The sequence below is a fragment of the Janthinobacterium sp. GW823-FHT01H08 genome, from assembly GCF_058797855.1.
The window spans coordinates 1,655,911-1,881,902 of the sequence record NZ_CM179504.1; the positions used below are offsets into that span (position 1 = coordinate 1,655,911).

The window sequence follows — 225,992 nt, forward strand, 5'->3', positions numbered from 1 at the left end:
CGACTGCGAGGATGAGTGGGCGACGAATCATGATCTTCTCCTAGGGGGTGTTAAATGAGCCAGTAATGTCGGCATTGTGAATGCAGTATAGAGGAAAATCATGATTGCTTACCAACACTTACATGTGCGTGCGGGGCGACGGATTGATGTAATTTCCATGCGGAAATTAACCGTAGGCGCCGCCTGTGTACAGCAAGTCGAACAGGCGCGCCATGGTGGCGATCAGCACGCCCGCGCCTAGCATCAAGGTAGCGACCAGCACCACGGCCAGGGGCCAGCCCGTGTCCGACGCGCGGCTTGATGCGGCATTGTAGCGGGCGTCCCACTTGTCGTCCGGCATCAAGCCCAGGACCAGCGCTTCCAGGAAGCCGCCCAGGGCGGACAGGGTCAGCGGCAATATCTGATAAAACCAGTCCGCCTCGGGAAACAGCTGATGCAGCAGTGCGCTGGCGGGCAGGGCGGCCAGGTGTAGCCAGCCCCAGCGGTCTTTGGCGCCGTGCAGGTAGAAGCGGTGTGCGCCCAGCGTGCCCAGCAAAAAGGCCAGCAAGGTGGTGAATGCCTTGTTCTTGTGCGACTGTTGCAAAATGGTAGCGGTGGTCATGGGACTCCAGAATTGCTCATCAGTAAAGATTGCCAGTATCGGTCATTGCCTCGCACAACGATAGCACTTTCCTGTGGCGTTTATGCAATGATTTCGCCTGAGTTCAAGCCATGGCCGGCACGATAGACGCAGACGCCTATTGCGTCTTCGGCCCTGACTGGTCATAATGTTTGATTAGCCCAAATTACACGCCCGTCATCATAACGCTTGCTGCCTGGCGGTAAAGCGCGCTATAATTTGCGGCTTTTTCCGCCTCAGCACACTTTTTGGAAATATTATGGTCGTTATTCGTTTAGCTCGTGGAGGCGCCAAGAAGCGCCCGTTCTTCAACATCGTCGCTACTGATTCGCGCAATCGCCGCGATGGTCGCTTCATTGAGCGTATCGGTTTTTACAACCCGATGGCGCAAGGTGGCGAAGTTCCACTGCGTATCACCGCAGACCGTCTGGCCTACTGGCAAGGCGTTGGCGCACAATTGTCGCCAACCGTTGCTCGCCTGGTAGCCAGCAACAACAAAGCAGCAGCTTAATTAGATCACTGGTTTGACGGTCAAGACTGCATCCGGGGTGAAAGTCCCCGATGACCTGGTACAGGTAGGCTATGTCTCCGGTGCTTATGGCATCGCTGGCGGAGTCAGGATCACTCCTTTCTCCGACGATGCGGATGCATTATTAAGCGTCAAAACCTGGTGGTTTGATAAACCGACCTTGCATGATGTTCAAGTCAGGCAAGCGAAGTTACACGGCGGCGACGTCGTGGCCCAGCTGGTGGGTGTGGTCGGGCGGGATGCCGCAGAAGCGCTGAAAGGCGTGTCTGTGCAAATTCCGCGTAGCCATTTCCCGACGCTGTCGGCCGATGAATTTTATTGGTCCGATCTGATCGGACTGACAGTCGAGAATTTGCAAGGCGAGTGCCTCGGCACAGTGCATGACATGATGAGCAATGGTCCGCAGTCGATCTTGCGCGTTACGCCCGTCGCCAGTGCCGATGAGACCGTTGAAAAGGCGCCTGAGCGCCTGATCCCGTTTGTTGGCCAGTTTGTCATTAACGTTGACAAGGCTGCCAGCAAGATCACGGTCGACTGGGGCCTCGATTATTAAACCGCCTGCGCATAACTTTGCGCCAGGCAAACGTTGCAGGATGGTGAGCGATGCAATTTGATGTCGTGACCCTGTTCCCGGAAATGTTTGCCGCGCTGACGCAGTCGGGTGTGACCCGGCGCGCCTTCGAGCAGGGGAAATGTGGCTTGTCCTTGTGGAATCCCCGTGATTTCACGACCGACAATCACCGTACCGTGGATGACCGCCCGTATGGCGGCGGCCCCGGCATGGTGATGATGGCCCGTCCCCTCGAAGCGACAATTAATGCCGCCAAGCAACGCCAGGCCGAATTGGGACTGGCGGCGCCCCGCGTGGTGTTCATGTCGCCGCAAGGCCGTCCGCTGACGCACGCGCGCGTCACGCAGCTGAAAGCCGAGCCTGGCCTGGTGATCCTGTGTGGCCGCTATGAAGCCGTGGACCAGCGTTTGCTGGACCGGTGCGTCGACGAAGAGATCAGCATGGGCGACTTCGTCCTGTCGGGCGGTGAATTGCCCGCCATGGCGCTGATGGATGCGGTGATCCGCCTGTTGCCCGGTGTCTTGAACACGGAGGCATCGGCCATCGAGGACAGCTTCGTCAATGGCTTGCTCGATTCGCCGCACTACACGCGGCCGGAAACATACGAAGGCATGGCCGTGCCGCCCGTCTTGATGGGTGGCAATCATGCCGAGATCGTCAAGTGGCGCCGCCAGCGCATGCTGGAAGCGACCGCGACAAAGCGGCCTGACCTGCTGGTCAGTGCGCGCGCCGCCGGCTTGCTCAGCAAGGCCGACGAAAAATTCTTGGCCAGCCTGTAAGCCGTCTCCGGACGGCCTGCAGGGTGGCCAGTAGTGCCGGGCATGTTGCCCATATTGTGTTACCCATCCTCTACCGGGCGGATACTTGCTATCCACAGTGCGCCGGCATGATGGTTTTCGGAGTGTTAAAAATGGACTTGATTCAACAATTAGAGCAGGAAGAAATTGCTCGTCTGGGTAAAACCATTCCTGAATTCGCACCAGGCGATACCGTTATCGTCAGCGTCAACGTAGTCGAAGGCACGCGCAAGCGCGCCCAGGCTTACGAAGGCGTCGTTATCTCCCGTCGTAACCGTGGCCTGAACTCGAACTTCATCGTTCGCAAGATCTCGTCCGGCGAAGGCGTTGAGCGTACGTTCCAACTGTACTCGCCGCTGATCGCTTCGATCGAAGTGAAACGCCGTGGTGATGTTCGCCGCGCCAAGCTGTACTATCTGCGTGAGCGTTCGGGTAAATCGGCGCGTATCAAAGAAAAATTGCCAAACCGCCGCGTTGTGGCGAAAGCAAGCGCGTAATATCAGCGTCTGCGTTGGGAAAAGGGGTACCGTATTGGTGCCCCTTTTTTTATTTAGAATTGCTAATGGGATAAGCTGCCATGGCCACCATCGCATTTGATCCAAAACAACTCGCCATCGATTCGATCGCCGGCGAGGCGGCGCTGGACGCCGTGCGCCTGACGCCGGACTGGCTGCGCCAGCGCCTGGCCGAACAGCCTGACTGGCAGCCCGAGATCACCCAGGATTTCCTCTCCGCCCGCGCCGTGCCCGTGCGCGCCGCCGTCCTCATTCCCCTGGTGCAGCGGCCGCAGGGCTTGACCATTTTGCTGACCATGCGCACGGACCACCTGAGCAGCCATGCGGGCCAGGTCAGTTTTCCCGGCGGTCGCAGCGAGCCGTTCGATGGCTCGCCCGTGGCCACGGCCTTGCGCGAAACGGAAGAAGAAGTGGGCCTGGCGCGCGAGCACGTCGAAGTGCTGGGCTGCCTGCCCGACTACCTGACGGGCACGGGCTACCAGGTCACGCCCGTGGTGGGTCTGGTGACGCCGCCGTTCGAACTGCGCGCCGACCCGTCCGAAGTGGCAGAAATCTTCGAAGTGCCGCTGGCCTTCCTCATGGATGGCCTCAACCATCAGCGCCTGTCGGTGGAATTGCCGGGCGGACGGCGCTCGTTCTACGCCATGCCGTACGAGCGCTTCTACATTTGGGGCGCCACGGCCGGCATGCTGCGCAATCTGTTTCACCTGCTGCGCGCGTAAAATGGCGCCGCGCACGTAATAAGTTTGATTCCAGCACGGCACTGCGCTATCGTAGCGGGCATTGCGGTATTGCTGAAAAAGACAAAAAGGACGTTTGATGACATTTCTCTCCATACTTTGCGCATTGCTGATCGAGCAGCTCAAACCTTTGCGCGCGGACAATCCGATCTACGCCGAAATCAAGAGCCTGGCGATGCGCATGGAGACCTGGTTCAATGCCGGCCACGCCAGCCACGGCCGCATGGGCTGGTTCCTCATGATCGGCGCGCTGATGGTGCCGACGGCGGGCGTGTACTGGATATTGCTCCACTACCAGCTGACCCTGCTGGCCTTTGCCTGGAACGTCCTCATCGTCTACCTGACCCTGGGCTTCCGTCATTACAGCCATTACTTCACCTCGATCCAGCTGGCCCTGAGCGCCGGCGACGAAGCGACCGCGCGCACCTTGCTGGCCGACTGGACCAAGCTCGACACGGTGGGCATGGAAGCGAGCGAGATCGCCCGCATCGCCGTGGAAAAAGCCCTGATCACCACGCACCGCAATGTGTTTGGCGTGTTCTTCTGGTTCCTGATGCCGCTGGGCCCTGCCTGCGCCGTGATGTACCGCGTGGCCGAATACCTGGCGCGCGCCTGGAACGAGCCCGAGCACATGCGCAATGAAGCGTTCGGCCAGTTCGCCGCGCGCGCCTTTTACTGGATCGACTGGATCCCCGTGCGCCTGACGGCCGTGGCGTTTGCCGTGGTCGGCAATTTCGAGGACGCCATCTACGCCTGGCGCAATTTCGCCCAGCGCTGGCAGGACGAGTCCATCGGCATCATCCTGACGGCCGGCGGCGGCGCCATGGGCGTACGCCTGGGCACGCCAGCGGAAACGGCCGCGCGCGTGCTCGTCACGCCCGACATGGCCGTTGACGACAGCGACAGCGAAAGCGATATCCTGCCGGGCGAAGAGCCGGGCGCGCGCGCCTTGCAGAGCACGGTGGGCCTCGTCTGGCGCGCCTTGCTGCTGTGGATGCTGTTGCTGCTGTTGATGTCGGGCGCCGTTTTCCTCGGCTGACGCGGGCGCACATGCGCCATCCATGCGCCTTGCGCGTGGAACAAGGTTAAAATAGGGGCTGGCGCGCAAGGCGTGCCGGCCCCTGTTTGCATCGCCAGGGCAGATGGAGGTAGAACCCAAGTCTTCTATAAGATATAATACTGGCTTACCGCAGCAAACGTAGTTGACTACCAGCCCGGCTTACCCGCCGGGGCCATTCACGCAATCCAGTCCCGACAAGCCACATGGCCGAGTTATCTCAAAAAACAGGGGAACTCTCAGACGAGTTCTTCATCCTTGGTCTCACCAGCAATGGCAAGCAATTCCGACCCAGCGATTGGGCCGAGCGCCTTTGCGGAGTGATGTCCTGTTTCAATCCCGACGGCGGCGGGCGCAATGCGCACCTCCAGTATTCGCCCTACGTGCGCCCGACCGTCGTCAATGGCGTCAAGTCGGTGGTGGTCAACACCAAGCTGCGCGAGATCGAGCCGATGGCGTTTCACTTCGTGCGCGAATTTGCCAAGGATAACGACCTGCAGATCGTCGAAGCCTGCTTCTTGCCGCCCCCAGAAGAAAAGTAAGACCGTTTCAATTGATTTGCCTCAAACCCGCCACGGCGGGCTGGCGTAGCGTGGACACTCTGCCTCAAACGGAGCGGCGACATGCGCATCGGCGACATCTGTACCCTGCATACCATCCATTGCCAGCGTGACACCAGCGTGCAAGACGCCGCGCTGCTGATGCGCCAGCACCACGTGGGCGACCTGATCGTGGCCGAACAGCCGAACGGCGAACGCGTCCCCATCGGCATCCTCACCGACCGCGACATCGTCATTTCCGTCATCGCCCTCGGTCTCGACCCCGCCAGCCTGCTGGTGGGCGACATCATGAGCGCGCAACTGCTCACCGCCAGCGAAGACGAAGACGTCTACGACATCATCGAACGCATGCGCGTCAACGGCATCCGCCGCCTGCCCGTGGTCAACAGCCTGGGCGCGCTTTCCGGCGTCGTCAGCATCGACGACTTGCTGGCCTTCCTGGCCCAGGAAATGGCCGAGCTGGCGCGCATCAGCAGCGGCCAGCTGGTCCACGAAAAGCGCACCAGAAAGTAAGCCCGTATTGCGCAATTCCGGTCAAGTCACGGCTTGCTGAAAATGCTACAGTCGCTGCTCGTTCAACGGGAAGCGTTCATGCACTATCTGGCCAAGGCACTCTGGTATATCGAATCGCATTATGCGGACGATCTCTCGCTCGGCGATATCGCCCACGTGGGCGGCGCTTCGCCATGTCATCTGACGCGCGCGTTCGGCCTGGCCACGGGCCACTCCGTGATGCGCTATGTGCGGGCGCGCCGGCTCAGCGAGGCGGCGCGCGCGCTGGGCCAGGGCGCGCAAGACATCCTCGCCGTCGCGCTGGAGGCCGGCTACGGTTCCCATGAAGCCTTTACGCGGGCCTTCCGCGACCAGTTCCACGTCACGCCGGAAATGGTGCGGGCCCAGCGCCACGTCGCCAACCTGGCGCTGGTGGACGCCATCAAAATGGATGTGGCGCCGGGCGTGCCTTTGGCGCCGCCCCGTTTCGAGCAAGGGCCCGCCTTGCTGGTGGCGGGCCTCGTTGAGCGGTATTGCGCGGAATCGTCTGCCGGCATTCCCGCCCTGTGGCAGCGCTTCCTGCCCCATGTGGCGCCCGGTCAGCTCGTGTATGGCGTGTGCTGCAACAATGACGACGCGGGCAATTTCGACTACCTGTGCGCCATGGCGGTGGCCGACTTTTCCCAGGCTCCCGACGGCTGGACGCGGCTGCGCATCGCCCCGCGCCGCTATGCCGTGTTTCATCACCGCGGGCATATTTCCACCATCCGCGCCACCTGGCATACGGTGTGGAACGAGTGGCTGCCGCAGTCCGGGCTGGAAGTGGCCAACGCGCCCGACTTTGAACGCTACGACCGGCAATTCGATCCCGCCAGCGGCGTCGGCGGCGTGGAAATCTGGCTTCCCCTGAAAGCATGAGCATGCCCGATACCTTGTCTGCGCCCATCCTGTTCGCCGGCACCACCGCGCTGCGCCGTCGCCTGTCGCAAATCGCCGCCGCGCTGGCGGCGGGCCTGCCCCTGTACTGGGTGCTGGGACCGCAGCCGCTGGGCCCGCTGGCCTGGTTCGCGCCGTTGCCCGTGCTGTGGCTGGCCCTGCGCGCGTCGCGCCGCGATGCGGCCTGGATGACCTTCCTGGCCACCGTGCTGGGTCTGTCATCCAACTTCAGTTATTTTCGCCTGCTCATGCCCTTGCCGGCCGTGCTGGCCGTGATCACCGTCAAGGCACTGCTGTGGCTGCTGGTAGTGCTGGCCACGCGGCGCCTCGTGCTGCGTTACCGGGCGTCGTGGACGGTGCTGGCGTACCCCGTGCTGTGGGTGGCTATCGATACCCTGATGGCGGCCTTGCTGCCCGATGGTAACTGGGGCAGCCTTGCGTATTCGCAAGCGGACAATGTTGCCATATTGCAGGTAACGGCCCTGGCCGGCGTGCCTGGCCTGCTGTTTCTGCTGTGCCTGGCGCCGTCCGCGCTGGCCTTGCTGCTGGCCGGCGGACGTGCGTATGCACCAGCGGCGGGGGCGACGTTGTTGCTGCTGGCGGCTGCGTTTGGCGGTGGCGCCTGGCGCGTGCACGGCGCACCGGCAGCAAGCGGGCCACTGGCGGGACTGGTGGCCATCGACGACTTCATCGGCCCGGCCACGCCGCCGGCACGCGCGCAAGCCGTCTGGGACCAGTACGCGCGCCACGTGGTGCAACTGGCCGGGCAGGGCGCCAGGCTGGTGCTGTTGCCGGAAAAGATAGCCGTGCTGGCGCCCGCGCAGGCGGATGCCGTGCGGCAGCGTTTCCAGGCGCTGGCGCGCGGCACGGGTGCGTGGATTACCCTGGGTATCGGCGTGCAGGATGCTGCCGGCCGGCGCAACCTGGCCTGGCTGTTCGCGCCCGATGGCGCCGCACCCGTCAGCTATCAAAAACATCACCTGGCGCCGCCCGAGCGCGATTTTCTTGCCGGCAGCGCGTATGCCGTGCAGCCGGTGGCGGGTCTGGCCATGGGCCTGGCCATCTGCAAGGACATGCATTTCGCGCCCCTGGGGCAGGCGTATGGCGCGGCCGGGGCGCAGGCGATGCTGGTGCCGGCCTGGGATTTTCAGCTGGACGGCTGGATGGGCGCGCGCATGACGGTGGTGCGCGGCGTGGAAAACGGTTATGCCGTGCTGCGCGCGGCGCGCGAGGGGGTGCTGACGGTCAGCGACGCGTATGGCCGCGTGCTGGCGGAACGGGCCAGCAGCGCCATGCCGGGCAGCACCTTGCTGGCGCCGCTGCCGGCGCACCCGTCCGTCGCCACCTGGGCTGGATGGCTGGGGCCGCTGTTCGGCTGGCTCTGCGTGACACTGGGCGTGATGCTGCTGTGTACGGGACGCCGCGCCATGCCTTCTTCTTGATGGGAAAAGTCAGATTTTGCTGCAATGCGCAAAAACGCATTGCGCAGCCCTTTTTATATTCTCCGTACGCAGGTCACATAATCGCCGCCGATTCATTCGCCATGGCCGTGCATATAATAGGCGTGATGGCGGCATATATATTGCACTGCAATAAATGGTGTTATCTGGTATTCGTGAAATGCGGCGATTGGTATTAATTGGTACTTAATTCAGCCACGAAGTCATACATATCGCCGCGGAAGTAGGAGCGGCAAAATTCCACGGCGCGGCCATCGCGCAGAAAGCCCAGCCTTTCCACCGACAAGCCCGCGTCGCCTTCCTCCGCCTGCAGCAGGCTGGCCTGCTCGCCCGTCAGCAACAGCGCGCTGAGGCGCTGCAGGGCGCGCACGGGCCGGTTGCCCGCCTGTTCCAGCGCGTCGTACATCGATACGTCGACGGCGTCGAGCGCCGGCAGGCAACTGGCGACGATGGTCGCGTATTCCAGGCACATCGGTATTTCGTCCGCATAGCGGATGCGGTGGAAGCGGTACACGGGCGCGCCCGGCGACAGCCGCAGGCGCAAGGCCTCTTCCGGCGTCACGGTGCCCTCTGCGCGCTTGAGCCACACACTGCGCGGCGTGCGTCCGCGCGCCCGCATGTCCTCGGAAAAAGAGGTCAGTTTGGCGAAGTTTTTCTCGATGCGCGTATTGATGAAATTGCCCGAGCCGGGGCGCCGCACCAGCAAGCCTTCGTTGACGAGGCCATCGATGGCCTTGCGCACGGTGATGCGCGAGACGGCCAGGTCGCTGGCCAGCTGGCGCTCGGCCGGCAGGGCTTCGTCGGGGCCGAGGATGCGCTTGTCGATCGCTTCGCGCAGCGCGCGCTGCAGTTGCTGGTACAGGGGCAGGCTACTCGTCTGCCCCAGGCCTTGCATGATGTGAGCCAGGGTTGTCATACGCTGAAGGTCTCCGTTACGGCGCGTTGCAGACGCGCTCTGTATCTGTTTTATGTCGCTGGATAATACCAAAAAAGACCGTTATAAAACCAATTTGAATTATCAGGGCGGCAATTTATGCCTGCCCTCGCTGGTATTTACCCCGCTCATACGGGCTACAAATTGATTTCGCTGAAGTGGTCTGTGTGATTCAAACAACGTTATAAAAAAAAAGTTGCAACTGGTAGTGTTCTGGTATTGGATAGTAGTATATTGGCGTTGAATTGGTTTTGTAAGTGGTTGTGCCGAAGGGTCTGCAGCATGCCGCAAGAGTAGGCGGGCTGGAAAGAAGACCTACGTTAAAAATGAAAAGGTTCCAATCCTGGAGCCTAAATCAAGGGGGAGTACATGAAACGCAATTTGACACCTGCAGCTGCCGTCGTGAAATCCGGTTCGCGTAGCCGTACGCCGATCGCTGCGGCCGTTGCCGTGATGGTCGCCGGTCTGTCCTTTTCGGCGCAGGCGCAGGAAGCGCCCGCCGAAGACGTGGCCACCGTGGTGACGGTGACCGGCGTGCGTGCCTCGCTGGAAAAATCGCTGAAGCAAAAACGTAATGCGGATTCCGTGGTGGAAGTGGTGACCGCCGAAGATATCGGCAAGATGCCGGACCGTAACGTGGCTGACGCGATCCAGCGCCTGCCAGGTGTGAATACCCAATCGTCTGCCGGTGGCGAAGGCGGCTTCGGCGAAAACGACCGCGTCAGCCTGCGCGGCACCAGCCCCAGCTTCCAGCAAACCCTGTTCAACGGCCATGCCATCAGCACGGGCGACTGGTTTGTCTTGAATCAATTTGGCGGCAACGTGGGCCGTAGCAGCAGCTTCTCTTTGCTGCCATCGGAGTTGGTGAGCTCCGTTGTCGTGCACAAGAGCGCCACCGCCGACCTGCCTGAAGGCGGCGTCTCGGGCGTGATCGACGTGATCACCCGTCGTCCGCTGGAATTCAAGAACCAGATCACGGCCGAAGGCTCGATCCAGGCTTTCCATAATGACCTGGCCGGCAAGACGGACCCGCAGTTCTCCGGCCTGGTAAACTGGAAGAATGACACGAATACCCTGGGCATCATGGTGCAGGGTTTCTCGCAAAAGTCGACCGTGCGCCGCGATGGCCAGGAAATCCTCGGCTATACGCCGATCTCCGCTACCAGCAATGCGGCCTTGGCCCATCCTGAACTGGCCGGCGTAAAAGTGCCGACCTTTATCGGCGCCAGCCTGTTCGAGCAAAAGAAAACCCGCGAAGGTGGCGCATTCGACATCGAATTCAAGCCCAGCAAGGACCTGACACTGGACGTAAACGGCTTCTATTCGCAGCTGAAGGCACCGCATCAAAACACCAACTGGCTGGCTGCACCGGCCAACTCGGTGAACAGTACCAACGATAAAGGTGTCTCGACCGGTCAGGTGCCGACCAACTACACGGTCAAGAATGGCACACTGACAGGCGCCACCTTCGCAAAAAACTCTGGCGAAGTCGACAATATCTACCGTCCTGATGCCGGCGGCGAGTCGTACTACCTCGATTTCAACTTCAAATACCGCGCCACCAAGGACCTGACCCTGACTGGCAAGCTGGGCAAGACCCATGGCGTCGGCTATGACCGCGACGATGTGTACTACCAGAACAACGTCGATGGCGGCATGGTGTATCAATTGAACGGCATGAGCCCGGCCAGTGTTTCCTATCCCGGCGGCACCACCACCAAGCCAGGCTCGACGGCATGGGCCGGCGGCGGCGAATCGCGTTCCGTGGACCAGGAAAAATATGCTCAGATCGACGCGGAGCTGCGCCTGTCTTCGGGTATCTGGGATTCCGTCAAGTTCGGCGGCCGCTTGACCGATCACAAGCGCGATGCGGAGCATCCGTTCGAAACCCGTCCGGGCGACCTGGGCTTCTCCAATCCTGGCCCCGTGTGGAATGGCACGATGTACCCGAGCGACTTCGCCAACAACCTGGGCGGCAACCTGTCGAGCAACTACTTCAAGTACGACGGTTCGGCACTGGGCGCTTGGGGCGCGGCACCGGGCAACCGCCTGTTCGACTACGTGCGTCGCCATAACTGGACCGACGAATTCAAGCTGAAGGAAAAAACCTCGGCTATCTATGCCATGGCCAACCTGACGGGCGACAACTGGAGCGGCAACTTCGGTCTGCGCGCCGTTCACACCAAGCAGTCGACCCTGGTGAACCAGGCCGGCGGCCCGATCACCGGTTCCGACTGGGGTGCGTATTCGCAGCATCTGTATGAGCGCAGCTATAACGATTTCTTGCCTAGCGCCAACATCAAGTTCGATGTGCGCAACGACCTGGTGGTGCGCGCCGCCGTGGCCCGCACCATCGCCCGTCCCGACTACAGCGCGCTTGGTGGTTCGGTATCGCTGAACGACGATGCGTTGAGCGGCAGCGGCGGCAACGTCAACCTCAATCCGGTGAAGTCGGATAACGCCGAAGTCAGCGCCGAATGGTATTTCGCACCGAAGTCGGCCTTCTCGGTGGGCTTGTTCTACATGGACCTGAAATCGGTCGTGTCGAACGGTACCGTCAACGCTACCTACTTCAACAGCAAGCGCAATGCCAACGCCGTGTACCAGATCACGTCGCCATTCAATACCAGCGGCAAGAACAAGGGCGCGGAGTTCAGCTATCAGCAACCGCTGTTCGGCGACTTCGGCATTTTGGCCAACTACACCTATGCCGATGGCAAGCTGGACAACGGTGACGAACTGGTCAACGCATCGCGCAGCACGTACAACCTGACGGCCTTCTACGAAGCCAACGCCCTCAGCGCACGCCTGGCCTACAACTACCGTTCGGCTTACAAAGCGGGCGTGGACCGTGGCGCCAGCCAGCACGTTGCCGGCGCCGGCGGCCTGGCCGGTTCGCTCAACTACAAGATCAACGAACACTTCACGATCACGTTCGATGCGCTTAACTTGACGAACACGACCATCAAGATGTACGCGGAAAACAAGGATCAGCCACGCGCTTTCTATAGCAACGGCCGTACCTTCTACCTGGGCCTGCGCGCCAAGCTGTAAACAAGACGATCCGGCCTGATGCACCCGCGTCAGGCCCGGTCTTCCTCGGTCTTTCAAGGCAAGTTCCTGTTTCAGGGGCTTGCCTTTTTTTTCGGCGCTCCTGCTGATCTTTGTCGCTTTCTGCTGCACCCCGTCGTTTGCCGTCTGTACTCATCCATAAAACCGTCCCGCCAGCGCGGCGGGCATCCATAACGAGGAGTCTATGAACAGCCGTTTGCATCCCGTATTACATCCCATCGCCGCCGCAGCAGCCTTGCTGTCCATGAGCATGTCTGCCCAGGCGCAGCAAGCCCCCATGCAGGAAGTGGTCGTGACCGGCATCCGCGCCTCGCTGGAGCAATCGCTGAGCCAGAAGCGCAACAGCGATTCAGTGATCGACGTCGTCAGCGCGGAAGACATCGGCAAGTTGCCCGACAAGAACGTGGCTGACGCCGTGCAGCGTGTGCCTGGCGTCAACATTTCCTCGTCGGCCGGCGGTGAGGGCGGCTTCTCGGAAAATGACCGGGTCAGCATCCGCGGCACCAGCCCCAGCCTGACGCAAACGCTGATCAACGGCCACGCCGTGGGCACGGGCGACTGGTTCGTCACCGACCAGGTGGGCACCGTGGGGCGCAGCGTCAGCTTTGCCTTGCTGCCGTCGGAAATTGTCAGCCGCGTCACCGTGCAAAAGAGCGCGCAGGCGGACCTGGTGGAAGGCGGCGTGGCCGGCTCCATCAATATCGAGACGCGCAAGCCCCTCAGTTTCAAGCAGCCGTTAACGGCGGAATTGGCCGTGCAAGCCATCTATGCGGACTTGCCGGGCAAGACCGACCCTCAGATGAACGCCCTGTTTAACTGGAAGAACGAAGCGAAGACCATGGGCGTGCTGTTCCAGGTGTTTTCCGAGAAGCGCCACGAGCGCCGTGACGGGCAGGAATTCTTCGGCTATGGCGCCATCGACGCCGGCAGCCCTGCCGCGCAGAAATATCCGGAACTGGCGGGTGTGCTGGCGCCGCTGGGCATCAACTCGGCCCTGTTCGAACAGGTACGCAAGCGCCAGGGCGGCAGCATCGATCTGCAATTCAAGCCGACGTCTGATTTGATGCTGGACGTCAACGGCTTCTATTCCAAGCTGGACGCAGCCAATTACAACCGCAGCTTTTATAACCAGCCCGGCGCCAATCTGAATGCCGTCGATAATGACGGCAAGCATGTGGGCGTGATTCCCAGCGCGTTTACGGTCAAGAACAACACCCTGGTGGCAGCCGATTTTCCCGCGTCGCAGTTTCCTGCCGCGAATGCCACCACGCCGTACAACGGTCAGCTGTATTCGGCCCTGGTGGACCAAATCTACCGCCCCGGCTCGAACTCGTCCACCGCCTACATCGACTTCAACGGTAGCTACCGCGCCAGCGAGCGCCTGCGCATCACGAGCAGCCTCGGCTACACGCGCGGCATAGGCGAAACACCCGTCGACCTCGGCTATGAGGCGGGCTTGACGGGCGTGGGCGTGTCGTACCAGCTGAACGGCCTGTCGCCGGCCAGGCTGAATTTCCCCGGTCTCGATGTTTCAAAGTTATCGAATGCGGTAACGGCATCGGCCTGGGGTTCGCATGTGGAAACCCTGGACACGGAAAAATACGGCCAGGCCGATGGCGAGCTGAGCATGGATTACGGCGTGCTGGAATCGCTGAAGTTCGGCGCGCGCTACGCGGAACACCACCGCAATGTGTCGTGGCCAGAAAACCGCAGCTGCGCGGTGTGCGACGGCACGACGAATGCGCCCCTGCCGACATGGAATGGCGGCACCTACCCGGGCGACTACGGCAAGGGCCTGGGCGGCAATGCGCAGGGACGCTACTGGCAGCTCGATCCGGCCGACCTGGTGGCGTGGGCCAACAAGTATGACAATACGGGCGGCCCGAATTCGCGCAACTGGCCGGCTGAACTGGACGTGAAGGAAAAGGATAGCGCGGCCTACATCATGGCCAACCTGGCAGGCAACAAATGGCGCGGCAACGTGGGCGTACGCGTGGTACGCACGCAGCAGACGACGGTGACGAACGTGCCGGGCGGCGAGAACCCGATCGGCCAGGAAAACATCTTTGGCACCTACACGCCCACCGTCGTCAAGCACAGCTACACGGATGTGCTGCCGAGCGCGAACATCAAGTTTGACCTCAGCAAGGACCTGGTGGCCCGCGCGGCGGTGGCGAAAACCATGGCGCGCGCCGACTACAGCGCCCTGGTGGGCGCCGTCAACCTGAACGACCAGTTGCTGACGGGAACGGGCGGCAATCCGGATTTGAAACCGATACGCTCGACCAACTACGACGCCACCCTGGAATGGTACTTCGCGCCGAAAGCCATGCTGTCCGTGGGGGCCTTCTACATGGACATGAAATCGTACGTGACGTTTGGTACGGCGCCCGTGAGCTACTACAATAATACCTTCAAGAAATTCAACACCTATGTGATCCAGTCGCCGACGAATATCGGCGCCAAGAACAAGGGTGTGGAACTCAGTTACCAGCAGGGCTTGTGGGGCGGTTTCGGCGTGGTGGGCAATTACACCTATACGAATGGCAAGGCCGACGATGGCGCCGCCGTGGTCGGCAGCTCGCGCGGCACCTACAACCTGGAAGGCTATTACGAGGACGAGCGGCTGAGCGCGCGCCTGGCCTATACCTACCGCTCCAGCTTCCTGGCCGGCCTGTTCAGCAGCTCGCCCCAGTATGTGCATGGCGTGGGCAACCTGGCCGCATCGCTCAACTACAAGATCGACGAGCGCTATTCGCTGACCTTCGATGTGCTGAACCTGAACAATCCGGTGCTCAAGTATTACGGCGCCAACCAGGACCAGCCGACGGCCCTGTATTCGAATGGCCGCCAGTTTTACTTTGGCCTGCGCGCCAAGTTGTAGTTTTTTTTACCGGCTTTCCGCCACAAGCGGGAAGCTGGTTTTTATCTTTTTGAATTGTTTGACCATGACTATTGCTTCTCAACGCTACCTCGCCCTCGACGTCCTGCGCGGCCTGACCGTCGCCCTGATGATCGTCGTCAATACCCCTGGCGACTGGGGCGCCGTGTATGCGCCATTCCTGCATGCCGAATGGCATGGATTTACCCTCACGGACCTGGTCTTTCCCAGCTTTTTGTTTGTCGTCGGCAATGCGTTGGCGTTTGCGCTGGGCAAGTATGAACACCTGGGACACGGCGCCGTGCTGGCCCGGCTGTGCAAGCGCAGCGCGCTGATCTTTCTATTGGGCTTTTTGCTGTACTGGTTTCCCTTCTTCAAGATCGACGACGCGGGCCAGTTCGCCTGGTCGCCGTTGTCGCACACGCGCATTCCCGGCGTGCTGCAGCGTATCGCCGTGTGCTATCTGGCCGCCGCCCTGATCCTCCATTACGGGAAGACGCGCGGCGCGCTCGTCTTCAGCGCCTGCGCCTTGCTCGGCTACTGGGCCATCCTGGCCTGTTTTGGCGACTACAGCCTGCACGGCAATGCGCCGGCCAAGCTCGATCTGTTCCTGCTGGGCGACAGCCATTTGTACCACGGCGAAGGCATCGCCTTCGACCCGGAAGGTATCCTCGGCACCTTGCCGTCCATCGTCAATGTGATTGCCGGCTACCTGGCGGGCAGCTTCGTGCGCCAGGCGGCGCCGGCGCAATGGCGTTCCAGCCTGGTTCGGCTGGCCGTGGCCGGCGTCATCTGCGTGGCCGTGGCCTTGTGCTGGAATGAAGTGTTTCCGATCAATAAGAAGCTGTGGAGCAGCTCTTATGTGATGCTCGGCATCGGCCTGGACTTGCTGCTGCTGGCGCTGCTGATGTTCATCATTGACGTGCGTCAAATGACGTGCTGGACCCACTTCTTTGAAGTCTTCGGCAAGAACACCCTGTTCATCTACCTGGTGTCGGAAGTGCTGGTGATCATCGCGTTTACCGTGCGCATCGGCGGCGGCAACCTGTACCAGTGGCTGTACCAGCACTGGTTTGCGGGCTGGGCGCCGGCGCGCGTGGGCTCGCTGCTGTTTGCCGTCAGCTTCATGCTGCTGTGCTGGCTGATTGCCTACGCCATGGACAAGCGCAAGATCTACATCAAGGTCTAAAATTTTAATTTCAGCCCGTAACGCGTGGCCAGGGCAGTGAAGAACAGCATCAGGGCGGTGACGGCGGCGGCATTCCACAGGCCGGCCGCGCCGCCCGTTGCCCAATACGGCCACCAGAAAGGCGGCAGGTGCAGCACGGCCGCCAGCTGCTGCCACAGGTCGGGCACGATGTAGGCGAACAGGGCATTGGTGCCGGCCGGCACGAGCACCACGGCCCAGGCGCGCCAGCGCCACACGTCGATGACGATGTAAAACACGAGGAACAAGGCCAGGATGAGGGCGCTGCACACGAGCGTGTAGGATTCCGTCGCCGCGATCTTGTTGATGTGGTGATACGGCCGCAGCAGCAGGCCGGCCGCCAGCAGGCCCAGCGCGAACCATGCCATGAAGCGGATGCGCTGCTCATGGTTCAGGGCGGCGCCGCGCAGGAACAGCTGGCCCACCATGGTGCCGGCCAGTACATTGGCGGCCGTCGAGCCGAGTACCTGCGGCACGTTGACGAAGGCGTTGATGCTTGCCGGCAGGAAATCAAGGCTGCCCGCCGTGCCGCCCATGTACAGGACGAGCAGCAGGGCAAACATGCCCATCACGGCCGTGCCGCTGCCCCGGCACGCCAGGTACAGCAGGCTGCACAGCAGGTAGGACCAGCCTATCATGCCGAGGATGCCCCACCAGGACGGCTGCAGCCAGGTGCTGGAAAATTCGCTGTTCAGCTCTCCGCGGAACGTCGCCAGCAGGAACAGCATCAGCGCGCCGCCCACGGCCAGCTCCAGCTTGCCCGCGCCCTGGCGCCACAGCAGGATCATGGCCACGTAAAACAGCAGGAAATACAGGGCGTGCGGCAGCGGCGCCGCCTGCGCATCGTAGCGGTAGGCATTCGCCAGTACCACGCCAGCCAGCATCAGGCTGGCGGAGCGCCACAGCAGGCGTCCCAGCAGGGCGGGCGTGACGTGGCCGCAATGGCGCTGCAAGGCCAGCGGTATGGCCATGCCCACCATGAACAGGAAGCCGGGAAAGACCAGGTCGGGCAAGGTGATGCCGTCGGCGCGGGGCCCCGCGTGTTCGAGCCACCAGGCGATGCCGGGCATGCCGGCCAGATAGTTGACCCAGATCATGACGACGATCACGCAGCCGCGGAACGCGTCCAGGCTGGTCAATCGTTCAGGTGCGGGAGCGGTGGCTGGCGGCATGGATGAGTGAAAAAAGGTCGAAAAAAAAGCAGCCCCGGCCTGAACCGGGAACTGCCTTGCGCATGCTGGCGGGAACAGGAATTACTGTGCCGCTGCTGCCGGTGCCGCCGCTGCCGTGGCAGGACGGTTCAGCCACAGGATCCAGTAGCGGGCCAGGTCGCCCACGCCGTCGCCGCCCTTGACCGTTTCCAGGACCTTGATGGCGTCATCTTTCTTGCCAGCCATGGCGTAGGAATAACCGAGGCGCAGCTTGGCGTCTTCAGGACGCTTCAGGCCGCCCTTGGCGATGCCTTTCTGGATCAGGTCGATACCTTTGTCGAACTGGTCCATCGTCACGAAGGCGTAGCCGAGGTTGATCAAGCCCGTGCCATCCTTGCTCTTCATGGCCGACGCTTCGCCGCTGGCAATGTTTTTCGCATCGTCGGCGGCAGCCTTGTTGGCCTGGTCGCGCAGTTTCTTGTGCTTGGCGGCATTCGCGCCCGTGCCCAGTACGCCTTTGGCAAAGCCCGCGTCCAGCACTTTTTTCGCTTCCGTCGGGAAGGCGTTCTGCAGAGCGATTTCAGCCATGTCGCTGTAATCTTGCGGCGGCATGGTGCCCACGGCCTTGAATTGCAGGCGCAGCACGTCGAGCGCGAAGCGGTCGGAATAGCCGGCCTTGCCTTGCGTGCGGCTCAGCAGATCGCTCCAGTAGTCATCCGACGGGTAGTAGCGCACCAGGTTTTCCATGGCGACCAGGTAGGTGGCCGGGTCCTTGCTTTTCGAACCCGTGTTGGCCAGCAATTGCAATTCTTCGATGGTCGGCGTCTTGCCCGCTTGCTGCTTGGCCGTCAGGTCGGCCATCAGTTCCTGTTTCGCGCGCGCGAAATCATTGCTGAAGTAGTAGGCGCGGATGATGTACGGGCGCATGGTGGTCACGTCGCCTGTTTCCGTTTGGTAACGGGTGAACCACTTGATGGCGTTCGGATAATCCTTGGCGTTGTAGTGGTAGTTGGCCAGCGCCTGGATGAAGTCGCCCTGGGCTTTCTTGTCCAGTTTGCCTGATTCGATGACCGCTTCCAGCGCCGTCATGGCCATCGGTGCATTGTTGGTGGTCGAGGCCAGCGCCACGCGCAGGCGGTTCAGCACGAACGTTTCATACGGCGTCAGGGCGGGAATGGCGGCAGCCTGGTCGATGCGGCTTTGTACGTCGGCGTAGTTTTTCGCATCCATCGATGCCTTCACGGCAACCGGATCGAGCAGCTTGAACACTTCGGGACGTACCGAATCGGCCGGCGCGGCAGCGGCAGCAGCGGCTGGCTTGGCATCCTGCGCGTGCGACAGGGCTGGCAGGACATTGAGGCCGATGGCGGCCAGGAGCAAGCTAAGACGGGCAAGACGGAATTGGGACATGGGTTATCCTTCAATCAATAACAAAAATACGCTCCGGTACTGGTTGCCGCAACAGGGTGCGGCGGCATTTGCCGGGGGCAGGGAATCTAAAAAAACACGTATTCTGCCATCCTGACCGCACAAGTCAAAGGGCGGCAGCATGGTAAACAACGGCTATTGTCACATAAACGGCTGGGCTGGAGCGCCAAACGTGCGCGCCAGGGCTTGCCCTTTGGCATCGAACAGCAGGCAGCGCTGCGGCGGCAGATGCAGGCGCATGGCGTCGCCCGCCTGGCGCAAGCCTTCCTCGGCCGGCAGCTTGACGGCCAGCATCTCGGTCACGCCCCGCATGCTGGCGTAAACGATGGCCACGTCGCCCAGGTATTCGACATGGCTGACGGTGGCGTCGACGACGTTGTTGTTCGCCGTCGCCCCGTCCTGCAGGCTGACATGCTCGGCCCGCACGCCCAGGGTCAGCTGGTTGCCCGGCGCCACAGCGTCACCTTGCGCCTCGATGTCGATCATGGCGCCGCCAGGCAGGCGCACGGCCACCGAGCCGGGGCCGCAGGCGACGGCCTCGCAGGCGATGAAGTTCATCTTCGGCGCGCCGAGGAAGCCGGCGACGAACAGGTTGCCGGGATTGTTATACAACTCGTGCGGACTGCCCACCTGCTCGATGCGCCCGCCGTTGAAGACGACGATGCGCTCGCCCAGGGTCATGGCTTCGACCTGGTCGTGCGTGACGTAGATCATGGTCGTCTTCAATTCCTGGTGCAGGCGCGAAATTTCCACGCGCATCTGCACGCGCAGCGAGGCATCGAGGTTCGACAGCGGTTCGTCGAACAGGAAGACCTTGGGCTTGCGCACGATGGCGCGGCCGATGGCCACGCGCTGGCGCTGGCCGCCCGACAGGTCCTTCGGCTTGCGTTTCAACAGTGGCGTGATCTGCAGGATGTCGGCCGCGCGCTCGACGGCGGCGCGCACCTCGGCCTTTTTATGTCCGGCCAGGGAGAGGGCGAAGGCCATGTTCTCGTACACCGTCATGTGCGGATACAGGGCGTAGCTCTGGAACACCATGGCCAGGCCCCGCTCGGCCGGCGCGATATCGTTGGCCAGCTGGCCGCCGATATGCAGCTCGCCGTCCGTGATGTCTTCCAGCCCGGCGATCATGCGCAGCAGGGTCGATTTGCCGCAGCCGGACGGCCCCACGAAGACGACGAATTCGCCGTCGCGGATATCGAGGTCGATGCCGTGGATGACGGGGTGCTTGTCGTCGTACAGCTTGACGATATTCTTTAAAGCGATGTGTGCCATGGGTTGTGCGATTCCTAGCTGGCGCTGGCCGGCGCGGACGTGGCGCCGGCGTCAGACGGGTCGGAGGTATCCTTCGGGCCGATGCGCATGAAGCGCGACAGGATCAATACGGGCACGGCCGACACCAGCACCCACAGGAAAAAGGTCTTGTAGCCGAGCGCCGTCTGGATGTCGCCGCTGATCATCTTGAACAGCACGAAGCCCAGCTGCATCACGCCGGTGGCGAACGCATAGTGGGCCGTCTGGTACTTGCCGACAGAAACCACCTGCATCATGAACAGGATCAGGCCGACGAAGCCGAAGCCATAGCCGAACATTTCCACGCTGAGCGCGGCCGTGATCAGGGTCAGGTCGGTCGGCATGCTGTGGCTCAGGTAGTAGAACACCAGGTTCGGCAAGTTCATGGCCAGGATCAGGAAGAACATGGCGCGCTTGAGGCCCAGCCACGACGTGAAGTAGCCGCCGCCTATGCTGCCCAGCAAAAAGGCCACGGTGCCGGCCGTGCCGTACACGGCGCCCACTTCCGTCGTCGACAGGCCCAGGCCGCCCAGCTCGCGCGCTTCACGCAGGAACAGCGGGCCGATGGTCTGCACTTGCGCCTCGCCCGCGCGGAACAGGATGATGAAGGCGATCATGCCCCAGATGCCGGGCTTTTTCAGGAAGTCCACCAGCACGTCCCACAAGGTGCGGCTGATGCCGGCCACGCTCTTGTCGGCCACGGCCGCGTTGCGCACCTGCGGCAGCGCCCACAGGTGATAGGCTGCCAGCGACAGCATCATGGCGCCGATGATCAGGAAGATGACCGACCATGCCGGCTGGATGCCGATTTTTTTCTCCAGGTAGCCGGCCAGGATAACCAGGCCGCCCAGCGAGATGAATTTGCCCGCGTTGAAGAAGGCGCCTTGCCAGCCCGCGTAGGCCGCCTGCTGCTTGTCCGACAGGCTGGCGATATACAGGCCGTCGCAGACGATGTCGTGCGTGGACGAGGCCAGCGCTGCGACGAACAGCACGGCGATGCAGGCGGCAAACCACATCGGCGTCTGCAGCGCCAGCGCGATCAGGCCCAGGCTCAGGCCGCCGAGGAACTGGAACAGCACCACCATGGTCTTCTTGCTCGACGCCAGTTCCAGGAAGGGGCTCCACAGCGACTTGAAGACCCAGGCAAAGCCGATCAGGCCAGTCCAGCGGGCGATCTGGTCGTTCGGCACGCCCATGCTCTTGAACATCAGGCCGGCCACCAGGGCCACGGCGTAGAACGGCAAGCCCTGGGCGAAGTACAAGGTCGGCACCCAGGAAATCGGGCTGCGTTTGCCAATGTTGGTGCGCTTGTCGTGCATGGAGGCTTCCTTATCGAGAGATGTTTTCATTTGACTGCGCCGTCCATGCCGCGCATGAAGAAGCGTTGGGTAAACAGGAAGGCGAGCAGGGTCGGCACGATGGTGATCAAGGTGCCGGCCGCGATCACGCGCGTGCTGCTGCCGAAGGTGCCGCGCAAGTACAGCACGCCCACCGACAGCGGGAATTCATCGGGCTTGCTCATGACGATGGAAGGCCAGATGTACTCGTTCCACGATTCGACGGCCGTCAGGATGCCGACGGTGGCCAGCCATGGCGTAATCAGCGGCAGCATGATGCGGCTGAAGATGACCCACTCGGACGCGCCATCGACCCTCGCCGCGTCGATCAGGTCTTGCGGCACTTCCTCGAACGCCTGCTTGAGCAGCAAGATGGCCACGGCCGTCACCACGTTGGGCAGGATCACGCCCGTGTAGGTGTCGACCAGGCTCATTTGCGTGATGGTGATGAAGTTGACGAGGAAGTTCACCTCGGACGGCAGCACCAGGGTGGCCAGGATCAGGCCGAACACGAGTTTGCGGCCACGGAATTTCAGGCGCGCCAGCGGATACGCGGCCAGGGAACACAGCAGCAGTTTCCAGAACACGGTGAACACGGCGATCAGCACGGAGTTCTTGAAGAACGACCAGATGGGAATCGCGTTGAACACTTCGATGAAGTTCTCGAACGACGGCGCCTGCGGCCAGAAGGTGGGCGGGAAGGCGAAGATATTGCCCTCCGTGGAAATGGCCGTCACCAGGGTCCACCAGAACGGGAAGACGCAGACGACGGCGATCGCGCACAGCACGGCATAGTGGCCCAGTATGTGCAGGCGCTTTTTCAGGGGGCGGGAACGGGTTGTCATGGTCATTGCCCTGTCAGCGGTGCTTCGGTTTCAGATAGCGCAGGCACAGCAGGGCGATGGCGATGCAAAACAGCGAGACGACGAAGCTGGCCGCCAGCGCGCGCGGCAGTTTCAAGTGCTTCAAGCCCTGGTCATACGCGTAATACAGCGCCGTGAAAGTGGAATTCATCGGGCCGCCCTGGGTCAGCACGTCGACTTCCTGGTACGCCTTCAAGGCCGCCAGCACGGACAGGATGGAGCACAGCATGATGGTCGGGCGCAGCATCGGCACCGTGATCTTCCAGAAGCGCTGCCAGCGGTTGGCGCCGTCGAGCATGGCCGCTTCCTGCATGTCCGATGGTATCGATTGCAGGGCCGCCAGGTACATCACCATGTACCAGCCCAGGCCGCGCCACAGGGTGACGAACATCACGGCGAACAGGGCCAGACTGTCGTTCGACAGCCAGCCCACGGGCGCGTTCACCAGTTTTAACGTCATCATCACGTAATTGAGCGCGCCCTGTTCGTGGAACATGAAGCCCCACATGATGCCGACCACGGACACGGTCGTCACCACGGGCACGTAGAAGGCGGCGCGGAATAAACGGATGCCGGGCAGGCGGTTGTTCACCAGCACGGCCAGCGTGATGGCGCCCACCTGCACGAAGGGCACCATCAGCAAAAACATCAGCGAATTCTTCAGGCCCGAGACGAACATCTCGTTGTTGAAGATGTAGCGGAAGTTGTCGAGGCCGACGAAGCGCGTCTCGCGTATCAGGCTGTAGTCGGTGAAGGCCAGCACGGAGCCGTAGCCGACGGGCCAGAAGGAAAAGGCGGCCAGCAGCAGCAGGGCCGGGGCGAGGAACAGCCAGGCTTGCACGGTATGGCGGTGGGCGAGTTTCATGGTGTCCTTAGTGGCGCGGCAGGGTGGCCAGCTTGCGGTTCCAGATGGCGACGGCCTGGTCCAGCGCCTGCTTCACGTCCTGCTTGCCCGTCACGCCCGCCTCGACGGCCTTCACCAGCGAGCGGCGCAGTTCGTCGTAGTCGTCGATGCCGGCCACGTACAGCGTGCGCGAGTGGCCCATCGACAGGGCGCCGGCGGCCACGGCCTTTTCGGCCGCGCCCGCATTTTTCGGCGTGGACAGAAAAAACGGGTCGGCCGCCGCCTTGACGGTGGTGGGGAAGACGCTGGCCTGGCGCGCGAAGGCCAGCTGGTTTTCGTCGTTCGTCAGGAAGCGCGCGAACTTGCCCACCGAGGGCAGCTGGCGCGCCGGCACGCCTTTCGGGATGGCGAAGTGCACGAGCCAGCCGCCATCGGCGATGCCGGTGGGGCCCAGCGGCGCAGGCGCCACGTCGGTGATGGCGTAGATGTCTTTCGCGTCGCCGCGGATGCGCTGCATGGCCGTGGGCGGCGCCAGCAGCATGCCCAGGCGGCCGCCCTTGTAGGCGTCGATCACGGCGGGGAAATTGTCTTCGGCGAACAGGCTTTCCTTCAGCAGGCCGCCGACCTTGTAGGTGTCGGCCAGTTTCTGCACCAGCGTCACATGCTGCGGCGAATTGAAGACGGCGCGGTTGTCGGTGATGACGGCCAGGCCCTGCTGCATGAACAGGCCGTCGATCTTCGAGAGGGCGGGGGCGATGCCGGCCTTGCCCGTGCGTTGCGCGATCTGGCGCGCGAACGCCAGTTGTTCATCGAGGCTGGCGGGGCCGCGCGTGAGCCCGGCCTGCTTGAAAATGGCGGTATTGAAGGCGATCACCGCGACATTGCTGTACATGGGAAAACCGTAGGTGCGGCCCTTGAAGCGCAAGTCGTCCAGGGCGCTGGGAATGTAGCTGGCGCGCGCAGGCGCGATCAGGCCATCGACTTGTGTGAGCAAGCCGTCGCGCGCAAATTCGTCGGCCCAGGGCACGTTCAGGCTGACCAGGGCGGGCGGCGTGCCGGCCACGATGCGCGTGACCAGCTTGGTCTGGATGACGTCCCACGGGAAGTCGATCCATTCGATTTTGACACCGGGATTCTGCGCCTCATAGCGCGCCACCACCGCATTGAAATACGGCGTGAACTTGGGCTTCATGCTGAAGGTCCAGAATTCGATTTTCTCGGCAGCCCATGCCTGCGGCGCGAGCAGGCCCGCGCAGGCAAACACTGCCAACAGTCTCTTGATCATTATTATTATCCCTGCCAGTGGCCCCGAAAGTGCCGGGGTCGGACCCTCAGGGTCCGACCCCAGTCTTCGCTTTCGGGTTGGGTATTGCTTAGTTTGTTTTTGTTACTTTGCTCAAGTGACGCGGCGCATCCGGGTCCATGCCGCGCGCGGCCGACAGTTTTGCCGCCATCACGTAGAAGGACTGGATGGCGACGATCGGGTCGAGATCGGGCGTGGCCGCCACGGGCAGGGTCAGGTCGCGCTCGGCCACGTCGGCGGGGGCCGCCAGCAGGACCTTGGCGCCGCGGCCGCGCATTTCCGTGGCCAGCTGCAGCAGGCCGGCCTGGGTCGGGCCGCGGGTGGCGAAAATAAGCAGCGGGTAGCCGTCTTCGATCAGGGCCATCGGGCCGTGCTTGATTTCGGCGCCGCTGAAGGCTTCGGCCTGCAGGGCCGAGGTTTCCTTGAATTTCAGGGCCGACTCCAGCGCCACGGGGAAGCTGATGCCGCGTCCGACGACCATGATGTTGCGGGCCGGCGCCAGCACGTCGATGGCGGGCGACCAGTCGACGCGGGTCGCTTCGAGCAGCGCTTCGGGCAGCGCTTCCAGCCCTCCCAGCAGCTCGGGATCGTTCTGCCACTGGGCCACCATGCGCGCACCGGCGACCAGGCTGGTGATGAAGCTCTTGGTGGCGGCGACGCTTTGCTCCTTGCCGGCGCGCAGGGGCATGGCCCACTCGGCGGCGTGCGCCAGCGGCGAATCGATGTCGTTGACGAGGGCCACGGTGGTGGCGCCGCCGTCGCGGAAGTAGCGGATCGGTTCGACCACGTCCGGGCTCTGGCCCGATTGCGAGATCGAGATGGCCAGGGTATCGCGCGTCACCAGCGGCGATTTGTTCAGGGTCACGAGCGACATCGGCAGGGATGCCACGACGCGGCCCAGGCGCGCCATGATCAGGTAGGCGACGTAATTGCAGGCGTGGTCGGAGCTGCCGCGCGCGATGGTCAGCGCGGTCGAGAACGAGGTGCTCCTCAATTTGCGGCCCAGTTCCGCGTAGCGTTCCGTGTCGCTGGCCAGTTGCAGGGCGACGCATTCGGCGGCGGAAACGGCTTCTTTAAGCATCATTGAGGTCACAGATTTCTCCTTCTATATACACAGCTTTGAGTTTGAGATCGCGATCGAGTACCACCAGATCGGCGTAAGTGCCGGGGGCCAGCCGGCCGCGTTCTTCCAGGCCCAGGTAATCGGCGGCGTTGGTCGACACGCGCTTGGACGCGTCGGCCAGGTCCAGTCCCAGTCCCACCAGGTTGCGCAGCGCCTGGTCCAGGGTCAGGGTGCTGCCCGCCAGCGTGCCGTCGGGCAGGCGCACGCCGCCCATGCATTTCTGCACGGCGTGGCGGCCCAGCATGTATTCGCCGTCCGGCATGCCGGTGGCGGCGGTCGAATCGGTGACGCAGTACAGGCGCGGGATGGCGCGCAGGGCCACCTTGATGGCGCCCGGATGCACGTGCAGCAGGTCGGGAATCAGCTCCGCGTATTCGGCGTGCGCCAGGGCGGCGCCGACCATGCCCGGCTCGCGGTGATGCAGGCCGCTCATGGCGTTGAACAGGTGCGTAAAACCCATGGCGCCGTGTTCCAGCGCGGCCACGCCGTCTTCATAGGAGCCCAGCGTGTGGCCGATCTGCACGCGCACGCCGGCGTCGGCCAGGGCGCGCACCAGCTCCAGGTGGCCGGCGATTTCCGGCGCCACGGTGATGACGCGCAGCTTGGCCAGGGTTTGCAGGCGCTCGATTTCCGCCAGCGTGGCGGCGCGCGCGTAGTTCGGCTGCGCCCCGAGCTTGCCGGAATTGATGTACGGGCCTTCCAGGTGGGCGCCCAGCACGCGCGCCGTGTTCGGGCGGCGGTGCCTGGCGGCGATGCCGATGGCCGTCAAGGCCATGTCGATGTCTTCCGGCGGCGCCGTCATGGTGGTCGCCAGCAGGCTGGTGGTGCCGTGGCGCGCATGGATGGCCGCGATGGTGTAGACGGCTTCGCCGCCTTCCATGATGTCCTTGCCGGCGCCGCCGTGCACGTGCAGGTCGATGAAGCCGGGCAGAATATAGTCGTCGCTGTTGCCCGACGGGTGGACGGAATCGCCGGTGATGCTGTCGACTTTTTCGCCGAAGGCGATGGCGCCGTGGATCCAGCCGCCGGGGGTAAGGATATTGCCTTTGATAGTGCTGCTCATCTGCGCGACTCCGCTACGAATTCATAATAATCACTGCGGCAATACGAGTGGGTCAGTTCCACCGCTGCGCCGTTGTCGAGATAACTGACACGGGTGATGTGCAGCATGGCTTCACCCGTCTTGATATTGGCCAGCTTGGCCTGTTCCGCCGTGGCGTTGACGGCGCGGATATGCTGCAGCGCGCGCATCGGGATGGTGCCGCGCGACTCCAGGTAGCCGTACAGCGAATCGGTCACCTGCTGCGGGTCCGGCATGTACAGCGCGGGGATGGTGGTCGTCTCGATCGCCATCACCACTTCGTCGGCCGTGCGCAGGCGGCGCAGGCGCGCCACCGGCATGTGCGGCGACAGTCCCAGCGACAGCAGTTCCAGCGGCGCGGCCGAGCCGATGTCGCGCTGCAGCCAGCGCGAGCCGGCCGTGAAGCCCCGCTGGCGCAATTCTTCCGAAAAGCTCGTCAGGCGCGACAGCGGCTGTTCCAGCTTGGGCGTGATGTAGGTGCCCGAACCGCGCTTGCGCGTCAGCATGCCCCGGTCGCACAGCATGTCGATGGCCTTGCGCGCCGTCACGCGCGAAATTTCGAGGAGCTCCGACAGTACGCGCTCGGAAGGCAAGGCCTGGTTGGCGCGCCAGTCGCCGCTGGCGATGCCGTCCGACAGCATGTTCGCCAGCTGCATATAGAGCGGCGTGTCGCTGGCGGGATTCGGTTTGAAGGCGGACAGTTTGGCCAGCATGGTCATTGCTCCTGCAAGTGCTTGCGTATCAGGCGCAGACCGCCTGCGGCCGAGTCGCCCTGTGCCGGCACGACCAGTTGCAACAGTTCCGCCGGCAGGTAGCTCGACAAGGGCGCCGCCAGGCCGCCGCACAGTGCCACGGGCAAGGCGCCGGCCGGATCGAGCGCCCTGGCGATGAGGGCGATCTGCTGGCCCGCGTCGGTCAGGATGCTGCGCGCCACGGCATTGCTGGCCGCGTGTTCGAGCACCAGGCGCGCCAGTTGCGCGAAATTGGTCTGGCTGGCGGCGGCCAGCCACACTTGCATGGCGTCGCGCTGGCCGCCGCAGGCGTCGATGACGGCCGTGGCGAAGGCGCTGCCGGGCACGCGGCCGTCGACCACTTGCTGCGCATGGTTGATGGCGCGCATGCCGATCCAGGCGCCGCCCGCCTCGTCGCCGGAAGGAAAGCCCCAGCCGCCCACTTCATGGCGGCTGCCGTCCGCGTGCAGCACTTCGCCCACGCTGCCGGTGCCGATGGCAACGATGGCGCCCGGCTGGCCCGCATGCGCGCCCAGCAGTGTGGTCAGGGCATCCGATTCGAGTGCGACTGCGGCATAGCCGGGATTGTGTTCGACGAAGCTGGCGGCCCACTGCTTGTTGTGCACGCCGGCCAGGCCCAGGCCGATGGCCATGCGCTGCAAGGAGGGTTGTTCCAGGCCGGCCGTGCGGAAGGCCAGGGTGACGGCATGCGCCACGGAGGTCCACGCCCGTTCGATGCCCAGTCCCAGGCCGGATGGGCCGCTTTGACCCTGTGCCAGTTCCTGGCCGTCGAGGCGCGCCAGGCGTACGCGGGTACCGCTTCCCCCGCCGTCGACGCCGATTATGTATTCGATCATGTTGTGCAGTCCCGCATTTGGTTGAGTGCGCCTGTCTCGGTTCTTTTATTTGTCGGGCGGCGAAAAAGCTGAAGGCACTATATTGTCGCCCCGATGGCTTGTCAACAGGTATTTAAGTGGTATTAACAAATGCGTTGCGCGATGACGCGCCATGCCCGAGGGTGTGATTGCAAGCGATTGTTAATAAAGGAGTTTTTGTGTTTCGTGAATGGTATTGAAATTGGCCTTGTTTAATGCCAATTTTTTCCAACTGGTCTGTTGTTGGCGATGCGGTATTGCTTGCATGCATGCTTGGCAAGGGGCGCCATGAAGAGTAAAGTCCGGCTTTTACACCTGAGTTGGAAGAGCATGATGAACGACAAGGCAGCAAAGAGCGAGTACTGGGACGACTGGCAGCAAGAGGCGCTGGCCGCCGGTGTGTCGGCGCCGCTGGCCGCGCTGGGCATGGAAATGATGCGCACGCACCGCAAGAACCGCTGGCCGAAGGATTTCCTGGGCCGCGAAAGCGATGGCCCGGTCATGATCGAAATGTGCCTGGAAGATGAGGCGGAAACGGAATTGTTCTTTATCGAGAACCTGTATCCCTACGATGCGGCGCTGATCGAAAAGACGCGCCGCCGTCTGTGCCTGCACTGATCGTGCGCTGACGTGTGACTGGAACGGCCGCCTTGCGCGGCCGTTTTCACGTCAGTTACTGAATTTTTCGCTGCTGGTGGTGGCTCTGGCGCGCATGCGCAGGCTCAGCAGCACGATGGTAACCAGCAGCAGCGAATGTGTGCCCGGTTCATGCGAAGCGGGGGCGTGCAGGCTGGCGTCTTGCGACTGGAAACTGGCCAGGCGCGTGGCCAGGGTGGCGGGTGCCGCCTGGTAGCTGGCCTTCTGAACCGGCGCCGTGCCCGCCGCATGCGTGCTTCCAGCGGTCCAGAGCGACAGGGCCGCGCCCAGCAAGATCATTGTTCTCATCATATTCTTTATTTCCGCCGAGGGCTGTCAATCGATTACACATGGTCCCGCCGTATGCCGGCCCATGTCCTGTCCCCAGTTTGTATGCTTTCCGGCGTTGCTTATAGTGCACCGAAATGATAGCTATTTATAAATTTCGTGTATTAAAACATAATAAAACAAAAATGCAAACGTCTTTTTGCAAATAAGTGCATGCGCTGCCTGTGCTTGCCGGGTGCGGTCTGTCTGTTGCATAGGGGAAATGACGTGGCATTTTTATGGGGGAGTGTCATAATGGCCCAGGCATTTCCGCCCAGGCATGGAGTAGATGATGAGCAAGGCACAGGACAGCAAGAAAGAAGCCAAGAAAGAACCGGCCAAGACCATGAAGGAAAAGAAGGAAGCCAAGAAGGTCAAGAAAGAAGAGCGCAAGCGCTGATCATGTGCGTGCGCCGTTCATTGACGCGCCCCTGGCGTGCGCCGGCCCTGCTGGCGGCGTTCGCCCTGCTGGCCGTTGGCCTGCCCGTGTCCGGCGTGCTGGCGCAGCAAAAGCCGGCGCCGTCCACGTTCGGGCAGGTGGTGGGCAATGCCGTGCTGTGCATCGACCAGATCGACAACAAGGCTTTTTATGCGTATTTGCTGACGGCCTTCGGCCCCGCCTACAAGCATGAAGGGGGCGCCTACTGGTTCCGCACGGACGCCACCTTGTGGGGCGCGCCGATTACCGACGTGATCGTCAGCGACGACACCAGTCCCCTCGTCTTCATGGGCGTGGTGGCGGACGCGACGCCGGAAAAGCTGGAGCCGGCCATCCGCGGCGCCTCGGGCCTGCGCTTCAATAAACTCGACAATTCTGCCTTTCCTGTTCGTGGTTCAATGCCTGGCAGTAAAATCGTCTACTTCCGTAGCAAGGCGAAAGTCTATTGCGCCAAATACAAGCCGTTGCCGCCCGCCCGCACCCGCTGAGGGTCTCGGCTTGCCGCCGCGCATTTTGATCGTTTCATCCGCAGGGTCTCCATGTACACGCATTATTTCCAGCTCAAGCAATCGCCGTTTTCGATCGCGCCCGATCCGCGCTACCTGTTCATGAGCGAACGCCACCGCGAAGCGCTGGCGCATTTGCTGTATGGCGTGGGCAGCGGCGGCGGCTTCGTGCTGCTGACGGGCGAAATCGGCGCCGGCAAGACCACCGTGTGCCGCTGCTTCATGGAGCAGATTCCGGAAAACTGCCAGCTCGCGTATATCTTCAATCCGAAACTGTCCGTCGAGGAATTGCTGCTGTCGATCTGCGAGGAATTCCGCATCGCCGTGGCGCCCGGCGTGGCCAGCGTGAAAGGCTATGTCGACGCCATCAATGCGCACCTGCTGGCCAGCCATGCGCAGGGCAAGAACAATGTGCTGATCATCGATGAAGCGCAAAACCTGTCCGCCGCCGTGCTGGAGCAGTTGCGTTTGCTGACCAATCTGGAGACGAGCGAGCGCAAGCTGCTGCAGATCATCCTGATCGGCCAGCCGGAATTGCGCGCCATGCTGGCCCGGCCCGAGCTGGAGCAGCTGGCGCAGCGCGTGATCGCCCGTTATCACCTCGGTTCGCTGACGGAGGACGAGACGGCCAGCTATGTCCGCCACCGCCTGGCCGTGGCGGGCAGCACGGCGCAGACGCCGTTCGCGCCCCGTTTGATGGCGCCCATCCATGCCTTGAGCAAGGGGGTGCCGCGCCGTATCAACCTGCTGTGCGACCGCGCGCTGTTGGGCGCTTACGTGGAAAACCAGCCGCAGGTGACGCGCCAGATATTGCGCCGTGCCGCCGAGGAAGTGTTTGCGGAAGAGGGCAAGCCGGCTGCCGGACGGGGCCTGCGCTGGCCGCACGTGGCCGGCGGCGTGCTGGCCGGGGCCGTGGTCACGGCCGCGCTGGCCTGGCATTTCATGCCACGCACGCCTGCCACAGTGGCCGTGGCGAAAGCACCCGTCGCGGTGGCGCCGGCGGTGCCCGCTGCCGCACCTGTTCCCGCGCCCGCGACCGCCAGCGTGCCGGACCGCAACGCCGTGCTGCGCCAGCTGGCCAGCCTGTGGGGCGAGCAGTTGCCGGCCGGCGACGCCTGCCAGGCGGGCGCCCGCGCCGGCCTGCGCTGCCTGCACAGCCGGGGCGGCATCGCCGAGCTGCGCGTGCTGGACCGTCCCGCCATGCTGGCCTTGCGCGATGCGGGTGGCACGGAACAGCTGGCGCTGTTGACGCGTCTGCACGATGATACCGCCACCTTGATGCTTGATGGCAAACAGCAAAGCCTGCCGCTGGCTCAGCTGGCGCAGCGCAGCGATGGCAGCTTCACGACCTTCTGGCGCGCTCCGCGCAGCTGGCGCGACGAAGTCCCGCTGGGCGCGCGCGGCGCCGACGTGGATTGGCTGGCGCAGCGGCTGGCGCAACAGCGGGGCTTGCCGGCGCCGGCCGCCAATCTGCCGCTCGATGCCGAGATGCAAAGCCAGCTGCGCGCTTTCCAGCAAAGCCAGAACCTGCGGGCCGATGGCCTGGCGGGCCCGAAAACATATATACGCCTGATGCAGCTGGGTGACAATGCGGAGCCGCGCCTGAGCAGCGCGGCTCCTGCCGTGGCGGCGCCCGCTGCGACGGCGATGGTGGCGGGGAAATAAGATGTCCTACATACTTGAAGCACTGAAAAAATCGCAGGCCGAGCGCCAACTGGGCGAATTGCCCTCGATCCACGCACCGCAAGTGCAGCTGCACGATGCGGCCGCGTCCGGCGCTGGGCGGCGCGCGCCCGTCTGGCTGGCGCTGGGCGGCGTGACGGTGGCCGTGGCCGCCGCCCTGCTGTTCTGGCAGCCCTGGCAGGCAGGCACGGCTGCACCTGCGGCCGCTCCTGCGGTGCTGGCCCAGGCTGTGCCCGCGCCGCTGCCGGCAATCGTCCCGCCGGCAGTCCCTGTACCTGTCCCTGTACCTGTATCCGCGCCGGCCCCCGTCACGCAAGTCACGCCCGTGCCGCCAGCGGCCACGGCCGCACCCGTGCACCATGCCAGGCCTGTGGCGGAACCGAAGCAGGAAACGCCAGGCCAGGCGCTTCCCGTCGTCCCGGCTCCGGCTCCGGCCGTGCCCCCGCCCGCAGCCGAAGATGCAGTGCCCGGCATGCGCGACCTGCCCGAGCCGATACAGCGGCAAATCCCGCCGATTGCCATCGGCGGCTATATCTATTCGAAGAATCCGGCGGACCGCCTGTTGCTGATCGACAAGGTCCTGCGCCATGAAGGCGAGGAGCTGGCGCCCGGCCTGGTACTGGAAAAATTGCAGCCGAAAGCGGCCATCTTCAGTTTCAAGGGTTACCGCTACCGCGTGCCGTATTGAGTTGTTGTGCATCAAGGCCGGGCCCCCATAGCTGAACCATACTGGTTTGGCCTGGTCGAACCAGGGTCGCTGCGACCGTGTGCGCGGCCGGGGAGTTCCGATGATTGCTGCCGCAGCTGGTGAGGGTGCTTTTGATGCGCATGGCCTGGGTAACCTGGCGCGCATCGATCATATCGTCGTGCTGATGATGGAAAACCGTTCCTTTGATCACATGCTTGGCTACCTGAGCCTCGAAGGCGGGCGCGCCGATATCGATGGCTTGCAGGCCAGCCATGCCAACGTGCATGCGGGTGTCCGCTATCCCGTGCACCATTTGCGGCGCACGGCCTTTGGCCCGCAGCAAGACCCGTCGCATACGGGCACGTCGGTGGCGCAGCAATTGCAAAACAATAATGGCGGCTTTGTCGACGACTATGCGCAAACGCATCCGGGCGACCCCGACATCGACCTGGCAATGGGCTATTACAATGGGGCCGACCTGCCCATGTACGATTTCCTGGCACAGCAGTTCTGCGTCTGCGACCGCTGCTACAGCTCCGTTCCTGGCGCCACCTGGCCCAACCGCCTGTATGCGATCAGCGGCAAGGCGGCCGGCAGCCGCGACAGCAAGCGCGTGCCCCTGTACACGAACAAATCCTTCGTGCGCCACCTCGACCGCGCCCAGGTCAGCTGGAAATTTTATTCCGCCTGGAAGCCCTGGAGCCTGGCGCTGACGGACGACCATTACCGTTCGTCCGAGCTGTACGAACCGTTCGGCTCGAGCGCGCGCCGCTATGGCTTCATCGGCGATGCGCTGGCGGGCGCCTTGCCCTCGGTCAGTTGGATCGATCCGCATTTCTTTGAAAACGACGACCACCCGCCGGCCGACATCCGCGCCGGCCAGGCGCTGGTGGCGCAGGTCTACCAGGCCCTGTCGCGCGGCCCCGCCTGGGCGCGCACCTTGCTGATCCTCAGTTATGACGAGCACGGCGGCTTTTTCGACCATGTGCCGCCTGGCCCCGCCGTCGACGACGACCCTGCGTTTCGTCAGTACGGCGTACGCGTGCCCATGCTGCTGGTGTCGCCGCTGATCGCGCCGGGCAGCGTCAGCCACGAGGTATACGATCACACGTCGATCATCAAAACCATCCTGCAGCGTTTTTGCCGCGCCGCCGATGGCAGCTTGCCCCAGATGGGCGCGCGCGTGGCGGCCGCCAGCGGCCTGGGTGCCGTGCTGACCCTGGCGCAAGGCCGCGTGGCGCCCGCCGTGCCCGCCGCTGTCGTGGCGCAGCGCGCCGCCTGGGAGGCCGAAGTGCGGGCGCAGGATTTCGCCCCGCCGCCGCCCGCTGGCCAGTCTGATGGCGAGCTGGCCTCCGCTGCCGCCGTCCCCTTCCAGTCCGATGCCGAGGCGGGCGCGATCGCCGCCCACCGGCAATTGGCGCGCACGGCCAGGAATGCACATGCGCTAAATGGCAAAGCAGCGGGCAAAACAGCGGGCAAAGCTGCGGGTAAAACGGCGGGCGCGGCAGCGCCGAAGTCGTCGGGCCGGCGCCGTCGGCAGGGCGGCAAGCCGGCGCCTCTTGCCGACGGGAATGGGGAAAAACCTGGAGTCGCGTGACTTGGGTGAAGAGCTGGACGATGCGCCGGGTCTGCGCCGGCGGTCGCGCCCGTGGGGCTGCGTATAATCATTCCTTCTCAATCAAGGAGTGACCATGCACGATGCGATGCCCCCACACCCGGTACTCGGTGTGATCGGCCGTTCCGGCAGCGGCAAGACGACCCTGCTGGAATTTGTGGTGAAGGAACTGGCGGCGCGCGGCTTGCGCGTCAACCTGGTCAAGCACAGCCACCATGACCTGGCGCTGGAACCGCCGCAAAAAGACAGCGCCCGCCTGCGCATGGCGGGGGCGGCGGAGGTGCTGGTGGCGTCGCCGTATCGTTTTGCCATCGTGCATGAGCTGCGCGGGGCTCCCGAGCCGAGCCTGGCGCAGCAATTGGCCCGCATGGGGCCGGCAGACCTGACCCTGGTCGAGGGTTTCAAGACGGACCCCATTCCCAAGCTGGAAGTGTTCCGTCCGGAAGTAGGGCAGGCGCCCCTGTATCCGCATGACCCGCATGTGATCGCCGTCGCCTCCGACAGTCCGGCGCCGGCCGACTTGCGCGAGGGCGTGCAATGGCTGGACTTGAATGCCCGCGAGCACGTGCTGGCCTGGTTGCTGCACAGGCTGGAAAAATAAGCTAAAGGTTTGCCGGCGGCATCCGTTAACAAGAGTAGAACCTCATTGGAGAAACGTATGGACGTCGGAAGCATTGCTCAACTGTCAACCACGATGGCGGAGACAGGCACGCGGCAAGCCGTTGGCTTGACTGTCCTGAAAAAAGCCCAGGATATCCAAAGCTCGACCGCCACCGCCTTGCTGGCAGCGTTGCCGCCGGTACAATCGGCGCCAAGTCTGCCGGCTCATCTCGGTAACCGCATCAACACGACAGCCTGAGCGCGGTCCCGCGGCGCCAGTCCGGCGCTCGCCATAGATACGCCCACACCACCGTCATCGACGGTGGCGCGTGGGCGTTTTTGTCTGTCGTTTCGCCATCCTTTTCGCCTTCCTCCCGTCTCCGTTCGCCATGACCCGGCCGATTCAGTAGAATGACGTCCATCACCTCGCGTTGTCCATCGTGCAGCCCGGGGCGTTCCCACTTTACTTTGACCCATGCAAGAGGAATCCCCATGAACAAACGTCAAGCTCTCATCGCCGCCGCCCTCGCGGGCCTCTGTGCCGGTACTTCCGTCAATGCGGCCGCCCACGATGGCCCCGCCCCAGGCGACAAGGAAAAATGCTATGGCGTGGCCAAGGCCGGGCAGAACGATTGCGCTTCGTCCGATGGCGCGCATTCCTGCGCGGGCCAGGCGGAGGCGGACAACCTGCCCACGGAATGGGCGTATGTTGCCAAGGGGACGTGCGAACAGGCGGGCGGTTCCGTCAAGCCCATCAAGGCCGGCAAGACGGCAAAGCCGGCCACGCAGCCGTAAGCGTCCGCCGCCTGCCCATGCCGCCGCCCATTCAGGCGAATGCCGGCGTCGGCCTGCGCGCCGCGCACTACCGCGACTTTCTGGCGCGCCGGCCCAAGGTCGGCTGGCTGGAAGTGCACACTGAAAATTATCTGCAGCCGTCGGGCTGGGATAACCATGTGCTGCAGACTCTGCGTCAGGATTACCCCATCAGCCTGCATGGGGTGGGCCTCGGCCTGGGTTCCGCGCAGGGCTTTTCCGAGACCCATTTGCAGCGCGTGCGCACCGTGGTCGAGCGCATCGAGCCAGCCCTCGTGTCGGAGCACTTGTGCTGGGGCGCCGTGGCGCAGCAGCAACTCAACGATCTGTTGCCGCTGGCCTTGAATGGCGCCGCCCTCGATTTACTGTGTGCAAGAGTGGGGAGGGTGCAGGATGTGCTGAAAAGGCCGATCTTGCTGGAGAATGTCTCCACTTGCCTGCGTTTTGCCGACGATGCCATGAGCGAGGCGCAATTCCTGGCGGAACTGGCGCGCCGCAGCGGTTGCGGGCTGCTGCTCGATATCAATAACCTGTATGTGAACCAGTGCAACCACGGCGAGGACGCCATGCTTGCGATGCAAGCCATCGCGCCGGGCAGCGTGGGGGAACTGCACCTGGGCGGCCATCTGCTGACGCCGCACGCCGTGATCGACCACCATGGCGCCGCCGTGGCCGATCCCGTCTGGGAGCTATATGCGGCCGCCTTGCAACGCTTTGGCGCCATTCCCACCCTCGTCGAATGGGACACGGATTTGCCGCCGCTCGATATCCTGTTGGGCGAAGCGGACAAGGCGCAAGCCATGCTGGCGCGCCATGCGCCGCAAACGCCATCATGGCAGGCAGCGTCGCCGCCGTCCGCGCCGCTACCCGCGTCGCTTGACGCGCTGGTCGCTGGCCAGCAGGCATTTGCCATAGCCTTGCTCGATACCGGGGCAACATTGCCATCGTTCGCGGGCGAGGCGGTGCCGCAGCGTTTCGCGCTGTACCGCGGCAACTTGAGCGCCACCTGGCGCCGTACCCTGGGCCACGCCTATCCCGTCGTGCTGGCGCTGGTGGGCGAGGATTTCTTTGGCGGCCTGGCACGCGCGTATGGTCGGCAGATGCCATCCGATAGCGCTGATTTGAACCAGTTTGGCGCCCGTTTCGCCGATTTTCTGACGGCTTTCCCGCCCGTGGCCGCATTGCCCTACCTGCCGGACATGGCGCGCCTGGAATGGGCCTTGCACCTGGCCCATTACGCGGCCGATGCGCAAGCGCTGGCGCCCGAGTCGCTGGCCGCCCTGCATCCCGATCAGCTGGAAGCGCGGCGTTTTACCTTGCATCCCGCTTACACCTTGCTCGCGTCCGACTGGCAGGTGGCGGCCTTGTGGCAGGCGCATCAGGAGGAGGACGGTTCGGGGATGTTTCCGCAAGATCTGCAGGTGGCGAGCTGGGCGCTGGTCTGCCGGCCGCGCTGGAAAGCGCAGTTGCTGGTGCTCGATGCGGCTGCGCATGCCGCCTTGCAAGCCCTGCAGCAGGGGCAAACGTTCGGCGCCGCGCTCGATGCGGCGTTCGAGCTGGACCCGGCCTTCGACCTGACCGCGCACCTGCGCCAGTGGCTGGCGCATGCGGTCCTGGCAGCGTGACGGTTTATTCGAAGGCGCGCAGCAGGCGCGCTTCGCCCGTCTGATCGCGGTACAGGGCATTCGCGGCCAGGGTGGCGTCCATCATGCGCGTGACTTGCTCTTCTTCAAAGCGGGCCAGTTCGGCCGTGGCCGCGACGAGGGCCAGTTGCAGCCTGGCGCGCGCGCTCTGGTACAGGCTGCTGGTGTATTTGTCTGTGTTACGCAGTAATTCTTCCGCGTTTTCTATTACCTGGCGCAAGTCGCCGATCAGGCGTTCCTGGCTGCGCGTACCTTGTTCGGGATGGTCCATGGCGCTTCCCTTCTGCAATCGATATTTATCTGACAATAACGACGTGTCGCAGCTTGACTTGGGCAGCCGGGCTGGCAGGAGTGCTGGCTGTACGCATGGGGCCGCTTTCGCGCCCCATGCCGGCATCAAACGGGAGCGACGACCGTGATACGGATATCGCCCACGCTGACGACCTGGCCGGCGCGGATCTTGGCGGTCTTGCGCAATTCCTTCTTGCCATCGACCTTTACCACGCCGCTATCGACCATGACCTTGCCTGCGCCACCACTGTCGCACAAGCCGACCAGCTTCAGCAGCTGGTTCAGCTCGACGAACTCGGATGTTAAATCAAAGCTTACTTTTTGCATTGTATCCCTTATTGCAATGATGTGTTTTCAACACTTGATGACGACCTCAACTAATCCATAGTTTACCTGAAGCCGCCAGCAATGCAGGGTGTAAGTCAGCTTTTGTTGGGCCGCGTCATCTCCAGCGGCACGATCCATGCGCCGAATTGCTCTTCCGTCACAAAGCCCAGGGCCAGCGCCGCTTCCTTTAAGGTCGTGCCTTCGTGCTGGGCTTGCTTGGCGATTTGCGCCGCCTTGTCATAGCCGATGTGCGGCGCCAGCGCCGTGACCAGCATCAAGGAGCGTTCCATCAGTTCGGCGATGCGTGCGTGGTTCGGCGCGATGCCGTGGGCGCAATGCTCGTCGAAGCTGCGCATGCCGTCGCCGAGCAGGCGCGCGCTTTGCAGGAAGTTGTGTGCAATCAAGGGCTTGAAGACGTTCAACTCGAAATTGCCCGAGGCGCCGCCCACCGTGATGGCCACATCGTTGCCGAAGACCTGGCAGCACAGCATGGTCAGCGCTTCGCACTGGGTGGGATTGACCTTGCCCGGCATGATGGAGCTGCCCGGCTCGTTTTCGGGGATCGTGATTTCGCCGAGGCCGGAACGGGGGCCGGACGCCATCCAGCGCACGTCGTTGGCGATTTTCATCAGGGCCGTGGCCAGGGTTTTGAAGGCGCCATGGGCGGCGACCAAGGCATCGTGGGCGGCCAGGGCGGCAAACTTGTTGCTGGCCGTTTCGAACGGCTGGCCCGTCAGGCGCGCCAGTTCGGCGGCGATGCGGCCGGCAAATTCCACATGGGCATTCAATCCGGTGCCCACGGCCGTGCCGCCAGCGGCCAGCTGCAGCAGCGGCGGCAACGCTGCCGTGATGATGTGCTCGGCAAAGTCCAGCTGCGCCACGTAGCCGGAAAATTCCTGGCCCAGGGTCAGCGGCGTCGCGTCCTGCAAATGGGTGCGGCCGATCTTGACGATGTCGGCAAATTCCGTGGCTTTCGCGTCCAGGGTGGCGCGCAGCTGGCGCAGCGGCGGCAAGACCGTGTTGGCGACGGCCAGCGCGGCCGCCACATGGATGGCGGTGGGGAAAATGTCGTTCGAGGACTGGCCCAGGTTGACGTCGTCGTTCGGGTGCAGCAGGCGCTCGGCGCCACGCAAGCCGCCGATCAGCTCGGAACCGCGGTTGGCCAGCACTTCGTTCATGTTCATATTGCTTTGCGTGCCGGACCCCGTTTGCCAGACGGCCAGCGGGAATTCTGCGTCATGCTTGCCAGCCAGCACTTCGTCGGCCGCCTGCGTGATGGCGATGGCTTTCTTGCCATCCAATAATCCCAGGTCTAGGTTGACGTGGGCGGCCGCGCGCTTGACGGTGGCCAGGGCGGCGATCAGTTCGGGCGGCATCTTTTCCGTGGAGATATGGAAATGCTCGAGCGAGCGCTGCGTTTGCGCTCCCCAAAGCCGGTCGGCGGGTACGTCGATCGGGCCGAAACTGTCGCGTTCGATTCTGCTACTCATGACATCCCTTTCATCGATGGAGGTGGATCGAGTGTACTCCAGACGTCAAAAAGGCACAGGATGATGCTGTATTGCATCATTTTTACCCTGACCCATCTATATTTTTGTGATTTCCTGCCGTTAAAGACAGGCGAGCCCCCATTATTTATCCTGTTATCAAAGCGATCAGTCCATGCAGAGCAGCATCCTTCCCCGTTGGTCTTTGATCGCGTGCGCCGCCGCCAGCCTGGCCTTGCCGCCCGTCATGGCGGCCGAACTGGGCGACATGGCCGTCCTGTCGCACATGGGCCAGCCCCTGCAGGCCGAGATCGAATTGACGGCCCTGGTGCCCGATGAGGCCAATGGCGTGACCGTGCGCCTGGCTTCGCCCGATGTGTACCGCGGTGGCGGCATCGGCATGGATCCTGCCCTGCAAACCTTGACGATCAGTCCGTTTGAGCGCGGTGGACGCCATTATGTGCGCGTGGCCACGCGGCAAGCGATCCAGGCGGGGCATGTGCACCTGTATTTATTGCTGGGCAATGGCAGTGGCGCCGTCGTGCGTCTGGCTACCTTGTGGCTGACGCCGGCGCCGCCCGCCGCCGTACCCGCCAGTGCGCCAGTCCGGCCAGCTATTCCGTTGCCCGCGCCGGTCTCCACGCCTGTGCCGTTGCCACGCGCCGTACCCGTCGCGCCGTCGCCCGACGCCGCCGCGCTGGCGGCCCGCGCGCGGGCCGAGGGCCTCGTGCGTCCGGCGCGCGTGTTCGTGCCGCCGCCCGCCGCACCCAAACTGGCCGCCCCCGCGCTGCCGCGCCGTGCCGCAGCGCCCGTGGCCGCCTGCGCGCCGCAGGCGGAGACGGGGCAGGCAGCAGCGTGCGTGGGGCTGGACGAGAAAAATACGGCCCTGACTGAAAAGCTGGGCGAACTGGAAGGCAAGATCGGCGTCTTGCAAAAGGCGCTGGCCCTGCCTGCAGCCGTCGTGCCGCCCGCCGCCGCGCCAGCCGTGGCGGAAGCGCCCCATGCGAAACCGAAACCCCTGCACGCGGCGCCGGCTGCCGACAAGGAAAAGAAATCGGGCGGCATGCTGTGGCTCGGTATCGGCACCCTGGTCTTCCTGCTGCTGACGGCGCTCATCGTGTACATCGTGCGCAAGCGCAGGCAAGCGGCGGGTCCGGGCGCGCCGTCGAAATACTGGGTCTTGCTGCGCAAGCCGTTCGGCCGCAGGAAGAAGGATGTGCCCGTCTTGACGGAGGCGGTGGAAGAAGGGGCGGCGGCCGAACCGGAAGCGGAACCGGAGCCGTTCTCGCGTTAATGCTGCCGCAAGGCGCTGCCGCAAGGCCGCACCACAATTTGATATAAAAAAAGATATTGAAAAAATACATGGAAACGCTTGCCAAGCACGTTGCCTGTTTCTTAAAGATGGTGCTATGATGAATTCAGTGGACTTGCTCTACGACAAAACAGCCCCAGCCTGGCGCAGTCACCAACGATAGTGTGGCGCGGCAAACCAGGTGTAGCGTTGCATAAACGCCTGGGTCTGGAAGCGGTTCGCGATGCCGACGATGTGCTCGCGAACGCCGGATGCAACCGGCAGCGAGGCGACGCCAGGAGATACCTGGGGCTCGCCTTCCAAATTCCCCCGCCTTGCCTTTTTGAGCGCCGCAGATGGCGCTCCCTCGCATGGCGCAGACGTAAAAAAAGCACCCGCGGGTGCTTTTGTCGTTTCTGGCGCGGCAAGCTTCTTACATGCGGGCGCGCGAACCTGGCATGGCGTTCGACAGCTGGGTCATCCACGGTTCCGTGATGGCGCGGATTTCGCGGTCATTGGCCAGGATTTGCTTGAGCAAGTCGATCTTGCGCAGGCGCGAGGCGCCGGCCAGGGCAGGCGCCTTGCCCGTCATGGTCGCGCTGGCGGCGCTGGCGCACTGATTTTCCAGGGTATCCAAGCCATCCCAGTCGCTCGAACGTGCGGCCACGACCATTTGATTGGTCATTCCTGCAATATTTTCATACATCGAGAGAACGTCGTTGGAGGTCATGAGCACACCCGTAACTAGTGAATGGATTACCGCTTGTCTAGATTAACGGCGGGTCCAACGGGAACTTGAGGGTGTTTTTGAAAAAAAAGTGAAAATAATTTGGATGTTTTTTTGCGGGCAGCCGGCATGCCCGCAAACCCGCATGCCTGCTCGGTTGGCGATGCGGGCAACGGCCAGCTTACTTGACGAGTTCTTCCAGGCCCGCGCTCAGTTCGGCAAGCGGCGGCATCCTGTCGACCAGCACGGAGGGCGGCAAACCGAGCGCTTCGGCCACCGCGTTGGGATAGCAGGCGATGATTTCTTCATTGCTCAGCTGGTTTTCATCGATGCGCGCGCGCCAGGCGGCCAGGTGGATGATGGCGGCCAGGCGGTTCAATGGTGGCTTGGCCAGCGGAGCGGGGAAGGCGGCGATGGCCTCGGCAAAGGCGGGCGGAAACTTCCAGCGGCGCGCCAGTTCGGCGCCCACCTGCGCATAATCGTAGCCCAGCGACACCCGCTCCGCGTCGAGCCGGCGCGCGTCGAGCGGCGGGGCGATCTTGTCGAGCTGCATTGCTTGCTCGGGCATGGCGGCATGGATCACCAGTTGTCCGATCGCATGCATCATGCCGATGGTGAAAGCCAGATCCTGGTTGTCGCCCGTCTGCTTCGCGATCCAGCGGGCAGATACGGCGCTGTGCAGGCTGTAGCGCCAGAACTGCGGCAAATTCAGGCCCGGCACGGCTTTGAAACCGCTGACGAGGCCCGAGCTGATGACGAGGGTGCGCACGGTCACAAAACCGAGCATCAGCACGGCATCTTCCACCGTGCCGATGCTGCGCGACACATGGTAATAGGCCGAGTTGGCCAGCCGCAGCAGCTTGGCGCTCAAGGCCGGGTCCGCTCCCAGCTTGCGCGCGATGTCTTCGGTGGCGATGGCGGGGTTGTCGAAACTGCGCACCAGTTCATCGACGATCTTCGGGGCGGCAGGCAGGGCGTGGGGATGCTGGAACAGCGCTTCCAGTTGCATGGCAATCTCCTTGGCGTTCGTGCGGTACGGGATGCGGTCGTGCCACTATATGCCGATTTTTTGTCCGCATGCAAAAAAGTTAGGGGATGCTTTTTCGCCCCAAAAAGGCAGGATTTTCAGGTTATGATTTTGGCTATTACATCGAAAGGATCGCCATGCACGGTTTGCGTTTTTCCTGCTCCCGGACGCCAGTCCAGGCTGCCATCATCCTCGCCCTGGCCGGCGTTTCGCTGACCGGTTTGCCTGCCCGGGCGCATGGCCAGCAAGGGGCCGCCAGCGCCGCCGCCCCCGCTGCCGCGAAGGCCTTGCCCGGCGACGATTTCTACGATTACGTGAATGGCGACTGGCTGCGCAGCACGGAAATTCCCGCCGACCGCAGCAGCTGGGGCTCGTTCGCCATCCTCGCCAACGCCACCAACGAGCGCATCATCGGCCTCGTCGAAGGTCTGGCGGCGGCGCCGCAGGCGGATGCATCGGCGCGCCAGGTCAGCGATTTTTACCGTTCCTGGATGGATGAAGCGGCTATCGAAGCGAAAGGCTGGGCGCCGATCAAGCCGCTGCTCAAGAAGATCGACGGCATACGCGACCAGGCAGGGCTGGCCCGCGCGCTGGGCGAGAGCCTGCGCGCCGACGTCGACCCGCTCAACGCCACCAATTTTTATACGGAAAACCTGTTCGGCCTGTGGGTCGCGCAAGACTTGAACGACACCACGCGCAATGTGGCCTACCTGCTGCAGGGCGGGCTGGGCTTGCCCGACCGCGCGTTCTACCAGAGCGACAGCGCGCGCATGCAGGGCTTGCGCGCAGGCTACCAGGCGCATATTGCCGCCATGCTCCAGCAGGCCGGCTACCGCGATGCGCCGGCCCGCGCCGCGCGCGTGTTTGCGCTGGAACAGCAAATTGCCGCAAGTCACGCCAGCCGCGAGGATTCGGCCGATGTCGCCAAGGGCAATAATGCCTGGCGCGCCGCCGACTTCGCCAGCAAGGCGCCTGGCCTGGACTGGAAAGCCTTCTTCGAAGCGGCAGGGCTGGGCCGGCAGAACGATTTCATCGTCTGGCATCCGACGGCCATGACGGGCAGCGCCGCGCTGGCGGCGAGCGTGCCGCTGGCCACGTGGAAAGATTTCCTCGCCTTCCACGCGGTCAACCATTTCAGCACGATCTTGCCGAAGGCGGCCGCCGACCAGCGCTTCGCCTTCTATGGCAGCGCCCTGAGCGGCACGCCGCAGCAGTCGCTGCGCAGCAAGCGGGCGCTGGCCGCGACGAATGCGGCCCTGAGCGACGCCGTCGGCAAGCTGTACGTGGAACGCTATTTCCCGCCGGAATCGAAAGCCCGCGTGCAAGATATGGTGACGAATATCGTCGCCGCCTTCTCGCGCCGCATCGACAAGCTGGACTGGATGGCGCCGGCCACCAAGGCGCAGGCGCAGGAAAAACTCAAGACCTTGTATGTGGGCGTGGGCTACCCCGAACAGTGGGAAAGCTATGCGGGCTTGCGCGTGGTGCGCGGCGATGCGCTGGGCAATGTGCAGCGGGCGGAACAGTTTCATTACCAGCAGGAACTGGCCAAGCTGGGCCAGTCGCCCGACCGCAAGGCCTGGGCCATGCCGGCGCAGCTGGTCAACGCCGTCAACCTGCCGCTGCAAAATGCGCTCAATTTCCCCGCCGCCATCCTCCAGCCGCCATTCTTTGACCCGCAAGCATCCGATGCGGCCAACTATGGCGGCATCGGCGCCACCATCGGCCACGAAATCAGCCACAGCTTCGACGATCAGGGCGCGCAGTTCGACGCCCAAGGCAAGCTGCGCGACTGGTGGACGCCGGCCGACCTGGCGCATTTCCAGGCGGCATCCAAGCAATTGGTGGAACAGTTCGCCGCCTACAAACCGTTCCCCGACCTGGCCGTGAATGGCCAGCTGACCCTGAGCGAAAACCTGGCCGACCTGGCCGGCGTGGCGGCGGCCTATGACGCGTTCACCCTGTCGCAGCAGGGCAAGCCGGCGCAGCCGGGGGCGGACCGCGAGTTCTTCGTCGGCTATGGCGTCAGCTGGCGCAGCAAGGCGCGCGAAGCGGCGGCGCGCCAGCAAATCCTCACGGATGGCCATGCGCCGGCGCAATACCGCGCCGCCACCGTGCGCAACCTCGACGCCTGGTATCCGGCCTTCGACGTCAAGCCGGGGCAGCAGCTGTACCTGGCGCCGGAACAGCGCGTGCGCGTCTGGTAGGCATAAGCGGTGCCGGCGCGCAGCGCGCCGGCACCGTAAAATGGCGTGATTACTGATTGGAGCGCCATGAAGCCGACCCCACCGCAAGATCCCATCCACGCCATCACGGGCCGCACTCTGGCCCATTACGACGCCAGCGCCGAGCAGTTTTTCGAAGGCACTCGCGATCACGACGTCAGCCAGAACATCGGTGCGCTGCTGAACGCCATCGGCAAGCCCGCGCCGCTGGCCATCCTCGACCTCGGTTGCGGCCCCGGCCGCGACCTGAAGGCGTTCACGGCCCTGGGGCACCACGCGACGGGCGTCGACGGCTGCTCCCGTTTCGTCGGGATGGCGCGCGCCTACAGCGGCTGCACCGTGTGGCAGCAGGATTTCGTCGACCTCGACCTGCCCGCCGCACACTTCGACGGCGTGTTCGCCAATGCCGTACTGTTCCACGTGCCCAGCGCCGCCTTGCCCGGCGTGCTGCGCGCTTTGTACGCGTGCCTGAAACCGGGCGGCGTGCTGTTCAGCTCGAACCCGCGCGGGCAGAACGAGGAAGGCTGGAATGGCGCGCGCTACGGCAGCTACCACGACGAAACGACCTGGGCCGCCTACGTGCAGGCGGCCGGTTTTACCCTGGTCGAGCAATACTACCGTCCGCCGGGCTTGCCGCGCGAACAGCAGCCGTGGCTGGCCACCGTCTGGCGCAAGCCAGCCTGATGGACGCATTTTGTATGAATTTGGGCATGTGTTAGGAACCGTACATAGTTTTTGCGGCCTCGGGCGTACTATGGATACATCGACACGCAGCAAGCAGTTTGCAACGGCGTGTGAGCCGCAGTACCGGCCCTTTGGGCTGGACAACAGATGTACCAACTACAGTGAGGATTTATCATGAACAAAGATCAAGTCGAAGGTAAACTGAAGGAAGTCGGCGGTAAAATCCAGGAAGCCGCTGGCAAAGTCGTCGGCAGCGAAGAACAGCAAGCCAAGGGCCTGGCAAACCAGGTGGAAGGCAAAGTGCAGAAGAAAGTTGGCGACGTCAAGGATGCAGTCGAAACTGTGACCCGCAAGCCATAATTTCTGCTCCAGCATAAAAAACCGCCGCCTGTCGCAAGACAGGCGGCGGTTTTTTATTTGATGCAGCGCAAGCTTACTGTGCTGGCTGCATCAGGTTCTGCTTGAAGAACAGCTCGATTTTCTTGTACACGTGGCGCTGGCCCGCGCGCGACGAGATGCCGTGCTTGGCACCTGGATACGTCATCAGGTCGAATTGCACGCCGCGGTTGACCAGCGCGTCGATCAGTCGCGTGCTGTTGCTGAACAAGACGTTGTCGTCGGCCATGCCGTGCACCAGCAGCAGCGGCGACTTCAGGCCGTCGAGGTGGGCGAACACGGTGCTGGCCTTGTAGCCGTCCACGTTTTCCTTCGGCATGCCGAGGAATTGTTCCGTGTAGTGGGTGTCGTACAGCGACCAGTCGGTCACGGGCGCCACCGACACGCCCATGGCGATCTTGTCGGACGCGGCCGACAGCAAACGCAGGGTCATGAAGCCGCCGTAGCTCCAGCCGAACACGCCGATGCGTTTAGGATCGACGAAGCTTTGCTTGCCCAGCCAGTCGATGCCGACCAGCTGGTCCGCCACTTCGGCCGCGCCCAGCTTGTGATAGATGGCGTCCGTGAACGCGCGCTCGCGGCGCGACGAGCCCCGGTTATCGAGGCGGAAGACGACAAAGCCCTGCTGCGCCATGTACTGGTCGAAGTTGTTGCCCCAGCGGCGCGCCACGTGCTGCGAGTGCGGGCCGCCGTACGTCGACAGGTAGACGGGATAGCGCTTGCCCGCATCGAAGTTCGATGGCTTGACGATCGAATAGTGCAGGGTCTGGCCATCGTTGGCCTTCAGGGTGCCGTACTCCGTCGGCAGGTGGTCGGCCTTGTACTTGAAGTACGGGTGGCTGGCGTTGAGCGCGTTTTCTTCCAGCCAGCCCACCATGGCGCCGTCCGGGCGGCGGATGCTGACCTGCGGCGGCGTGGCCGGGTCGGAATACGTGTCGACGAAGACTTCGCCATTGCGCGAGAACGTCGTGTCGTGCCAGCCGTCCGCTTTCGTCACGCGCTGCGGCTTGTCGGCCGTGCTGCCGTCGAGGGCCAGGGCGTAGGTCTGCTTGTCGATCACGGCGTCGCGGTTCGACGACACGAACACTTTACCGGTCTTCTGGTTCACGGCCAGCACGCTGTCGATGCCCCACTCGCCGGAAGTGACGGGGTGCAGCAGCTTGCCGCTCATATCGTACAGGTACAGATGGTTGCGGCCCGTGCGCTCGGACGACCACAGGAAGGTGCCGTTCGACAGGAAGCGCAGGTCGTCATGGATGCTGACCCAGGTTGTCGACGTTTCCGTCAGCAGGGTGCGCTGCGCCAACGTCGTGGCATCGACGGCGACCAGGTCCAGGGTCTTCTGGTCGCGCGACTGGCGCTGGTAGACGAGCGATTTGCCGTCCGCGCTCCAGTCGGCGCGCACCAGGTAGATGTCCGGGTTCGTGCCCAAGTCCACCTGGCGCTGCACGCCCGTTTCCGGCGAGACGATCAGCAGCTGCACCAGCACGTTCGGGTCGCCCGCGGCCGGGTAGCGCTGTTCCACGACGTCGGTGCGGTCGGCGAAGATTTCAAAGCGGCGCACGACGGGCACGGGCGCTTCGTCATAGCGTTTATAGGCGATGGCGGAATCGTCGGGCGCCCAGTAGTAGCCGGTGCGCTGGCCCATTTCTTCCTGCGCCACGAATTCGGCTTCGCCGTTGCGGATCGTGCCCTTGCCGTCGGTCGTCAGCTGGCGTTCCTTGTCCGTCTTGAGGTCGATCACATGGATGTTTTGATCGCGCACAAACGACACGTAGCGGCCTTTCGGCGAGATTTTCGGATCGAGCACATTGCCCTTGGCGACCAGGCGTGCCTTGTCCGGGTGGGCCGCGTCGACCAGGTAGAGATTGCCGCCCAGCGGCACCAGCAGCTGCTTGCCGTCCGGCGACCAGCTGTAGCTGAGAATACCGTTCAGGCTGGCCGTGCGCTCGCGTTCGCGGCGCGCCTGCTCTTCGGGCGAAATCGTTTCATTCGGCACCAGTGCCTTCGAGTCGACCAGGCGGTGCGTGCTCTTGTCCTTGAGCTTGAATTCCCACAGGTCGAGCTGGAACTGGTTGTCGGCGCGGCCGCGCAGGAACGTGACGCGCTCGCCGTCGGGCGAGACCTTCAGGTTGCGCACGCCGGGGCCGGCCAGCGCCGGATCGGCGTGGATGCGTTCCAGGGTCAGCTTTTCAGCCGATGCGGGAACGCTGGCCATCGCGGCCAGAAAACAAAGAATAAAACGCATGGATGTCTCGGTAGTTGGAAGAAGAAGGGCACTGCATGTACAGGCGAGCTTGAGCGTTGCCTAAGCGTAAGACGATACCAGAGCGTGCCTGTTTATGCGATAGCGCCAGCCACGGAATAAACCGTTCATGGCCGTATTTACTTCGTCAAAAATGTCCAGCAGCCGCCCATTCCATGGCGCTTTGCCCCGTTCAGGCCAATATCGTGCCTTCGATTACCGTCAGGCATGCGCCGCCTATCCAGGCGTGACCAGCGCGGAAACTGATGGACACGCGGCCGTCGCGCTGCAGACACGTGCCCTGGCGGACCGTGTAGTCGCTGCCCGCCAGCAGCTGCGCGATACAGGCGTTGGCGCTGCCCGTGACGGGGTCTTCCACCAGCGCGCCGTGTTCGCTGAGCAGCGCGCGCACTTCGTAGTCGGCCGGCCCGTCCGCCGCGTGCGGGCCGTACAGCGCCAGGCCGTCGGCGCCGGCGGTGGCCAGCAATGGCGTCAGCGCGGCGATGTCGGCGCGCACGGCCAGGCAGGCGGCGGCGCTGGCCAGCGGCACGCACAGCCAGCGGATGCCCATGTCGGCGACGGTGGCGCCCGCGGCCAGTTCTCCGCCCAGCGCTGTTTGCAGCAGCGGCAGCAGCGCCGGGGCGAGCGCGCGCGTGGCGCAGGGCGGCGCCTTGAACGCCAGCATGCCGCCGGCGCCCCGTTCTATCTGTACCAGGCCGACGCCGCATTCCTGCACGATGCGCGTGCCCTTGGGCCGCATGCCCGCATCAAGCAGGGCGTGCGCCGTGCCCAGGGTCGGGTGGCCGGCGAACGGGAATTCCATCTCGGGGGAAAAAATCCGCACGCGGTAATCGGCCGCCGGGTCGCGCGGCGCCAGCACGAAGGTGGTTTCCGACAGGCCCGTCCAGCGCGCGATGGCCTGCATCTGCGCGTCGTCGAGGCCATTCGCGTCGAGCACCACGGCCAGCGGATTGCCGAGGAACGGCACGCTGCTGAAGACATCGACTTGCTTGAAGGGGCGTGGTTGCGGCATGGGGTGCTCCTTGTCTCAGGCTGCGCGCAGGCGCTGCAGCGACAAACGGTTCAAGTACCAGGTCAGCAGCACGGCGGCCACCGTCAGGCCCGTGACCAGGCCGATCCAGAAGCCGGCGGCGGCCATCGGTTCGGCCGGCGACCAGATGAAGCCTTGCGGCGCCAGGCCCAGCACATAGCCGATCGGCAGCGAGAAGCCCCAGAAGGCCAGCAGCTGGATCAGCATCGGCTGGCGCGTCACCTTGTAGCCGCGGATGGCGCAGGAAGTGGCCACCTGCGTCGCGTCGGACAGCTGGAACAGGGCGGCGAACAGCAGCAGTTGCGCGCACAGTTCCTGCACCTGCGGGTCGGATGTGTAGGCTTGCGCAATCTGGTGGCGGAAGATGGTGATGACGGTGGCCGAGACGATGGCCGCCGTCAGCGACATGGCCACGCCCACCCACGAAATGAAGCGCGCGCGGCGCAGATTGGCTTCGCCCACGGCATGGCCCACGCGCGTGACCAGCGCGATGCCGAAGGTGAGCGGCACCATGAAGACGACGGACGAGAAATTGAGGGCGATCTGGTGCGCCGACACCTGGATCACGCCGAAGCGCGCCACCAGCAGGCTGATGACGCCAAAGGCGCTCACTTCGGCAAAATACGTGACGCCGATGGGCAGGCCCAGGCGCAGCATGGGACCGATCGACGACAGTTGCGGCCATTCCCAGTGCGTGAACGGATACGTGGCGTGGTAGGCGGGCGCGATCCGGATCCACGCCAGCATGGCCAGCAGCATCATCCACACGCAGCAGGTGGTGGCCACGGCGCAGCCGACGCCGCCCAGTTTCGGCATGCCCCAGTGGCCGTAGATCAGCAGGTAGTTGACGAAAATATTCAGCGCCAGCGCGGCCAGCGCGATGACCATCACGGGCTTGGTCTGGTTGATGCTGGTGCTGTAGCCGTACAGCGCGCGGTAGGCGGCGAACGGCGGCAGCGCGCAGCTGATGATGTGCACGAACAGCTTGGCCTTGGACGCCACGGCCGGTTCGAGCATCAGGTGGTCGAACACCAGCGCCGCCATGTTCGTCAGCAGGCATGCGACCAGGCCGACGAGCAGCGCCTTCCACAGCGACTGGCGCACGATGTGCGGCACGCGGTCGTGGCGCGCCGCGCCGATTTCATGCGCCACGAGGGTATTGATCGCCATCATGATGCCGCTCACCGTCACCAGTACGATGGACCAGATGGCCGCGCCCAGCGACACGGCCGCCAGTTCCTCGGGATTCGTATGTCCCGTCATCGCCACGTCGGCCGCGCCCATGCCGACGGTGGCCAGCTGGCCGATCAGGATGGGCCAGGCCAGCTTCCACAGCGACGAGACTTCATTGCGGATGGCGGGCAGGGTGAACGAGGTAGTGTGTGGCATGGGCGGCAAGCTTGACTAAACACAAGATTCTACCGGCATTCGCCGTGCTTGTCCGCCGGGGCGCCCCGGCGGCCGGACCGGCACGGTAATCATTTGTTACAGCTAAGTGGGCCAGTCGCGGATAGACTGCGCGCTCTATTTGGCAAAATGACCAAATAGTCAACCGCAGTACCCTGACTATGGAGCAAGACCATGCTGAGACATACCCTGAACTGCGCCCTGTTGCTGGGCGCCGCCATGACGGCCGAACTGGCCGGCGCCGGCGAACTGACCCTGTATTCGCGCGACGATTATCACGGCCGCTCGCAGACCGTGCGCGACGCCGTCGCCGACCTTGAAGATCTGCGTTTCAACGACACGACACAAAGCATCCGCGTGCGCTCGGGCCGCTGGGAAGCGTGCGAGGACGCCGATTTCCGCGGCGCCTGCTTCCTGCTCGAGACGGGCGAGTATCCGTCACTGGATGGCCAGGCCAACAAGATCACGTCGCTGCGCGAAGTGCGCGGCGGCTGGGACGGCCATCGGGGCCGCGACCGTGACGGTGAGCGCGACCGGGGACGCGACTGGGACGGCCGCCGTGACCGTGACCGCGAGCGCGGCCATTTGCCCGGGCGCTCGCTGGGCGGCGAGCTGACCTTTTATACGCGCGACGATTTTGCCGGCCGCAGCTTGAGCGTGAGCAACGCTTCCGCCGATTTGCGCGAGCGCGATTTCAATGACACGGTGCAAAGCGTGCGCGTGCGCTCCGGCTATTGGGAAGTGTGCGAAGACGTTGGCTTCCGTGGCCGCTGCCGTACCTTGGCGCCGGGCGAGTACGCGAGCCTTGAACGCATGAGCAACCGCATCTCGTCGGTGCGCGAAGTGCGCTGACGCGGGGCAGGCAGTACGCGAAGTGGCAATAACAGGCCCGCAGGGGCCTGTTATTGCTTTTGGTAACAATTTATTGTGCTTTTCGCATACTTTGTTACACCGTTTTTTCTGTGGATGGCTACACTGACATCAGTTGTCATGTCGATCACTTACACTTTTGCCGCCACCGGAGACCGCCCCATGAATCGCCCGTTCGCCTTTGCTCTGCTGTGTGCCAGTTCGCTGTTTGTCCACCTCGCGGCGCAGGCCGGCGAGATCCGCCTGTACACCGATGACAATTTCAAGGGGCGCGTAGTCGTCTTGCGCGATACGACGGACGACTTGTCGCGCGTTAATTTCAATGACACTGTCTCGAGCATCCAGGTCGATTCGGGCAGCTGGGAAGTGTGCACGCATGCCGATTTCAAGGGCGATTGCAAGACCCTGGAACGGGGCGACTACCGCTCGATGCCGGGCATGAACGATAAAATCTCGTCTGTGCGGGAAACCGGCGCCGGGCAGGGCAGCGGCAGCGGCAGCGGCGGTGGACGCCGCGCGGCGCTGGAGTTGTTCGCCGACGGCGGCCAGCGCGGCGCGTCGGCCGGCGTGAACTCGGACCGCGACGACCTGGTCGACATCAGCTTCAACGACCGCGCCAGCAGCGCGCGCGTCGAATATGGCTACTGGCAGTTGTGCAGCGATTCCAACTACCGTGGCAGCTGCCGCGTGTTCGGGCCTGGCGGCCATGATGACCTGGGCAGCCTGAATGGACGCGTGTCGTCGGCGCGCCTGGTCGATCCGCGCGAAGAGAATCGTCCGCAAAATGACGAGGGCCTGGTGGTGCTGTATGGCCGCGCTTTCCTGAAGGGACCAGGGCTGCAGGTGAACCGCGACGTCAGCGACCTGGTGCGCCTGAACTTCAACGACCAGGCCGCATCCCTCGCCATCAACGAGGGTACTTGGGAAGTCTGCACGGACTCGCAGTTCAACGGCAGCTGCGAGCGCATGGGACCGGGCAAGTATGAAGTGCTGAACACGACGCTCGACAAGCGTATTTCCTCGCTGCGCCGCCTGTACTGAACGCATGACCGGGCCTTCCGCATGGCCTTGTATTTGTTACACTAGCATCCTGGCGCAACCGCCAGGCAAATCATCACCAAAGAATGAAGAATGGAGTTAATCATGACGGGCCCTTTCAAACACACGCTGGCATGCGCGGCGACCTTGCTGCTCTCGCTGGGGGCCCATGCGGCCGCCCATGCGGGCGATATCACCTTGTTCGAAGACGTTGATCTGCGTGGCCGCGCAGTGAACCTGCGCGAGACGACGGACGATTTGTCGCGCTTTGGGTTCAACGACAAGGTGTCGAGCATCCTGGTGCGTTCGGGCACATGGGATGTGTGTACCGATGCCGGTTTTCGCGGCAATTGCCGTACCCTGGGACCGGGCGAATACCGTTCGATGCCGGGCATGAACGACGCCATCAGTTCGGTACGCGAGTCGGGGCGCGGCGATGGCAACAATCCGGGACGTCCGGGACGCGATCCCGACCGGGGCCATGGCGGCTATGGCCGTGGCGGCACCCTGGAAGTGTATTCGGGCGCGGGCCAGAATGGCGGCTCGGCGCGCCTGAACCGCGACACGGACGATTTCGTCAATATCGGTTTCAACGACCGCACCACCAGCATCGTCGTCTATAATGGTTACTGGCAGCTGTGCAGCGATTCGAACTACAACGGTGTGTGCCGCATCTTCGGCCCTGGCCGCCACGACGACCTGGGACGCGGCCTCGATGGGCGCGTCTCGTCGGCGCGCATGGTCGACGAGCGCGAGGCGCGCCGCCAGCAGCAGTACGATAATCAGTACCAGCGGCCGCAGTACGACCAGCCCCAGTATCCGCAATACCAGCAGCCGCAATACCAGCAGCGCGGCGCCGTCCTGCTGTTCCCCGAAGCGGGCATGCGCGGCGAACCGCTGGCGCTGGACCGCAATGCGGAAGACCTGGTGCGCTACAACTTCAATGACCGCGCCTCGTCCATCGTCGTCAACGAGGGTCAGTGGGAAGTGTGCAGCGATTCGAACTTCCATGGCCGCTGCGAAGTGATCGGGCCGGGCGAATATGGCCGCCTGAACAGCATGGAAAACCAGATTTCCTCGCTGCGCCGCGTGCGCTGATCCCGTCCTGACGTCGTGCTGACAGACCGCCTGCCGGGTTGATCCCGCCAGGCGGTTTTTACATTCGCTGCCGTGCGCTGACATTTGCTTGCCCTTTGTTACACTCGCCGCCTGCCGCCTGGTCTACACTGGCGAAAATGTCATCAGTATTGGAGTTGTCATGGTTCGATCTTTCCGGCCCGCGCTGTTGTGCGCCGCCACCTTCCTCGCCCCCCTTGCCGCATCCGCGGGCGAAATCACCCTGTTCGAAGATGCCGGTTTCCGCGGCCGCCCCGTGACCCTGCGTTCCGACACGGGCGACCTGTCGCGCATGGGCTTTAACGACAAGACCTCGAGCATCATCGTGCGCTCGGGCACCTGGGAAGTGTGCAAGGACGCCAATTACCGTGGCAATTGCCGTACCTTCGGACCTGGCCGCTACGGCAGCATGCCGGGCATGAACGACGCCGTTTCCTCCGTGCGCGAAGTGGGCCGTCCTGGCCATGGCGGCGGCGACCACCGGCCTTACCCGCCGCGTCCGGAGCGTCCTCACCCCGGCTATCCCGGCCACGGCGGCGGCCACCGTCCCGACATGAATGGCGCCGTGCTGCTGTTCCCCGACGCGGGCATGCGCGGGCGGCCCGTGCGCCTGGACCGCGAAGTGCGCGATTTGAGCCGCTATGGCTTCAATGACCGCGCCGAATCGGTCGTCGTCAATTACGGCCGCTGGGAATTCTGCGTCGATGCCAACTTCCGCGGCCGCTGCGTGGTGATGGGACCGGGCAGCTATGGCCGCCTGCACGGTGGCCTCGACCGCCGCATTTCCTCGGTGCGCCGCGTGCGCTGATCCCGCTGCCGGGCGGCGTTGTATCGTGCACACGCTGCCCAGCGACTAATTCGTGTACTCTTCCATCAGGCAGTTCAACCATGGGGAGCAGGCACGGTGGAATACAAGGACTACTACAAGGAACTGGGCGTCGAAAAGACGGCGTCCGAGGCCGAGATCAAGAAGGCGTACCGCAAGCTGGTACGCAAATACCATCCCGACGTGAGCAAGGAACCGGACGCCGACAAGCGCACCAAGGCCCTCAACGAGGCCTACGGCGTGCTGGGCGACGCGGAAAAGCGCGCCGCCTACGATGAACTGGGCCGTAACCAGGGCGCGCAGGGCCAGCCCTTCCGGCCGCCGCCGGACTGGGGTTCGGGCTACGAATCATCGGGCACCGACGACAGCGACTTCTTTGCCGACCTGTTCGCCCACGTGGGCGGGCGCCGCCGCGCCGGTGGCAGTTTCCAGATGCAGGGCGAAGACAGCCACGCCGCCATCACCATCGACTTGCAGGACAGCTACCAGGGCGCCAAGCGCCACATCGTCATGCGCGTGCCCGAAGCGGATGCGCAGGGCCACGTGGTGACGCGCGAGCGCACCCTGGAAGTGACGATACCGAAAGGCGTCACGGAAGGACAGCAGCTGCGCATGAAGGGGCAGGGCAATCCCGGCAGCGGCGGCGCGCCCGCCGGCGACTTGTACCTGGAAATCCGCTTCCGGCCCGACGCGCGCTACAAGGTGGAAGGGCGCGACGTGTTCGAGACGGTGCCCGTTACGCCGTGGGAAGCGGCGCTGGGCGGCGAGATCGACGTGCCCACGCCATCGGGCACCGTGACCGTCACCGTGCCGCCCAATTCGCAGACGGGGCGCAAGCTGCGTCTGAAGGGGCGCGGCATTCCCGCCGCCCAGCCGGGCGACCTGTATCTGCTGCTGGAAGTGGTGCTGCCGCCGGCGAACGATGACAAGGCGCGCGAACTGTATGCAACCATGGCGCGCGAGATGGCTTTCAATCCGCGCCAGAAGCTGGGAGGATAAATCATGACAAACAAGGTAATTGGCGAATTGCTCGAAGATCGTGCCCTGAGCCTGGAAGAACTGGCGCGCGCCTGCGCGGTGGAACCGGACTGGGTGGTGCAGCATGTGCAGACGGGCGTGCTGCTTCGGGACGGCCCGCCGGCGGGCCAGCTGACGGCCTGGCGCTTCACCAGCCTGGACCTGGTGCGCGCGCGCCGCCTGCACGAAATCGAATCCGTGTTCGACGCGAACGCGGACCTGGCCGCGCTGGTGGTCGATCTATCGGAAGAAGTGGCGCGCCTGCGCCGCCGCCTGCACGTGCTGGGCGTCGAGTAGCTTTTATTTACTCAGGCTCGCCGTGCCGCTGCACGGTGATCCTGCCGATATAAAACTGCCCATCGACGACGACCCGGTGCGGGATGCCGGCCACGTCGAAGCCGGGACCGCCGTCTTCCATCCACTCCTGCGCCAGCGAGTCGAACTGCTGCGGCGTCATGCGCAGCATCTGCGCCGTGATGACGAAGCGCGCGCCTGGTTTTTGCTTGTTGACGAAGTCGTCGATACCGGCCATGTGAATCTCTTCAAGGTTGTGTCTGAAATCGGGGTCAGACCCCCGGACACGTTGGCACTGAGCTTTGCGTTGGCGGTGTTGAGGGTCTGACCCCAGTAGTTGTTTAGGGCTTGCCCCCGCATGATACCCGTCCGCGCGTTTTTCTAGAAGCCCTGCACCAGCAGCGGCAACTGCTCCGCAAACCGCTCCGTCAGCCACTTGCCCGCCTGGCCCGGCGGCGTGTCGGCGCGCTGGATCAGGTAAATCGGATAATTCTCGCCATTGTCGACGGCCAGCGGCAGGTGCACCAGCCGTCCTTCCGTCAAATCCTCGCGCACCATCGCTTCGGGCATGTTGCCCCAGCCCAGGCCGGCGCGCAGCAGCGCGTGTTTTGACCCCAGGTCGCCCAGGCGCCAGTTGCGCAATCCCAGCACGCCGAAATCCTGGCCCTCCGTCAGCACGCTGCGGTCGCTGAGCACCAGCTGCACGTGTTCGCGCGCTACGCCGGAAGGAATCGGGCCGGCCAGCTGCGCCAGCGCGTGGCTGGGCGCAGCCACGGGAATCAGACGCACGTGGCCGACGGCCAGGCGCTCGAAGACGCTGGCCGTGGCCGTCATCCAGCCGCCGAGGCCGATGTGGCAGCTGCCATCCATCACCAGCTGCGCCACGGCGCCCATGGCTTCGATGCGCAGGCGCAGGGCGACGGTAGGGAACTGTGCCTGGAACGCCTCGAGCACGCGCACCAGCACGCAGGTGGGGAACATCACGTCGACCACCACCGACACTTCCGCCTCCAGCCCGCCGGCCAGCGCCTTGGCGCGCGCGCGCATGCCGTCGACCTTCAGGGCCACGGCGCGCGCGTCGGCCAGCAGGGCGCGGCCCGCGTCCGTCAGCGTGGGCTTGCGCTTGCCGCGGTCGAGCAGCACCACATTCAGTTGTTCTTCCAGGTTGGCGATGGTGTAGCTGATCACCGACTGCGTGCGGTGCAGCTGGCGCGCCGCGTGGGCGAAGCCGCCCGCGTCGATGACGGCGACGAACACGCGCAACTGGTCGAGCGAAGGCTGGCCTGGTTCTCTCATGATGCTTCCCTATCTAAAAATTCGATGCTAACCATTTATATTTACATGGTTTTCTCGATGGTAGACCCGAACTATGCTGTATGCAAGGGCTGCGATGCGGCCCATCCCGTCACCCGTTTTCCCAGGAGCACTTCATGAGCAAGGTCTTGTACATCAATAGCAGCGTGCGCAACAGCGGTTCCCTGTCGCGTCAATTGTCCGGCGAATTCGTCGCGAAATTGGCCGCGCAAGGCGCCAGTGTCGTCGAGCGCGACCTGTCCGCGCAACCGGTGCCGCACCTGACGGAAGAGGTGATGGGCGCCTTCTTCACGCCGGCCGACCAGCGCAGCGCCCAGGCGGCAGCGGCGGTGCAGTTGTCCGATACCCTCGTCGATGAATTGCTGGCCGCCGACGTGCTGGTGCTGGCCGCGCCCATGTACAATTTTTCCGTGCCATCGACCCTGAAGGCGTGGATTGACCACGTGGCGCGCGCGGGCCGCACTTTCCAGTACACGGCAACGGGCCCCGTCGGCCTGGCCACGGGCAAGAAAGCATATATTTTTACGGCCAGCGGCGGCGTCTACAGCGAAGGCCCGGGTGCCGCGTATGATTACCTGAGCACCTATCTGCGCACGGCGCTGGGCTTCATCGGCATCACCGACATCGAGTTCGTGCAAGCGGAAGGCGTGGCCATGGGCGAGGATGCCGTCGCCAGCGCGATCGCCAAGGGCCGCGCCTCGATCGCAGCGCTGGCTGCCTGAGTCTACTCCGCCGTAGTTCCAAAGAGGGATTGCCAATCTGCCATGGTTGACATAAGCTTGCCGGCGGCACGCCCCGTGCCAGGCCGGCGAGCCGTTCGCCATGAAAGTCCCTCATGCACAAGTTGGCAAGCGCAATACTGTTCGGCTGTTCCCTGTTTTTGGCAGGCATGGCGCTGGCGCAGACCGCGCCCGCTGCATCGCCTGCGCCGCCCCACGTGGGCCGCCACGCCTCCACGCCCGAGGATCTCCGCACCATCGAGCAAGTCGTCGCCGACTTCCAGGCGGCCCTGATCGCCAAGGATGTCAAGCTGCTGTCGTCGCTGATGCTGCACACGAATATCCTGTTCGCCTCGCCGGCCGACGATGCATTCATCAAGAACATGCGCGACACGACGGACGTCCACTTCGACGGCGTCGGGGCGGGTGGCTACGCCGCTTTCGCCAACTTCATCAAGCGCGAACCGCAGCGCACGGAAGAAAAATTCTACAACGTCAAGATCACCCAGGACCGCCATGTGGCGTGGGTCAACTTCGACTACGAATTCCTCGTCGGCGGCAAATTGTCGAACTATGGCGCGGAAGCGTGGCAGATGGTCAAGCGCGATGGCGACTGGAAAATCCTCAGCGTCGTCTGGTCCATGCATCCCGCCGCCGAGGCAGGAAAATAGCCGCCCGCCATGCCGCGTCAGTCGCGCGGCAGCGCGCGGATTTCCACCGTGCCCCCTGCGTTCAGTACGGGGTTTCCGATCAACAATTTTTTTGCATCGTCTATACTTTCAGCTTGCACACGTAGATAGCCTGACAAGTGTGGCGTGACCGCTCTGGCCTGGCCTGAGCGGTGCACGCAGATGCCGGGCCCGATGGAGCTGCCACCGCAGAAGCGGCCACTGGCCCTGAGCATGGCGAAGTAGTCTTCCCAGGCGGACGTGGCGACGTCCATCGGTGTTTCCGTGTCGTCATGCATGAAGATGATGTAGTCATTCATCCTTTTTCTCCTGTGCCGCGTGATAAAAAGAGAGCTGAATTGAGTATCCTGAGCAATCGCGAGCGCATGGTTTTACCCTCACCGCGTCAGTCCGTAGAGACAAGCTGTCCGGCCATGTCATTTTTGGAGCGCACATCGTGCCGATAAAGTATGTTGATTTTTATGAGGTGAATTACACGGCAGAGCGCTTGCGGGGCTGCAAGTTATGGGGCGCGTACGTCGCCATCTATGCCCCTTCGCCCAACCCCATGCACCGGGTGAACCTGGTGAAAAAGCGCCGGGTGTCGGCCGACCATCAGTTTACAACGGAAGCCGATGCCATGGCGGAAGCGGGCGAGGCGGCCGTCAAACTGGTCGAGCGGCGCCAGCGCCGCTATGTCTTCCACCCCTGATGCCACTGCGCGGTATCCTGCAGCGCGCGCCAGGGCAGGATGTGCACGCGGCCCGAATGCACGGCTTCCAGTTCCACGTGCGTGGCCGGTTCATCCGGCGTGGCCGGGGCGCACAGCTTGATGACGAGAAAATGTTTTTCCTTGTTGACGGGCGTGACGGCGGTCCATTTGCTGTTGAGTAACTTGTTCGGACGCAAGTTATTGCGATTGACAAGGTGCATGGCGGTCTCCGGATTGGCGTGATGGCGATGTTGCCATTATCATGCAACTTCCTGCCACGCACGAGGACCGCCATGAAACGCCAGCTGCACTTGCTCGTCATTGACCCGCAAAACGATTTTTGCGACTTGCCTGCCACCTGGCTGCCGCCCGATGCGGCGCCTGCACTGGCCGTGCCCGGCGCCCACGCCGACATGCTGCGCGTGGCGCAGCTGATCCGCGAAGGGGGGAGCGGCTTGACGCAGATCAGCGTAACGCTTGACGCCCACCACCGCTACGACATCGCCCACCCCGCCTTCTGGCGCACGGGCGATGGCGGCGCCGTGCCGCCGTTTACGCAGATCAGCGCCCAGCAAGTGCGCGACCGCCTGTTCTTGCCCGCCGCCAGCGGCGCCTTGCCGCGCGCGCTGGCTTACCTCGATGCCTTGCAGCAGGCGGGACGCTACCAGCTGATGGTGTGGCCCGTGCACTGCGAGATCGGCAGCTGGGGCCAGAATATCCACGCGGCCGTGCGCGCCGCCTACAACGCCTGGGAAGTGGCCAACTTGCAAGTGGTGGCCAAGCTGAGCAAGGGTTCCAATCCGTGGACCGAGCATTACTCGGCCGTCATGGCGGAAGTGCCCGATGCGCAGGATGCAGCCACCCAGCTCAACCGTGCATTCCTCGACACCTTGCTGCCGGCGCAGCAACTCTACATCTGCGGCGAAGCGGGCAGCCATTGTGTCAAAGCCAGCACCGAGCACATCGCCGATTACCTGGAAGCGCAGCAAGGCAAGGCGGCCCTGTCGCGCCTGGTCTTGCTGACGGACTGCATGAGCCCCGTCACGGGCTTTGCCGCGCAGCAGCGCGACTTCCTTGCCGCCATGCATGAGCGCGGCGCGCGGCTGGCCACATCCACCGAGGTCGTGCCTGAATTGCTGGCCAACGCAGGCGATTGATGCTTTCCTGCAAGCGAACCCTGCTGAAATGCTTGCGGTGGCGTACTATTCTGGCTTCAGGAAGTTGGAGAAAACACACATGACCCCGATAGTGCGCAGTTTGCTGGAAACCGATCTGTATAAATTTACAATGTGGCAAGCCTTGCTGCACGGTCATCCGAATACCCATACCGAATACGAATTTGTCTGCCGCAACGCCACTGCCTTTCCCCTGGCCGAACTGAAGGGCGAGCTGGAAGAACAGCTCGACCACCTGTGTTCGATGTCGTTTGCCGACGACGAGCTGGCCTATTTGCGCACCTTGCGTTTCATGAAGAGCGATTTCGTCGATTTTTTGACGGTGTTCCGCTTCCAGAGAAAATTCATCGACGTCAGCACGGACGGCGACACCCTGATCGTGCATGCGGCCGGGCCGCAGGTGCACGTGATGGGTTTCGAGATTTTCGTACTGTACATCATCAACGAACTGTATTTCCGCCGCTTCGACCTCGATGCGGCCATGCGCGAAGGGCGCCACCGCCTGGGCTTGAAAGTGGCGGCCGTCAAGGAATTCGGCAAGCTGCCGAGGCGCAAGCATCCGTTTGAATTTTCCGATTTCGGCGTGCGCCGGCGTTTTTCCGGTGCCTGGCATGACGAGGTGGTGCAACGGCTGGCGCGCGAAGTGCCCGAATACTTCAAGGGCACGTCGAATGTCTACCTGGCGAAAAAGCTCGGCATCGTGCCGATCGGCACCATGGCGCATGAATACATGCAGTCGTTCCAGTCCTTCGGCGTGCGCCTGCGCGACTTTCAAAAGGCGGCACTGGAAGACTGGGTGCAGGAATACCGCGGCGACCTGGGCATCGCCCTGACGGACGTGGTCGGCATGGATGCCTTTTTGGCCGACTTCGACCTGTATTTCGCCAAGCTGTTCGACGGCTTGCGCCACGATTCGGGCGACCCCGTCGAGTGGGGCGAGAAGGCGTTGGCCCACTATGCGGCCCTGCGCATCGACGCCAACACCAAGCGCCTCGTGTTTTCCGACGGCCTGGACCTGGACAAGGCGTTTGCCCTGTACCAGCACTTCGCCGACCGCATCATGACGGGCTTTGGCATCGGTACCAATCTCACCAACGACGTCGGTTTGACGCCGCTCAACATCGTCATGAAACTGGTGCGCTGCAATGGCCAGTCCGTGGCGAAATTGTCGGATTCCCCGGGCAAGACCCTGTGCAAGGATGAAACCTTCCTCGCGTATCTGCGGCAGGTGTTCCATCATCCTGCCGTCTAAGCTGCGCCCAGCCGCCTATGCGTGGCGTAGGTCGGATTAGCGGGGCCGCCGAGGCGCGGCAAAGCCGCGCGTAATCGAACAATTGCGCGGACAACTGCGCGGACAACTTCGCGGCCAAGTCCGCCGGCAAACTCGCCGACAAGCTGGGCGGGCAGACGGCGTGCCGTGTGCAACCCCCGGCTTAAAACCCCGTCACCACCGTGTTCATGTGCTCGACCTGGGGCGGGGCGGCAAAGAATTCGCCCACCAGGCCGCGCCAGGCCTGGAAGTCGTCGCTGCCGCGGAAATGCACGGTATGGTCTTCCAGGGTCGTCCAGCCGACCACCAGGCGGTAGGCGTCGCCGTTTTCGATCGAGCGCTCCAGGCGCATCGATTCGCAGCCGCGCGCGCGCTGGAACAGGGGGACGGCTTTCGCTACAGCCGCTTCGAAGGCTTCATGCGTGGCCGATTTGATCTGGATGTGGGCAATTTCAAAAATCATGGCAATTTCCGCTGTGGAATGAAGGAACGGTGATCTTGCCATAATTTCGCCGTGCAGGGGAGGGCGTCAGCCCGTCAGCGCCGGTGTGCCTGCATCGGCGCGCCGGCTGCCCGCGTGGCTGGCCGTGCGCTGTTCGATGTCGCAGCCATTGCATGCCTGCACGATGGCGTGCGCGCGTTCCTGCTCCTGCGGATCGTGGACGGCGACAATGAGGCGCACCATGCCGCGAAACGCCGTCTTGCCGTAGTTACGCCGGTACATATGGTTGTCGCCGCCGAACAGGGCGTTGATCGCGCGTTCCAGCCGGCTGGTCATGGTGTCGCGGTTACCGACCGTAAAATTGCCCTGCACTGGGCCGGCCTCGTCGTCGCCCGCGTCCAGTTGCACGGCGTGAGGAGGAAAGCCTTCGGCCAGCAAGCGGATGCGGGCGCGCTCCGCATCGGGGAAATGGTCGAAGATACGTATCAGCGTGCTGCCGCCGCTGTTTGTGCTGCTGTCCATGGCCCGGCCTTTCAAGGAGGTGTACCTGATTTGACCGGCGAGCCTGTAAAAAATTCTGCCTCAGCCTGTAAAATCCTCGATCAAGGCGCAAAAGTTTGATAAATATCCAGTATGGCTACCAAGTCGCGCTAAGATACGTCTTGCGGAATCAATCTTTCATAGGAGAACTAAATGGCAGCGAAGAAAATTCTGTTTTTGACCGGCGATTTTGCAGAAGATTATGAAACGATGGTGCCGTTCCAGGCCCTGCTGATGCTCGGCCATGCCGTGCACGCCGTCTGTCCCGGCAAGAAGAGCGGCGAGACGATCAAGACGGCCATCCACGATTTCGAGGGCGACCAGACCTACACGGAAAAGCCGGGCCACCTGTTCACCTTGAACGCCAGCTTCGACGAGATCGACCCGGCCGACTATGACGCCGTGATGATCGCTGGCGGCCGCGCGCCCGAATACCTGCGCCTGAACGACAAAGTCATCGCCGCCGTGCGCCATTTCGCCGAGGCGGGCAAGCCTGTCGCGGCCGTCTGCCACGGCGCGCAATTGCTGGCCGCCGCCGACGTCATCCGCGGCAAGCGCATTTCCGCCTATCCCGCCTGCGCGCCGGAAGTGAAACTGGCGGGCGGCACATATGCCGACATCGCCGTCACGGACGCCGTCACCGATGGCCAGTTCGTCACGGCGCCCGCCTGGCCTGCGCATCCGGCGTGGCTGGCGCAGTTCGTCAAGCTGCTCGGTACCGAGATCCGTTTGTAACCTTTACCTGCCCGGCAGGCCGCAGCGTTCGCCGGGCGCACCACTTTTCAGATTCGAGTTCTTCATGCATGCGCCGCGCAGTCAACCTTCCCGCAAACAACTTCCAGCGTCGCGCTGGCGCCAGCGCCGCCTGGCGCAAGCCGCATCGGGCCTAAGCGCCGCGCAGGAGCGCCAGCTGGCCACCCTGCATGACATTTCCACCTTGCTGGCGGGACAGCACGCCATCGATGCGCTGTGCCGCGGCTTCCTGCGCCACGTGATGCAGTTCGCGCAAGCCGAAGGCGGTACCGTGCGCATCCTCGATCCGCAGCACGATACCGTGCATATCATCGTGCACGAAGGCATTTCCGACGCGATGGTGGAAGAGGAACATTGCATCCGCAACAACGATTGCCTGTGTGGCGCGGCCGTGGCGCAGGGCGTGATCCAGATCCGCGATTTCCGCCAGGTCGAAGCGCTGCAGCGCTACCGTTGCCAGGACGAAGGCTTTATCGCCATCGCCGTCTTTCCCATCCTCGCGCGCGACCAGGTGGTGGGCAGCTTTTCGCTGCACTTTGCGCAGCCGCAAGCCGTGCAGGCGCAGCAGCAGGGCTGGCTGGAGACGCTGGGCCAGAGCCTGGGCATCGCCATCGAGAACCAGCGCCTGATCGCGCGCGAAAAGGAATTTGCCGTGGCGCGCGAACGCAGCCTGCTGGCCGAGGGCTTGCATGACAGTATCGCGCAAAGCCTGAACTTCATCAGCCTGCAAGTGCAGATGCTCGACGATTCCGTGCGCCGGGGCCAGCTCGACGAGGCGGCCGAAGTGTTGCCGCTGATGCGCATGGGCGTCGAACAAAGCTACCAGGACGTGCGTGAATTGCTCGTCAATTTCCGCACGCGCTGGCATGGCAGCGACCTCGAAAGCAAACTCAGCGAAGTGCTGGCCAAGTTCGAGCTGCAGACGGGTGTCGCCGGCACCCTGGAGATGAGCGGCAACGGCGCGCCGCTGGCGCCCGAGCAGCAGTTGCAGATCCTGTTCATCGTGCAGGAAGCGCTGTCGAATATCCGCAAGCATGCGCAGGCGAGCAATGTGGCGCTGCGCGTGGAAAACGGGCGCGATTTTGCGCTGCAGGTGCGCGACGATGGCGAAGGCTTTGCCGCCAACCTGCGCGACAAGAAAACGGAATTGCAGATCGGCTTGCGTATCATGCAGGAGCGGGCCGAGCGGCTCGGTGCGCAATTTGCCATCGACAGCACGCCCGGCGGCGGCACGACGATCTCGCTGGCCTTGCCGGCGGCGCGGCGCCAGGCCGCGTAACAGATGATTCCGAATCTATTCCCGCTATTTATCAGGCTAAAGAAACAAACATAGTGAACGCACCAATCAAAATCCTGCTGGTCGACGACCACACCTTGCTGCGCAGCGGCGTCAAGCTGCTGCTGCAGCGCAATCCTCAATTCCAGGTGGTGGGCGAGGCATCGAACGGGCTCGACGGCGTGCGCCTGACGGCCGAACTGCGGCCCGACGTGGTGCTGATGGACTTGAACATGCCCGGCGTGACGGGCGTCGAGGCGCTGCAGCTGATCTTGCAGGACATGCCGCAGATGGTCGTGCTGATGCTGACCGTGTCGGAAAACGCGGCCGACCTGGGCGCGGCCCTGCGCGCAGGCGCACGCGGCTACTTGCTGAAAAATATAGAAGCCGAGCAGCTGGGCCAGGCCATTTGCCGCGCCGCCGCCGGCGAATCCGTGATTGCCGACGCGATGACGGCCAAGCTCGTGTCACAGTTCCGCGCGGGGCAGAACGCGCCCCAGGCCGACTACGACAAATTGACGCCGCGCGAACGCGAAGCCATGGCCTGCCTGGCGCAAGGGCTGAGCAACAAGGAAATCGCGCGCCAGCTGGACGTGGCCGAAAGCACGGTGAAAATCCACGTGCAAAACATCCTCAAAAAGCTTAAGCTCAGCAGCCGCGTGCAGATCGCCGTGTATGCGGTCGAGCGCGAACTCGGTAAATAAAGATCAAGCAAAGCGCAAATACCGTGCCAAAAAGCCACAAGGAATGCGCGATTGTTTGATCTGCATGGCGTTCCGGCCTAGACAACCCTAGTTCCTTTGACGTATGGCCTTGACCGTGCCTGCGCATTACACTCTTAGTCATTCGCTAATCTAATAAGAGAGTGTCATGCATAAGGTCAACGTCGATGGCTTGCTGTCGAGCCAGGCTCTGTTCCGCCATATTTCCCCTTCGCAATTAGAGCAATTGCGCCAGGATGTCGTGCGTGTCGAAGTGGAAAAAGGCAAAGTGTTGTTCCGCAAGGGCGAAGTGGCGGAAGGCGCCTACGTGGTGGTCTTCGGCCTCGTCAAGCTCAGCGTGTTTTCCATGGAAGGGACGGACAAGGTCCTGGAACTGATCCGTCCGGGCCAGAGCTTCGGCGAAGCCATGATTTTCCTCGATGAACCATACCCGTTCTGCGCCGAAGCGCTCGAACATTGTCTGCTGCTGCGCATCCCGCCGCATGCGCTGCTGCGCCTGCTGGACCAGTCGCCCCGCATCGCGCGCCAGATGATGAACAGCCTGTCGCATCACCTGATGGGTTTTATCCGCAACGTGGAACGCTGCTCCGTGCAGAACGCCACCCAGCGCGTGGTCGAGTATCTGTTGCAGGCATCGGACCAGCAGCGTTCGAACGAAGTCAAGCTGGACCTGAAGAAGAGCTTATTGGCATCGTTTTTGAACCTGGCACCCGCCACCCTGTCGCGCGTGCTGCACCAGCTGACGGACTTGCATTTGATTAAAGTCAGCGGTTCGCTGATCCAGATCCAGCCCGATGCCTTGAAGACGTATCGCCACGGTTCCGCCGCGGCCATGCTGAACTAAGCTTTTTCAGCAGGCAAGGTCAGCCGCCAGAACAGCAGGGCGAGCAAGCTGACCGCCGCGCCCAGCGCGCATACCCCATGCCAGCCCGCCAGCGCATACACGCTGGTGGCGGCAATCGCACCGAGTCCGCTTCCCACCGCATAAAACAGCATGTAGCACGCCACCAGGCGGCTGTGCGCGTCGCTGTCCTGCTTGAAAATCAGGCTCTGGTTCGTCACGTGGATGGCCTGGCCCGCCAGGTCCAGCGCGATGATGCCGATGACGAGGGGCCACAGGGCCGCGCCGGCAAAGCTGAGCGGCAGCCATGCGGCCAGCAGCAACAGCAGGGCCGCGCCCGTCGTCCACTGCGCGCGTCCGCCATCGGCCAGCGCCCCCGCACGCGCCGCGCCCAGCGCACCGATCACGCCGACCAGGCCGAAGGCGCCGATGGCCGCATGGCCATAGCCTTGCGCCGTCAATGGCAGCACCAGCGCGCTCCAGAAGATATTGAAGACGGCAAACATCAGCAGGGCCAGCATGCCGCGCACGCGCAGCACCTTGTTGTGCAACAGCATGTCCGCCATGGAGGCGAGCAGGGCGCCGTAGGCCAGCTTGTGATCGGATGGCTGCGCCGGCGGCAGCTTGCGCCACAGCAGCAACAGCAGGGCGCAGGCGATGGCTGCGGAAACAACATACACGGCACGCCAGTCGGCCAGGTCCGCCACCACGCCGGACAGGGTGCGCGCCAGCAGCAAGCCGATCACCACGCCGCCCTGCGCCATGCCGACGACCTTGCCCCGCTCATGGCTGGCCGCCGCGCTGGCCGCATAGGCGATCAAGCCTTGCGTCATGGCCGTGCCCAGCAAGCCCACCAGCAGCATGCCGCCCAGCAAGGCTGCCGTGGAACGGGCGCAGCCCAGCGCCGCCAGCGAGACGGCGAGCAAGCCCAGCTGGAACAGGGTCAGCCGGCGCCGGTTCAGCATGTCGCCCAAGGGAACCAGCAGCAGCAGGGCCAGCGCGCAGCCGAGCTGCGTGGCCGTGATGACCATGCCGCTGGCGGCTTCCGTCATGCCGAACTCCTGCGCCAGGGTGGCGAGTAAAGGCTGGGCGTAATACACATTGGCCACGCTGAGGCCGGCCGCACAGGCAAACAGCCAGACGAGAGGGGAAGGAAGTGCTGCTGTGATGGGGGGGGTTGTGTCGCGCATGGGCTTGCCTATAAGTAGTTTCAAATTAAAACCAGTTTGAGTCTACGGTGATTAGTTTTAAAATGCAACTACTCAATCCTGGAGCATGCCGATGGCCAAGCGCAAGAGCCTGAAAACCGATCCCTGTCCCGTGGCGCGGGCGCTCGACGCGATCGGCGAGCGCTGGTCGCTCTTGATTGTGCGCGACGCCTTCGACGGCATGCGCCGGTTCGGGGAGTTCCAGAAAAGCCTGGGCGTGGCGAAGAACATCCTGGCCGACCGTCTGCATACCTTGGTGGAAGAGGGCATTTTTACGGTCGCGCCCGCCTCGGACGGCACGGCCTACCAGGAATATGTGCTCACGCCCAAGGGACTGGCGCTGTTTCCCGTCGTCGTCGGCTTGCGCCAGTGGAGCGAGGCGCAATTGTTCGACCCTGGCGAGGCCCATTCGACCCTGCTGCAGCGCGGTTCAGGTTTGCCCGTGCGCAGGCTGGACGTGCTGGCCGCCGATGGCCGCGTGCTGCAGGCGGGCGATACCGTCGTGCACAAGGTAGGGGCGCCATGAGCCGCACGGTGGCCGTCATCGGCGGTGGCATCACGGGCGTCACCACGGCGTACGCGCTGGCGAAACGGGGCGTCGCTGTCACCTTGATCGAGCGCCACCGCTATGCCGCCATGGAAACGTCGTATGCGAATGGCGGGCAATTGTCGGCCTCGCACGCGGAAGTGTGGAACCACAAGGCGACGATCTGGAACGCGCTGAAATGGATGACGCGGCGCGATGCGCCGCTGCTGCTCAATCCGACTCCCGGCTGGCACAAGCTGAGCTGGTTTGCGGAATTTCTCGCCGCCATGCCGGATTACGAGCGCAACACCATCGCCACGGCGCGCATGGCGATTGCCGCGCGCGCACATCTGTTTGCCTGGGCGGAAGAAGAAAAGATAGCGTTCGATCACCGCCGCGCCGGCATCCTGCACGTGTACCGTGACCGGCGCGGCTTCGAGCGGGCGGCTGGCGTGTCGCGCCTGCTGGCGCAAGGGGGCTTGCAGCGGCGCGCCGTGAGCTTGCTGGAAATGCGCGCCATCGAACCGGCCCTGCACGGCGACTTTTACGGCGGTTACTACACGGACAGCGACTCCACGGGCGACATCCACAAATTCACCAGCGGCCTGGCCGACGCCTGCGTGCGCCTGGGCGTGGCCTGCCGCTATGGTACACAGGTCACCGCGCTGGCGCGCGAGCACGGCAAGGTGCGTGTCTCCATGGACGAAGACAGCGCCGTGTTCGATGCCGTCGTCGTCTGCGCGGGCACGGCCAGCCGCGCCATGGCGGCCATGCTGGGCGACCACGTGAATGTGTATCCGGTGAAAGGCTATTCGATTACCGTGCAGCTCGATGACGGCGCCAGCCGCGCCGCGGCGCCGTGCGTCAGCTTGCTCGACGATGCGACCAAGCTGGTCAGCAGCCGCCTGGGCGAGGACCGGCTCAGGGTGGCGGGCACGGCCGAATTCAACGGCTTCAATGACGACATCCGCGCCGACCGCATCCGCCCGCTGCGGCAGTGGGTCGAGCAGTGCTTTCCTGAAGTCAATACGCGCAAAGTGATCCCGTGGGCGGGTCTGCGCCCCATGCTGCCGGCCATGCTGCCGAAAGTGGGGCCAGGCAAGGCACCGGGCGTGTATTACAACACGGGCCACGGCCACCTGGGCTGGACCCTGGCGGCCGCGACGGCGGAGATGGTGGCCGAGGCGATCGCGCCTAGTTCTTCGGCAGCAGATCGCTGAGCGCGGCGCGGCCCTTGACGGTGAGGAAGGGACCGACCTTGCTGTAGGGCAGTAAAAAATCGTTTTCGCAGCCGCTGCCGTTCGAGTCTTCCCAGAACGATACGCCTTCCGGCTTCAAGGACAGGTGGAAGCGGCCGCGACCGTCGTAATCCGTGCCCTTGCACTCGGCGTCGATTGTCACATCCTTGAAGAGGGCCTGGCGCAAGCGGTCCGGCAATTCGGCCTTGTCGTCGCCATCGCTGGCGCTGGCGCCAAACCAGTTCCACACGTCCGTTTCCTGGCCCGTCTTCACGTCCCAGGTGCGAAACTTAATGGAGATGCCATTGGCGCCATAGCCGGCCGCCCAGCGGTAGAATTTGATCGTCACCCAGCGCGGCGACCAGTAGGTGGGCTCCGCATACACTTCGTCCTCCGTCGTGAAACCGTTGCGGCCCAGGTATTCGCGGCGCGTGGCATAAAAGTCTTCCAGGTCTTTCTTGTTCTTCGCCAGCACGGCGCGCAGCTGCGCGTTGATTTTGGCGATGCCGTCGCCGGGCGCCATCAATTCCACGGTGATGGTGTCGCCCACTTGCAGGTTGCGGTATTGCTTGCCTTCGAAGGCGATGGGTTTACTGACCTTGGTGTTGGGAAAGTCTTCCAGCGCCAGGTTGTAGGCGTCGCTGGCGCAGGATGGATGCTCGCGGTCGCCCGCCGCTTCCAGCAAGGTCAAGGCCAGCGGCAGGGTCTTGCCGCTTTTCGGATCGGTCCAGGTGCCGGTGAGCTTGCCGCCTTGCGGCGCACCCAGGCGCCACGTGCCCGTGGTGTCACCCTTGGCGTCGGACTCGCTCCAGTCGCTCTTGCCGTTCGCCATGGACAGCATGATCGGTGTCTTGTAGCGCGTGTAGTAGTAATTGCCGCTGCGGTCAGATCCTTGCGTGGGACTGGGCTGGTTGAAGCAGGCGACGATACTGGCCTTGCCCAGCGTGCCCTGCCACACGCCTTGCACGGGCGGCTCGGCCGCCATGGCGGAATTCAGGGCGGGCAGGGTCAGACATATCAACAAAAAGCGGCGCATCGGATTTTCCTGTGATTGGCGATGGCCGATTCTACATGGCCACCGCCTGGAAATGCCGCACGCCAACTTTTACGCTTGTTTTTCCTGCGCTACCACGGCCATTGCCGCGCCCAGGTATTGCACCATGGCCCCGTCGACGAAGCTGCCTTCCATCAGACGCGGTTCCTGCTGGTGCGCCTGGCGGAATTTCAGCTGCGTGGCCGGGTCCGTGCCTGCATACGAACGGAACAGGTCCAGCCACTGCCGCGCCAGCTGCAGCACGGCCGGGTCGGTGGGCGGCGTGCGCGCATCGATGGCGGCGCGCACGGCGGCGATCAGGGCCGGCCACTCGCCCGATCGCTTGCCGTAGTTGGCGAGTAAATACGCATACTCCTGCTCGTCGAGGAAAGGCTTGTACAGCGCCATGCGCGAGGCGTTGAAGGCGGCGAGGATGAACTGCATCAGTTCCGCATCGATGCTGGTGGTCGTCTGCATCGATGGTTCCTGCGCATGCATGTCGTTCAGGCGCGCGAACAGGCCCGGGTGGGCGCCCGTGTCGCGCACCAGCTTGACCATCCATTCCGTGGCCAGCGCCTGCGCTGGCGCGTCGCCGGGGCCGGCGCCCGTCGCCTGCAGGGCGCGCACTCTGGCCACCAGCGCCTTCCATTCCTGTTCCACCGCCGTATCGGAGAGCAGCGGCAATTGCTGCAGTTCTTCTTGGGTAAAGTATTTGTCGTACATGGTCATCAACTCCATAGTGGTAAGCCACTCGGCCAGTTCCGGTGCCTGTCCCTGCGCCAGTTGCGCCTGCAGGGTGCGCAGGCGCTCGCGCAGGGTGGAAGCCTGCGCGATCTGGCGCTCCAGCATGGCGATTTGCCGCGCCACGATGGAATGCAAAGGCAGGTCCGGGCCGGCGAGGGCATTGGCGATATCGGCCAGCGACAGCCCGAACTTGCGCAGCGCCATGATCCGGTGCAGCCGGTCCATGTCGCTGTGCTGGTACAGGCGGTAGCCGGCTTGCGTGCGCGCCGAAGGCGAGAGCAGGCCGATGCTGTCGTAGTGGTGCAGGGTGCGGATGGTCAGGCCCGTTAGCCTGGCCAGTTCACCGATTTTCAGCAGCATCGTCTTCTCCTTGTCTTCAGTGCGTGCTATCACGATGGCGCCTGACGTTACGTCAGGGTCAAGCAGGAATGTAGCAGAGGAGCCGAAAAAATCGGAAAAAGAATCCGTTGACCTTCATTTTTTTGTACGGTATATTTATAAAACCGAATGACGGCAGCAGCTAAAGTATGGGGTTCGGGCCAGGCGGCATGGTGGCATGATCGTTGTGCGCCGCAGCAAGACGCGCCACTGGCAGGGCTGGAAAGACAATCCGCGCAGACGGATTTTTTTCACAGTTGGTTTGTACGTTAAATATAATATGCCGCCGGCAAGATCCGGACGGCGAGAGAGACGACCATGATGAAAAGTATCGTTTGCGATACGCCCGGCAGTTTGCGCATGGAGCAGCGTCCCGTGCCCGTGCCCGCCGAGGGCGAAGTGCTGCTGCGTATACGCCGCGTCGGCATCTGCGGCACCGACATGCATATCTTCCGCGGCACCCAGCCTTTCCTCAGCTATCCGCGCGTGATGGGCCATGAATTGTCCGGCCATATCCACAGCGCGCCGGCCGGCTCGCGCCTGGCCGTGGGCGACCAGGTCTACGTGATGCCCTACCTGTCCTGCGGTACTTGCGTGGCCTGCCGCCAGGGCAAGACCAACTGCTGCACCCGCATCGAAGTGCTGGGCGTGCACCGCGACGGCGGCATGACCGAATATCTGGCGCTGCCCGAGCGCTTCGTCTTCAAGACGGAAGGCATCTCGCTCGACGACGCGGCCATGATCGAATTTCTCGCCATCGGCGCGCATGCCGTCAAGCGCGGTGCGGTCGATGCGGCCAAGCGCGTGCTGGTGGTAGGCGCCGGCCCGATCGGCATGGCCGTGATGCTGTTCGCGTCGTTGAAAGGCGCCGACGTGACGGTGCTCGACGGCCGCGCCGACCGCCTGCAGTTTTGCCGCGACGCGCTGGGCATCGCCCGCACGGTGCAGCTGGGCGACGGCGACAAGGAGCTGCTGTCGGACGCAACAGGCGGCGAATTCTTCGACGTGGTGTTTGACGCCACCGGCAATATCGCCGCCATGGAGCGGGGCCTGGATTTCGTCGCCCATGGCGGCTCCTATGTGCTGGTATCGATCGTGCGCGACCGCCTGTCCTTTTCCGACCCTGAATTCCACAAGCGCGAAACGACCTTGCTGGGCAGCCGCAATGCCACCGTCGACGATTTCGAGGAGGTGGTGGCGGCCATGAAGGCGGGGAAAGTACCCACCGCGCTGCTCAATACCCACCGCACCACGCTCGACGAATTTACGGGCGTGCTCGATCGCTGGATGCAGCCCGAGGCGGGCGTCATCAAGGCCATCGTCGAGGTCTGAGATGAGCGATCTCAACCCCATACTTCAATTTGGCACCAGCCGCTTCCTGCAGGCGCACGCCGACCTGTTCGTCAGCGAAGCGGCCAGCCTCGGCGAGGCGCTGGGCCAGATCACCATCGTGCAAACGACCGGCAGCGCGCAGGGCGCGGCGCGGGTGGCGGCGTTTCGCCGGCCCGGCGGCTATCCCGTGCGCATCCGCGGCTGGCAGGACGGCGCGCAAGTCGATGAAGAGCGCCGCGCCCACGCCGTCACGCAGGCGTGGCAAGCGGGCAGCGACTGGCGGCAGGTGCGCGATGCGGCCGTCGCCGCGCGCGTGATCTTGTCGAATACGGGCGACACGGGCTACCAGCTGGACGAATCCGATCACGCCGGCATGCTCGACGGCGATACCGTCCCCGCCAGCTTTCCCGCCAAGCTGCTGGTGCTGCTGCACGGGCGCTTCCTGGCCGGCGCCGCGCCCCTCTCGATTTTTCCGTGCGAACTGGTGGCCGACAACGGTCATGTACTGCGCCAGGTGATCGTGACATTGGCGCGGCAGTGGCGCTGCGATGCCGCGTTCATCGGCTACCTGGAAACGGGCTGCCTGTGGATCAATTCCCTGGTCGACCGCATCGTTTCGGAACCGATCGAACCGGCAGGCGCCGTGGCCGAGCCCTATGCGCTGTGGGCCATCGAGGCGCAGGAAGGCATGCTGCTGCCGTGCCGCCACCGGCAAGTGGTGCTCACAAACAGCCTGCGCGAGTATGAACAGCGCAAGCTGTTTTTGCTCAACCTCGGTCACACGTATCTGGCGCAGCTGTGGATGGAGCGGGGCAGCCCGGCCGGCATGACGGTGCGCGAAGCGATGGACGATGGCGCCATGCGCGCCGGGCTGGAAGCCGTGTGGCAGGAGGAAGTGCTGCCCGTATTTGCCGCCATGGGGGCGCCGCACGGCGACGCCGCGCTGGCCTACGTGGCGCAGGTCAGGGAACGCTTTTGCAATCCCTTCCTCGCGCACCGCCTGGCCGACATCGCCCAGCACCACGCCGGCAAGATCGCGCGCCGCGTGGCGCCCGTGGCGGCGCTGGCGCGGCAGCTCTGTCCCGCGCTGGGGCAGCCGCGCCTGCGCGCCATGCTGGCGCCGGGAGCGCAGCCATGAACGCCGCCGTCACCGCAGTTGTTTCTTTTTTTGCATGCCGATCCAATCCGATATCGACTAAAATGGCCCACTCATCCACTTTACCTTTCGCTGGCATAGCGCGTTCATTCATCCATGTCCAAACCCGCCACCGTCTTCAAGCGCAGTACCAATCTGCTGTTGCAATTTCTCGCCGAGAATGTCGCAGTGGGCGAGATGCTGCCGACGGAGCAGTTCCTGACCACCATCTGCCAGGGCAGCCGCACGGCGGTCCGCAGCGCGATCGCCTACCTGTCGACGCGGCGGCTGATCGCCAGCCCGGCGGACCGGCGCCTGCTGCGCAAACCCATACCGGGCGACTACTTCGATATCTCCGAATTGCAGTCGGGGGCCGAGCGCATCCAGCAAGTGCTGATGGAGCGCGTGTACCAGCGCGACATGCCGCCAGGCGCGGAATTTTCGGAAGCGGAGCTGGCGCGCGAGGCGGGCGCCAGTACCGTCAGTGTGCGCGAATTTTTGATCGGCTTTTCGCGCTTCGGCCTGATCGAAAAGAAGCCGCGCGGCGGCTGGCGCCTGTGCGCGTTCGACCGCTCGTTCGCCACCGAACTGGCGGACATGCGGCGCATGTTCGAGATGGCGGCCGTGGAGCAGTTTGCGCACCTGCCGCATGGCGACCCGGCGTATGCGGAACTGGCGCGGCTGATCAAACAGCACGAGAAGCTGGCGGCCAGGATAGACACGCGCCACAATGCCTTTCCGGCGCTGGACCGCGAGTTCCACACCTTTTTGATTGGCCTCTTGAACAACCGCTTCGCGCAGGGCTTCTACGACATCGTCTCGTTTGTCTTCCACTATCACTACCAGTGGGACAAGGGCGAGGAAAAGGGCCGCAACCAGTACGCGGTGCAGGAGCATCTGGCGATCCTGCATGCGCTGGCGGAGCACGACATACCGAAGGCGCTCGAGTGCATGCGTTCGCACCTCGATTCCTCGCGCCGCACCATGCTGTCCTCGATAGGCACGCGCGAAAAACTGAGCCAGCCAGGCGCCTAGCCGCCTTTGCCGGGGAGGGTGCGCCATGAGCCTCGCTTCCCGGCCTGCCAGCCTGCTCCTGATGTCGCCCGAAGATAACTGCCTGATCGCGAGGACGGCATTGGCCAGCGGCGACGTCGTCGCCATCGACGGCCTGCCCGTCACCCTGGCGCAAGACATCCAGATCGGCCACAAGGTGGCGCGCCGCGCGCTGGCCGTGGGCGACAAGGTGCTGCGCTACGGCGCCCTGATCGGCAGCATCACGGCTCCCGTCGCCATCGGCGAGCATATCCACACGCACAACCTGGCAAGCGACTACATCCCCACGTTTACCCTGGGCCAGGACGGCCACCATTTCCTGCACAAGGACGACCAAGCATGAACGCTCCCGTAACGACACCCGCCCTGTCGGGCTACCTGCGCGCCGATGGCCGCAAGGGCATCCGCAATATCGTGGTGGTGGCCTATATGGTCGAATGCGCGCACCACGTGGCGCGCCTGATGGTCAACGCCTTTCCCGGCCAGCCCGTACACCTGATCGGCTTTACGGGCTGCTTCCCCAACGAATACGCGGACCAGGTGATGCGCCGCCTGCTGACGCACCCGAACGTGGGCGCCGTGCTGCTGGTGTCGCTGGGCTGCGAAGGCTTCAACAAATATGGCCTCTCCAGCGCCGTGGCCGACAGCGACCGCCCCGTGCACACGATCACCATCCAGGAAAACAGCGGCACGCGCCCCAGCGTGAGCAGCGGCGTCGAATGGATAGGCTGGGCTCTCGATCACCTGGCGCGGCAGGAGCGCGTGCCGATGGGGATCGAGGAACTGGTCGTCGCCACCATCTGCGGCGGCTCCGACAGCACCAGCGGCATCAGCGCCAACCCGGCCGTCGGTGTCGCCTTCGACACGCTGATCGCGGCCGGCAGCCCCTGCATCTTCGAGGAGACGGGCGAACTGGTGGGCTGCGAATACCACATGCAGCGGCGCGCCGTCAGCCCGGACCTGGGCAACGCCATCGTCGACACCGTGGCCAAGGCCGCGCGCTACTACACCATCATGGGCCATGGCAGCTTCTCGCCGGGGAACGCCGATGGCGGCCTCACCACGCAGGAAGAAAAATCGCTGGGCGCCTACGCCAAGAGCGGCTCCTCGCCCATCGTCGGCATTCTGAAACCGGGCGACCAGCCGGCCGGCGGCGGCCTGTACCTGCTCGACGTGGTGCCGGACGGCGAGCCGCGCTTCGGTTTCCCGAACGTGTCGGACAACGCGGAAATCGTCGAACTCATTTCCTGCGGCGCCCACATCACCTTGTTCACTACCGGACGCGGCTCCGTGGTGGGCTCGGCGATTTCGCCCGTCATCAAGGTGTGCGCCAATCCGCAAACCTTCGAGCGCCTGGCCGACGACATGGATATCAACGCCGGCAAGATCCTCACGGGCGCAGCCACCTTGGAAGAAGTGGGCGCCGAGATCGTCGCCGCCGTGCTGAACGTGGCCAACGGAGAACTGAGCCGCTCGGAAGACCTGGGCCACCAGGAGTTCGTGCTGACCTATAAACAATTCGACGCGGTGGGGCCAGGCTGCTTCCCCTTGCGCGCTGCTTGAGGACCGGGTTCATGGATGTCACACAATTGCGCAGCTTGCCGCGTGGCGGCCTGTCGCTGCCTTGCATCGGCATGGGCTGCGCGCCGCTCGGCGGCCTGTACCAGCCCGTCAGCGATGCACAGGCGCGCGCCACCCTCGATGGCGCCTGGGACGCCGGCGTGCGCTTCTTCGACACGGCGCCGTTCTATGGCTATACCCAGTCCGAACACCGTCTCGGCGCGGCGCTGCGCGAGCGGCCCCGCAACGAGTTCGTGATCAGCACCAAGGCGGGACGGCTGATGCGGCCCGACCCCTGCGTGCGCCCCGGCGACGACGGCTTTGCCGCGCCGCTGCCGTTCCGCCCCCATTACGACTACACGTATGACGGCGTGCTGCGTTCGCACGACGACAGCCTGCAGCGATTGGGGCTCGAGCGCATCGATATCCTGTTCGTGCACGATATCGGCAAGGCCACGCATGGCGAACGCGAGCAGCAATACTGGCGCCAGCTGACTGACGGCGGCGGCTTTCGCGCGCTGGACCAGCTGCGCGCCAGCGGCCAGGTGAAGGCCGTGGGCCTCGGCGTCAACGAATGCGAGATCGTGCTGCGGGCGATGGCGGAATTCGACCTCGACTGCACCCTGCTGGCTGGCCGCTATACCTTGCTGGAACAGTCTTCGCTGTCGCCATTGCTGGACCTGTGCCTGGAACGCGGCAACGCCATCGTGATCGGCGGCCCGTTCAACTCGGGCGTGCTGGCCGGGAACGGCAAATTCAATTACGCCGATGCGCCGGCCGCGATACTCCAGCGCGTGGCGCGCCTGGACGCCGTCTGCCGCGCATTCAACGTGCCGCTGCAGGCTGCCGCCCTGCAGTTTCCGCTCGCGCATCCGGCCGTCGTTTCCTGCATCCCGGGCGGCCAGGACCTGGCGCAGCTGCGGCAAAATCGCGACTGGTTCGCCACGCCCTTGCCGGACGCCTTGTGGATGGCATTGCAGGAAGCTGGCCTGATCGATGCGCGCGCACCGGTGCCCAAGGGAGCCGCATGATGCGCATCGACGCCCACCAGCACTTCTGGCAACTGGCCGCGCGCGGCGGCAGCTGGCCGCCGCCATCCTTGGCCGCCATCCACCGCGATTTCGCGCCCGCCGATCTGGCGCCTCTGCTGGCCGAATATGGCATCGCTGGAACGGTGCTGGTGCAGTCGCTGCCGTCGTCCGCCGATACCGATTACCTGCTGGCGCTGGCGGAAAAGACCAGCTTTATCCGTGCCGTCGTGGGCTGGACCGACTTGTTGGCCAAAGACGCACCGGCGGCGATTGCCCGTCTGGCGTCGCACGGCAAGCTCAAAGGCCTGCGCCCGATGCTGCAGGACCTCGACGACGATGCATGGATCGCCGATTCCTCGCTCACGCCGGCGTTGACGGCCATGGCGGCACACGGCTTGCGGCTGGACGCGCTGGTGCTGCCGCGCCATTTGCCCGCGCTGCTGCAATGCGCGCGCGATTTTCCAGCGTTTCCCATCGTGATCGACCATGCGGCCAAGCCGCCGATCGCCGAAGCTGAATTTGGCCACTGGCGCGAAGACATGGCGCAGCTGGCCGCGCTGCCGAACGTGCACTGCAAGCTGTCCGGGCTGGTGACGGAAGCGCGGCCCGGTTGGCGCGTCGACGATTTGCAGCCGTATGTGGCGCATGTGCTGGACGTGTTCGGCCCCCGGCGCGTGATCTGGGGCAGCGACTGGCCGGTAGTCGACCTGGCCGGCGGCTATGCGGCCTGGCTGCTGGCGAGCGAAGCGCTGCTGTCGCACTTGGGGCAGCAGGACAGGGACGATATTTTCGGCCTCAATGCATGCCGCTTTTATGGGCTTAAATGAGGTGGCTGGCTTGTCGGTTTACGCCGTGCCGGCTAAGCCGACCTACGAAACACCGCGATGCCAACTGTAGGTTGGCTTAGCCGGTACGGCGTAAGCCAACAAAGAGGAGCTGAAATGCAAAGAATGGGCATGGTCATCGGCATTGCGCCGGACCGTATTGCGGAATACAAGACCCTGCACGCCGCCGTCTGGCCGCAGGTGCTGGCCAAGCTGTCGGCGGCGCATGTCAGCAATTATTCGATCTTTTTGCGCGAACCGGAAAACCTGTTGTTCGGTTACTGGGAATACCACGGCGAGGATTTTGAAGCCGACATGGCGGCCATCGCCGCCGACCCGGAAACGCAGCGCTGGTGGACCTTTTGCGCCCCCTGCCAGCAGCCGCTGGCCTCGCGCGCCGAGGGCGAGCACTGGGCGATGATGGAGCAGGTTTTTTACCTTGCTTAGCAAGAATCCGGGGTCAGACCCGCCGGGTCTGACCCCAGCACTTAAGGTGTTGGGTTAAAAAAATAAAAGGAGACAACATGACCGCCAGACTACAAGGAAAAATCGCCCTGCTCACCGCCGCCGGCCAGGGCATCGGCCGGGCCACGGCCGAAGCGTTCGTGCGCGAAGGCGCGACCGTGATCGCCACCGATATCAACCAGGGCCAGCTCGACGCGCTGAAGGAAGTGACGGGCTGCGCCATCCGCCTGCTCGACGTGACCGATGGCGCGGCGATCACCGCGCTGGCCGGCGAGATCGGTCCCGTCGATATCCTGTTCAACTGCGCCGGCTTCGTCGATGGCGGCACCATCCTCGATTGCGACGATGCTGCTTGGGACCGTTCCTTCGACATCAACGCCCGTTCCATGTACCGGCTGATGCGCGCCGTGCTGCCCGGGATGCTGGCCAGGGGCGCCGGCTCCATCGTCAATATGTCGTCGGTGGCGTCGAGCGTGAAGGGCGCGCCGAACCGCTTTATCTATGGCACTTCGAAGGCGGCCGTGGTGGGCATGACCAAGTCGGTGGCCGCCGATTTCGTCACGCGCGGCATCCGCTGCAATGCGATCTGCCCCGGCACCATCGAGTCGCCCTCGCTGAAGGAACGTATTGCCGCCCAGGCGGCAGCGACGGGCGTGAGTATCGATGAAGTGCAAGCCGCTTTCGTGGCGCGCCAGCCGATGGGACGAGTGGGCAGGGCAGAGGAAATCGCCGCCCTGGCCGTGTATCTGGCTTCCGACGAATCCGCCTTTACCACCGGTATGACTCACGTCATTGATGGCGGCTGGTCTAACTAAGGACACCCGACCAAACCTACTGCGCGTCGCGATATGCGGCTTGCGATGCTCACTGTACATTCGTACAGCTGCGCTTCTCGGCCACATCTCGCTTCCGCTCGCTACGGTTTTGTCGGGTGTCGTGAAGGCGCGGGCCTGATTGCTACCGAACTTTTTATGTTGTTTGATATTTACTTGAAAGTTTAATCATGAAACTGATGCGTTATGGCGCCAAGGGCGCTGAAAAACCTGCCTTGATCGATGCCAGCGGCGCCGTGCGCGACCTGTCCGGCGTGCTGCACGATATTACGGCTGCGACCCTGGGCAAGGATGGCCTGGCGGCCCTGGCCGCCGTCGATATCGCCAGCCTGCCGGTGGTGGCCAACCCCGGCCGCATCGCGCCGCCGTGGCAGGGCGTGGGCAAGTTTTTATGCGTGGGCCTGAACTATGCCGACCATGCGGCTGAATCGGGCATGGCCGTGCCGGCTGAGCCGGTGCTGTTCATGAAGGCCACCAGCGCCATCGTCGGCGCCAACGATGCCGTGGTGATGCCGCAGGACTCGCAGAAAAGCGACTGGGAAGTGGAGCTGGGCGTGGTAATCGGCACCACCGCGCGCTATGTGAGCGAAGCGGAGGCGCTGTCGCACGTGGCCGGCTACTGCGTGGTGAACGATTTGTCCGAACGCGAATACCAATTGGAGCGCGGCGGCCAGTGGGACAAGGGCAAGGGCTGCGATACCTTCGGCCCGATCGGCCCCTGGCTGGTGACCGCCGATGAAGTAGCGGACCCGCAAAACCTGGGCCTGTGGCTGGAAGTGAACGGCAAGCGCGTCCAGGACGGCAATACCCAAACGATGGTCTTCGGCGTGGCGAATCTGGTCAGCTATATCAGCCGCTTCATGACCTTGTACCCGGGCGACATCATCAGCACCGGCACGCCACCGGGCGTGGGCATGGGGCAGAAACCGTCGGCCGTGTACCTGAAACCGGGCGACACCATGCGCCTGGGGATCGATGGTCTCGGTGAGCAGAACCAGACCGTGCATGCCTGGAATCCGCAACTGATCGACAGTTAAACGAGTAGCAGACCGGCGCGCCGCCAAGGTGCTCAGACATCGGCGCGCCGGCCTATGGCAGTGGAGTGGAGGAGACACACCATGAATCAATCCGAAGAGATACTGGCCTTGAACAAGGTCAGCAAGCGCTTTCCCGGCGTGCTGGCCCTGGACAACGTCAGTTTCAGCCTGCGCAAGGGTGAGGCGCATGCGCTGTGCGGCGAAAACGGCGCCGGCAAGTCCACCCTGATGAAGGTGATGAGCGGCGTGTACCAGGCCGACGAGGGGGAACTGGTCTACAAGGGCAAGGTGTGCAGTTTTGCCAGCAGCGTGGATGCGGAGGCGGCCGGCATCGCCATCATCCACCAGGAACTGAACCTGATCCCGCACCTGAGCGTGGCGGAGAATATTTTCCTCGCGCGCGAACCGGTGCGCGGCATTTTCATCGACCGCAAGAAGATGCGTGCCGATGCGCAGGCGCTGCTGGACCGTTTAAAACTGCGCATCGACCCGCGCCAGCTGGTGAAAAACCTGTCCTGCGCCCAGCAGCAGATGGTGGAAATCGCCAAGGCGCTGTCGCTCAATACGGAAGTGCTGATCATGGACGAGCCCACGTCCTCGCTGACGGAAAGCGAGACGGGCCAGCTGTTCGATATCATCAATGAACTCAAGCGCAACGGCGTGAGCGTGGTCTACATCTCGCACCGCCTGGAAGAGATGCAGCACATCATCGACAGAGTGACGGTGCTGCGCGACGGCAAATTCGTCTGCACCGACGATTTTGCCGCCACCACCCTGGATGCCATCGTGGCCAGGATGGTGGGCCGCACCCTCGATGAAAAATTTCCCGACCGCGTCTCGACGCCGACGGCTGAAGTGCTGCTGCGCGTGAGCGATTTGCACCGCAAGGATGTCTTCGGCCCGCTGAGCTTTGATTTGCGGCGCGGCGAGATCCTCGGCTTTTCCGGCCTGATGGGCGCGGGCCGCACGGAAGTGGCGCGCGCCATCTTCGGCGCCGATCCGCTCACCGGCGGCGCCATCCACCTGGGCGACGTGGCGGTGACGATCGCCAGTCCCATCGACGCCATCGGGCACGGCATCGCCTACCTGTCGGAAGACCGCAAGAGCCACGGCCTGGCGATCCGCATGTCGGTGGCGGCCAACCTGACCCTGACGAATGTATCAGCGCTGGCCAACCGATTCGGCTTCATCGATTTTGCCAGGGAAGAGGCGGTGGCGCAGCAGTATATCGCTGCGCTGGGCATCAAGACGCCGACCTCGAAACAGGTCGCGCGCAACCTCTCGGGCGGCAACCAGCAAAAGATCGTCATCAGCAAATGGCTGTACCGCGAATCGAAAATCATCTTCTTCGACGAACCCACGCGCGGCATCGACGTGGGGGCCAAGTTCGCCATCTACCAGCTGCTCGACAAGCTCGCGTCGGAAGGCATCGGCGTGGTGCTGATCACGTCCGAGCTGCCCGAGATCATGGGCATGACGGACCGCGTGGCCGTGTTCCATGAAGGGCGCATCAGCGGCATCGTCAATACGCGCGAGTCGTCGCAGGAAGAGATCATGCAGCTGGCGTCGGGGCGCGTCGTCGCTCCAATCCCTGGCCAGGCGGCAGTCCACTAAAAACAGAAAGCTTTAAAAAAATGAACAAAGAACTGATCCAAAAATTCGCCGCGCTGGGCAGCCTGTCGCTGTTGCTGCTGGTGTTTTCCCTGACCAGCAACGCCTTTTTCTCCGTCAGCAACGGCATGAGCGTGGCCTTGCAAGTCACGTCGATCGCCTACCTGGGCATAGCCGCCACCTGCGTCATCATCACGGGCGGCATCGACCTCAGTTCCGGCTCCGTGCTGGCGCTGGCCGGCGTGGCCGCCGCGCTGCTGGTGAAAAGCGGCGTGCCCGTGCCGGTCGCCATGCTGGGCGGCGTCGTGGTGGGCGCCATGTGCGGCGCCGTCAACGGCTTTTGCATCACGCAGCTGAAACTGCCGCCCTTCATCGCCACGCTCGGCATGATGTTGATCGCACGGGGCCTGGCGCTGCAGGTGACGGGCGCGCGCGCCATTTCCGGTCTGGGCGAGTCGTTCGGCGAACTGGGCAACGGCGTGCTGTGGCGCATCGAGCGCGACACGGGCGGCACCTTTCCCGAAGTCGTCTTTCCTGGCATTCCGTATCCCGTGGTGCTGATGGTGGTGATCGCCGTGGCCGTGTCCATCATGCTCAGCCGCACCACCTTCGGCCGGCATATCTATGCCGTTGGCTCGAATGCGGAAGCGGCGCGCCTATCGGGCGTGAAGGTGGGCCGCGTGACCCTGCTGGTGTATACCCTGTCCGGCGCCTTGTCGGGCCTGACAGGTTGCGTGCTGATGTCGCGCCTGGTGACGGCGCAGCCGAACGAAGGCGTGATGTATGAACTCGATGCGATCGCCAGCGCCGTGATCGGCGGCGCCTCGCTGATCGGCGGCATCGGCACCATTTCCGGCACGGTCATCGGTTCCTTCGTCATCGGCATCCTGCGCAACGGCTTGAACATGAACGGGGTATCGAGCTTTATTCAGCAAATCATTATCGGACTGGTCATCCTGCTGACCGTCTGGATCGATCAGAAGCGCAACCGCGCCTGAAGCAGCAAGCAGTACGCCATGAAGTCAATCCACCAAATCTATAATTAAATGAGGACGACAATGAACACCTTCAAAGCCTTCAACACCGTCTTGCTCGGTCTGTTGACCGCAGCCTCTGCCCTGAGCGCCAGCGCTGCCTTCGCCGCCCCGGGCGAGATCGCCGTGATCGTCAAGACGACCAATTCCAACTACTGGCAAAACGTCAGGAAGGGCGCCACGGCCAGCGCCGCCGATGCCAAGGGCTACAGCCTGACCTTCCAGGGACCGGCCTCGGAATCGGCCATCGCCGACCAGGTCAGCATGGTGGAAAACGCCGTCACGCGCAAGGTGGCCGGCATCGTGCTGGCCGCGTCGGACCCGGACGCGCTGGTGCCGGCCCTGAAGAAGGCGTGGGAAGCGAAGATTCCCGTGGTTCTGATCGATTCGCTGGTGGCCGACAGCGGCAAGCGCTATTACCAGTCCTTCCTGTCGACCGACAATGAAGCGGCCGGCGAGCAAAGCGCCAAGGCCCTCATTTCGCAGGTCGGCAAGACGGGCAAGATCGCCGTGATGTCGTACGTGGCGGGCGCCGGTTCCGAGACGGGCAGGGTGGGCGGCTTCAAGCGCTATATCGAAAAGAACTCGCAGCTGCAGATCGTCGGCACGTATTACTCGCAGTCGCAGATGGCCACGGCGCTGAACCAGACGACCGACGTGCTGGCCTCGAATCCGGACTTGAAGGGCATCTTCGGCGCCAACGAGCCGACGGCCGTGGGCATGGGCCGCGCCATCGCGCAGGCGGGCAAGGCAGGCAAGGTGATCGCCGTGGGCTTCGACGGCAATGAAGACCTGAAAAACTTCGTCAAGGACGGCACCCTGTATGCGACCGCCGTGCAGGGTTCGTATTCGATGGGCGCGCTGGGCGTGAAAACCCTCGTCAGCCTGATCGAAGGCAAGAAGGTCGCGCCTTTCGTCAACACGGGCGTGGTGATCGTCACCAAGGCCAATGTCGATCTGCCGGAAGCGAAGAACGTTTTATATTGAGCCTCAGCCGATCGTCAGGCGCTGCTTCAATTCCTTGAGCAATCGTGGCATGGCGGGACCACGTCGGCTTGCTATTTGGTTCGTCGGCTTACGCCGTTCCGGCTAAGCCGACATCGCGCCATGCGCCGCCAGGATCACGTGGGCTTGCTATTTGTTTTGTCGGCTTACGCCGTTCCGGCTAAGCCGACCTACCCGACCTGCGCATGCATCGTGGCGTAGAGTAGGTCGGCTTAGCGCGCAAGCGCGTAAGCCGACATCGCGCCATGCGCAGCCAGCACCATGTAGCTTGCTATTCGGCCTTGCGGCGCTCCTGCGCCCGCTGCCATTCGAGGCCCGGGCGGTCGACGCGGAATTGCAGCAAGCGGCCCTGCACCACTTCCGTGACGTAGGCCGTGCGGCCATCGGGGCCGCCGAAGGTGATGTTGCTGGGCTTGGCGCCGGGCACGCTGATCTCGCGCAGGATGCGCCCTTGCGGCGACAATTTCACCACCGTGCCCTTGCCGTAGCGCGTCACGTAAAGGTTGCCGTCGACGTCCACGCGCATGCCGTCCATGCCGAAATCGTCGAACTTGATCAGCAATCGCTTGCCGCTCAGGCTGCCGTCCACGGCGATGTCGTACATCCAGATATTGCGCTGCACGCTTTCATTCACATACAAAATCTTGCCGTCGGGGCTCACTTCGATGCCGTTGGCCGTGCCCATCGTGTCGAGCGCCAGTGTCACCGTGCCATCGGCTGCGATGCGCCACACGCGGCCCGTGTTTTCCTTCCAGTTCGGGTCGCTCGCATACAGCACGTCGTCGGCCGTGATGGCGATGTCGTTCGGCTGCGTCATGCGCGGCTCGCGCGCGTGGATGGTCAGCGCGCGCGTGGCCGGGTCGACCAGGTAAATCGTGTGCTCCATGTAGTCGGCCAAATACATCTGGCCGCGGCTGCCGAACCGGATGCCGTTGGCGATGCTGGTGCCGGGCAGGGTCAGGTACACCTCACCAGCGCCGCCGGGGCTGACCTTGCCGATGGTCTGCTGGCGCGCAAAGTTGACGGCATAGATATTGCCATCCGCATCCACGGCCGGGCCTTCGATGCCCTTGGTAAAGGAATGCGCGGGCGTGAAAGTGGTGGCGAGGAACAGTGCCTCGTGCGCGGGCTGGCTGGCGCAGGCGGACAGGCTGGCCAGCGCTGCGGCCAGCACGGCGGCGCGCAGCGACGGCAGGACGGTTCGAAAATCGGGCATCAAGGTTCTCTATATGGCAAGGGTGGCGTATGTTACCCGACGCGCGCCAGGCGGGGCGCCAGTCTATGCCGCCACGACGACGAGGTCGGGGAAATTGTCCTGCCAGCCATCCCATGCATCTTGCAGGTGCGCGTGCATGCCGGCCCGGTCTTGCGCCTGATCAAAGGTGTCCGCGCTGGCCAGCAGAAAATGGGCAATGGCGCGCAAGGTGGCCGGGTCGGCCTGGATGGTCACGTCGGAACAGGGCAGGGGCCGTTCTGCGGCCTCGTCCTGCAGATAACAGTGCAGCGATAAATGTGTGCTCATGAGCTTCGGTGGCTGATGTAGGCGCCCAGCATGGCGTGTGCGTTCAGTGCGGCGCGGGCCGCTTCCAGTTCTCCGGGCTGCAGGTACCAGAAGATCCAGCCGGCATGGTCTTCGCAGCGGCCATGAGCTTGCATCGCAGCGCGCAGCGCTTGCCGGCGCCCGGGCGGCAGCGCATCCAGCCTGGCTGGCGTGAAACCGTTGATGGGATAGACATCGCGCAGGTGCGCATCTTGCAACCCGCGCCGCTTGATGGCGGCCCAGTTATTTGCGGGGCAAGGCGTGCCAAAGGTCATCGGGTGGGCCTCGTCGACCTGCCGGTAGCCGAGTGCGTAACCGGTGCCATAGCCCTGCGTTTCAGCGTAGCAGTACAGATACTCGCAATGGTCAAACAGGCCGGGTATGGCCCGCGCACCGTCGAACAGCGGCGCAAGCGCAAGCTTGCTGGCGCGGATGGACAGAACCAGCTCCGAGCCCGATGAATACATGGCTTGCGCGTCGCAGTTGACGGCCTCGTCAGCTTCGTCGGGCGGCACGATACGCGGCGAAAGCAGGCCGATGCCGTTGGTCTCTGGCGCGAACAGCATCTTCTCGTAATTGCGCTGTGAGTACTTGACGATCTTGCCGCGCTTGTTGCCGTAGCGCTCGACGGATTCGCCGATGTGCTCGAACCAGGCGAACAACTGCGCGCTGGTCGTGGCGGGAATAAAGGGGCTATTTTTCTTGAATTCGCCTACGAGGAAGTGATATTGGTCCATATGTCGTTATTAGGAATGGGCAACGCGCATGATGCCATGCGCGGGCACATGGCGCTAGCGTGTACACCGTAGCGATGGCGCCGGACGGGCGGGAGAGAAAAAGATGCACGACAGGACGGCGCAATGGCCGGCTTGAGGCGTATGATGGAAATACGGATGTGGTTGCCGCAAGGCAGTGCGACGGGCATGGGGCGCACATCTTGCAGGTTTTTTTCGTGTTCTTGGCAGCAATGACAACGAGGAGACATCATGGACAAACCCGAATTCATCCTGGCCGCGAAAGCCATGGAAACGCTGGAGATGTATCAAACGTTCTACGGCCATTCGCAGGAATACCAGGCGCACCAGCAGGAGGTATTGAAACTGCTGCGCCACAAGGGCGCATCGCTGCTGGTGTCGGAACATGGCCCGGCGAAGTTCCTGCTGGCCTTTGCCGATGCGCTGGAAGCGGCCAGCTTGCCGGGCGAGTATGTGCCGCTCAGCCGCAGGTAGGACGAGCCTGTCCCGGTGCGATGTCGTCTATGGGGGACGGGCTTAGCCGCCGTTCCCTCTGTCATTCAGCGCCACCCTGGGCAGGCGCACGGTAAATACCGTGCCGGACTCCAGGCTCGACTCGGCGCCGATGGTGCCGCCGTGCGCGCTGGCGATTTCACGCGCGATAAACAGACCCAGGCCGATACTGGTGGCGTTGGGTGCCTTGTGATCGTCGGAGATGGCCAGCTGCACCAGGGGATCGAAAATGCTCTTCAGCGAGCTTTCCGGGATCTGGCGGCCGAAATTTTTCACCTGCACCACGGCCGTATCGGCATCGCCGCAGGCCGTGATGGTCACCGGCTGGTCGTCGCTGCGATATTGCGCGGCATTGTTGAGCAAATTCGAAAACAGCTGGGCCAGGCGGGCCGCATCGAAGTCGCCGATCATCTCGCCCGTGGTGCTCAGCTCGAATTTGCACTGCGGGTGGGCGGCCGAGGCATCTTCGACGGCCGTCTTGCAGATTTCCCCCAGATCGCCCAAGGTGGGTGAAATGGGCATGCGTCCCCCCAGCTGTGTCCTGGCGAATTCCAGCAGATCGTTCACCATGGTTGTCATGGTCGCTGCGCTGCGGGCGACCCGCGCACCGATCTGTACCGTGGAAGACGAGCTCGCGCTTGGCCTGCTCAGCAGCGCACCGGCCATCGTCATCGTGCTCAGCGGACTGCGCAGATCGTGGCTGAGGATGGCGAGAAAGGTATTGCGGGTCCGGTCGCTCTGCTGCGAATAGCGTATGGCCGATTCCTGCAGCGCCTGGTCTATCGCTTCATTGAAGCGCAAGATGTCTTGCGTCGCCGTTTTCGTCGTCACCGATACCTGTGCCATCCATAGGCGCAGGACGCTGGCCCGCATCGCGCGAAATTCCGCCGTTAGTTGCGGCAGCGTGAAGCCGATCTGCTGGCGCAGCGAGCCATGCGTGGCGGCTGCCGTCTCCTTGCCCGTGATTTCCGACACGCCCGTGGTCGATTTCTTTTTCCGCTGCGCCGCGCTTTCGATGACATCCATGTCGCGCACGATGGTTTCCAGCATCTGTTTCGCATGATCGCGCAATTCGGCCTTCGAGATGGCGGTGCCGGGAATAGGGAGCGACCTGGCGAAAAGTTCCCACTCTTCCAGGATCGGCTCCAGATGGCCGGTAATAAAGCGCGATAGTTTCACTGTGGACCGATGCGTTGATGGAAGAGGAGCCAGTGTACGCTGTTGCGGTGAGGGATGGGGGATCGGGTTCTGCTCCGGGGGGCATAGGCAGGCAGAGCCGCTCAGGCGGAAGAATCCGGCTGGCTGTGCGCCGGCAGAATGAGGCGGCCCCTGGTTTTAACGGTGCCGGGCGGCGTCCAGGCTAGCAGATCGCTCCATACATCCCTTTTCCCGTACGTAAATCGAGTCCGAAATAGCATGCGTATCCCGCCTCTTTTGTATGAACGCAGCTAATGTCCCCCCTGCGCCGCTCCCGGTAGTCTGCTGAGGTGCTGCATGCCTGTTCCTGTTTCACATCGGGGCCGAGCTGGGCAAACAGTTCCCGCGCCAATTCCCCTTTGACCATGATTGCCACTTTCCGGTCGTTTCGCGTGGGCGGCAGCATTTCGGACAGCGTTCCGCCATAGATCTGATAGTCACCCCGCAAGGGGCGTGGTTCACCAGTCCATGCCGGCGGCTTGTCCGCAGCTTGGGAAGGTAAGAATACAGCGAGCGCCATGGCGCAGCATGCAAGCCGAGTATGCATCAGAGCTCTCCGATATAGCACTCACCGATGCCATGGCCGAGGGGAGACGTGGCCCAGCAAGTGTCATGGTGACTTTTTTATATCATGTTTGTTACCAAGTGTGAGTATGTCGCTGCCTATTTCGTGCACACTTTGCCGGATATCAAACCGGGAGTGTATCCATGACCAGGTCACGCAGCTTGCCGCCACGATTGCTGGGAGCGGGCTTCCGGGGATTTTCCTTGCTGCCGCTGGCGATCTCATTTGTCGTGCTCGTATGCCTGTCGCTCCTGGCGACGCAGTTATGGATGACCTTGCGTGCGCGCGAGGTGCAATTGAATGAAGCGGGCCGTGAAAGCGCCAACCTGGCGCAATCTGTTGCCCAGCATGCCTATGACACCATCAAGGAGGCCGATACGGTGCTGGTCGGTCTGGTGGAGCGGCTGGAGGCGGACGGTGTCTCCGACCTTGAACTGGCCCGTCTCCATAAATTGCTGGTCACCCGCGTAGCCGAGCTGCGGCAGCTGCACGGCATCTTCGTCTATGCCAGGGATGGCAGCTGGCTCGTGAACTCTCAGAAAACTTTGTTGAGTAATCTGAATAATTCCGATCGAGATTATTTCAACTACCATCGAACGCATGATGACCGGGGGCCTTATGTCGGCCCGCCCGTGCGCAGCAAATCGACGGGGGACTGGATAGTCACGGTATCGCGGCGGATCAATTTGCCTGACGGCAGCTTCGGCGGCGTGGCGCTGGCGACGATCGATATGCATTATTTCAGGCAGTTTTATGAACGTTTTTCAATAGGAGAAAAAGGCGCCATTTTCATCGCGAATGGAAAAGGCATTCTTTTATTGCGCAGGCCGTTCGATGAGAGTTTGCTGGGGCGCGATCTTTCGCAGTTTCCCTTATTTCATGATTATTTACCGAAAAGTCCCGCAGGCACGGCCGTGATCAAGTCGCGGGTCGATGGCGTGACGCGCATCAACAGCTATCGAAGAGTCGAAGAATATCCGCTGGTGGTCTCTGCCGCATTGTCACAGGATGAAGTCCTCGCTGCATGGCGCCTCGATACCGTGATACAAAACGCCGTGGGCGGGGTGCTGGTATTGCTGATCGCGTTTATCGGATACCGGGTGGTGCGGCTGATCGATTTGCGGGTAAAAAGCGAGGCGGGACTGCTTGAAGCGCGCAACGAGTTGGAATTGATCAATGAAACCCTGGCCCGCCTTGCCAATCAGGATGGGTTGACGGGGCTGGCGAACCGGCGCCACTTCGACCAGTCGCTGCTTGCCGAGTTCAGCCGTGCGCAGCGTGAAAATAGCTCACTTGGACTGGTGTTGATCGATGTCGACTTCTTCAAGCAATACAACGATATCTATGGCCATGTGGCCGGCGACGAGTGCCTGAGAAAACTCGGCAAGGTGGTGGCTTACAGCATGCGCCGGCCGGGCGACCTTGCGGCGCGCTATGGCGGCGAGGAAATGGTCATTTTATTGCCAGGGACGGATCTGCCGGGCGCCTTGACGGTGGCGGAAGACGTCCGCCAGGCCGTGCAATCGCTGGGAATCGAGCATCGTGGCAATCCTCTTGGCGTGGTGACGGCCAGCGTCGGTGTCGCGGCGTTGATGCCGACGTACCTGAAAAACCAGGCGGTCGAGCTGGTTGAACTCGCGGATAAGGCACTGTACAAGGCCAAGGCAGCGGGGAGAAACAGGGTCTGCCATGCGTCAGCATGCGATCATGCCGATCAGGCTGCGACGGCTTTGGCGTTTCGATAGCCATTGTTGAAGGCTGATGGCGCTGCGTCGGGTTTGCCCTGCGCTGCGCGTGCGCCAGCCTTGTCCATGTACAATCGGCAACATCCGGATCGACGTGTCCGCCTCTTCATTCTGGAGTACGCTTGCAGGGACTGGAAGTCGTGCAGGATTGGCTGGGCTAAGGCTCCGGTCACCCCACGCGATCTAGCAAATCGATCCAGTAATGCTTTTGCCACTGCGCAAGTTAAAGCCGAAGTGACACCTATAGCCGTCATGATCCCGGAGACAGGAAACATTTTCCTTGTCGCGCTGCCGATAGCCTTTCTCCAAACTGCAGCGCTCTTTCGAATCCGGAGCCATCGAGTCAAACATGTCCCTGGCAACGGCCCCCGTGACCACGAAAGAAATCTTGCGGTCATGCGGTGTGGGCGGCTGTTGCTCGCCCAAGGTATTCGAATAAATCAGATAAGCCCCTTTGAACTGTTTGTATTCGCCCCAGTCGCTGCTGCCGCCTGCATAGGCCAGCGAGAATACGGTGATGGCGCCGAAGGCCACAGCCCACAGTTTTTTCATATCAGGCAGGCTCTCAGTTCCAGATGGAAATGATGGTCGTGATTTTTGAATGGTGTCACGAATGGAATGCCGGTATCGTTAAACAGCACCCTGCGCACACTGGCATGGGCCCGAAAAAGTGCGATGAGCTTTGCCGTCGCGGCTTGATCGTAGTCTTTGTCGTACCAATAAACAGGGAGTTGAAGGCCGTCCCTGCGCAGTGGACGAATGTCTACCTCCAGGCCGGATTTGTGCGTTGAGTGTTCCCCGTAGGCGGTGCCGTTAGCCAGACTGATGTTGCCAATCCCGAATTGCCGGTCATCGATTGCTTGCCATTCGCGTTCCACATACAGGAGCGCCATCATCATGTTTGGATGCGCGTACTGGCCCGCCCCCTGCCCGGGGGTGCCATAGACTTAATACCCTGCGTCTTCCGGAGCCTGGGGCAGGATGAAAAACCCGCGCTTGTCCCTGGGTTGAACTTCAAGCATGGTCGACTCCGCTAGGCGCAACGGTGGGGGAGTTGGTATTGTTTCGCATTTCTTTCCGCCTGGAATTGCGGGATCGCAAACAATGGCAAGCCGGAGCCGGGTTTGTTCCTTGCTCTCGGCGGCGCGTGCGCCAGCCTCGTCCATGTACAATCGGCAACATCCGGATCGACGTATCCGCCCCTTGATTGCGGAGTCTGCCCGAAGGTGACACCAACATTGCAAACCTGGCTGCTGGCCTGGCGGGAAGCCTTCACGTGCGTGGGGCTGGGGCTGCGCGATGCCCGTCATGCGGGGCTGTGGTGGCGTTCCGCGCTGTGGTGCATGGCGGTCGTGGCGCTGTGGCTGGGACTGTATAGCAGCTTCGGCCGTTTTTTTGTCGAGCTGAGCGCCATGCTGGCGCTGGTGTCCGTTACCGGCTTGCTGGGCCTGGGCGTGATGAATGGCGTCGGGGCACTGGCCAACGGGCCTGCCACCGTCACGCAGATGGGCAATATCGCCGGCGGCCTGGGCAGCGCCGCCAAAGCCTTGCTGTCGATCGGCCAGATCGCCCTGGCGCTGCTGGCGCTGGCTGCATTTTTCTATGTGATGGTCTTTGTCGTCGGCGCCATCGGCACGGTGCGCTTGCCGCTGCGCTGGTTGTTGCTGGAGCGCGCCAAGGCCGTTGTGGCGCGCCGCTATGCCATGTGGCAAGCGCCGGCCGGCCTGGATGCATGCGCCGCGCGCCCCGCCTGGCGGCGGCGCCTGTTGCTGCTGCTCTCCCTGCTGATCCCTGTGTGGGCCATGTGCGTGCTGATCGCGTACTTGCTGGCCTGGAACGTCCAGATGATCTACGGAGCGGCGGCCGCAGAGGTACTTGGCGCGGAACAGCAAGCGGCACTGCGCCGCGAACAGCGTCCGGCGATTGTTGCCCTGGGCCTGCTGTTATGCTTGCTGATGCTCGTGCCGGTTCTCAATTTATTGGTGCCAGCCTTGCTGTGCACCAGCGTGTGCCACTTGCAGCGCCGCGGCTGGCGCGCAAGGGACACATCAATCAACGTGGACTTAACAAGGAGTGAACATGCGTGAACACGCAAGTCGCGGCACCCTCGAGCGCGCCATAGAAATTGCCGCCGCCACCCATGCCGGCCAGACGGACAAGGGCGGCGCGCCGTACATTTTGCACCCCTTGCGCGTGATGCTGCGCGTCGCCCCCGGCGCCCAGCAGATCGTCGCCGTGCTGCATGACGTGGTGGAAGACAGCGATGGCAAAGTCACCTTCGACGATCTGGCGCGCGAAGGATTTTCCCGGGACGTCATTGACGGCGTGCGCGCCGTGACCAAGATCGAGGGCGAGTTGTATGAAGATTTCATCGCCCGCGCGGCCCTGGACCCGGTCGGCAAGGCCGTCAAGCTGGCGGATCTGGCGGAGAATAGCGATCTGTCGCGGATAGGGGAGCCGACGCAGAAGGATCTGGAGAGGATAGAGAAATATCGGAGGGCGATCGGGTATTTACGGGGGGACGTTTTTTAGTTTCAAGGTGGCGCGGCGCACCTTTGCGCAGCATCAATATCTTGGCTTCAAGTAGCGGGAACACCCGAAAACGATCCCATCAGTGTATGGATGTTTGATTCTACGCAATGCCCAGAAAATGCATAACGGCAAAAATCGTCGCGTGCGCATGTTTTTTTGCGAGCGAAGGGGCGAGCTCTGCCAACTACATCGGCGCGTGAGATGCTCCGTGAGATGTACGGGAGCATCACCTGGTGCCATTTGCGTTGAGCTGAGCGCTGAGGTTTTACATTCAGGAGTGCGCATGCTGGAATTGCAGCCCATTGATAGACGCGGCTACTTTAATCTTCCACAAAGGCCGGAAGGCGCGGGTTACTACACCTATGGAACACCGCCCAATGGTGCCGGCCAGTATGCTCATCCCGAGTTGCTTTCGCTGCTATTCTTGGTTGAACATCAATGGCAGGGCATCGATAGCCGGAAAATTGGTTTCGGAAATATCAGTCTGGCTGATGGAACTCCCTACAGTGAACATAAAGGTCATCGAAGCGGAAAAGACGTCGACGTCCGATTGCTTCGCAAAGACAAAATGGAGAGCGCTGTAACAAGGTTTGACACGCACTACGACCGCGATGCAACGGCACAGCTGATCCGCATATTTTTTGAATTCAGCTTTGTCCAGGTTATCTTTTTTAATGACCCCACCATCCCCCGGATAAGACCACTGATACGCCACGACGACCATTTTCATGTCACGATCAAGTAAGCGGGGCAGATGACATGAAACGTCTTCTCGCTGTTTTTCTTCTCTTTGTTTTGGCTACGGCCATGGCCCAATCCGCCCCCCAATGGCTATTTTCTTATCAGCCATTCAAAGGCCGCTATGCGATTTATGGCGGAAGCCTGAGCGATCCACAGCCGCCGACCAGGAAAGACAAGCGCATCGCGTTCTGGATCGACGGCAAGGCGGCGAAACAGCTATTTGATGCGATGGGCCCCGACTTGCGCAACGCGTGCGGCGTGGATGGCGAATATCGCCTGCGCCAGCGGGCGGAAGTGAGCTGCTCCTACCATCCCCGTGATGGTCATCACTGCGACTTCGGCTTTGATCTGCTGACCGGGCGCAGCATCGGCGGCGCCATATGCTAAAACGCGTCAGTCTGATACTTGCCACTATGCTGTGCTTGCTGCTGGCGCATCAGGTCCGGGCCGTCTGGCAGTTTGTACAGAAGGATTTTTCAGGTTCGTACGCGATCTATGGCGCATATCTCGACGATGCAGTGGCCCCGGTTGCGGGCGATACCAAAGTCGCGTTTCGCTTGACGGGCACCGCCGCAAAAGACGTGTTCGAAGCCATCGGTCCGGATATGCGCGATGGCTGCGCCGATCCGCAAATACGCATTCGTAATCGTGACATGCTGCTGTGCCGATATCGATCAAAGGATGGTTATCGCTGTGATTTTGGGTTTGATTTGTCGACGGGCTTGAGTATTGGGGGAACGGTGGGTGGGGCGGTGTGCGGGGAGTAGCGAGGGTCAGGCCCGGCATACGCGCACAGCCTGAACAGCTAATGTTGTTGTTAGGAAAAACCGCCTGCGGCGCAAGAGCTAGTCAGACGAATCGGAGAGGGTTGCGCTTGCAAGCGCAACCCGGTTGTGCGGCGCCGAGCTGTGCTCGCCGAAGGCCCCGCACAACCCCCGCGCCCGTACCGGACACGGATTCGACGCCCGCGCTCTGCATGCATGGAATAAATAAAAAGGGCCTCCCCGCCAAAACGGGGAAGCCCTTTTATTTATTCAGTGGTGGAGACGGCGGGAATCGAACCCGCGTCCGCAAGCACTCCACAGACAGTTCTACATACTTAGCACTATCATTTAATTTAACTCAGCCAGCACGGATGTGCACGTTATGGGCAAGCGAGTTACCTATTATTTAGTCGGACGCTAAGTAACCCAGCATACGACGAGTCCCTGTAAATGACTCTAGAGCTTTTGACGGCCCACCCCAGGGACGAGGTGTTCTAGAGCTAACAGCGATTAAGCTGCCAGTGCGTACGAGTTATCGTTTGCAGTTAAGTTTTTTCAGGTTGTATTTACGAGGTAGCCCGCCCTCGGTATGCCCTGCGCTGCTTTGCAACCCACGTCGAAACCAGGTCGTCCCCACAGAACCTTCATTGTAGCGCAATCTTCACACTCTTGCATGATGCATTCGCAGTAATGGATAGAAGGCCAGGCAGATGCAGTATCAAGCCATCAAGCCGCCAGCTGCCGCTCCTGCGCCGCCTTCACCACAGTACTCACCAGCTCGAGCAACGCTTGCGGCGTATCGAGCAAATGGTCGGCGTTCCAGTGCTGCGGCTCGACGGGGCCGCAGTAGCCCCAGGCGCAGGCGACCGTGCGCATGCCGGCGGCGCGGCCGGCCTGGATGTCGCGCAGGTCGTCGCCCACGTACCAGCAGTCTTCCGGCGCCAGGTCCAGGCGGCGGGCCGCTTCCAGCAGGGGGGCGGGGTGGGGTTTCGGGTGGGGCATGGTGTCGCCCGAGATCACGCAGCCGGCGCCGCCCAGGCCGATCTGGCCCACCAGCGGGTCGGTGAAGCGGGCGGCTTTGTTGGTGACCACGCCCCAGGCCAGGCCCAGCGCTTGCAAGCCTTCCAGCATGGCGGGGATGCCGTCGAACAAGCGGCTTTCCACGGCCAGGGCCGCTTCGTAATTGTTCAGGAAGCCGTCTTTCAGGGCTTCGTAGCCGCTTTCGCCCGGTTGGACGCCATACGATGCGCCGATCATGCCGCGCGCGCCGGCCGAGGCCGTGGGGCGCAGGATGTCATACGGAGTCGGCGCCAGGCCGGCGCGCGCGCGCAGCAGGTTGATGGCCGCCGCCAGGTCGGGCGCGGTGTCGGCCAGGGTGCCGTCGAGGTCGAACAGGATGGCGCGCGGGGCTGGCAGATGGTCAGTGATCATGGCGGGCAAAGTGTGTCAAGTAGGAATGAAAAATGGCGGCCGCAGCCGCCTTGTATTGTGCGTGATGGTTACAGCGGCCGGGTGCAGGCCACCAGATAATTGACGCTGGTATCGCTATTAAGTGAGTAAATCTTGGTCAGCGGATTGTAGCCCATGCCGCGCATGCTGTTGACGTCCAGGCCGGCACTGCGCAGGTATTGCGACAGTTCGGCCGGGGTGATGAATTTGTCATAGTCGTGCGTGCCTTTCGGCAGCAGACGCAGCAGGTATTCGGCACCCAGGATGGCGAACAGATACGCTTTCGGGTTGCGGTTCAGGGTCGACAGAAAAACGTGGCCGCCCGGTTTCACCAGGGTGGCGCAAGCCTTGACGATGGCGGCGGGGTCCGGCACGTGCTCGAGCATTTCCATGCACGTCACGACGTCGTACTGGCCCGGCTCTTCCGCGGCCATGGCTTCGGCGGCGATCAGCTTGTAGCGTACCTTGGCACCTGATTCCAGGCTGTGCAGGTCGGCCACTTTCAATGCCTTGTCGGACAGGTCGATGCCCGTCACGTCGGCGCCCTTGCGGGCCATCGATTCGGCCAGGATGCCGCCGCCGCAGCCGATGTCGATCACGCGTTTGCCGGCCAGCGGCACTTTCGCGTTGATCCATTCGAGGCGCAGGGGATTAATTTCGTGCAGGGGACGAAACTCGGAAGTGGGGTCCCACCAGCGGTGGGCCAGCTCACTGAATTTTTGGATTTCGAGAGGGTCGGCGTTCATAGGTCGAATAATAGCGGCAATTTTACAATTGGGCAGCCACGGACGAAAAAAAACCCCGCCGTGGCGGGGTTTTTCAGCTGTTCTTGACTTGCGCGATGATTTGCGGCGAGTCGAGGGGGCAGCTATTACTTGTTGCGGGTACCAACAACTTCGATTTCCACGCGACGGTTTTTCGCACGGCCTTCGGCAGTTTTGTTATCAGCAACAGGTTGTTTCTCGCCTTTGCCTTCGGTGTACACGCGGTTGCTTTCAACGCCTTTGGTGACCAGGTAGGCTTTGACAGCATCAGCACGACGTACCGACAGTTTTTGGTTGTAAGCATCGGTACCGACGGAGTCGGTGTGACCCACAGCGATGATGACTTCCAGGTTGATGCCGCCCAGTTGTGCGGACAGCTCGTCCAGCTTGGCTTTGCCTTCTGGCTTCAGCGTAGCTTTGTCGAAATCGAAGAATGCATCAGCAGCGAAGCTGACTTTTTCCGAGGTAGGAGCAACAACGACTGGCACTGGCACGACAGGTGCTGGTGCTGGTGCTGGTACGACTGGCGCTGGAGGTGCTACGCATTTGCCGTCTTGCAGGGTTTCTGGCTCTACGCACAGTGGTACGTCGCAACCTGGCACTGCGTCAGCAGGTGTCCAGTAGCCGGTGCGCCAGCACAGGCCGAATGGGTCACGCACGATCACGCCGCGGGCATCTTGCACGTAAGCGCTTTTTGGGCTTGGTGCTTGGATGTCAGTGGTAACTGGCGCGAATGGTGGGGAGGTTGGGGTTTGGGCCGAAGCCGAGCCAGCAATCACTGCGGATGCAGCGAAAAACAGCGTTACAAATTTATTCATTCTTTTTTCCTTTCGGGGGGTGATATCCGCAGAACAACACTGCGCTACTGGTGCTACGTGCCAAGATTTTATCATGTAGACCATATGCGCTCGTTTCAGATTGCGAAACTAGCAATTAACTTCCCAGTCATTTTGCCACACGCATCAGGGGCGCACGACCGTGGTTAAATCAAAGCTTGCCCGATTTTAGACCGTGCGTTGTTTTTGCGCAACGAAAATGCCCATTTGTAACGCATCTGTAACAATTGATCGCTTTTCTTGCCACTTTTAAGGGCAGGTATCTTGAACTGACATTGCCGTTGTGCATTATCGGCAGAGCAACATGCACGACCCCGGTGCAAACTGCCAATGTTGCTGGTCTGGCCAATTTGTACAGGTAGCTGGGCGCGCATGCTAAAATCGTGCGCTTGACTGTTAAGAGTGCCGGGCAAATGCCCACGGCGGCACTGCATGGCCAGCACGTACCCTTGCGGTACCCGTACTGGCCTTGCCGCCAGCCCGCCGATTTGTTTCGGCACTCTGCGACATGGAATCCGGGCCACGCCAGCAGCGCGCGGCGCGGCGTCCACGACGACAGCCACCCAGGATATGCAGTATTGCGTCATACATTGCGTAACAGATAAGTTAACCACAGCCTGAGATCAGTCGAACCGCCAATGGATCAATTCGCAAAAGAAACAATTCCTATTTCCCTCGAAGAAGAGATGCGCAAGAGCTACCTCGATTACGCCATGAGCGTGATCGTCGGTCGCGCCTTGCCCGATGCGCGCGATGGCTTGAAGCCAGTGCACCGCCGCGTCTTGTTCGCGATGCATGAAATGAATAACGTGTGGAACCGCCCTTACGTCAAGTGCGCCCGCGTGGTCGGCGAAACCATGGGTAAATACCATCCCCACGGCGATGCCTCGATCTACGACACACTGGTACGCATGGCGCAGGATTTCTCGCTGCGCTACATGCTCGTCGATGGCCAGGGCAACTTCGGTTCCGTCGACGGCGACGGCGCCGCGGCGATGCGTTACACCGAGTGCCGCCTCGACAAGATCGCCGGCGAGCTGCTGGCCGATATCGACAAGGACACCGTCGACTTCCAGCCCAACTACGACGGCAAGGAAAAGGAACCGACGGTCTTGCCGACGCGTATCCCGAACCTGCTGATCAATGGCTCGTCCGGTATTGCCGTCGGCATGGCGACGAACATTCCGCCACACAACATCACCGAAGTCATCGACGGCGCGCTGCACGTGCTGCGCAACCCCGATTGCACGATCGATGAATTGATCGAGCTGATCCCGGCGCCGGACTTCCCGACGGCCGGCATCATCTATGGCGTGTCCGGCGTGCGCGACGGCTATCGCACGGGCCGCGGCCGCGTTGTCATGCGCGCCAAGACCCACTTCGAGGAATACGGCAAGGATGGCGGCCGCATCGCCATCATCGTCGACGAGCTGCCCTTCCAGGTCAACAAGAAATCCTTGCTGGAACGCATCGCTGAAAACGTGCGCGACAAGAAGCTCGACGGCATTTCCGACATCCGCGACGAATCCGACAAGTCGGGCATGCGCGTGGTGATCGAGCTGAAGCGGGGCGAAGTGCCGGAAGTGGTGCTGAACAATCTGTACAAGCAGACCCAGTTGCAAGACACCTTCGGCATGAACATGGTGGCCCTGGTCGATGGTCAGCCGAAGCTGCTGAACCTCAAGCAGATGCTGCAATGCTTCCTGTCGCACCGCCGCGAAGTGGTCACGCGCCGCACCGTGTTCGAACTGCGCAAGGCGCGCGAACGCGGTCACGTGCTCGAAGGCCTGGCGGTCGCACTGGCCAACATCGATGACTTCATCGCCATCATCAAGGCCGCGCCGACGCCGCCGATCGCCAAGGTCGAGCTGATGGCCAAGGCCTGGGATTCGTCCGTCGTGCGCGAAATGCTGGCCCGTACGGGCGACGGCACGACGCCGGGCGGCGTCGATGCCTACCGTCCGGAAAACCTGCCGAAGCACTACGGCATGCAGACGGATGGCCTGTACAAGCTGTCGGACGACCAGGCGCAGGAAATTCTGCAGATGCGCCTGCAGCGCCTGACCGGTCTGGAGCAGGACAAGATCGTCAACGAGTACAAGGACGTGATGGAACATATCGCCGACTTGCTCGACATCCTGGCCAAGCCGGAACGCGTCACCGTCATCATCACCGATGAAATGACGGCGGCGAAGAACGAATACGGCGCCGGCAACAAGGACGTGCGCCGCTCGCAGATCGAATTGAACGCGACCGACCTGGAAACGGAAGACCTGATCACGCCGCAGGACATGGTCGTGACCCTGTCGCACACCGGTTACATGAAGGCCCAGCCGATCACCGAATACCGCGCGCAGAAGCGCGGCGGCCGCGGCAAGCAGGCGATGGCGACGAAAGAGGAAGACTGGATCGACCAGCTGTTCATCGCCAACACGCACGACTACATCCTGTGCTTCTCGGATCGCGGCCGCATGTACTGGCTGAAGGTATGGGAAGTGCCGCAAGGCTCGCGCAACTCGCGCGGCAAGCCGATCGTCAACATGTTCCCGCTGCAGGACAACGAAAAGATCACCGTGATCCTGCCGTTGTCGGGCGAGAACCGCACGTTCCCGGAAGACCATTACGTGTTCATGTCGACCAGCCTCGGCACCGTCAAGAAAACGCCGCTGAAGGACTTCAGCAATCCACGCAAGGCCGGCATCATCGCGGTCGACCTGGACGACGGCGACTTCCTGATCGGCGCGGCGCTGACCGACGGCCAGCACGACGTGATGCTGTTCTCCGATTCGGGCAAGGCAGTGCGCTTCGACGAAAACGATGTGCGTCCGATGGGCCGTACGGCGCGCGGCGTGCGCGGCATGAACCTGGAAGAAGGCCAGCACGTGATCGCCCTGCTGGTGGCCGAGAACGAGCAGCAGTCGGTGCTGACGGCTACGGAAAACGGTTACGGCAAGCGTACGCCGATTCTTGAATACACGCGTCATGGCCGTGGCACGAAAGGCATGATCGCCATCCAGACCAGCGAGCGCAACGGTAAAGTGGTTGCCGCGACCCTGGTCGATGCCAGCGATGAAATCATGCTGATTACCACCGGTGGCGTCTTGATCCGCACCCGCGTGTCGGAAATCCGCGAGATGGGCCGCGCGACACAGGGCGTGACCCTGATCGCCGTGGAAGACGGCACCAAGCTATCCGGCCTGCAGCGCGTGGTGGAAACGGATATCGACGAAGTCGAGCTGACGACGGAGGCGGGTACGGATGCCGCGCCGGCAGCGGCCGAACCAGCCGATCCTGTTGACCCGGCCCAGCCGGAGTAAGATGATTGGGGCTCTTTCGGGAGCCCCAATTGCTATTGGCGCGTCTTTTCGTGGTGCCGCCAGCAGAATTTCGTAGGTCGGCTTAGCCCGTCGGGCGTAAGCCGACATGCATCCGGCAGTGCCCTTTTACCATTCATTCAACATCCCGCATGCCATGAGAAAAATCGTCGCCACCTTCTTTGCCGCGTTTTCGCTGGCCTTCCTCGCGAGCCTGCCGGCCCTGGCCCAGAGCACGCAAGCCACACCCGCGCGCCAGGCGGCGCCCAGCCCCGCCATGAAAGTGGCCGTGCGGCGCATGCTCGACGCGATGCAGTTCCCGCAACTGACGCGCAGCATCTTCGACCAGATGCTGCAATCGGTGCCCGCCATGATCCGCCAGTCGGCGCAGCAGCAAATCAACAGCAACCCGAAACTGGACGAGCAGCGCAAGGCGCGCGCGCTGGCCAGCGCCGAGGAAGAAATCCCCCTGGCCATCGCCACCCTGACGCAGGTACTGGCCGACCCGACCCTGATCGACGAGCTGGGCGACGAAATGGTGCCCCTGTATGCGCGTTTTTACACGGTGCCGGAAGTCGAGCAGCTGACGGCCTTTTACAAGACGCCGCTGGGCCGCAAGATGCTGGCCACCATGCCGCAGCTGTCGGCCGAATCGATGGCCATCAGCCAGCGCGTGCTGATCCCCCGCGTGAACGCCGTGCTTGATCAGGTCATGCGGGCGGCCACGCAGTCGCCCCAATAATTCTTATTTTCGCCAAGGACTGTATCGTGACCCATCAAGCCTTAAGCCCTATTTACAACTTCTCCGCCGGCCCAGCCGTCCTGCCCAAGGAAGTGCTGGCGCAAGCGGCCGCCGAGATGCAGGACTGGCACGGCAGCGGCATGTCGGTGATGGAAATGAGCCACCGTGGTCCCGAATTCATTTCCATTTACAAGCAGGCCGTGGCCGACCTGCGCGAGCTGCTGGCCGTGCCCGAGAACTATAAAATCCTGTTCCTGCAGGGCGGCGGCTTGGGCGAGAACGCCATCATCCCGATGAACCTGGTGGGCCTGGCCGCGCAGCAGCCGGCCACCGTCGACTTCGTGCACACGGGCTCGTGGTCGGGCAAGTCGATCCAGGAAGCGGCCAAGTATGCCAATGTGAACGTGGCCGCGTCCTCGAAGGCTGCCCGTTTCACTGGCGTGCCGCCCGTCGCCGAATGGAAGCTGACGCCGGGCGCCGCCTACCTGCACATCTGCACCAATGAAACCATCGACGGCGTGGAATTCCAGCAGGCGCCGAACGTGCCGGCAGGCACCACCATCGTGGCCGACATGTCCTCGCACATTTTGTCGCGCGTGATCGACGTGTCGCAATACGGCGTGATCTTCGGCGGCGCGCAGAAAAATATCGGCCCGGCAGGCCTGACCCTGGTCATCGTGCGCGAAGACTTGCTGGGCAAGGCGCTGCCGATCTGCCCGTCGGCTTTTGACTGGACCATCGTGGCCGAACATGAGTCGATGTACAACACGCCGCCCACCTACGGCATCTATATCGCCGGCCTGGTTTTCCAGTGGCTCAAACGCCAGGGTGGCGTTGCAGCCATGGAACAGCGTAATATTGAGAAAGCGGCGCTGCTGTACGCGGCGCTCGACGCGGACGACTTCTACCAGAACCGGGTCGACCCCGCATACCGTTCGCGCATGACCATCCCGTTCTATCTGCGCGATGAAAGTCTGAACGACGCATTCCTGGCCGGCGCCAAGCAGCGCGGCCTGCTGCAACTGAAGGGCCACAAGTCCGTCGGCGGCATGCGTGCATCGATCTATAACGCGATGCCGATCGAGGGCGTGCAAGCCCTGGTGAATTATCTGAACGAGTTTGCCGGACGCTGAGTCGCTTAACCGACCGCGCCGGCCCGCCGCCGGCGCAGGCCGCGCGGCCATGATTGAAGTACAGCTGACGAAACAAACCATCCATGACCGATAAATTGAAACCGCTGCGCGAACAGATCGATGCGATCGACGCGCAAATCCTCGAACTGCTGAACCGCCGCGCGCAAATCGCCCAGCAGGTGGGCCACGTGAAGGCCGAGACGCAGGCGCCCGTATTCCGTCCCGAGCGCGAAGCGCAGGTGCTGCGCGGCGTGGCCGAGCGCAATCCCGGCCCCATGGGCAACCGCGAAGTGCAGACCATCTTCCGCGAAATCATGTCGTCCTGCCGCTCGTTGGAAAAGCGCGTGACCGTGGCCTACCTTGGCCCGGCCGGCACCTTCAGCGAACAGGCCGTGTATCAGCAGTTCGGCAGCGCCGTCGAAGGCTTGCCGTGCGCGTCCATCGATGAAGTATTCCGTTCCGCCGAGGCGGGAACGGCGGACTTTGGCGTCGTGCCGATCGAAAATTCCTCGGAAGGCGCCGTCAACCGCACGCTCGACATGATGCTGCAGACCAGTCTCATCATCAGCGGTGAAGTCGCCATTGCCGTGCACCACAGCCTGATGACGAAGAGCGGCAACATGGATGGCGTCACGTCCATCTGCGCCCATTCGCAGGCGCTGGCGCAGTGCCAGGTCTGGCTGAACCAGAACTACCCGCACATCGAGCGCCGCGCCGTGGCCTCGAATGCCGAGGCGGCCCGCATGGCCGGCGAAGACGGCACGGTGGCGGCGATTGCCAGCGAACTGGCCGGCGCGCAGTACAAGCTGGGCGTGGTCAAGGGCCATATCCAGGATGACCCGCACAACCGCACGCGCTTTGCCGTCGTGGGCACCTTGCAGACGGCGCCGTCGGGCAAGGACCAGACCTCGCTGGTGCTGGCCGTGCCGAACAAGGCGGGCGCCGTGTACCAGCTGCTGGCGCCCCTGGCCAAGCACGGCGTGTCGATGACGCGCTTCGAGTCGCGCCCGGCGCGCATGGGCAGCTGGGAGTATTATTTCTATGTCGACGTGGAGGGCCACGTGCACGACGCGGCCGTCGCCCAGGCGCTGGCCGAGCTGCAGAGCAATGCGGCGTTTTTCAAGGTGCTGGGGTCGTATCCGGTCAGTTTGTGACTTCGTTGACTGGTGTCGGATTACGCTGCGCTAATCCGACCTACGGTAAGCTGTAGGTTGGGTTAGCGCAGCGTAACCCAACAAACAACCACGGTAAGCCGTAGCTTGGGTTAGCGCAGCGTAACCCAACAACAGCCACCAGCCTAATCATTCACCAACTTTTAAAGAACACCATGTCTAAAAATATCGGTCCAGAATACGTCCGCGCCATCGCCCCTTATCAGAGCGGCAAACCGATCGCGGAAGTTGCGCGCGAATTCGGCCTCGACGAGGCAGCCATCGTCAAGCTGGCGTCGAATGAAAACCCGTACGGCATGCCGGAATCGGCGAAGCAGGCGATGATCGCCGCCATCGATGACCTGGGCCGCTACCCGGACGCCAACGGCTTCGACTTGAAAGCCGTGCTGTCCAAGCGCTACGACGTGCCTGCCGACTGGATCACCCTGGGCAACGGCAGCAATGACATCCTGGAAATCGCCGCGCACGCCTTCGTGCAGCATGGCCAATCCGTCGTCTACTCGCAGTACTCGTTTGCCGTGTACGCGCTGGCCACGCAAGGCCTGGGTGCGCGCCACATCGTCGTGCCGGCGCAAGCCTACGGCCATGACCTCGACGCGATGGCTGCGGCGATTGCCGACGACACGCGTCTGGTCTTCATCGCCAACCCGAACAACCCGACCGGCACCTTCCTGTCAGCCGCGCAGCTGGAAGCCTTCCTGCAGAAAGTGCCGGCGCATGTCGTCGTCGTGCTCGACGAAGCCTACAACGAATTCCTGTCGGCCGACGACCAGTACGAGTCGACGGCGTGGGTGCGCCAGTATCCGAACCTGGTGGTGTCGCGCACCTTGTCGAAGGCGTATGGCCTGGCCGGCCTGCGCATAGGCTTTGCCATCGCCCAGCCGGTGCTGACGGACCTGATGAACCGCATCCGCCAGCCGTTCAACGTCAACTCGCTGGCGCAGGCCGCCGCGATCGCCGCCCTGAACGACAAGGCCTTCCTCGAGCAAAGCGCGCGCAACAACGCGGCCGGCTACCAGCAGTTCACGGAGGCGTTTGATGCCCTGGGCCTGGAATACGTGCCGTCGCACGGCAATTTCGTGCTGGTGAAGGTGGGCGACGATGATGAAGCGGGCGCGCGCGTCAACCTGGCATTGCTCAAGCAGGGCGTGATCGTGCGTCCGGTCGGCAGCTATGGCTTGCCGCAATGGCTGCGCATTTCCATCGGCCTGCCGCAGGAAAACGCCATCCTCATCGCCGCGCTGACGAAAGCGCTGGCCTGACGATATGATGACGCCTGCACTGAACAAGGTAGTCATCTTTGGCGTGGGCCTGATCGGCGGTTCGTTCGCGCGCGCCTTGAAACATGCGGGCGCGGTCGGCACGGTGGTCGGCATGGGCCGCTCGCCGGCCTCGATGGCGCGCGCGTTGGAGCTGGGCATCATCGACGAGATCGGCGGCGACATGGCTGATGCCTTGCTTGGCGCCGACCTGGTGCTGGTTGCCGCGCCCGTGGCGCAGACGGGCGCCATCCTCTCGTCCATCGCGCCGCATCTGCAGCCCGGCACCATCGTCACCGACGCGGGCAGCACGAAAAGCGACGTGGTGGCGGCCGCGCGCGCGGCCTTGGGGGGCAAGGTGGCGCAATTCGTGCCCGGCCACCCGATCGCGGGACGCGAGACGAACGGCCCCGATGCGGCCATCGTCGATCTGTATCAAGGCAAGAAAGTGGTGCTCACGCCGCTGGCGGAAAATAGCGCCGCCGATGTGGAGCGGGTGGCGGCCGCGTGGCGCGCCTGCGGCGCCATCCTGCACACCTTGAGCCCCGAAGAACATGACAAGGTGTTTGCCGCCGTCAGCCACCTGCCGCATCTGCTGGCCTTTGCGCTGGTCGACGACATCGCCAAGAAACCGCACGCGGGCCTGCTGTTCCAATACGCGGCCAGCGGCTTTCGCGACTTTACGCGCATCGCCGGCTCATCGCCGGAAATGTGGCGCGACATCAGCCTGGCCAACCAGCCGGCGCTGCTGCATGAACTGGACGCCTACCTGGCGCAGTTGACGACCTTGCGCGCCCACCTGGCCACGCACGACGGCGCCGCCATCGAGGGCGTGTATGCGAACGCCCAGCACGCGCGCCAGCAATGGATCGAGGCGATCGAAACGGCGGAAGTACCGGCCGCGCCCACACGATAAATACTCAAGGATTCCAGCATGACCCAGACCAAGCACTACCCCCACCATATCGATCTGAAGCCGGTGATGCACGCCGAAGGCACGGTGCGCTTGCCCGGCTCGAAAAGCATTTCCAACCGCGTGCTGCTGCTGGCCGCGCTGGCCAAGGGCACGACGAAGATCATCGACCTGCTCGCCTCCGACGACACCTTCGTCATGCTGACTGCCCTGACGTCGCTGGGCGTCAAATGGACGCAGGATGAATTGACGGGCGATCCGGCCACCGCCCACCAGGTGCACCACGTGGAAGGCTGCGGCGGCGTGTTCCCGCACCACGAGGCGGACCTGTTCATGGGGAACGCCGGCACGGCGATCCGCCCGCTGACGGCGGCGCTGGCCGTGATCGGCGGCGACTACACCTTGCACGGCGTGTCGCGCATGCACGAGCGCCCGATCGGCGACCTGGTCGACGCGCTGAACGCCGTCGGCACGCAGATCGAGTACACGGGCGAGCAGGGCTTCCCGCCGCTGCGCATCCGCCGCGGCCACATCCACGCGCAACGCATCGCCGTGCGCGGCAACGTGTCGAGCCAGTTCCTGACGGCCCTGCTGATGGTGGCGCCGCTGATGGCGCGCGACCATGCCGTGACCATCGATGTCACGGGCGAGCTCATTTCGAAGCCGTATATCGAGATCACCCTGAACCTGATGCGCCGTTTCGGCGTGACCGTCGAGCATGACGGCTGGCAGTCGTTCACCGTGCAGCCGGGCCAGCACTATCAAAGCCCGGGCACGATCCACGTGGAAGGCGATGCCTCGTCGGCCTCGTATTTCCTGGCGGCCGGCGCCATCGGCGGCGGTCCCGTGCGCGTGGAAGGCGTGGGACGCGACAGCATCCAGGGCGACGTGCGTTTCGTCGAAGCCTTGCAGCAGATGGGCGCGACCATCACCATGGGCGAGAACTGGATCGAGGCGCGTTCGAACGGCGTGCTGAAAGCCGTCGACATGGACTTTAACCATATTCCAGACGCGGCCATGACGATCGCCGTGGCCGCCCTGTACGCGGACGGCACCTCGACCTTGCGCAATATCGCCAGCTGGCGGGTGAAGGAAACGGACCGCCTGGCCGCCATGGCGACGGAATTGCGCAAACTCGGCGCCGAAGTGGAAGAGGGCGCCGACTACCTGCGCGTGACGCCGCCGGCCGAAATCCAGGCAGCGACCATCGACACGTATGACGACCACCGCATGGCCATGTGCTTCTCGCTCGCTTCGCTGGACGGCGCCGCGCGCCGCGGCAACGAGATGCGCATCAACGACCCGAAATGCGTGGCCAAGACCTTCCCCGAGTATTTCGCCGCCTTCGCGGGGATTGCCAAAGAGACCCTTATCTAACCGAAATCCGGGGTCAGACCCTCTCCACCCGCAACGCCAGTTCAGGCGTTGACGCAAGCGGGGGGCTGACCCCAGCCCTTTTGGGTTTAGTTTTTTTAAAGTGACAAAATAATGCCAACATCCACCATCCCAGTCATCGCCATCGACGGCCCCACCGCTTCCGGCAAGGGCACGGTGGCGCACCGCGTGGCCGACAAGCTGGGCTTTCATTACCTGGACTCGGGCGCGCTGTACCGCCTGACGGCCTTGAGCGCGCTGCGCCGCGGCACGGACTTGCGCGACGAGCACGCGCTGGCCAAGCTGGCCGAGCACTTGCCTTGCCACTTCGCCAATGGCGAGATCCTGCTGGCGCAGGAAAACGTCACCGAGCAGATCCGTGCCGAAGAGGTGGGCAATACGGCGTCGAAAATTGCCGTATTGCCAACTGTGCGTCATGCCCTGGTCAGCTTGCAGCTGGGTTTTCGCAAGACGCCGGGCCTGGTGGCCGACGGGCGCGACATGGGCACGGTGATCTTCCCGCATGCCCAATTGAAGGTCTTCCTCACGGCCAGCGTCGAGGCGCGCGCGCAACGGCGCTACAAGCAATTGATAGACAAGGGTTTTTCTGCTAATATGGAAGACCTTCTGATGGATTTGCAGGCGCGGGACGAACGTGATACTCACCGTGCGATTGCGCCGCTGGTCCCCGCGGAAGGGGCGCATGTCCTCGATACGTCGGCAATGACGGCAGATGATGCCGTTGAAACCGTGTTGAAATGGTATGCAGCTGCAGCAAAATAGTGTGATTTCTATGCTATGTGGTGCCCGTTGACGGCTCCTGGCCTGTCCGGGTGTGTCAAAAACCTAACCCAGTTTAAGTCGCATCGTGCGATCTCTGCTGGATAACCTGTGTGAACCCTATGTCTACTGTTACAACTAACGAATCTACCGGTATGGAAAGTTTTGCTGCGCTCTTCGAGGAATCGTTGTCGCGTCAAGATATGCGCTCCGGCGAAGTTATTTCCGCTGAAGTCGTGCGCCTCGACCACAATTTCGTGATCGTGAACGCTGGCCTCAAATCCGAAGCATTCATCCCTGTCGAAGAATTCAAGAACGACCACGGCGAACTGGAAGTCAAAGTTGGTGACTTCGTTTCCGTGGCGATCGAATCGCTGGAAAACGGTTTCGGCGATACCATCCTGTCGCGCGATAAAGCCAAGCGTCTGGCTTCGTGGCTGGCTCTGGAAAAAGCGATGGAATCGGGCGAAATCGTCGTCGGTACCGTCAATGGTAAAGTCAAAGGCGGTCTGACCGTGTTGACCAACGGCATCCGCGCATTCCTGCCGGGCTCGCTGGTTGATACCCGTCCTGTCAAAGACACCACCCCATTCGAAGGCAAAACCCTCGAATTCAAAGTGATCAAGCTCGATCGCAAGCGTAACAACGTGGTTCTGTCCCGCCGCGCCGTCATCGAAGCTTCGATGGGCGAAGAGCGTCAGAAACTGATGGAAACGCTGAAAGAAGGCACGGTCGTGACCGGCGTCGTCAAAAATATCACCGACTACGGCGCGTTCGTGGATCTGGGCGGTATCGATGGCCTGCTGCACATCACCGACCTGGCATGGCGCCGTGTACGTCACCCGTCGGAAGTACTGACGGTTGGCCAGGAAATCACCGCCAAGGTCCTGAAATACGATCAAGAGAAAAACCGTGTTTCGCTGGGTGTGAAACAACTGGGCGACGATCCTTGGACCGGTCTGTCCCGTCGTTACCCACAAAGCACCCGTCTGTTCGGTAAAGTAACGAACCTGACCGACTACGGCGCGTTCGTTGAAGTGGAACAGGGTATCGAAGGTCTGGTACACGTTTCCGAAATGGACTGGACGAACAAAAACGTTGCTCCTAACAAAGTTGTCCAACTGGGCGACGAAGTAGAAGTAATGGTTCTGGAAATCGACGAAGAGCGTCGTCGTATTTCGCTGGGCATGAAACAGTGCAAAGCCAATCCATGGGATGACTTCGGTGTTACCCATAAGAAAGGTGACAAAGTCCGCGGCGCGATCAAATCGATCACCGACTTCGGCGTGTTCATCGGCCTGGCCGGCAACATCGACGGTCTGGTGCACCTGTCCGACCTGTCCTGGACCGAAACCGGCGAAGAAGCCGTGCGTCGCTTCAAGAAAGGTGACGAACTGGAAGCCATCGTTCTGGCCATCGACGTTGAGCGCGAGCGCGTTTCCCTGGGCGTCAAGCAACTGGAAGGTGACCCATTCAACAACTTCGCAGCCATGAACGACAAAGGTTCGCTGGTCACCGGTACCGTTAAATCGGTTGAGCCTAAAGGCGCCGTGATCCAACTGTCCGAAGAAGTTGAAGGCTACCTGCGCGCTTCCGAAATCTCGCGCGACCGCGTTGAAGATGCTGGTACGCACCTGAAAGTCGGCGACACCGTCGAAGCGATGGTGTTGAACATCGACCGCAAAGCCCGTGGTATCCAACTGTCGATCAAAGCGAAAGACAACGTTGAAACCCAGGAAGCCATGCAGAAGATGGCAGCTACCGACAACAACGCAGCTTCGGGCACCACCAGCCTGGGCGCCTTGTTGAAAGCTAAGTTCGATAACAAGAACTAAGACTGCGGATACGGCAGATGACAAAGTCCGAGCTGATCAACCGCCTCGCTGAGCGTTATTCTCAGCTGGTGGCGAAGGATGCGGAGTATGCCGTCAAGACCATTCTCGATGCGATGACCAACGCCCTGGCGACCGGTCAGCGTATCGAGATCCGCGGTTTTGGCAGTTTTGCCCTGAACAGCAGGCCCCCGCGCATCGGCCGCAACCCGAAATCCGGCGACAAGGTGATGGTTCCTGAAAAACGGGTACCCCACTTCAAACCGGGCAAACAGTTGCGCGAGCGGGTGGACGCGATGGTCGGGCAACCGATCATCGAGGATTAATCGTCTGCTGGAAGGCGACATAAAGAGCGGCGTCCTTGGATGCCGCTTTTTTTTGTTAATATGCTGTAGAGCACTGCTCAAACCTACTGCGCGTCGCGCTTTGCGGCCGGCGATGCTCACCGTACTTCAGTACGGTTGCGCTTCTCGGCCACAAATCGCTGCCGCTCGCTACGGTTTGATCAGCACTCTACGTTTGTGCCATGTGGTACGGGCATTTTTTTGTTCACTCTGGACCTATCGATGAAAATCATCTCCACCATCGTTGGCTGTGTTCTTTTCGTCCTGTTCTTCAGTTTTGCGCTGAAGAATGCGCAGGTTGTCGACCTGCATGTTTTCCTCAATTATGAAATTCGCGGCCCCCTGGTCCTGATGCTGCTGGGCTTTTTTGTCGCCGGCGCCAGCCTGGGCGTACTGGCGCTGACGCCGACCGTGTTCCGTCACCGCCGCGAAGCGAACAAGCAAAAGACCACCATTGCCGCGCTGCAGACCGTTGGCGTGGCCAGCAATGTCCAGCCGCAACCGGACAGCGTGAGCGCGCAGTAAGCGGCGCCGTCGCTCCTATCTCTCTTACTCGAATAAAAACAATCGCATGGATTTTGAACTCTGGTGGCTCTTGGGTATCCCGATGTTTTTCGCGCTGGGCTGGATCGCCGCGCGCGTGGACATTCATCAACTGGTGTCGGAATCGCGCAGCCTGCCGCGCAATTACTTCAAGGGCTTGAATTTCCTGCTCAACGAGCAGCATGACAAGGCCATCGACGCCTTCATCGAAGTCGTCAAGCTGGACCCGGAATCGGCCGATATGCACTTTGCGCTGGGCAACCTGTTCCGCCGCCGCGGCGAAACGGAGCGCGCCATCCGCGTGCACCAGAACTTGCTGGCCCGTCCGGACTTGCCGCTGGAACAGCAGGGCCACGCCGCCTACGAGCTGGGCATGGATTACCTGAAAGCAGGTCTGCTGGACCGCGCCGAAGAAACCTTCAACAGCCTGGTCGACACGCAATATGCGGCCCAGGCGCGCCGCGCGCTGCTGGAAATCTACCAGCGCGAAAAGGAATGGCCACGCGCCATCGAAGCGGCCGTGGGCTTGCAGGAATCGGGCGCCGGCGCGCGCCAGAAGGAAATCGCCCAGTTCTATTGCGAACTGGCGCATGACGCCCTCGTGCACATGAAGCCGGACGACGCCATGCCGCTGCTGGAAAAAGCCTTGCAGACGGACCGCAAGAGCGTGCGCGCCACCATCCTGACGGGCGACGTGCTGCTGGCGCGCGGCGACGTGGAAGGCGCGCTGACCACCTGGCGCCGCGTGGAACAGCAAAGCGTGCCGCACGTGGCCCTGGTCGCGCAGCGCCTGATGGATGGCTACACCAAGCTGGGCCGTGCACAGGAAGGCGTCAACCTGCTGCGTTCCTACCTGGAAGAGGCATCGTCGATCGACCTGATCGAAGTCGTCTTCAAGGCCGTTATCGAGCTCGACGGCGTGGAAGCGGCGAAGCAGCTGGTCAGCGCCGAGCTGCGCCGCACGCCGACCCTGCTGGGCCTCGACAAACTGCTGGAAGCGCGCATGATGGACGCCCCGGCCGCCATCTGGTCCGAGCTGTCGATGGTGAAAAACCTCGTGCACGGCTACACGCAGAAGCTGGCCCGCTACCAGTGCAGCCACTGCGGCTTCAAGGCACGCCAGTTCTATTGGCACTGCCCTGGCTGCAACAAGTGGGAAACGTATCCACCGCGCCGCACAGAAGAACTTAACGTCATGAACTGATTCGTACACGTCACCTTGCCCTGAGCAATGTGGCGTGTACTTCTATGTAAGACCTGCTTTTTATCCATACGGTACATCCATGAAAATCACTATTATCGGCACCGGCTATGTTGGCCTCGTGACCGGCGCCTGCCTGGCTGAGCTGGGCAACGACGTCTTTTGCCTCGACCTGGACGCACAGAAGGTAGCCTTGCTCAACAGCGGTGGCATCCCCATCCATGAACCGGGCCTGGAAGAAGTCGTGGCGCGCAACCGCGCCGCCGGACGCATGACCTTTTCCACCGACGTCGAAGCGGCCGCCGCGCACGGCGCGATGCAATTCATCGCCGTCGGCACGCCGCCCGATGAAGACGGCTCGGCCGACCTGCAATATGTGCTGGCCGCCGCGCGCGGCATCGGCAAGTACATGACGGACTTCAAGGTCATCGTCGACAAGTCGACCGTGCCCGTCGGCACGGCCGAAAAAGTGCGCGCCGCCATCCAGGGCGAACTCGACGCGCGCGGCGTGGCCGCCACGTTCTCGGTGGCATCGAACCCCGAATTCCTCAAGGAAGGCGCGGCCGTCGAAGACTTCATGCGCCCCGATCGCATCGTCATCGGCGTCGACGCCACGCCGGACGGCGAACGCGCGCGCGAATTGCTGAAAAGCCTGTACGCGCCGTTCAACCGCAACCACGAACGCACCTACTGGATGGATGTACGCTCGGCCGAATTCACGAAATATGCGGCCAACGCCATGCTGGCCACGCGCATCTCGTTCATGAATGAACTGGCGAACCTGGCCGACAAGGTGGGCGTCGATATCGAAGCCGTGCGCCACGGCATCGGTTCCGACCCGCGCATCGGCCACAGCTTCCTGTATGCGGGCTGCGGCTATGGCGGTTCCTGCTTCCCGAAAGACGTGCAGGCGCTCGAGCGCACGGCGCGCGGCCACGGCCAGGAATTGCTGATCCTGCGCGCCGTCGAAGCCGTCAACGACCAGCAGAAGCAGGTGCTGGGACGCAAAGTGGTCACTCGCTTCGGCGAAGATCTGACGGGCCGGCATTTCGCCGTGTGGGGCCTGGCCTTCAAGCCGAATACGGACGACATGCGCGAAGCATCGGCCCGCGTGCTGCTGGCCGACTTGCTGGGACGCGGCGCCACGGTGGCCGTGTACGACCCCGTCGCCATGGCCGAGGCGCGCCGCGTGCTGCAACTGGACTTGACGCCGGCGCAATTGGCGAAGGTGCGCTTTGCCGACAGCCCGAAGGATGCGCTGCAGGACGCCGATGCGCTGGTCATCGTGACCGAGTGGAAAGCCTTCCGCAGCCCCGACTTCGAGCAGGTCAAGGCGCGCCTGAAGCAGGCAGTGATCTTTGACGGACGCAATCTGTTCGAGCCGGCCGTCATGGCCGAGAACGGCATCGAATACCACGGGATCGGTCGCTCGATCCTGACGCGCGCATGAGCGCCCAGGAGGTAGTCGCCTTGACGGCGCCGGCCGCGCTGGCCCAGGTACGCCTGCTGGTGGTGGGCGATGTGATGCTGGACCGCTACTGGTTCGGCGATGTCAGCCGTATTTCGCCGGAAGCGCCCGTGCCCATCGTGCGCATCGAGAAGCGCGAAGAGCGCCTAGGCGGCGCGGCCAACGTGGCGCGCAACGCGGCCGCGCTGGGAGCGAAGACGAGCTTGCTGGGCGTGGTCGGCGACGACGAGGCGGGCAGCCAGGTCGAACGCCTGCTCGAAGGCGGCGGCATCCACAGCTATCTGCAGCGCGATGCGGCCATTTCCACCATCATCAAGCTGCGCGTGATCGGCCGCCAGCAGCAGATGCTGCGCATCGACTTCGAGGATGCACCGAGTGATACGGTGCTGCGCGACAAGCTCAAGCAATTCAATGCCCTCTTGCCGCACTACGACGTGGTGATCCTGTCGGACTACGCCAAGGGCAGCCTGGTGAACGTGGCCGAGATGATCAAGGCGGCACGGGCGGCCGGCAAGATCGTCATGGTCGACCCGAAAGGCGATGATTTCAGCCGCTATACGGGAGCGTCAGTGCTCACTCCGAACAAGTCGGAACTGCGCCGCGTGATCGGCAACTGGAGCACGGAAGAGCAGCTCACAGAACGCGCGCAGCAGATGCGCGCGCAGCTGGGCCTGGACGCCTTGCTGCTGACCCGTTCCGAAGAAGGCATGAGCTTGTACACGGCCGACGAGGTGCTGCACATGCCCACCGATGCGCGCGAAGTGTTCGACGTCTCGGGCGCCGGCGACACGGTGATCGCCACCATGGCGGCCATGCTGGGCGCCGGCATGGGCCTGGGCGACGCCGTGCGCACGGCCAACCGGGCCGGCGGCATCGTCGTCGGCAAGCTGGGCACGGCCACCGTCACCCGCGACGAGCTGTTCTCCCAATAACCATGCTGTACCACCTGCGCCGGAGCGTTTGATCTGGCGCAGGTTTTCCCATCCTTCCGCCGTCCCGTCTTGTCAACCGTATCACGTCCCAGCCGTTAAAGCCGTTAAGGCGCTGCTCTTCCCTTGCGTTCGAGTCATCTTGAAACCACACCACGGAGAGATACCCATGTTCAAAAAAATACTGCTGGCCATCGCCACCTTGATCGCGACGATGGGCTTTGCCTTTGCCCAGGTCGATGTCAACAAGGCGGACCAGGCGGCACTCGACAGCGTCAAGGGCATCGGCCCCGTCACGTCGAAAGCCATCATCGACGAGCGTGCCAAGGGCGGCGCCTTCAAGGATTGGGCCGATTTTGAAAGCCGCGTGAAGGGCATCGGTCCGAAAAGTTCCGTGAAGTTGTCGGAAGCGGGCTTGCAAGTGAATGGCCAGGCCAAGTCCGGCGCGCCGGCGGCACCCGCTCCGGCGGCGAAAGCTGCCCCGGTAAAAAAGGAAGCTGCTGTGAAGGAAGTTGCAGCGAAAGAAGCCGCACCGAAGCCAGCTGCTGCGACCGACACCGCTGCGGCGCCAGCCAAGACAGCCGCTGAAGCGAAAAAAGAAGCTGCTGCCGCGAAGAAAGAAGCCAAGGCTGCCGCCGCTGCCGCCAAGAAAGAAGCTGCCGCCGCGCCTGCCGCTGCAGCGGCCGATGCCGCTCCCGTGAAAACGGCTGCCGAAGCGAAGAAGGAAGCTGCCGCTGCCAAGAAAGAAGCGAAGGCTGCTGCCGCAGCCGCGAAGAAAGAAGCGAAACTGGCTGCCGCCGAGGCGAAGAAAGCGGAAGCCGAGAAAAAATAAGCGTTTTGTCGTAAAGCGTGTTGCGTGGTGGTGCCGCGCAGCACGAGAAGAAAACCCCGCGTGGTACCGGCCGCGCGGGGTTTTTTTTATGCACCTACAGCTGCGATTCGATCGGCAGCCAGCGCATCACGGACACCAGCAGGCGGCGCCAGAAGCCTGACTCCGGATCGTGCGTCCACACTTTGGCGGGCTGCTCGGTGGCGTCGGACCAGCGCAGGGCGCCGTTGTCGAGGAACAATCGATAGCTGGTGTCGCTCGCCGTCGAATGCAGGAACAGCGCGCGCATGTCGGCCGCCAGCGCGGCATCGTCGAACAGCACGCCCATTTCCGTATTCAGCTGGGCCGAGCGGGGATCGAGGTTGAAGGAACCGACGAAGCCCCGCTGGCCATCGACCACCACGGCCTTGGTATGCAGGCTGGCGCGGCTCGACCCCATCAGGCTGATGCGCTTGCGGTGCTGGGTCTTCAATTCAAACAGGGCGACACCGCCGCCCAACAGCGCCTGGCGGTAGCGCGCATAGCCCGCATGCACGAGGGCCACGTCGGTGGCGGCCAGCGAGTTGGTCAGCACCTGGACCTGGACGCCGGCCGCGACCTTGTCGGCCAGCATCGTGCTCAGCGCCGCGCCGGGCACGAAGTAGGGCGAGGTCAGCAGCGCTTCCTCGCGCGCGTCCGTCAGCAGCGGCAGCAGGCTGTGCATGAGCCAGTGCTCGCTGCGCTGCAAACTGGCCACGGGCGCGGCTTTTTCCGGCGGGTCCGACAGCACCTGCACTTGCCCGCTCCAGTGCAGGCGCAGCCGGCCATCAAGGTGGGCCTGCAGCTGGCCCGCATCGGTCAGCTGCTGGAGGTAGGGGGAAGCGCCCACTTCGCCCGTGAGCGTATCGAGGCGCGCACGCACAGCCTGCAGTTCCGGCGCGCCCGCGTCCTTGCCGGCGTGCAAGGCGCGTATGGGGAGGACGGCGCGGCTGTTCCAGAAGCGGTCGAAGATGTCGCTCGTCTGCTGCACGGCGGGTCCCACCAGCAGCAAGTCGGCATCCTGGAAATTGACTTGCTCGGCGGCATCAAAATATTCATCGCCGATATTGCGCCCGCCGACGAGGGCCACCCTGCCGTCGACGATCCAGGCCTTGTTGTGCATGCGCCGGTTCAGGCTGACGGCGCGCAAGGCCATTTCCACGGCGCGCCACCAGATGCCGTCGCGGTTGCGGCTTGGATTGAAGATGCGCACGTCGATCAGCGGATGGCTGTCGAGCGCGAGGATGGCGGCGTCCTGGCCCCGCGCGTTGATGTCGTCGAGCAGCACGCGCACGCGCACGCCGCGGTCAGCCGCGCGCAGCAGTTCGCGCACCAGCAGGCGTCCCGTGACGTCGTTATGCCAGATGTAGTATTGCAGGTCGATGCTGCGGCCCGCTTCGCGCGCGCTCAGGGCGCGCAGGGCAAACGCTTCCAGGTTGTCGTCGATCAGGGCCGTGCCGCTGTGGCCCGGGCGTTGCGCCAGCTGCGGCGCCAGCACGCGGTCGAGCAGGGTGGCATCCGTCGCCACGGGCAAGGCCGTTCCAGGCGCGCCCAGCGAACGTTCGGCGAAGCGCCCGTAACTGTACAGGGCGGCGATGCTGAGTGCGGCAAAGATGGCTGCGCACAGCAGCAGTTTGACGAGCACGCGGCGCACCGTCAGCGGACCGCGCGCATGCTGCGGCGTGCGGGAAGGAGGTGTGACTGGCGCATGCGGGTGTCTTTCGTGAACGGGACGGGAAGTGGCCGATTGTAGCAGTTCCTGCAATGCACGATTTTCATCCTGGAACATCCTTGCCTACCGTCAAAAATGCGAGAATGGGCAGCTCAATCAATCATCGGGAGACGGCGGCATGGCAGGGATTGTGACGGCAATGACGGCAATGACGGCAGCCATGCTGTCGGCGAGTGTGGCGGCGGCGCCGGGCGCCGACCCGGCGCAGCAGCAGATACGGCAGGTGGTGGCCGACATCTCGCCGCAGCGCATCGAGGCGCATGTGCGCAAGCTGGTCAGTTTCGGGACGCGCCACACCATGTCCGATACCGTGTCCGACACGCGCGGCATCGGCGCGGCCCGGCGCTGGATCAAGGCCGAGCTGGAGCGCTGCGGCGCGCAGGCGGGCGGACGACTGCAGGTGGCGTTCGACAGCCATGTGGCGCCCGTGTCGAAACGCATTGCGCGGCCGACGGAAATCGTCAACGTGGTGGCGACCTTGCCGGGCAGCCAGCCGCAGTCGGCCGGGCGCATCTATGTCGTCAGCGGCCATTATGACTCGCGCGCCACCGACGTGATGGATGCGCAGGGCGACGCGCCCGGCGCCAACGATGACGCCTCGGGCACGGCGGCCGTCATTGAAATGGCTTGCGCGATGGCGCGCTACCAGTTCGACGCCACGCTCGTCTTCATGGCCGTGGCGGCCGAGGAACAGGGTTTGTTGGGTTCCGGCCATTGGGCGCAGCAGGCAAAGTTGAATAAACTCAACATCGCCGGCATGCTCAATAACGACATCATCGGCAGTTCGCGCGCGGAAGGCGGCACCGTCGATGGCGGCCAGGTGCGCCTGTTTGCCGAGGGTATCCCGGCCGTCAAGGAGATGAGCGACGGTGTGCGCGGCCTCGTGGCGACGGGCGGCGAAAACGATTCGCTCTCGCGCCAGCTGGCGCGCCATGTAAAACAGGTGGGCGAGCGCTACGTTCCCGGTTTCAAGGTCAACGTCATCCAGCGCGCCGACCGTTACCTGCGCGGCGGCGACCATATGCCGTTTCTGGCACAAGGCTACGCGGCGCTGCGTTTCACGGAACCGCACGAGGATTTTGCGCATCAGCATCAGGATGTGCGCGTGGAAAATGGCGTGCAGTACGGCGACTTGCCGCAATTCGTCGACTATGACTACGTGGCGAAAGTGGCGCGCGTAAATGCGGCGGCGCTCGCTTCGCTGGCCCTGGCGCCGGCCGCGCCCGCCGGCGTGCAGGTGCGCACGGCCCAGCTGGAAAACGCCACTGCACTGGTCTGGCAGCCGAACACGGAACCGGACCTGGCCGGTTACCGCATCGTCTGGCGCGCCACGACGGCCGACCAGTGGCAGGGCGCGCAGGATGTGGGCAATGTCACCGAGGCCAAGGTCAAGCTATCGAAAGACAGCTATTTCTTTGGCGTCCAGGCCATCGACCGCGACGGCAATGTCAGCGTGGCCACGTATCCCATGCCCTTGCGCTAGGCGCTGTTGACAGGCAAGCGGGCAAGGAAACCGTGGATCTGGGAAACGACGGCCGCGCCTTCGCCCACGGCGGCAGCCACGCGCTTGGTGGAACCGGCCCGCACGTCGCCGATGGCGAACACGCCCGGCACGCTCGTTTCCAGCGCGGCCCGTTCCGGCAAGTCCGGAGGCGGGTAGGCTAAATGCGCGCCGTGGCCATGGGCGCGGCATTCGGCGCGCGTGACGTCGAAGCCCGTGCGGATAAAACCCTGCTCGTCGACGGCCACGGCGCAGTCGTGCAGCCAGTCCGTGTTCGGATCGGCGCCGACAAACAGGAATACGCGGCGCACGGCGCAATCGCACTCCTTGCCCGTCTGGTTGTTGCGCCAGCGCACCTCCGTCAAGCCGTCGTCGTCGCCTTCGAGGGCGATGATTTCCGTGTGCGTGTGCAAGGTGATATTGGGCGTGGCGGCGATGCGCTCGATCAAATAGCTCGACATGCTGGCCGCCAGTCCCTCGCCGCGGATCACCATGTGGACCTTTGCGGCGTGGCTTGAGAGAAACACGGCGGCCTGGCCGGCCGAGTTGCCGCCGCCCACCAGGATGATTTCTTCCTGCCGGCACAGCTTGGCTTCGATGGGCGAGGCCCAGTAATACACGCCCCGTCCCTCATACGTTTTCAGGTTGGCCAGCGAGGGGCGGCGGTAGCGCGCGCCGCACGACAGCACCACCGTGCGGGCGCGCACCTGCGTGCCGTCGCACAGCTTGACGCGCAGCGGCCAGCTGTCGCACAGCAAGTTGGCGGCGCTGGCCGGGGTGGCGATCTCGACGCCGAACTTTTGCGCCTGCACGTAGGCGCGTCCTGCCAGTGCGCGGCCAGAAATTCCGGTGGGAAAGCCCAAATAATTTTCGATGCGCGCGCTGGCGCCCGCCTGGCCGCCGTACGCGCGCTGCTCGAGCGCCAGCACCGATAGCCCTTCCGAGGCCGCATACACGGCCGTGGCCAGGCCGGCGGGACCGGCGCCCACCACCAGCACGTCGAAGATCTTGTCGCCGGACAAATCGGGCAGCATGCCCAGGCAGCGTCCCAGTTCCGCATTGCCGGGATTTTTCATGATCTTGCCGTCTGGACAGACCACCAGCGGCCAATCCTGCGGCGTGGGCTGGTAGCGCCCGGCCAGCGCGGCGGCGGACGTATCGGTGGCCGGATCGAGCACCGTGTGCGGATGGCCATTGCTCGATAAAAAGCTTTGCAGGTGGAACAGATTGCCATTGCCGCGCGGGCCCACCAGCACGGGGCCGCCCGAATTCGATTCGATCAGCGCCACGCGGCGCAGGATCAGGGCGCGCACGATGCGTTCGCCCATCTCCGCCTCGGCCACGATCAGCGCGCGCAAGGATTCCGAACTGATGTCGAGCAATTCCACCTCGCCCACGGCGCTGCCATTGACGAGGGTAGGGCGGCCGGACAATTGCGCCACCTCGGCAATGAAGTGGCCGACGCCCACTTCGCGCAGCACGGACGCCTGCCCCAGCACTTCGTGGCGCGTGATGCTGACCCGCCCGGACAGTATCACCAGCATGCCGAAGCTGCTGCTGCCCGCTTCGAACAGCGTTTCGCCGTCGGCAAAGCGCCGCCGCGTGCCGTAGCGCTGCAAGCGCTGCAGTTCGAGCGCATTGAAGACGGGCGAGATCTGGTGGCTGCGGCCCTGCAAGTCGAGCGTGGCGAACTGGACGGGATCGTCCTGCGTCGTTTCGGGAATGAATTCGGGTGTGCTGCTGGCCATGGCGGGTCCGTTCGGAGGCTGAATAAGCAAATAACAAAAATAACTAACAGTGACGAGTCTAGCGCATGCGGCGCGCGCCTGCCGCAATACCCCTTGCGCACGCCCGGAAATGGCGGGGCGGCAGGCGCCATGCGGCGCGTCGCGGCGCAGCCGCATGCATACGCGGGCCCGGAAGCGGCCGCCGATCAGCGATACGCCGTCCAGCATCTCATATTAGAATGGGTCTTTGTTGAATCTACTCAAACAGACACGATGGCTTACAAGACACTTGAAGATACGATAGGCAATACCCCGCTGGTGCAACTGACGCGCTTGCCGGGTGCCGATGCGCTTGCGCGCAACAACGTCATCCTGGGCAAGCTGGAAGGCAACAATCCGGCCGGCTCCGTGAAGGACCGCGCGGCCATGTCCATGCTCAAGCGCGCTGAAGAGCGCGGCGTCATCAAGCCGGGCGATACTCTGATCGAGGCGACCAGCGGCAATACGGGCATCGCGCTGGCCATGGCCGCCGCTTTGCGCGGTTACAAGATGCTGTTGCTGATGCCCGACAACCTGAGCGTGGAGCGCCGCCAGAGCATGGCCGCCTACGGCGCCGACATTTTATTGACGCCGAAGACGGGCGGCATGGAGTATGCGCGCGACCTGGCCGAGCAGATGCAGAAGGATGGCCGCGGCGTCATCCTCGACCAGTTCGCCAACGAAGACAATTCGCGCGCCCACTATGAAAGCACGGGGCCGGAAATCTGGCGCGATACCAATGGCCAGGTCACGCACTTCGTCAGCGCCATGGGCACGACGGGCACCATCATGGGCGTGTCGCGCTATTTGAAGGAGCAAAATCCCGCCATCCAGATCATCGGCGCCCAGCCCGAGGAAGGCTCGCAGATTCCCGGCATCCGCAAATGGCCGGAAGCGTACTTGCCGAAAATCTACGACAAGTCGCGCGTGGACCAGGTGGAGTACGTGAGCCAGGGCGTGGCCGAGCGCATGGCGCGCAGCCTGGCGGCGGAAGAGGGCTTGTTTTGCGGCATCTCGGCAGCCGGTGCGTGCGAAATCGCGCTGCGCATCTCGCAAACGGTGGAAAACGCGACCATCGTGTTCGTCGTCTGCGACCGTGGCGACAGATATCTGTCCACAGGTGTTTTCCCTGCGTAACGGGGAAGGATGTGAAGTGAGGTCGGCCAGAACGGCCTGAGAACTGCTGGAAATACCCCCTCCCCATGGCGGGGAGGGAAAACCTGCGAACTGGCAGGATCAGCCTTGTGGCGTTTCGCCTTCTTTTGGCTTGAATTGCTTGTCGCTGATGCGGAATTTGTTACGACGGTCACCCATCAGGTAACGCAGGTCGCGGATGCTCAGGTCGCTGACTTCGTGCATGCGGATCAGCAGCGATGCGCCGACCGGCAGGCGGTGGTGGCGAATTTTACTGATGACCGGTGGCGCCACTTCCAGCGCGCGGGACAAGGCTGCGTCGTTTTTCAGGCGCAGGTTTTCGATCAGGGTATCGAGCAGTCTGTTTGGGTTGTACTGAAGCAGATCGTCGGAGTCCGAATCGCTGTTCATATCAATGCCGACTTGGTTTGTCATGATGTTATTGTTCCTTCTGTAGTTGCACTGCAAAGTAAAAAACACTCGGAGCTCGCTCTTGCTGCGTTCATGTTCATTCTTTACTAAAAGGAACGAATTCACACACGGTACGATCCGGGATACAGTTTTTCATGATATATACACAATTGTACAACAGGATTCAATTTCAGGCGGGAAAGCCCGCTAATCTTGCTTTGTACAGAACCGGTGTTGTCTAGCTGCAACACCTATTTATTCTTTATTATGCTCTATGATAGAGCAAAAATTGTACTTTGACAAAAGTTAAGTATAAAACCACTACTGCATCCCGTGCCGCACAAAGGCTGGCGAGCGAGGCTGGCACATGTTATCGGCCCCACCATAGACCTGTTTGCCGGTCGCTTCAACATCGCTTACGCTTTCTTACAAGTAATATTATAACTTTACACTGACTTTCGGTTAGCGTGCGCGCACTTGACTGATGGCCTTGCCCAGGTCAATCACTGACATGGCATAAAAATAACTTCTGTTGTACTGAGTTATAGCAAAGAAGTTATTGGTTGCCAAGTGATACTCAGTTGCTTCTGAACCATTTTGTAAATCGATCAAGCCAAACAACATGTTCTGGGGCGTGGCCACGACGGTACTCACGCCGGCTTCCTGCAATTCTCCCAGCCGGTATTTGGCTTGCAAGCCCTGGCCGACGAACTTTTCCCACGTGCGGCTGGCCGACACGGTGACGGGATACGTACTGATGGCCGGGTCGTCGCGCCGCCAGCCATGTTCGACGAGGAAATGCGCGACGCTGCCGATGGCGTCGGCCGTGGAATTACGCAGGTCGATATGGCCATCGCCATCGAAGTCCACCGCATATTTCATGATGCTGCTGGGCATGAATTGAGGCAGGCCGATGGCGCCCGCATACGAGCCGAGCAGGGTCAAGGGATCGATGCCATCCTTGCGCGCGTACAACAGCGCGTTTTCCAGTTCTCCCTTGAAAAATTCCATGCGCGCGGCGCGGGTCGGGCTGTCCGGATAGGAAAACGCCAGGGTCGTCAGCGCGTCGAGCACGCGGAAACGGCCCGTATTGCGTCCGTACACGGTTTCCACGCCGATGATGCCGACGATGATCTCGGCCGGCACGCCATATTCGCGCTCGGCGCGCGCCAGCGCTTCCGCATTCTCTTCCCAGAATTTCACGCCCGCATTGATGCGCACCGGCTCGATGAAGCGGGCGCTGTACGCTTGCCAGTTCTTCGGCTTGCCGGGCGGCGCCGGCTTCATCAGCTGCACGGTCGATTCGACATAGCGCACCTTGCCGATCAGGGTATCGAGTCCGGCGCGGTCAAAGCCATGCTTGGCGGACATGTCGTCGAGGAAGGCGCGTACTTCTTTCCAGTTGGCATAGTCGACAAACTCGCCTTCGAAGTCGAATTTTGCCGGTGCTTTCTTGGCTGTCGCCTTGGCGGGCGGGGCCTTGGCCGCGCGCACGGCGCGGGCGCGGTCGGCAGCGGAAATATGGCTGTTTTCGCCAGCGTGCGCGGTCGTCAGGCACAGGGGAAGGGAGAGGAGCAGGGACAGGGCGGAGGTTTTGATCGGTAACAAGGAGCGTCTCATCGGCATTGGGTTAACAGGCGGCGCAAGCTGCGCCGCGCGCGGAGTTGTTCGTCTGGGTGGGCATTACCATACTTCATCGCGGCATAGATTGCCAGAAACTGTGCGGTGGCGGCGTGCGCCTCTTGTGTGGCCTTGCCTGCGGCCAACCGTGCAGCATAACCGTGCGGACCTTCATGCGGCGCACGGCTGTAGCCGCGCCGCGCCTGCTGGCGGCAAAATTGTGCGTACAGGGCGTCGAGCGGATCGCCTTGCCGCGCCTGCCGCCACCAGACCAGACCACCGGCCACGGCGGACAGCACGGCCAGCACGGCGCAAGCGACTGCCAGCTGCTTCGCTGGCAAGTTTTTCAAGTGATCGAGCATGGCGCGCTGGCGCTGCGGCGTGGTGTCGAGTACCCAGCTGCTCCAGGCGTGCTCGGCCTGCTGCCATTGCTGGCGCCAGGCGGCAAGCGCCCCGTGCGCGCCGCCGTCGAGGCCGGCCAGGGCGCGCCACGCCGTCAGCGGCGACGGGGGCGGCGGCAGGGCGGCGTCAAGGTTGCGCTCCGTGCGCAGGGGCGCGACGGCGCCCGTGGGATCGATGCGCACCCAGCCCCGGCCCGCCAGCCACACTTCGCTCCAGGCGTGGGCGTCGGACTGGCGCACCGTCAGGCTGGCGCCGTCACTGTTGCGTGCGCCGCCCTGGTAACCGGTGACGACGCGCGCGGGAATGCCCATGGCGCGCATCAGCACGACAAAGCTGCCCGCGTAATGTTCGCAAAAGCCCGCCTGCGTGCGAAACAGGAAGTCGTCGACGCCATGCTTGCCCAGCAGCGGCGGCTGCAGGGTGTAGCGGAAGGGCGCGCGGCGGAAGTGCTCGAGCACGGCGGCGACGGCGTCGGCGGGCGCCAGCGCATGCGCGCCGCTGCCGCGCAGGGCACGGGCCCAGGCCACGCTGCGCGGATTGCTGCCTGCGGGCAAGGCCAGCCATGGCTGTTGCTGCGCGGCCGACAAGCCGGCCTGCAGCCGGTAGCGCGCTTGGGAACTGGCGCGGTAACGCACGGTCGAAGTAATGGGCTGTATGGTCAGCACTTCCAGCGCCGACGACACGACATACGGGTTACCGGGCAAGCGTTCGATGCTGCGCGGCACGTCAAGCGCGAAGATGCGCCGCTGGCCGCTCGCCTGCAAGGTGACTTCGTATTGGCTGGGCTGGCCTTGCAGCGCGATGTCGATGCGGCTGTCGCTGGCAGGCGCGCGCCCCTTTGCCCCCCTGCGCGTCCAGGTGGCGCCGTCGAAGTCGCCCAGCACCACGGCGCGCCAATACAGCTGGTCTTGCGGCGGGATCGGCGTGCTGAAACGGGCCGTAAAGACAGGGTCGCTTGACAGGGCCAGCGAGGCGATGGCGCCCGGCTGCATGCTGTCGGACAAGCCCGTGCGTGCCTGCGCGTCTTCTGGTGCGGCGCCCCACAGGGGGCCGTCGACGCGCGGCACGGCAAGAAACATGACGGCTGACAGGGGGACGGCCAGTGCCAGCATGCGCCCCAGCAAATTTAACCGTTGCGCCAGGCGGGGCTGCACGGTGCCGTACTGGGCCGACAGCAGGGCGGCCAGCAGGACGATGACGGTGGCCAGCATCCAGGCAGCGCTGAGGATGCCTTGCGTATGGAAAAAGTTCGCCAGCAAAAGGAAAAAACTGAGGAAGACGAAGACGAAGATGTCGCGCCGGCCATGCATTTCCAGCGATTTCAAGGCCAGCAGCAAGGCCAGCATGGCCACGCCGGGATCGCGTCCCAGCACGGTGCCATAGCTGGCGTAGACGCCGGCAATGCCGAGCAGGGCCAGCGGCGCAAGCAGGGTTAGCTGCGGCTGGCGCCTGCCCCGCACGGTAATGACGGCGCGCCACAGCAGCAGGGCGGCGCTTGCCATCGACAGCCATGGGGGCAGGTGCAGCGCGTGCGGCGCCAGCACCATGGCGGCCGCCAGCAACAGCAGCACAATGTCGGCTTTCTCGCGCGGCAAGCTGTTGAACCAGCGGATCATGTTGACTCCTTGCTGGGAGGTAAGTCGTGCAGGGCCAGCGCGCGCAGGCAGGCGTCGCGGTGGCTGGCGCCCAGGGCCGGCGCCAAGGTCAGCGCGCCCAGGCGCAAGCCATATGGCAAGCCCGTGCGTTCCGCCTGCAGCACCCAGGCGGCCAGGCGCGACAGGCGCGCTTCCGGCGCCAGCGCGTGCAGCGAGGCGTGCTCGAACACGATGCTGCCATGGGATGCGCCTGCCGGCGCGCCGGCGGCAGGCTGGAATTGCTTGCTGAATACGTGCTCGCCGTCGTGGCGGGCGATCTGGCGCCAGGCCAGGCGGTGCAAGGGATCGCCTGGCCGGTAGGCGCGCACGCCGGCCAGTTCCAGGGGGCCATCGGGCGAGTCTGGCTGCCGTGCCTGCTTTGCCGGCCGCACCGTGAAGGCAGGCAAGGGCAGCGGCGGCGCACCCTGTTCTGGCTGCGGATACACGAGCACGCGCGCCTCGGGCTGCCAGTGGCACCATGCCACAAACAGGCCCAGCGGAAAACTGCCGGACAGGCGCACGGAGGGCGCATCGAGCCAGCCGCGTTGCCGCGCCGTTACGACGATGCTGACGGCCGTTTCCCCGTGGGCGGCGATGTCGGCCAGGCTGGGTGCTGCCGCCACACCGCTGATGGCAAGGTGGATCGCATGGCGCGGGCGCGCGCTGCGGTTGATCAGGCGCAAGGTGAACGAGGCGTGGCTGCCCGCGAACACGGGGCTGCCCGGCGTGGCGGCCAAGGCCAGGCCCGCCAGGTTGCGGCTGGCAAACAGCATGTCGGCGATGGCGCAGGCGGCGGCGAAATACGTGAGCGCATAACCGAGGCCCAGGCGGTAATTGACGGCGGCGATCCACAGTGCCAGCAGCAGCGCGGCAAACGCCAGACCCGCGCGCGAAGGGCGGATGTGCACGCGCTGCGCGCCCAGCCAGGGACGCGCCGGCAGCCAAGAGATATTGCGCCAGCGCATGCCGCTCAGACGGGAATGCTCAACAGCATGTGCTGCAGCAGCGCGCGGCTATCCAGCGAGCCTTGCGCCGCATGCAGGCGGTGGGCGCAGACGGGCAGCAGCACGGCTTGCACATCGTCGGGCGTGACGTGGTCGCGTCCGGCCAGCGCGGCCCAGGCGCGCGCCGCCTGCAGCAGGGCCAGCGCGGCGCGCGGGCTCAGGCCATCGGCAAACACGCCCGGCGCGCGCGTGGCATGCACGAGGGCCAGCACGTAGTCGACGACGGCGGCCGAGGCGTGGATGGCGCGCAGGCCCGCTTGCGCCTGCAGCAATTCTTCCGCGTTCATGACGGCAGGCAAGGTGTGCAGCATGGCGCGGCGGTCGGCGCCCAGCAGCAGCGCCCTTTCCGCGGCCGCATCGGGGTAGCCCAGGGTGACGCACATGAGAAAACGGTCGAGCTGCGATTCTGGCAGGGGGAAGGTGCCCAGCTGGTGCGCGCAGTTCTGCGTGGCGATGACGAAAAACGGCTGCGGCAGCGCATGCGTGACGCCGTCGAGCGTCACTTGCCGCTCCTCCATCGCTTCGAGCAGGCCCGATTGCGTCTTCGGCGTGGCGCGGTTGATCTCGTCGGCCAGCAGCACTTGCGTGAACAGGGGGCCGGGATGAAAGAGGAAGCTGCCGCTGCCCCGGTCATACACGCTCATGCCGGCCACATCGGCGGGCAGCAGGTCGCTGGTGAATTGCTGGCGCTTCCATTGCAGGCCCAGCGAGATGGCCAGCGCATGGGCCAGGGTTGTCTTGCCCACGCCGGGCACGTCTTCGATCAGCAGGTGGCCGCCGGCCAGCACGCAGGCGAGGGCCTGGCGGATCTGCAAGTGTTTGCCGACGAGAACTTCGCCGATCTGCTGTGCGGCCTGGTGTATTTTCGAAAACATGCTATTTCTATCACAGTAAGTCGGATTATTTAATTTACAATCGCTTTGGCCAGGTCAAGTCGTGCCGCCCGCCCGTTGCGCGCACGTGGTAGATTAGAGAGGCAGCGACGGCGGCACAGACCAGCCAGTGATTTTATGCGAGAACGCGCAGGGCGAACAGGAATGCCATGCAGTGTTCCCGGAGAATGGACAGAGACAGAGGTAACCAGTACAGCGCATGAGCACAGCCATTTATACCCATCCCGATTGCCAGCGCCATGAAATGGGCGACTGGCACCCAGAATCACCGGCCCGCTTGCAGGCCATCAACGATCAATTGATCCTCGCGCACATCAGCGACCTGGTCGAGCACCGTGACGGCGTGCGCGCGCAATTGTCCGATATCGAGCGCAACCACAGTGCCACGGCCATCGGCCTGGTGCGCGACAATGTGCCGCAGGAAGGCGACTACTATCCGCTCGACGGCGACACCCTGCTCAACGCGCACAGCTATGAGGCGGCACTGGCTGCGGCCGGCTCGGCCGTGGCAGCCACGGATGCCGTCATCGATGGCGAGATCAGCAACGCCTTCTGCGCGATCCGCCCGCCCGGCCACCATGCGCGGCCCAGCGAACCGATGGGTTTCTGCCTGTTCAATAATGTCGCCATCGCCGCCAAGCATGCGCTCGACGTGCGTGGCCTCGAGCGCGTTGCCATCGTCGACTTTGACGTGCACCATGGCAATGGCACGGCCGAGTCCGTGGCGCACGACCCGCGCATCCTGATGGTGAGTTTTTTCCAGCACCCGTTCTATCCGTACAGCGATGTCGAATCCTACACCGACACGCGCGTCAACGTGCCCGTGCCGGCCCGCTCGAAGGGCGATGCCGTGCGCCAGCTGGTGCTCGACCACTGGCTGCCGGCGCTGCACCGGCAACAGCCGCAGATGATTTTCATTTCCGCCGGTTTCGATGCCCACCGCGAAGACGACGTGGGCGGCATGGGCCTGGTGGAGGCCGACTACACATGGATGACGCAGCAGATGATGGCCGTGGCCCATCAGTATGGCAAGGGCCGCATCGTCAGCTGTCTCGAAGGGGGCTACAACCTGTCGTCCCTGGGCCGCAGCGTGGCGGCGCACGTGAAGGCGCTGGCGGAACTGTAACGGCGCAGCGCACTACAGCAAGGTGGGACGGCGGCTGGAATGCGTGTGGCGGTGTGTCTGATAGTCGAGCGCGTCGCCGGCCATGAAGCGGCGCCATGCTTGCGTGTAGACGAGCGATGATTTATCCGCATCGAAACTGTCGAGCTGCAACATGTCGCGGTGGTGCTTGATTTCATTGACCAGTTGGTCATACAGCATTTGCAAGCCATAACTGTCGGCGCTCTGACGTTTCAAGCGCTCCTCGAGCTGCGCCACTTGCCCCTGCAGCTGCCGGCATTCCTTCTTCCAGTCATTGCGCGGCACGCGCTTGGGCGCCATGCCAGTGTGTTCCATCATCATATCGAGCTATCCCATCGCCTGTCTCCGTGCGCCTGTGCCAGCCAGTCCGGAAAACATTGCTTTTCATTTAAGAGGCGATATTAGAGCATACTTTTTTGTTTCTTTCAGTAAATATAAAAGTCCGCGTAGAAATATTTGACCCGGTTCCCGCGCGCGTATCACTGGCGCAGCGCCGCCTTCTTGGGTGGTGCCGGGGCGGCTTCCGCCATGTTGCCGTCATCGGCATACGTGAGGGTCAGCAGGGTATTGTCGTCCCAGCTCACGTCATGCAGCGGCGGCACGTAGCGCTGGCGGTCTTCCGTGATGCGGATGTCCAGCGTGCGCTCGCCCGAGCGCGCCTGCACGGCAAGCAGCTTGCGGAATACGGGAAAGGGCACGTGGATCAGCGACGAGTGGCAAGGCCCGCCCGCCAGACGGAACAGGTTGCGCCGCACAAACGGCAGGTCATCCTGCTCGACGGCCCAGCGGATTTCGCATTCCAGGCGCAAGTCGCCCAGGCGGCGCACGTTCTGGGGCAGGCCCGGCGTGTGAATGTCGGCGCGCCAGCGCACGGTGTCGCGTTTCTTGTTGCTGACCAGGTCGGCATTTGCATCGTAGGCGGTCTTGTCGCGCGTCAAGGTGAAACCGCCGTCCGCTGCCAGCGGCACGGGGATGGACAGATTGTCGGCCGACAGGTGCAGGGTCACGCCTTCGAGCCTGGCCTTCGGCGTGGCGGGGATCAGCATGAAGCGCAGCGGCGCGCCTGGCGCCAGGCGCTGGTGGTCGGCGTACGCGTCGAGTCCCTTGAGCATGGTGCGGTAGGGGCGCAGGTCGGGATCGCGCGTGCCTTGCACGTCGACAATCTGTTGTATTTCCTGGTTCGCTGCGTCGCCTGGCGCCGCCGCTTGTTCCTGGGCCATGGCGGGCAGCAGACAGGCGCAAAGGGGGACGAGGAGGAAAAAACGGGGAAGATGCATGGAATGCGTGCCAGGTTGTACTTGCAATGTGGAAACCGGCCAGGCTGGACGGACTGCGGATCTTATCATTCGTGTAACTGCCAAATTATCACCAATTGTCTCGTTCGCGTCGCACGGCTGGCGCTGGCGGCGGAAAATGGGACGTCGCGGCGGCAACCACGTAAAATAGCGGATTGACCGAACGATTTTGAAAGCAAGAGCATGGCGATACAATGGTACCCAGGACACATGAACGCGGCCCGCAAGAAAGCGGCCGAAACCATGGAAAACACCGATCTGGTGATTGAAGTGGTGGACGCGCGCCTGCCGGCAGCCAGCTGCAATCCCATGGTGGACGAGCTGCGCCTGTTCCGCCAGCGCCCTTGCCTGAAAATCCTCAACAAGACAGACCTGGCCGATCCTGCCGCAACTAGCGCCTGGGTCGCGTACTTCAATGCCCAGGAAGGCGTGACCGCGTATGCGATGACGACCAAGAAGCCGGGCGATGTGGCGCGCATTCCTGACCTGGCCAAGTCGCTGGCGCCGCACCGCGGCGTGCCGACCAAGCCGCTGCGCATCATGATCATGGGTATTCCCAACGTGGGCAAGTCGACGCTGATGAACGCGCTGCTGAAAAAGCGCGTGGCCAAGGTGGGCGACGAGCCGGCCGTGACGAAAATGCAGCAAAAGCTGTACCTGGACAAGAACACCATTCTCGTCGACACGCCAGGCATGCTGTGGCCGAAGATCGCCATCCCCAGCGACGGCCTGATGCTGGCGGCCAGCCACGCCATCGGCTCGAACGCGCTGATCGAAGAGGAAGTGGCCGTGTTCCTGGCCGAGGAATTGCTCAAGCGCTACCCGGACTTGCTGGCAACCCGCTACGGCACCAAGATCGGCGAAGTCGACGCCATCGGCGTGGTCGAAGGCATCGCCGCCAAGCGCGGCTTCCGCATCAAGGGCGGCGACTACGATTTCGAGAAAGCGTCGCATACCCTGCTGCTCGACTACCGCAGCGGCATCCTGGGCCGCATCTCGCTGGAAACGCCGGACACGCGCGCGGCCCTGATGGCCCAGCATGCGGCCGAGATGGCGGAAAAAGCGGCGAAGGCGGCGGAAATTGCCGCTGAAAAGGCGAAAAATGCGGCGCGGGGCAAGCGCGGCACGTAATGAAACAAAAGCCGCTAGCTAGCGGCTTTTTTAAATTCTGGGGTCAGACCCCCGGTGACGTAGGCGTCGAACCTGCCGTTGGCGGTGTTGCGGGACTCGGCGTCCCCGTCTGACCCCGGCTTCCGGTGTCTCTGTCTGAACCCAGCTCTTACAAAAAGCGCCGCGACATTGCTGTCGCGGCGCTTTTTTTCTGTGCTGGCGGATTATCCGAACCTGAAACTGGTCACCGCCAGCGCCCCAAAGAAATCCTCTTCGTGGTAGACGACGTGCGCCGCTTCCTGCTCGGCCGCGCCGAGCGCCACCATCAGCGGCAGCAGATGGTCTTCCTGCGGATGGGCCTGGCGCGCGCCGGGCGCCCGGTCCCAGGCCAGCAACTGTTCCAGCCGTTGTGCCGGCGGCAAGGCCATCGTCTGGCGCAGCCAGGCGTCGAACTGGTGCGAGGCGACGGCGCCCGCCTGGCCGAACTGGCGCAGGTTGTGATAACTGAGGCCACTGCCCAGTATCAGTACGCCCTGCCGGCGCAGGCCGGCCAGCGCGCGGCCCACCTCGACGTGCGTGAGCGGGTCGTAGCCGTGCTTGAGCGACAGCTGCACCAGCGGTACGTCCGCCTGCGGGTAGATGGGAAACAGGGCGCTGAAGGTGCCGTGGTCGAAACCGCGCTCGTGGTCCAGGCGCGCCGGATGGCCGGCCGCGTCCAGCAACTGTTTTACCTGCGCCGCCAGCTCCGGCGCGCCAGGCGCCGGGTACTGGATTTGATAGGTGTGCGGCGGAAAACCCGAATAATCGTAGATCATGCCCGGCTGCGGGCTGGCCGAGACGAGAAACTGCGGCCCTTCCCAGTGCGCCGTCACCACCAGCACGGCTTTCGGGCGCGCGCCGATCTGGCGCGGGATGTCCTGCAGCGATGCTTCCAGCACGTCGTAGCGGCCGCCGAACTGCTCCTTCATGAAGGGCCACGGGCCACCGCCGTGCGACAGGAAGTAGGTGGGGAAGGTGTGCTCTTGCATGGGGGCTCCGGAGTGGAATGACTGATGCTATCGATGATAGTCATGCGCGGTCAGTTGATCAAGATCGCTATTATTGATATATCATTTCCATTTTGTTGATGATTGGGCAGTCATGGATACCTTGCGCAGCATGCGCGTGTTTCGCGCCGTGGTGGAACTGGACAGTTTCGTGCGGGCCAGCGAGCGCCTCGATCTGTCGCCGGCCATGGTCAGCAAGCACGTGATGCACCTGGAACGCCACCTGGGCGCGCGCCTGCTGAACCGCAGCAGCCGCCACCTGAGCCTGACGGAAATCGGCAAGGTGTATTTTGAACAGTGCCGCGACATGCTCGACAACCTCGACGAAGTGGAAGCGACGGTAGGCCGCACGACGGTGGTGCCGCGCGGCATGCTGCGCCTGAGTGCCCCTGTCTGGTTCGCCAACGCCATCTTTACGCGCACCCTGGTGGCTTACCGCGAGCGCTTCCCGGAAGTCACGTTCGACATCGATTTGAGCGGGAGAGTGGTCAACCTGGTGGAAGAAGGTTTCGACCTGGCCCTGCGCGTGAGCCAGGCGCCGTCGCCGGCCCTGATCGCGCGGCCCATCGGCAGCATTGCCTTTCACCTGGTGGCCGCGCCCGCCTACCTGGCGCGCGCGGGCCGGCCGCAGCTGCCGCAAGACCTCACGCAGCACGCCATGATCAGCTATTCCTTGTTGGCGAACGGCAATGAGCTGGCCTTCGACGGGCCGCAGGGACGCGAGACGGTGAAGTTTACGCCCGTGCTGCAATGCAATAACGAAAGCCTGCTGCACGCGGCCGCGCTCGACGGCATGGGCATCGCCCTGCTGCCGTCGTGGCAAACGGATGACGACCTGGCGGCGGGGCGGCTGGTGCGCCTCTTCGACGATTTCAAGCTGGCGGGCGGCAAGGTGTACGCCGTCTATACGAGCCGCCGCTACCTGTCCTCGAAGGTGCGCACCTTCATCGACTTCCTCGCCGATGAAGGGCGCCTGAGGGCCTGACTAGGCGATTGAACACCTGACGTTGATCAGGGCGAACAGGCGCGCGCTGCGCATCCACGCCAGCGTCAGCGCCGCCAGCTGCGTCGCCAGCAAGCTGGCCGCGATGGCCAGCGGACCGGGGCCGGCCAGGTTCAGCCGTGCCACGCCCAGCAGCGCATACAGGGCCAATCCCAGCACGGTGATGACGAGGTAGATGGCCAGGCAGGCCAGCGGACGCCGGCGCAGCATGCCCAGACCCCGCCACCAGGCCTTGACGGCCGACGTGCGGCGCCGGTCGACGGCCAGCGCCGCGCGGCCCGCGTCGAGCGTGGCGCAGGCCAGCAGGAACAGCACGCCCGCGAGCAGCAAGGCCAAGTGACGGGCCAGGTCGGCGTCGGCTTCCAGGATGGCTGTCGCCGCATGCTTGTTGGCCAGTTTCAGTGCGCCGGCGCCGATCGCCAGCGCCACGCCCAGCGGCACGATGCTCCACAACAGCATGCGCAGCATACGGCCGTATTCGCTGAAGGCGCCCGTCAGCAGGGCACCGAAGCCGGGCGGCGCAGGCGCGCGCGCGGCCGTCACCACCAGGCCGCTCAGCAGCGGCGACAGCAGCAGGGTCAGGCCGATGGCGGCGATGGCGGCCTGGCTGATGGCGGCCCCGTTGCGGCTGGCATTGGCGGCCAGGTCGGCCACCGTCATCAGGTCGAGCCGCTGTGCCAGCGCTGCCGCATGCACGGTCTGATCGAGGCTGGCGCTCAAGGTGCGCCAGACGGGAATGACGGCAACGATGGTCGGGATCAGCAGCAGGCCGGCCCACAGCAGCAGCAAGCGCCATTGCAGGGCGGCGCGGCTGGCGCGCATGGTCAGGGTCAGGCCGCCGGCCCGTGTGGTGGAAGTGGCGCTCATACGATGGCGATCAGGGAAAGGAGGTATTGGAAGGCGGCGGCGATGTCGAGGCTCCAGCGCCGCGCGGCGGACGTGTCGGCTTTCAGGGTGCGGCTGTCATCGAGCTTGTTGACGTCGAGGTAGTGCACGCGGTCGGGATCGAGTTCGGCAGAGATGGCCTTCACGGGCTTGCTCCAGGTGTAGCGCTGCCACAGCTGCCCGTTGTCCCACACCATGCGTTCGGAGCTGCCGTCGGCGAATTTCACCAGCAGCACCTGCGGCACGGGCGCGCCGCGGCGGCGCAGCACCACGCTGGTCAGATAGGGATAGGGCCCGGTGCCGGGCTTGGCGTCCGGGTGCGCCTTGTCCCATGTCGCGCGCACCTTGTCCTCTTCTTTTTCCAGCGCCTCGGGCGTGCGTTCCACGCGCTTGCCGTTCACCAGCGCCAGGCCGGCCAGCGGCGTCTGCTCTTCGCTGGTGAAGCTGCCGATGCGGTCGTCGATATTCGCGCTGGCATGGACTTGCTGCGCGAAGACCTGTTCCACGATGCGCCGCTGGCCCGTCGCATCGGCCAGCGCTTCGCGCAGGTCGGCCACGCTGGGGTGGCGGAATTTCCACTGTTCGTAATAGGCCTTGAAGCCCCGTTCCATGGCCTCGCTGCCGATGCGCGCTTCCAGGTCGCGCAGGGTGGTGGCCGTGCGGCTGTAGACGGGCCCCACGCCCTGCAGGCGGTCCCACGTATTCTGGCCCAGCGGGTCGGCCGCATCCTGGCGTGGCGCGGCCATGCGTTCGGCCTCGAAGACCTTGAAGGCGGGAGCGAAGCCCAGGCGCTTGAGCAGGGGCGTGGTGGCGTGGATGTCCTGGCCGCGCGCGCGCAGCATGCGCTGGTCCCAGTACTCGTTCAAGCCTTCGTCGAGGATCGGTTCCTCGAATTCGTTCGAGGCCAGGATGCCGTAAAAATATCCATGGCCGAATTCGTGGATGGTGACGAAGTCGAGGCCGAATCCGGCGAGGGTCTTCGGCTGCAGGCTGGCGAAGCTCGAGGCCGTGATGAAGGTCGGGTATTCCATGCCGCCCGCTTCGGCCGCATTGAACGGCGGGATCACCACCGTCAGGGTCTTGTACGGATACGGGCCCAGGGTACGCGAGAAATATGTCAGCGAGTCTTTCGCCGCCTGCAGCGCGGGGGCCGCGTTCGACGCATACTCGGGCGGGTACAGCACCTTGATGGCCACGGGCGGGCTGCCAGGGGCGCTCCAGCTGCCCGTCAATGGCGCTGCGCTGCGCTTGTCGGCCGTCCAGGCGAAATCGTGCACGTCGCCCTGCACATAGTGGTGCGTGAGCATGCCGTTTTTCTCCTGCGGCGCGCCCTGCAATTCACCGGTGGCGCCCACCGTGTACTCCCTGGGCACGGTCAGCTTCACGTCGTAGCGGCCGAAGTCGGCGTAGAACTCCGAATTGAGGTGAAATTCATGCGCGTTCCAGCGCGGCGCGGTGGCGCCCCGTTCGCCGGGCAGTTCCAGCACGGCGATCTTCGGGAACCACTGGCCCACCAGATGGAAGCTGCCGAAATAGCCGGTGCGCGCGATGACGCGCGGCAGCTGGTCGAAGAAGCGCATGTCGAGCGTCGTCTCGGCGCCCGGCGCGACGGCCTGCGGCAAGTCGACGCGCACCACGGTGCGGTCGGTGGCCGGGCCGTTGTCGGGCTGGACGAAATGCCAGGGCGCCGTGGCGCCGTTCTGCGTCATGCTGCGCAGTTCCATGTAGCCCCACTCGCCGTCGCGCGTGCCGACGCCCGAGCGAAAGCCCGTATCGAACTTGCGCTTCTCGGTAAAGAAGGTCGAATGCTCGCCCTCGAAGGCGTTCAGGTACAGGTGCAGGTACACGCTGCTGACGGCTTGCGCGCTGCGGTTGCGCCAGCGCAGTTTCTGCTGGCCGTCTATCGTGTGCTTGACGGGATCGAGCGTCGCTTCGATCTGGTAGTCGACCACGCGGTCCGACAGGGTCGCTTGCGCGCCCGTGTGCGCGCCGCCCCAGGCGTTGCTGGCGCTGGGCGTGGTGACGGCGGCCGCATGCGGCGAGGCGAGGGCGATGCCGTCGGCCGACGGCGCCGGCGGCATGGGTGCGCTGGCCGGCTTGCCCTGGTCCGGCTGGGCGAACAGCTCGGCCTGCAGGGCCAGGCCGGCCAGCAGCAGGGCGGCGATGGCAAGGGCTTTGAACTTGCCCGCGAGGGGGACAATGCGGCGGCGCGGCGTGCTACGACTTTCCATGCGTGACTCCCACAGTGACTTGTTGATTTTCAAATGCAGTCGGCTGCGCCCAGGATCGCCGGGCGCTCGTTAATATACCTGTAAAAATTACAAATAAGCAATGGATTATGCTGGCGAGCCCAGCTCGCTGTTGCGGCGCCGCGCGCCGTGCGTATAATGATTCGCTTTTGCCATCCTCCTACTACCGTGCGTTCGCGCCCAGGTAGCGCACCCAGCTTTCCGCCATGATGCCTGCCCCTTCCGCCCTGACCATCGCCGCGCGCATCTTGCTGTTGTGCACCCTGGCCATGCCGGCGCGCGCACAGGACGGCGCGGATGGTGGCGTGGACGGCGTCACGCACGGCGACTTGTCCGCCGAACTGGCGCAGGGCGGCCAGCACAGCATGCGCGGCGCCCTGTCGCGCGACCAGGGCGGCATGTCGCTCGACGTGGCCATCGACGGCCTGCGTAACGGCAATTACCGCGATGGCAGCGTGTTTCACCAGCGCGGCTTCAACGGCGGCGCGGAATGGAAGCTGCGCCAGGGCCGCTTCGGCTTCAGCGCCGACCAGCTGAAGCAGGACACCCGCTATCCCGCGCCCGAAGCACCGTTCCTGTCCTTGCTGGCGGCCCGCCCGGAAGACCTGTACCGCTATGAGGTGCGGCGCGCCAGCGCCTTCGTGCAGCGCTATGTGGGCAGTTTCGAGCTGGGCGTGGAACTGTCGCAGCGGGAAAAGCGCGCCACGGCCCACTATGCGGGCGAGGACGGCAGCATCGAATCGACGTACAGCAGCCGCCGCCGCCAGCTGGCGCCGCGCCTGCGCCATTACGGCAAGGTGGCTGGCGTGGGCACGGACACGGAAGTGGGCCTGGACCTGATGCAGTGGCAGCGGCGCTCGGGCCGCGCGGGCGATGCGCAGCGGCGCCAGTACTCGCGCGCGCTGTTGCTGCGCGAAGAGCTGGCCTTCGGCGGCCTGTATGCGCCGCGCCTGCTGCTGGGGCTGCGGCATGAACAGTTCCAGCTCGACCCGGCCGACATGCCCGCCGGCGGCAGCGACTGGGAAAACCAGAATGCGTGGGACTTGCAGGGCAGCCTGCAGCTGCGCCCGCAGCTGAGCGTGTACGCCAGGGCCGCGCGCAGCTACCGCATCGATGACGATGGCTATACCCGCGCCGGCTACCGTCCCCTGGCGGGGCAGCTGCGGCGCGAAATGGAAGTGGGCGCCACCTACGGCGACGCGGCGCGTAGCGCTTCCCTGCGCGTGTTCAGCGAGCGCCTGAGCAACCAGATCGTCTTCGACCAGAACCTGGGCCAGCTGGGCTTTGCGGGCAACCTCGATCCCTCGCGCCGCGCAGGCATCGCCATCGAGGCCGGCATGGCGCTGGCGCGCGACTGGCGCTTCGACGCTCAGCTGCGCCAAGTGCATGCGCGCTATGACGATTACGCCTATGACGGCCCGGACATCGCGCTCGTGCCGAAAACCCTGGCGAGCCTGCGCCTGTACTGGACGGGGCAGGGCGGCGTCAGTGCCGACGTAGGCGTGCAATGGCTGCGCGCCCTGCGCTACGGCCCCGATTTCGCCGGCAGCTGCCTGGCGCAAGTGCCCGCGTTCGCCACCGTGGACGGGCGCTATGTGCGCAAGCTGGGCGCCTGGGAGCTGGAGCTGGCCGGCAGCAACCTGGCCAACCGCCGCCATTACGGCGATGCGCCGGGTTGCCGCTCCAGCATTTACCTCAATGATGCGCGCCAGTTGCGCGTGGCCGCGCGCTACCATTTCTGAGGCAGCGGCACGGCGGCGCTTAAGAGCGGCTTAATCGGGCGCAAACGGAGCGCGCAAAAGCGCCTTTTTTCCGCCCGGGGTTCATCGCCCGGCGCAAAAAGTGGTAATCTCGCCCCGTTCACGACCACTTATGATGAAGGATTATTATGCGTTTTCTGCGTTTCTTGCGTCCCCTGCTTGCCGCCGTCACCCTGGTGGCGGCCACCGGCGGCGCCATGGCGGCCGATACCGGCTTTACCACGCTCCCGACGCCAGTGCGCACGGACACGGGCAAGAAGGTGGAAGTGGTCGAGTACTTCATGTACTCGTGCCCGCATTGTTACGCGCTCGATCCGCTGATGCACGACTGGGTCAAGAAGCAGGGCGACAAGATCGCCTTCCGCCGCATCCACCTGGCCTTCTCGGGTCCGAAGGATCCGCAGGCGCACGCCTACGCCACCCTGGAAGCGATGGGCCAGCTGGACCAGTTCCACGACAAGATCTTCCGCGCCATCCACGTCGAGCGCAATCGTCTGAACCGCGATGACGCCATCCTCGACTTGCTGGTCAAGAACGGCATCGACAAGGCGAAATACCTGGACATGTTCAATTCCTTCGGCGTGCAGACCAAGCTGAAACGCAACGAGCAACTGATCGCGGCCAGCAAGATCGACAGCGCGCCGACCATCGTCATCGACGGCCGCTTCGTGACGTCGCCGGCGCAGTTGTCGCGTCCTGGCCAGTCCGAGCCGCAAACCCAGGCGGCGACCCTGCGCGTGATGGATGAACTGGTGGCGCGCGTCCTGAAAGAGCGCGCTCCCGCGCCAGCGAAGAAGTAACACTGGAGAACACCATGAAACAGCTGCCCTGGACCCTGTGCGTGCTGGCCGTCGCCCTCGTGGCGTGGTTGTCGATTGCCATCGTCAACGTGGAAAATCAGCGCAATGCGCTGGCCAGCAAGGCTTGCGTGGACCCCGCGTTCAAGAACGAGGTCGATGCGAAATGCCTGGCGTCCGTGCAGACGCGCGAACACTGGTGGCAGCACCTGACTTACGCCATGACGCACTTCCGAAATTGAATGCGCCTGCCAGAAAAACCCGCCTTGCGCGGGTTTTTTTTCGTCCGCGTATGATGATGTGACAACCACCAAGGAGGAACAATGAAGGAAGTGATCCTGATTACGGGCAGCAGCCGCGGCATCGGCGCGGCGACGGCGCTGCTGGCGGCGCGCCAGGGCTATGCCGTCTGCATCAACTATGTGCGCGATGCGCAGGCGGCCGGGGAACTGTGCGCGCGCATCGCGGCGGCGGGCGGCGAGGCCATCGCCGTGCAGGCCGACGTCAGCGACGAGGCGGACGTGGCGCGCCTGTTCGATGAAGTCGATGCGCGCCTGGGCACGCTCACGGCGCTGGTCAACAATGTGGGCGTGCTGGAGCAGAAATGCCGGCTGGTCGACATGTCCGCGCAGCGCCTCGAACGCGTGCTGCGCACCAACGTGATCAGTTACTTTTTGTGCTGCCAGCAGGCCGTGCGGCGCATGTCGACGGCGAGCGGCGGGCAGGGCGGACGCATCGTGAATGTCTCGTCGGTGGCGGCGCGCATCGGCTCCCCGGACGAATACATCGACTACGCGGCCTCGAAAGGCGCCGTCGATACCCTGACCCTGGGGCTGGCGAAGGAAGTGGCGGCCGAAGGCATCCGCGTCAACGGCGTGCGGCCCGGCATCATCTACACGGACATCCACGCCTCGGGCGGCGAACCGGGACGGGTGGCGCGCCTGGCATCGGGCGTGCCCATGCAGCGCGGTGGCCAGCCGGAAGAAATCGCCGATGCCATCCTGTACCTGCTGGGGCCGGGCGCCAGCTATGTGACGGGCAGCATCCTCGACGTGGCGGGCGGGCGCTGATTTTCAACGCATTTTCAACTTATTTTCAACCCTTGCAAGCAATTGCTTCAAGCGCGGGGCCAATTATCAAGCAGGGCAAGCGAGTCCAGAATGACGGTGTGCCATGCGCACGCCGATCAACTCATTTGGAACCACCATGTCCGCTTTTGCTCCCGCCATCCTGGCCCTGTCCCTGCTGGCCGCCGCGCCGGCCCATGCCGCCATCAATCTGCCCCTGCCCGCCCACTTGTCCGGCGCGAAAGCCGACGCCGCGGTGGCGCTGGCCGCGCGCCGCTATGCCGCGTTCTGGGAAAGCGGCGACCCGGCCCTGGCGCGCCTGGCGCTGGCCGACGATTTTACGGACCGTACCTTGCCTGCCGGCCGCCCGCAGGGATTGGCCGGCCCGCTGCAGGCGTCGCAGGCGTTCCACGCGGCCGTGCCGGACTTGAAGGTGGCCATCGAGGAGATGCTGGTGGCGGGCGACCGGGTGACTTTGCGCCTGCATTTCACGGGCCGCTTCACGGGTGTCTTCCCCACGCCGCAGGGACCCTTGCAGGGGCAGGGACAAGCCGTCGATTTCCATGCGTTTGATCTGTACCGTGTCAATGCGCAAGGGCGCATCAGCGACAACTGGCACCTGGAAGACAACCTGACCCTGCTGCGCCAGCTGGGCGTGCTGCCGCGGTAAGGGCGGCCGTCAGGCTTGCAGCGCGGCGAACTGCTGCACGAGGAAGTCGGCCAGCAGGGCGACGCGCGGCGGCTGGAAGCGGCTGCGCCGGTACAGCAGGTTCAGGGGGACGCTGTCGGCAAAATAATCGTCGAGCACCGTCTGCAAGCACCCCGCGCGCAGGTCGTCGCCGATGTCGAGCAGCGATTTGTAGGCGTAGCCATGGCCGGCCACGGCCCAGCGGCGGATGATTTCGCCGTCGTTGCTGTGCCAGTCCCCCGGCAGGCGCAGGCTGTGGCGCTTGCCGTTTTCGCGGTAGCGCCATTCCTGCGGCGCGCCGTCGCCGGCCGTGAGCACGAGCGTCGGCAGCTGTGTCAGGTCGCGCGGCGCGGCCGGCACGCCCACCTTGGCGGCCAGCGCGGGCGCCACACACACGACGCGCCGGCCCCGGTGCAGCAGGCGCGCCACCATGTCGCTGTCGGGCAGCTCGCCGTAGCGGATGGCCAGGTCGATATCGTCCTGCACCAGATTGGCCGTCATGTCCGTCAGGGTCAGCGCATGGCGCAGCTGCGGGTGCAGCGCGGCAAAGCGGTCGAGCATGGGCAGCAGCAGCTGGCGGCCGATGTCGGACGGCGCCGAGATTCGTACCATGCCGCGCACGGCGCCGCCGCCCGCGTGCAAGCCGTCTTCGGCCTGCGCCAGCAAGTCCAGCGCCTGTTCGCTGTACTGGCGGTAGTGCAAACCTTCTTCCGTCAGGCGCAGCTGGCGCGTGGTGCGCTCGAACAGGGTGGCGCCCAGCGCCGTTTCCAGGCGCGCGATGGCGGCGCTGGCGGCGGCCGGCGACAGGCCGTGCTTGCGGCCGGCGGCGGAAAAGCTGCCCAGCACCGCAGCGTCGAGGAACAGGGCGATTTCCGCCAGGCGCCCGGCGCCGCCGCGCATCATGCGGGGTGCGCCGCCGCCGGTTTCGGCGCCGGTGCCGAATGGGGCGTGATCACCACGGTGCAGGTGGTGCCGGCTACCAGCAACTGTCCCTTCGGCTGCTCGTCGATGTGGATGCGCACGGGCACGCGCTGCGCCAGGCGCACCCAGTTGAAGGTGGGATTGACGTCGGCCAGCAGTTCGCGGCCCGTGGCGGCGTCGCGGTCGGTAATGCCGCGCGCGATGCTCTCGATGTGGCCGTGCAGGGTGCCGCCGCTCATCAGATTCATTTCCGCCTTGTCGTCCTGCGCCAGCATGCCCAGCTTGGTCTCTTCGAAGTAGCCGACGACGTAGTACGAGGCGCTGTCGATGACGGCCAGCTTGGCCGCGCCGACGGCGGCAAAATCGCCCTTGTGCACGTTCAGGTTCGTCACGTAGCCGCTGACGGGGGCGCGCACGGTGGTGCGTTCCAGGTTCAGTTGCGCCAGCGCGCGCGCGGCCACGGCGGCCTGCACTTGCGACGAGGCCGAGCTGGCGGCGTAGGCGGCGCTTTCGCGGCTTTCCGTCGAGATGATGCTGGCGTCGAGGCCTGCGCGGCGCTGCGCTTCCTTGCCGCGGCGGCCCATTTCCGTTTTTTGCGCGGCCAGCACGGCGTCGGCCTGGGCCAGCGCGCTGGTGTAGCGTTCCTTGTCGACGACGAACAGCACGTCGCCTTTTTGCACCACCTGGTTGTCGCGCACCAGCACGTCCGTGACGGTGCCGGCCACGTCGGCGCTGATGTTGACGATGTCGGCCTTGATGCGCCCGTCGCGCGTCCATGGCGACTCCATGTAGCGGTCCCAGACGGTCTTGCCTATCCACAGGGCTGCGGCCAATAGCAGCAGGGTGATTGCATAGCGGGTCAGTTTGCTTACCATGTCGGCAGCCTTTCCTTGATCAGGTTGAACAGTTTTTTTTATTTGTAAAGCGATAGAGCGAGCGCGCCGAAGATGGCGATGAAGATGCACAGCCGCGCCAGCGACGGGTGCCACACCATGCGGTACACGCCCAGCCAGCCCAGCACGCGGTCGAGCAGGGTTTGCAGTCCGATGCTGAGGATGAACAGGGGCAGCAGGGTAGGAATCAGAATTCCGAACAGGGCGAATTCACGCGGCATGGTGGTCTCCGGCGCCAGGCGCCATATGGTCGAGTAATGAGGTGTAGATGGAATGCAGGTCGGCCAGCGCCGTCTGCAGGCGCGCGCTGCGTTCGGCTGTCGCATCGGCTTGCGTTTGCGCCGCGCGCACCACGGCGCCCGCCTGCAGGGTGGCGGCCAGCGCCGCCTGCAGTTGCGCATCGCCGCGCGTGCGCAGCCAGGCGGCGATGCCGTCCACGCACTGCTGCAGCGCATGGCGCGTGGCGCCCGGGCGGGCGGTCGCGATCAGTTCGCGCAATTCGATCACGGAATGGCCGATTTCCAGCAGGGTCAGGGCCTGGCGCACGACGGCGCGCGTGGCCTCGCCCGGCGCCGGCCCGGCCGCCGCATTGAGCTGGCTGAGCAGGTCGCGCACGCGGTTGTCGAAGCGATGCTTGACCCGGCGCGCCGGCGCCGTGCACGCCTGCAGCGCTTCGCGCCACAGGGCCGGGCCGATATGGTCCTTGTGGCCCATCGTGTGCTCGGGCAGCAGCACGGCAAACACGAGGGCGGCCAGCATCAGGCCGACGATCAGCGCCATGCCCGTGTTCAAAAAGGCCGCGCCGTCGACGTGCATCAGATTCGTCGGCGCCATCTGCGTGATGAAGGTGGACACGCCCAGGCCCACGCCCAGCTTGGCCGGATTCGTCATCAGGTACAGGCCGAGGGCGAGGAAGGGCGCAAAACTGAGCACCAGCATGGGGAAGCCGTCGCCGTGCACCAGCACGAAATACACGCAGACGAGCGACAGGGGCATGGCGATCAAAAAGCCCGTCAGCACTTGCCGGATCATCATGATGGGGCGCGGCGAGGACGAGGCCAGCGCGCAGAACACGGCCGCCATCAGCATCGCCGTGCTGGCGTAGGGCCAGGCGAGGAAGTAGGCGCCCAGCGCCAGGAGGGCCAGGCTGATGCCGGCGCGCGCGCCGCTGGCGAGCACCAGCGCGGGCGGCGTCTTCGGCGCATATGCCTGCGGCGTGCTCACGTCGAGCGGCGTGTCGTGCACGAGACTGAAATACACTTCGTGAAAGCGGCTCATGTCGCGCGCGAAGCGCTCGAGCAGCTCGCACACGGTGTCGAAGTCGATGCGCTGCGCATGCACGATGGCCGCGCCGTCGATGTCCGCGCGCGCCTGCGCCAGCGCCGCCTGCAAATGCCGCTGCATGGTGTCGAGCGAGTCTTGCGAAGGCGTCGTTTGCAGCGCCTCGGCGACGATGGCGTACAGGGGCGCGCACGCCTGCATGACCTGGGTTTCGCCATCGCGCTGCAGGCGGTCGAACAGGCGGTGGAAGGTATAGAAGGTGGTCAGCGCCGTCATGAAGGTGGCGTTGAAGGCATGCAGCTTGCGGTTCTGTGCGCGCACGTGGCTCACTTTGCTGGTCACTTCGAACAGCGCGGCCGAGCGGCCCAGTTCCAGCGCCGCCACGTCGGCGGCGAACTGCAGATGCGTCAGTTCCACCTGCGCCGGCGTGAGCTTTTGCTGCAGCACGTCATGGCAGAAGGCGAGGAATTTGCCGTAGCGCGCCTGCACCGTGCGCATCACCTGCGTGCCCTGGTGGCGCGGCAGCAGCACGCTGGAGACGGCGGCCGAGCAGATGATGCCCAGGCTCACTTCAGCCACGCGCGTGACGGCCAGCGAGAATACCTGCATCGGCTGTTCGATGGCGGGCAGCACGATCATGCAGGCCGTGTAGCCGGCCAGCACGTACACGTAGGACTGGGCGTTGCGGTGCAGGGCCGAGCCGCTCGTGCACAGGCCCACCCACAGGGCCAGGCCGGCGAACAGCAGCACGGGCTGCTGCGGGAACAGGCCGATCAGGGTCAGCGCGGCCGTGCATCCGAGCAGGGTGCCGCACAGGCGGTAAAAGCTTTTTTCCAGCACCATGCCGCTGCTGGGCAGGGCCAGGATGATGGTGGTGGTCATCGCCGTGCTCGGCGAATCGAGGCCCAGGCGGTAGGCCAGCCACAGCGCGCAGAACGATGCGATGAGGTTCTTGCCGACGTAGATCCAGCGTTCGCCTTCCGTCGCGCGCCAGTCCTGCAGCGCCTGCGCCAGCCAGTGGGCCGCCCGGTTCAGGGGGCCATATGTGGGTTTTGTTGCTGTGGCTGGCGTCATCGATAGGCTATCAGTTCTGGTTGTTGAGATTGTTGAGGTTGCGCAGCTGGCGCATGTACAGCTTGTCGAGCACTTGCAGCTCTTCTTCCGTGAACCCGTCGTACAGGGCCGAGGTTTCCTGGTACACGTCGGGCAGCGCCGTTTCGATCAGCGCGCGGCCCTTGTCGGTCAGCGAGATCATCACGGAGCGGCGGTCGCCGGGGCGCGTGCCGCGGTGGATCAGGCCGCGCGTTTCCAGGTCGTTGCACACGCGCGTCAGGTTGGCCGGCTTTTCATGGCACGCCATGCCTAGGGTGCAGGCGTTCGAGGTTTCGTCGTCCGTGCCGTACAGCACGGCCAGCACCATGTAGCTGGCATCGACCAGGTCGTGCTTTTTCAGCGCGGCATTGGTCAAGTCCTTCATGCCTTTTTGGATGTGGTACGTCATGCGCAGCAGGCGCATCAGTTCCATGGGGAAGCCTGGCATGCGCGTGCGGATGTTTTGCAGCCGCTTGGAGGTGGCGTCAAAAGCGGTCATGTCATATTCCTTCATGTGTCAATAAAGTTCCGATTGTATCTTGTTGGGCTATGGCAACGCGAGTCTAGATACCGCCTCCCAATGCATTCATCAAGGAAACGTACAGATCGAGCTCGCGCGCCCCATTTTGCGCCTGCTGCTGTTCTTCCGCCAGCAGCGCCACTTGCGTGTTGAGCATGGCGATGGCGTCGCTCATGCCCGCCTTGTACGCTTTTTCCGCCAGGTCGCGCGCGCGCTGCGCCGTGGCCAGCGCCTGCACGGTCAGCTGATGCTGTTTGGCCAGCGACTGTGCGCGGGTGACGGCGTTGGCCACATCCGACATGGCATTGATGACGGTGGCGTTGTACTGCTCCACTGCACCGTCGTACACGGCCGTCTGGCTGCCCAGCTGGGCGCGCAAACGGGCGCCGGCAAAGATGGGCAGGCTCAGTGCGGGAGAGGCGCCGCGGATCTCCGAGTTGGCGTCGAGAAAGTGGCTGAAGCCGAAGGCCTGGAAACCGGCGAACGCCACCAGGTTGACGTTCGGGTAGAACTCGGCCTTGGCCGCGTCGATGCGCTGCGCCGCCGCTTCGACTCTCCAGCGCTGGGCGGCGATGTCGGGCCGGCGGCCGATCAGGTCGGCCGGCAGGGCGGCGGGAATGGCCAGCGGCTGGTCCAGGCGCAGCACGGGGCGCGTGAGCGCCGCGCCGGCCGCCGGACCCTTGCCCGCCAGTGCGGCCAGCTGGTTGCGCAGCAGGGCCAGCGATTCGGCCGACTGCTCCAGCTGGCGCCGGCCGGCAGGCAAGGTGGTTTCGATTTGCGCCACGTCAATGTCCGTGCCGATGCCGGCGGCCTTGCGCTGGCGCGTGATGTCGAGGATGCGGGCGCGCTGCGCCAGGCTGCGCTCGATCACGTCCTGCAGCTGGAATTCGTATGACAGCTGGATGTAGGTGCGCACCAGCGCCGTTTCCAGGGCCAGGCGGGCCATCTGAGATTCGGCCGACGCCATCTGCACGTCGCCCAGGGCGGCGGACAGGGCGGCGCGGTTGCGGCCCCACAGGTCCAGGTCGTACGAGGCCGTGACGGTGGCCTGGTTGCGCCACGCGTAGTTGCCGGCCAGCGGCGCCGGCGTGCTGCCGTGCTGCGAATACAGTTCGCGGTTGATGGAGACGTTCGCGTCCGCCTGCGGGCGGGTCTTGTCCTCGGCCGCGCCGGCCAGCGCCTCGGCCTGGCGCACGCGCGCCTGGGCGCCGCGCAGGGTGGGGCTGTCGGCCAGCGCCTGGTCCATCAACCGGTTCAATTGCGGGTCGTGCAAGTCTTGCCACCATTGCGTGCGCGGCCATTGTATGGCGGCGCTGGCGGCCGCATCCATGGCCTGGCTCGCCTGCAGCTTGTTGGCGTCGAGCATGGCCGATTGCGGCGCGATATGGCCCATGTCGGCGCAAGCGCTCAAGGCAAGGATCAGGCTGGCGGCAAGCAAACGGCGGTGCAGGGACATGCAGGGACTCCGGGAGAGGTAGTGTTGGGGGTGCTGCTGGGGTATCACAGCTCGCCGCGGGGAGCTTCGGGAGTGGCCCGAGTGCTGCGCCGCAACTGAGTTGTTACTGACTGAAACCGGCTGACTGGTTTCTTATTGCACGACGTGCTTGGCCGTTTGTGCGACATCAAAGTCCGCTTCCGTTTGCGGGATCAGGCCAGCCTTGCGGGCGGCGTAGAACTCGGCCATGACTTGTTCGCGCGTCACTTTGCTGGCGGCGGTGGCCGGCGTTTTCGGATAGTCGACTTCGCTGGTGGCGATTTCGCCGGCGTTGCGGGCACGGATGTATTCGGCCGTGACGTCAGCACGCGTGAGTTGCTGGCTGGCAGCGGCAGGCGCGGCGCTCTGGGCAAACGCCGAAGTAGCGGTGGTAATGGCAAACAATGCTGCGATGAGTGATTTGGCTTGCATGAGAAGACTCCAAAATGTGCATGATGGCTGGGTGGATGGGCCGGATCGCCACGTACCGGTCGGTTCGGCGGCATGGCGCTGGTGGGCGCCGTGCCGCCGATGAAGCAATTTCTGGATGAGAAGATGCTTACTTGGATTAACTATAGCAATGAATAGTACATTTGTGAAGTAATTTATGAAAATAGTTGTGCGCCGCCGCATTTTCCCCTCGGAAAAGGTCGGGCAGCCGTGCGCCACTGGACTGGCCAGGAGAGTAAGCTGGTTTTTTTGTTAACGGGAGTCAGCCATGAGCAGCAGCACACTCGATCCGGACAATTTGCCCGTCACGCCCGACCGCGTTCTGGGCTCCGGCCATGGCAAGGGCGCGCTCGGTCCCAGCGACAGTTCCGACAGCGGCAGCGACATGCAGGGCGTGCCCGGCCAGGATGCGGAAGAACTCGATAACGACAGCGATGCGGCCGGCACGGGCGAACGGGCCGGCGTGGAGCCGCGCAGTACGGCGCCCGACGGCGGCGATATCGATGTCGATCATGTGGAAAGCCTGGCGCCCGTGCGGCCCGCAGAGGAGGGCGATGGCGAACCCGGCGTTCCCCAGGCGCCAGCGCCGCGCCCCTGATGCCGGCGGCCGGCCGCAAATTGCCGCCGTTCTGGCGCCATCAGCGTAAAATGCTGGCAAGGCGGCGTGCGCGCCGCCATGGCCAGCCGGCCGGCACAGGATAGGATGTCAGAGGATGCAAACGCAGATGTCGGAAGAGAAAGAAAAAGGCTTGATGTCGATGTACCGCGAGACGCGGCCGCGCGAGTTTTTTGGCGAAAAAAGTAACACCAATCACCTGGCCTGGAGTGCGCTGGTGGTCTTGCTGGCGCTGGCGTTCTGGCTGGTCGTGGCCCTGGCGGCGGCGGAAAACCAGCGCTATGCCCTGGAAACGAAGGCGTGCCAGGATCGCGTGTTTCCGACGGAAATCGACACGTCTTGCCTGAAACAGGTCAAGTCGCGCGATCACTGGTGGCAGCACGTGGGCCACGCGCTGGTGAGGATGGGCGCCTGACCCGGGCGCACGCTGGCTGAACGATCTGGCGGAACCTGGCGGCGGCGAAGGCCGCCGCGGTGATGGAGCGATAGTGCGGGAGGCGCCATGCCACGCGATCACTCGCGCGAGCAGCCGCAATGGCTGCTCGCGCGCCACAGTGCCTTGACGGCGCGCCAGTTGCTGCGCGCCTATGGCTTGCTATGCCTGTTTTCCCTCGTCATTGCCGCCGCCTTTGCGCTGCGCGGCCTCTGGACCATTCCCGTCTTTTCGTTCGCCGAACTGGGCCTGGTGGCCGCCGCTCTGCTGCACTACCTGCGCCACGCGCGCGACTATGAACACATCGCCCTGCGCGACGGCGAGCTGATCGTCGAACAGGTCAGCGCCGGCCGCTGCCGGCGCCACCACTTTTCGCCATGGCGCACGCGCGTCGAAGTGCCGCAAGGGCCGCACCAATTGATACACATCAACGATATGTGTGATGCTACCCGTCATGTGGCGGTGGGCGTGTTCGCCACGCCCGAGCGGCGCCGGCAAGTGGCGCAGGAGCTGGGCGCGCTGCTGCCGCCCTATTTGGGCCCGTAAAACTGGAAAGTCTGTACTACCAGCAAGGTGGCGGGAAAGCCCGTGATGGTCTTGAACTCCTTGACGCCGGTAATCTTGTAGGCGCCGGCCTGGAACGCTTCGCCTTCCTCCCAGCTGTGATCCTTCATGGCAAACTGCAGCAGGCGCTTGTCGTTATAGCGGTAGCTGAAGATGGTGTAGGCGCCGACGCGGCTGGTGACGACGAAGCGTTCATCCTGCGCGTCGGCGATGAGCAGGATGCCCGGATAGCGCCCGATGCCGGCCTCCTCGTTCTGGATGCGCAGGATCACATCGGTAAAACTGCATTCGGCGTCGCGGATCTTGTCGCGCTTCGTGGCAATCTGCATGACCTCGTCGTAGCTCTTGTTATGCACGATCGACCATTGCGGCGAGTCGCAATAATTGGCCGCGCTGGCAGGGGCCGTACAGGAAAGCAGTAAACAGACGGTGATGGCAGGGATGACTTGCATGGAACCTTGTCGCGGATGTCGTGGGAGGCGGCAGTCTACCTGCTGGCTGCCGCCGCCACAAGCGGGGGACGATCCTCAGGTGGCCCGCGACGGGCCTTCCCACAGATTGATATGGCCTTCACGCGCCTGCACGTCGATGGCGGCCAGCTCGTCGGCCGTGAATGACAACTGCTGCAGCGCGGCCACGTTTTCGCGGATTTGCGCGCTGCTGCTCGCGCCGATCAGGGTCGAAGTGACGCGCGGATCGCGCAGCACCCAGGCCAGCGCCATCTGCGCCAGGGTCTGGCCCCGCTGCGCGGCGATCTGATTCAGGGCGCGCACGCGGGCCAGGTTTTCCGCGCTCAAGTGCTGTTGCGTCAGCGAACCGCCGCCGGGGCGGTTGACGCGCGCATCCTGCGGCACGCCATCGAGGTATTTGTCGCTCAATAAACCCTGCGCCAGCGCTGTGAACGTGATGCAGCCCATGCCCTGCTCTTGCAGCGTGTCGAGCAAGCCGTCTTCCTCGATCCAGCGGTTGAGCATATTGTAGGCAGGCTGGTGGATCAAACACGGCACTTTCCATTCCTTCAGCAGGGCGGCCGCCTCGGCCGTCTTTTGCGGCGAATACGACGACAGGCCCACGTACAGTGCCTTGCCCTGCTGCACGGCGGTCGCCAGCGCGCCCATGGTTTCTTCCAGCGGCGTGTCGGCGTCGTAGCGGTGCGAGTAAAAGATGTCGACGTAGTCGAGACCCAGGCGTTGCAGGCTCTGGTCCAGGCTGGCCAGCACATATTTGCGCGAACCGCCGCCCTGGCCGTACGGACCCGGCCACATGTCCCAGCCCGCCTTGGTGGAAATGATCAGCTCATCGCGGTACGGTAAAAAATCGTCGCGCAGCAGCTTGCCGAAATTGCTTTCCGCGCTGCCATACGGCGGGCCGTAGTTATTGGCCAGGTCGAAATGCGTGATGCCCAGGTCAAACGCGGTGCGCAGCATATCGCGCTGCGAAGCCAGATTGTTGCTGTCGCCAAAGTTATGCCACAGTCCCAGGGACAGCAGCGGCAATTTCAGCCCGCTGCGCCCGCACGTGCGGTATGGCATGCTGTCGTAGCGGTTCTCGGCGGCGTGATAGGTCATGGCGTCTCCTTGTAAATGAATCGCCTATTTTGGCGCAAAATCAAGGTGTGCGTGCGTGCGCCTTGCGCGCGGCGGGACGCGCCTTACAATGGGCGTTCAGGAATCTCGCAAGGAGCGGACATGGAAATCGAATTGAAATTGCTGCTGGCGCCGCAGGACGCGCCCCGTCTGCGCGCCCACCCGCTCTTGGCGCAGGCTGCGCAAGGTGCGCCGCAGGTGCTGCAGATGCACGATATCTATGTCGATACGCCCGATTTGCAGCTGTGCCGCCACCACGCGGGCTTGCGCGTGCGACAGGTGGACGGGCGCTGGGTGCAAACGCTGAAGGCGGGCGGCACCGTCAACGGCGGCCTGCACAGCCGCCACGAATGGGAAGGCGACGTGCCGGGGCCGCAGCCGGATCTGGCCGCGCTCGACTCGGCCATCGGCCGCAAGCAGCCCATCCGCGCGCTGCTGCGCCGGGACGCCGTCCGCGACGCTTTGCAGCCCGTGTTTACCACACGCATCGAGCGCACCGTCTGGCAGCTGCGCACGCCGCAGGGCGACCAGATCGAATGCGTGCTGGACCAGGGTGTCATTGAAAGCGGCGCGGATGGTGCCGATGGTGCCGATGGTACCGTATACAGCGTGCCCGTCAGCGAGGTCGAACTGGAATTGAAGCAGGGGCAAGCTTCCAGCCTGTTCGACGTGGCGCTGGCGCTGCTGCAGGACGTGCCGCTGCAGCTGGGCCACATGAGCAAGGCGGAACGCGGTTACCGGCTGGCGGCATCGACCCCCTTGCAAGCCGTCAAGGCGCAACCGCTGGCGCTGGACGCGGCCATGTCGGTGGAGCAAGTGTTTGTGGCCATCGCCGGCAATTGCCTGGAACAGGTCAGCGGCAACCAGGATGGCGTGGCGGCGGGCGAGGATGTGGAAAGCGTGCACCAGATGCGCGTGGGACTGCGCCGTTTGCGCTCGGCGCTGGGCATGTTCAAGTCCCTGCTGGCCTTGCCGGACGCCTTGAAGGCCGAACTCGACTGGCTGGGCGGCGCGCTGGGCGAGGCGCGCGACTGGGATGTGTTGGCTGGCAATACCCTGGCGCAGCTCGATGGCGAGGCGCAGGCCGATGCGGCGGCGCTGGCACAGGCGGCGCACGCGCAGGCGCGGCTCAAGCACCAACAAGCCGCCCAGGCCGTCACCTCGGCGCGCTACACGGCCTGCATGCTGGGCTTGCAGCGCTGGCTGCAGGCGCGCGCCTGGCGCGATGGCTGTTCCGCGCGCCAATTGCGGCGCCTCGATGCGCGCGTGTCGCCGTTTGCCCGCGCCACCCTGCGCAAGGACCAGCGCCGCCTGATGAAGCGCGGCAAGCGCCTGCTGCATGCCACGCCGCAGCAGCGCCATCAAGTGCGCATCGCGGCCAAGAAGACGCGCTATGCGACGGAATTCTTTGCCTCGCTGTTTGCGGGACGGGCCGTGAAACCGTATGTGGGACGCTTGTCGGCCTTGCAGGATGAACTGGGCTGGCTCAACGATGTGCAGGTGGCCGACCGGCTGCTGCAGCAATTGCCCGAAGTTCAGGCTGGCCAGGCCGACGAGGCTGACCAGTCCGCCCAGGACGGCTTGCGGCTGCACGCGGCCTTCGTGCGCGGCTATCTGGCGGCGCGCGCGCAGACCGATGGCAGCGATGGCCGCATGCACAAGGCCTGGCGGCGCTTCAAGGCGGCCCGCTTGCCGGCCTGAATCCGCTTTTATCGGGGCGCGAGCCCAGGCCAGGCTAGGCCAGCGGCCGCTGCAACTGGCGCTCGAGGATGGCCAGCGGCGATTTGTGGGGGGCGGCCATGGCGCGCACGGGCAGCAGCCAGGTTTGCTCGAGCGCATGCTGTCCCCGCAGGGCGGCATGCGATACGGCATCGCTGAAGACGATCCACGTCTGGCCCGGCGCGAATGCATGGGTGTGCTGCTCCGCCTGCGCCTGGTAAGCGAGATCGGCCTTCATGGCGTCGTGCAGCTGCAGCATGTAGTGATCGTAGGCCGTGCGCCGCGACTTGGTGATGCGCAGCCGGTGCAGCAGCGCCGCCAGCACGGGCTGCGGACGCTTTGCAAGAGGTAAAAAATGCTGCGCCACCTGTTCGAACGGCGCGCCCAGTTTCCACACGCGGGGCGCGCCGCGCGGATCGATGTTGGTGAAGACGCGCAGGATGCGCCGGCCCTGCGTGGGTGAGGAGGGGAAACTGTCGACGTGCAGGCGCGTATCGTCCTTGCGCCAGGACGTCACCCGGCCGGCGATTTCCACGGGGCGAAAGCTGCCCTTGCCTTGCTGCAGATGGGGAACATAGCCGGGCAGCAAGCCGGCCAGCAAGCGCTGCGTGTGCTGCGCATAACGTTGCATCAGCGCGGCCAGCAGGGCCGCATCGCAGGCATCGCCGTGGCCGCGCACGCCGCGTGACGGTTCCCAGCTGATGTTCTTGGCGCTGCTGGCGCTACCCACAGCGCCGTTCAGCAGGGCATGCTCTTCCGGTTGCAGGGAAAAGCCCAGGCGGGGCAGCAGCACGACTTGCCCATCTTCGAGTGCCTGCAGCGCCGCCGCCTGCTGCGCGGCGCTGCCGCTGGCGTCCCACCGGTCCAGGGAAATATCGATGAGTTTGCTCATGGCACAGACGGGGAAACATCGGAGCGGCCAGTATGGGCGCTTGCCGCCCGCTCCCGTTTGCGCTTGCGCAGACTTACATCACAGTTTGCTGTTCTGGCAGCCGGCGCTCACGCATTCGCGCACGCGGTCCTGCAGGAATTGCGCGCGTTCGATGGTGGTCTTGGTGGCGCAATCGAGATTCACATAGAAACCCGACGATTCGCGTTTGGAGCAGGCGTCGTTGCGGTTGGCGATCCACGCCAGCTGGCCCGATTTCAGCTTTTGCTTGCCGCCGGCATCGAGCTTGGCGGCGAGTGTCTTGTAGTTGGCGTTGAGTTCCTTGTCCGCTTCCTGGTACACCTTGTTGAGGCAATACAGGCCGTCGAAGTCGTTGCGCGGCGTGTCGCAGGCCGAGTTGGCGAAGGCGGAACCGGAAGCAAACACGAGCAGGGCAAGGATGCATTTTTTCATGGCGGGCTTTCAGAAAGTGGTGGGGCAGGATCGGTGAGCAAGACGGCGCTCTTGCGCATCGTATAACATTTTCTCTCCCGCCCGCGGACGCTTGCGGGCGTGCTCCGTCAGCCCCGCCGGCACCGTCAGTAGGCCTGGCGGCCCGGCACGCTCACTTCGATCTGCGTGCCGGCGCCGGGCCGGCTGTCGATGCGCAGGCTGGCCCCGATGCCGGCGGCGCGCTCGCGCATGCCGACCAGGCCCCAGTGGCCGGGCCGCTGGCCCGTTTGCGCCACGGCGTCATCGAGACCGCAGCCGTCGTCGCGCACGCGCAGGGTGAATGCCTGCTCCGCATAGTCGAGTTCCAGCACGATGTTTGCCGCCTCGGCATAGCGCGAGGCGTTGAACAGCGCTTCGCGCGCGATGGCATAGACCTCGTCATGCACGCGCGGCTGCAGGCGCCGGCAGCTGCCGCTGACGTGCACGGTGAAGGCGTGCGCGCGGTGCTCGGCCAGGCCCTTGCCGAATTGCTGCAGCGCCAGCCGCAGTTCGTCCGGTTCGGCCGAGGCGCGCAAATCCATGATCTGGTCGCGGCCTTCGATCAGCAGCTGGTCGGCCAGGTTGAGGGTGCCGTCGAGGCGCGCCCGTTCGCGCGTGCCCTTGGGCAGCATGTCCGCATGCGCATGGAACGACAGGATCAGGCCCTGCACGCTTTGCAGCAGGGTGTCGTGCAGCGAGCGGGCGATGCGCGAGCGTTCGGCCAGCCGCTCCTGCAAGCGTTCCTGCAGCCGTTCCTGCATGTTGCGCGTCAGATGGCGGATGCGCAGCACATAGCCGCCGTACAGCAGCAGCGCGGCGCCCAGCGCCAGCAGCACGACGAACCACGGCGTCTGCACGAAGGCGGGCGCGATGACGATGTCGAGCTTGGCTCCCTGCGTGTTCCACACGCCGTCTTCGTTGGCGGCCGTGACGTCGAAGCGGTAGCTGCCCGGTGCCAGGTTGGTGTAGTACGCCTCGCGGCGCCCGACCGCCTCTTGCCAGCCGGCGTCCACGCCCGCCAGCCGGTAGCGCAGGCGCACGCGTTCCGGCATCGACAGGCTCAGCGCCGTGAAGCCGATCTGCAGGGTCTTGCTGCCTTGCGGCAGCTGCAGCGGCTTGCCATCGTCGAGCGCGTAACGCGCGCCATTGGCCAGCAAGCTGTGGATCTGCACCGGCGGCGGCAGGCGATTGCGGCGGATATGCAGCGGGTCGAGCATGGCGATGGTGGCCGAGGTGGAGAACCACAGCTTGCCATCGGGCGCATGGATCAGAGAAGGCACGGGGCGCAGCTGCGAGGCATGGCCCTGCAAGCCGTCGAGCGCGTCGAAGTGTTCCGAGACGACGGCGCTGCCGTCCCGCATCCACGCGGCCAGGCTGGCGGCGCCGATATGGTCGATGCCGTCCGCGCCATGCAGCCACAGGTCGCCGTCCGGCAGGCGCACGATGCCCGACACGCCGCGAAACGCCGCGCCGCGCGCGCCGCGCAAGGTGTGGAAGCGCCCGGCGCGGTACAGGGCCACGCCGTTTTCGCCGCCGGCCCATATCGCGTCGCCATCGCGGTACAGCTGCAGCACGGTGCCCACCTGCAGGCCCTCGGCCGCGCCGAGCCGCCTGACGGCGCCCGCGCGCTGGCCGTCGGCCACCAGGCTGACCGTATTGTCGGCATGGCCCAGCCAGACGGTGCCGGCGCCATCGATCGCCATGGCCGTGGTCAGCACCGCCGGCAGGCCGGACAGGCCGCCGTTCGCGATCCATTTTCCTTCGCTCAGGCGAAACAGGCCGCCGCCGGAAAACGAGGCCCACAGGGCGCCCGAGCGGTCCTGCTGCAGCGCCTGCGGATCGAGTCCTTGCACGGGCGCTGTCACGCGCGTCATCGTGCCGTCGCGTGCGCGATGGTGCAGCTCCTGCTCGTTGCCCAGCCACAGCGTGCCGTCGGGCGCCCAGTGGCTGGCCGCCAGCGCCCCTTTCAAGATCACTTTTTTCATCCCGTCGGCCGTAAAGCTGCGCACGTCGCTCACGTAGTCGCCGATCCACACGTCGCCATCGGGTCCCGGCAGCATGCCAGGGTGGTCGAAGGGCACGGCGACGGGCAAGGTCTGCAGGCGGTTCGGTCGCAGCCGGTCCAGGCCCGTCGAGGTGCCGAACCACAGATTGCCCTCGCGGTCCTGGAACGACGTTTGCGGCAGCGGGCCGCTGATGCCGTTCTGGCGCGTCAGGCGCTGGGCCGGCAGACTGGGGCCGGCAGGGTCGAACTTGCGTTCGATGCCATCGGGTGTCATCAGCCACATGGTGCCGGCGCGGTCGAAGCGGATGCCGTTGCCTCTGGCGTCGGGCCGGATGGGCGCATCGCCGCGCGGCGCGCTGGTGCGCACGCGGTAGTAATTGCTGTGCGTGTCGACGGCCCAGATGGCGCCATCGGGCGCTTCATCCATGCTGGTGAGCATGGTGCGCGGCCAGGCATGGGAAAAGCGCGCCTGGCCCGGCTTGCGGAAAAAGACGCCATGCATGGTGCCCATCCACTGCGTGCCATCGCGCCCGAACAGGATCTGGTACACGCGCTTGTCGGGCAGGCCCACGTTGGCCGCTTGCGCGACGAAGCGGTCCGCGCCGGGCGCCAGGCGCGCCGCGCCATCGCGCGTGCCGACCCAGATGGCGCCGTCGGGCGCTGCCTCGATATGGAACACGGCGCCCGGCGGCAAGCCGTCCGCTTCGCGGTAGGTGCGCGCGCCACCCTGGCGAAAGACGCTGACGCCGCCGAGACGGTAGCCGACCCACACGGCACCGTCCGGCGGCGTGGCCAGGCCCAGCACATTGCTCGATGGCAGGCGGTGCCCGTACACGCTGTCGACGCGGTCGAAGCGCACGCCATCGTAGCGGTACAAGCCGGTGGCCGTGGCGATCCACAGCCAGCCATCCTTGCCCTGGGCGAATTTGAGCACGTCGACGGGCGCCCCTTGCAAGGCGCCCCAGCCATTGTGGGTGTAGTCGGACAGCAGGGGGGCGGCCGCGCACGCGTGCAGGTGGCACGCCAGCAGGGGCAACATCAACAGGCGGCGCAGCAGGCGAGCGGACATCGGTGCAGAGGGAGATAGCGGTGGCAGGGCAGTGATTGTAGCGCAGCGTCCTGCTTTTCAGCAGGCGAAAAAAAACCTGCGCGGGATGGCGCAGGCTTTTTTCGCCCTACGTTGACAAGGACCGCTTACGCGAAGTTCTTGGCAACGAATTCCCAGTTGACCAGGCCCCAGAACGTTTCCACGTACTTGGCGCGCAGGTTGCGGTAGTCGATGTAGTAGGCGTGTTCCCAGACGTCGCAGGTCAGCAGCGGCTTGTCGCCGGTGGTCAGCGGGCAGCCGGCGTTCGAGGTGTTGACGATGTCGACGGAGCCGTCGGCTTTTTGCACCAGCCAGGTCCAGCCCGAACCGAAGTTGCCCACGCACGACTTGGTGAATTCTTCCTTGAACTTGTCGAACGACGACCATTTGGCGTTGATCGCGTCAGCCACGGCACCCGTAGGCGCGCCGCCGCCGGCCGGCTTCATGCCGTTCCAGTAGAAGGTGTGGTTCCATACTTGCGCTGCATTGTTGAAGATGCCGCCCGACGATTTCTTGATGATCTCTTCCAGCGACAGGTTCTCGAACTCGGTACCCTTGATCAGGTTGTTCAAGTTGGTGACATACGCCTGGTGATGCTTGGCATAGTGGTATTCCAGGGTTTCTTTCGAAATATGCGGCGCCAGAGCGTCCATTTCATACGGCAGTGGTGGCAGAGTATGTTCCATGTGATGTCCCTTTATGGTGAGTATTCGGAGTCTACCGGCCTGCGGCCGGAGGGTTGAGCCAAGCTTGCTTGAAGCAGGCATTCTTGCTGAACGAGCCACTATTGTAAAGCGGATGCGCCATTGCTGCAGATTCCGCCACGCGTCGCGGATGCGGGTGGCGTAGTGATTCTCGTTCAGCGTCAGACCTAGCGAACACGTCGGGTAGTTTCCCTGACGATCAGTTCCAGAGGAGGTATCGCCGCCTGCACGGCTTCGCCGTTGATCAGTCCCAGCAGCGCTTCCGTGGCGATGCGGCCGATGTCGTACAGGGGCTGGTGGATGGTCGTCAGCGGCGGCGTCGTGTAGGACGAGCCGGGCAAGTCATCGAAACCGACGAGCGAGATATCGTCGGGTACGCGGATGCCCTTGCGGTACAAACACAGGCGCACGCCATAGGCGGACAGGTCGTTGGCGGCGAAGACGGCGCTGAATTGCTGCTGCGTATCAAACAAGTGGTTCATGGCCAGCATCCCGCTTGCCTCGTGGAAATCGCCTTCCGCCATCAGTTTCGGGTCGATGGCGATGTCCGCTTCGCGCAGCGCGCGCTGGTAGCCCGTCAGGCGCTCGGCCGCATCCGTGTTGTTGGCGGGGCCGGCGACAAACGCGATGCGCCGGTGGCCCAGTTCGATCAAGTGGCGCACGGCCAGGTAGGCGCCGTATTCGTTGTCGAGCTTGAAGCCGATGGCGCTTTTCGTTGCCAGCAGGCGGCCCGTCGAGACGATGGGCCGCTGCTGCGAGAAATCGAGCACGCTCTCGTCCGAGATGCGCCCCGACAGCAGGATGATGCCGTCGACCTTTCGCGCCAGCAGCAGACGGATGCGGTCCGCTTCTTCCTGCGCATTCCAGTGCCCGCTGACGATGACGGACGCGTAGCCCGTGTCCTTCAGCCCATCGTCGACGCCGCGCAGGCTTTCATCGAAGAAGGGGCTGGAAATATCCTGCACCACGATGCCGATGGTCATCGAGCGGCCCTTCTTCAAGCCCTGTGCCATCTGGTTCGGCGCGAATTTCATGTGCGCAATGGCCGCCAGCACGGCGTCGCGCTTGTCATCGGAGACCCTGGCCGTGCCGTTCAGGATGCGCGAGACGGTGCTGGGCGACACGCCGGCTTGGCGGGCGACATCGAGCAGGGTGGAAGGGGGAGCAGCGTGGGCGCTATCGTTCAAGGCGGTTCCTGGGTGTCAAGATGGCTGGTCGTCAGTGCTCTGAAAACCTTTTCATCGAAAGATTACCATAAATGGCCGATAGCGCCGCAGATCGGGGTAAGTCGGCGTAGGTCGGGTTAGCCCGCAGGGCGTAACCCGACACATCACGGCCAGCAATGCGCCGGAACATGCCTCTGCCGCCAACAATATTGTCGGATTACGCGTTGAAACGCTAATCCGACCTACGCTTGAAAACGTTTTCACAAAAAACAACGGCGTCTCAAATGACGAATTTTTGCCCTTTTTCATAGGAAAACACACGCCACGGCGTGCAGCTTGCCATGCCACCCTCAATAAAAATGACAACTTTTTCGGTTGACTTGGTTTTCTTTGCGGTGTTAAATGGACACATGTTGTGAAAACGTTTTCAAGATAGAAGACGCTCAATAATCGGAGATGAAATAATGAAGTCAAGCATCCTTGGCGCCGCCCCCCTGGCCGCGCTGACCCTGGCCGCCAGCGTGGCCGCCGCGCCCGCCGCCGTCCCGCCGGCCGCGCCGCCTGTGCCGGCGCTGGCCCCGGCCACGATTACCGTCGCCTCGTTCCCCGACCTGGACCGCGCCGTCAAGACGGCCTTGCCCCTGTGGGAAAAGCTGTACCCGCAGGTGAAGGTCAAGCTGGTCAGCCTGCAGATCGACGACCACCATAACTCGATGACGACGGCGCTGGCGGCCGGCGCGCGCCTGCCCGACGTGATGGCCATCGACTTCCGCTACGTGGGCAGCTTCGCCGAGTCGAAGGGCATGGAGGATTTGCTGCAGCCGCCATACGGGGCAGGGCAGTACCGCGCCCAGTTCGTGCCGTTCACCTTCGTGCAGGCGAGCAGTTCGCGCGGCACCCTGGGCGCCATGCCGGCCGACCTGGGACCGGGTACGCTGTTCTACCGCAAGGACTTGATGGACAAGGCGGGCATCAAGGAAGCCGACTTGACCGCTTCATGGGAATCGTATATCGCCGCCGGCAAGAAGCTCAAGGCCGCCACGGGCACCTATCTGCTGGCCGGCGCCAGCGACCTGGCCGACATTGTTATACGCGCCAATCTGAAGGATGGCGAAGGCATTTACTTTGGCGACAAGGGTCAGGTGCTGGTCGACTCGCCCCGTTTCGTCAAGGCCTTCGAACTGGCCAAGGCGGCGCGGGTGGCCGGCATCGACGCGCGCACCGTGGCCTGGACGGGCGAGTGGGCCGAAGGTTTTAAACGCGACAAGGTGGCCAGCCAGATGATGGGTTCCTGGCTCAGCGGCCACCTGGCCAAGTGGCTGGCCCCCGATTCCAAGGGCCAGTGGCGCGCGGCCAACTTGCCGGCCGGCGCGCTGGCGTCCTACGGCGGCTCCTTCTACGGCATCCCGAAAAAGGCCGCGAATAAAACCCAGGCCTGGGAATTCATCAAGTTCATGACCGTCAACAAGGATATCCAGCTGCACTCGCTGAACGAGATCGGCGCCTTCCCGGCCCTGAAAGCGGCATATGCGGACCCGATGATGGACGAGCCGCAAGCGTACTTCGGCGGCCAGAAGACGCGCCTGCTGGCACGCGACACGGCGGCGAAGATTCCCGTCATCCGCGTCGACAAGTTCGACGCCGTGGCGCGCGACATCGTCAACATGGAACTGGAAAGCGTGCTGGCGCAAAACAAGGATATCAAGACGGCGCTGGCCGACGCCAAGGCCCTGATTACCCACCGCGCGCGGCGCTAGGAGCAGCATGACTACCTCCATGCCTTGTACCGAGCGCGCCGCCGTCCCGGCGCGGCGCGCCAGGAAGCGTTTCAACATGAAGCAGTGGGCGCCGTATATTTTCATCAGCCCCTTCTTCATCCTGTTCGCCGTCTTCAGCCTGTTCCCGCTGCTGTTTTCCATCTATCTGTCGTTCAACCAGTGGGAAGCGGCCAGCGGCGTGGAAGCCATGCAGTGGGTGGGCCTGGACAACTACAAATACGCCTTGAGCGACCCGTGGTTCTTGCGCTCGCTGGGCAATACGCTGTGGCTGGCGCTGGCCTCGGGTGTGCCGCAGCACCTGGTCGCCATTCCGCTGGCAGCGTTCATCCACAACAGCTTCAAGCGCTCGCGCAACCTGGTGATCGGCATTTACTTTTTACCGTTCATCACCTCCAGCGTGGCCATCGCCATGGTCTTCAACACCCTGTTCTCGCGCGACTATGGCCAGATCAATGTGCTGCTCCAGTGGTGCGCCAGCCTGCCGCTGGTGGGCGGGCTGTTTCCGGCGGAATCGATCGACTGGCTGGGCAGCTCGCTGTTCATCAAGCCGGCCGTCGCCTTCGTGATTTTCTGGCGCTACCTGGGCTGGAACCTGGTGCTGTACCTGTCTGCGCTGCAGGTCATCCCGAAGGATTTATATGAAGCGGCTACCATCGACGGCGCCTCGAAACGCCAGCAGTTCTGGTACATCACCCTGCCGCAGCTGCGCCCCATGATCTACCTGGCCGTCACCTTGACCATCATGGGCAATCTGCAGCTGTTCGAGGAACCGTTCGTGCTGGTGGCCGAATCGAGCGGCGTAAGCCAGTCGGTGATGACGACGGCCATCTTCGTCTACAAGACGGCGTTTTCCTCAGGCGACTTCGGCACGGCGTCGGCCATTTCCTGGCTGCTGTTCCTCATCATCGCCAGCACCACCTGGGTGAATAACCGCATCTTCAGCCGCAATGAACGTCATGAACGCAAGGAGGCCCGATGAAAACTACCCGCTGGACGGCCTACGCCATGGTGGCCATCGGCGCCCTGATCATGGTCGCGCCGTTCTACTTCATGTTCGTCTTCGCCACGCACACGAGCGCCGAGATCTACAGCCTGCCGCCGCCGCGCTGGTTCGGCACGGCCCTGCTGAACAACCTCGAACTGCTGCAGGAGCGCCTGCCGTTCTGGCGCAATATCGGCATCAGCCTGTACGTGGCCTTGATGACCACCGCCCTGACCTTGTTCTTTTGCTCGCTGGGCGGCTATGCCTTCGCCATGTACGAATTCCGCTTCAAGCGGCCCCTGTTTACCCTGGTGATGGCGTCGATGATCATCCCGTCCTTCATGAACATGATCCCGACCTTCATGCTGATGGATTTCCTCGGATGGCTGGACCAGCCGCGCGCCCTGTACGTGCCGGGAGCGGCCGGCGCGCTGGGGATTTTCCTGATGCGCCAGTACATCGGCACGGCCATCCCGAAGGACCTGATCGAGGCGGCGCGCATCGACGGCTGCGGCGAATTCGCCATCTACTGGCGGGTCGTGCTGCCGCTGATCGGCCCCGCCATGGGTACCCTGGGCCTGATCACCTTCATCAACTCGTGGAACAATTTCATCACGCCGCTGGTCGTCATGCGCTCGGTCGAGAACTACACGATCCCGCTGGCCCTGCGCAGCATGCAGGCGCCGAACAACACGGAGTGGGGCGCGCTGATGACGGGCGCCGCCATCGCCGTGCTGCCGCTGCTGCTGATGTTTTTTGTCGCCTCGAAGCGCCTGATCGAAGGCTTGACGCAGGGCGCCGTCAAAGGCTGATCCACACATTTATCTCAACCCCTCACACTGACATGACCACCATGCATAACGACGACATCGACACCAACTTCCCCGCCACCTTCACCTGGGGCGTGGCCACCAGCGCCTACCAGATCGAGGGCGCCGCCGCCATCGACGGCCGCGGCCCGTCCATCTGGGATACCTTCAGCCACACGGACGGCAAGATCATCGACGGCAGCAATGGCGACGTGGCTTGCGACCACTATCATCGCTACGCCGGGGACGTGGAGCTGATCGCCAGCCTGGGCGTCAACGCCTACCGCTTTTCCATGTCCTGGTCGCGCGTGCAGCCTGCGGGTTCCGGCGCCTGGAACGAGGCGGGCTTCGATTTCTATGCGCGCCTGCTCGATGCCCTGGCCGCCAAGGGTCTCGATGCCCATCTGACCTTGTACCACTGGGACTTGCCGCAAGCCTTGCAGGATGAGGGCGGCTGGCTCAATCGCGCCACCTGCTACCACTTCGCCGCCTACGCGGCCGAGGTGGCGCGCCGCTTCGGCCACAAGGTCGCCAGCATCGCCACGCACAACGAACCGTGGTGCACGGCCGTGCTGGGCCATGGCACGGGACAGTTCGCGCCCGGCATGGCCGATCCGGCCGCCGCCGTGCAAGTGTCGCACCACCTGTTGCTGTCGCACGGCCTGGCCATGCAGGCGATGCGCACGGTGAATGCGCCGGCGAAACTGGGCATCGTGCTCAATCAATGGACGGCCACGCCGGCCACCGACAGCGCCCAGGACCGCGAACTGGCCGAACTCGAATATGCGCGCTCGGTGCAGTGGTATATGGACGCCATCTTCAAGGGCCGCTACCCGGCCCTGGCCCTGAAACACGCCGACGCTTCTGCTTTGGCTATCTTTGAAAACGATTTCATCGATATTAAACAGCCCATCGATTTCCTTGGCGTGAACTATTACACGCGCGCTTACATGAGCGCCGAGACGCCGCCGCGCAAGCCCGAATGCAAGCTCGGTGTCAACGACATGGGCTGGGAAACCTATCCGCAAGGCTTGACGGAGCTGCTCGTGGGCCTGCACCGCGAGTACCGGCTGCCGCCCGTCTACATCACGGAAAACGGCATGGCCGTCGCCGACAAGCCCGTCGGCGGCAATATCCACGACGAACCGCGCATCGAGTACGTGCGGCTGCACCTGGACGCCCTGCGCGCCGTGATCGCGCAGGGCATCGACGTGCGCGGCTATTTCTACTGGAGCCTGATGGACAATTTCGAGTGGAACTCTGGCTACGCCAAGCGCTTCGGCATGCTGTACGTCGACTACGCCACGCAGCAGCGCAGCTTCAAGGACAGCGCCCTGTGGTACCGCGATTTCATCGCCGCGCAGCGCGCGTCCCACGCACCGGCCCAGCTGGTCCTGGCCGGGGAGCACTGACATGGCCGCCATTTCGCTGCGCGGCATCCGCAAGACCTACGGCGACGGCCCGGAAATCGTCAAGGGCCTCGATCTCGATATCCACGACGGCGAATTCATGGTCTTCGTCGGGCCATCCGGCTGCGGCAAGTCGACCCTGCTGCGCATGATCGCGGGACTGGAAGACATCAGCGCGGGCCAGCTGCGCATCGGCGACTTGCTGGCCAACGACGTGGTACCGGCCGAGCGGGGCATCGCCATGGTCTTTCAGAGCTACGCCCTGTATCCGCACATGACGGCGCGCGACAACATGGGCTTTGCCCTCAAATTGGCGGGCAAGGGGGAAGCCGAAGTGCGCGCCGCCGTCGGCAAGGTGGCCGAGATTTTGCAGATCACGCACCTGCTTGACCGCAAACCCAAGGCCTTGTCCGGCGGCGAACGCCAGCGCGTGGCCATCGGCCGCTCCATCGTGCGCCAGCCCAAAGTGTTTTTGTTCGACGAGCCGCTGTCCAACCTTGATGCGTCCTTGCGCGTGCAGACGCGCATCGAGCTGGCCAAGCTGCACCAGGAACTGGGCACGACGATGATCTACGTGACGCACGACCAGGTCGAGGCCATGACCCTCGGTGACCGGGTCGCCGTCTTCCATGGCGGCCACCTGGAGCAGGTGGGCGCGCCTTTGGAGCTGTACCGCCATCCGGCCAGCCAGTTCGTGGCAGGTTTCATCGGCGCGCTGCGCATGAACTTTTTGCCGTGCGCCGCCGTCCCGGCCCTGGCCAGCCAGCTTGGCGGCGCGGCGGGCATGCTGGTCGGCATACGCCCCGAACACCTGCGCCTGGTGCCGCGCAACGAGGGCTACGGCGCCACGGTGACCCTGATCGAGCAGCTGGGCGATGCGCAGATCATCCACGCGACGCTGGAGGGAAGTTCGCATGCGGTGGCCATCAAGCTGCACGGCGAGGCGCGCCACGCGCTGTCGCAGGGCAGCGCCATCGGCTTCGCGCCGGAAGAAGGCCATGCCTTTCTGTTCGACACGGCCGGGCGCGCCGTGGCCACCCATTGACCCCGCACGGAGGCGACATGACTTCAGATTGACACCCAAAAAATGTGCAGCAGTAGCCAAAGAGCTATGTGATCATCATTCAACCAGCGGTACAGGAGACAACAACAATGCAACAGCTCAAACGCAATACCATCGCCCTCAGCCTGGCGCATGCGACCTTCGCCCAGTTCATCTTGCTGGGCAGCGGCGCCGCCATGGCCCAGGAGGCTGCAGCCACGGACGCGGCAAAACCGGCAGCCGAACAGATGGACCGCATCGTCGTCACGGCCACGCGCCGCAATACCTTTGTGCAGGAGACGCCGCTGGCCGTCACCGCCTTCAACCAGGACACCCTGCAAAACAATCAGGTCAAGGATCTGGCGTCGCTGGCCACCATGGTGCCCAGCCTCGTCGTCGAGCAGCATGGCGACTCGGGCGGCGTGCACGTCTACATGCGCGGCGTGGGTTCGGCCAACCACACGGAGCTGGGCGACCCGGCCGTCGCCTTCTATGTCGACGGCGTGTATTCGCCGCGTCCCCAGGGTGCCACGGCGCTGATGTACGACTTGAGCCACGTCGAGGTGGCGCGCGGACCGCAGGGCACCCTGAACGGCCGCAATTCGACGGCCGGCGCCGTCAATCTCGTCTCCGCCGCGCCAAGCACGGCCAAGTTCATGGGCTCGGCCGGCATCACCGTCGGCGACTACCGCCACCTGCAGACGCAGGGCATGATCAATATCCCGTTCTCCGACGACGTGGCGCTGCGCATCGCCGCCATCAAGGATAGCCACGACGGCACGGTGGACTTCCGCCGCGGCTCGAACGTCATGCCGGGCACGGCCAAGTATGGCGCCGGCGACCAGATGGGCGTGCGCGCCTCGCTGCTGTGGAAGTTCACGCCGCAGCTGCGCGGCACCTTCATCGCCGACTACTTCCTCGACCAGGGCGCCGGCAACGTCTACCTGGCGGCGGAACCGAAAACGGGCGAGAAGCTGCGCTCGGCCCTGATCGACACGCCGGGCACCCTGGACCAGTCGATTTTGACCTACAAGGGCAAGCTCAATTACAAGCCGACGGATGCGCTGGACTTCACGTACCTGGGCAGCTGGAGCCGCTACAAGCGCCAGAACAGCAACGATGCCGATGCGGGCCTGTTCCCCGGCTTCAAATCGGAAAACCGCACCGACTGGGCGCAGTTCGACAGCTATTCGCACGAACTGCAGGCGCGCTCGGACGACGATGCGCCATTCCAGTGGGTGGCCGGCCTGTTCCTGTTCAACGAAAAGAACAAGGTGCGCTTCGATATCGACCGCAGCCAGATTTCGCAGGCGGCCGTGCAGCAGGATATCGCCAACGGCGCCGTGATTTTCGTGCAGCCCACCGTGGGCCAGTATGCCTCGTCCATGTCCTTCATCCAGGGCGACCGCCAGCTCAAATCGAAAGCCGTGTTCGGCCAGGTCAGCCAGCAGCTGACGGACCAGATCAAGCTGACGGCAGGCGCGCGCTACACGAAAGACCATAAATTCGACGTCGGCGGCCAGAACTGGGCGTGCCCGAACTGGCCCGCGAACACGCCGCTGGGCACCACCGTGCTGACCGCCGACCAGCTGCGCCAGCTGGTCACGCCGGGCACGGGCCTGGCCAACACGCACAATATCGGCCCCGGCGGCGCCATCACGGCGGCCGCCTGCGGCAATACGCCGGGCGACAATACGGCCGACCTGAAATACGGCCAGGCCACCTGGCTGGGCCGCATCGAGTACAAGCTGCGGCCGGATATCTTGCTGTTCGGCTCCGTGACGACGGGCTTCCATTCGCCGGCCATCGGCGACGGCGGCGCCACCACCAAGCCGGAAAAGCTGACCAGCTATGAAATCGGCTTCAAGTCGGACTTGCTGAACCGCGAACTGACCCTGAACCTCGATGCCTTCCTGATGAAGTACAAGGACAAGCTCGAATCGCAGGTGGTCAACAGCGTGCTGGCCAACTTCAATGCGGCCGGCGCCACCGTCAAGGGCCTGGAAGCGGAATGGGTGTGGCGGCCGACGAAGGTCGACCGCCTGACGGGCAACGCCACCTGGCTCAAAGCCGTGTATGACGACTTCATGTCGTGCGACGTCGATGCGGCACGCGCGAATGGCCAGTCCTGCGGCTCGACGGCGCCACTGGTGAACGTGGGCGGCAGCACCATGAAGCACGCGCCGAAGTTTTCCACCACGGTCCAGTACGAGCATGATTTCACGGTGGCCGGCGGCCAGCTCACGCCGCGCGCCTCGGTGCATTATGAAACCATGTCGTACGTGGGTGCGGGCGCGTTCAACGGCGACGTGCCGGGCCATGCGGGCGTCAAGCGCCAGGAAGCCTACACGACCCTGGACCTGAGTCTGCGCTTCCAGCCGGCGAACAAGGCGTACACGGTGGAAGCGTTCGTGCAGAACGCCACCGACAAGGCGGTCAAGCTGGACGTCAATGAAATCTGCACGGACGTGGGCATGCCGTGCCAGCCCACGCAGCAGATCTACGGCGCCTTCTACAACGCGCCGCGCACGTTTGGCGCGCGCGTGTCGATGAAGTTTTGATGAGGTAGTGTGAAAGAGCAGTTGCAGTCGCAGTCCACTCAGTAGGGAAGGTGTTGGGCCGGGGAGCTTCCCCGGCCTTTTTTATTCCAGCGCTTATTCCAGAGTTGCCTGCACGCTGGCGATGCCGATCTGCGCGCTGCCTTCGGCCAGGCGCACGTTGACGTTCTGGCGCGCCTGCAGTTGCGCCGGCGAGCGCACGATGGCGCCTTTTTCATCGCGCAGGATCGCGTAGCCGCGTTCCAGGGTGCGCTGGGGATTCAACAGCTCCAGCTGCGCCGCCAGGCCGTCGAGGCGGTGGCGCCGCTGGCTGAGCAGCTGCGCCATGGCCGCGCCGCCGCGCCGCTGCGCTTCCACCAGGCGCGCGCGCGATGCCGTGACGTCGGGCCGCAAGGCGGCCCAGCGGCTGCGCAGGCGTTCCAATGCATATTGCGACTGGTTCACGGGCGCGCGCGCCGCATGCGTCATGGCCGTGGACAGGGCCAGCAGTTGCAGGCGCTGCTGCTGCAGCTGCGCCTTCGGGTTGAGCAGGCGGCGGCTGTGGCGGTCCAGGGTTTGCGCCGCGTCGTCGAGGCGGCGGCGCATGGCGCGGCGCAGGTCGGCCGCATCGGCGCGCAGGGAAGCCATCCAGTCGGCGCGCGGCGTGGCCGCCAGTTCGGCCGCTGCCGTCGGCGTGGCCGCGCGCAGGTCGGCCGCGAAGTCGGCGATGGTGAAATCGGTCTCGTGGCCCACGCCGCTGATCACGGGCATGGAACAGTCGGCGATCGCATGCGCCACGGCTTCATCGTTGAACGACCATAAATCCTCGATGCTGCCGCCACCACGGCACACCAGCAGCACGTCGCACTCGGCCCTTGTCGATGCCGTGCGGATCGCTTGGGCGATTTTTTCCGGCGCCTGCTGGCCCTGCACGGGCGTGGGATACAGGATGATGTTGACATGCGGCGCGCGGCGCTTGAGCGCGATCAGCACGTCGCGCAGGGCGGCCGCCTGCGGGCTGGTGACGATGCCGATGCTGCGCGCGAACATGGGAATGGCGCGCTTGCGTTCCTGGTCGAACAGGCCTTGCGCGGCCAGCTTTTCCTTCAGACGCTGGAACGCTTCGTACAGGGCGCCCACGCCGGCGCGGCGGATGGCTTCCACGTTGATCTGGTAATCGCCGCGCGCGCCGTACAGGGTGACGAGGGCGCGCACTTCGACCTTGTCGCCTTCGCGCGGCGTGAAGCCGGCGTACTGGGCGCGGCCGCGGAACATCACGGCGCGCACCTGGGCGCCATCGTCCTTCAAGGTGAAATACCAGTGGCCGGAAGCGGCGCGCGTGAAGTTGGAAATCTCTCCGGCGATCCAGGTCAGCGGGAACGAGCGCTCGAGCAGGCGCGCGACGGCCTGGTTCAGGGCGCTGACGGTGAGCACGGGCGGGGCGGCAAAGCCGCTGTCAGTCGGGGTGTCTGTCATCATAAAGCTGGGAGCGGGAAGGGAACTGTCCACATATTATCGGCGAGGTCATGCTTATGTCATATATCGTGCAAAACAACAAGTTCTATTTCTAAGTAATTGATTTCATGATGAATTCCCGTATGCCTGATTTGCGTGCACAGGGAAAAAATCCTTTAATATCAAGCACATCAGTGCAGCCCCTGCCACTTACGCACAAAGTTATCCACAGAAAGTGTGCGGAACTTTTTGCCTTGGACAAACATGGCCAGGCTGGCCCTGATTGAGCGATAAAAGTGCCTTGCTACATTTTTGCGCACGGAAATAAAGTGCATAGGAATCAAACGCTTAGTATGCCATGCATGGCCTTGCGCACAATCTTATCCACAAAAAATGTGCAGAACTCCCGCGCGGCAGCGGATTTATCCACCGGAATGCCCATTGCATGGCTTGCCTGAATTTTACGCAGCATAAAAATAGCCATATAGATCAAGGGTCTAGCGTTCGACTGTGCGCCTTGCTCACAATCTTATCCACAGAATATGTGCAAAACCGCATAAATCGTTTCGCTTTCTCAGGGAGTTTTCCACGGCGCGAGCAGGCGCTCGCGCTGCCTTATTTTTCAGCATCGAAAAAAACTCCTTTAAAATCAATGCTCTTGTATGGAGTCAATCGGCTTGCTCACAATCTTATCCACACTTTATGTGTGAAACTGCGTTTGCCGTGGAAAACTGCCTTTTTGCCGTGAAATGTGACGCTGAAAACCGTGTTTTCCAGCCCTTGCTACATTTTTATGCACGGCAATAAAAACGATATAAATCAATGTACTTAGCGCGTATCTTTGCCCTTGCGCACAATCTTGTCCACAGATTGTGTGCAGAACTTTGACGGCCCATTTGCCGCCGATTGAGCACCGTCTGCCACTTTTTTACGCATTGGGTTAATTTCTTTTTAAATCAATGACTTAATTGAATTCCACGGCTTTGCGCACAATCTTGTCCACAGTAAATGTGCAGAACTCTGCAAGCATTAATTTATTGACATTGACTACTGTCGATAAGCTGCTATGCCTGTATTTTGCGCAGCATGATAATTTCCATGTAAATCAATGGCTTATGTTCTGGACTTCATGCTTGCTCACAATCTTATCCACACAAAGTGTGCAAAACTGTGCGCTGGAGCACCAGCCCGCCGCGCGGTGTGGACAAGTACCATGCAGGCGCCACTTGCCGCCGGCGCGGCAACGCGCTACATTGCGCCATTCCTGCGCGCACGTACCATCAGTCTTCGGCGCTCGGTACAATACAGGCTGTCCGGGCGATTCACCGCCTTCCCTTTACCAGGAGTTTCTTTTGCTCGCTATATTTCAAGCCGCTGGCTGGCCCATCTGGCTGTTGTTGATCGCTTCCATCGTCGCCCTGGCCCTGATCATCGAGCGTCTGCTGTATTTGCGACGCGCCAAGATACTGCCCCGCAAGCTGTTCGATGAAGTGGTGCAGGTATATCGCAGCGGCAAGATCACGCCGGACACGGTGGCCAAGCTGGAAGACAATTCGCCGCTGGGCGTGGTGCTGGCCGCCGCCTTGCGCAACGTCGACGCGCCGCGCGAAGTGATGAAGGAATCGATCGAGGAGGCCGGCAGCGGCGTGGCCCACACGCTGGAACGTTTCCTGACGACCCTGGGCACCATCGCCACCCTGGCCCCGCTGATGGGGCTGTTTGGCACGGTGGTGGGCATGATCGAAATCTTCGGCTCGCAAAACGCCAGCGGCTCGAATCCTGCCCAGCTGGCCCACGGTATCTCGGTGGCCCTGTACAACACGGGCTTCGGCCTGGCCATCGCCATGCCGACCCTCGTCTTCTACCGCCATTTCCGCGCCCTCGTCGACAGCTTCGTCATTGACATGGAGCAGCAAGCCGTCAAGTTCGTCGACATCGTTCACAGTGGCCGCAAATGAACTTCCGCAAAGGCAAGGGGCGTGAAGACCCCGAAATCAACCTGATCCCGTTCATCGACGTGCTGCTGGTGATCCTGATCTTCCTCATGGTCAGCACCACCTACAGCAAGTTTACGGAGCTGCAGATCACCTTGCCGACGGCCGACGCCGAGCAAGCGAAGGAGAAGCCGCAGCAGATCGACGTCACCATCGATGCCAAGGGCAATTACACGGTCAACCGCGAACCCATATCGTTCCGCGACGTTGCCGGCCTGGCCGACGCCCTGCGAAACGCGGCCAAGGTGGCCAACGGCGGCAAGGCGCCCGCGCAGACGCCCGTGGTCGTCGTCAACGCCGACCAATTCGCCATGCACCAGATGGTCATCCACGTCATGGAAGCGGCGCGCCTGGCCGGCTATGAAAAGCTGACGTTTGCGGCGCAGGCGGGCGGCAAGTAAATTCCCACCGTTACCGGCAACATAATTGGGGTCTGACCCGCCGGGTCAGACCCCAGCCCTTTACTCCTCACCGCATGCCCACATCCTCCCCCGCCAAGCTTGAAACCACATTGACCCGCGCCTGGTTGTCGCGCGGCCCGCTGGCGTGCGCGCTGTGGCCCGTTTCCCTGCTGTTCGGCGCCCTGAGCGCCGTGCGGCGCGTTTTGTACCGCGCCAACATCCTGCAATCGGCACGCCTGCCCGTGCCCGTCGTCGTCGTCGGCAATATCTTTATCGGCGGCACGGGCAAGACGCCGCTGACGATCTGGCTGGTGCAATCCTTGCGCGACGCGGGCATGCGCCCGGGCGTCATTTCGCGCGGCCATGGCAGCGCCGACCGTTCGCCGCGCGCCGTCACGGCTGCTTCCACGCCGCAGCAGGTGGGCGACGAGCCGCTGCTGATCTTCCAGCGCGGCGGCTGCCCCGTGATGGTGGGGCGCGACCGCGCGCAAGCGGGCAGGGCGCTGCTGGCCGCGCACCCGGACGTCGACGTGCTCGTCACGGATGACGGCTTGCAGCATTACGCCTTGCGGCGCGACGTGGAAATCGTGCTGTTCGACGGCCGCGGCGCGGGCAATGGCTGGCTGCTGCCGGCCGGCCCCTTGCGCGAATCGCCACGCCGCCGGCGCGACGTGACGGTGATCAATGCGCCCGAGCTGGCGCCGGCGCTGGTGGACCAGGTCGCGCCCAAGGGCGGCCTGGTGGTGCAGATGCGGCTCGATGGCGGCGTGGCTGAGCGCTTGACGGATCGCAGCGAGCGCATGCCCCTGGAAACCCTGGCGGCCGGCGGCCGGCGCATCGTGGCGGCGGCCGGCATCGGCAACCCCCGGCGTTTCTTTGCCATGCTGCGCGGGGCCGGACTGGACTTCGCGGAACTGCCCTTGCCCGACCATCACGACTTCCTCGACCAGCCATTTGCTGCCCTCGACACGGATGTGATCTTGATCACCGAGAAGGATGCAGTAAAATGTGCGCAAATTGAATATCTCAAAGACGACCCGAGACTGTGGGTCGTCCCCGTCAGTGCGCGCATCGATAGCGCGCTGGCCCAACAAATTGTGGAGAAATGTCGTGGACGCTCGACTGCTTGATATCCTGGTCTGCCCTGTTTGCAAGGGTCCGCTTGAACACGATAAGAAGGCGCAGGAACTGATTTGCCGCGCCGACCGCCTCGCCTATCCTATCCGCGATGGCATCCCCATCATGTGGGCGGACGAAGCGCGCACCCTGCAAGACGCAGTGGAATAACGATGGCGTTCATCGTCATCATCCCGGCCCGCCTGGCTTCGACCCGCCTGCCGGGCAAGCCGCTGGCCGACCTGGGCGGCAAGCCCATGGTGGTGCGCGTGGCCGAGCAGGCAGCCTTGTCTGGCGCCGCGCGCGTCATCGTCGCCACCGACCATGCATCGATCCGCGACGCCTGCGCCGCGCATGGCGTGGAAGTGTGCATGACGCGCAGCGACCATCCGTCCGGCACGGACCGCATCGCCGAAGTGGCGCGTACGCTCGCGTTGCCGCCGGACGCCGTCGTCGTCAACCTGCAGGGCGATGAACCGCTGATCGATCCGGCCCTGCTGGCCGCCTGCGCGGCACAGATCAGCGCCGCAGTCCCCATGGCCACGTGCGCCCATCCGCTGCATGACGTGCTTGAGGCCTTCAATCCGAATGTCGTCAAGGTGGTGCTGGACAAGGCAAACCGCGCCTTGTATTTTTCGCGCGCCACCATCCCCTGGCACCGCGACGGCTTCGCGCAATCGAAAGACAGCTTGCCGGCCGGCTACGTGCCCTTGCGCCATATCGGCCTGTATGCGTACAGCAATGCATTTTTGCAAACGTATCCCACGCTCTCCGCGTCGCCGCTGGAAGCGATCGAGGCGCTGGAGCAGTTGCGCGTGCTGTGGCACGGTTACGCCATCGCCGTGCACGTCACGGACTCCGCCCCGGCCGCCGGCGTGGACACGCCGGAAGATCTGGAACGCGTGCAGGCGCACTACCGCCACGCCACCTGAGAAAACGTCCATGGCTGCCTTGCCCTGAACGTTTTTCAGGCGCCGTGCGTGCGCGAGAAAAACTTTATGCGGGGCCTGCCACAAAAAACCACATTTTGAAACACCTGCTTCGCTAATTGCTGGCTTTGATCAATCAGGGAATAGCAATTCGACAGCAAACTGGCGTTCCAGGGATTTTTTGTGGTAAGTTTCGTAGGGAAAGATAGCCATAGCAACATCATCTAAAAATAATTACACATACCACCATCCAAAATCTGTTTTTTAGGAACTTTTCAATGCGTCTGATACTTTTAGGAGCACCCGGTGCCGGCAAGGGCACCCAAGCTAACTTCATCAAAGAAAAATACAATATTCCACAAATCTCCACGGGCGACATGCTGCGCGCGGCGATCAAGGAAGGCACCGAACTGGGCCTGGCAGCCAAAAAAGTCATGGATGCGGGCGGCCTCGTGTCGGACGACATCATGATCGGCCTGGTCAAGAACCGCCTGCAGGAAGCCGATTGCGCCAATGGCTACCTGTTCGACGGCTTCCCGCGCACCATCGCGCAAGCGGACGCCATGAAGGATGCCGGCATCAATGTCGACTACGTGCTGGAAATCGACGTGCCGGATGAGTCGATCATCGAGCGCATGGACGGCCGCCGCAGCCACCCGGGTTCGGGCCGCGTCTACCACGTCAAATTCAATCCGCCCAAGGTCGACGGCGTCGACGACATCACGGGCGAGCCGCTGATCCAGCGCGACGACGATAAGGCGGAAACGGTCAAGAAGCGCCTGGACGTGTACCACAACCAGACCAAGGTCTTGCTCGGTTACTACAACGACTGGGCCAAATCCGGCCTGCCAGGCGCGCCGAAATACCGCCGCATCGCCGGCGTCGGTCCGGTCGAGCAAATCCGCGACAGCGCCTTTGCCGCCTTGGCGGAATAAGCAGTATTGAAAAGCGGACCTCAGTGTCCGCTTTTTTTGTGCCCGCTTTTCAGGCAGACTGCAAGCATGGCTGTATGTCTTACGTTTTCGTAGTTGAAGTTTTTTGCAGGTCGTGTTTTCCTGGCTGCGCGTGCCTACCCGGTGCGGTCTGCAGCTGTCGGCAATGACGTCGGATAAAAACAGAAGGGGACGATATGGCAGCCAGTTTGTGGTTTGCGGTAGCCTGCGGCGTGGTCGCAGTCATCTATGGTTTGGTGTCGCGCAGCTGGATCCTGCGCCAGGATCCCGGCAACGCGCGCATGCAGGAAATCGCGCTGGCCATCCAGCAGGGCGCGGCCGCCTATCTGGCGCGCCAGTACCGCACCATCGCCATCGTCGGCGTGGCGCTGCTGATCGCCATCTATGTGCTGCTTGGCCTGCACACGGCGCTGGGTTTTCTGATCGGCGCCGTGCTGTCGGGCGCCTGCGGCTTCATCGGCATGAATGTTTCGGTGCGGGCCAATGTGCGCACGGCGCAGGCGGCCACCCTGGGCATCAACCAGGCGCTGAACGTGGCCTTCAAGGGAGGGGCGATCACCGGCATGCTGGTCGTCGGTCTGGGCTTGCTGGGCGTGACCCTGTTCTACTGGCTGCTGGTGACGACGGGCGCGCCAGGCCTGACCCAGCATGACCTGATCAAGCCCCTGATCGGCCTGGCCTTTGGCGCCTCGCTCATTTCCATCTTCGCGCGGCTGGGCGGCGGCATCTTCACCAAGGGCGCCGACGTGGGCGCGGACCTGGTGGGCAAGGTGGAGGCCGGCATTCCCGAGGACGATCCGCGCAACCCTGCCGTCATCGCCGACAACGTGGGCGACAACGTGGGCGACTGCGCCGGCATGGCGGCCGACCTGTTCGAAACCTATGTCGTGACCCTGATCGCCACCATGCTGCTGGGCGCGCTGCTGATGGCCGAGGCCAGCAGCACGGCCATCCTCTATCCGCTGCTGCTGGGCGCCGTCTCCATCCTCGCCTCCATCGTCGGCTGCTCGATGGTCAAGACGGCACCCGGGAAGAAGATCATGTCGGCCCTGTACACGGGCCTGTGGTGGGCGGCGGGCCTGTCGCTGGTGGGCTTTGCCGTGGTGACGTGGCTGCTGTGGCCCGATGACGCCATGCGCTACAAGATGCTGGGCGCCACCGTCGTCGGCATCGTCCTAACGGGCCTGATGGTCTACATCACCGAGTACTACACGGGCACGGACTTCAAGCCCGTGCGCCACATCGCCGAAGCGTCGACGACGGGCCACGGCACGAATATCATCGCCGGCCTGGGCGTGTCGATGAAGTCCACGGCGTATCCGGTGCTGGCCGTCTGCGTCGCCATCCTCGTCTCGTACCAGCTGGCGGGCCTGTACGGCATCGCCATCGCGGCCACCTCGATGCTGTCGATGGCGGGCATCATCGTCGCGCTCGACGCGTATGGCCCCATCACCGATAACGCGGGCGGCATCGCGGAAATGTCGGGCTTGCCCGACTCCGTGCGCGCCATCACCGACCCGCTCGATGCCGTCGGCAACACCACCAAGGCCGTCACCAAGGGCTACGCCATCGGCTCGGCCGGCCTGGCTGCGCTGGTGCTGTTCGCCGACTACACGCATGCGCTCGAATCCGTGGGCCAGCACATCACCTTCGACTTGTCGAACCCGATGGTGATCGTCGGCCTGTTCATCGGCGGCCTGATACCGTACCTGTTCGGCGCCATGGCGATGGAAGCCGTGGGCCGCGCGGCGGGCGCCGTGGTGGTCGAGGTGCGCCGCCAGTTCCGCGACATCAAGGGCATCATGGAGGGCACGGCGCGGCCCGAATACGACAAGGCCGTCGACATGCTGACGGCGTCGGCCATCCGCGAAATGATCGTGCCCTCCTTGCTGCCCGTCGTGGTGCCCATCGTCGTGGGCATGCTGCTGGGGCCGGCGGCGCTGGGCGGCCTCTTGATGGGAACGATTGTGACGGGTCTGTTCGTGGCCATTTCCATGACCACGGGCGGCGGCGCCTGGGACAACGCGAAGAAATACATCGAGGATGGCCATTTCGGCGGCAAGGGTTCCGACGCGCACAAGGCGGCCGTCACGGGCGACACCGTGGGCGACCCGTACAAGGATACGGCGGGACCGGCCGTCAATCCCTTGATCAAGATCATCAATATCGTGGCCCTGCTGCTGGTGCCGCTGCTGCCGGCCACGGGCTGGCTGGCCGTCAAGGCGCCGGCACCTGTCCACGCGCCCGTGCCGCCCATCCTGGCGCCGGCGACACCGGTGCAAAGCTTGCCGGCGCAATAGACCGCGCCACTCCATGCAGCCCCGTGGCCCGCGCCGCGGGGCTATTTGCATTTTCTGCAGGTGAAACTTTCCTGCACTCCATATCCTCGGCGTATCAAAAGTGAGCAATTGTTACGGCGCCCTTGCTTGTGCCGGCCCCTTGCCAATAATGGAGTGAAAAGGTGAGCTTCACAGTCTGGCAGGGAAGGCGGGAGGATGTCATGGACAGCATCAACAGGAAGGGCGGCGCGCTGCTGGCGTTGCTGATATTGAGCGGTGTTGCAGGGTTGGCCCAGGCGGAGCCGGGCCGGCACGGCGGTTTCCACGGCCATCACGGCCACTTCCATGGCCATTCGCACGTGGGCGTCTGGGTGGGAGCGCCCTTGTGGTATGGCTATGGGCCGGGCTGGTATGGTGACCCGTGGTATGGCTATCCTTATCCGTATGGGCGCACGGTGGTCGTGCAGCCGGCACCCGTCGTGCCTCCCGTTTACATCGAGCAGGGCGGCGAGCCGACGGCGCAGATGTGGTACTACTGCGCGCGGCCGCAGGGCTATTATCCCTACGTGAAAAATTGTAGTACGGCATGGCGTGCCGTGCTGCCGACCAGCGTGCGCTGACGGGGAGGTCAACATGAATACGAGAGCGTTAATGGGGCGTGCCGGCCTGCTGGTGCCGCTGCTGCTGGCTGCCTGCACGGTGATGCCGGAAGGGCCGTCGGCCATGGTCTTGCCCGGCACGGGCAAGAGTTTCGAACAATTCCGCCGCGACGATCTGCAGTGCCGCGGCTATGCGCAAGGCCAGCTGGGCGGCAGTTCGGCGCAGCAGGCCAGCGTCGACAGCGGCGTGCGCAGCGCGGCGCTGGGTACGGTGCTCGGTGCGGCGGCCGGCGCCGCCATCGATGGCGGCCATGGCGCGGGCGTGGGCGCGGGCACGGGTTTGCTGTTCGGCGCGCTGGCAGGCACGGGCGCGGCGGACAGTTCCGCATATGGCATGCAGCGCCGCTATGACTACGCCTACCAGCAATGCATGTATGCGAGCGGCCACAAGGTGCCCATCGCCGGGCAGATGCTCAGCAGCGTCCCGGCCAATGCCGCCACGCCGCCGCCCGATGCGCCGCCGCCCCGTTATTAGAACCTTGAGGTCAGGCCGACGAACATGCGGCGTCCCGGCACGTAGTAGTCGACCAGGCCGTCGGCCATCGGTCCCTTCTTGAACAGGTTCTGCACGCCGCCGCGCACGGTCCACTGGGGCGTGAACTTGTACGACACGACGGTGTCGACGATGGTGTAGGCCTTGTCGGCCAGCTTGCCCGCGTCGAGTTCCTTGCCCGTGTACTGGGCCGACACTTCGCCGAACAGCTGGTCGTTGACTTGCCAGCCCAGCGCCGAATACCACGACAGCTTCGGCGTCGACAGCAGGTTGGCGCCCGTGGTCAGGTTTTTCGCCTCGGCCATGTAGGTCACGTTGTTACGCCAGTTCAGGTTTTTCGTCAGCGGGATATTCGCCGTCGCTTCCAGGCCGCTGGTGCGCGCTTTCTGGATATTCGTCATTTTGGTCCACCACTGCTTCTGGTAAAAACCCAGCGGCGCGTAGTCGATCTTGTTCTTGAAATCCGTGTGGAAGTACGTCAGGCCCACGTCCCAGCCATTCTGTTCCCACGCCACGCCGATCTCGCCGGCCGTGCTCGTTTCCGGCTTCAAGTCCGCATTGCCGGCCATGTAGCAGCCGCCCGTGATGTAGCCGAGCGGTTTGAGGCTGCCGCAACCGCGTCCGCCCGACTGCGTGGCCGCCGCCGGCGAGTTTTCCTTCAGGCTGGGGGCGCGGAAGCCTTGCGAGATGCCGCCTTTGATGGTCCAGGCGGGGGCCGGGTGGTACACGAGGTAGAGGCGCGGGCTGTAGTGATTGCCGAACTTGCTGTGGTGATCGAGACGCAGGCCGGCCGTGGCCGTCAGGTTGTCGCGCAGGAACAATTGATCTTCCGCAAACAGGGCCGAGGTGGTGCCGGACAGGGTGGCGCCGCTCACGGGGTTGCCCAGGTAATCGGTGGGCACGGTGCCGATGGTGTCCGTGTTCGTCAATTCCTGGTGCTTCCACTGGCCGCCCATCACCAGCATTTGCTCGATGCCGCCCCAGCCGACCCGTTTTTCCAGGCTGGCGTCCAGCGTGCTGTCCTTGGATTTGGCCACCGTGCCGACGACTTCGTTGTCGAAATCGTTGTGGTACAGGTTGACCACGGCCTTGCCGAAGTCCCAGCGGCCTTCATAGCCGATGCTGGCGCTCTTGCGTATCAGTTTGCTCGCGCCCCAGGCGCCGAACAGCGGGTAGCCGTCCGCGTCGAGCGTGGTCGAATCCGTCGATTGCTGCTTGCCGTAGCTGGCGTCCAGCGACAGGTTCTGCTTCTTGTCCAGCGCCCAGTTCAGCTGGCCCGAGACAGTCTGGTTGCGTTCGCCGCCGATGCCGCCCGATTTGCCGATCGCTTTTTCATCGGGATTCTGGCGCGTCTGGCCCACGCCCAGGCGCATGCCCACCGTGTCCGACAAGGGGCCGGCCAGGTTCACGCCCAACTGGTGCGCCGTGCCGCGGCCGCTGTCCTGCGGCTGCGTGTAGTTGGCCGTGGCCGAACCGTTCCACTTGCCCGGCACCTTGCGCGTGATGATGTTGATCACGCCGCCCATGGCGTCCGAGCCGTACAGCGACGACATGGGGCCGCGCACCACTTCGATGCGCTCGATCATGTCGGGCGAGATCCAGTTCAAGTCCTGGCGGCCCAGGTCGGGACGGTAGGCCGTGTCGGCCGAGCTGCCGACACGCTTGCCGTCGACGAGGATCAAGGTGTATTTGTCTGGCAGGCCGCGCAGCTTGATCTTCGACTCTTCGCCCACGGGGCTGGTGCCGCCCGTCACGCCGGGGATGCGGCGCAGCAAGGTATTCAAGTCATACACGGGCTGGCGTTCGATTTCCTCGCGCGTGATGACGCTGATGCTGGCCGGCGCATCCTTGATGTCGATGGCCGTGCCCGATGCCGTGACGACCACCGTGTTCATGGTGGGATCGGCGGCCACATTGCCTTCGGCCCAGGCGCTGCTGACGGCCAAGGAGAGCAGGCAGGGCAGAAGCAGAGTGGCGCAATGGATGGGGCGGGGGGGCGTAACAGGATGAATGAAGGTGGGACTGCGCTTGGTCATGGTGAACTTTCCGGATGTTGTTTTTTCCTGGCTGCCTTCCGGGTGGCTCGGGTATGAATGATTGAAAATGCAATAAACTGCGCTCCTATTCCGCGAATGAGAATAAGAATCGTTCTTATTGTAATGCCATCCTGGCAAGAAGGAAAGTGCTGAAAGGAAATAAAACACCGTTGCAGCGTGGACATGGCGGCTGCCAGCGTGTACGTGTTACTCGCGCTGGCATCTGGCGCCGTGTGTGCCAATAATGAAAGCGGTATGATCGATGCTTGGGGAGGGGGCATGAAGACGATGACAAAAACCATGCTGGCGCTGGCCGGCGCCCTGCTGCTCGCTGGCGGCGATGCCTGGGCGCAGGAACCTGCTGCGTCCGATCAACTGCCCGTGTGCCAGCTCGACCCGCGCGACAGCGGCAAGCTCGCGGTGGAACCGTGCCGCCCGGCGCCGCCCGTGCAGCCGCGCCGTTCCGTGGCGCAGGTGATCGGCCGCATGCCGGCCCAGCCAGCGCCACCGGTCGTGCCCATGGCGCCGCTGCCGCCCAGCCCGGCCGTGCCGATGCCGCGCGCGCCGCAGCCCATCGGTGCCTGCGACACGGGCGGCTGCCGCGACGCTGCCGGCGCGCGCTACAACGGCGCGGGCAACGCCACGCTCGATGCCAACGGGCGCATCTGCCACCGCAATGGCGCTTTCATGCAGTGTTTCTAAGGAGTCGGTGCCAGCGCATCGCGCTGCCATGCCGGAAGCAATAGGCAGGCCCTGTGCGTTGCCGCCGGGCGCCATGCATGCTGCCACGGCTCCATTTTCTAAATATTGATAAAAAACAAATATCAAGGATGAGTGGCCGGGATTTAATTATTGCTTTTTTGTATATACCATGAAACAATAACAATAAATATTTAATAATTTATTGTTGTCATCGTATTGTTAGCAATCCACAATGAAACCAGCCCATCTTCGTCTCTTGTTCGTCACGTTTTCCATCTGTGCCCTGGCTGTATTTTCCTGGTATTTTTTGGCAGGAAACGCACTGCTGGAGGCGGCCTATGACGGGCGCTCATGGTCGGTCCTCAATAAGGTACTGGGACACGCGGACCGCCACCCGCTGGCATTCTATATTCAGAAAATGGATGCCTTGGTAAGCTTTTACCTGTTGCTTTGGCTGGCATTCACCGTCACTGCCGCAGTGTTCCTGTATCGTTTGCATCGGCCCGCAGCAAAGAGCGACGATGGGCTCGACTACCTGTTGTTCGCCATTTACACCGCAGTGTTTGCCGGAATGCTCCTGCGTTTCGGCACGCAGGAAAGCTGGTACATGATCGATGACATTATGGCATTCAAAGGTACGCCGCCGTTCCAGCACCGCGTCATGTTCATTTTCCCGGCACAGGTCCTGCAGTACCTGTTCCCCCGCCTGGGCGCTATCGAGTGTTTTCTCTGGTCCCAGGTACTGGCCATTGTGCTGATGCTGTGGTCGGTCCGGCGTTTTGCGGCTCTCTTCATCCGACGAGACCTGGCCTTCGTGGCGCAGTTTCTGGTGTTGTGCATGTGGGCGCCCACGGTCACCTATTACACGTTTTACGATATCGGTATTATTTTTGTCTATTCCTTTTGCCTTTACCACCTGCTGCGCCGTGAAATGCTGCCCTATGTGGCGATGCTGGTGGCGGGAACGTTCAATCACGAGATAACGCTTTTCCTGATCGTGACGAGCGGCTTTGTCTTGCTTGGACAGATGAAGCTGCGCTCGCTGGCGGGATGGATCTTGCTGCAACTGCTGCTGTACGGCCTGGTGCGCGTACTGATGTTTTATGTGTTGCCAGCTCATCAGGCATGGGAGGGCGGCAAGATTGACAACAATATCAATCTCTTCCTGCACCATCCGCGTACGCTGGTACAGAACGTTGGCCCTTTATTGCTGTGGTATCTCGTGGCCGCCTGCGGCTGGCGCTATGCGTCGGCGCCGCTGCGGCGCTGCCTGATTATCCTGCCGTGTTTGCTGACCATGACCTTTATGGTGGGACAGTTCAATGAAGGGCGCCAGTTTGACGCGTTCATCCCCGTTGCCGTGGCATTCATGTTGTGCGCACTGAGTGCGCGTGTCGGTGCGCCAGCCATGCCCACGCTGGATCGGGACAGCGCCTGGTTGCTGTTACGCATGCCGGCATCCGGCACGGGAAGGTAATATCATGGCCGAACCGATGTTGCACGCGCAGGGTGAACAGAAGAGTGTACCGCTGGTGGTTGATCTCGACGGTACGCTGATCCATTCGGACTTGCTGTGGGAAGCGATTCTCATCTTTATCAAAGTGCGCTTCCTGCAGCTCTGGCGCTTGCCGTTCTGGCTATTTTCCGGCAAGGCTGGCTTCAAGGAAAAAATGGCGGACATGGTGGAGATCGATCCACAAGCCTTGCCGTATGATCAGATTTTGCTGGCCGACCTTGCGCGCCAGCGCAGCGAAGGGCGCCAGATCATTCTGGCGACAGGTTCGCAGCGCCGTTTCGCCGATGCCATCGCCGTCCACCTGGGGCTGTTTGACCGCGTGCTGGCCACCGAGGGCGGGATCAATCTCACTTCGCACAACAAGGCGCATCAACTGAGCGAACTGTTTGGTGCCAGGGGGTTTGATTACATAGGCAATGCCAGTGTTGACGTCGCGGTATGGAATGCCAGCAACGTGGCGCTTTCCGTCACGCGCACGCCGTTCCGGCTGGCGGGTGGCGGCGCCACGCAGCCAGCGGGCACGCCGCGCACCGGGTGGGGCGCGCCCCTGCTCAAGGCAATGCGGCCCCGCCAGTGGCTGAAGAATCTGCTGGTCTTTGTGCCGATGCTGGCCGGCCATGCGCTGAATCTGCCGACTTTCCTGCAGGCGCTGGTGGCGTTTGTGGCTTTTTCGCTGTGCGCCTCTAGCGCCTATCTGCTCAATGATGCGCTCGATGCGCCCGATGACCGACGCCACCCCAGCAAGTGCCGCCGGCCCATAGCCGCCGGCAGCCTGCCGCTGCCCGTTGCCCTTCTGGCCAGTCCGCTGCTGGCCATCCTGGCGCTGGCCATTTGCGCACTGTTCGATCCGCTGCTGTTGCTGGCCGTGGCGATTTACTTCGCCACCACCCTCGCGTACTCGATTTACCTGAAGCGCTTGCTGATGGTCGATATCGTCACCCTCGCCATCCTGTATACCTTGCGCATACTGGGGGGCAGCGCGGCGACGCATATCGAACCGTCGTTCTGGCTGCTGGCCTTTTCCTTCTTTATTTTCCTTAGCCTGGCGCTGCTCAAGCGCTATAGCGAGTTATTCAATCTGGAGCGCCAAGGCAAGGAAAAGACGCGCGGCCGCAGCTATACGACGGCCGATAAGGCGCCGATCGGCATCATGGGCGTGAACAGCGGATTCATTTCGCTGCTGGTGTTCATGCTGTACTTTAATTCCCAAAATATCCTGGTGCTGTATGCGCGCCCTTACCTGTTGCTGGGTATCGTGCCCCTGCTGGTGTTCTGGCTGGGACGATTGTGGACGCTGGCCTTCAGGGGCGAGGTCAACGAGGATCCCGTGTTGTATGTGAGTAAAGATCCCGTCAGCCTCGTGGTCATCGCCGCCTGCATGGCGCTGGCGGTCGGCGCCAGCCTGTAGAATGTCGCACCCTCTCCCGAAACCGTACCCGAACTGCTACCGATGATGACTTCCGCTTCTGCAGGCTTCCTATGGTGCGCGCTGGCCTCAGTGGCCAGCGCGGCGGCCACCTTGCTGATCAAAATGTCCAGCCAGTATGGCAGCGGCCTGAATATCGTCCGCCTGCTGTGGCTGGGCGGCGCAGGGGGAGCCTATGCCCTCGGTTTCATCTGCTATGCGGTGGCGCTGGAAAAGCTGCAAATCAGCCTGGCCTATCCCGTCATGACGGCCATCACGATGGCGCTGGTGACCCTGATCGGCTGCTGCGTGCTGCAGGAAGCGCTCACCATGCCGAAAGTGATCGGCATTCTGCTGATCACGGCGGGTGCTTTCGTCCTGTCCCGCTGAGCGCTCCAACGCCGGCCTGCTCCGTTTATCCATAACTTTTGGCTGTGTTGCGCAAAAAATGGCTACAATTGTCGCCGACATTACGTTTACGTAAACGTAACTATGGCACCATGCAACCATCAGGCGCCGGGAACACGGCCCTTATCACTCAGGAGTTTTCATGCAGATTCAGGACAATGTATTCATCATCACGGGCGGCGCATCGGGTTTGGGCGCGGCCACGGCGCGCATGCTGACGGCAGCAGGCGGCAAGGTCGTGCTGGCCGATGTGCAGACGGAGGCGGGCCAGGCGCTGGCCGCTGAACTGAACGGCGTGTTCGTGCAATGCGACGTGACGTCGGAAGAGGACGGCCTGGCCGTGGTGGCTGCGGCCACCAAGCTCGGTACTTTGCGCGGCCTGGTCAACTGCGCCGGCGTGGCGCCGGCCGTGAAAACCGTGGGCAAGGATGGCCCGCATCCGCTGGCCCTGTTCCAGAAAGTCGTCAACATCAACCTGGTGGGCACCTTCAATATGTGCCGCCTGGCGGCCGACGCCATGGCGAAACAGGACGCGACGGCGGAAGGCGAGCGCGGCATCATCATCAACACGGCTTCCGTGGCGGCCTACGATGGCCAGATCGGCCAGGCGGCCTACGCCTCGTCGAAGGCGGCCGTGGTGGGACTGACCCTGCCGATGGCGCGCGACCTGTCGCGCAACGGCATCCGCGTGATGACGGTGGCGCCCGGCATCTTCGAGACGCCGATGCTGCTGGGCATGCCGGCCGAAGTGCAGGATGCGCTGGGCAAGATGGTGCCGTTCCCTTCGCGCCTGGGCAAGCCCGGCGAATACGCGCAACTGGTAAAGGCCATCGTGGAAAACGTCATGCTCAATGGCGAAACGATCCGTCTCGATGGTGCGATCCGCATGCAGCCCAAATAAGCGTGGCGTGATTTGATGTAGGATACCCCCGTATGGGGCGTACAGCCTTGCCTGGCTGTGCGCCCTTTTTTTATCGGAGAATCCATGATCGCATTGAAGCCGCTGGCGCTGAGCCTGACCTTGCTGGGGGCGTTGGCCGCCAGTCCCGTATTTGCCGAAGTGCCGCAAAAGGCACCGGAAATCGCCACCGCGTATGCGGAAAAAAGTGGCTGGGCGGCGCAGAAATTCATGGTCGCCGCCGCCAATCCGCTGGCCGCCGATGCCGGCTATCAGATGCTGAAAAAGGGCGGCAGCGCCATCGACGCGGCCATCGCCACGCAGCTGGTGCTCACCCTGGTCGAGCCGCAATCGTCGGGCATCGGCGGCGGCGCCTTCCTGCTGTACTCCACGGCCAAGGGCGTGCAGGCCTTCGACGGGCGCGAAACGGCGCCGGCCGCGGCGGACGAACACCTGTTCCAGAATGCCGACGGCAGCCCCGTCTCGCGCGCCACGGGCGTGGTGGGCGGGCGCTCCGTGGGTGCGCCGGGCGTGCTGCGCATGCTGGAGCTGGCACACAAGGAGCATGGCAAGCTGCCGTGGGCGACCCTGTTCGGCCCCGCCATCCGCCTCGCGCACGGCGGCTTTCCCGTCAGCCAGCGCCTCAACGGCCTGTTGACCTGGGACCAGGCCCTGAAGCGCGACCCTGTCGCCGCCGCGTATTTTTATGACGGCGAGGGCAAGGCCTGGCCCGTCGGCCACGTGCTGAAAAATCCGCAGCTGGCGCGCACCTTGCGCGAGATCGCCCGCGGCGGCGCCGACGCCTTTTACCAGGGCCGCATCGCGCGCGACATCGCCGCCAAGGTGGCGTCGCACCCGACCAATCCGGGCAAGCTGACGGCGCAGGATATCGCCGGCTACAAGGCCAAGGTGCGCGAGCCCGTCTGCAGCGATTACAAGGCCTGGACCGTGTGCGGCATGCCGCCGCCATCGTCGGGCGGCATCGCCATCGCGCAGATGCTGGGCATCCTGGAAGTGAAGGACATCCGCCCATATGCGCCCGTTGACGGCGTGCCCGATGCGCAGGCGATCCACCTGTTCTCGGAAGCGGGGCGCCTGGCCTACGCGGACCGCAACCGCTACGTGGCCGACACGGACTTCGTGCCGCTGCCGGGCAAGGGCGTCGCTTCGATGCTCGATAAAACCTATCTGGCGCAGCGCGCCGCCCTGATCGGCGAAAAATCCATGGGTAAAGCCTTGCCCGGCACGCCGCCCGGCATGCAGGTGGCGTGGGGCATGGACAACGCCCTGCAGCGCCCGTCGACGTCGCACCTGGTGGCCGTCGATGCTTTTGGGGGCGGCCTGTCGATGACCACCAGTGTGGAAGACGCGTTCGGCTCGCGCCAGATGGTCGACGGCTTTTTGCTGAACAACCAGCTGACGGATTTCTCGTTCGATTCGCGCGATGCCGACGGTCCCATCGCCAACCGGGTCGAGGCGGGCAAGCGTCCGCGCAGCGCCATGTCGCCCACCCTCGTGTTCGAGAAGGGCACGCACAAGCTGGTGCTGGCCACGGGTTCCCCGGGCGGTTCGTCCATCATCAATTATGTGGCCAAGGTCCTGGTCGGCACCATGGACTGGGGCTTGAACGTGCAGCAGGCCATCAGCCTGCCCAACTTCGGCAGCCGCAACGGTCCGACGGAACTGGAAAAGGGCCGCGCGCCGGCCGCCCAGGTCGAGGCGCTGCAGGCGATGGGCCACGAGGTGCGCGTGATTGAGCAGAATTCCGGCTTGCAGGGCATCATGCGGCTGAACGCGCATGGCAAGGATTTCTGGTTTGGCGGCGCCGATCCGCGTCGTGAAGGCATGGTCAAGGGAGATTGAAACTTTTCCACAAAGTATCAAGACCCTGCTAATCTGCCGGCATGGGAATGCAAAATAAAACAGGCTTGATACTCACGGGAGGGGGCGCCCGTGCCGCCTATCAGGTGGGCGTGCTGCAGGCGATTTCGGCGATTCTGTGGGAAGCGGGCTGGGCGCCGGCGCGCAACCCGTTCGACATCATCTGCGGCACCTCGGCCGGCGCCATCAACGCCACGGCGCTGGCTTGCCGCGCCGATAACTTCGGCGAAGGCGTGCAAAAGCTGCTCGACGTGTGGCAGCACATCGAAGTCGAGCAAGTGTATCGGGCCGATTCGCTGGGCGTGATCCGCTCGGGCGCGCGCTGGTTGTCCTTGCTGTCGTTCGGCTGGCTGCTGCGCCAGTGGCATGCGTCGCCGCCCAATTCCCTGCTCGACAATACCCCGCTGGTCAGCCTGCTGCACCGCATGCTCGACCTGCCGCGCCTGGACGCGGCCCTGGCCGACGGCTTGCTGCATGCGCTGGCCGTGACGGCGTCGTCGTATTCGGGCAGCCGCCACATGACGTTTTACCAGACGGCCGGCGATATCGCGCCCTGGGTGCGCACGCAGCGCCTGGCCTTGCCCGACCAGATCGGCGTGGAGCACTTGCTCGCTTCGGCCGCCATCCCTTTTATCTTTCCCGCCGTGCCCCTGTACGTGGGCGGCCAGCGCGAATACTGCGGCGACGGTTCCATGCGCCAGCTGGCACCGATCTCGCCGGCCATCCACCTGGGCGCGAACAAAGTGCTGGTGGTTGGGGCGGGGCGCATGACGGAACCGGCACCGGCCGCGTCGGAAGCGGCGCGCTACCCGAGCCTGGCGCAGATCGCCGGCCACGCGCTGTCGTCGATCTTCCTCGATGGCCTGGCCGTCGACATCGAGCGTCTGAACCGCATCAACCTGACCTTGTCGATGCTGCCGCCCGAGCTGCTGGGCAAGACGGCCTTGCGGCCGGTGGAATTGCTGGTCATCGCGCCGTCCGAGCGGCTCGACGCCATCGCCAGCCGGCATATCGGCAGTTTGCCGCGTCCCATCCGCACCATGTTGTCGGGCATCGGCGCGGCCGAAGCGCGCGGCGCGGCGCTGGCATCGTATTTATTGTTCGAATCGACGTATACTAACGAGCTGATCCGTCTTGGACAGCGCGATACGCAGGCCCGCAAGGACGATGTACTGGCGTTTTTTGGTTCTTGAGACGGCCCCCGGAACAGTTGCCGGAGTTTCGCGTTTTTTTTGACAGGACGATTGTGCTGGTATTTCGACGTGTTTGCGATGTTGCCTCACTGTTAATTTTACTGCTGGGCGGCTGGGCCATGGCGGCGCCTGCGCCCACCCTGCGTTTCGACCAGCTCAGCGTCGACCAGGGCCTGGCGCAGGAATCGGTGCTGGCCATCGCCCAGGACCGGCAGGGCTATATGTGGTTCGGCAGCCAGTCCGGCCTGAGCCGCTACGACGGCTACCGCATGGTCGTCTACAAGAATATCGAGGGCGACAAGACCAGCCTGGCCGACAACTGGGTCGGCGAGCTGCATGTCGATAGCCAGGGCCAGCTGTGGGTGGGCACCGACAATGGGCTGGACCGCTTCGACGCCGCCAGCCAGACCTTCATCCATTATGGTCCCGGCGAAAAGAGCAAGCGCGGCAACGGCAACCGGCATATCCACGCCATCCTCGACGATGGCGCGCGCGGCTTCTGGATCGCCACCTCGGACGGCTTGCAGCATTTCGACCCCGCCACCGGCGCCTTCCGCACCTGGCACCATGAAGAAGGCAACCCGCACAGCCTGGGCGACAATGAAATCAAGGCGCTGGCGCTGGACGCGCAACAGCGCCTGTGGATCGGCACGGTAACGGGCCTGGACATGCTGGCGCCGGGCAGCGAGCGCTTCGAGCATTTCGCCGTCGATGCGACGCCCGGCTCGAAGTACAACGTGATCCAGTCGCTGCTGGTCGACCGCCAGCAGAACCTGTGGATCGGCACCATGGCCGGCGCCGAGCGCTGGCGTCTGGGTGGCGCCGGCCAGCCGCCGCAGGCAAGAGTGCGCTTCGGCGAGAAACATGGCTTTTCCGCCATCCGCGTGGCCAGCCTGTACCAGGATGTCGACGCCACCGTCTGGCTGGGCAGCAATGCCGATGGCCTGTTCCGCTGGCTGCCCGACAGCGACACCTTCCTGCAGTACCGGCACCAGACGGGCGACAAGTTCAGCGTCGCCGACAACCAGCTGTCGTCGCTCTACCGCGACCGCGCCGGCACCTTCTGGGTCGGTTCCTGGTACAACGGCGTGAGCCGGGTCGACCTGGGCAGCGGCGGCTTTGCGCGCATGGCGCGCGCGCCCGGCGACGTGGGCGCGCTGGCGGACAAGAAAGTGCGCGCCGTGGCCGACGCGGGCAATGGCAAGCTGTGGCTGGCCACCAAGGGCGGCCTGAAACTGTACGACACGCGCGACGGCAGCTCGCGCCTGTTCGACCTGCGCAGCGCACCCGGCATGTCGCGCGACGAGCAGGTCACGACCCTGTACAAGGCGCCGGACGGCGTATTGTGGGTGGGCGGCTCGACGGGCTTGCACCGCTTCGATCCGGCACTGGGGCGTTTTTTTACCATGCGCTTTGCCGCCGGCGACCCGAACAGCGACACCATCCGCAATGTCGTGAGCGACCGCAGCGGCATGCTGTGGGTGTCGACGCGGGGCGGCGTGCACCGTTTCGACCCGGCCAGCAAGCGTTTTACCACTTACCGCCACGACCCGGCCGATCCGAACAGCCTGTCCGACAACATGGTGCGGCCCGTGCTGGAAGACGGCAAGGGGCGGTTGTGGATAGGCTCCTTTCACGGCCTGGACTTGCTGGACCGCGCCAGCGGCCGCTTCCGCCATTTCCGCCACGATCCGCAAAACCCGCAGAGCCTGAGCCACGATGAAGTGCATTTCCTGCACGAAGACAAGCGCGGCGTGCTGTGGGTGGGCACGGCCAATGGCTTGAACCGCATGGACGTCGACGCCAAGGGCGGGATCCGCTTCCGGCGCTTCCTGCGCAAGGATGGCATGGCCGATGACGCCGTCGCCAGCATCCTCGGCGACGACAACGAACAGCTGTGGCTGAGCACGAACAGCGGCATCACGCGGCTCGACATGCGCAGCGGCCTGTTTCGCAACTACGACAGCGCCGATGGCACGGTGGAAGGCTCGTACTTTGACGGTGCTGCCCTGCGCGCGTCGGACGGCACCATGTATTTCGGCGGCTTCAACGGCATGACGGCGTTCATGCCGCAGGATATCCACGACAACCGCGTGCCGCCGCTGGTGGCCGTCACGGAACTGCAGATCTTCAACAAGCCGGTGGCCATCGGCCGCGGCGAGTTCGCGCATGTGCTCAAGAAGGCCATCGACCATACGCGCGAGCTGGTGCTGACCAGCCGTGAAAGCGTTTTTTCGCTGGAATTCGCGGCCCTGCATTTCGCCGCGCCCCAGCGCAATATGTTCGCCTACCGGCTCGAAGGCTTCGACCAGGACTGGGTCATGACGGATGCGGGGCGGCGCTTTGCCACCTACACCAACCTCGACGCGGGCAACTATGTGTTTCGCGTCAAGGCGGCCAACAAGGACGGCGTGTGGAACGAGAGCGGCGCCACGCTGGCCATCACGATTTTGCCGCCGTTCTGGAAGACCTGGTGGTTCCGCACCCTGATGGCGCTGCTGCTGCTGGGCGCCGTGTATGGCGCGTACCGGCAGCGCGTGCGCGCGCTGCGGCGCCAGCAGAACGAGTTGGAAAAACTGGTCGGCGAACGCACGGCCGAGTTGCAGAGCAAGGAAATCGAGGTGCTGGCCCAGTCGGAAAAGCTGGCGCAAGTCAACAGCAGCCTGACGAAAAACGAGGAAAGCCTGCGCCAGGCCAAGCGCAAGGCCGAGGATGCGACGCGCCAGAAGTCGGAATTTTTGGCCAATATGAGCCACGAGATGCGCACCCCGCTGGCCGGCGTGATCGGCATGCTGGGCTTTGCCCTGCGCGACGAGCAGCTGCACGACGCCACGCGCGAGCAGATCCTGCGCGGCCAGGCCAATGCCCAATCGCTGCTGGTGATCATCAATGATTTGCTCGATTTTTCCAAGATCGAGGCGGGCAAGCTGAGTATCGAAAACATCGATTTCGCGCTCGGCGCGGCCATCGAGACGGTCGTCACCCTGTTCGAAGAGCAGGCGGCCGCGCGCAGCATCGGTTTCTCCATCGATTTCGCGCCGGACCTGCCGCCCTTCGTGGTGGGCGATCCGACCCGCTTGCGCCAGGTGCTGGTCAACCTGGTCGGCAATGCCTTCAAGTTCACCCAGCGCGGCGGCGTCAGCGTGTGCGTCGAGCGGGCCGGCGTGGCCAGCGGCAGCGGCGGACGCCGTGTCAACCTGATCCGCTTTAGCGTCAGCGACAGCGGCATCGGCATCGATGCGGACGCGATGGCGCGCCTGTTCCAGAAGTTCGAGCAGGCCGATGCCAGCACCACGCGGCGCTACGGCGGCACGGGGCTGGGTCTGGCGATCTGCCGCCAGCTGGTCGAACTGATGGACGGCGAGATCGAGGTGGCCAGCACGCCGGGGCAGGGCAGCACGTTTGCTTTCACCCTGCCGCTGGCCGATGGCGTGGCACCGCCGCTGGTGCCGCAGGTGGCGCTGGCGCCGCACAGCCACCAGTTGCGCGTGCTGTGCGCGGAAGATTTCCCCACCAACCAGATCATCATCCGCGTCATGCTCGAAGAACTGGGGCACCGGGTCGACGTGGTCGCCAACGGCGTGCTGGCCGTGGCGGCCTGCGTGCATACGCGCTATGACCTGATCCTGATGGACGGGCGCATGCCGGAGATGGACGGCGCCACGGCGACGCGTCTGATCCGCGTGGGCGGCTGGCCGGACCAGCCCGTGCGCGACCAGGAACTGATGATCGTGGCCCTGACGGCGAACGCCAGCGAAGAGGACCGCAGCCGCTACTTGGGCGTCGGCATGGATGATTTCCTCAGCAAACCGGTGGACGAGGCGGCGCTGCATGGCTTGCTGGCGCGCGCCATCGAGCGCCAGCTGCAGCGCGGTTTCATGTTGCCGCGCATGCCATCGAACGCGCCGCGCGCTAGCGCGCGGGGGCAGGCGGAACTCGACGCCCTGTTCGGCGTCGCGCCGGCCATCCCGGCGGCGGCGTCCGCCCAATCCATCCGCAGTGGCGAACTGCAGCGGCGCATCCGCGTCGCCTTTGTCGCCGACCTGGAAGGGCGCCTGCGCGAACTCGACGATGCCCTGGCGGCGCAGGACCAGGACAACGCCGGGCGCCTGTTGCACGGATTGAAGGGCAGCGCCGCCTATCTCGACGAAACGCAGCTGCACATGCTGTGCACGGAAATGGAGGAGGCGGCCGATGGCGGGCGCTGGACGCAGGTGGCCCTGCATTTGCCGCAATTGCGCGCACTGTTGACGCAAATAGCCGTTTCGGGCAAGGAAATGTAAAATAGGCAATTCCTGCCGTGGAGCGCGCGGCGAAACTGGGTAGAATGCGGCCAGGCACTCTGACGCTGCCGCCAATGGAGAAAGCAATGAAAGTACTGGTGGTTGACGACGATGTCGTGTCGCGCATGGTATTGATGCATCTGATCGACAGCTGCGGCGTGCACGATATCGTGGAAGCCGAAGATGGCGCGGCGGCGTGGGAGCAGCTCGAAGGCGGCTTGCGCCCCGCGCTGTGCTTTTGCGACTTGCGCATGCCGCGCCTGTCAGGCATGGAGCTGCTGCAGAAAATCCGCTCCGACAGCGCGCTCGACGCCATGCCGCTGGTGCTGGTCTCGTCGGCCAATGACCACGACACGGTGCGCGACGCCGTGCAGGCCGGCGCCGCCGGCTACATCGTCAAGCCCTTTCAGCCGGAGCAGGTGCGCCAGCATATCGACGCCTGCTTCGACGTCTGCGCCTTGCCGGCCGAAGCGCCGCGCGACACCTTGCAGCGGCTGGGCATCGACGGCGAACGCCTGCTGGCCTACTTGACGGGCTTCCAGGGGCAGATAGTCGCCGCCAGCGAACAGGTCGACGCCTTGCTGGCGCGCGGCGAACCGGCCCAGGCGCGCCAGCAGCTCGAACGGCTGCACCTCGGTTGCCGCACCCTGGGCTTGCATGGTGCGGAAGCCGGCATGAGCGCCTTGCTGCAGTCGGCCGTGCTCGATGGCGAGCAGATACAGGCGGCCCTGGCCGCGCTGGCGCGCAGCGCGGCGCAGCAGGCGCGTTTGCTGCGCCAGGACGGCGCCGACTGATACACCATAACAAAACCTACTGCGCGTCGTGATTTGCGGCTTCCGATGCTCACTGTGCATCCGCACAGCTCCGCTTCTCGGGTCAACGGGGGCGCCGAGCCTCCCATCCGCTCGCTACGGTTTTGTTAGGTGTGTTGAAATTGCTGTTTCTGCTTGCTGGAAAAATACTTTAGGTTTAAAGTATCTGCTTCCGGGCCTTGTGCACGCGCCCGTCACCAGCCAGGATGAGCATGAGCAGCGACCCTTCGCCTACCACCGCATCTCCCCAGGACGACTTTGCGCGCGCGCACCTGCCGCCGCGCGCACTCTGGCCGCAGCTGTGCCTTGATTTGCCCGAGCTGCAGTATCCGCCGCGTCTCAATTGCGTCGCCGCGCTGCTCGATGCGGCCGTGGCCAACGGCGGCGGCGAGCGCACCGCCATCCTTGCCGACGGCCAGCGCTGGAGCTACGCCGATCTGGCGCGGCAAGTCGACCGCATCGCCCACGTATTGCGCGCCGACCTGGGCCTGATCCCCGGCAATCGCGTGCTGCTGCGCGGCGCGAATACCCCGATGATGGCCGCCTGCCTGCTGGCCGTGCTGAAGGCCGGCTGCATCGCCGTGCCCACCATGCCGCTGCTGCGCGCGCGCGAACTGTCCACCATCCTGGCCAGGGCGGAAGTGAACGCCGTGCTGTGCGCGCAGGGCTTGCGCGGGGAGCTCGACGGCTTGCCAGACTTGCCGGCCATGCTGTGCTTTGGCGCCGCCGATGCGGAACTGGAACGGCGCATGGCGGCCCACGATGCGCCATTTCCCGCGCACGACACGGCGGCCGACGACGTCTGCCTGATCAGCTTTACTTCGGGCACCACGGGCGTCCCCAAGGGCACCATGCACATGCAGCGCGACCTGCTGGCCATCTGCGACTGCTTTCCCCGTTCCATGCTGCAGGTGCGCGCCGACGATATCTTCATCGGCACGCCGCCGCTGGCTTTTACTTTTGGTCTGGGCGGCTTGCTGCTGTTTCCCCTGCGTTTTGGCGCGGCCACCGTTCTGCTGGAAAAACTCACGCCCGACGGCCTGCTGCGCGCCGTCGCTGCCTATCAGGCCACGATCTGCTTCACGGCGCCGACTTTTTACCGCCAGATGGCGCCCCTGGCGGCCGGCCACGATTTGAGCAGCCTGCGCTTGTGCGTGTCGGCAGGCGAGGCGCTGCCGCTGGCCACGCGCGACGCCTGGCAGGCGGCGACGGGACTGGCCATGACGGACGGCATCGGCGCCACTGAAATGCTGCACATCTTCATTTCCGCCACGGGCGAGGGCATCCGCCGCGGCGCCATCGGCAAGGCCATTCCCGGCTACCAGGCATGCATCGTTGACGATGCGGGCGTGCCGCAGCCGCCCGGCGTGACGGGCCGCCTGGCCGTGAAAGGCCCCACCGGCTGCCGCTACCTGTCCGACCCGCGCCAGCGCGAGTACGTGCAGAACGGCTGGAACCTGACGGGCGACACCTTCGAGATGGATGCCGACGGCTATTTCTATTACCGCTCGCGCAGCGACGACATGATCGTCTCGGCCGGCTACAACATCGCCGGCCCGGAAGTGGAAGAGGCGCTGCTGCGCCACCCTGCCGTGGCCGAATGCGGCGTGGTCGGGCGCGCCGATGCCGAGCGTGGCCAGATCGTCGAGGCGCACGTGGTGCTCAAGGATGGCTGTCAGCCCAGCGACGTGCTGGCGGCCGAATTGCAGGACTTCGTGCGCCAGCAGATCGCCCCGTATAAATACCCGCGCGCCATTCGTTTCCTGCCTGCGCTGCCGCGCACGGAAACGGGCAAGCTGCAGCGCTTCAAACTTCGCACGGACACCCCATGAATATCGTCTGCATCGGCGGCGGCCCCGCCGGCCTGTATTTCAGCCTGCTCATGAAAAAGCAGAACCCGGATCACCGTATCACCGTCATCGAGCGCAACCGCCCGTACGACACGTTTGGCTGGGGCGTGGTGTTTTCCGACCAGACCCTGGGCAACCTGGCCAATGCGGACGAGCCGACGGCGCGCGCCATCCTGCAGGCGTTCAACCACTGGGACGATATCGAGATCCACTTCAAGGGCGAGACCGTGCGCTCCGGCGGCCATGGCTTTTGCGGCATCGGCCGCAAGCGCCTGCTCAATATCCTGCAGGCGCGCTGCGAGGAGCTCGGCGTGCAGCTGGTATTCGAGACGGAAGTGCTGGACGACCAGGCCATCGCGAAGCAGTACGGCGCCGACCTGGTGCTCGCCAGCGACGGCTTGAACAGCCGCATCCGCACGCGCTATGCGGCCAGCTACCAGCCCGAGATCGACCAGCGCCATTGCCGCTTCGTCTGGTTGGGCACGCGCAAGAAATTCGAGGCCTTCACGTTTGCCTTCCGCCAGACGGAATTCGGCTGGTTCCAGGCGCATATTTATCAATACGATGGCGAGACCTCGACCTTCATCGTCGAAACGCCCGAACACGTGTGGCGCGCGGCGGGACTGGACGCCATGAGCCAGGAAGAGGGCATCGCCTTTTGCGAAGCGCTGTTCGCCGAGGAACTCGATGGCCACGGTTTACTGAGCAATTCGCCGCACTTGCGCGGCTCGGCGCAGTGGATCACCTTCCCGCGCATCGTCTGCCGGCAATGGGTGCACCGGCAGGACGGCGTGCCCGTCGTGCTGATGGGCGACGCGGCCCACACAGCGCATTATTCGATCGGCTCCGGCACCAAGCTGGCGCTGGAAGACGCGATCGAGCTGGCGCGCTGCTTCGGCCAGCATGCCGGGACGACCGAGGCGCTGGCCGCCTACCAGCAGCTGCGCGCCATCGAGGTGCTGAAGATCCAGAGCGCGGCGCGCAATTCCATGGAGTGGTTTGAAAACGTCGAGCGCTACAGCGCCATGGAAGCGCCGCAGTTCGCCTATTCGATGCTCACGCGCAGCCAGCGCATCTCGCACGAAAACCTGCGCCTGCGCGATCCCGCCTACGTGGCCGGCTATGAATCGTGGCTGGCGCGGCGCGCGGGCGAGCAGGCCGGCGTGGACATGCTGGATCCGGCCTTGCCGCCCATGCTCACGCCTTTCCGGCTGCGCGGCGTGCTGCTGAAAAACCGTATCGCCGTCTCGCCGATGGCGCAGTACAGCGCCGTCGACGGCGTGGCGGGCGACTACCACCTGATGCACCTGGGCGCGCGCGCCATGGGCGGCGCCGGCCTCGTGTTTGCCGAGATGACGTGCGTGTCGGCCGATGCGCGCATCACGCCCGCCTGCCCCGGCATGTACAGCGAAGCGCACACGCAGGCGTGGCGGCGCATCGTCGATTTCGTGCACGCGAACAGTGATGCGAAGATCGCCCTGCAGCTGGGCCACGCGGGCGCGAAAGGCTCGACGCGGCCCATGTGGGACGGCATCGACCAGCCGCTCAGGGAGGGCAACTGGCCGCTGGTCTCGGCCTCGGAGCAGCAATACCTGGCCGGCGTGTCGCAAACGGCGCGCGCGGCCACGGAAAACGACCTGGCGCGCATCGAACAGGACTTCGTGCGCGCCACGCTGGCCGCCGCCGTCGCCGGTTTCGACTGGCTGGAACTGCATTGCGCGCACGGTTATCTGCTGTCGAGTTTTATTTCGCCGCTGACCAACCGCCGCACCGACGAATATGGCGGCAGCCTGGAAAACCGCTGCCGTTATCCCTTGCGCGTGTTCCGCGCCATGCGCGCGGCGTGGCCGCAGGATAAACCGATGAGCGTGCGCATCTCGGCCCACGACTGGGTCGAAGGCGGCATCACGCCCGACGATGCGGTCGTCATCGCGCGCCTGTTCAAGCAGGCGGGCGCGGACCTGATCGACTGTTCCTCGGGCCAGGTCAGCAAGCTCGAACGGCCCGTGTACGGGCGCATGTTCCAGGCGCCGTTCGCCGACCGCGTGCGCAACGAGGCGGGCATTGCCAGCATGGCCGTCGGCTCGATTTTCGAAGCCGACCACGCCAACAGCATCATCGCCGCCGGGCGCGCCGATCTGTGCGCCGTGGGCCGTCCGCACCTGGCCAACCCGGCCTGGACCCTGACGGAAATGGCGCGCATCGGCTACAGCGGCGCAGGCGCAGTCTGGCCGAAACAGTACCGGCCGGGCCAGCAGCAGCTGGAACGCAATCTGCAGCGCGAGCGCCAGCTGGCGGCCGCCAACACGGTTCTCACCCCGCAACAGGTGGCCGCGCGGCTGCTGGAGGGATGACATGAACAAGGAAGCATCGATGGACGCATTATCAGGAAAACATGCGCTGGTGACGGGCGCCGGCAGCGGCATCGGCCTGGCCTGCGCACACGCCTTGCTGGACGCGGGCGCCAGGGTCACCCTGGCCGGGCGCGATGGCGCGCGGCTGGCGCGCGCGCGCATGCAGCTGGAAGAGGCGGGCCATTCGGGCCGGGTGGCCATCTGCGTGCTCGACGTGAGCGTGGAAGCGTCCGTGCAGGCGGGCTTCGCGCAGGCCGCCGCGCATTTCGGCCGCATCGATATCCTGGTCAATAACGCGGGCCAGGCGCATGCTGCGCCATTCGGCAAGACGGACGCCGCCATCTGGCAGCAGATGCTGGCCGTGAACCTGACGGGCGTGTTCCACTGCTGCCAGGCGGCCATGCCGGCCATGCTGGACGCGGGCTGGGGGCGCATCGTCAACGTGGCGTCGACGGCGGGCCTGAAAGGCTATCGTTACGTCAGCGCCTATGTCGCCGCCAAGCATGGCGTGATCGGCCTGACGCGCGCGCTGGCGCTGGAAGCGGCGCCGCGCGGCGTCACCGTCAACGCCGTCTGCCCCGGCTACACGGAAACGGACATGGTGGCGCAAGCCGTGCAGAACATCGTGCGCAAGACGGGGCGCGGCGAAGACGCTGCGCGCGCGGAACTGGCGGCAGCCAATCCGCAGCAGCGGCTGGTGCAGCCGCGCGAAGTGGCCGATGCGGTGGCCTGGCTTTGCCTGCCCGCGTCGTCCGCCATGAATGGACAATCGATCGCCGTCGCCGGCGGCGAAGTCATGTAACAGAATGAAGATCATGGACAAAGAAAACGAAAATGTGCAGGACGAACCCGTGCTGGATCTGGCCAGCCGGCTGACGCAGGACCACCACCAGTCGCTCAAGCTGTGGCTGCGCATGCTCTCGTGCACAGTGAAAATCGAAAACGAAGTGCGCACGCGCCTGCGCGCCACCTTCGGCATCACCTTGCCCCGCTTCGACTTGATGGCACAGCTCGAACGCTTTCCCGAAGGTTTGCGCATGGGCGAACTGTCCAGGCGCATGATGGTCACAGGCGGCAATATCACGGGCATCACCGACCAGCTGGAGCAGGAAAAACTCGTGGTGCGCGTGGTCGACCCGAAAGACCGCCGCTCGTACAGCGTCAAGCTGACGCCAGCGGGCCGGCGCGCCTTCGACGAGATGGCGCGCGTGCATGAGGGCTGGATCGCCGAACTGCTGCACGGCGTGACGCCCGATGACAAAACCCGTTTGATCGACCTGCTGTCGCACATGAAGCAGCAGTTGAATAACACCCCTCTAAAGGACTGACCATGCGCCATCTACCGGGCCAGCCGCAAGACCTGCCAGGCAACCGCGCCAGCCTGACCGGCTACGCCGCGCGGCATTTTCTGTTTTCCGTCGAAGGCGGCGTGGCCACCTTGACCCTGCACCGGCCCGAGCGCAAGAATCCGCTCACCTTCGATTCGTATGCGGAGCTGCGCGCGCTGTTCCGCGCGCTGGCGCATGCGGACGACGTCAAGGCCGTGGTCATCACGGGCAGCGGCGGCAATTTCTGCTCGGGCGGCGACGTGCACGACATCATCGGCCCGCTGACGCGGCTCGACATGCCCGGCCTGCTGGCGTTTACCCGCATGACGGGTGACGTGGTGAAAGCTATGCGCGCCTGCCCGCAACCCATCATCGCCGCCATCGACGGCATATGCGCGGGCGCCGGCGCCATGCTGGCGCTGGCTTCCGATATCCGCATCGGCACGGCGCGCAGCAAGACGGCCTTTTTGTTTACCCGCGTGGGCCTGGCCGGCTGCGACATGGGTGCCTGCGCCTTGCTGCCGCGCGTGATCGGCCAGGGCCGCGCCGCCGAACTGCTGTACACGGGGCGCTCCCTGGCCGGAGCCGAGGCCGAACGCTGGGGCTGGCTTAACCGCCTGGTCGAGCCGGAAGAACTGGCCGAGGCGGCGCAGCTGTTCGCCGCCGGCCTGGCCAGCGGCCCCACCTTCGCGCACGGCATGACGAAAAAAATGCTGCAGCAGGAGTGGAACATGGGCGTCGACGAGGCCATCGAGGCGGAAGCGCAGGCGCAAGCCATCTGCATGGCCACCAACGATTTTCATCGCGCCTATCACGCCTTCGTGGCGAAAGAAAAACCGCAGTTCGAGGGCGATTAAGAAGATGAACAAGACACGCGACACCACTTACCTGGACTGGCCGTTTTTCGAAGCGCGCCATGCGGAACTTGAGCGTGACCTCGATGCGTGGGCGACGCAGCACCTGGACGACGAGCATGGCGGCGACGTCGATGCGGCTTGCCGCGCGCGGGTGGCGCAACTGGGGCAGGGCGGCTGGCTGACCTACGCCACGGGCACCGATGGCCAGATCGACACGCGCGCCATTTGCCTGATGCGCGAAACCCTGGCGCGCCACGACGGCCTGGCCGATTTCGCCTTCGCCATGCAGGGACTCGGCTCCGGCGCCATCGGCCTGTTCGGCAGCGCCGGGAACAAGGCGCGCTATCTGCCGGACGTGGCCAGCGGCAAGCGTATCGCCGCCTTTGCCCTGTCCGAGCCGCAGGCCGGCTCCGACGTGGCGGCCATGGCGTGCGCGGCGCGCCGCGACGGCGACGACTATGTGCTCGACGGCGAAAAGACGTGGATCTCGAACGGCGGCATCGCCGACTTTTACGTGGTGTTCGCCCGCACGGGCGAGGCGCCAGGGGCGCGCGGCATCAGCGCCTTCATCGTCGACGCCGACAATCCGGGGCTGGAAATCGCCGAGCGCATCGCCGTCATCGCGCCGCATCCGCTGGCGCGCCTGCGCTTTGCCAATTGCCGCGTGCCCGTGTCGCAGCGCTTGGGCGAGGCGGGGCAGGGCTTCAAGGTGGCGATGGCCACGCTCGACGTGTTCCGCACGTCGGTGGCCGCCGCCGCGCTGGGCTTTGCGCGGCGCGCGTTCGACGAGGCGCTGCGCCACGCGACAAAGCGCCAGATGTTCGGCCAGACCCTGGCGGACTTCCAGTTGACGCAGGCGAAACTGGCGCAGATGGCCACCGGCATCGACGCGGCCGCGCTGCTGACCTACCGCGCCGCCTGGCAGCGCGACCAGGGCCGCAAGGTGACGAAGGAGGCCGCGATGGCCAAGCTGACGGCCACGGAAACGGCGCAGCAGGTGATCGACGCGGCCGTGCAGCTGTTTGGCGGCATGGGCGTCGTCAGCGGGCACCCGGTCGAGCGCCTGTACCGCGAAATCCGCGCGCTGCGCATCTACGAGGGCGCCAGCGAAGTGCAGCAATTGATCATCGCGCGCGAACTGCTGCGCGAGGCGGGGAACGCATGAACGGCAAGAACAACGAGGAGAACACGATGCAAGTGCTGCAACCAGCGGGATGGGCAAGACCGCGCGGCTATGCGAACGGTATTGCCGCCAGCGGACGCACGGTGTACGTCAGCGGCATGATAGGCTGGGATGCGCAGGGCCAGTTTCATACGGACGATTTTGCGGGACAGGTGCGCCAGGCCTTGCAGAATATCGTCGCCGTGCTGGCCGAGGCGGGCGCCTTGCCCGAGCACATCGTGCGCATGACCTGGTATGTACTGGACAAGAAGGAATATGTGGCGGCATATCCACACATTGGCGTTGCCTACAGGGAAATCATCGGCAAGCATTTTCCAGCCATGACGGCCGTGCAGGTGGCGGGACTCATCGAGGACAGAGCGAAGGTCGAGATCGAAGTGACGGCCGTGTTGCCTGAATGAATTGTTTTTGTCAAAATTATATTTTTTGCGCTAAAATAAGAAATATAAAAACAATATCTGCTATGTTATATTTGGCAACCGGAAAATACGCCGGCTTCAAATACTGACAGTCGAGGCAGATGATGCACAATAATTTTAAGGCGGTAAGAAGTGTGGTGCTGGCCGTGGCCGGTATGGGTGTTTGCCTGGGCGCGCAGGCCGGAACCGGCACGTCGCTACTCTCTCCCGGCTATCAAACGCAACTGGAAAGCTGGCTTGGCGAAGGCCGCCTGGCGCTGACGAATATCTACAGCAAGGCGGCGGGCGACACCTCGCTGGATTTTCACAAGGCCTCCGATGGCAAGGGGCGCACGTTTTCCGTCATGGAAGCGACCAATGCCTCGGGGCAAACCTGGCTCGTCGGTGGCTATAACCCGCAAAGCTGGAGTTCGACCGACGGCATGCATGTGACCATGGAAGATAGCCAGCGCACAGGCTTCCTGTTTAATCTGACAGCGGGTTTCATGCTGCCGCAATTGAAGCAGTATTTCAGCGGCGATGGCATCGGCAAGGATCAGACCTACAATCAGGAAAATTATGGTCCCACCTTTGGTGTCGGCCATGATCTGTATGTACCGCAGGACTTGACGCACGGCGGCTATTCTTCCCTTTACACCTACAATTACCGTGGACACCCGGCGAGCGGGATCAGCCTGATCGATGGTTCCAGTTTTACGGTACCGAACATTACGTACGGCGCGATACAGGTGTTTACCATCAGTGCGGTGCCGGAGCCTACCACTTATGGCGTGCTGCTGGCGGGGCTGATCTTGCTCGCTGGCATGCATTTGCGTCAGCAGCGGACAAGCTTGCGCGCCCGCAGCTGAATGCTGCAGTCGCGCCGATATCGGATACGCTTGCGCGTGCCGCAGGAGCGGTGCGCCATGTCGCCTGCCGCGCCCTCGTTGCCGGAAAAATGATTGATGGCCATTAGCTCATCGGCAGTCGCCGAGGCTTGATGTTGTCGTATGAGCAACCACCCACGCTTGGGATTTTGTAGTGTTATTTAATACCTTTTCATTTTTCCTCATTTTCCTTCCGCTGGCACTGCTGGGCTACTTTGTCCTGTCACGCTATTCGCTGCGCCTGTCCATCATCTTTCTATTGCTGGCATCGGTTGCATTCTATTGTTACTGGGATATCGCCTTCCTGCCCTTGCTGGCCTTGTCGATCTGCACCAACTTTGCCGTCGGGCGCGCCATTTCGCTGCACCATGGACAGGGCCGCCTGCGCCGGGCAAAGCTGTGGCTGATCGGCGGACTCGTCTTTAATCTGTCCCTGCTCGTCTTTTTCAAGTACTTTGACTTCCTGTTGAGCAATATTGCCGCGCTCACGGGGGCGCCCATAGAGCCCATCGGGATTACTTTGCCCATCGGTATTTCCTTCTTCACCTTCACGCAAATCGCCTATCTAGTCGATTGCCATGCCGGCAAGGTCAAGGACTATCAACCTGAAAGCTACGGCTTGTTCGTTACGTACTTCCCCCACCTGATTGCCGGCCCCATTCTGCATCACAAGGAGATGATGCCGCAGTTCTCGGAACCGGCCCGGCACGTTCCGCATCGCGGGCGGCTGGTGGTGGGCTTGAGTTTCTTTACCATCGGCCTGTTCAAGAAGGTCGTCCTGGCCGATGGCGTGGCCCGCTTCGTAGGGCCCGTCTTTGACCTGCATCATCAGCACCTGAGCATGCTCGAAGCCTGGGCCGGAGCCCTGGCCTATACTTTCCAGTTGTATTTCGATTTCTCGGCGTATTCCGACATGGCCTATGGCTTGTCTTATATGTTCGGCATCGTCTTGCCCATCAATTTCAACTCGCCATACAAGGCGGCGTCCATCATCGATTTCTGGCGCCGCTGGCATATCACCCTGTCCAATTTTCTGCGCGACTACCTGTACATTCCGCTGGGCGGCAATCGCAAGAGCGCGTTCTTGCGCTACCGCAATCTGTTGCTGACGATGCTGCTGGGTGGACTGTGGCACGGCGCCAATTGGACGTTCTTGCTGTGGGGCATGTTGCACGGTATTTATCTGATCATTAACCATGCCTTGCGGCACATGCTGGGCGGGCGTAGCAACTGGGCGCTGCGCCTGGGCGGCGCCTGCGCCACCTTCCTGGCCGTGGTTGTGGCCTGGGTCTTCTTCCGCGCCAATTCGGTGGGTGTGGCGCTGGAAGTGCTGCATGCGATGTGGGGTGGCACTCTGACGCCAGCCATGCGCGAGACCGTGTTGGGCATGAACCGCATCATGGAGCTTGGCAGTTGCCTGTGGTGGCTGGGCGCCTGCGCCGTTATCGCTTTCTTTTTGCCGAATGCCTATGACCTGCTGGGCCGTGGCTTGCGTCTGGAGCAGGAAAACCGTCTGGAAGGCGGGCGCGGCAACTTGTTGCTGGGTGCCTTGCTGTTGTTGTGCCTGTTCTTGCTGTCGATCAGCGAGACCCGTGGCGTATCCGAATTTCTGTATTTTAACTTTTAAATCATCATGCGTTCATCCATTACGATAGGAATCGGTGTGCTGCTGATGGCGCTGGTGCTCGAGGCTGTGTTGCAGTGCCTGCCGGTGTCGTCCGGCTTGCGCCTCGCGCAAAGCAGTGCAAGCATGCCGCTCAGCCGTTACTTGCCCCGGCAGGAGTATGTGTATTCGCATGGCTGGGCATTGTCGAACGCGCGCCGCGGTGTCACCAACGGGCAGGGTTTTGCCAATTCCGCCGAGTTCAAGCCGGATCCCGCCGTGCTGGTGCTGGGCGACAGCTTTGTCGAAAGCCTGATGCTCGACTACCCCGACACCCTGCAGGGGGAGCTGGACCGCATGCTGGGCGGGGCCGTGGTGTCGGCCGCCAGTTCGGGCAACGGCTTGGCCGATACGCTCGAGATGCTGCGCCATTATGCGCCGCGCCTGCATCCACGCAACGTGGTCGTTCTGATCGATTCGGGAAATCTGAACAACCTGCTGTTGCCCGCACCACGCAGCCACAACCAGTTCGTGGCCGGCCCTGATGGTGTGCGGACGGTCCATGTCGACTATGTCGAATCAAAGCTCAAGCGCTGGCTGGCGCACTCGGCCCTTGTGCGCTATACCTATTACAACCTGAAGCTGCCGGACTGGATATCGTCGCTGCGACGCGCAGCTCACGCGCCAGTGGCCGACGATACCGGGGCGGCGGCGCGCGACCAGATGCTGGCCTACTATTTCGCGCAGATCAAGGCGCTTCCCGGCGCCGCCGACAGGCAAATGGTCTTTGTGGTCGATGGGGAGCGCAACACCTTGTATGAGCCGAAGAAGGGCAAACCGTCGTGGCACGGCGATGACCGCCAAGTTTTCATGGCGCAGGCGAGGCAGCATGGCCACGTCGTGGTCGACATGCAGCCCGTGTTCGAGGAGCATTGGCGCGAGCATGCCGAGCGGCTCGATTTTCTGCCGATGGATGGCCACTGGAACAAGGTGGCGCATGGCTTGGCGGCGCAGCATGTCATGCCCTTGCTGTTGCCGGCCGGGCAGCCATAGCCGGGAGCCGCGCGCCACGCCAGCCGGATTTTCCGTTGCGTACCAGCGTCCGCTATGTCCACGGTGCGCGCCACCCTGTATAATGCCGCTGCGCGTGTCGCCATCGTACAATGGATAGTACAAGGTCCTCCTAAGACTTAAATGCAGGTTCGATTCCTGCTGGCGACACCACATTCCACGCAACGCGCGCCGGTGGCCTGAGTTCATGCTGGCTGCAATGTACTGGTGGTGCCGAGTTGTCGGTACAATGCGTGCTTCATTCATCCAATCGGCAGCTGTTTGGCGCACCACGCGGTGCGCGCGAGGCGGCGCCCGTACACCTTTACTCATTATGGCTGTCATTTCTCTTTCATCGGCGCAACTTGCGTTCGGTCACGTCGCGCTGCTCGATCACGCGGAATTTTCACTGGAAACCTCGGAACGGGTCGGCTTGATCGGCCGCAACGGGACAGGCAAATCCTCCTTATTGAAAGTCATTTCGGGCAAGTTCAAGCTCGATGATGGCCTGTTGGTGATGCAGCAAGGCATCAAGATCGCGTACGTGGAGCAGGAGCCGCAATTTGACCCGGACATGTCTGTCTTCGACGCCGTCGCTTCCGGCATGGGCGAATCGCAGGCATGGCTGAAGGAATACGATGCGCTGACGGGCCAGTTCGGCCAGGGAAATGACGACGAACTGATGGAACGCATGCACGACATCCAGGTCAAACTCGATGCGGCCGATGCGTGGAGCTTGCCGAACAAGGTGGAAACCGTGCTCGACCGCTTGAACCTGACGGGCGACATGCTGATGAAAACCCTGTCGGGCGGGATGCAGAAGCGCGTGGCGCTGGCGCGCGCGCTGGTGTCGGCACCGGACGTGCTGCTGCTCGATGAGCCGACCAACCATCTGGACTTCAGTTCCATCCTGTGGCTGGAAGGCTTGTTGCGCGACTTCAAAGGCAGCGTGCTGTTCATCACCCATGACCGCTCCTTCCTCGACAACGTTGCCACGCGCATCATCGAACTCGACCGCGGCCGTTTGCTGTCGTATCCGGGCAACTTCACGGCTTACCAGACGCGCAAGGCGGAGCAGCTGGAAATCGAGGAAGTGGAAAACGCCAAGTTCGACAAGTTCCTGGCGCAAGAAGAAGTGTGGATACGCAAGGGCGTCAAGGCGCGCCGCGTGCGCGACGAAGGCCGCGTGCGCCGCCTGGAAGCGCTGCGCCTGACGCGCAATGCGCGCCGCGAACAGCAGGGCCAAGTGAAACTGGACGTGTCGGCCGGCGAACGCTCGGGCAAGATCGTGGCGGACCTGGAAAACGTTTCGAAGATCTACGGCGACAAGGTCATCGTCAAGGATTTCAGCGCCACCATCTTGCGCGGCGACAAGGTTGGCCTGATCGGCGCCAACGGCGCCGGCAAGACCACCTTGCTGAAAATGATTCTGGGTGAAGAGCAGTCGGACACGGGCACCATCCGCCTGGGCACCAAGCTGCAGGTCGCGTATTTCGACCAGATGCGCACGCAGCTGAACGAAGAGGCGAACCTGATGGAGACCATCGCGCCTGGCAGCGACTGGGTCGAGATCAATGGCCAGCGCCGTCACGTGATGACGTACCTGAACGACTTCCTGTTCGCGCCGGAACGTGCCCGTTCGCCCGTCAAGTCGCTGTCCGGTGGCGAGCGCAACCGTTTGCTGCTGGCGCGCCTGTTCGCCAAGCCGGCCAACGTGCTGGTGCTCGATGAGCCGACCAATGACTTGGATATCGATACCCTGGAATTGCTGGAAGAGTTGCTGGAAGAATACACCGGCACCGTCTTCCTCGTCAGCCATGACCGTACCTTCCTCGACAACGTGGTCACGCAGGTGATCGTCGCCGAAGGCGAGGGCAAGTGGCGCGAATTCGTCGGCGGCTACACGGACTGGGAGCGCGTGCGCACCTTGCCGATCGCCACGGCGCCTGCCAGCAAGCCGGCCGTGAAGGTCGATGCTGCCGCACCCGTTGCCAAGCAGAAAAAGCTCAGCTACAAGGAGCAGCGCGAACTGGAAGAGTTGCCGAAACTGATCGCCAAGCTGGAAGACGAGCAATCGGTGCTGGCCGCCGAACTGTCGCATCCGGACTTCTACAAAAAGACGCCGGCCGAAGGCAAGCGCCTGAATGCGCGCGTGGCCGAGATCGAAGGCGAACTGCTGGAAGCGCTGGAAAAGTGGGAGCAGATCGAGGCGCGCAGCAATGCCTGATTAGTTTCTTGCATACCCTGTTGTAATTTAAGTTAGGATTACTTGCCACGGCAACGGTTCTGCTTGATATAATTATATAATTATATTTTTTACATCGGGGGATGCATGTTTGTTATCAAAAACACGCGCTCCGGACCACGGCGTCCGGCGCGTGGTTCCACCTCCGGTGCGCATCGGCATGTTTGACCGCGCCGCCTTGCCCCGGGTAGCGCCATTCCTGGCCTACCTCTCCTTTATCTTCATCGCCGACATGCTGGGCCGGGCCGGCTTTGCCGCGCAGGATTTGCGCTGGCTGTACGCCGTCAAGATCGGCGTCGTGCTGGGCATGTTGTTGTACTGGCGCCGCAGCTATACAGAACTGGTCTGGACAGGGCTGGGTGCGCGCGCTATTGCCGTCGCCATCTCCGCCGGACTTGTTGTTTTTTTGCTGTGGATTAATTTGAATGCGGGCTGGATGAGTATCGGCAGCGCCGACGGTTTCGATCCCCGCAATGACGGCAGCATCGAGTGGACGCTGGTGGTGCTGCGCATCGCCGGCGCGGCGCTCGTGGTGCCTGTGATGGAAGAGCTGTTCTGGCGCTCCTTCCTGCTGCGCTGGATCGATGCCCCGGACTTTCTGAAATTTAACCCGCGTCTGGCGAGTGCAAAGGCCTTTGTTGTCAGCGTGGTACTGTTTGGCTTCGAACACAATTTGTGGCTGGCCGGTATCGTTGCCGGTGCTGCTTATAGCTTGCTGTACATGCGCAGCCAGAACCTATGGTCGCCGATCCTCGCGCATGGCGTGACGAATGGCGTGCTGGGCCTCTGGATTGTTTCCGGTGGACACTGGACTTACTGGTAATATTGCCAACTAACTGTTTGCTCTTTCAAAGACAATGCCCATGTTGAATTCCCCGCCAAAAAGCCTCCGTAGCCACCCATGTCTGCCGCCTGGCATGCCGCTCATGTCTATCTTGCGTGCCGCTTGCGTGCTCGTGGTCGGAGGTGTGGCCAGCTCGTCGGCAATGGCCGCCTGGAGCGATACCATTTCCCCGTTCCTGGCGACCTCGTATTCCTATGACGACAATCTGTTGCGCCTCGACGACAATGTTCCCGGCTATAACGGTCCCCGTTCCGATACGTCGCGCCAGATACAGGCGGGTTTTCTCGTCAACCGGCCAATCGGGCGCCAGGTGCTGACGGGACAGGCCAAGTGGTCGCGCGTGTCGTTCCAGCATTTTGACCAGTTCAACTACAGCGGCAAGGATTTCCTGGCCGATCTTGAATGGCATCTAGGCAATCATCTCGATGGCCATGCGGGCGCCCTGTATTCGCAAACCCTGACGCCGTTCAGCGATTTCCAGAGCACTGAACGCAATTTGCGTACGCGTCAGCGAGAGTACGTCGATGGCGGCTGGCGTTTCCATCCGAGCTGGCGCGTGCGTGGCGCTTACAGCCGTGAGCGCTACTCGTATGACTTGCTGTCGCAGCGCGTGTCCAACCGTGAAGAAAAAGCGACGGAACTGGGGCTTGATTATTTGCCTGCAAGTAATAGTCGTGTCGGCGTGCAGTTGCGGCATATCAATGGCAGCTATCCGAATCGCGTCAACGGCGGCCAGTTCGGCGTCGACGATGGCTATACCCAGGATGAGATCAAGGCGAATATTTATTGGAATTACAGTGCGATTACCCAAGTGCAACTCTTGGGTGGATGGGTGCGCCGCAGCCATTCCTTTTATTCGGGGCGCAATTCGAGCGGCGCCAACGGGCGCATCGTGGTGAACTGGGCGCCGCTGGGCAAGGTGCGTTTCACCGGTTCCCTGTGGCATGAGTATGGAGTAGTGGAAAATGCGCTGATTTCGAGCAGCCTGAATAATGGCGCCAGTGTTGCCGCCGCCTGGGATATCACGTCCAAGGTTCGCATGGATGCGCAACTGCGCCGCGAGAAGCGCGACTTTTCGGCCGCCAGCGGCCTCGTATTGCCCGTCGATGTCAGCGACACCTCGCATACCGAATCTCTGGGACTAACCTATGCTCCGCAGCCGAATATCCAGCTGGGTCTGAACGCCTTCCGCGACACGCGCAAGGGCGCACCTATTATTAATACTGGCAGTTTCCGCGCCAAAGGCGTGTCGTTCAGCGCCAGTGTCCAGTTCTGAAGAGCACTATGACGGTTAATGATATACCCTTGATTTCGTTCTTTCAGCGCATACTCGACCCATTGATTATCATGGGTACGCTGTATCTGTTGTCCGCCTTGTCAGGTTCCCCCTTTACTGGCTATTCGCTGGTATTGATGATCCTTGCGTTCTTTATTTCATCATCCGTATTCCAGTATGTCGATCCCTATCGTACCTGGCGCAGCGGTCGGATGCTGGCCTATACCCGCGATATTTTTGTCAGCTGGGGCATCACAGCCCTGATTCTGGTATTCCTGGGTTCGGCGACAGGACTGGCGTTTCATTTCGACCGCGAACTGGTGCTGGCCTGGTTTCTGCTGACGCCATTCATATTGCTGCTCAGCCATCTGGCTGCGCGGCGCATGGTGGCCGATCCCGGGCGCGACAGCGAAGTGCGCTCCGTCGTCATCATTGGCGCCAATGATGCCAGCCTGAAATTTGCCGCCACCGTCGAGCGCAATCCGAATCTGTTCATGAGCGTACGGGGCTTTTTTGACGACCGTACCGATGACCGCTGGCCCGAGAAAATGCGTGAGCCCATGCTGGGCAAGATGGCCGATATCGCCGCCTATGTGCGCGAACACAATATCAAGATGATATTCATCAGTCAGCCCATTTCGGCGCAGCCGCGCATCCGTAAAATGCTCGATGAACTGCAGGATACGACGGCGTCCGTGTACTTCTTGCCGGATATTTATATCTTCGACCTGATGCAGGCGCGTTTCGACAATGTGGGCGGCATGCCGGTGATCGCCATCCGCGAGTCGCCGTTTACCGGTTTTAACAGCATGGTCAAGCGTGGCAGTGACATCGTGCTGGGCTTGCTGATCCAGATCATGCTGTTACCAGTGATGTTGGTCATCGCCATTGCAGTCAAGGTAACATCGAAAGGCCCCGTGATCTTCCGCCAGCGCCGCTACGGCCTGTATGGCGAGGAAATCATCGTCTATAAATTCCGTTCGATGACGGTCAGCGAGGATGGCGACAAGGTAGTGCAGGCCACCAAGAACGACCAGCGCGTGACGCGCGTGGGCAGCTTCTTGCGCCGCAGTTCACTCGATGAGTTGCCGCAGTTCATTAACGTGCTGCAGGGACGCATGAGCATTGTCGGGCCGCGTCCGCACGCCGTGGCGCACAATGAGCAGTATCGCAAGCTGATCAAGGGCTATATGCTGCGCCACAAGGTCAAGCCGGGCATTACCGGTTGGGCCCAGGTGAATGGCTTGCGCGGGGAGACGGAGACGCTCGACAAGATGGAGGCGCGCATCCATTTCGACCTTGACTACCTGCGCAACTGGTCGCTGTGGTTGGACTTATGGATCATTTTGCGCACCGTCAAGGTGGTGCTGAAGCGCGACAATGCGCATTGAGCGCGCATTGATGGCGGGCCGCCACACCGGACTTGAATATTTTTTGCAGAGATTTAATACGCGTTAAAATGGCGCAATCATGCGAGATGTCCAATAGCCGGTTCCTGGAGCCGGCCGAACAGTGATTCGATGAGCCAGACGACCCTATGAGGCAAGCACGGCGACATGATGTGCACGGTGACATGCTCCGCCTGCCTGACGGCGGGCCAGCTAGTCGACCATGGCATGCGCGCCATGCCCGCTGGAACCTCGCCCTGCCAGCATGGCGTCGGTCTGCTGTTGAACAGCGGCAGACCTCAAGGCACCGGCCCCATTCCTGCCGCTTTCCCATGTTTGCCCGCCTCCGATTATTGTGCGGCGTAGTGCAAGTGCCCCTCGCTACGCAATAAATATTTTCCTGTGGAAATTATTTATTGAGGCATCGCTATTGCAAGGCTTGTGTTTCTGATGAAACAGTTGTTTTTAAGATCTTTTAATAGTTTTTTAAGCAAATATTTCCCTAGTAAGCTAGTACACTGTGTATCATATTTATAATATTGACAATCATGTGGTCGCAAGCCCATAATTTCAATCGAAATCTGCTTTTTTTGACAATGTTTTGTTGCTAAGTGAGTTATCATCACGTTCACAAAATTATCAGCGGATTTCCTTACCTGAACTGAAGGAGTCATTTTGAACCAAGTGCAAATCGCCCGTGTGTCTTCGAGCACGTCCGCCATGCCTTCCCGTCTGCTGTGCGCAGGCCTGGTTGTGCTGGCCGTCGCAGGATTGTCTGCTTGTGGCAATAAAGAAAAAAAGCCCGGCCAGGCGCTGGCGAGTGTAAATGGGGAAGAAATCACCGTCCTGCAGCTCAATGAAGAGATGCAGCGCGCCAATGTTCAGGCGCCGCAGCAGGAAGCGGCGAGCAAACAGTTGCTCGAATCGCTGATCGACCGCCAGTTGCTGCAGAACGAGGCGGCCAAGGACAAGACGGACCGCGATCCCAAGGTGGTGCAAGCGATCGAACGCGCCAAGGCGCTGATCGTCGCGCAAGCCTATATGCAAAAGCGCATCGGTACGATCGCCCGCCCCACCAAGCAGGAAGTGGAAGAGTACTTCCAGAAGAACCCGCAATTTTTCAGCGAGCGCAAGCAATTCGACATGCGCGAACTGGTGATTGCCAGCGCGGACATGAACGACCAGTTGAAGGCGGCCATGGATAGTGCCAAGACGCTCGACGACGTGGCTGCCTGGCTCGAGGCGCATAAGGTCAAGTTCGCCCGTACACAGTTGTCGCGCACCAGCGCCGACCTGGCGCCCGAGCTGAGCGCGAAATTGCTGTCGATGCCGAAGGGCCAGTTGTTCATTATCCGCGAAGGGGACCGCACCTTGCTCATTTCCCTGGCCGATATCCGCGACAATCCCGCGACCCTGGCACAGGCTGCGCCGCAGATCGAACAATTTTTATTCAACAAGAAAAACAAGGATGCCGCCGATGCCGAACTGAAGCGTCTGCGTGCCGCCGCCAAGATCGAATACCTGGGCAAGGACGGCCCCCCGGCCGCCGCATCGGCAGCGGCCAGCGCCGCGGCTCCGGTACCTGCACCTGCTTCGGCGGCCCAGGCAGCACCGGCGAAGAGTTCCTCGGAAGCAAATGATCGTGGCGTTGCTGGCTTGAAGTAAGTCGCAGCATTTTAGGTAAGTAACTCTATCAATGGAATAAGCGAATCATGAAACGACTTTTGATGTGGTGCATGGCCACCCTGTTGGCCCTGAGCGCAGGCTTTGCCGGTGCTGCCGATGTACAGCTGGGCGCCGGCGACGTATTGAAAATTTCCGTCTATGGCAATCCCGACCTGGCGCTCGAAACGCGCGTCAGCGAGGCGGGTGAAATCACCTTCCCCCTGGTCGGCAATGTGGCCCTGGGCGGTTTGTCGGTCTCGGCAGCGGAAAAAAAACTGGGCGGCTTGCTGGAAAGCGGCGGCTTCCTGCGCAAGGCACAGGTCAACATCATCGTGACGCAGCTGCAAAGCCAGCAAGTGTCGGTGCTCGGCCAGGTCAACCGTCCCGGGCGCTATCCGATTGAAGGCAAGCGCAGCCTGATGGACATGCTGGCCATGGCTGGCGGCGTCAGCCAGGACGGCGGAGATGCCGTCAACCTGATTCGCAAGCGTAACGGCAAGACGACGCGCGAAATCGTCGATATCGTCGAGATGGTGCGCTCGGCTGACCTGAACCGCGACCTGGACGTGGCTGGCAACGACGTGATCTTTGTCGAGCGCGCGCCGCGCTTCTATATCTACGGCGAAGTCCAGCGTCCGGGCGCCTTCCGCCTCGAGCGATCGATGACGGTGCTGCAGGCTTTGTCCGTCGGCGGTGGCCTGACGCAGCGCGGCACCGAGCGCGGCATTCGCATCAAGCGCCGCGACGAGGCTGGCAAGCTGGAAATCATCAACGCCAAGCATGATGACCTGCTGCAAGTTGACGATATGGTGTACGTGCAGGAAAGCCTGTTTTAAGCCTGTGTCCGTATCTTTCCGGCGCAAGCCGGATGTTTTTCATTCTGTGTTGAGGTTTTCCCATGAATTTGTCACAGCTCCTACTGATCCTGCGTGCGCACAAGAAGTTGATCTTGGTCACGCTGCTGGTCACTGTTCTCGGCACGCTGTCGGTCAGTTTGCTCTTGCCTAAAACATACAAGGCGACAAGTTCGTTGCTCTTGAACTACAAAGGGGTCGACCCGCTGACGGGCCTAGCCATGCCGGGCCAGTTGTTGCCTGGTTTCATGGCGACGCAAATCGACATCATCAGCAGCAAGAACGTTGCCTTGCGCGTCGTCGACCATTTGAAACTGGCGGAAAGCCCGGCCGTGATTGCGCAATTCAATGAGGCGACCGAAGGCAAGGGCGGCACCGTGCGCGACTGGCTGGCCGATCTGCTGCTGAAAAAAGTGGAAATCGTGCCATCGCGCGAAAGCAGCGTGGTCGACATCAGCTTCAAGGGCAGCGACCCGCAGTTCGTTGCCGCCGTGGCAAATGCCTTTGCGGACGAGTACCAGAAGACCAGCATCCAGCTGAAGGTCGATCCGATGCGCCGCGTCTCGACGTATTTCAGCGAACAGACCAAGTTGCTGCGCGATAACCTGGAAGTGGCACAAAGCAAGCTCTCCAAATACCAGCAGGACAATGGCATCGTCAGCGTCGACAACCGTCTCGATGTCGAATCGAACCGACTGAATGACTTGTCGGCGCAATTGGTCATGGCGCAAGGGCAGACGATGGAAGCGTCGTCGCGCCAGCGCATGGCGCAGGGCAGCAATGGCATGGCCTCGCCCGACGTGTCGTCCAATCCGCTGATCCAGAACTTGAAGATTGGCCTGGGTAACGCCGAAGGCAAGCTGGCTGAAATCGCCCAGCGCCTGGGCCGCAACCACCCGCAATACGAGAGCGCCAAGGCGGAAGTCGACAAGCTGCGCGCCGACCTGCGTGAACAGCTGGCCAATACCTCCAGCAGCGTTGGCAACAATGCGCAGATCCTGCAGCAGCGCGAAGCGGCAGTGCGCGCCGCCCTGCAGGCGCAAAAAGCCAAGGTGCTGGAATTGAACCGTACTCGCGATGAGATGGGCGTATTGATGAAAGATGTCGAGAGCGCCCAGCGCGCCTTTGACGTGACGTCGCAGCGCCTGTCGCAAACGCGTATCGAAGGCCAGGCGGAGCAGTCGGATATTTCCGTGCTCAATCCGGCTGTGCCGCCGATCGATCCTGCCGGTCCACGCGTGCTGCTCAATACCTTGCTGTCGATTTTCCTCGGCACCTTGCTGGGCGTGGGACTGGCCATCGTGATCGAGATGCTGTACCGCCGCGTGCGTTCGGAAGCCGACTTGCAAGAAACGCTGCAGATTCCCGTCTTCGGCGCCATCGACTGGAATGCCCGCAAGTCGCCGCGCAAAAAAGGTGTGTTGAACGGCATTCTGCCGCGCCGCCTGCGCTTACGTTAAAACATGGATATGACGATGAACCAAGCCGCGCTCCCCATTTCGATGAACACCGTGCCACGTACCGGCGACTCCAGTATTGGCGGTCTGCTGCTCGAGTCGGGCAAGATCACGCCCGAGAACGCCGAGCGCGTGCTGCGCATGCAAAAGGAACTCGGCATCCGCTTCGGCGAAGCGGCCCTGCGCCTGGGCCTGATCACGGAGGCCGACATCCAGCAAGTGCTGGCACGCCAGTTCGATTATCCCTACCTGCAAAAAGGCGAGGGCAAGTATTCGGAGCTGCTGGTGGCTGCTTATGAACCGTTCAGCCCGCAAGTGGAAACGCTGCGCGCGATCCGCAGCCAGGTCATGCTGCGCTGGTTTGCCCGTGGGCACAAGGCGCTGGTGGTGCTGGGCGGTGCGTCCGGCGACGGCGCCAGCCTGTTTGCGGCCAACCTGGCTGTCGTGTTTTCGCAGCTGGGTGAACGCACCCTGCTGGTCGACGCCAACTTGCGCAATCCGCGCCAGCATGAAATTTTCGATGTTCAGACGCGCCAGGGCTTGTCCGACATACTCGCTGGCCGCGCTCAGCTCGACGCCATCACCAAGGTCGAATCGTTCGTCGATCTGTCCGTGCTGGGATCCGGTACACTGCCGCCGAATCCGCAAGAGCTGCTCAGCCGTAGCTCGTTTGCCAACCTGAACACGGAACTCGAGTCGCTGTTCGACATCGTCATCTATGACGTGGCCGCGTATGCGCTCGGTTCCGACGCGATGGCCATTGCGGCCCGTGCCGGTGGCGTGCTGATCGTGGCGCGCAAGAATCAATCCCTGTTGAGCGACATCAACGCCATGGCCGAGCAGATCGTGCAGAGCGGTGCCAAGGTGGTCGGTTCCGTGATGGTGGATTTCTAAATGAATACCCAAGCCAAGCGGTGGTCGGGCCTGAACTTGCAGCAATGCAAGGAATACTTGCCAGAATGGCTGCCGTTGGCCGTCGGACTGCTGGCCATGTACATTCCGTCCTTTGCCGGCCTGTTTGGCGGCATCTGGGCGACGGAAGAGCAGGCGCACGGTCCCATCATCCTGTTTTTGTCGCTGTGGCTGATCTGGCGCAACTGGCCCGACATGCTGGAAAAAACCCGTGGCAGCGAACCCAGCGCGCTGGGCTGGGTGGTGCTGGCCATCGCCCTGGTGCTGTACGTGCTGGGCCGTTCGCAACATATCATCGCCTTTGAAATCGGCTCCTTCATCTGGATGCTGGCAGCCGTATTGTTGCTGAAGCGGGGCTTGCGTGCCTTGAAAATATTGTGGTTCCCGTTCTTCTTCATGCTGTTCATGGTGCCCTTGCCGGCCCAGATCGTCATCATGCTGACGATGCCGATGAAGATGGCCGTGTCGTACGTGGTCGAGCACCTGCTGTTTTTTGCCGGCTATCCGATCGCCCGCACGGGCGTGATCCTGCAGATCGGCCAGTACCAGCTGATGGTGGCGGACGCGTGCGCCGGCCTGCAGACCTTGCTGTCGCTGGAGGCGCTGGGCCTGTTTTACCTGAATGTCGTGCGCCACACGTCGGCACTGCGCAATATCGCACTGGCTATCCTGATCATCCCGATCTCGTTCTCGGCCAACGTCGTGCGCGTCATCGTGCTGACCCTGATTACCTATTATTTCGGCGATGCCGCGGGGCAGGGCTTCCTGCACGGTTTCGCCGGCATGGTGCTGTTCATTACGGCGCTGATCCTGATCCTTTCTGCCGATACCCTGCTGCAATGGATCGTTAAATTGCGTGAGCGTAGAGTGTCGGGGAGCCAGGCATGAAATCGATGATCAATTCCGTCAAGGTCAGTGTGCTGGCCGGCATCCTGATGGTGGCGTCGGCCGGGCTGGCCAAGCACTTGACGCCCAGCGTCAAGATCGCCGACAGCAAGAGGCAGTTCCAGCTCGCGGATATCATCCCCGTGGCCTTTGGCGGCTGGACCATCGACACCACCATCATTCCGCTGCAAGTCGATCCGGAAACCCAGGCGCGTCTGGACAAGATATACAATCAGACCTTGTCGCGCACGTATGTCGATCCGCAAGGAAACCGCGTCATGCTGTCGATCGCCTATGGTGGCGACCAGAGCAGTAATATGGCCGTGCACTTGCCGGAAGTCTGCTATGGCGCACAGGGCTTCGAGGTGCAGAAGTCGGGCCGCAGCGAGCTGCGCACCGATTACGGGACCTTGCCGGTGAAACATCTGTATGCGACGAATGGCCCGCGCCAGGAACCGATCACCTACTGGATTACCGTCGGCGACAAGGCGCTCACGCCGGGCCTGGATCAGCGCATGCAGGAATTGCGCTATGGCTTGAGCGGGGCGATTCCCGATGCCATGCTGGTGCGCGTGTCGAGCATCGACAGCGATACGGGCGCCGCCTACGCAATACAGGAAGGCTTTGTGCGCGCCATGTTGTCGGGCATGAAGGCGCAGGACCGTGCGCGCATCATCGGCAACTTCCATGGTTAAGCGGAGCGCGCCGGCGCTGCCTGGCCGTAGCCCCGATATTTTTGTCGATAGGAATTGCCATTAACCTTACGTTGCAGCGCCAGTGCGCCTCCTCCTGTCCTGCGTCGCGCCATGTCTGCCAGCGCTGACGTCAAGACACGCGCGGTAAGCGCCGTCAAATGGGCCGCGCTCGGCACGGTGACGCGCTTCGTGCTGCAGATGGGCGTGCAGATCGTGCTGGCGCGCCTGCTGGGGCCGGAAATCTACGGCCTGTTCGCCATGGGCTTGCTGGTCATGACACTGAGTACCTTCCTTGCCGATTTCGGCTTTGCCTGGGGCCTGGTGCAAAACCAGCAATTGCATGACGACGACATCCGTTTCGCCTTCACGTGGCAATGCTTGTCCGGCGCGGCGGCCATGCTGGGCCTGTACCTGCTGGCGCCGTGGATCGCCGCCTACTTCAAGGAGCCACGGCTGGTGTCCATCGTTTGCTGGCTGAGCCTGACGTGCCTGCTCAGCGCGATGACGGCGCCCAGCAGCAACCTGCTGCGGCGCCAGCTCAATTTCCGCTGGCTCAATATCGCGCAGATCCTCAGTTATGCGCTGGGCTACCTGTGTGTGGGCATTCCGCTGGCACTGATGGGCGCTGGTGTCTGGACCCTGGTCAGTGCCTGGCTGGTACAGGCGCTGAGCTTGCTGATCCTGACATATTGCCGCAATCCCCATACGCTGCGTCCATTGCTGTGGTACGCGGGTGCGCGCCGCTCGACGCATACGGGCAGTACAGTATTCATTACCAACCTGAGCAACTGGTTCTTGAACAACCTCGATCGGGTTTTCCTGGGGCGCATCCTCAATGCCCACGCGGTCGGGGTATATGCGGTGGGTTACAACCTGGCTAACACGCCCAATTCGCTGTTCCTCAGCGCCCTGCAGCCAGCCTTCCTGGCGGCCGGTGCGCGCTTGCAGGACGACGTGGCCGGCTTGCGGCAGGCGTACCTGTCCGTCATCGCGGCCACCTGGATCGTCATCGGTCCCGTCTTCGTGGTGTTGGCCTGCCTCGCCGGCGACCTGATCGCCACCCTGTACGGCGATGCCTGGCGCGAATCGAGCCGCGTGCTGACGGTGTTGGCGCTGGGCATGCCCGCCTACGTCACGTGGGGCATGTCGACGCCCATCTTGTGGAATACGGGCGGCAAGCACCTGGAAGCGCTGCTGCAGATGCCGCTGATCGTGCTGGCGGGTATCGCACTCTGGCAGTTTTCCGGCCTGGGTGTAGTGGTGGTGGCCGCCATCGCGTCAGGTACCTTGCTGGCGCGCGCGCTGGTGATCGGCATGACGGCATGCCTGCGCTTGCATTTGGGCATAATCGACTTGTGGCCCAGCGTCTGGCGCTCCGTCGTGCTGATGCTGCTGGCGGCGGCCGGCGCCCATGGCGGCTCACTGCTGGGGCATGCCATCGGCCACGGGCCGCTGCCTGCCTTGTTGTTTGGCTCTCTAGGTGGCGGCGGTCTGTGTTTACTGGCCGGTTTGCTTCAGCCACAATTGCTGGGACGGCGTATCGTCGACCTGCTTGGACGCTTCAGTCCGCCGGTGCCGGCACGGGTCGGTGTTTATCTTCGTAGTAAATGTTCAGTATGATGAGATTGATATGATTGAATTTATTGGCGGCTTGGTGGTGTTGATCGCCGCAATCCTGGTCGTGGCGGGCATGGCTTTGAGTGCCCACTGGGGACACAAGCGGGAATTGGGGTTGATGCAATATATTGCGTACCCGATTTTCCTGACCTATGCCTTGACCATTTTCTTGTCGGGCCGCGACCTGGCTTTTCCAGATGATGTGCTGGCCATTGTCGTCAACAAGAGTTCCATCGTTTCTTGGCTGGGCCGCCTGAGTTCGGTATTTCTGATCTTCTCATGTGGCGAGCGCATATTGCGCTACGTGCTGAACTCTGGAAGCGAGCACAAACGCATGCCCGGCATGCTGCTGTTTGGCTTCTGGATTTTTTACGCGAGCAATACATTGACCCCCGCCCTGTTCGGCATGTATCCATATTTTTCCCATGAATTCCTGTATGCGCTGCTGGCTTGCCAGGCGGCCCTGATGGCCAATACCAAGGCCGACGTGGACGCCATGACGGTTGTGCTGCGCAATGCCCTGCTGGCGTTGCTTGTCGCCAGTGCCGCTTGCATCGTATGGAAGCACGGTCTGGTAATGAGCACGAACTACCACGGTCTGGTACCAGGCCTGAAGCTGCGCTATGCTGGGCTGACCAGCCACGCCAACAGCCTGGGGCCATTGTGTGTGCTGTTCATGCTGTGCCTTTGGTATCGGCCTTTCAAAAATGTCTGGCTGATGCGCGGTGGCTGGATGCTGGGCGGCATCAGCCTGCTGCTGACGCAGTCGAAGACTAGCTGGATCGCCTTTATCCTGTCGGTGGTGGTGCTGGCCTGGTATAGCCGCCGCGATGAAATCAACGCCCGCATTCAGGATTTCCGGCGCCCCCATCTACCAGTATTATTAATACTGATGATGATGTTTGGCGGCGCCCTGCTATGCTTGATTTTCATGTTTGGCGGCGGCGGCGACAAGATTGCGCGCTTCTTCACGACCCGCGACGGCGCCGAACTGATGACCTTTATGGGGCGCGATCAGATCTGGCAGATCGCCGTCGAAGAGTGGCGCAAGAATCCTGTGTTTGGCTACGGACTGAATATCTTCGATGAGGCTTTCCGCAACAGCATCGGCATGCCGTTCGCCACCCATGCTCACAGCCAGTTCTTCCAGAGCCTGTCGAGCGCCGGCAGCGTCGGGGCGTTTGGCCTGCTTTTCTACACGCTGGTGATCGCTTATTTCGTCGCCAATACCGTCCGGGCCAGCCAGGGGCTGTCGCTGGCGCTGTTTATCCTGCTCATTTGCAAGTCGATCAGTGAAGTGCCTCTGTCGCTAGCCAGCATGAGCCCTGATTTGCCGATTCATATGCTGCAGCTGGCGGTGCTCGTCCGCTACTATGTACCGGCTGCACAGCAGCGGCGTGAGAAAGCCTTGGCACGGCGCAATATGATGGAAGGGAGTTTGTCTTGATGTTGTGCTCCGTCATTATCCCACTATATAACAAGGAACAATATATCGTCTCGGCGATCGCCTCTGTGATGTCGCAAAGCCACCAGGATTTTGAAATTGTGGTCGTCGACGATGGCTCGAGCGATGGCGGCGCCGCTCTCGTGGAAGCGATGGACGATCCGCGCATACGCTTGATCCGACAAGCGAATGGAGGCGTGTCACGCGCGCGCAACGTGGGTATCGCGGCCTCGCGAGGAGAGCTGGTTTGCTTCCTCGACGCCGATGATTGGTATGCTGCAGATTTTTTATTGGCAATTGTTTCCATGTACCAAAAGTATCCGGAAAACAGTTTTTTTTCTACATCATTTTTATGCATGAACGATCCATCCGATGGCCTGCTCGACCAGGTTGCCGATGCGCGGTTTGAGCCGATTAAGAATTTCTATGCCTACCGGGCAGCCCACGGAGTGTTCTATTGCACTAACTCGATTGCCGTGCCGCGCCGCCATTTAATGTCCATGTCTCAATGTTTTCCCGAAGGCGATCAGTTTGGCGAGGACCAGGATTTATGGTTCCGCCTGGCCGAGCGCCTGCAGCTGGTCTTCACGCCTGCCAGACTTGTAGCATATCGCACGGATGTGGCTGGCAGCCTGTGTGCCGTGCATGACTTGCGCACCTTGCCACAGGTATTTTTTCGGTTGGAGCAGCGCGCCCTGAGCTTGCCTGCCGGCGACCCATCGCGCCCGGGCGCCTTGAGCATCGTCGCCGATGCGCGCATCAAGGTGGCGCGCTATGCTTTGCAGGATGGGCGCCGTGGCGATGCCTTGGTGGAATTATGCAAGGCATTGCGCGGCGGCATGTCGATGCGCTGGCTGGTGACTTTCGTCATGTGTACCGCTGGCAACGCTTCTTTGCTAAAACGGTGGGAATTGTGGCGCGAATTGAAGCAGAGCAACTAAAGTCATAGTAACCGAAAGTACTTTCGGTATAATGGACATTGCGCCCATGCAGTGTTGAGGACTTGCAATTCACGAGTCCTTTTGCTCGAGGCGCGCCGCTCCGTCTTGAGGGAAGGCGATTATGCAAAATGAAGCTGCCCCAGAAAAGATGTCATCCTATCTCATGGAGGCTATAAGCATGAAAGCCGCTAAACGTACCTTGCTATGCAGCGCAGCCTGGCTGCTGTTCCCTTATAGTCATTATGCGCGTGCCGACTGGGCCCAGTCGGCGGATGCACTGGTCGTGAAGGCGATGCCGACGAACCGCCAGCTGCAGGCGCAGAACCCGCCGACATTTACGTGGGCGCCCTACTCGGCGACTACCACTTCCTATACGCTCGAGATCCGCATCGGCACCACCGTGGTGCGCACCTATACGAGCAGCCGCAACTGGTATTTGCCCAGCGAGCCGCTTCCTGTCGGCAGCTATACCTGGCGCGTGCGCCCCACCGTCAGCTCGGCATGGTCGGATGACCGCGCCTTCGAGATCGGTGGCAGTTCCAAGCAATTCATTTTGCCGGCCAATGATGTCTTGCGCGCCAATATCCTGAAACGTCCGCGTCCGCGCGGTTTGCCTGCCAGCTTGCCGGTAGCGAGCGCCTGGACCGCTGCCATGAAGGCAGAACGGGGCCCGGCCTTGCAGGGGATGAGCAATGAAGTTGTCCTGCAAACGACCAATGTCGCGCTGCCGTCCGACGCCAACTGGCCCCTGGTTGCCAGCAGCGTCATGACTGCTGCCTATGCGGCGCAGATGACGTCGGTACGTACTTCGATCGTCTTGAACAGCCGCCAGCTCGAGGCCGCCGCGCTGATGTTCCGCCTGACGGGCGAGCAACGCTTTCTGACTGAGGCCTTGCGGCGGGGGGATGCCCTGACGGCGCTCAATCCCAATGGGCCGACCAGCTATGTCAATCAGGCGCAGGGCAGCCGCTCTATTGCCCTGGCGTTGAGCAAGGCGCTTGACAGCCTCGGTTCCAACCTCGACGCGACCCGGCGTGCTGTCTGGATGGCGATGGTCAAGACGCGTACGGCCGTTATCTACCAAGAGCTGCTGAGCAACAATGGTGGTATCGAACAGAAACCTTACGATGCCTTCACGGCTACCAATATCGGTTTTCTTGCCGGTATTTCCGCGCTGGTGCTGGGCGAAATCCCCGAAGCGACCACGTGGTTCGACTTTTCCGTACGCTACTTCTCGGGTTCCTTGATGGTATGGAGCGGCCCGGAGGGCGGTTTTTCGGAAGGTACGGCCTACGCGGAGTTCAGCGCGGATAACGCCTTGCAGATATGGCAGCCCTTGCTGCAGGCCAGCGGCATCGATTTGTTTGCCAAGCCGTGGTCCGCAGGGCTGGCTCGTTTCTTCATGGAATTTGTTCCGCCCGGCGCCAAGACACATATGTTCGGCGATGCGCAGGAGATTGAGCCGGTGTACCGTTTGCTGAAGGCCTATGTATCGCGCTTTGCCACGCCGGAAGCAGCCTGGTACGTCAAGAATATCACTGTGAACGAGGACATGCTGACCTTGCTGCAGGCGCCGTATCCTATGCCTGTATCGACCGTGACGGAAACGCCGCGGCCGCCGGCCAATGGCGCCCTTTTTCCCAGCATCGGCTGGAGCGCGATGCACAGCAATCTTGCTGATTTGAAACGCACTTCCGTGTATTTCAAATCTACGCCCTATGGTTCGTTCTCGCATAGCCATGGCAATCAAAATTCCTTCGTGCTGACGAGCGCCAATGTTCCCCTGCTGATCGAGACGGGCTGGTATGACTGGTTCGGTTCGCCCATGCACACGACATGGTATCGCCAGTCGAAGTCGGCTAACACGATTACTTTCGATGGCGGCGTCGGTCAAATGGTGGATGGCTACCGCGAAACCCTGGTGCGCAACGGCGCCATTACGGCCTTTTCCACGACACCGTCGGTGGACTACGTGGAAGGCAATGCGACCCCCGCTTATGGCGGTGCGTTAAGCCTGGCGGTACGGCAATTGTGGTACTTGCGCGACAGTGATGCCATCGTCGTGCGCGACAAGCTGGCTGCGCCTGTCCAGCGCAGCTTCGAATGGAATTTTCATGCGGCAGCACCAATCTTGGTAGATGGCAGCGGCAATATTTCCATCGTCAACCAGGGCCGCTCCGTGTGCATCAAGCCGATAGCCGATCCGGGGGTGCGCTATGAGAAACGAACAGGGCCGCCACCAAAGGCGGGTAGCTACGAAGAGCACGGCGCCTTGGTACGCACGACCAGTGCCAGCAGCGGCGAATTCCTCGTCCTGCTCGACGTTGGGTGCAAGAACTTGCCCGTAAGTATCACTGCAACGGCAACCGGCAGGCAATTGACAGTCGGCACGCAGAAAATCACCATCGCCAACTGATTACCTGCCGGCATGTCCAGTAAGCCGCTTGCCTTCAAGGCAGGCGGCTTTTTTTATGCCCTGTTCATAGCGATGCAAGCAGGAAAATCAGTTAATCATGGTATTATTGCAATAAATGCATTTATGTTATGAAGAGGTTCACTTGATGAGTACACCGGTAGCTGCAGCCCAGGACAATGCTTCGACGCTGCGTCTCTTGCAATTGGTTCCCGAAGCCTTGCCTACGTTCCGCGTGGACGTCACTACCTTGTTTGGCGACTACCTGCCGCGCCACGGCATCGAATGCGAGCTGGTTGGCAAGCCCGTGCTTGGCGTATTGCCGGACCGCAGCGAAGGAACCCGATTCGCGCGCGTCAGGACAAGTAGCGCGCAGGGCGGGCGGCTGCGGAGGGAAGGGGCTTTTTTACTCACCTGCCTGAGTGCCTTGCTCAAGGTCAACCGCGCGACCTGCGACGTCATCCAGGTGCGCGACATGGTGTCGATCGGCTTGCTGGCGCTCGTCATTGCCCGCCTCAAGGGCATTCCCTTTGTCTTCTGGGTTTCCTTCCTCATGTGCGAGGCGCGCATTGCCAGGGCGCGGGCACAATTGGCGGCGCATGGCGGCTTGCGCAATCGCTTGATATTACTTAAAGGTTTGTTGGAGGAGTGTCTGCTGTACCGCGTCGTGTTACCAAGGGCGCAACACGTCTTCGTGCAAAGCGGGGCGATGCTGGAGATGATGCTGGAGAAGGGCATCCCGAAATCGCGCCTGAGCGCGGTACCCATGGGCGTCGACACGCAGGTGCTGGCCGCTGCGCCTGTGCAGGCGGAGCGTCCGCAAGGGTGGCAGCATGGACCGTTGATCGCCTATCTTGGGACGCTTGATCCCAGTCGCCAGATCGGACGCATGATCGAGGCGCTGGCCAGCGTGCGCGGCACCTATCCTGATGCGCGCCTGCTACTGATCGGCAGCGCCGGTTCGCCAGCGGAAACGGCTGCGCTGCAGGCACAGGTGGACGCTTCCGGCTTGGGCGCCGCCGTGCGCATTACCGGCTGGCTGCCATCGCGGCAAGCCTGGGCCTTGCTGGCCAGCGCCGATGCCGCCGTATCCTATTTTCCCCGTGGCTTGATCCATGACACCTGTTCGCCCACCAAGTTGCTGGAATACATGGCGCTGGGAATGCCGGTGGTGGCCAACGACAACCCCGATCAGGTACGCGTTCTCAAGGAGAGTGGCGCTGGCTGGCTGGTCGACAGTTCGACGCCGGCGATGGCGCAGGGACTACTCGACATCCTGGCCGATCCGGCAGCGGCGCGTGCCCGCGCGGCCAGCGGCCCGGGGTATATCGAGGCGACGCGCAGCTATCGCGTGATCGCGTCGGCCGTTGCCGCACAGTACCGGCGCCTGGTGCGCCGCTAGCGTTACTTCAGGCAGCGGGACGCCGGATCACGAAGCGGTGCTTGCCGTTCGCCTGCACCAGGAAGGGCGCGTTGTGAATGAAGTCCAGCTGCTCAAATGCCAGCGATGCGCCGATGCGTCGGCGATACTCGTCGTCGAGCGCCTGCCTGCCATTCGCTGTGCCATGCAGGTTGATTTCCAGGCGCTGCTCGTCGAACACCACTTGAAACGCGTGAATATGGGGGTCTTCGCGGAAAAGGTGGGTGAAAAATTCTGAATGGACGGCCGCGCCGTGCGGGTCAACCACCATGTCGTTCTGCCGCCCGCCGACTTCATCGATCAGTGGCAGGCTGCGGCCGCACGCGCACAGCCGGCTCGACATGCGCACCAGATCCCCCGTATCGCAGCGCGGCAGAAACATCGCGCGATTTGCCATGTCCGTCGAGATCAGCCGCCCATCAGGCAAGATTTCCGCGTGGCTACGCGACGAGATTAGGTGGAAGCCGTCGCGGTGCTCGCATTCGAAGGCTGAAACCCCAGCTTCGTTGCAGCCATACTGGCTGTAGCATGGCACGCCAAAGGCGGCTTCGATATCGGCCCGCATGGCCGGCGTCAGTACTTCTGCCGTACACACAATGCCGCGTAGCACGTGGTGCAGGCGCTGGCCAGATGCCAGCCTGTGCCGGGCCAACCGGTGGACGGCCGAGGCATAGCCGTACAGCAGCCGGAAGCCGCCCTGGCTCAGGTTAGCATCATATTCATCCATGCGTGCTGGCGACATGTCGAACGCGGACAGGACGCTGACATTCAGCAAGCGGTAGTAGATGCGCTGTTTGTAACCGGTGCCAAACAGGGAGGAGCCGGCAAGAAAAGCCACCTTGTCGCCCAACTGGTAGCCGGCCGCTTCCCAGGCGAGGAAAATGCCGGCCCACAGGTAGGACTGGGCTTCATTGCCTGTGTAGTACACCAGCGGTTCGCCCGTGGAGCCACCTGTTTTCTTGCGCACGACCTTGCCCTTGTAGTGGGGGTTGATCAGTTGTTCGCGATGGGTATTGATAAAACGCTTGTCCAGCACGGGCAGCGCTTCAAAATGGCTGACGTCGCGGAACAGGGGCAGGGCGTGCCGCATTGCATCAAAGTAGTCATTGAGCTGACTGCGCTCCCTGGCCTGCATGGCGGTATGGTCATCGTATTGCCAGTGGCGCAGTGTCTTGAGCAAGCCGATCGAATCGGTGCCGCGTGCAAGGTCGATCAATTTGTAGCGCAACGCTAAAGTCATTCTTGTACTCTCTATTCTTGCGCCGCACGGGAACGCTGTCCCCGTATGTGCAGCTAATTGCGTGTCTCGGGTCGGGTGTTGCTAGTCTGCACGCCGAACCTGTGATTCTTCCGTGCATGGCATGACAATTATTCATAATACAATATTTTTTTGACTGCTGTACGCATTCTGACGTATCCAGGCAAAGATGTCGCGTTCCGCGATTCGATTGAAAAAGTTAATTTTAAAGAAGTATTTTTGTTGTACAATAGTCACTCTTTATAAGCACAACAATAACAGTTTTGCTGTGGTGCAAAATGTATCGCGTGCGCGCTACGGGAATATGTGAGAATAAAAAAAATGCAATGGTTGTCGTAGTCCGACATGTACTGGATAAAAAATTTGGGGGCTGGATGAAGGCTGGATGCAAGGTACTGATGGTAGGCACCCATCCTGGCGGAAAGGGCGGCATCGCCACCGTTGTCGCTGTGCTGCAACAACAAGGTTTTTTTAAAGAGAACGCGGTGCGCTATATCGCCACGCATGCGCAAGGGGGGGGCGTGCGCAAGCTGGGCACGGCCATTGGCGCCGTGTGCACGGTAGCCTGGCTGTGTCTGACGCAGCGTCCGGCCATCGTGCATGTGCATTCTGCGTCGCGCGCCAGCTTTTACCGGAAATCATTGATATTGCTCACGGCGAGGCTGTTGGGCCGCAAGACGATCTTTCATTTGCATGGCGCCGAATTTCGGCAGTTTGCGAATGTCGAATCGGGCCCGCTGGCCCGCTGGTGGATACGCCGCACTCTGGCCAGCAGTTCCATGGTGGTGACCCTGTCGGAAAGCTGGAG

The 225,992-nt window shown here is 63.3% G+C and carries 214 protein-coding genes, 1 tRNA gene and 1 other RNA gene (2 of these 216 only partly in view); 143 read left to right on the forward strand and 73 right to left on the reverse strand.

Features of this window, described 5'->3' with window-relative positions:
- Both AC3RCG_RS07300 and AC3RCG_RS07305 read right to left on the reverse strand, forming a co-directional pair.
- Positions 1-31, reverse strand: partial view of a glycine zipper 2TM domain-containing protein gene (locus AC3RCG_RS07300; protein ID WP_070221856.1) — the beginning only. The gene continues 596 nt to the left of window position 1, outside the view; only the first 31 of its 627 coding nucleotides appear in the window; it begins with the start codon at positions 29-31; its stop codon lies beyond the left edge, outside the window.
- A 135-nt stretch (positions 32-166) separates the two neighbouring features.
- Positions 167-601 (reverse strand): NINE protein, encoded by a 435-nt coding sequence (locus AC3RCG_RS07305; protein WP_070221855.1) that lies wholly within the window; start codon positions 599-601, stop codon positions 167-169.
- A gap of 277 nt (positions 602-878) precedes the next feature.
- On the opposite strand from AC3RCG_RS07305, the gene rpsP reads away from it, so the two are divergent.
- The 10 genes from rpsP (at position 879) to AC3RCG_RS07355 (ending at position 8,258) form a co-directional block, all read left to right on the forward strand.
- Positions 879-1,130 carry a 30S ribosomal protein S16 gene (rpsP, locus tag AC3RCG_RS07310; RefSeq protein ID WP_010395524.1) on the forward strand — a complete coding sequence of 84 codons (252 nt, stop codon included), beginning with the start codon at positions 879-881 and terminating at the stop codon, positions 1,128-1,130.
- 13 nt (positions 1,131-1,143) lie between these two features.
- Entirely contained in the window at positions 1,144-1,701 is a 558-nt protein-coding gene (gene rimM, locus AC3RCG_RS07315) for a ribosome maturation factor RimM (RefSeq protein WP_070221854.1), read from the forward strand.
- 50 nt (positions 1,702-1,751) lie between these two features.
- Entirely contained in the window at positions 1,752-2,498 is a 747-nt protein-coding gene (gene trmD, locus AC3RCG_RS07320; RefSeq protein WP_492405177.1) for a tRNA (guanosine(37)-N1)-methyltransferase TrmD, read from the forward strand.
- A 131-nt stretch (positions 2,499-2,629) separates the two neighbouring features.
- Complete coding sequence (gene rplS / locus AC3RCG_RS07325; protein ID WP_010395528.1) at positions 2,630-3,013, forward strand: 50S ribosomal protein L19; 384 nt, start codon at positions 2,630-2,632, stop codon at positions 3,011-3,013.
- Between the two features lie 80 nt (positions 3,014-3,093).
- Complete coding sequence (locus tag AC3RCG_RS07330) at positions 3,094-3,753, forward strand: CoA pyrophosphatase (RefSeq protein ID WP_492405175.1); 660 nt, start codon at positions 3,094-3,096, stop codon at positions 3,751-3,753.
- A 97-nt stretch (positions 3,754-3,850) separates the two neighbouring features.
- Positions 3,851-4,810 carry a CobD/CbiB family protein gene (locus AC3RCG_RS07335; RefSeq protein WP_070221851.1) on the forward strand — a complete coding sequence of 320 codons (960 nt, stop codon included), beginning with the start codon at positions 3,851-3,853 and terminating at the stop codon, positions 4,808-4,810.
- Positions 4,811-5,034: 224 nt separating this feature from the next.
- Complete coding sequence (locus AC3RCG_RS07340) at positions 5,035-5,370, forward strand: DUF3579 domain-containing protein (RefSeq protein WP_070221850.1); 336 nt, start codon at positions 5,035-5,037, stop codon at positions 5,368-5,370.
- 81 nt (positions 5,371-5,451) lie between these two features.
- Positions 5,452-5,901: a CBS domain-containing protein gene (locus AC3RCG_RS07345; protein ID WP_070221849.1), complete on the forward strand. Its 450-nt coding sequence runs from the start codon at positions 5,452-5,454 to the stop codon at positions 5,899-5,901.
- Positions 5,902-5,979: 78 nt separating this feature from the next.
- Positions 5,980-6,798 carry a GyrI-like domain-containing protein gene (locus tag AC3RCG_RS07350; protein WP_492405172.1) on the forward strand — a complete coding sequence of 273 codons (819 nt, stop codon included), beginning with the start codon at positions 5,980-5,982 and terminating at the stop codon, positions 6,796-6,798.
- Entirely contained in the window at positions 6,795-8,258 is a 1,464-nt protein-coding gene (locus AC3RCG_RS07355; protein ID WP_492405170.1) for a nitrilase-related carbon-nitrogen hydrolase, read from the forward strand. The genes AC3RCG_RS07350 and AC3RCG_RS07355 overlap by 4 nt, the downstream gene beginning before the upstream one ends.
- 193 nt (positions 8,259-8,451) lie before the next feature.
- Here the strand turns inward: AC3RCG_RS07355 and AC3RCG_RS07360 are convergent, their stop codons facing one another.
- Positions 8,452-9,192 (reverse strand): GntR family transcriptional regulator, encoded by a 741-nt coding sequence (locus AC3RCG_RS07360; protein ID WP_070221847.1) that lies wholly within the window; start codon positions 9,190-9,192, stop codon positions 8,452-8,454.
- A 387-nt stretch (positions 9,193-9,579) separates the two neighbouring features.
- Between AC3RCG_RS07360 and AC3RCG_RS07365 the strand changes: the two genes are divergently transcribed.
- The 3 genes from AC3RCG_RS07365 to AC3RCG_RS07375 all read left to right on the forward strand — a co-directional run bounded on the left by AC3RCG_RS07365 (position 9,580) and on the right by AC3RCG_RS07375 (position 16,352).
- On the forward strand, positions 9,580-12,264 hold the full coding sequence (locus AC3RCG_RS07365; RefSeq protein WP_475414310.1) for a TonB-dependent receptor: 2,685 nt from the start codon (positions 9,580-9,582) through the stop codon (positions 12,262-12,264).
- 202 nt (positions 12,265-12,466) lie between these two features.
- A complete protein-coding gene (locus AC3RCG_RS07370) occupies positions 12,467-15,166 on the forward strand; it encodes a TonB-dependent receptor (protein ID WP_492405167.1) in 2,700 nt (899 codons plus the stop codon).
- A gap of 64 nt (positions 15,167-15,230) precedes the next feature.
- Positions 15,231-16,352, forward strand: coding sequence for an acyltransferase family protein (locus tag AC3RCG_RS07375; protein WP_492405166.1), 1,122 nt, complete (start codon positions 15,231-15,233; stop codon positions 16,350-16,352).
- Here AC3RCG_RS07375 and AC3RCG_RS07380 read toward each other — a convergent pair.
- The 11 genes from AC3RCG_RS07380 to AC3RCG_RS07430 form a co-directional block, all read right to left on the reverse strand.
- Complete coding sequence (locus AC3RCG_RS07380) at positions 16,349-17,542, reverse strand: DUF5009 domain-containing protein (RefSeq protein ID WP_492405163.1); 1,194 nt, start codon at positions 17,540-17,542, stop codon at positions 16,349-16,351. The two genes, AC3RCG_RS07375 and AC3RCG_RS07380, sit on opposite strands and share 4 nt — an antisense overlap.
- 81 nt (positions 17,543-17,623) lie before the next feature.
- Positions 17,624-18,931 (reverse strand): tetratricopeptide repeat protein, encoded by a 1,308-nt coding sequence (locus tag AC3RCG_RS07385; RefSeq protein ID WP_121668653.1) that lies wholly within the window; start codon positions 18,929-18,931, stop codon positions 17,624-17,626.
- Positions 18,932-19,090: 159 nt separating this feature from the next.
- Entirely contained in the window at positions 19,091-20,224 is a 1,134-nt protein-coding gene (locus AC3RCG_RS07390) for an ABC transporter ATP-binding protein (RefSeq protein WP_492405161.1), read from the reverse strand.
- 14 nt (positions 20,225-20,238) lie between these two features.
- Positions 20,239-21,561: an MFS transporter gene (locus tag AC3RCG_RS07395; protein WP_492405159.1), complete on the reverse strand. Its 1,323-nt coding sequence runs from the start codon at positions 21,559-21,561 to the stop codon at positions 20,239-20,241.
- 26 nt (positions 21,562-21,587) lie between these two features.
- Complete coding sequence (locus tag AC3RCG_RS07400; protein WP_492405157.1) at positions 21,588-22,424, reverse strand: carbohydrate ABC transporter permease; 837 nt, start codon at positions 22,422-22,424, stop codon at positions 21,588-21,590.
- A gap of 13 nt (positions 22,425-22,437) precedes the next feature.
- On the reverse strand, positions 22,438-23,307 hold the full coding sequence (locus tag AC3RCG_RS07405; protein ID WP_070292156.1) for a carbohydrate ABC transporter permease: 870 nt from the start codon (positions 23,305-23,307) through the stop codon (positions 22,438-22,440).
- Between the two features lie 7 nt (positions 23,308-23,314).
- Entirely contained in the window at positions 23,315-24,571 is a 1,257-nt protein-coding gene (locus AC3RCG_RS07410; protein ID WP_070292154.1) for an ABC transporter substrate-binding protein, read from the reverse strand.
- Positions 24,572-24,659: 88 nt separating this feature from the next.
- Positions 24,660-25,673 carry an SIS domain-containing protein gene (locus AC3RCG_RS07415; protein ID WP_070221837.1) on the reverse strand — a complete coding sequence of 338 codons (1,014 nt, stop codon included), beginning with the start codon at positions 25,671-25,673 and terminating at the stop codon, positions 24,660-24,662.
- Complete coding sequence (nagA, locus tag AC3RCG_RS07420; protein WP_070221836.1) at positions 25,663-26,775, reverse strand: N-acetylglucosamine-6-phosphate deacetylase; 1,113 nt, start codon at positions 26,773-26,775, stop codon at positions 25,663-25,665. Before nagA ends, AC3RCG_RS07415 begins: the two co-directional genes overlap by 11 nt.
- A complete protein-coding gene (locus AC3RCG_RS07425) occupies positions 26,772-27,506 on the reverse strand; it encodes a GntR family transcriptional regulator (RefSeq protein ID WP_070221876.1) in 735 nt (244 codons plus the stop codon). Before AC3RCG_RS07425 ends, nagA begins: the two co-directional genes overlap by 4 nt.
- A 2-nt stretch (positions 27,507-27,508) precedes the next feature.
- Positions 27,509-28,381: a glucosamine kinase nucleotide-binding domain-containing protein gene (locus AC3RCG_RS07430; RefSeq protein ID WP_070292152.1), complete on the reverse strand. Its 873-nt coding sequence runs from the start codon at positions 28,379-28,381 to the stop codon at positions 27,509-27,511.
- A gap of 348 nt (positions 28,382-28,729) precedes the next feature.
- Between AC3RCG_RS07430 and AC3RCG_RS07435 the strand changes: the two genes are divergently transcribed.
- Positions 28,730-29,017: a hypothetical protein gene (locus tag AC3RCG_RS07435; protein WP_034759823.1), complete on the forward strand. Its 288-nt coding sequence runs from the start codon at positions 28,730-28,732 to the stop codon at positions 29,015-29,017.
- A 51-nt stretch (positions 29,018-29,068) separates the two neighbouring features.
- On the opposite strand, the gene AC3RCG_RS07440 is transcribed toward AC3RCG_RS07435, so the two are convergent.
- Entirely contained in the window at positions 29,069-29,347 is a 279-nt protein-coding gene (locus AC3RCG_RS07440) for a hypothetical protein (RefSeq protein ID WP_139143662.1), read from the reverse strand.
- Positions 29,348-29,764: 417 nt separating this feature from the next.
- On the opposite strand from AC3RCG_RS07440, the gene AC3RCG_RS07445 reads away from it, so the two are divergent.
- From AC3RCG_RS07445 to bufB, 8 genes are all read left to right on the forward strand, one after another.
- Positions 29,765-30,289 carry a hypothetical protein gene (locus AC3RCG_RS07445; RefSeq protein ID WP_492403765.1) on the forward strand — a complete coding sequence of 175 codons (525 nt, stop codon included), beginning with the start codon at positions 29,765-29,767 and terminating at the stop codon, positions 30,287-30,289.
- 51 nt (positions 30,290-30,340) lie between these two features.
- The gene (locus tag AC3RCG_RS07450; protein ID WP_492403763.1) at positions 30,341-31,972 is read left to right on the forward strand and encodes an ExeA family protein; all 1,632 of its coding nucleotides are present in this window, start codon (positions 30,341-30,343) and stop codon (positions 31,970-31,972) included.
- Position 31,973: 1 nt separating this feature from the next.
- The gene (locus tag AC3RCG_RS07455; RefSeq protein ID WP_492403762.1) at positions 31,974-32,678 is read left to right on the forward strand and encodes a general secretion pathway protein GspB; all 705 of its coding nucleotides are present in this window, start codon (positions 31,974-31,976) and stop codon (positions 32,676-32,678) included.
- Between the two features lie 100 nt (positions 32,679-32,778).
- On the forward strand, positions 32,779-34,275 hold the full coding sequence (locus AC3RCG_RS07460) for an alkaline phosphatase family protein (protein ID WP_492403760.1): 1,497 nt from the start codon (positions 32,779-32,781) through the stop codon (positions 34,273-34,275).
- 94 nt (positions 34,276-34,369) lie between these two features.
- Positions 34,370-34,894 (forward strand): molybdopterin-guanine dinucleotide biosynthesis protein B, encoded by a 525-nt coding sequence (mobB, locus tag AC3RCG_RS07465; protein ID WP_070292141.1) that lies wholly within the window; start codon positions 34,370-34,372, stop codon positions 34,892-34,894.
- Positions 34,895-34,951: 57 nt separating this feature from the next.
- Positions 34,952-35,152 carry a YjfB family protein gene (locus tag AC3RCG_RS07470; RefSeq protein ID WP_034781856.1) on the forward strand — a complete coding sequence of 67 codons (201 nt, stop codon included), beginning with the start codon at positions 34,952-34,954 and terminating at the stop codon, positions 35,150-35,152.
- Positions 35,153-35,385: 233 nt separating this feature from the next.
- Positions 35,386-35,688 (forward strand): BufA1 family periplasmic bufferin-type metallophore, encoded by a 303-nt coding sequence (locus tag AC3RCG_RS07475; protein WP_070221828.1) that lies wholly within the window; start codon positions 35,386-35,388, stop codon positions 35,686-35,688.
- Between the two features lie 17 nt (positions 35,689-35,705).
- The gene (gene bufB, locus AC3RCG_RS07480) at positions 35,706-37,331 is read left to right on the forward strand and encodes an MNIO family bufferin maturase (RefSeq protein ID WP_492403757.1); all 1,626 of its coding nucleotides are present in this window, start codon (positions 35,706-35,708) and stop codon (positions 37,329-37,331) included.
- A 4-nt stretch (positions 37,332-37,335) separates the two neighbouring features.
- On the opposite strand, the gene AC3RCG_RS07485 is transcribed toward bufB, so the two are convergent.
- The 3 genes from AC3RCG_RS07485 to fumC all read right to left on the reverse strand — a co-directional run bounded on the left by AC3RCG_RS07485 (position 37,336) and on the right by fumC (position 39,457).
- Positions 37,336-37,620 carry a hypothetical protein gene (locus tag AC3RCG_RS07485; RefSeq protein WP_070221826.1) on the reverse strand — a complete coding sequence of 95 codons (285 nt, stop codon included), beginning with the start codon at positions 37,618-37,620 and terminating at the stop codon, positions 37,336-37,338.
- Positions 37,621-37,745: 125 nt separating this feature from the next.
- Positions 37,746-37,967: an RNA-binding S4 domain-containing protein gene (locus AC3RCG_RS07490; protein WP_035825476.1), complete on the reverse strand. Its 222-nt coding sequence runs from the start codon at positions 37,965-37,967 to the stop codon at positions 37,746-37,748.
- 95 nt (positions 37,968-38,062) lie between these two features.
- A complete protein-coding gene (fumC, locus tag AC3RCG_RS07495; RefSeq protein ID WP_492403754.1) occupies positions 38,063-39,457 on the reverse strand; it encodes a class II fumarate hydratase in 1,395 nt (464 codons plus the stop codon).
- 172 nt (positions 39,458-39,629) lie between these two features.
- Here fumC and AC3RCG_RS07500 point away from each other — a divergent pair, with 172 nt between their 5' ends.
- Positions 39,630-40,748: a type IV pilus assembly protein FimV gene (locus AC3RCG_RS07500; RefSeq protein WP_492403753.1), complete on the forward strand. Its 1,119-nt coding sequence runs from the start codon at positions 39,630-39,632 to the stop codon at positions 40,746-40,748.
- A gap of 430 nt (positions 40,749-41,178) precedes the next feature.
- On the opposite strand, the gene AC3RCG_RS07505 is transcribed toward AC3RCG_RS07500, so the two are convergent.
- Complete coding sequence (locus AC3RCG_RS07505; protein ID WP_070221823.1) at positions 41,179-41,475, reverse strand: flagellar protein FliT; 297 nt, start codon at positions 41,473-41,475, stop codon at positions 41,179-41,181.
- A gap of 178 nt (positions 41,476-41,653) precedes the next feature.
- Positions 41,654-42,481 carry an HDOD domain-containing protein gene (locus AC3RCG_RS07510; RefSeq protein ID WP_070221822.1) on the reverse strand — a complete coding sequence of 276 codons (828 nt, stop codon included), beginning with the start codon at positions 42,479-42,481 and terminating at the stop codon, positions 41,654-41,656.
- Positions 42,482-42,636: 155 nt separating this feature from the next.
- Between AC3RCG_RS07510 and AC3RCG_RS07515 the strand changes: the two genes are divergently transcribed.
- From AC3RCG_RS07515 to AC3RCG_RS07525, 3 genes are all read left to right on the forward strand, one after another.
- On the forward strand, positions 42,637-44,706 hold the full coding sequence (locus AC3RCG_RS07515; RefSeq protein WP_492403750.1) for a M13 family metallopeptidase: 2,070 nt from the start codon (positions 42,637-42,639) through the stop codon (positions 44,704-44,706).
- 66 nt (positions 44,707-44,772) lie between these two features.
- Positions 44,773-45,408 (forward strand): class I SAM-dependent methyltransferase, encoded by a 636-nt coding sequence (locus AC3RCG_RS07520; RefSeq protein ID WP_492403748.1) that lies wholly within the window; start codon positions 44,773-44,775, stop codon positions 45,406-45,408.
- A gap of 174 nt (positions 45,409-45,582) precedes the next feature.
- A complete protein-coding gene (locus tag AC3RCG_RS07525; protein ID WP_034759763.1) occupies positions 45,583-45,768 on the forward strand; it encodes a CsbD family protein in 186 nt (61 codons plus the stop codon).
- Between the two features lie 73 nt (positions 45,769-45,841).
- On the opposite strand, the gene AC3RCG_RS07530 is transcribed toward AC3RCG_RS07525, so the two are convergent.
- The 3 genes from AC3RCG_RS07530 to AC3RCG_RS07540 form a co-directional block, all read right to left on the reverse strand.
- Positions 45,842-48,052 (reverse strand): S9 family peptidase, encoded by a 2,211-nt coding sequence (locus tag AC3RCG_RS07530; RefSeq protein ID WP_492403746.1) that lies wholly within the window; start codon positions 48,050-48,052, stop codon positions 45,842-45,844.
- 190 nt (positions 48,053-48,242) lie between these two features.
- Positions 48,243-49,082 (reverse strand): PhzF family phenazine biosynthesis protein, encoded by an 840-nt coding sequence (locus AC3RCG_RS07535; RefSeq protein ID WP_409027036.1) that lies wholly within the window; start codon positions 49,080-49,082, stop codon positions 48,243-48,245.
- Between the two features lie 15 nt (positions 49,083-49,097).
- Complete coding sequence (locus tag AC3RCG_RS07540; protein WP_492403744.1) at positions 49,098-50,489, reverse strand: MATE family efflux transporter; 1,392 nt, start codon at positions 50,487-50,489, stop codon at positions 49,098-49,100.
- A 192-nt stretch (positions 50,490-50,681) separates the two neighbouring features.
- Between AC3RCG_RS07540 and AC3RCG_RS07545 the strand changes: the two genes are divergently transcribed.
- From AC3RCG_RS07545 to AC3RCG_RS07570, 6 genes are all read left to right on the forward strand, one after another.
- The gene (locus AC3RCG_RS07545; RefSeq protein ID WP_083293754.1) at positions 50,682-51,359 is read left to right on the forward strand and encodes a beta/gamma-crystallin; all 678 of its coding nucleotides are present in this window, start codon (positions 50,682-50,684) and stop codon (positions 51,357-51,359) included.
- Between the two features lie 180 nt (positions 51,360-51,539).
- Positions 51,540-52,418: a beta/gamma crystallin family protein gene (locus AC3RCG_RS07550; RefSeq protein WP_492403742.1), complete on the forward strand. Its 879-nt coding sequence runs from the start codon at positions 51,540-51,542 to the stop codon at positions 52,416-52,418.
- Positions 52,419-52,520: 102 nt separating this feature from the next.
- A complete protein-coding gene (locus tag AC3RCG_RS07555; RefSeq protein ID WP_070221817.1) occupies positions 52,521-53,513 on the forward strand; it encodes a beta/gamma crystallin family protein in 993 nt (330 codons plus the stop codon).
- A gap of 160 nt (positions 53,514-53,673) precedes the next feature.
- A complete protein-coding gene (locus AC3RCG_RS07560) occupies positions 53,674-54,339 on the forward strand; it encodes a beta/gamma crystallin-related protein (protein WP_070221816.1) in 666 nt (221 codons plus the stop codon).
- 96 nt (positions 54,340-54,435) lie between these two features.
- Positions 54,436-55,356, forward strand: coding sequence for a DnaJ C-terminal domain-containing protein (locus AC3RCG_RS07565; protein ID WP_070292121.1), 921 nt, complete (start codon positions 54,436-54,438; stop codon positions 55,354-55,356).
- A 3-nt stretch (positions 55,357-55,359) separates the two neighbouring features.
- Positions 55,360-55,671, forward strand: coding sequence for a chaperone modulator CbpM (locus AC3RCG_RS07570; protein WP_070221814.1), 312 nt, complete (start codon positions 55,360-55,362; stop codon positions 55,669-55,671).
- 7 nt (positions 55,672-55,678) lie between these two features.
- Here the strand turns inward: AC3RCG_RS07570 and AC3RCG_RS07575 are convergent, their stop codons facing one another.
- Both AC3RCG_RS07575 and AC3RCG_RS07580 read right to left on the reverse strand, forming a co-directional pair.
- Complete coding sequence (locus tag AC3RCG_RS07575) at positions 55,679-55,906, reverse strand: hypothetical protein (RefSeq protein ID WP_070221813.1); 228 nt, start codon at positions 55,904-55,906, stop codon at positions 55,679-55,681.
- A 143-nt stretch (positions 55,907-56,049) separates the two neighbouring features.
- Positions 56,050-56,964: a LysR family transcriptional regulator gene (locus tag AC3RCG_RS07580; protein ID WP_230503724.1), complete on the reverse strand. Its 915-nt coding sequence runs from the start codon at positions 56,962-56,964 to the stop codon at positions 56,050-56,052.
- A gap of 134 nt (positions 56,965-57,098) precedes the next feature.
- Between AC3RCG_RS07580 and AC3RCG_RS07585 the strand changes: the two genes are divergently transcribed.
- Positions 57,099-57,704: an FMN-dependent NADH-azoreductase gene (locus AC3RCG_RS07585; RefSeq protein WP_409027032.1), complete on the forward strand. Its 606-nt coding sequence runs from the start codon at positions 57,099-57,101 to the stop codon at positions 57,702-57,704.
- Between the two features lie 113 nt (positions 57,705-57,817).
- The gene (locus AC3RCG_RS07590) at positions 57,818-58,372 is read left to right on the forward strand and encodes a nuclear transport factor 2 family protein (protein WP_492403738.1); all 555 of its coding nucleotides are present in this window, start codon (positions 57,818-57,820) and stop codon (positions 58,370-58,372) included.
- 17 nt (positions 58,373-58,389) lie between these two features.
- Here the strand turns inward: AC3RCG_RS07590 and AC3RCG_RS07595 are convergent, their stop codons facing one another.
- Complete coding sequence (locus AC3RCG_RS07595) at positions 58,390-58,689, reverse strand: hypothetical protein (RefSeq protein WP_070221809.1); 300 nt, start codon at positions 58,687-58,689, stop codon at positions 58,390-58,392.
- A gap of 137 nt (positions 58,690-58,826) precedes the next feature.
- On the opposite strand from AC3RCG_RS07595, the gene AC3RCG_RS07600 reads away from it, so the two are divergent.
- Positions 58,827-59,081 (forward strand): hypothetical protein, encoded by a 255-nt coding sequence (locus AC3RCG_RS07600; protein ID WP_070221808.1) that lies wholly within the window; start codon positions 58,827-58,829, stop codon positions 59,079-59,081.
- On the opposite strand, the gene AC3RCG_RS07605 is transcribed toward AC3RCG_RS07600, so the two are convergent.
- Positions 59,063-59,302, reverse strand: a complete 240-nt coding sequence (locus AC3RCG_RS07605) for a TIGR02450 family Trp-rich protein (protein WP_070221807.1) — start codon at positions 59,300-59,302, stop codon at positions 59,063-59,065. The genes AC3RCG_RS07600 and AC3RCG_RS07605 overlap by 19 nt on opposite strands.
- 72 nt (positions 59,303-59,374) lie before the next feature.
- On the opposite strand from AC3RCG_RS07605, the gene AC3RCG_RS07610 reads away from it, so the two are divergent.
- Together AC3RCG_RS07610 and pncB are read left to right on the forward strand one after the other, a co-directional pair.
- Positions 59,375-60,238 (forward strand): cysteine hydrolase family protein, encoded by an 864-nt coding sequence (locus AC3RCG_RS07610; protein ID WP_070221806.1) that lies wholly within the window; start codon positions 59,375-59,377, stop codon positions 60,236-60,238.
- A 79-nt stretch (positions 60,239-60,317) separates the two neighbouring features.
- A complete protein-coding gene (gene pncB, locus AC3RCG_RS07615; protein ID WP_070221805.1) occupies positions 60,318-61,508 on the forward strand; it encodes a nicotinate phosphoribosyltransferase in 1,191 nt (396 codons plus the stop codon).
- A 181-nt stretch (positions 61,509-61,689) separates the two neighbouring features.
- Here pncB and AC3RCG_RS07620 read toward each other — a convergent pair whose 3' ends face one another.
- Together AC3RCG_RS07620 and AC3RCG_RS07625 are read right to left on the reverse strand one after the other, a co-directional pair.
- On the reverse strand, positions 61,690-61,989 hold the full coding sequence (locus AC3RCG_RS07620) for an antibiotic biosynthesis monooxygenase family protein (protein WP_070221804.1): 300 nt from the start codon (positions 61,987-61,989) through the stop codon (positions 61,690-61,692).
- A 66-nt stretch (positions 61,990-62,055) separates the two neighbouring features.
- Positions 62,056-62,490 carry a hypothetical protein gene (locus AC3RCG_RS07625; protein ID WP_492403734.1) on the reverse strand — a complete coding sequence of 145 codons (435 nt, stop codon included), beginning with the start codon at positions 62,488-62,490 and terminating at the stop codon, positions 62,056-62,058.
- Between the two features lie 171 nt (positions 62,491-62,661).
- Here AC3RCG_RS07625 and AC3RCG_RS07630 point away from each other — a divergent pair, with 171 nt between their 5' ends.
- The 4 genes from AC3RCG_RS07630 to AC3RCG_RS07645 all read left to right on the forward strand — a co-directional run bounded on the left by AC3RCG_RS07630 (position 62,662) and on the right by AC3RCG_RS07645 (position 66,103).
- On the forward strand, positions 62,662-63,243 hold the full coding sequence (locus AC3RCG_RS07630) for a DJ-1/PfpI family protein (RefSeq protein WP_070221802.1): 582 nt from the start codon (positions 62,662-62,664) through the stop codon (positions 63,241-63,243).
- A gap of 64 nt (positions 63,244-63,307) precedes the next feature.
- Positions 63,308-64,540, forward strand: a complete 1,233-nt coding sequence (locus tag AC3RCG_RS07635; RefSeq protein ID WP_070221801.1) for a GAF domain-containing sensor histidine kinase — start codon at positions 63,308-63,310, stop codon at positions 64,538-64,540.
- Between the two features lie 53 nt (positions 64,541-64,593).
- Positions 64,594-65,241, forward strand: coding sequence for a response regulator (locus AC3RCG_RS07640; protein WP_175444754.1), 648 nt, complete (start codon positions 64,594-64,596; stop codon positions 65,239-65,241).
- 166 nt (positions 65,242-65,407) lie between these two features.
- Entirely contained in the window at positions 65,408-66,103 is a 696-nt protein-coding gene (locus AC3RCG_RS07645; RefSeq protein ID WP_070221800.1) for a Crp/Fnr family transcriptional regulator, read from the forward strand.
- On the opposite strand, the gene AC3RCG_RS07650 is transcribed toward AC3RCG_RS07645, so the two are convergent.
- Entirely contained in the window at positions 66,100-67,290 is a 1,191-nt protein-coding gene (locus AC3RCG_RS07650) for an MFS transporter (protein ID WP_492403731.1), read from the reverse strand. The genes AC3RCG_RS07645 and AC3RCG_RS07650 overlap by 4 nt on opposite strands.
- A gap of 91 nt (positions 67,291-67,381) precedes the next feature.
- Between AC3RCG_RS07650 and AC3RCG_RS07655 the strand changes: the two genes are divergently transcribed.
- Positions 67,382-67,834 carry a winged helix-turn-helix transcriptional regulator gene (locus AC3RCG_RS07655; protein ID WP_492403729.1) on the forward strand — a complete coding sequence of 151 codons (453 nt, stop codon included), beginning with the start codon at positions 67,382-67,384 and terminating at the stop codon, positions 67,832-67,834.
- On the forward strand, positions 67,831-69,054 hold the full coding sequence (locus AC3RCG_RS07660) for a D-amino acid dehydrogenase (protein WP_492403727.1): 1,224 nt from the start codon (positions 67,831-67,833) through the stop codon (positions 69,052-69,054). Before AC3RCG_RS07655 ends, AC3RCG_RS07660 begins: the two co-directional genes overlap by 4 nt.
- Here the strand turns inward: AC3RCG_RS07660 and AC3RCG_RS07665 are convergent.
- Positions 69,029-70,108 (reverse strand): hypothetical protein, encoded by a 1,080-nt coding sequence (locus AC3RCG_RS07665; protein WP_492403725.1) that lies wholly within the window; start codon positions 70,106-70,108, stop codon positions 69,029-69,031. The two genes, AC3RCG_RS07660 and AC3RCG_RS07665, sit on opposite strands and share 26 nt — an antisense overlap.
- 69 nt (positions 70,109-70,177) lie before the next feature.
- The gene (locus tag AC3RCG_RS07670; protein ID WP_492403768.1) at positions 70,178-71,209 is read right to left on the reverse strand and encodes a MerR family transcriptional regulator; all 1,032 of its coding nucleotides are present in this window, start codon (positions 71,207-71,209) and stop codon (positions 70,178-70,180) included.
- Between the two features lie 339 nt (positions 71,210-71,548).
- On the opposite strand from AC3RCG_RS07670, the gene AC3RCG_RS07675 reads away from it, so the two are divergent.
- The 13 genes from AC3RCG_RS07675 (at position 71,549) to AC3RCG_RS07735 (ending at position 84,129) form a co-directional block, all read left to right on the forward strand.
- Positions 71,549-72,559: a zinc-binding alcohol dehydrogenase family protein gene (locus AC3RCG_RS07675; RefSeq protein ID WP_070221871.1), complete on the forward strand. Its 1,011-nt coding sequence runs from the start codon at positions 71,549-71,551 to the stop codon at positions 72,557-72,559.
- 1 nt (position 72,560) lies between these two features.
- Positions 72,561-73,697 (forward strand): mannitol dehydrogenase family protein, encoded by a 1,137-nt coding sequence (locus AC3RCG_RS07680; protein WP_070221794.1) that lies wholly within the window; start codon positions 72,561-72,563, stop codon positions 73,695-73,697.
- 114 nt (positions 73,698-73,811) lie between these two features.
- The gene (locus tag AC3RCG_RS07685) at positions 73,812-74,729 is read left to right on the forward strand and encodes a GntR family transcriptional regulator (protein WP_070313719.1); all 918 of its coding nucleotides are present in this window, start codon (positions 73,812-73,814) and stop codon (positions 74,727-74,729) included.
- A gap of 25 nt (positions 74,730-74,754) precedes the next feature.
- Positions 74,755-75,090: a UxaA family hydrolase gene (locus AC3RCG_RS07690; RefSeq protein ID WP_070221792.1), complete on the forward strand. Its 336-nt coding sequence runs from the start codon at positions 74,755-74,757 to the stop codon at positions 75,088-75,090.
- Positions 75,087-76,310: a UxaA family hydrolase gene (locus AC3RCG_RS07695; protein ID WP_070292089.1), complete on the forward strand. Its 1,224-nt coding sequence runs from the start codon at positions 75,087-75,089 to the stop codon at positions 76,308-76,310. Before AC3RCG_RS07690 ends, AC3RCG_RS07695 begins: the two co-directional genes overlap by 4 nt.
- A gap of 11 nt (positions 76,311-76,321) precedes the next feature.
- A complete protein-coding gene (locus tag AC3RCG_RS07700; RefSeq protein ID WP_070313720.1) occupies positions 76,322-77,338 on the forward strand; it encodes an aldo/keto reductase in 1,017 nt (338 codons plus the stop codon).
- Positions 77,335-78,165: an amidohydrolase family protein gene (locus AC3RCG_RS07705; RefSeq protein WP_218069353.1), complete on the forward strand. Its 831-nt coding sequence runs from the start codon at positions 77,335-77,337 to the stop codon at positions 78,163-78,165. Before AC3RCG_RS07700 ends, AC3RCG_RS07705 begins: the two co-directional genes overlap by 4 nt.
- 114 nt (positions 78,166-78,279) lie before the next feature.
- A complete protein-coding gene (locus AC3RCG_RS07710; protein WP_070313721.1) occupies positions 78,280-78,609 on the forward strand; it encodes an L-rhamnose mutarotase in 330 nt (109 codons plus the stop codon).
- Positions 78,610-78,686: 77 nt separating this feature from the next.
- The gene (locus tag AC3RCG_RS07715; protein WP_070313722.1) at positions 78,687-79,442 is read left to right on the forward strand and encodes an SDR family oxidoreductase; all 756 of its coding nucleotides are present in this window, start codon (positions 78,687-78,689) and stop codon (positions 79,440-79,442) included.
- 188 nt (positions 79,443-79,630) lie between these two features.
- Positions 79,631-80,497: a fumarylacetoacetate hydrolase family protein gene (locus AC3RCG_RS07720; protein WP_070313723.1), complete on the forward strand. Its 867-nt coding sequence runs from the start codon at positions 79,631-79,633 to the stop codon at positions 80,495-80,497.
- Between the two features lie 81 nt (positions 80,498-80,578).
- On the forward strand, positions 80,579-82,111 hold the full coding sequence (locus tag AC3RCG_RS07725; RefSeq protein ID WP_256267373.1) for a sugar ABC transporter ATP-binding protein: 1,533 nt from the start codon (positions 80,579-80,581) through the stop codon (positions 82,109-82,111).
- Positions 82,112-82,131: 20 nt separating this feature from the next.
- On the forward strand, positions 82,132-83,106 hold the full coding sequence (locus AC3RCG_RS07730) for an ABC transporter permease (protein WP_034759656.1): 975 nt from the start codon (positions 82,132-82,134) through the stop codon (positions 83,104-83,106).
- 60 nt (positions 83,107-83,166) lie between these two features.
- Positions 83,167-84,129: an ABC transporter substrate-binding protein gene (locus AC3RCG_RS07735; RefSeq protein WP_070292077.1), complete on the forward strand. Its 963-nt coding sequence runs from the start codon at positions 83,167-83,169 to the stop codon at positions 84,127-84,129.
- 289 nt (positions 84,130-84,418) lie between these two features.
- Here the strand turns inward: AC3RCG_RS07735 and AC3RCG_RS07740 are convergent, their stop codons facing one another.
- The 3 genes from AC3RCG_RS07740 to AC3RCG_RS07750 form a co-directional block, all read right to left on the reverse strand.
- A complete protein-coding gene (locus tag AC3RCG_RS07740; protein ID WP_205602329.1) occupies positions 84,419-85,363 on the reverse strand; it encodes an SMP-30/gluconolactonase/LRE family protein in 945 nt (314 codons plus the stop codon).
- A 63-nt stretch (positions 85,364-85,426) separates the two neighbouring features.
- Positions 85,427-85,669 carry an Imm32 family immunity protein gene (locus tag AC3RCG_RS07745; protein ID WP_070292076.1) on the reverse strand — a complete coding sequence of 81 codons (243 nt, stop codon included), beginning with the start codon at positions 85,667-85,669 and terminating at the stop codon, positions 85,427-85,429.
- A complete protein-coding gene (locus AC3RCG_RS07750; protein WP_070292074.1) occupies positions 85,666-86,424 on the reverse strand; it encodes a hypothetical protein in 759 nt (252 codons plus the stop codon). The genes AC3RCG_RS07745 and AC3RCG_RS07750 overlap by 4 nt, the downstream gene beginning before the upstream one ends.
- 249 nt (positions 86,425-86,673) lie before the next feature.
- Between AC3RCG_RS07750 and AC3RCG_RS07755 the strand changes: the two genes are divergently transcribed.
- The gene (locus AC3RCG_RS07755) at positions 86,674-86,916 is read left to right on the forward strand and encodes a hypothetical protein (protein ID WP_070221783.1); all 243 of its coding nucleotides are present in this window, start codon (positions 86,674-86,676) and stop codon (positions 86,914-86,916) included.
- Positions 86,917-86,958: 42 nt separating this feature from the next.
- Here AC3RCG_RS07755 and AC3RCG_RS07760 read toward each other — a convergent pair whose 3' ends face one another.
- The gene (locus AC3RCG_RS07760) at positions 86,959-88,113 is read right to left on the reverse strand and encodes a sensor histidine kinase (protein WP_070313725.1); all 1,155 of its coding nucleotides are present in this window, start codon (positions 88,111-88,113) and stop codon (positions 86,959-86,961) included.
- A 181-nt stretch (positions 88,114-88,294) separates the two neighbouring features.
- On the reverse strand, positions 88,295-88,651 hold the full coding sequence (locus AC3RCG_RS07765; RefSeq protein WP_070313726.1) for a hypothetical protein: 357 nt from the start codon (positions 88,649-88,651) through the stop codon (positions 88,295-88,297).
- A gap of 188 nt (positions 88,652-88,839) precedes the next feature.
- Between AC3RCG_RS07765 and AC3RCG_RS07770 the strand changes: the two genes are divergently transcribed.
- On the forward strand, positions 88,840-90,441 hold the full coding sequence (locus AC3RCG_RS07770; protein WP_492403718.1) for a GGDEF domain-containing protein: 1,602 nt from the start codon (positions 88,840-88,842) through the stop codon (positions 90,439-90,441).
- A 183-nt stretch (positions 90,442-90,624) separates the two neighbouring features.
- Here AC3RCG_RS07770 and AC3RCG_RS07775 read toward each other — a convergent pair whose 3' ends face one another.
- Both AC3RCG_RS07775 and AC3RCG_RS07780 read right to left on the reverse strand, forming a co-directional pair.
- Positions 90,625-90,993 (reverse strand): hypothetical protein, encoded by a 369-nt coding sequence (locus tag AC3RCG_RS07775; RefSeq protein WP_492403716.1) that lies wholly within the window; start codon positions 90,991-90,993, stop codon positions 90,625-90,627.
- A complete protein-coding gene (locus AC3RCG_RS07780) occupies positions 90,990-91,340 on the reverse strand; it encodes a hypothetical protein (protein ID WP_409027014.1) in 351 nt (116 codons plus the stop codon). The genes AC3RCG_RS07775 and AC3RCG_RS07780 overlap by 4 nt, the downstream gene beginning before the upstream one ends.
- Positions 91,341-91,667: 327 nt before the next feature.
- On the opposite strand from AC3RCG_RS07780, the gene AC3RCG_RS07785 reads away from it, so the two are divergent.
- The 5 genes from AC3RCG_RS07785 to AC3RCG_RS07805 all read left to right on the forward strand — a co-directional run bounded on the left by AC3RCG_RS07785 (position 91,668) and on the right by AC3RCG_RS07805 (position 94,481).
- Entirely contained in the window at positions 91,668-92,528 is an 861-nt protein-coding gene (locus AC3RCG_RS07785) for a hypothetical protein (protein WP_492403714.1), read from the forward strand.
- On the forward strand, positions 92,521-92,973 hold the full coding sequence (locus AC3RCG_RS07790) for an HD domain-containing protein (protein WP_121668697.1): 453 nt from the start codon (positions 92,521-92,523) through the stop codon (positions 92,971-92,973). The genes AC3RCG_RS07785 and AC3RCG_RS07790 overlap by 8 nt, the downstream gene beginning before the upstream one ends.
- A gap of 283 nt (positions 92,974-93,256) precedes the next feature.
- Positions 93,257-93,718, forward strand: coding sequence for a M74 family metallopeptidase (locus AC3RCG_RS07795; RefSeq protein WP_492403712.1), 462 nt, complete (start codon positions 93,257-93,259; stop codon positions 93,716-93,718).
- A 14-nt stretch (positions 93,719-93,732) separates the two neighbouring features.
- The gene (locus tag AC3RCG_RS07800) at positions 93,733-94,101 is read left to right on the forward strand and encodes a hypothetical protein (protein ID WP_409027012.1); all 369 of its coding nucleotides are present in this window, start codon (positions 93,733-93,735) and stop codon (positions 94,099-94,101) included.
- Positions 94,095-94,481 carry a hypothetical protein gene (locus AC3RCG_RS07805; protein ID WP_409027011.1) on the forward strand — a complete coding sequence of 129 codons (387 nt, stop codon included), beginning with the start codon at positions 94,095-94,097 and terminating at the stop codon, positions 94,479-94,481. Before AC3RCG_RS07800 ends, AC3RCG_RS07805 begins: the two co-directional genes overlap by 7 nt.
- Positions 94,482-94,752: 271 nt before the next feature.
- Here the strand turns inward: AC3RCG_RS07805 and ssrA are convergent.
- The 4 genes from ssrA to ompA all read right to left on the reverse strand — a co-directional run bounded on the left by ssrA (position 94,753) and on the right by ompA (position 97,509).
- Positions 94,753-95,113: a transfer-messenger RNA gene (gene ssrA, locus AC3RCG_RS07810) on the reverse strand.
- A 91-nt stretch (positions 95,114-95,204) separates the two neighbouring features.
- Positions 95,205-95,909: an HAD family hydrolase gene (locus AC3RCG_RS07815; protein ID WP_492403710.1), complete on the reverse strand. Its 705-nt coding sequence runs from the start codon at positions 95,907-95,909 to the stop codon at positions 95,205-95,207.
- 68 nt (positions 95,910-95,977) lie between these two features.
- A complete protein-coding gene (gene ubiG / locus AC3RCG_RS07820) occupies positions 95,978-96,673 on the reverse strand; it encodes a bifunctional 2-polyprenyl-6-hydroxyphenol methylase/3-demethylubiquinol 3-O-methyltransferase UbiG (protein ID WP_070219394.1) in 696 nt (231 codons plus the stop codon).
- A 125-nt stretch (positions 96,674-96,798) separates the two neighbouring features.
- Positions 96,799-97,509: an outer membrane protein OmpA gene (gene ompA / locus AC3RCG_RS07825; RefSeq protein WP_099410366.1), complete on the reverse strand. Its 711-nt coding sequence runs from the start codon at positions 97,507-97,509 to the stop codon at positions 96,799-96,801.
- A 656-nt stretch (positions 97,510-98,165) separates the two neighbouring features.
- Between ompA and gyrA the strand changes: the two genes are divergently transcribed.
- From gyrA to AC3RCG_RS07900, 15 genes are all read left to right on the forward strand, one after another.
- Positions 98,166-100,844 carry a DNA gyrase subunit A gene (gyrA, locus tag AC3RCG_RS07830; RefSeq protein WP_099410367.1) on the forward strand — a complete coding sequence of 893 codons (2,679 nt, stop codon included), beginning with the start codon at positions 98,166-98,168 and terminating at the stop codon, positions 100,842-100,844.
- A gap of 154 nt (positions 100,845-100,998) precedes the next feature.
- On the forward strand, positions 100,999-101,583 hold the full coding sequence (locus AC3RCG_RS07835) for a DUF2059 domain-containing protein (RefSeq protein WP_162995581.1): 585 nt from the start codon (positions 100,999-101,001) through the stop codon (positions 101,581-101,583).
- 26 nt (positions 101,584-101,609) lie between these two features.
- Positions 101,610-102,716: a 3-phosphoserine/phosphohydroxythreonine transaminase gene (serC, locus tag AC3RCG_RS07840; RefSeq protein WP_257218089.1), complete on the forward strand. Its 1,107-nt coding sequence runs from the start codon at positions 101,610-101,612 to the stop codon at positions 102,714-102,716.
- Between the two features lie 83 nt (positions 102,717-102,799).
- On the forward strand, positions 102,800-103,870 hold the full coding sequence (gene pheA, locus AC3RCG_RS07845; protein WP_099410369.1) for a prephenate dehydratase: 1,071 nt from the start codon (positions 102,800-102,802) through the stop codon (positions 103,868-103,870).
- A gap of 173 nt (positions 103,871-104,043) precedes the next feature.
- Positions 104,044-105,150 carry a histidinol-phosphate transaminase gene (gene hisC / locus AC3RCG_RS07850; protein WP_070219398.1) on the forward strand — a complete coding sequence of 369 codons (1,107 nt, stop codon included), beginning with the start codon at positions 104,044-104,046 and terminating at the stop codon, positions 105,148-105,150.
- 4 nt (positions 105,151-105,154) lie between these two features.
- Positions 105,155-106,063, forward strand: a complete 909-nt coding sequence (locus tag AC3RCG_RS07855; protein WP_070219399.1) for a prephenate dehydrogenase — start codon at positions 105,155-105,157, stop codon at positions 106,061-106,063.
- Between the two features lie 18 nt (positions 106,064-106,081).
- Positions 106,082-107,437 (forward strand): 3-phosphoshikimate 1-carboxyvinyltransferase, encoded by a 1,356-nt coding sequence (gene aroA / locus AC3RCG_RS07860; RefSeq protein WP_492403705.1) that lies wholly within the window; start codon positions 106,082-106,084, stop codon positions 107,435-107,437.
- A gap of 111 nt (positions 107,438-107,548) precedes the next feature.
- Positions 107,549-108,217, forward strand: coding sequence for a (d)CMP kinase (cmk, locus tag AC3RCG_RS07865; protein WP_070219400.1), 669 nt, complete (start codon positions 107,549-107,551; stop codon positions 108,215-108,217).
- 119 nt (positions 108,218-108,336) lie between these two features.
- The gene (gene rpsA / locus AC3RCG_RS07870; RefSeq protein ID WP_071650172.1) at positions 108,337-110,049 is read left to right on the forward strand and encodes a 30S ribosomal protein S1; all 1,713 of its coding nucleotides are present in this window, start codon (positions 108,337-108,339) and stop codon (positions 110,047-110,049) included.
- Between the two features lie 17 nt (positions 110,050-110,066).
- Entirely contained in the window at positions 110,067-110,372 is a 306-nt protein-coding gene (locus AC3RCG_RS07875; protein WP_008446215.1) for an integration host factor subunit beta, read from the forward strand.
- 240 nt (positions 110,373-110,612) lie between these two features.
- Positions 110,613-110,915 (forward strand): LapA family protein, encoded by a 303-nt coding sequence (locus AC3RCG_RS07880; RefSeq protein ID WP_029496228.1) that lies wholly within the window; start codon positions 110,613-110,615, stop codon positions 110,913-110,915.
- Between the two features lie 46 nt (positions 110,916-110,961).
- On the forward strand, positions 110,962-112,137 hold the full coding sequence (gene lapB, locus AC3RCG_RS07885; RefSeq protein ID WP_070219401.1) for a lipopolysaccharide assembly protein LapB: 1,176 nt from the start codon (positions 110,962-110,964) through the stop codon (positions 112,135-112,137).
- A 79-nt stretch (positions 112,138-112,216) separates the two neighbouring features.
- On the forward strand, positions 112,217-113,584 hold the full coding sequence (locus tag AC3RCG_RS07890) for a UDP-glucose dehydrogenase family protein (RefSeq protein WP_070219402.1): 1,368 nt from the start codon (positions 112,217-112,219) through the stop codon (positions 113,582-113,584).
- A complete protein-coding gene (rfaE1, locus tag AC3RCG_RS07895) occupies positions 113,581-114,534 on the forward strand; it encodes a D-glycero-beta-D-manno-heptose-7-phosphate kinase (protein WP_070219403.1) in 954 nt (317 codons plus the stop codon). Before AC3RCG_RS07890 ends, rfaE1 begins: the two co-directional genes overlap by 4 nt.
- Positions 114,535-114,700: 166 nt before the next feature.
- Complete coding sequence (locus tag AC3RCG_RS07900) at positions 114,701-115,363, forward strand: ComEA family DNA-binding protein (RefSeq protein WP_070313774.1); 663 nt, start codon at positions 114,701-114,703, stop codon at positions 115,361-115,363.
- Positions 115,364-115,457: 94 nt separating this feature from the next.
- Here the strand turns inward: AC3RCG_RS07900 and AC3RCG_RS07905 are convergent, their stop codons facing one another.
- Positions 115,458-117,023, reverse strand: coding sequence for a phospholipase D family protein (locus tag AC3RCG_RS07905; RefSeq protein WP_492403698.1), 1,566 nt, complete (start codon positions 117,021-117,023; stop codon positions 115,458-115,460).
- A gap of 205 nt (positions 117,024-117,228) precedes the next feature.
- On the opposite strand from AC3RCG_RS07905, the gene AC3RCG_RS07910 reads away from it, so the two are divergent.
- Positions 117,229-118,593: a M20/M25/M40 family metallo-hydrolase gene (locus AC3RCG_RS07910; RefSeq protein WP_492403697.1), complete on the forward strand. Its 1,365-nt coding sequence runs from the start codon at positions 117,229-117,231 to the stop codon at positions 118,591-118,593.
- Here the strand turns inward: AC3RCG_RS07910 and AC3RCG_RS07915 are convergent.
- Positions 118,590-120,359, reverse strand: a complete 1,770-nt coding sequence (locus AC3RCG_RS07915) for an FAD-dependent oxidoreductase (RefSeq protein WP_121668734.1) — start codon at positions 120,357-120,359, stop codon at positions 118,590-118,592. The genes AC3RCG_RS07910 and AC3RCG_RS07915 overlap by 4 nt on opposite strands.
- Before the next feature lie 252 nt (positions 120,360-120,611).
- Here AC3RCG_RS07915 and cysM point away from each other — a divergent pair, with 252 nt between their 5' ends.
- Positions 120,612-121,514 carry a cysteine synthase CysM gene (gene cysM, locus AC3RCG_RS07920; protein WP_035825682.1) on the forward strand — a complete coding sequence of 301 codons (903 nt, stop codon included), beginning with the start codon at positions 120,612-120,614 and terminating at the stop codon, positions 121,512-121,514.
- 99 nt (positions 121,515-121,613) lie between these two features.
- Here the strand turns inward: cysM and AC3RCG_RS07925 are convergent, their stop codons facing one another.
- The 5 genes from AC3RCG_RS07925 to AC3RCG_RS07945 all read right to left on the reverse strand — a co-directional run bounded on the left by AC3RCG_RS07925 (position 121,614) and on the right by AC3RCG_RS07945 (position 127,457).
- A complete protein-coding gene (locus AC3RCG_RS07925) occupies positions 121,614-121,946 on the reverse strand; it encodes a hypothetical protein (RefSeq protein ID WP_034751784.1) in 333 nt (110 codons plus the stop codon).
- A 438-nt stretch (positions 121,947-122,384) separates the two neighbouring features.
- Positions 122,385-123,548 (reverse strand): lytic murein transglycosylase B, encoded by a 1,164-nt coding sequence (mltB, locus tag AC3RCG_RS07930; RefSeq protein WP_070219407.1) that lies wholly within the window; start codon positions 123,546-123,548, stop codon positions 122,385-122,387.
- Positions 123,539-125,560 carry a transglutaminase TgpA family protein gene (locus tag AC3RCG_RS07935; protein ID WP_409026998.1) on the reverse strand — a complete coding sequence of 674 codons (2,022 nt, stop codon included), beginning with the start codon at positions 125,558-125,560 and terminating at the stop codon, positions 123,539-123,541. The genes mltB and AC3RCG_RS07935 overlap by 10 nt, the downstream gene beginning before the upstream one ends.
- On the reverse strand, positions 125,557-126,543 hold the full coding sequence (locus tag AC3RCG_RS07940) for a DUF58 domain-containing protein (RefSeq protein ID WP_492403693.1): 987 nt from the start codon (positions 126,541-126,543) through the stop codon (positions 125,557-125,559). The genes AC3RCG_RS07935 and AC3RCG_RS07940 overlap by 4 nt, the downstream gene beginning before the upstream one ends.
- A gap of 5 nt (positions 126,544-126,548) precedes the next feature.
- A complete protein-coding gene (locus tag AC3RCG_RS07945) occupies positions 126,549-127,457 on the reverse strand; it encodes an AAA family ATPase (protein ID WP_070219410.1) in 909 nt (302 codons plus the stop codon).
- 217 nt (positions 127,458-127,674) lie between these two features.
- Between AC3RCG_RS07945 and AC3RCG_RS07950 the strand changes: the two genes are divergently transcribed.
- Positions 127,675-128,601, forward strand: coding sequence for a histone deacetylase family protein (locus AC3RCG_RS07950; protein WP_070219411.1), 927 nt, complete (start codon positions 127,675-127,677; stop codon positions 128,599-128,601).
- 12 nt (positions 128,602-128,613) lie between these two features.
- On the opposite strand, the gene AC3RCG_RS07955 is transcribed toward AC3RCG_RS07950, so the two are convergent.
- The gene (locus AC3RCG_RS07955; protein WP_070219412.1) at positions 128,614-128,940 is read right to left on the reverse strand and encodes a hypothetical protein; all 327 of its coding nucleotides are present in this window, start codon (positions 128,938-128,940) and stop codon (positions 128,614-128,616) included.
- A 158-nt stretch (positions 128,941-129,098) separates the two neighbouring features.
- The gene (locus tag AC3RCG_RS07960; RefSeq protein ID WP_492403689.1) at positions 129,099-129,896 is read right to left on the reverse strand and encodes a hypothetical protein; all 798 of its coding nucleotides are present in this window, start codon (positions 129,894-129,896) and stop codon (positions 129,099-129,101) included.
- A gap of 201 nt (positions 129,897-130,097) precedes the next feature.
- Between AC3RCG_RS07960 and ylqF the strand changes: the two genes are divergently transcribed.
- Complete coding sequence (ylqF, locus tag AC3RCG_RS07965) at positions 130,098-131,045, forward strand: ribosome biogenesis GTPase YlqF (protein WP_492403687.1); 948 nt, start codon at positions 130,098-130,100, stop codon at positions 131,043-131,045.
- A gap of 203 nt (positions 131,046-131,248) precedes the next feature.
- Here ylqF and AC3RCG_RS07970 read toward each other — a convergent pair whose 3' ends face one another.
- A complete protein-coding gene (locus AC3RCG_RS07970; protein WP_492403685.1) occupies positions 131,249-132,052 on the reverse strand; it encodes a DODA-type extradiol aromatic ring-opening family dioxygenase in 804 nt (267 codons plus the stop codon).
- A gap of 112 nt (positions 132,053-132,164) precedes the next feature.
- On the opposite strand from AC3RCG_RS07970, the gene AC3RCG_RS07975 reads away from it, so the two are divergent.
- Positions 132,165-133,055 carry a LysR family transcriptional regulator gene (locus tag AC3RCG_RS07975; RefSeq protein ID WP_492403683.1) on the forward strand — a complete coding sequence of 297 codons (891 nt, stop codon included), beginning with the start codon at positions 132,165-132,167 and terminating at the stop codon, positions 133,053-133,055.
- Here the strand turns inward: AC3RCG_RS07975 and AC3RCG_RS07980 are convergent, their stop codons facing one another.
- Positions 133,056-133,940, reverse strand: coding sequence for a hypothetical protein (locus tag AC3RCG_RS07980; RefSeq protein WP_492403682.1), 885 nt, complete (start codon positions 133,938-133,940; stop codon positions 133,056-133,058).
- Positions 133,937-136,189 (reverse strand): M1 family metallopeptidase, encoded by a 2,253-nt coding sequence (locus AC3RCG_RS07985; RefSeq protein ID WP_492403680.1) that lies wholly within the window; start codon positions 136,187-136,189, stop codon positions 133,937-133,939. Before AC3RCG_RS07985 ends, AC3RCG_RS07980 begins: the two co-directional genes overlap by 4 nt.
- A 224-nt stretch (positions 136,190-136,413) precedes the next feature.
- Between AC3RCG_RS07985 and AC3RCG_RS07990 the strand changes: the two genes are divergently transcribed.
- The 5 genes from AC3RCG_RS07990 to AC3RCG_RS08010 all read left to right on the forward strand — a co-directional run bounded on the left by AC3RCG_RS07990 (position 136,414) and on the right by AC3RCG_RS08010 (position 140,501).
- Positions 136,414-137,949 carry a TonB-dependent receptor domain-containing protein gene (locus tag AC3RCG_RS07990; protein ID WP_492403678.1) on the forward strand — a complete coding sequence of 512 codons (1,536 nt, stop codon included), beginning with the start codon at positions 136,414-136,416 and terminating at the stop codon, positions 137,947-137,949.
- Between the two features lie 146 nt (positions 137,950-138,095).
- Positions 138,096-138,767 carry a thiol:disulfide interchange protein DsbA/DsbL gene (locus AC3RCG_RS07995; protein ID WP_070219418.1) on the forward strand — a complete coding sequence of 224 codons (672 nt, stop codon included), beginning with the start codon at positions 138,096-138,098 and terminating at the stop codon, positions 138,765-138,767.
- 14 nt (positions 138,768-138,781) lie between these two features.
- Entirely contained in the window at positions 138,782-139,006 is a 225-nt protein-coding gene (locus AC3RCG_RS08000; RefSeq protein ID WP_436498984.1) for a hypothetical protein, read from the forward strand.
- Between the two features lie 81 nt (positions 139,007-139,087).
- Positions 139,088-139,834: an SDR family oxidoreductase gene (locus AC3RCG_RS08005; protein ID WP_492403675.1), complete on the forward strand. Its 747-nt coding sequence runs from the start codon at positions 139,088-139,090 to the stop codon at positions 139,832-139,834.
- Between the two features lie 136 nt (positions 139,835-139,970).
- Positions 139,971-140,501 carry an ester cyclase gene (locus AC3RCG_RS08010; protein WP_492403673.1) on the forward strand — a complete coding sequence of 177 codons (531 nt, stop codon included), beginning with the start codon at positions 139,971-139,973 and terminating at the stop codon, positions 140,499-140,501.
- Between the two features lie 9 nt (positions 140,502-140,510).
- On the opposite strand, the gene AC3RCG_RS08015 is transcribed toward AC3RCG_RS08010, so the two are convergent.
- From AC3RCG_RS08015 to AC3RCG_RS08045, 7 genes are all read right to left on the reverse strand, one after another.
- Positions 140,511-141,422: a LysR family transcriptional regulator gene (locus AC3RCG_RS08015; RefSeq protein WP_492403671.1), complete on the reverse strand. Its 912-nt coding sequence runs from the start codon at positions 141,420-141,422 to the stop codon at positions 140,511-140,513.
- Entirely contained in the window at positions 141,419-142,315 is an 897-nt protein-coding gene (locus AC3RCG_RS08020) for an efflux RND transporter periplasmic adaptor subunit (protein WP_492403669.1), read from the reverse strand. Before AC3RCG_RS08020 ends, AC3RCG_RS08015 begins: the two co-directional genes overlap by 4 nt.
- 38 nt (positions 142,316-142,353) lie before the next feature.
- Positions 142,354-142,554 carry a DUF1656 domain-containing protein gene (locus AC3RCG_RS08025; protein WP_070224633.1) on the reverse strand — a complete coding sequence of 67 codons (201 nt, stop codon included), beginning with the start codon at positions 142,552-142,554 and terminating at the stop codon, positions 142,354-142,356.
- Positions 142,544-144,688 carry an FUSC family protein gene (locus AC3RCG_RS08030; RefSeq protein ID WP_492403666.1) on the reverse strand — a complete coding sequence of 715 codons (2,145 nt, stop codon included), beginning with the start codon at positions 144,686-144,688 and terminating at the stop codon, positions 142,544-142,546. The genes AC3RCG_RS08025 and AC3RCG_RS08030 overlap by 11 nt, the downstream gene beginning before the upstream one ends.
- Positions 144,689-144,698: 10 nt before the next feature.
- Positions 144,699-145,205, reverse strand: a complete 507-nt coding sequence (locus tag AC3RCG_RS08035) for a MarR family winged helix-turn-helix transcriptional regulator (protein ID WP_070224646.1) — start codon at positions 145,203-145,205, stop codon at positions 144,699-144,701.
- Between the two features lie 64 nt (positions 145,206-145,269).
- A complete protein-coding gene (locus AC3RCG_RS08040) occupies positions 145,270-146,682 on the reverse strand; it encodes an efflux transporter outer membrane subunit (protein WP_492403664.1) in 1,413 nt (470 codons plus the stop codon).
- Positions 146,683-146,814: 132 nt separating this feature from the next.
- Positions 146,815-147,132, reverse strand: coding sequence for a DUF4148 domain-containing protein (locus AC3RCG_RS08045; RefSeq protein WP_071650291.1), 318 nt, complete (start codon positions 147,130-147,132; stop codon positions 146,815-146,817).
- A 286-nt stretch (positions 147,133-147,418) separates the two neighbouring features.
- Between AC3RCG_RS08045 and AC3RCG_RS08050 the strand changes: the two genes are divergently transcribed.
- The 3 genes from AC3RCG_RS08050 to AC3RCG_RS08060 all read left to right on the forward strand — a co-directional run bounded on the left by AC3RCG_RS08050 (position 147,419) and on the right by AC3RCG_RS08060 (position 148,745).
- Positions 147,419-147,748, forward strand: coding sequence for a hypothetical protein (locus AC3RCG_RS08050; protein ID WP_070312067.1), 330 nt, complete (start codon positions 147,419-147,421; stop codon positions 147,746-147,748).
- 115 nt (positions 147,749-147,863) lie between these two features.
- Entirely contained in the window at positions 147,864-148,181 is a 318-nt protein-coding gene (locus AC3RCG_RS08055) for a hypothetical protein (RefSeq protein WP_409026983.1), read from the forward strand.
- Between the two features lie 87 nt (positions 148,182-148,268).
- On the forward strand, positions 148,269-148,745 hold the full coding sequence (locus AC3RCG_RS08060) for a DUF2244 domain-containing protein (protein WP_409026982.1): 477 nt from the start codon (positions 148,269-148,271) through the stop codon (positions 148,743-148,745).
- Here AC3RCG_RS08060 and AC3RCG_RS08065 read toward each other — a convergent pair.
- Positions 148,730-149,215, reverse strand: a complete 486-nt coding sequence (locus AC3RCG_RS08065) for a hypothetical protein (RefSeq protein WP_409026981.1) — start codon at positions 149,213-149,215, stop codon at positions 148,730-148,732. The two genes, AC3RCG_RS08060 and AC3RCG_RS08065, sit on opposite strands and share 16 nt — an antisense overlap.
- A gap of 75 nt (positions 149,216-149,290) precedes the next feature.
- Positions 149,291-150,331 carry an L-glyceraldehyde 3-phosphate reductase gene (mgrA, locus tag AC3RCG_RS08070; protein ID WP_070224627.1) on the reverse strand — a complete coding sequence of 347 codons (1,041 nt, stop codon included), beginning with the start codon at positions 150,329-150,331 and terminating at the stop codon, positions 149,291-149,293.
- A 120-nt stretch (positions 150,332-150,451) separates the two neighbouring features.
- Between mgrA and AC3RCG_RS08075 the strand changes: the two genes are divergently transcribed.
- Positions 150,452-152,050, forward strand: coding sequence for a CYTH and CHAD domain-containing protein (locus tag AC3RCG_RS08075; protein ID WP_409026980.1), 1,599 nt, complete (start codon positions 150,452-150,454; stop codon positions 152,048-152,050).
- Between the two features lie 34 nt (positions 152,051-152,084).
- On the opposite strand, the gene kdoO is transcribed toward AC3RCG_RS08075, so the two are convergent.
- The 5 genes from kdoO to AC3RCG_RS08100 form a co-directional block, all read right to left on the reverse strand.
- Positions 152,085-152,960, reverse strand: a complete 876-nt coding sequence (kdoO, locus tag AC3RCG_RS08080; protein WP_409026979.1) for a Kdo hydroxylase KdoO — start codon at positions 152,958-152,960, stop codon at positions 152,085-152,087.
- 78 nt (positions 152,961-153,038) lie between these two features.
- A complete protein-coding gene (locus AC3RCG_RS08085) occupies positions 153,039-153,410 on the reverse strand; it encodes a lysozyme inhibitor LprI family protein (protein ID WP_326457592.1) in 372 nt (123 codons plus the stop codon).
- A gap of 125 nt (positions 153,411-153,535) precedes the next feature.
- The gene (locus tag AC3RCG_RS08090) at positions 153,536-156,502 is read right to left on the reverse strand and encodes a sensor histidine kinase (RefSeq protein ID WP_409026978.1); all 2,967 of its coding nucleotides are present in this window, start codon (positions 156,500-156,502) and stop codon (positions 153,536-153,538) included.
- 125 nt (positions 156,503-156,627) lie between these two features.
- Positions 156,628-157,206, reverse strand: a complete 579-nt coding sequence (sodB, locus tag AC3RCG_RS08095; protein ID WP_071078930.1) for a superoxide dismutase [Fe] — start codon at positions 157,204-157,206, stop codon at positions 156,628-156,630.
- A 185-nt stretch (positions 157,207-157,391) separates the two neighbouring features.
- Complete coding sequence (locus tag AC3RCG_RS08100) at positions 157,392-158,411, reverse strand: LacI family DNA-binding transcriptional regulator (RefSeq protein ID WP_070312070.1); 1,020 nt, start codon at positions 158,409-158,411, stop codon at positions 157,392-157,394.
- 443 nt (positions 158,412-158,854) lie between these two features.
- On the opposite strand from AC3RCG_RS08100, the gene AC3RCG_RS08105 reads away from it, so the two are divergent.
- The 6 genes from AC3RCG_RS08105 (at position 158,855) to AC3RCG_RS08130 (ending at position 166,971) form a co-directional block, all read left to right on the forward strand.
- Positions 158,855-160,147: an extracellular solute-binding protein gene (locus AC3RCG_RS08105; RefSeq protein WP_492403659.1), complete on the forward strand. Its 1,293-nt coding sequence runs from the start codon at positions 158,855-158,857 to the stop codon at positions 160,145-160,147.
- A 7-nt stretch (positions 160,148-160,154) separates the two neighbouring features.
- On the forward strand, positions 160,155-161,147 hold the full coding sequence (locus AC3RCG_RS08110; protein ID WP_492403657.1) for a carbohydrate ABC transporter permease: 993 nt from the start codon (positions 160,155-160,157) through the stop codon (positions 161,145-161,147).
- Positions 161,144-161,962: a carbohydrate ABC transporter permease gene (locus AC3RCG_RS08115; RefSeq protein ID WP_034751746.1), complete on the forward strand. Its 819-nt coding sequence runs from the start codon at positions 161,144-161,146 to the stop codon at positions 161,960-161,962. Before AC3RCG_RS08110 ends, AC3RCG_RS08115 begins: the two co-directional genes overlap by 4 nt.
- 32 nt (positions 161,963-161,994) lie before the next feature.
- The gene (locus AC3RCG_RS08120) at positions 161,995-163,371 is read left to right on the forward strand and encodes a GH1 family beta-glucosidase (protein WP_492403655.1); all 1,377 of its coding nucleotides are present in this window, start codon (positions 161,995-161,997) and stop codon (positions 163,369-163,371) included.
- Between the two features lies 1 nt (position 163,372).
- Positions 163,373-164,413, forward strand: coding sequence for an ABC transporter ATP-binding protein (locus AC3RCG_RS08125; RefSeq protein WP_492403653.1), 1,041 nt, complete (start codon positions 163,373-163,375; stop codon positions 164,411-164,413).
- Between the two features lie 107 nt (positions 164,414-164,520).
- Positions 164,521-166,971 carry a TonB-dependent receptor gene (locus AC3RCG_RS08130; protein ID WP_492403652.1) on the forward strand — a complete coding sequence of 817 codons (2,451 nt, stop codon included), beginning with the start codon at positions 164,521-164,523 and terminating at the stop codon, positions 166,969-166,971.
- Positions 166,972-167,064: 93 nt separating this feature from the next.
- Here AC3RCG_RS08130 and xseA read toward each other — a convergent pair whose 3' ends face one another.
- Together xseA and AC3RCG_RS08140 are read right to left on the reverse strand one after the other, a co-directional pair.
- On the reverse strand, positions 167,065-168,426 hold the full coding sequence (gene xseA, locus AC3RCG_RS08135; RefSeq protein ID WP_492403650.1) for an exodeoxyribonuclease VII large subunit: 1,362 nt from the start codon (positions 168,424-168,426) through the stop codon (positions 167,065-167,067).
- A 316-nt stretch (positions 168,427-168,742) separates the two neighbouring features.
- A complete protein-coding gene (locus AC3RCG_RS08140) occupies positions 168,743-168,886 on the reverse strand; it encodes a hypothetical protein (RefSeq protein WP_492403648.1) in 144 nt (47 codons plus the stop codon).
- Between the two features lie 868 nt (positions 168,887-169,754).
- On the opposite strand from AC3RCG_RS08140, the gene AC3RCG_RS08145 reads away from it, so the two are divergent.
- The 9 genes from AC3RCG_RS08145 to AC3RCG_RS08185 all read left to right on the forward strand — a co-directional run bounded on the left by AC3RCG_RS08145 (position 169,755) and on the right by AC3RCG_RS08185 (position 177,208).
- Positions 169,755-170,360, forward strand: a complete 606-nt coding sequence (locus tag AC3RCG_RS08145) for a MotA/TolQ/ExbB proton channel family protein (RefSeq protein ID WP_070224614.1) — start codon at positions 169,755-169,757, stop codon at positions 170,358-170,360.
- Positions 170,357-170,797: an ExbD/TolR family protein gene (locus AC3RCG_RS08150; protein ID WP_492403646.1), complete on the forward strand. Its 441-nt coding sequence runs from the start codon at positions 170,357-170,359 to the stop codon at positions 170,795-170,797. Before AC3RCG_RS08145 ends, AC3RCG_RS08150 begins: the two co-directional genes overlap by 4 nt.
- 74 nt (positions 170,798-170,871) lie before the next feature.
- Positions 170,872-171,927: a tetraacyldisaccharide 4'-kinase gene (lpxK, locus tag AC3RCG_RS08155; RefSeq protein WP_492403644.1), complete on the forward strand. Its 1,056-nt coding sequence runs from the start codon at positions 170,872-170,874 to the stop codon at positions 171,925-171,927.
- Positions 171,908-172,084, forward strand: coding sequence for a Trm112 family protein (locus AC3RCG_RS08160; protein WP_010395789.1), 177 nt, complete (start codon positions 171,908-171,910; stop codon positions 172,082-172,084). Before lpxK ends, AC3RCG_RS08160 begins: the two co-directional genes overlap by 20 nt.
- A 2-nt stretch (positions 172,085-172,086) precedes the next feature.
- Positions 172,087-172,845 carry a 3-deoxy-manno-octulosonate cytidylyltransferase gene (kdsB, locus tag AC3RCG_RS08165; protein ID WP_492403642.1) on the forward strand — a complete coding sequence of 253 codons (759 nt, stop codon included), beginning with the start codon at positions 172,087-172,089 and terminating at the stop codon, positions 172,843-172,845.
- A 275-nt stretch (positions 172,846-173,120) separates the two neighbouring features.
- Positions 173,121-173,777, forward strand: coding sequence for an adenylate kinase (gene adk, locus AC3RCG_RS08170; RefSeq protein ID WP_070224611.1), 657 nt, complete (start codon positions 173,121-173,123; stop codon positions 173,775-173,777).
- A gap of 194 nt (positions 173,778-173,971) precedes the next feature.
- Positions 173,972-176,095 carry a sodium-translocating pyrophosphatase gene (locus tag AC3RCG_RS08175; protein ID WP_070224610.1) on the forward strand — a complete coding sequence of 708 codons (2,124 nt, stop codon included), beginning with the start codon at positions 173,972-173,974 and terminating at the stop codon, positions 176,093-176,095.
- A gap of 200 nt (positions 176,096-176,295) precedes the next feature.
- The gene (locus tag AC3RCG_RS08180; RefSeq protein WP_492403639.1) at positions 176,296-176,694 is read left to right on the forward strand and encodes a hypothetical protein; all 399 of its coding nucleotides are present in this window, start codon (positions 176,296-176,298) and stop codon (positions 176,692-176,694) included.
- 13 nt (positions 176,695-176,707) lie between these two features.
- Positions 176,708-177,208 (forward strand): glycine zipper family protein, encoded by a 501-nt coding sequence (locus AC3RCG_RS08185; RefSeq protein ID WP_492403637.1) that lies wholly within the window; start codon positions 176,708-176,710, stop codon positions 177,206-177,208.
- On the opposite strand, the gene AC3RCG_RS08190 is transcribed toward AC3RCG_RS08185, so the two are convergent.
- The gene (locus tag AC3RCG_RS08190) at positions 177,205-179,262 is read right to left on the reverse strand and encodes a TonB-dependent receptor domain-containing protein (RefSeq protein WP_492403635.1); all 2,058 of its coding nucleotides are present in this window, start codon (positions 179,260-179,262) and stop codon (positions 177,205-177,207) included. The two genes, AC3RCG_RS08185 and AC3RCG_RS08190, sit on opposite strands and share 4 nt — an antisense overlap.
- A gap of 279 nt (positions 179,263-179,541) precedes the next feature.
- Here AC3RCG_RS08190 and AC3RCG_RS08195 point away from each other — a divergent pair, with 279 nt between their 5' ends.
- The 35 genes from AC3RCG_RS08195 to AC3RCG_RS08365 all read left to right on the forward strand — a co-directional run bounded on the left by AC3RCG_RS08195 (position 179,542) and on the right by AC3RCG_RS08365 (position 223,908).
- On the forward strand, positions 179,542-179,964 hold the full coding sequence (locus AC3RCG_RS08195) for a hypothetical protein (protein ID WP_070224606.1): 423 nt from the start codon (positions 179,542-179,544) through the stop codon (positions 179,962-179,964).
- A 232-nt stretch (positions 179,965-180,196) separates the two neighbouring features.
- A complete protein-coding gene (locus tag AC3RCG_RS08200) occupies positions 180,197-181,441 on the forward strand; it encodes a hypothetical protein (RefSeq protein WP_139143015.1) in 1,245 nt (414 codons plus the stop codon).
- Positions 181,442-181,445: 4 nt separating this feature from the next.
- A complete protein-coding gene (locus tag AC3RCG_RS08205) occupies positions 181,446-182,888 on the forward strand; it encodes a UbiA family prenyltransferase (RefSeq protein WP_083287177.1) in 1,443 nt (480 codons plus the stop codon).
- Positions 182,889-182,930: 42 nt separating this feature from the next.
- Positions 182,931-183,275, forward strand: a complete 345-nt coding sequence (locus AC3RCG_RS08210; protein WP_071650290.1) for a DMT family transporter — start codon at positions 182,931-182,933, stop codon at positions 183,273-183,275.
- 160 nt (positions 183,276-183,435) lie between these two features.
- Positions 183,436-184,194, forward strand: a complete 759-nt coding sequence (locus tag AC3RCG_RS08215; protein WP_070224603.1) for a 3-hydroxyacyl-CoA dehydrogenase — start codon at positions 183,436-183,438, stop codon at positions 184,192-184,194.
- Between the two features lie 84 nt (positions 184,195-184,278).
- The gene (gene ggt, locus AC3RCG_RS08220; RefSeq protein ID WP_492403632.1) at positions 184,279-186,054 is read left to right on the forward strand and encodes a gamma-glutamyltransferase; all 1,776 of its coding nucleotides are present in this window, start codon (positions 184,279-184,281) and stop codon (positions 186,052-186,054) included.
- A 41-nt stretch (positions 186,055-186,095) separates the two neighbouring features.
- A complete protein-coding gene (locus AC3RCG_RS08225) occupies positions 186,096-187,265 on the forward strand; it encodes a patatin-like phospholipase family protein (RefSeq protein WP_070224601.1) in 1,170 nt (389 codons plus the stop codon).
- A gap of 119 nt (positions 187,266-187,384) precedes the next feature.
- The gene (locus AC3RCG_RS08230; RefSeq protein WP_492403629.1) at positions 187,385-191,548 is read left to right on the forward strand and encodes a hybrid sensor histidine kinase/response regulator; all 4,164 of its coding nucleotides are present in this window, start codon (positions 187,385-187,387) and stop codon (positions 191,546-191,548) included.
- 86 nt (positions 191,549-191,634) lie between these two features.
- A complete protein-coding gene (locus AC3RCG_RS08235; RefSeq protein ID WP_070312085.1) occupies positions 191,635-192,342 on the forward strand; it encodes a response regulator in 708 nt (235 codons plus the stop codon).
- Positions 192,343-192,572: 230 nt separating this feature from the next.
- A complete protein-coding gene (locus AC3RCG_RS08240; RefSeq protein WP_492403627.1) occupies positions 192,573-194,192 on the forward strand; it encodes an AMP-binding protein in 1,620 nt (539 codons plus the stop codon).
- Positions 194,189-196,564: a bifunctional salicylyl-CoA 5-hydroxylase/oxidoreductase gene (locus tag AC3RCG_RS08245; RefSeq protein ID WP_492403625.1), complete on the forward strand. Its 2,376-nt coding sequence runs from the start codon at positions 194,189-194,191 to the stop codon at positions 196,562-196,564. The genes AC3RCG_RS08240 and AC3RCG_RS08245 overlap by 4 nt, the downstream gene beginning before the upstream one ends.
- A gap of 19 nt (positions 196,565-196,583) precedes the next feature.
- Positions 196,584-197,366: an SDR family NAD(P)-dependent oxidoreductase gene (locus AC3RCG_RS08250; RefSeq protein WP_256267280.1), complete on the forward strand. Its 783-nt coding sequence runs from the start codon at positions 196,584-196,586 to the stop codon at positions 197,364-197,366.
- A gap of 13 nt (positions 197,367-197,379) precedes the next feature.
- Positions 197,380-197,892 carry a MarR family winged helix-turn-helix transcriptional regulator gene (locus AC3RCG_RS08255; protein WP_230503964.1) on the forward strand — a complete coding sequence of 171 codons (513 nt, stop codon included), beginning with the start codon at positions 197,380-197,382 and terminating at the stop codon, positions 197,890-197,892.
- 2 nt (positions 197,893-197,894) lie between these two features.
- Positions 197,895-198,749 carry an enoyl-CoA hydratase family protein gene (locus tag AC3RCG_RS08260; protein ID WP_070224594.1) on the forward strand — a complete coding sequence of 285 codons (855 nt, stop codon included), beginning with the start codon at positions 197,895-197,897 and terminating at the stop codon, positions 198,747-198,749.
- Positions 198,750-198,753: 4 nt separating this feature from the next.
- Positions 198,754-199,914: an acyl-CoA dehydrogenase family protein gene (locus AC3RCG_RS08265; protein WP_070224593.1), complete on the forward strand. Its 1,161-nt coding sequence runs from the start codon at positions 198,754-198,756 to the stop codon at positions 199,912-199,914.
- 26 nt (positions 199,915-199,940) lie between these two features.
- Positions 199,941-200,333, forward strand: coding sequence for a RidA family protein (locus tag AC3RCG_RS08270; protein WP_070224642.1), 393 nt, complete (start codon positions 199,941-199,943; stop codon positions 200,331-200,333).
- Positions 200,334-200,452: 119 nt separating this feature from the next.
- The gene (locus tag AC3RCG_RS08275) at positions 200,453-201,199 is read left to right on the forward strand and encodes a PEP_CTERM-anchored TLD domain-containing protein (RefSeq protein WP_256267281.1); all 747 of its coding nucleotides are present in this window, start codon (positions 200,453-200,455) and stop codon (positions 201,197-201,199) included.
- Positions 201,200-201,371: 172 nt separating this feature from the next.
- On the forward strand, positions 201,372-202,844 hold the full coding sequence (locus AC3RCG_RS08280; RefSeq protein ID WP_070312093.1) for an MBOAT family O-acyltransferase: 1,473 nt from the start codon (positions 201,372-201,374) through the stop codon (positions 202,842-202,844).
- A gap of 6 nt (positions 202,845-202,850) precedes the next feature.
- Positions 202,851-203,873 carry an SGNH/GDSL hydrolase family protein gene (locus AC3RCG_RS08285; protein WP_139143016.1) on the forward strand — a complete coding sequence of 341 codons (1,023 nt, stop codon included), beginning with the start codon at positions 202,851-202,853 and terminating at the stop codon, positions 203,871-203,873.
- Positions 203,874-203,969: 96 nt separating this feature from the next.
- Positions 203,970-204,044, forward strand: a tRNA-Arg gene (locus AC3RCG_RS08290).
- 160 nt (positions 204,045-204,204) lie between these two features.
- Complete coding sequence (locus tag AC3RCG_RS08295; RefSeq protein WP_492403621.1) at positions 204,205-206,097, forward strand: ATP-binding cassette domain-containing protein; 1,893 nt, start codon at positions 204,205-204,207, stop codon at positions 206,095-206,097.
- 151 nt (positions 206,098-206,248) lie between these two features.
- Positions 206,249-206,938, forward strand: coding sequence for a CAAX prenyl protease-related protein (locus tag AC3RCG_RS08300; RefSeq protein WP_240453558.1), 690 nt, complete (start codon positions 206,249-206,251; stop codon positions 206,936-206,938).
- A gap of 103 nt (positions 206,939-207,041) precedes the next feature.
- Positions 207,042-208,235, forward strand: a complete 1,194-nt coding sequence (epsL, locus tag AC3RCG_RS08305; protein WP_227742125.1) for an XrtB/PEP-CTERM-associated polysaccharide biosynthesis outer membrane protein EpsL — start codon at positions 207,042-207,044, stop codon at positions 208,233-208,235.
- An 8-nt stretch (positions 208,236-208,243) separates the two neighbouring features.
- Positions 208,244-209,626, forward strand: a complete 1,383-nt coding sequence (locus AC3RCG_RS08310) for an undecaprenyl-phosphate glucose phosphotransferase (RefSeq protein WP_070224588.1) — start codon at positions 208,244-208,246, stop codon at positions 209,624-209,626.
- A gap of 672 nt (positions 209,627-210,298) precedes the next feature.
- Entirely contained in the window at positions 210,299-211,288 is a 990-nt protein-coding gene (locus AC3RCG_RS08315; RefSeq protein WP_409026963.1) for an EpsD family peptidyl-prolyl cis-trans isomerase, read from the forward strand.
- A gap of 47 nt (positions 211,289-211,335) precedes the next feature.
- The gene (gene epsE / locus AC3RCG_RS08320) at positions 211,336-212,124 is read left to right on the forward strand and encodes a polysaccharide export protein EpsE (RefSeq protein ID WP_409026962.1); all 789 of its coding nucleotides are present in this window, start codon (positions 211,336-211,338) and stop codon (positions 212,122-212,124) included.
- A gap of 62 nt (positions 212,125-212,186) precedes the next feature.
- Positions 212,187-213,602 carry a chain length determinant protein EpsF gene (gene epsF / locus AC3RCG_RS08325; protein ID WP_070224586.1) on the forward strand — a complete coding sequence of 472 codons (1,416 nt, stop codon included), beginning with the start codon at positions 212,187-212,189 and terminating at the stop codon, positions 213,600-213,602.
- A gap of 15 nt (positions 213,603-213,617) precedes the next feature.
- On the forward strand, positions 213,618-214,493 hold the full coding sequence (gene epsG / locus AC3RCG_RS08330) for a chain length determinant protein tyrosine kinase EpsG (protein WP_070224585.1): 876 nt from the start codon (positions 213,618-213,620) through the stop codon (positions 214,491-214,493).
- Complete coding sequence (gene xrtB / locus AC3RCG_RS08335; protein ID WP_070224584.1) at positions 214,494-215,399, forward strand: exosortase B; 906 nt, start codon at positions 214,494-214,496, stop codon at positions 215,397-215,399.
- A complete protein-coding gene (epsI, locus tag AC3RCG_RS08340) occupies positions 215,396-216,091 on the forward strand; it encodes an exosortase-associated protein EpsI, B-type (RefSeq protein ID WP_083287667.1) in 696 nt (231 codons plus the stop codon). The genes xrtB and epsI overlap by 4 nt, the downstream gene beginning before the upstream one ends.
- A 111-nt stretch (positions 216,092-216,202) precedes the next feature.
- The gene (locus tag AC3RCG_RS08345; protein ID WP_070224582.1) at positions 216,203-217,711 is read left to right on the forward strand and encodes a lipopolysaccharide biosynthesis protein; all 1,509 of its coding nucleotides are present in this window, start codon (positions 216,203-216,205) and stop codon (positions 217,709-217,711) included.
- A gap of 10 nt (positions 217,712-217,721) precedes the next feature.
- The gene (locus AC3RCG_RS08350) at positions 217,722-219,155 is read left to right on the forward strand and encodes an O-antigen ligase family protein (protein WP_070224581.1); all 1,434 of its coding nucleotides are present in this window, start codon (positions 217,722-217,724) and stop codon (positions 219,153-219,155) included.
- Complete coding sequence (locus AC3RCG_RS08355) at positions 219,155-220,093, forward strand: glycosyltransferase family 2 protein (RefSeq protein WP_070312098.1); 939 nt, start codon at positions 219,155-219,157, stop codon at positions 220,091-220,093. The genes AC3RCG_RS08350 and AC3RCG_RS08355 overlap by 1 nt, the downstream gene beginning before the upstream one ends.
- A gap of 121 nt (positions 220,094-220,214) precedes the next feature.
- On the forward strand, positions 220,215-222,509 hold the full coding sequence (locus AC3RCG_RS08360; protein ID WP_227742126.1) for a heparinase II/III domain-containing protein: 2,295 nt from the start codon (positions 220,215-220,217) through the stop codon (positions 222,507-222,509).
- Positions 222,510-222,654: 145 nt separating this feature from the next.
- The gene (locus tag AC3RCG_RS08365; protein ID WP_175444759.1) at positions 222,655-223,908 is read left to right on the forward strand and encodes a glycosyltransferase; all 1,254 of its coding nucleotides are present in this window, start codon (positions 222,655-222,657) and stop codon (positions 223,906-223,908) included.
- Positions 223,909-223,915: 7 nt separating this feature from the next.
- On the opposite strand, the gene AC3RCG_RS08370 is transcribed toward AC3RCG_RS08365, so the two are convergent.
- The gene (locus AC3RCG_RS08370) at positions 223,916-225,106 is read right to left on the reverse strand and encodes a phenylacetate--CoA ligase family protein (protein ID WP_492490421.1); all 1,191 of its coding nucleotides are present in this window, start codon (positions 225,104-225,106) and stop codon (positions 223,916-223,918) included.
- 404 nt (positions 225,107-225,510) lie between these two features.
- On the opposite strand from AC3RCG_RS08370, the gene AC3RCG_RS08375 reads away from it, so the two are divergent.
- Positions 225,511-225,992, forward strand: partial view of a glycosyltransferase family 4 protein gene (locus AC3RCG_RS08375; RefSeq protein WP_227742127.1) — the start only. It continues 646 nt past the right edge of the window; the window shows 482 of its 1,128 coding nt (coding positions 1-482); the start codon lies at positions 225,511-225,513; its stop codon lies beyond the right edge, outside the window.

Coding starts and splice junctions, on each gene's coding strand:
- AC3RCG_RS07605 (WP_070221807.1), bottom strand. CDS start 59,302: ATGCACCTTGTCAATCGCAATAACTTGCGTCCGAACAAGTTACTCAAC.
- AC3RCG_RS07990 (WP_492403678.1), top strand. CDS start 136,414: ATGATGCCTGCCCCTTCCGCCCTGACCATCGCCGCGCGCATCTTGCTG.
- AC3RCG_RS08015 (WP_492403671.1), bottom strand. CDS start 141,422: ATGATGCGCGGCGGCGCCGGGCGCCTGGCGGAAATCGCCCTGTTCCTC.
- rpsP (WP_010395524.1), top strand. CDS start 879: ATGGTCGTTATTCGTTTAGCTCGTGGAGGCGCCAAGAAGCGCCCGTTC.
- cmk (WP_070219400.1), top strand. CDS start 107,549: ATGCCAACATCCACCATCCCAGTCATCGCCATCGACGGCCCCACCGCT.
- AC3RCG_RS07700 (WP_070313720.1), top strand. CDS start 76,322: ATGGATGTCACACAATTGCGCAGCTTGCCGCGTGGCGGCCTGTCGCTG.
- AC3RCG_RS07330 (WP_492405175.1), top strand. CDS start 3,094: ATGGCCACCATCGCATTTGATCCAAAACAACTCGCCATCGATTCGATC.
- AC3RCG_RS07435 (WP_034759823.1), top strand. CDS start 28,730: ATGATGAACGACAAGGCAGCAAAGAGCGAGTACTGGGACGACTGGCAG.
- AC3RCG_RS07475 (WP_070221828.1), top strand. CDS start 35,386: ATGAACAAACGTCAAGCTCTCATCGCCGCCGCCCTCGCGGGCCTCTGT.
- AC3RCG_RS07925 (WP_034751784.1), bottom strand. CDS start 121,946: ATGACAAACCAAGTCGGCATTGATATGAACAGCGATTCGGACTCCGAC.
- AC3RCG_RS08000 (WP_436498984.1), top strand. CDS start 138,782: ATGAAACAGCTGCCCTGGACCCTGTGCGTGCTGGCCGTCGCCCTCGTG.
- rpsA (WP_071650172.1), top strand. CDS start 108,337: ATGTCTACTGTTACAACTAACGAATCTACCGGTATGGAAAGTTTTGCT.
- AC3RCG_RS07685 (WP_070313719.1), top strand. CDS start 73,812: ATGTCCAAACCCGCCACCGTCTTCAAGCGCAGTACCAATCTGCTGTTG.
- lapB (WP_070219401.1), top strand. CDS start 110,962: ATGGATTTTGAACTCTGGTGGCTCTTGGGTATCCCGATGTTTTTCGCG.
- AC3RCG_RS07880 (WP_029496228.1), top strand. CDS start 110,613: ATGAAAATCATCTCCACCATCGTTGGCTGTGTTCTTTTCGTCCTGTTC.
- AC3RCG_RS07970 (WP_492403685.1), bottom strand. CDS start 132,052: ATGCAAGAGCACACCTTCCCCACCTACTTCCTGTCGCACGGCGGTGGC.
- kdoO (WP_409026979.1), bottom strand. CDS start 152,960: ATGAGCAAACTCATCGATATTTCCCTGGACCGGTGGGACGCCAGCGGC.
- nagA (WP_070221836.1), bottom strand. CDS start 26,775: ATGAGCAGCACTATCAAAGGCAATATCCTTACCCCCGGCGGCTGGATC.
- AC3RCG_RS07815 (WP_492403710.1), bottom strand. CDS start 95,909: ATGATCACTGACCATCTGCCAGCCCCGCGCGCCATCCTGTTCGACCTC.
- AC3RCG_RS08255 (WP_230503964.1), top strand. CDS start 197,380: ATGGACAAAGAAAACGAAAATGTGCAGGACGAACCCGTGCTGGATCTG.
- AC3RCG_RS07585 (WP_409027032.1), top strand. CDS start 57,099: ATGAGCAAGGTCTTGTACATCAATAGCAGCGTGCGCAACAGCGGTTCC.
- AC3RCG_RS07725 (WP_256267373.1), top strand. CDS start 80,579: ATGAATCAATCCGAAGAGATACTGGCCTTGAACAAGGTCAGCAAGCGC.
- AC3RCG_RS07550 (WP_492403742.1), top strand. CDS start 51,540: ATGAATCGCCCGTTCGCCTTTGCTCTGCTGTGTGCCAGTTCGCTGTTT.
- AC3RCG_RS08215 (WP_070224603.1), top strand. CDS start 183,436: ATGCAGATTCAGGACAATGTATTCATCATCACGGGCGGCGCATCGGGT.
- AC3RCG_RS07490 (WP_035825476.1), bottom strand. CDS start 37,967: ATGCAAAAAGTAAGCTTTGATTTAACATCCGAGTTCGTCGAGCTGAAC.
- AC3RCG_RS08245 (WP_492403625.1), top strand. CDS start 194,189: ATGAATATCGTCTGCATCGGCGGCGGCCCCGCCGGCCTGTATTTCAGC.
- AC3RCG_RS08140 (WP_492403648.1), bottom strand. CDS start 168,886: ATGGCTATTTTTATGCTGCGTAAAATTCAGGCAAGCCATGCAATGGGC.
- AC3RCG_RS07580 (WP_230503724.1), bottom strand. CDS start 56,964: ATGAGAGAACCAGGCCAGCCTTCGCTCGACCAGTTGCGCGTGTTCGTC.
- AC3RCG_RS07460 (WP_492403760.1), top strand. CDS start 32,779: ATGATTGCTGCCGCAGCTGGTGAGGGTGCTTTTGATGCGCATGGCCTG.
- AC3RCG_RS07960 (WP_492403689.1), bottom strand. CDS start 129,896: ATGCATCTTCCCCGTTTTTTCCTCCTCGTCCCCCTTTGCGCCTGTCTG.
- AC3RCG_RS07380 (WP_492405163.1), bottom strand. CDS start 17,542: ATGCCGCCAGCCACCGCTCCCGCACCTGAACGATTGACCAGCCTGGAC.
- AC3RCG_RS07625 (WP_492403734.1), bottom strand. CDS start 62,490: ATGGACAGCAGCACAAACAGCGGCGGCAGCACGCTGATACGTATCTTC.
- AC3RCG_RS07590 (WP_492403738.1), top strand. CDS start 57,818: ATGCACAAGTTGGCAAGCGCAATACTGTTCGGCTGTTCCCTGTTTTTG.
- adk (WP_070224611.1), top strand. CDS start 173,121: ATGCGTCTGATACTTTTAGGAGCACCCGGTGCCGGCAAGGGCACCCAA.
- AC3RCG_RS07500 (WP_492403753.1), top strand. CDS start 39,630: ATGCAGAGCAGCATCCTTCCCCGTTGGTCTTTGATCGCGTGCGCCGCC.
- kdsB (WP_492403642.1), top strand. CDS start 172,087: ATGGCGTTCATCGTCATCATCCCGGCCCGCCTGGCTTCGACCCGCCTG.
- AC3RCG_RS07985 (WP_492403680.1), bottom strand. CDS start 136,189: ATGGAAAGTCGTAGCACGCCGCGCCGCCGCATTGTCCCCCTCGCGGGC.
- AC3RCG_RS07540 (WP_492403744.1), bottom strand. CDS start 50,489: ATGCCACACACTACCTCGTTCACCCTGCCCGCCATCCGCAATGAAGTC.
- AC3RCG_RS07765 (WP_070313726.1), bottom strand. CDS start 88,651: ATGGCGCTCGCTGTATTCTTACCTTCCCAAGCTGCGGACAAGCCGCCG.
- AC3RCG_RS07730 (WP_034759656.1), top strand. CDS start 82,132: ATGAACAAAGAACTGATCCAAAAATTCGCCGCGCTGGGCAGCCTGTCG.
- AC3RCG_RS08030 (WP_492403666.1), bottom strand. CDS start 144,688: ATGACGCCAGCCACAGCAACAAAACCCACATATGGCCCCCTGAACCGG.
- AC3RCG_RS08365 (WP_175444759.1), top strand. CDS start 222,655: ATGAGTACACCGGTAGCTGCAGCCCAGGACAATGCTTCGACGCTGCGT.
- cysM (WP_035825682.1), top strand. CDS start 120,612: ATGGCTTACAAGACACTTGAAGATACGATAGGCAATACCCCGCTGGTG.
- AC3RCG_RS08225 (WP_070224601.1), top strand. CDS start 186,096: ATGGGAATGCAAAATAAAACAGGCTTGATACTCACGGGAGGGGGCGCC.
- AC3RCG_RS07665 (WP_492403725.1), bottom strand. CDS start 70,108: ATGCGCCGCTTTTTGTTGATATGTCTGACCCTGCCCGCCCTGAATTCC.
- AC3RCG_RS08250 (WP_256267280.1), top strand. CDS start 196,584: ATGGACGCATTATCAGGAAAACATGCGCTGGTGACGGGCGCCGGCAGC.
- AC3RCG_RS07720 (WP_070313723.1), top strand. CDS start 79,631: ATGAAACTGATGCGTTATGGCGCCAAGGGCGCTGAAAAACCTGCCTTG.
- AC3RCG_RS07570 (WP_070221814.1), top strand. CDS start 55,360: ATGACAAACAAGGTAATTGGCGAATTGCTCGAAGATCGTGCCCTGAGC.
- AC3RCG_RS08115 (WP_034751746.1), top strand. CDS start 161,144: ATGAAAACTACCCGCTGGACGGCCTACGCCATGGTGGCCATCGGCGCC.
- AC3RCG_RS07915 (WP_121668734.1), bottom strand. CDS start 120,359: ATGGCCAGCAGCACACCCGAATTCATTCCCGAAACGACGCAGGACGAT.
- AC3RCG_RS07715 (WP_070313722.1), top strand. CDS start 78,687: ATGACCGCCAGACTACAAGGAAAAATCGCCCTGCTCACCGCCGCCGGC.
- AC3RCG_RS08240 (WP_492403627.1), top strand. CDS start 192,573: ATGAGCAGCGACCCTTCGCCTACCACCGCATCTCCCCAGGACGACTTT.
- trmD (WP_492405177.1), top strand. CDS start 1,752: ATGCAATTTGATGTCGTGACCCTGTTCCCGGAAATGTTTGCCGCGCTG.
- AC3RCG_RS07375 (WP_492405166.1), top strand. CDS start 15,231: ATGACTATTGCTTCTCAACGCTACCTCGCCCTCGACGTCCTGCGCGGC.
- AC3RCG_RS07365 (WP_475414310.1), top strand. CDS start 9,580: ATGAAACGCAATTTGACACCTGCAGCTGCCGTCGTGAAATCCGGTTCG.
- AC3RCG_RS07940 (WP_492403693.1), bottom strand. CDS start 126,543: ATGCGCTGGCGCAATATCTCTTGGCTGCCGGCGCGTCCCTGGCTGGGC.
- AC3RCG_RS07305 (WP_070221855.1), bottom strand. CDS start 601: ATGACCACCGCTACCATTTTGCAACAGTCGCACAAGAACAAGGCATTC.
- AC3RCG_RS07790 (WP_121668697.1), top strand. CDS start 92,521: ATGCGTGAACACGCAAGTCGCGGCACCCTCGAGCGCGCCATAGAAATT.
- pheA (WP_099410369.1), top strand. CDS start 102,800: ATGACCGATAAATTGAAACCGCTGCGCGAACAGATCGATGCGATCGAC.
- AC3RCG_RS07695 (WP_070292089.1), top strand. CDS start 75,087: ATGAACGCTCCCGTAACGACACCCGCCCTGTCGGGCTACCTGCGCGCC.
- AC3RCG_RS07655 (WP_492403729.1), top strand. CDS start 67,382: ATGGCCAAGCGCAAGAGCCTGAAAACCGATCCCTGTCCCGTGGCGCGG.
- AC3RCG_RS08235 (WP_070312085.1), top strand. CDS start 191,635: ATGAAAGTACTGGTGGTTGACGACGATGTCGTGTCGCGCATGGTATTG.
- AC3RCG_RS07530 (WP_492403746.1), bottom strand. CDS start 48,052: ATGCGTTTTATTCTTTGTTTTCTGGCCGCGATGGCCAGCGTTCCCGCA.
- AC3RCG_RS07520 (WP_492403748.1), top strand. CDS start 44,773: ATGAAGCCGACCCCACCGCAAGATCCCATCCACGCCATCACGGGCCGC.
- AC3RCG_RS08020 (WP_492403669.1), bottom strand. CDS start 142,315: ATGGTAAGCAAACTGACCCGCTATGCAATCACCCTGCTGCTATTGGCC.
- AC3RCG_RS07555 (WP_070221817.1), top strand. CDS start 52,521: ATGACGGGCCCTTTCAAACACACGCTGGCATGCGCGGCGACCTTGCTG.
- AC3RCG_RS07395 (WP_492405159.1), bottom strand. CDS start 21,561: ATGCACGACAAGCGCACCAACATTGGCAAACGCAGCCCGATTTCCTGG.
- epsE (WP_409026962.1), top strand. CDS start 211,336: ATGAAACGACTTTTGATGTGGTGCATGGCCACCCTGTTGGCCCTGAGC.
- AC3RCG_RS08275 (WP_256267281.1), top strand. CDS start 200,453: ATGATGCACAATAATTTTAAGGCGGTAAGAAGTGTGGTGCTGGCCGTG.
- epsI (WP_083287667.1), top strand. CDS start 215,396: ATGAAATCGATGATCAATTCCGTCAAGGTCAGTGTGCTGGCCGGCATC.
- AC3RCG_RS08195 (WP_070224606.1), top strand. CDS start 179,542: ATGAAGACGATGACAAAAACCATGCTGGCGCTGGCCGGCGCCCTGCTG.
- AC3RCG_RS07440 (WP_139143662.1), bottom strand. CDS start 29,347: ATGATGAGAACAATGATCTTGCTGGGCGCGGCCCTGTCGCTCTGGACC.
- AC3RCG_RS07355 (WP_492405170.1), top strand. CDS start 6,795: ATGAGCATGCCCGATACCTTGTCTGCGCCCATCCTGTTCGCCGGCACC.
- epsG (WP_070224585.1), top strand. CDS start 213,618: ATGAACCAAGCCGCGCTCCCCATTTCGATGAACACCGTGCCACGTACC.
- epsF (WP_070224586.1), top strand. CDS start 212,187: ATGAATTTGTCACAGCTCCTACTGATCCTGCGTGCGCACAAGAAGTTG.
- AC3RCG_RS07620 (WP_070221804.1), bottom strand. CDS start 61,989: ATGATTTTTGAAATTGCCCACATCCAGATCAAATCGGCCACGCATGAA.
- lpxK (WP_492403644.1), top strand. CDS start 170,872: ATGCCCACATCCTCCCCCGCCAAGCTTGAAACCACATTGACCCGCGCC.
- AC3RCG_RS07390 (WP_492405161.1), bottom strand. CDS start 20,224: ATGGCACACATCGCTTTAAAGAATATCGTCAAGCTGTACGACGACAAG.
- AC3RCG_RS07890 (WP_070219402.1), top strand. CDS start 112,217: ATGAAAATCACTATTATCGGCACCGGCTATGTTGGCCTCGTGACCGGC.
- AC3RCG_RS07650 (WP_492403731.1), bottom strand. CDS start 67,290: ATGCGCGACACAACCCCCCCCATCACAGCAGCACTTCCTTCCCCTCTC.
- mgrA (WP_070224627.1), bottom strand. CDS start 150,331: ATGACCTATCACGCCGCCGAGAACCGCTACGACAGCATGCCATACCGC.
- mltB (WP_070219407.1), bottom strand. CDS start 123,548: ATGCCGATGAGACGCTCCTTGTTACCGATCAAAACCTCCGCCCTGTCC.
- ompA (WP_099410366.1), bottom strand. CDS start 97,509: ATGAATAAATTTGTAACGCTGTTTTTCGCTGCATCCGCAGTGATTGCT.
- AC3RCG_RS08230 (WP_492403629.1), top strand. CDS start 187,385: ATGGCGGCGCCTGCGCCCACCCTGCGTTTCGACCAGCTCAGCGTCGAC.
- AC3RCG_RS07705 (WP_218069353.1), top strand. CDS start 77,335: ATGATGCGCATCGACGCCCACCAGCACTTCTGGCAACTGGCCGCGCGC.
- ylqF (WP_492403687.1), top strand. CDS start 130,098: ATGGCGATACAATGGTACCCAGGACACATGAACGCGGCCCGCAAGAAA.
- AC3RCG_RS07660 (WP_492403727.1), top strand. CDS start 67,831: ATGAGCCGCACGGTGGCCGTCATCGGCGGTGGCATCACGGGCGTCACC.
- AC3RCG_RS07335 (WP_070221851.1), top strand. CDS start 3,851: ATGACATTTCTCTCCATACTTTGCGCATTGCTGATCGAGCAGCTCAAA.
- AC3RCG_RS07740 (WP_205602329.1), bottom strand. CDS start 85,363: ATGCCCGATTTTCGAACCGTCCTGCCGTCGCTGCGCGCCGCCGTGCTG.
- AC3RCG_RS08265 (WP_070224593.1), top strand. CDS start 198,754: ATGAACAAGACACGCGACACCACTTACCTGGACTGGCCGTTTTTCGAA.
- AC3RCG_RS08270 (WP_070224642.1), top strand. CDS start 199,941: ATGCAAGTGCTGCAACCAGCGGGATGGGCAAGACCGCGCGGCTATGCG.
- AC3RCG_RS07935 (WP_409026998.1), bottom strand. CDS start 125,560: ATGATCCGCTGGTTCAACAGCTTGCCGCGCGAGAAAGCCGACATTGTG.
- AC3RCG_RS07360 (WP_070221847.1), bottom strand. CDS start 9,192: ATGACAACCCTGGCTCACATCATGCAAGGCCTGGGGCAGACGAGTAGC.
- xseA (WP_492403650.1), bottom strand. CDS start 168,426: ATGATGACAGACACCCCGACTGACAGCGGCTTTGCCGCCCCGCCCGTG.
- AC3RCG_RS07350 (WP_492405172.1), top strand. CDS start 5,980: ATGCACTATCTGGCCAAGGCACTCTGGTATATCGAATCGCATTATGCG.
- AC3RCG_RS08345 (WP_070224582.1), top strand. CDS start 216,203: ATGTCTGCCAGCGCTGACGTCAAGACACGCGCGGTAAGCGCCGTCAAA.
- AC3RCG_RS07430 (WP_070292152.1), bottom strand. CDS start 28,381: ATGATCGAATACATAATCGGCGTCGACGGCGGGGGAAGCGGTACCCGC.
- AC3RCG_RS07455 (WP_492403762.1), top strand. CDS start 31,974: ATGTCCTACATACTTGAAGCACTGAAAAAATCGCAGGCCGAGCGCCAA.
- bufB (WP_492403757.1), top strand. CDS start 35,706: ATGCCGCCGCCCATTCAGGCGAATGCCGGCGTCGGCCTGCGCGCCGCG.
- AC3RCG_RS07505 (WP_070221823.1), bottom strand. CDS start 41,475: ATGACCTCCAACGACGTTCTCTCGATGTATGAAAATATTGCAGGAATG.
- AC3RCG_RS07670 (WP_492403768.1), bottom strand. CDS start 71,209: ATGCTGCTGAAAATCGGTGAACTGGCCAGGCTAACGGGCCTGACCATC.
- AC3RCG_RS07945 (WP_070219410.1), bottom strand. CDS start 127,457: ATGTTTTCGAAAATACACCAGGCCGCACAGCAGATCGGCGAAGTTCTC.
- AC3RCG_RS08150 (WP_492403646.1), top strand. CDS start 170,357: ATGAACTTCCGCAAAGGCAAGGGGCGTGAAGACCCCGAAATCAACCTG.
- AC3RCG_RS08110 (WP_492403657.1), top strand. CDS start 160,155: ATGACTACCTCCATGCCTTGTACCGAGCGCGCCGCCGTCCCGGCGCGG.
- AC3RCG_RS07795 (WP_492403712.1), top strand. CDS start 93,257: ATGCTGGAATTGCAGCCCATTGATAGACGCGGCTACTTTAATCTTCCA.
- AC3RCG_RS07385 (WP_121668653.1), bottom strand. CDS start 18,931: ATGTCCCAATTCCGTCTTGCCCGTCTTAGCTTGCTCCTGGCCGCCATC.
- AC3RCG_RS08205 (WP_083287177.1), top strand. CDS start 181,446: ATGGCCGAACCGATGTTGCACGCGCAGGGTGAACAGAAGAGTGTACCG.
- AC3RCG_RS07560 (WP_070221816.1), top strand. CDS start 53,674: ATGGTTCGATCTTTCCGGCCCGCGCTGTTGTGCGCCGCCACCTTCCTC.
- AC3RCG_RS07450 (WP_492403763.1), top strand. CDS start 30,341: ATGTACACGCATTATTTCCAGCTCAAGCAATCGCCGTTTTCGATCGCG.
- AC3RCG_RS07750 (WP_070292074.1), bottom strand. CDS start 86,424: ATGGACCAATATCACTTCCTCGTAGGCGAATTCAAGAAAAATAGCCCC.
- AC3RCG_RS07345 (WP_070221849.1), top strand. CDS start 5,452: ATGCGCATCGGCGACATCTGTACCCTGCATACCATCCATTGCCAGCGT.
- AC3RCG_RS07410 (WP_070292154.1), bottom strand. CDS start 24,571: ATGATCAAGAGACTGTTGGCAGTGTTTGCCTGCGCGGGCCTGCTCGCG.
- AC3RCG_RS07400 (WP_492405157.1), bottom strand. CDS start 22,424: ATGACAACCCGTTCCCGCCCCCTGAAAAAGCGCCTGCACATACTGGGC.
- AC3RCG_RS07575 (WP_070221813.1), bottom strand. CDS start 55,906: ATGGCCGGTATCGACGACTTCGTCAACAAGCAAAAACCAGGCGCGCGC.
- AC3RCG_RS07770 (WP_492403718.1), top strand. CDS start 88,840: ATGACCAGGTCACGCAGCTTGCCGCCACGATTGCTGGGAGCGGGCTTC.
- AC3RCG_RS08180 (WP_492403639.1), top strand. CDS start 176,296: ATGGACAGCATCAACAGGAAGGGCGGCGCGCTGCTGGCGTTGCTGATA.
- AC3RCG_RS08125 (WP_492403653.1), top strand. CDS start 163,373: ATGGCCGCCATTTCGCTGCGCGGCATCCGCAAGACCTACGGCGACGGC.
- rplS (WP_010395528.1), top strand. CDS start 2,630: ATGGACTTGATTCAACAATTAGAGCAGGAAGAAATTGCTCGTCTGGGT.
- AC3RCG_RS08130 (WP_492403652.1), top strand. CDS start 164,521: ATGCAACAGCTCAAACGCAATACCATCGCCCTCAGCCTGGCGCATGCG.
- fumC (WP_492403754.1), bottom strand. CDS start 39,457: ATGAGTAGCAGAATCGAACGCGACAGTTTCGGCCCGATCGACGTACCC.
- AC3RCG_RS07680 (WP_070221794.1), top strand. CDS start 72,561: ATGAGCGATCTCAACCCCATACTTCAATTTGGCACCAGCCGCTTCCTG.
- AC3RCG_RS07745 (WP_070292076.1), bottom strand. CDS start 85,669: ATGAGCACACATTTATCGCTGCACTGTTATCTGCAGGACGAGGCCGCA.
- AC3RCG_RS07775 (WP_492403716.1), bottom strand. CDS start 90,993: ATGAAAAAACTGTGGGCTGTGGCCTTCGGCGCCATCACCGTATTCTCG.
- AC3RCG_RS08350 (WP_070224581.1), top strand. CDS start 217,722: ATGATTGAATTTATTGGCGGCTTGGTGGTGTTGATCGCCGCAATCCTG.
- ubiG (WP_070219394.1), bottom strand. CDS start 96,673: ATGAACGCCGACCCTCTCGAAATCCAAAAATTCAGTGAGCTGGCCCAC.
- AC3RCG_RS07975 (WP_492403683.1), top strand. CDS start 132,165: ATGGATACCTTGCGCAGCATGCGCGTGTTTCGCGCCGTGGTGGAACTG.
- AC3RCG_RS07805 (WP_409027011.1), top strand. CDS start 94,095: ATGCTAAAACGCGTCAGTCTGATACTTGCCACTATGCTGTGCTTGCTG.
- AC3RCG_RS07525 (WP_034759763.1), top strand. CDS start 45,583: ATGAACAAAGATCAAGTCGAAGGTAAACTGAAGGAAGTCGGCGGTAAA.
- AC3RCG_RS07515 (WP_492403750.1), top strand. CDS start 42,637: ATGCACGGTTTGCGTTTTTCCTGCTCCCGGACGCCAGTCCAGGCTGCC.
- AC3RCG_RS07485 (WP_070221826.1), bottom strand. CDS start 37,620: ATGGACCATCCCGAACAAGGTACGCGCAGCCAGGAACGCCTGATCGGC.
- AC3RCG_RS08050 (WP_070312067.1), top strand. CDS start 147,419: ATGAGCAGCAGCACACTCGATCCGGACAATTTGCCCGTCACGCCCGAC.
- AC3RCG_RS08295 (WP_492403621.1), top strand. CDS start 204,205: ATGGCTGTCATTTCTCTTTCATCGGCGCAACTTGCGTTCGGTCACGTC.
- AC3RCG_RS07800 (WP_409027012.1), top strand. CDS start 93,733: ATGAAACGTCTTCTCGCTGTTTTTCTTCTCTTTGTTTTGGCTACGGCC.
- mobB (WP_070292141.1), top strand. CDS start 34,370: ATGCACGATGCGATGCCCCCACACCCGGTACTCGGTGTGATCGGCCGT.
- AC3RCG_RS07405 (WP_070292156.1), bottom strand. CDS start 23,307: ATGAAACTCGCCCACCGCCATACCGTGCAAGCCTGGCTGTTCCTCGCC.
- AC3RCG_RS08085 (WP_326457592.1), bottom strand. CDS start 153,410: ATGAAAAAATGCATCCTTGCCCTGCTCGTGTTTGCTTCCGGTTCCGCC.
- AC3RCG_RS08005 (WP_492403675.1), top strand. CDS start 139,088: ATGAAGGAAGTGATCCTGATTACGGGCAGCAGCCGCGGCATCGGCGCG.
- AC3RCG_RS07875 (WP_008446215.1), top strand. CDS start 110,067: ATGACAAAGTCCGAGCTGATCAACCGCCTCGCTGAGCGTTATTCTCAG.
- AC3RCG_RS08360 (WP_227742126.1), top strand. CDS start 220,215: ATGCAAAATGAAGCTGCCCCAGAAAAGATGTCATCCTATCTCATGGAG.
- xrtB (WP_070224584.1), top strand. CDS start 214,494: ATGAATACCCAAGCCAAGCGGTGGTCGGGCCTGAACTTGCAGCAATGC.
- AC3RCG_RS07910 (WP_492403697.1), top strand. CDS start 117,229: ATGGCAGGGATTGTGACGGCAATGACGGCAATGACGGCAGCCATGCTG.
- AC3RCG_RS08035 (WP_070224646.1), bottom strand. CDS start 145,205: ATGACCGCTTTTGACGCCACCTCCAAGCGGCTGCAAAACATCCGCACG.
- AC3RCG_RS07855 (WP_070219399.1), top strand. CDS start 105,155: ATGATGACGCCTGCACTGAACAAGGTAGTCATCTTTGGCGTGGGCCTG.
- AC3RCG_RS07755 (WP_070221783.1), top strand. CDS start 86,674: ATGGACAAACCCGAATTCATCCTGGCCGCGAAAGCCATGGAAACGCTG.
- AC3RCG_RS08285 (WP_139143016.1), top strand. CDS start 202,851: ATGCGTTCATCCATTACGATAGGAATCGGTGTGCTGCTGATGGCGCTG.
- AC3RCG_RS08200 (WP_139143015.1), top strand. CDS start 180,197: ATGAAACCAGCCCATCTTCGTCTCTTGTTCGTCACGTTTTCCATCTGT.
- AC3RCG_RS08260 (WP_070224594.1), top strand. CDS start 197,895: ATGCGCCATCTACCGGGCCAGCCGCAAGACCTGCCAGGCAACCGCGCC.
- AC3RCG_RS08190 (WP_492403635.1), bottom strand. CDS start 179,262: ATGACCAAGCGCAGTCCCACCTTCATTCATCCTGTTACGCCCCCCCGC.
- AC3RCG_RS08310 (WP_070224588.1), top strand. CDS start 208,244: ATGACGGTTAATGATATACCCTTGATTTCGTTCTTTCAGCGCATACTC.
- AC3RCG_RS07735 (WP_070292077.1), top strand. CDS start 83,167: ATGAACACCTTCAAAGCCTTCAACACCGTCTTGCTCGGTCTGTTGACC.
- AC3RCG_RS08055 (WP_409026983.1), top strand. CDS start 147,864: ATGCAAACGCAGATGTCGGAAGAGAAAGAAAAAGGCTTGATGTCGATG.
- AC3RCG_RS07780 (WP_409027014.1), bottom strand. CDS start 91,340: ATGATGATGGCGCTCCTGTATGTGGAACGCGAATGGCAAGCAATCGAT.
- AC3RCG_RS07710 (WP_070313721.1), top strand. CDS start 78,280: ATGCAAAGAATGGGCATGGTCATCGGCATTGCGCCGGACCGTATTGCG.
- ggt (WP_492403632.1), top strand. CDS start 184,279: ATGATCGCATTGAAGCCGCTGGCGCTGAGCCTGACCTTGCTGGGGGCG.
- AC3RCG_RS08025 (WP_070224633.1), bottom strand. CDS start 142,554: ATGCCGCGTGAATTCGCCCTGTTCGGAATTCTGATTCCTACCCTGCTG.
- AC3RCG_RS08185 (WP_492403637.1), top strand. CDS start 176,708: ATGAATACGAGAGCGTTAATGGGGCGTGCCGGCCTGCTGGTGCCGCTG.
- AC3RCG_RS08090 (WP_409026978.1), bottom strand. CDS start 156,502: ATGTCCGCTCGCCTGCTGCGCCGCCTGTTGATGTTGCCCCTGCTGGCG.
- AC3RCG_RS07690 (WP_070221792.1), top strand. CDS start 74,755: ATGAGCCTCGCTTCCCGGCCTGCCAGCCTGCTCCTGATGTCGCCCGAA.
- AC3RCG_RS08065 (WP_409026981.1), bottom strand. CDS start 149,215: ATGCAAGTCATCCCTGCCATCACCGTCTGTTTACTGCTTTCCTGTACG.
- AC3RCG_RS07595 (WP_070221809.1), bottom strand. CDS start 58,689: ATGAATGACTACATCATCTTCATGCATGACGACACGGAAACACCGATG.
- gyrA (WP_099410367.1), top strand. CDS start 98,166: ATGGATCAATTCGCAAAAGAAACAATTCCTATTTCCCTCGAAGAAGAG.
- AC3RCG_RS07425 (WP_070221876.1), bottom strand. CDS start 27,506: ATGCTGGCCAAACTGTCCGCCTTCAAACCGAATCCCGCCAGCGACACG.
- epsL (WP_227742125.1), top strand. CDS start 207,042: ATGTCTATCTTGCGTGCCGCTTGCGTGCTCGTGGTCGGAGGTGTGGCC.
- AC3RCG_RS08355 (WP_070312098.1), top strand. CDS start 219,155: ATGTTGTGCTCCGTCATTATCCCACTATATAACAAGGAACAATATATC.
- AC3RCG_RS08075 (WP_409026980.1), top strand. CDS start 150,452: ATGGAAATCGAATTGAAATTGCTGCTGGCGCCGCAGGACGCGCCCCGT.
- AC3RCG_RS07980 (WP_492403682.1), bottom strand. CDS start 133,940: ATGAGCGCCACTTCCACCACACGGGCCGGCGGCCTGACCCTGACCATG.
- aroA (WP_492403705.1), top strand. CDS start 106,082: ATGACCCAGACCAAGCACTACCCCCACCATATCGATCTGAAGCCGGTG.
- AC3RCG_RS08040 (WP_492403664.1), bottom strand. CDS start 146,682: ATGTCCCTGCACCGCCGTTTGCTTGCCGCCAGCCTGATCCTTGCCTTG.
- AC3RCG_RS07950 (WP_070219411.1), top strand. CDS start 127,675: ATGAGCACAGCCATTTATACCCATCCCGATTGCCAGCGCCATGAAATG.
- AC3RCG_RS08045 (WP_071650291.1), bottom strand. CDS start 147,132: ATGCAAGCCAAATCACTCATCGCAGCATTGTTTGCCATTACCACCGCT.
- AC3RCG_RS07955 (WP_070219412.1), bottom strand. CDS start 128,940: ATGATGATGGAACACACTGGCATGGCGCCCAAGCGCGTGCCGCGCAAT.
- AC3RCG_RS08105 (WP_492403659.1), top strand. CDS start 158,855: ATGAAGTCAAGCATCCTTGGCGCCGCCCCCCTGGCCGCGCTGACCCTG.
- AC3RCG_RS08120 (WP_492403655.1), top strand. CDS start 161,995: ATGACCACCATGCATAACGACGACATCGACACCAACTTCCCCGCCACC.
- AC3RCG_RS07635 (WP_070221801.1), top strand. CDS start 63,308: ATGCATGCGCCGCGCAGTCAACCTTCCCGCAAACAACTTCCAGCGTCG.
- AC3RCG_RS07630 (WP_070221802.1), top strand. CDS start 62,662: ATGGCAGCGAAGAAAATTCTGTTTTTGACCGGCGATTTTGCAGAAGAT.
- AC3RCG_RS07900 (WP_070313774.1), top strand. CDS start 114,701: ATGTTCAAAAAAATACTGCTGGCCATCGCCACCTTGATCGCGACGATG.
- AC3RCG_RS07675 (WP_070221871.1), top strand. CDS start 71,549: ATGAAAAGTATCGTTTGCGATACGCCCGGCAGTTTGCGCATGGAGCAG.
- AC3RCG_RS08010 (WP_492403673.1), top strand. CDS start 139,971: ATGTCCGCTTTTGCTCCCGCCATCCTGGCCCTGTCCCTGCTGGCCGCC.
- AC3RCG_RS07510 (WP_070221822.1), bottom strand. CDS start 42,481: ATGCAACTGGAAGCGCTGTTCCAGCATCCCCACGCCCTGCCTGCCGCC.
- AC3RCG_RS08210 (WP_071650290.1), top strand. CDS start 182,931: ATGATGACTTCCGCTTCTGCAGGCTTCCTATGGTGCGCGCTGGCCTCA.
- AC3RCG_RS07340 (WP_070221850.1), top strand. CDS start 5,035: ATGGCCGAGTTATCTCAAAAAACAGGGGAACTCTCAGACGAGTTCTTC.
- hisC (WP_070219398.1), top strand. CDS start 104,044: ATGTCTAAAAATATCGGTCCAGAATACGTCCGCGCCATCGCCCCTTAT.
- pncB (WP_070221805.1), top strand. CDS start 60,318: ATGACCCCGATAGTGCGCAGTTTGCTGGAAACCGATCTGTATAAATTT.
- rfaE1 (WP_070219403.1), top strand. CDS start 113,581: ATGAGCGCCCAGGAGGTAGTCGCCTTGACGGCGCCGGCCGCGCTGGCC.
- AC3RCG_RS08060 (WP_409026982.1), top strand. CDS start 148,269: ATGCCACGCGATCACTCGCGCGAGCAGCCGCAATGGCTGCTCGCGCGC.
- AC3RCG_RS07610 (WP_070221806.1), top strand. CDS start 59,375: ATGAAACGCCAGCTGCACTTGCTCGTCATTGACCCGCAAAACGATTTT.
- AC3RCG_RS07835 (WP_162995581.1), top strand. CDS start 100,999: ATGAGAAAAATCGTCGCCACCTTCTTTGCCGCGTTTTCGCTGGCCTTC.
- AC3RCG_RS07995 (WP_070219418.1), top strand. CDS start 138,096: ATGCGTTTTCTGCGTTTCTTGCGTCCCCTGCTTGCCGCCGTCACCCTG.
- AC3RCG_RS07535 (WP_409027036.1), bottom strand. CDS start 49,082: ATGCCGCAACCACGCCCCTTCAAGCAAGTCGATGTCTTCAGCAGCGTG.
- AC3RCG_RS08175 (WP_070224610.1), top strand. CDS start 173,972: ATGGCAGCCAGTTTGTGGTTTGCGGTAGCCTGCGGCGTGGTCGCAGTC.
- sodB (WP_071078930.1), bottom strand. CDS start 157,206: ATGGAACATACTCTGCCACCACTGCCGTATGAAATGGACGCTCTGGCG.
- AC3RCG_RS07370 (WP_492405167.1), top strand. CDS start 12,467: ATGAACAGCCGTTTGCATCCCGTATTACATCCCATCGCCGCCGCAGCA.
- AC3RCG_RS07645 (WP_070221800.1), top strand. CDS start 65,408: ATGCATAAGGTCAACGTCGATGGCTTGCTGTCGAGCCAGGCTCTGTTC.
- AC3RCG_RS07445 (WP_492403765.1), top strand. CDS start 29,765: ATGTGCGTGCGCCGTTCATTGACGCGCCCCTGGCGTGCGCCGGCCCTG.
- AC3RCG_RS07415 (WP_070221837.1), bottom strand. CDS start 25,673: ATGATGCTTAAAGAAGCCGTTTCCGCCGCCGAATGCGTCGCCCTGCAA.
- AC3RCG_RS07545 (WP_083293754.1), top strand. CDS start 50,682: ATGCTGAGACATACCCTGAACTGCGCCCTGTTGCTGGGCGCCGCCATG.
- AC3RCG_RS07470 (WP_034781856.1), top strand. CDS start 34,952: ATGGACGTCGGAAGCATTGCTCAACTGTCAACCACGATGGCGGAGACA.